This is a genomic window from Arthrobacter sp. zg-Y844, assembly GCF_024385465.1.
Classification (GTDB): Bacteria; Actinomycetota; Actinomycetes; order Actinomycetales; family Micrococcaceae; genus Arthrobacter_B.
On sequence record NZ_JANFLS010000004.1, the window covers coordinates 170,010 to 400,695 of the forward strand.

Consider the following 230,686-nt stretch of genomic DNA (forward strand, 5'->3'; position numbering starts at 1 on the left):
GGGTTCATCGGTCTGCTGGGGATCGGGCTGCGTTTCACTCACCCATCCATAATCTCCTATTCGGATGCTTATGTCCTACTTCGAGTAATGCACCGCCGCGGAAAACCGCTGGCTGAGGTGGTGACGGGAGGCACGCAGACTATGATCGGACAAAGGCCACCCGCTTTAGGCGGTGTCCGCAGACGTTTACAGCAGAGTTTTACATCATAATTTCGAAGATGAGGTTTGACGTGTCCAAAGGTGCCCAGTACTCCACACTTTCCCCCGCATTGGCAGTCGGGGACTCCGAGCCGGACCGCAACCTGGCCCTGGAACTCGTCCGCGTCACCGAGGCGGCGGCCATCGCCGGCGGCCACTGGGTGGGCTTCGGCGACAAGAACGCGGCAGACGGTGCCGCCGTGGACGCCATGCGCTCACTCATTTCCACGGTCCATTTCAACGGCGTGGTTGTGATCGGCGAAGGCGAAAAAGACGAAGCGCCGATGCTCTACAACGGCGAGTACGTCGGTGACGGCACCGGAGCCCTGTGCGATGTCGCCGTGGATCCGATCGACGGCACCCGCTTGACTGCCCTGGGCATCAACAATGCCCTTGCCGTGCTGGCCGTTGCGGAACGCGGCACCATGTTCGATCCCTCGGCGGTCTTCTACATGGAAAAGCTGGTCACGGGGCCCGAAGCCGCGGACATGGTGGACCTTCGCCTTCCGGTGAAGCAGAACCTGCACCTGATCGCCAAGGCCAAGGGCAAGAAAATCAACCAGCTCAACGTGATGATCCTGGAGCGGGACCGGCACAAGCCGCTGGTGCAGGAAATCCGCGACGCCGGTGCGCGCACCCGGATGCTGATGGACGGCGACGTTGCCGGCGGCATCGCGGCCGCACGCGAAGGCACCGACGTCGATGCCCTGATGGGCATCGGCGGCACCCCCGAGGGCATCATCACCGCCTGCGCCATCAAGACGCTGGGCGGCGTCATCCAGGGCCGGCTGTGGCCGACCTCCGACGACGAGAAGCAGAAGGCCATCGACGCCGGACATGACCTGGACCGTGTGATGTCCACCAATGACCTGGTCACCAGCGACAACTGCTACTTCGCCGCCACCGGGATCACCGACGGCGACCTGCTGCGCGGCGTGCGGTACAAGAAGGACCGGGTACTGACCCAGTCGATCGTGATGCGTTCCAAGTCCGGCACCATCCGCGTGGTGGACGGCGAGCACCAGGCGCACAAGTGGGAGTCCTACGCCCGCTCCAACTAGGCGTTACTGACACAGTTGATGCTGCCTGGCTCCCGTCCGCAGGCAGCATCAACTGTTTACCGGGCTTCCTTTACTGAAGCCGCGGTCCGGACCGCCCGGACACGGAAGGCCACGGTTACTGCGGCTACAACCACGGCGGCGGCAACGGCGGCGACAGCGGTGGGAACCGATTCCAGTCCTCCGTTCAGCCGGGAAACGGCGATCCAGGCCAGCCCCCACACCAGCGACGCCGCCGGGGCAAGACGGCCGCGTCCGGCTGCGGCGAGCCCGGCGCCAACTCCGGCAACCACGGCGAGCACAACGCAGGCCCAGGCTTCCGGAGCAATACCGAATCCCCGGAATCCCTCGGCAGTCAGTGCCGAGGCCGTATTCGCGGCAGTGGCCACGCAGACCCAGCCCAGGTACAGGCCAAGGACTCCGTCCACGGCGATGGCTTCGAGCCAGCCGGACGCCCGGGTGGTGGCGTAGCGGCGGAAGCACAAGGCCAGGACGGCGAGCAGCAGCACAATCACCACAACGCTCAGAATGACCGCGCCGGCCTGGACGGTGAGGATCCAGGCGGCGTTAAGCACCAGCGAGGCGGCGACCAGCCAGCCCAGGGAGCGCTGCCGGTCCGACCTCCGCTGGGACGGGAACCACTGGTAGACGGTGTAGAGGCCCAGTCCCGTGTAAACCACCGACCAGATCGAGAAGGCCGAGCCGGCCGGGGCGAGGTACGTGGCGTCTGCGCTGAGGGCGCCGCCGGCCGCCTCCGCAATGGGAGTGCCGCCGAAGACACCCACACCGACCATCGAACCGGCAATGCAGGCCGCGAAACAGATACTGACGGTGCTGAGGCGGGCCAAGTCAGATCCGCCGGAACTGGTCCGGGACGTCCGGGTGTTGGATGCGTAGGAACTCATAGTTGACCGTAACAAAGCAGCGAACCGCCCGGCAGTGGCGCGGCGAAAACCGGAAACGGTCCGGTACCGCTGTTTTCGGGTGTGGCAGCGGAGCCAAGTAGGCTGGAAGGCATGACACTGCGCGTTACCCCCTGCTCCGATGCCGCCGCCTGGAACGAAACCGTGAACCGCTTCCGCGGACATCCGCAGCAGTTGTGGGGCTGGGGGAAGACCAAGGCAGACCACGGATGGAACGTAGACCGCGTCCTGGTGAGCGACGACGCCGGTACGGTCCTCGGGTGCGCGCAGGTCCTGCTGCGTGCCCTTCCTTTCCCCTTCCGGGCCTTGGCCTACATTCCCCGCGGCCCGCAGGGCGAGCCGGGACGGGAACTCGAAGTCCTGGACGCCGTTGCGGATTACGTCAAGAGCACCCATTCCGCCGTGGCCTTGTCCATCGAGCCCGATTGGGATGCGGACGGGAAGCTGGTGGCAGGGTTGCCCGGGCTGGGCTTCCGCAGCAGCGACAACACCATCCTCATCGGCCGGACACTGATCCTGGACCTGCAGCGCAGCCTCGAGGACCTGTCGGGGGACATGAGCAAGAAACACCGGCAGTACATCCGCAAATCCGGGCGCGAGGACCTGACCTACCGGCGCGTGACGCGCGGGGAAATCGCCAAATGCCTGGCGGTGTACAAGCTGACCGCCCAGCGGGCGAACTTCGGCATCCATGAGGATTCCTATTACCTGGATATCTTCGACAACCTCGGCGAGGATTCACCGGTCTACGCTGCCTTCAAGGGCGAGGACGTGGTCGCGTTCCTGTGGCTGTCCACCAGCAACTACACCTCGTTCGAGCTCTACGGCGGAATGACGGAGGAGGGCGAACGGCTGCGGGCGAACTACGCCCTTAAATGGCACGCCATCTCCGATATGAAGGAACGGGGGATCACCCGGTACGACTTCAACGGACTGCTGAATGACGGAGTCTCGAAGTTCAAGATGGGCTGGGCGAAGCACGAGGATCAGCTGGCCGGCACCTGGGACAAGCCCCTCTCGCCGCTCTACCCGGTCTTCTCCACCGCGCTGCCGCTGGCCAAGACAGGAATGCGCAAGGCCCGCGGGGCAGCGGCCGCGCTGAAGGCCCGGCTGGGCCGCTAGCCGGCTAGGCCTCGATATCCAGCTGGGGGGCATCTGCTTCCCCGGCCGGAACCGACCCGACCGTCACGGCAAAGGCCAGCGCGCCGTCGTCGTGCTGGGCGGAGTCCGCAGCGAGCCGGGCCACCACGGGTGCCTCGAACGCCGGAAGGAAGGCACTGTCTCCGGGCTCGAGGGTGAGGCTGCCCGAGGGCGACGTCAGGGCAATGGTGCCCCGCACGGCGATGACCACCGCGGGTCCGTGCTGCAGTATCGTCGCTTCGGCCGGGAGCGAGTCTCTGTCGGCGCCGGAAGGTCCCTGGGCCAGCTCCAGGCGCTGAAGCGCAAACTCCTCGAACGGCGGGCGGAATACCTGCTGACCTGCCCGCGTGTCCTCGGCCGCCACGTAGGGGACGCCCAAGGGACGGAAATCGACGGTCCGAAGCAGCTCCGGTACGTCGATGTGCTTCGGGGTCAGCCCGCCCCGCAGGACATTGTCCGACGCCGCCATAACCTCCACCCCCAACCCGCTGAGGTAGGCGTGGACGTTGCCGGCCGGAAGGTACACCGCTTCGCCGGGCTGCAGTGAAGCACGGTTGAGCAGCAGGGAGATCAGGACACCTGGATCGCCCGGGTAGTAGCCGTTCAGCTCGGTCAGTGTGGACAATTCGCGGGCATATTCGCCGTAGTCGGTGAGCTTCGCGACGGCAGCGGCGGCAAGTTCGACGGCCTCACGCACGGCTTCGCCTTCATTGATGAGGGTGCGGAAGACGGACTGCAGCCGAGCCGGTGCCGGATGGCCTGAGGACAGTTCCGCCGCGATCCATTCCAGCAGGTCGGGCACCTCCCCGCCGGCGGCGGTGACCGCAGCATTGACGGCCCGGAAGAGGCCCGCAGACTCCTCCGGCTCGCGGAAGCCGCACAGCGCCTCGAAGGGCGTGAGCGCGAAAATCATCTCGGGCTTGGAGTTGCCGTCCTTGTAGTTGCGCTCCCGGGCGCCCCGGTCCACGCCGGCTTCCTCTTCCGCTGCGTAGCCGGCCCGGGCCTGCTCGGTCGTGGGGTGGACCTGCAGCGACAGGGGAGCCCCGGCCGCCAGGATTTTTGCCAGGAACGGCAGCTCGGAACCGAAACGCCCGGCGGCGTCGGCACCGAGCATCAGCTCGGGGTCGGCCGCAATCAACTCGTCGAGCGTTTCGCTGCCGCCCACCGGCGGAACCAACGCCGAGGGAGCCCCGGGATGCGCACCGATCCACAACTCAGCCTCGGGCTCGCCGGAAGGTTCCCGGCCGAACAGTTCGGCGATCGCGGTGGTTGATCCCCAGGCATAGGGTCGAAGGGTGTTCCGGAGTAGGTACACGGGCCTCTTTCGGGAGCTTGAGAATCGGGTCGGGTCGGGAAGGGGAGAGCTATCCCACGCTGCACTCGCCGTTGTTGTTCAGGAGCGACCCGAGGGTGGCGTCATCGCCGATTTCCGCGAGGTACTGAAGATACTCCACCGTTATTTCCGTTTCCTCCTGCGGCACCTCGGTGATGGGAGTTCCGTCGGCTGCCTCACCGTCGGCGCCGGTGTCTGATTCCGGCGCCGGTGCGGCTTCCTCTGGAGCAGCTTCCTCCGGAGCCGGTGCGGCTTCTTCCGCCGGAGCAGGGGCCGGAGCCGGCTCGGCCGGTGCGGCTTCCAAACCGGCCAGGAAGTCCTGCACCCGGGAATGGATCAGGTTGAAGTCCGGATAGGTCACAAAGTTGTCCGCCGCCGTGCCGAAGTCCGGCGGGCCGATGGTCATCCGCTCCATGGGCTGGCCCTTGGCCTTCAACGCCAGGTCCACGAAACTGCCCAGCTGGTCCTGGGGGAGGTCCGTCTTCACGATCTCTTCACCGGCGGTGGCAATGGCCTGGAAGCGGGTCAGGAGCGTAGCCGGGTCCATCTGCGCCACCATGGCCTGCTGGACACACTGCTGCCGGGCGATCCGGTGGTAGTCAGTCACGAATTCGCGCGAGCGGGCGTACCAAAGGGCATGGTAGCCGTCCAGGGTCTGGGTGCCCGGCGGAATCCAGCCGTCCGGGGGATAGTGCCGGTTGGTGCCGGGAATCTCGCCGGCAGTGATAGGCACCCAGCCGCCGGAATTGACGGTGACGCCGCCCATGGCGTCGACCAGCTGTTCGAAACCGCCCATGTCCACAATGACGTAGGCCTGCACCTCAAGCCCCAGGGTGCCGCTGACGGCCTCCATCATGGCTTCGGCGCCGGGATCGGCTGACCCGGGGTAGAGATCCGCGTAATTCTCCGTCACCGTCTGGTAAAGGCTGTTGATGATGCACTCGTCGCCGCAGTTGTAACCGTCGGGGTACACATCGTGCAGCGGGGAATCCGTGGGGAACTGGGCGTTCTGGAAGTTACGGGGAATGCTGAAAGTCACGGGCTGGCCCGTTTTCGCATCCACGCTGATCATCGAGATGCTGTCGGGACGCAGGCCGGTGCGGTCCTCGCCGGCGTCTCCGCCCATCAGCAGGAAGTTGTACCTGCCGTCCACCGGATCAAGGGACGGGCCCGAGGAAAAGATGGAGCCGAAAGTCTGCCGGCTGACGTTCATCAGGTAGGCGCCGTAGGCGAGGCTGCCGCTGGTTCCCACCATCAGCAGGACCAGGCAGGCGGCAACGAGCGGCCGTACCCGGCGCTGCAGCAGCGGAGGGCGGATGATGCGCAGGGTGTTCAGGAACAACAGTCCCCAGGCCACGGCCAGAGCGGCCAGGACGATCATGATTCCGAACGAGGCCCAGCCGTTGGCCAGGATGTTGATCAGCAGTGCACGGTTGGTGACGGCCAGGATGATGGCCGCCACAGCCACCGCCCAGACTGCGAAGGTGACTTTCAGGGCACGCCGGCCGAGGCGCCGGTCCCCGGCTACCACCTGCGCGGACCCGGGAAGCACCAGGGTCAGCAGCAGGAGGATGAAGGCACGCTTGGTGCGCACCGCGGGGGCCGCGGTCTGGGGATACCGCACGGGATCGGTGAAGGAGCCGCCCGCGGGCTCGGAACGTTGCTGGTTCATTGCTGCTAGTCCGTTCCGGGCAGGGATGTGCGCAGTGCTGCGCCTTTGGCCATGGCGGACTGGCGCAGCCCGCCCGCAAACTCGATGAGCTGTTGCTGGAGGCTGGCAGCGAGGGGGTCCGTACCCGCTGCGAGTATCCGGACAGCCAGCAGCCCGGCGTTCCGGGCACCGCCGATCGAAACCGTGGCCACCGGTACTCCGGCGGGCATCTGGACGATTGAGAGCAGGGAGTCGATGCCGTCCAAGTATTTCAGCGGCACGGGGACTCCGATGACCGGAAGCGGGGTAACCGCGGCGAGCATGCCGGGGAGGTGGGCGGCGCCGCCTGCTCCGGCAATGATGACGCGCAGCCCGCGTCGGTGTGCGTCCTGCCCGTATTCCAGCATGTCGGCCGGCATCCGGTGGGCCGAAACGACGTCGGCTTCATAGGGGATGCCGAATTCGGCAAGGGCGGCAGCGGCTGCGTCCATGACCGGCCAATCGGAGTCCGAACCCATGACGAGGCCTACCAGCGGCGTGGCAGCACGGTGGGGCATGCTTCAGTTCTCCTTCAGGGGGTCGCGGCCGTCACGGATGATGGCTGCTGCCCGGCCGGCACTGCGGCGGAGGGCGGGGAGGTCGTCGGCGGAACCGACGGCATTAACGTGGCCGATCTTACGTCCCGGCCGGACGGATTTGCCGTAGGTATGGACCTTGACGGCGGGTTCGGCGCCCAGTGCCAGGGGATAGGCAGCAAAAAGGGCGGTGTTGTCGCCGCCGAGGAAGTTCTTCATCACGGCTGTCCCGCCCCGCAGGAAGGTGGCGCCCAGCGGGAGGTCGAGGACTGCGCGCAGATGCTGCTCGAACTGGCCGGTGACGGAGCCGTCCATGGTCCAGTGCCCGGAGTTGTGCGGTCGCATGGCCAGTTCGTTGATCAGGAAGCCGGGGCCGCGGCCGGGGGTCTCGAAGAGCTCGACAGCCATGACGCCGGTGACGCCCAGTTCGTCCGCCAGTCGCAGGGCCGCTGATGCGGCAGCGTCCGCGACGGCCGGATCCAGCTGCGGTGCCGGGGCGATGACCTCGTCGCAGACGCCGTGGACCTGGATGGATTCGACAACCGGCCAGGCACTGCTTTCACCGCTGGGAGTGCGGGCCACGAGGGCGGACAATTCCCGGTTGAACGGTACTTTTTCCTCGACCAGCAGGGGTTCGGAGCCGAACCAATCGGCACAGTCCGCGGCAGCGGCAGCGTCGTCAACTATGCGTACGCCCTTGCCGTCGTAGCCGCCCCGCGGTGTCTTCAGGACCACCGGCCAGCCGGCGGAGTTGCCGAACGAGATCAGCTCCCCGGGCGTGGAAACCGCGGCCCAGCGGGGATTGGGCAGTCCGAGGCGCTCCACGGCGGCACGCATGACCAGTTTGTCCTGGGCATGGATCAGTGCTGCGGGACCGGGCTGGACATTGATGCCCTTCTCCACGAGGGCCCGCAGATGTTCAGCGGGCACATGCTCGTGGTCAAACGTGACAACGTCCACCTGGGCGGCAAAATCCGCTAAATCCTGCAGGTTCCGGTAATCACCCACTGTGGCATTGGCCACTGCCGCCACAGCAGATACGTCGGGGCCCTCGGCGAGCACGCGCAGCTCAAATCCGAGGGCTGTGGCCGCCGGGGCCATCATCCGGGCGAGCTGGCCGCCGCCTATCACGCCGATAATTGGGAAATCCACGGCTTAAGCGTACCGAAAGGGGCTGTTATTCCCGCCTCGCGGCACCGTTGTCCTCCCCGACACTAAGCAGACTCCCATAAAGGCGCGGTAATATCGGCTGTTGACCGCCGCGCGTCCGCGCGTCGGGAACTGGCAGCCGTCGATTCTTGAATGAGTCTTTGGGGGTGCTGCCGTCGATCGGCCTCGGAGGGTCATGAATACATCGCTGTCAGATCGGCTTCGGGGCCTGGTTTCCCTTTTTTGGCGCGAGGTTGCCAAATTCGGCACGGTAGGTGCCGTGGCCTTCGTTGTGGACAACGGCCTTACCCTCTACCTGATGCACGGACCGATGTCCGGCAGCGAGGTCAAGGCACGTTTCGTGGGCGCCGTCGTCGCCACCATGGTCTCCTGGGTTGCCAACCGCTACTGGACGTTCCGCCGCCGCCGCAGGGTGGACAACGTGGGCCGTGAACTGGGACTGTTCGTTCTGATCAACGGCGTGGGCATTGTCATTTCCACAGGTTTCACCTGGGTGGCCCGCTACCCGATGGGTATCGAGGACAAGAACATGTTGTTCCTGGCCGGCGTGCTGGGCATCGCCGTCGCCACCGTCCTTCGGTTCTTTGCCTACCGGTTCTGGGTCTTCAATGTTGAACTGGACCAGGAGCCCGGCTTCGAGCAGGACTATGAACTGATCGACGAGTCCATAGTCCCGCCCGGCAAGGCCAACCGGTACGGCGCCGCTAAGCCTCCAAGCGCTTCGTAACCTTCTCAGAGGCCAATACCCGTTCGTCCGGTTCAACGCCGGCCGCCGTGAGCACGACGGAGCCGCCCGAGGCCCACGTGGCTACAGCCGCCTCCAGTACGAGCGGCAGGTCCGGAGCCGAAGCGAGCAGTACTTCGGCAGAGCCGTCCGATGCGCCGAACAGGGTCCCGAGCGATCCGTAAGACACTGTTCCGTTCAATTCGCGGGCGGCGGTAGGGCTTCCGACCTCAAGGGCCGGTTGTCCGTCGTCGGGCCGGGCGCCCTCCATGAAGGTGTCGGCGTAGGAGCGCACCTCCGCCGCGTAGTCGACGACGCCGGCCGGCAGCTCCGACGGGAACGCCAGGTCCAGTGCCCCCAGCGCGACGGCGACGACGGTCCCCTCGGCGCCGCTGTCCGCCGCGTCGGTGACCGTGATGTCCACGGGTCCTCCTTCGGCCGGGGAACCAAGGATCACGGTGCAGCCGGTCTGCCAGGCAGCCAGGGCCCAGACCAGGGTTTTCCAGTGGATGGGCAGGTCCAGGCGGACGAGCCGGCCGGGCTCGGCGTCCAGTTCATCGACCAGGAAGTTCGAGGTCTTGGCCACCCAGTTGTCCAGCACCTTCCCGGAAAGCTCGATCCGTTCCCCGGCGGGGCCGTACCAGATCAGGGCGGGGGAGGTAGCCTGGCTCGTGCGCAGCCCTGACAGTAGGGTGCTTGCTGCGGACATGGTCATGGAGAGGGCCTCTTTCGTTGGTTCCAGCTAGGCGGCACGGCGGGCATCGGCGTACGGCGAATGGCGACGCGTAATAAACATGGAACGCGCTATTCGCGGTTCCCCGACCGGGAAAAGTGCGACGCGCCGGGCTTATGTGCGAAATCCCGGGCGTGGCGTTCCCGGCATCCGCTGATTGAACTCTATAGGATGCCTGAACAGCTTGACGGAGCCGTATTACACGCGTGTAATTAGGTATCGGATTTGTTCCAGCCACATGGGAGGACCCGCAGGGCCCAGGCCCCGCCGGGTCGACCACACAGCCGCCGCTGGAGCAGCAACACCGGGAGGACTCCATGGGGCAAGCAGAAGAAACGCAGGACAACACGGTCATTGCCGGGCAGGCTTCGGCCAGCTACGGCTCAAGGGGTGTCCCCGTCGACTGGTACGTGGATCCTGCAGATCCGGCTGCTGCCGAGCGCTACCGCAGGGAAACCGCCGGCACCCTCGAGGACCAGGCCACTGCCTTCCTCGCGGCGCATGAGGCACTGGCGGATGCTCCTGCCGACGAGGAGCTCGTCCTGGACCCGCCCGTTACGTTGTTCCAGGCTCCGCCGGAGTCCGATAGCCGGCCCGTCTGGATCGGATTGCCCGGCCTGGGCCAGGACTACGCCGACGAAGGCGAGTTGGGCTGGCAGGCGGATGCCCTCTGCGCGCAGACCGATCCCGAGGCGTTCTTTCCGGAAAAGGGCGGCTCGACGAGGGACGCCAAAAAGGTCTGCGCCGCCTGCAACGTGCGTTCGCAATGCCTCGAATATGCACTGGCCAATGACGAGAGGTTCGGAATCTGGGGCGGCCTGTCCGAGCGCGAACGTCGTCGGCTTCGGAAGCAGGCAGTCTAATTCATTCGCAAGTCCATGTCTGCGCTGTTGTTGTAGCCCATAACGGCGCCTCTTATCTACCCGATACACTCTCCGCGCTGACGGCTCAAACCCGGCCCGCGGACTTCTATATTGGCGTTGACGCCGGTTCCACGGACGCCAGCGCGTCATTGCTGCAGCTGGGACTCCCGGTCGGCAGCCCGGTCATCGGAGTTCCGGCGCGGAGCGGCTTCGGAGCCGCGGTGAAGGCGGGCCTGGCCGAACTCCCGGACAACCTGCGCGTCACCGGCAGCGGTTCCGCTTCCGGCAGCGGCACCGAGGACGGCGCCGGCAGCGTGCAGGAATGGATCTGGCTGCTGCATGACGACTCGGCTCCGGATCCAGGGGCACTGCAGGAACTGCTTCTAGCCGTTGAGCGCGCTCCTTCCGTAACCATTGCCGGTGCGAAGCAGGTGGAATGGGATAACGACCGACGCCTGGTGGACGTGGGGGTCAGCATCAACCGGTGGGCCGAAAGGCTCACGCTTATCGACGCCGATGAGCTCGACCAGGGGCAGTACGACTCCCGCAGCGACATCTTTGCCGTGAACTCCGCCGGCATGCTGATCCGCCGCGACGCCTGGGACCTGCTGGGGGGATTCGACCCTGCATTGCCCGGAAGCGGAGACGACATTGACCTCTGCTGGCGGAACCGGCTGGCCGGAAACCGGGTGGTGGTGGTGCCTTCCGCACGGATGCGCCATGCGGGAAACCGTCCCAACCCCGCGGCCTCCGCATCCGCCGCCCGACGGGCGGAGATCTTCCTCCGGCTCAAGCACGCACCCTTGTGGCAGGTGCCGTTCCTTGCAGTAGGTGCGGTCCTGGGCGGCATTGGCCGCTTCTTCCTCGGCATGGTGGCCAAGGACCCGGGATATGCGGTGTCCTCGCTGCTCACCAGCGCCGCGGCTGTCCTGCGCCCGGTCGATCTGTACCGCTCCCGACGGCGGGCAGCGGTGACCCGGCGGCGCCCGCGTAACGCGGTTAACGCACTGCGCAGCGGCAGCAGGGAGGTCCGGGAGCACCGGCGGACAATGTACCGGGCCGATTCGCCGGAAACTGCCGAAACAGGCAGCGCGGAATACGTCCCCAGCGGGGACACCAATAACGATTTCGCCGCCTTGGAAGGTCCCGGGCGCACCTGGGTGGGGCTTGGCGCCCTGGCTGCTGTGCTGTTGCTGGCAGGGTTGTCCCTGGCCGGGCTGCACCGGCTCTTCGGCGCCTCGGCCGCGGCCGGAGGTGCGCTGGTGCCCCTGGGTCCGGGCGTGGGTGAAATCTGGGCCGCCGCTACCGGTTGGTGGGCGCAGCTGGGCTCCGGAGCCCGGGCCCATGGCGACCCCTTCAACTTTGTCCTCACACTGCTGGCGATCGCCGGATTCGGCAACGGCAATGCCGCCCTGCTGATCCTGCTGCTGCTGGCGCTCCCGCTGGCCGGGCTGAGCGCCTGGTTCGCCGCCGGAGCCTTTACCAGCCATCGCGGGCTGCGCTTCTGGGCAGCCATGTTCTGGGCAGCGGTTCCCGCGTTCCAAGTGGCCCTGGGCAGCGGCCGGCTCGGCGCCCTGGTTGTCCATCTGCTGCTTCCCCTGACGGTGCTGGCGGTTGCCCGCGCCGTTGGCTCGGGTGCAGCACCCGGGACCGCAGCACCTGGGACCGCGGCCGCCGGAACACCGGTACCCGCCGGAGCCGCATCCTGGACCGCAGCCGCTAGCGCAGGCCTTCTGCTGGCCGCCGTCACTGCTGCCGCGCCGCTGGTGTTCGTGCTGGCTGCCGCCGCCGTCCTCCTCCTGACGCTGGGACTGCGGCGCCGAGCAAGGACCCTGTGGTGGTCCCTGCTGCCCGGCGCCGTCCTCCTGCTCCCGCAGGTCCTCTCGGCGGTGCCCAACCTCCGCGCCGTGCTGGCGGATCCAGGCCTGCCGCTTGCCTTCACCCGCTCCGAGGCTTGGCAGCAACTGCTCGGCTATCCACTGGCCTTCGACATCAACGGCACCTTGGCGGGCCTGCTTCCGGCCGGTCCCTGGAACCTGGTCCTGGCCCTGGTGGTCGGCGCTCCGGTTGTGTTCCTGGCGGCCCTTGCCCTTTTCCGCACCCGGTCCGCGCCGCTGGCGAGGTTGAGCTGGCTGCTGGTCCTGACGGCCCTGGCACTCAACGCCGCAGCATCGTACCTGGGAACCGCTGCCGCGCCGGATGCCGTGGTGACGGCGTTCACCGGCCCGCTCGTCTCCGCCTGCACGTTGTTGCTTCTCTGCCCGGCGCTGGTCTTTGCCGGCGATCTCCTGTCCGGTGCACGGCGCCGTACGGTTGCGCGCAGCAACCGCGTCCTGGCCGTGGTGCTTGGAACAGTACTGGCGGCCGGTCCGGCCGCCAGCCTTGGCCTCTGGGTCATCCCGCAGTTCACTGGCAGCGGTTTCCCCGGAACCCAGAGCCCGGACGTGGCCGCCGCAGCGATCCTGCCGGGAACCAACCTGGAGGTCCAGGGTGCGGAAGCCCGCAGCCTGCCCGCCACGGCAGCCGATGCCGGCCATGACACCACCCAGTCACGCAGCCTCGTCCTTCATGCCGACGCGGAGGGCAATGTCTCAGCCGCGCTCATGCGGGGCGGCGGGACAACCCTCGAGCAGCTTTCGACCATTTACGCTGCCCGCGGGGTAAATGGCGGCGTCGGCAGCGAAACGCTGGCGGACGACGATCCGGCGACTGCCGACCTGCGCCGGGCGGTGGCCGCGATCACTGCGGGCAGCGGAGTTGACCCGCGGGCAGACCTCGCCCGTCTCGGCGTCGCCTTCGTGGTGCTGCAGGAGTCCGATACGGCCGCCGAGTTGCTGGCCGGGCGGATGGACTCCGTACCCGGCTTGTCCGCGGTGGGACAAACCGGCTCCGGGTGGCTTTGGCGGGTGAGCGAACCCCTCAGCGCAGCCGGTACGGAAACGCAGTCCGGGCTTGGTGCCAGGGCACGCATCGTCAATGCGGACGGCAGCACCGCGGCAGGGGTGCCGTCCCAGGCCGAAGAAATCCGCACCTCCATCCCGGCCGGCACGGAAGGCCGGCTGCTCGTCCTCGCCGAACGTGCCGACGCCGGATGGCAGGCCAGCCTGAACGGCAGCCCGCTGACCGCAGCGGATCTTCAGTGGGAGCAGGCCTTTGAACTGCCTGCCGAGGGTGGAGAGCTCCGCGTGGACTACGTCAGCGCAGCCTCGCCGTGGCTTGAGGCGCTGCAGATCCTGGTGATCGGCCTGACCTTGCTGCTGGCGCTTCCCACGCCCACCGGCCAGACTGTCCGCCTTCCCGGCAAACGGGAATTACCCGAGACGCCAACGGCGGCAAACGAGCCGCAGCCCGCGGCCGGACCGGCACCCGGCTCGGCACAGACGGCCGCAAAAGAGGAATCGCCCGTGCCCCTCGGCGCAGGCCCGCACCGGGTTGACCGGACCCCGGAAGGAAGCCAGCAATGAGCAGGGACAAGTCCGGCAACAAGCCGGGGGAGCAGGAACTTCCTTCTACGGAGGACGAGGCTGAGCTGCGCCGGGAGGCGCCCGAGGCGGCTTCATCAACGCCTCCGGCGTCCGCGCCGGCCGGCTCCAAGGCCGACGGAGCCACTGCCCGCAGGGCCGGTTCCGGCGGCGCCAGGACCGCCGGACGCTGGACGACGGGGATCCTGCTCCTGACTGCTTCCGGTGCGCTGGTGGCGGGGACGTCGCTTGTTGGAACCGGTTCCGCAGGCGGCGCCGTCGATGTTCCCTATGCCGAAGTCCCCGCCGGGCCCCTGACCGGTGTGTGCCCGCAGCCGCCGCGGCTGCTCGCCGGCAACACGGCCGGTACGGATGCCGAGTTCAGTGCGGAGTCCACCTCCGCCAAGTCCGTAGTGAGCGCGGTTCTCCTGGCTGATGCGGGCAACCCGCTGCCGGCTGCCGAACTGTCGTCAGTCTCGGACGGTTCGGTCCTCCAAGGCATCGGCGGCGGCACGGAAGCACCGCTCGCTGGAGAGCGGACCGCCGGCGTCGTACGCGAGACGCCGGTCTCTGCGGCGGCGCTTTTGAGCGCCGAGCCAACCGATGCCCAGCAGGTCACGGCCGGAGCCACCATGACCTATACCGCCGCAGACGGCGATCTGGCCGGACTCACGGCGGCCACCTGCCAGGCGCCCGCCAACGACCTTTGGCTGGTGGGAGCACGGACGAACGTCGGTGCCACCGCGGTGCTGCAGCTGACCAACCCGTCCCTTACCCCGGCCGATGTCGATTTGGAGCTTTACGGCACTGCCGGTCCGGTGGAAGGGCCGGGTACCCGTGGCATCGCCGTAGCCCCGGGCGAAACCAAGTCAGTGGTCCTTGCCGGCCTGGCAGCCAACCAGGAGTCCCTGGCCGTGCGGGTGCGGAGTTCGGGCGGACCGGTTTCAGCGGTGATCTCGCAGAACCTGCTGCGGGGCCTGACCCCCGGCGGCGTGGAGCTGATCCAGCCCACGGCGGCACCCGGTCCGGCGCAGGTGGTCAGCGGCGTGCGCATCCAGAACCCGGAGGCTACCCGCAACCTGGCCAAGGAAGAGGGCTATGCATCGGTGACGCCGTCACTGCAGGTAGCGGTTCCGGGCGGCAGCGACGCCGTCGTGAATGTCCGCGTCTTCGGCAGCGGCGGCGAAGCCGTCCTGGCGGGCGGCGGAAGCTACAACGCAGCGGCAGGCACAGTGACGCGCCTTCCGCTGGATACGCTGCCCGAGGGCACCTACACGCTGGATATTACGTCCGACGTCGCCGTGGCCGCTTCAGCCGTCTTCAGCCGGGGTTCCGATGCCGAGAAGGGAACCGATATTGCCGTTGCTCCCGCCGGCGAACGCCTGGGCAGCGAGCACCTGGCGGTGCTGGCCTCAGGGGACTCCGCTCTCTCCTTCACGGCACCGGAAGGCGCGTCCGAAGTGCGCCTCGCTGCTGTCACAGCCGACGGTGTCCTGCTGGCCGAAAAGACGGTGCAGCTCAAGGCAGCCTCTACTACCGTGGTCAACCCGGCCGATCTCGGTGGACCCGCCGCCGCAGTCCTGGTCAGTGCCACCGGAGCCCCGGTCTACGGGGCACAGATAGTGACCGGGGGAGATACCGGGATCAGCGTGGTGCCCCTGCCCCGGGGCACTGTAGGCGGCAGCCGCGTACAGGTGGGTGTGGGGTACTAGACCTCGGTTACAGGGGGCGGAACCGGCCGTAGGCAGGATCAACGGTTTCGGGGTCCATTCCCATCAGTATCGCCAGCTGCTCCACGATGACGTCATGCACCAGCTCGCTGACGGGCACCAGGGAGCGGGCAGCGGTTTCGACGGCGTGCCGGTAGATGGTGATGACCGGCGGCCGGTTTGGTGCGGAGGCGGTCCCGGCGCCCAGCGGAATGGGTCCGCCGGAGCGCGCCAGCTCCTCAAGTCCTGGGGGGATCTCCTCGACCACGAACTGGTAGGTCTGGATCCGTTCGCCCCAGAGCCGTTCCAGCCGCTGCGCTGATTCGAGTACCCACTCGTCGAAACGTTCCGCGCGCGTGCGGGCACCGGCCAGATGCGGCGGGATCACGTCTCCCCGCAGGCCGCGCCCGTGCCGGTTGCGCCGCCGTTGCCGGAAGGACCGGGCGGGCGCACCGGGGGAGGAAGCGGCTGCGGCACTTGACTCATCTTCGAGACGCACCCGGAATGAAGATCCCATGGACATGTAAGAACTCTAACCGCTGGTCCCAGCCCCGGGGACCCCTTATCTTTTGTGCACTCGTCTTGCGTCGCAGCCGTGCCCGGGGACCGCGGTTCCGGCGCGCCTGCATCGGCACCGCGCAGGGAGCGGGTAAAGTGATCCTCCGTGGAATCCTTACGCCAGTGCTCCCGGTCAGCCTGCCGCCAGCCGGCGGTAGCTACGCTGACCTACGTATACGCCGATTCCACTGCAGTGCTTGGCCCGCTGGCCACGTACGCCGAGCCGCATTGTTACGATCTGTGTGCCGGCCACTCCGCCCGGCTTACCGCCCCGCTGGGATGGGAACTTGTCCGCCTGAACCTGGAGGGCCAGCCCCGGACTCCGACCAGTGACGAACTCTCCGCTTTGGTGGACGCCGTACGCGAACAGGCAGCGAAGGCAACGGAAGAGGACGCCACGGAGTCGCAGCGCGGCGGAAAGCATGCCCTGGAGCCACCCGCCGAGACCCCCGGGACCCGCCGGGCGCACCTGAAGGTGCTGCGCGAGCAGAACTAGGCACCGCCCTTCGCCGGGCAGCTGGCTTCCAAGCGCTAGGCTTGGCTGTGATGCGCCGCCCACCGCGGCACCCGATTTCAAGGAAGTGCTGTATCAATGGCCAATCTGACAGCCGGACTCCTCGACGTCCTGCGTTGCCCTGCCACCGGATCCGTCCTCGTCCAGGACGGTGACGAACTCGTTTCGACCGTTCCCGACGCAAGCGGCGAACGGGTGCGGTACCGCGTGGAAGAAGGCATTCCGGTTCTGCTGAAGGCCGCCGCCACTCGGCAGGAGGGCTAACCGCCCGGACCCGCCGCGAACCCGTAAGGATTCCAGCGTGAGCATTGACTTCAAAGTAGCTGACCTTTCCCTCGCCGAAGCCGGGCGCCACCAGATCCGCCTGGCCGAACACGAGATGCCAGGCTTGATGGCGCTGCGGCGCGAGTACGGTCCAAGCCAGCCGCTGGCCGGGGCCCGAATCGCCGGGTCCCTGCACATGACGGTGCAGACCGCCGTGCTGATCGAGACGCTGACGGCCTTGGGCGCTGAAGTCCGCTGGGCGTCCTGCAATATCTTTTCCACGCAGGACGAAGCCGCTGCTGCCGTGGTGGTAGGCGGGGGAACGGCGGCTGAACCCGCAGGCGTTCCCGTCTTCGCGTGGAAGAACGAGTCACTCGAGGATTACTGGTGGACCGCCGAGCAGATCCTTAGCTGGCCCGAAGGATCCGGCGGCCCGAACATGATCCTCGACGACGGCGGTGACGCCACCCTCCTGCTGCACAAGGGCGTGGAGTTCGAAGCGGCGGGGTTCGTACCGGAAAACCCGCAGGACGGCGACGAGGACTACTCCTACGAGTTCACCGTGATCCTCGACCGTCTGCGGCGCAGCCTGGCGGAGCATCCGGGGAAGTGGACCGAAATCGCCAAGGGCATCCGGGGCGTCACGGAGGAAACCACCACCGGTGTGCTGCGCCTCTACCAGCTCGCGGCCGAGGGGAGGCTGCTGTTCCCGGCCATCAACGTCAACGACTCCGTCACCAAGTCCAAGTTCGATAACAAATACGGCGTCCGGCATTCCCTTCCGGACGGATTGAACCGTGCCACTGACACGCTTATCGGCGGCAAGGTTGCCGTGGTCTGCGGCTACGGCGACGTCGGCAAGGGCGCCGCGGAGGCACTCCGCGGGCAGGGCGCCCGGGTGATCGTCACGGAAATCGACCCCATCTGCGCACTGCAGGCGGCGATGGACGGCTACCAGGTGGCGAAGCTGGAATCCGTGCTGGCGCAGGGCGATATTTTCATCACCACCACCGGGAACAAGGACATCATCATGGCCCGGCACATGGCCGCCATGAAACACCAGGCGATCGTCGGCAACGTCGGACACTTCGACAACGAGATCGACATGGCCGGACTCGCCCGGGTGCCCGGCATCCGCAAGGTCGAGATCAAGCCGCAGGTCCATGAATGGGTGTTCGATGAAGGCACCGATGCGCAGCGCAGCATCATTGTGCTCTCCGAAGGGCGGCTGCTGAACCTCGGCAACGCCACCGGGCATCCGTCCTTTGTGATGAGCAATTCCTTCGCGAACCAGACCATTGCGCAGATTGAGCTGTTCACCAGGCACGGCGACGGGACCTACGCCAACCAGGTCTACGTGCTGCCCAAGGTCCTGGACGAAAAGGTGGCCCGCCTGCACCTGTCCGCCCTCGGCGTCGAACTGACCGAACTCACCAAGAGCCAGGCGGACTATCTGGGCGTCGACGTGGCGGGTCCCTTCAAGCCCGAGCACTACCGGTACTGACTGCCGGGGTTTGTTATTGGCCCGGACTCAGTCGCTGAACGGCATCCGGTGCAGCCGTTCGGCCAGGGCCCGGGACTGCCGCCGTTGGCGGTCCAGCCGGACGTAATCGCGGTTCCGGCGCTCGGCGACGACCGCCCGAAGGTAGGCCTCCGGATGCGTGCCCGGCGGCGGCTGCGGGGATACATACGCAGTGGTTTCCGAGGCAAGCTCGGATGCGAGCACCATTCTGGCCGTTCCGGTCATGTGCCCGCTCTGGGCCAGGAAGCGGGAGATGCGGCGCGCCAACCCGTCGGGCAGGCGGCCGATATCGGCCAGGTCCGCCCAGCCGGCAAGCTCCGGGGGAGCCGCCACCAGCTCCGGCAACGGTGCCACCACCCGGTCCCGCAGGGCGTAGGTGCCGGCCAGGAGATCGCCGAGGCGCTTGGACTTGTCATTGAACAACGCCACCATGAAGGCCAGCGAACCGGCGAGCATGTAGATCTCCAGTACCGCGGTGAACGCCCGGATGAAGGCGTGCCGGAACCGCACCGAACCGCCGTCGTCGCGGACAATCCGCAGCCCCATGACCAGCCGGCCGAGCGACTTTCCCCGCGTCAGGGTTTCCACCGCCGCCGGGACCAACACGAACAGCAGCACCACAAGGCTCAGCGACAGTGCCTGTGCCAGGGCCGGGTCCGACGACGCGACGGCCTGCGCGACCAGCAGCATCAAGACGATAAACACGAGGACCTGGGCAATGACGTCGATGAGGGCGCTGACCATCCGCGCCGCGAAGCCGGCAGGACGGAGCTCAAGGACCACCGCTTCGCCGGTAACAATGCTGCTCATTCGTGCCCTCCTGACGTGATGGGGACCACTGTACCGACCCGTTAGGGTGTAACCGTGGACCTCGATGCCTTCACTGCCGTGCACAGCGATGACTGGAAACGCCTCGACGAGCTGGCTGCGCGCCGCCGCTTAAGCGGCCCGGAAGCGGACGAACTGCTTCGGCTCTACCAGCGTGCCTCCACCCATCTTTCCATCGTGCGCTCGGTAGCCCCGGAAGGAACGCTTTCCGCCTCCCTCTCGATGCGCCTGTCCCGCGCCCGGACCCGGTTTACCGGCAGCCGGTCCAACTTCATGGAGGACCTGGCGAACTTCTTCGTTTCGTCCCTCCCAGCCGCCTTTTACCGCGTGCGCTGGCTGACCGTTGCGATAGGTGCAGCCTTCGTCCTGGTGGCCTGGCTGACCGGTTTGTGGGCCGTCAATACGCCGGGCGTGCTGGCCGCAGTAGGGTCGGACGAGGAGGTCCGCCGCTATGTCGAAGAGGACTTCGTCAATTACTACTCCGAAAATCCGGCAGCGTCTTTCTCCGGCATGGTCTGGACCAACAATGCCTGGATCGCTGTCCAAGCGGTCGCGTTCGGCATCACCGGACTGTGGGTGCCCTGGATCCTGTACCAGAACGCCGTGAGCGTGGGCCTGTCCGCGGGGATGATGGCAGCACACGGCCGCCTGGACGTGTTTTTCACCTATATCCTGCCGCACGGGTTCATGGAACTGACCGCCATTTTCATTGCCTCAGCCGCCGGGCTGCGGATTTTCTGGGCCTTCGCCGCACCCGGGCGGCGTTCCCGGATGACCGCCGTGGCGCAGGAGGGGCGTTCCCTGATGACGGTTGCCCTTGGCCTGGTAGTGGTCCTGTTTATCTCCGGACTGGTTGAGGGCTTCGTTACACCCAGCCCCCTGCCGGCCTGGCTGCGCCTGGCCATCGGGTTCGGAGTATTTGCGGCGTACTGGGCGTACACGCTCATCCTCGGCGGGAGGGCCTACCGGGCCGGTCACCGAGGTGACCTGTCCGCGCGCGACGCCGGAGCGTATCTGCGTACTGCCTAGCCGCGGGGTGGCGTGCAGTCCACCCGCTGCTGTCCCGGTAGGGTCGAGTGTAAGACCAGCGGACAACAGTTCAGGGAAGTGAAAGAGGAAGCAGTGGCAAGTCAGGACGAAACCCCCACGCATCGATCGACGGCCGGAGGGGAGCCGCTCAACGGAACCGAGGCTTCAGCGCCGCCGCAGGGGAAGGCCCCCAACGGATCCGGCTCCCACGCCGCTACTGCCCCGGAAGCCGCCGGGACCCGTGAGCACGCCGACTGGGACGCGGAGTTCGACAACCTCACCGCATCCGAGCAGGCCGAGGCCGACGCGGAGGCTGCAGCAGATGAGGCAGGCGACGCCGGCGTCGCAGAACCGGACGCCGCAGGACCGGACGCCGAGCTGACCCCGGAAGCGCCGGAGGACCTCGAGGACCCGGAAGAGCCGGAGGACGCGGAGGACGCTGAGGCTCTCCGGAACCGGGAAGCGGCTGAGGGCCCGGCCGCGTCCGAAAACCCGGATGCGGCAGCAACTGCCGGCGCCGGTGGCACCGTCCCGGGCGGCCACCCGAAGGTCGCCCAGCGCAGCCAGCTTCCCATGCGCCGGGCAAGCACCCTCCCCGACCTGAGCGGTTATTCCTCCACCGACGACGCCGTGGACGCCGGCCCCGAGGACCGGGACCGGGACCGCACGGATGAGGACATGGCGGCAACATCCGCCCAAACGCCTTCGGGCGCAGTGGAAGCAGGCGAGGAACGGTCGCATGCCGTGCCCTCCGGAGCGCACGACGCCGGCCGGCATGAAGCCGATGCATCCGGGGACTCCGAAAGGGAAACCGAAACGACGCCGGAGCGCGAAACCGAAACGTCCGAGGACGCCGACGGCGAAGTGCAGGACGGCACTGCGGCGGTGGCTGCCGAGTCTACAAACACCGCCGTCACACCGGTTATCGTCCACTCTGCCGAGACGGAGAGCGGGACGGAGCCAGCCACTGACAGGGCAGACCACGCCGACGACGCCGACGCGGCACTGGCTGAAGCGCAGCGACGTGCACAGGAACGCGAGAAGGCTGCAGCGGGTAAGCCCGTCCTGGCCCGTGTCCTGCAGGTCATGATTGCCGTGTTCTTCCCGGTCATGGTGCTGGCCGCGGCGATCCGTGCCGTCGCGACGCCCCTGTTTCTGTGGGCTGAGTACCATCGGCCCGGTTTCCCGGCAGACAGTTACGGCTTCTCCACCGATGACCGGATGACCTACGGTTCCTACGCCGTGGACTACCTGCTCAACTTCAGCGGATCCCGGTATCTGGGGGACCTGGTCGGAGACGGCGGAGAACCGCTGTACCTGGCCAGCGAAGTCAGCCACATGGCCGATGTCAAGACAGTGCTGACGGTGGCCTTCATCGCTGCGACGGTGATGGCGGTGCTGAGCCTCTTCGCCGCACTTTATCTGCACCGACGCAGCCCGGGCGGCATCCGCCGGTCCTTGTTCTCCGGTGCGGTGATCACGTTGGTCCTGGTGGCGGCGCTGGTCGTCCTCGCCGTTCTGGGCTGGGAACAGTTCTTCACCCAGCTGCACACGGTCTTCTTCTCGAACGGGAACTGGACCTTCCGGCTGGATGACACGCTGATCCGGCTCTTCCCGGCCCAGTTCTGGATGGACGCCGGGATTACCATTGCCGCGCTGGTGCTGCTCACCTGCGTTGTCGTGCTGGTCTGCTGCTGGCCCACCCGGGCACGCCGGGAACGCGTGCAGCAGGCCCGGGAAGACGCCCGCCGCCGTTACGCAGAGTCCCTCGAAGCACTCTAGGCAGCCCCGCAGCATAAAAATCCCCCGTACCGGTATCGGTACGGGGGATTTTTACTGCCGGTGTGTGTGCCTACTTGGCGTAGAGCTTGTCGACCTCGTCGGAGTAATCCGCAATCACCGCATTGCGGCGCAGCTTCAGCGTGGCCGTGAGATGGCCCGATTCCAAGGTGAAATCCTTGGGCAGCACGGTGAACTTGCGGATCTGTTCGGCCCGGGACACCGTTGCATTGGCGGCGTCGACTGACTCCTGCAGCAGCTGCTGCACCCGGGGATCCTCCGCAGCAACACCGTCCGGGGCGCCGTTCTCCCGGCTCCAGGCGGCGAGGGCCTCCTCGTCCAGCGTGATCAGGGCGGAAACGAACGGGCGTCCTTCGCCCACCACGATGGCCTGTGAGACCAGCCGGTTCTCCCGGATCTTTTCTTCCAGCGGGCCGGGAGCCACGTTCTTGCCGCCGGCCGTGACCAGCAGGTCCTTCTTGCGGCCGGTGATGCGCAGGAAACCGTCGTCGTCGAGAACGCCCACGTCGCCGGTCTTGAACCACTCGCCCTCGAAGGCGTCCGCAGTTGCTTCAGGGTTGCGGTGGTAGCCCTTGAAGACCACGGCGCCGCGGACCAGGACCTCGCCGTCGTCGGCAATCCGGATGGTGGTGCCCGGCATGGGCAGGCCCACCGAGCCCACCCGCGTGCGGGTCGCCTGGTTCACGCTCGCCGGGGCGGTGGTTTCGGTCAGGCCGTAGCCCTCCAGTACCGTGACTCCGCAGCCGCGGAAGAAGTGCGCGAGCATCGGGCTCAGCGCGCTGGCGCCGGAGATCGCGAATGCGGCATTTCCGCCAAGGACCGCACGCACCTTGGGATAGAAGAGCCGATCAAACAGCTTGTGCTTCAAGGCCAGCGCCACCGACGGGCCGCGGCCGCCGCGGGCGGCCGAGTCCTGTGCCTCGGAGTAGGCAACGGCGGTGGCGGCGGCAGCCTCGAAGGCCTTGCCCTTGCCGGCGGCTTCGGCCGAAGCCTGGGCGCCGGTGTAGATCTTTTCGAAGATCCGCGGCACGGCCAGCAGGAACGTGGGGGAGAAGGACTTGAGGTCCGACATCAGGTCGGACGCACTGCGGGAATGGCCCACCTTGACGCCGGCGTGCAGGCAGCCCACCTGGACCGCCCGGGCCAGCACATGCGCCAGCGGCAGGAACATCAGCGTGGTCGGGTTGGGGATCTTCAGCATTTCCGGCAGGACTTCAATGACGTTGACGCCGAAGAGGGCGAAATTGCCGTGCGTGATTTCGCAGCCCTTGGGCCGGCCGGTGGTGCCGGAGGTGTAGACCATCGACGCGGTGTCGCTGAGGTTCGCGGTACTGCGGGCGGTTTCCAGCGTGTCGTCGCTGACACTGCTTCCCGCGGCGGTGAGGCCGGTGAACGTGTCGGCGCCGTCGCCGTTGTTCATCAGCCAGATGGAGAACTCTCCGTCAAGGGCGGAAGCGGCGGCCAGCACGACGTCGGCCTTGCGCGCGTCCTCCACGAACACGTGCCGGGCACCGGAATCCTTGAGGATCCACTCGACCTGGGAGGGGGAGGAGGTTTCATAGATCGGGATGGTCACGGCTCCCGCGAACCAGTTGGCCATATCCGCCACGGTCCACTCGTAGGAGGTCCGGGACATGACGGCAACGCTGTCTCCGGGACGGACACCGGATCCGATCAGGCCTTTGGCCAGCCGGGTAACTTCTGCGAGGAACTGCGCGGCGGTGATGTCTTCCCAGCTGCTGCCGTTCTTGACCGCGTACAGGACGCGGGCGGGATCTTTTCGATGCATTTGGAGCAGGAGATCCGTAACATTCGAATCTTCGGGAAGGCTAACCAGGAGGTCAGTGGCGGACTCGCGCACTTATGACCCTCTCTTTCTGTGCATTGAGCACATGGGTAATGAGACTAAATCCAACTGGGCATCCACATACGCAGCCGCCAGCCAGAATACGGGATGGTATCCGCCGTCCAGACCGGCAGGAAATATGCCGATAGCGCCAGGACCCCCGCGACGAAGCAGCCGGTAAGCAGGAGGCCGATCCGCCGGCGCTGCGGACTGTCCGCGGGCCGGCCGAGTATCAGGCCCAGCACGTACACCAATGCGAGGACGAGGAACGGTTCAAAGGAGACCGCATAGAAGAAGAAAGTTGTCCGTTCAGGATAGGCGAACCACGGAAGGTATCCAGCCGCCACTCCGGACAGGACCGCACCGGCCCGCCAGTCCCGCCGGCCGGCCCAATAGAAGAGCACCACCAGCAGCGACAGGGCGGCAGCCCACCAGATCAGGGGATTGCCGACGGAGGTGACCGCAGTGGAGCAGCTCTCCGCGGCGCAGCCGGTTTCTCCTTGCGCAGAGGACTCGTAGAAGAATGACGTGGGGCGGCCCATGAACAGCCAGGTCCAGGCGGTGGAGGAGTAGCTGTGCTCCGAACTGAGTCCGTTGTGGAAGGCATAGGCACTGCGGTGGTACTCGGCCAGTGAACGCAGCGAAGCAGGAAGCCAGCTCCAGCCTTCGTCCGGGTTCTCCTCGGCCCACTGCCGGTCGTACGCGTCATCGGACAACAGCCACCCGCTCCAGCTGGCCACGTAGGTGATCAACGCGGCCGGGATGATGGTGAGGAACGCCGGCACGCCGTCCCGGAACAGCGCGCTTTCCCACTGGCGGATGCCCGCAACCCGCCGGGCACTGACATCCCAAAGGACAGTCATCAGGCCGAAGACGGCAACGAAGGCCAGGGCTGACCACTTGGTGCCCACAGCCAGGCCGAGGCAGACGCCGGCGACGATCCGCCAGGGGCGCCAGAGCAGCCACGGCCCGTACAGCAGTGCACCGCCGGGGTCTGCGCGGTCCGGGGCACCGGCGCCGGCCGTTCGGGAGAGGGCATGTGCCAGCCGCAGCCGGCCGTCCCGTCGGTCCAACAGGAGCGCGCCGAACGCGGCCACCACCCAGAACGTCAGGAAGACATCCAACAGGGAGGTGCGGGAATGGACCAGATGGTGCCCGTCCACGGCCAGGAACAACCCGGCCAGGGCGCCGAGAGTCGCCGAGGAGAACAACCGTGCGGCGATGAGCCCCAGGAGCAGGACCGTAAGGGCGCCGGTAAGCGCGGCGCCGAAGCGCCAGCCGAAGGAATTATCCGATCCGAAAAGTGCCATGCCGAAAGCGATCATCCATTTGCCGACAGGCGGATGCACCACATATTCGGGCTCATCGAGCAGGACCTGGGGCCGGCCCGCAGCAAAGGACTCGTTTGCATCCTCGGGCCAGGCACGTTCATAGCCGGACTGCAGCAGCGAGTAGGCGTCCTTGACGTAGTAGGTCTCGTCAAACACCAGGGCGCCGGGCTCACCCAGGCGGGTGAAGCGCAGCACACCGCCCAGTACCGCCATCATCAGCGGCAGGATCCAGCCGGCCGCCCCCAGGGGCATGAGGCTGCTGCCCAGCAGGCGGTTCCGCAGGGCTTCGAAGGTGAACGCATGCTGTGGGGACTCGACCGCGGCCGGTGCCTCGCGGTGCGTCGTCGAGGTACCGGAGAGACTCACGCGCACCACTCTATAGCCTGTCGCGTAGGGTTAGAGGGTGGACTCGAGCAAGGTAACAGGCAGCATGACAGGCACCAGGACAGGCACCATGGCAGGCACCGCGAACAACGACGCCGCAGGGCCGGGGCAGATTGTCCTGGCGGCAACCCCCATCGGCAACATGGGTGATGCAACCAACCGGCTGATCGGATTGCTGGAAAGCGCCGACATCATTGCCGCGGAGGACACCCGGCGCCTGCACCGGCTGGTAAGCGCCCTCGGCATCACCACGCGGGGCCGGATCATCAGTTACCACGAGCACAACGAAGCTTCCCGCACTGCCGATCTGCTGGAGATGGTCCGCGGCGGCGCCACCCTCCTGATGGTGACCGATGCCGGCATGCCCGCCGTATCCGATCCGGGCTTCCGCCTGGTGGAGGCTGCGGCCGCCGAAGGACTGACCGTCACCGCCGCCCCCGGACCCTCAGCGGTGTTGACCGCACTGGCCCTTTCCGGCCTGCCGACGGACCGCTTCTGCTTCGAAGGCTTCCTTCCCCGGAAGCCCGGGGAACGCAGCAGCCGGCTCGCGAAGCTGGCCGGCGAGCAGCGGACCATGGTGTTCTTCGAGGCTCCGCACCGCCTCGAACCCATGCTGCGTGCCCTGGACGCCGCCTTTGGCGGGGACCGCCGCGCCGCCGTCGCCCGCGAGCTCACCAAGCTGCATGAACAGGTGCTGCGCGGGCCCCTGCGCGAGCTGCTGGAATGGGCGGAGGCCGGGGACGTGCGCGGGGAAATCGCCGTGGTGGTCGAAGGCGCACCGGACGCCGCCCCGGAACAGGCGGCGGACCACGTGGCCGCCGTCAATTCCCTGGTGGAGCAGGGCATCCGGCTTAAAGACGCCGTCGCCGCCGTGGCCGAGGATGCCCGGATCAGCAAGCGCGAACTGTATTCGGCGGTGCTGGAAGCGCGCAGCTAAGCGCTCCGACCTATGCCTGGGGATGGGCAGATGCACAGTAGCTCCTCCGGAGGGTAGTGCATACCCGCATTTACAGGCAGTGCCGCCGAAGCCTACGGTTTAGTGAGACCACGGGCACGCCGCCCGCGGTGGATCCGATGATTTTGGAGGCATTCCCTATGGGCATTCCCGCAGACCGTGAAGCCGAACTCCTGGCGCAGGTCCCCACCGGCCTGTTGATTGACGGCCAGTGGCGGGAGGCGTCCGGCGGCCGCACGTTCGACGTCGAAGATCCCGCCACCGGCAAGGTGCTGATGAGCATTGCCGATGCCTCCACGGAAGACGGTGCGCTGGCCATGGACGCCGCCGCAGCCGCCCAGGATGCCTGGGCACGGACGGCACCCCGCGAACGCGGGGAAATCCTGCGCCGCGCCTTTGAACTGGTGACGGAACGCGCCGAGGACTTTGCCCTGCTGATGACGCTGGAAATGGGCAAGCCGCTGGCGGAAGCCCGCGGCGAGGTAGTGTACGGCGCGGAGTTCCTGCGCTGGTTCTCCGAGGAAGCCGTCCGGGTTTCCGGACGCTACAGCACCGCTCCCGACGGTAAGTCCCGGCTGCTGGTGAACAAGAAGCCGGTGGGGCCGTGCCTGCTGATCACCCCCTGGAACTTCCCGCTGGCCATGGCCACCCGCAAGATCGCCCCCGCCGTGGCGGCCGGCTGCACCATGGTGCTCAAGCCCGCCAAGCTGACGCCCCTGACCTCCCAGCTTTTCGCGGCCGTCATGATGGAAGCCGGGCTGCCTGCCGGCGTGCTGAACGTTGTCTCCACCACTTCCGCCGGCGACGTCACCGGCCCCATCCTCAAGGATTCCCGTCTGCGGAAGGTTTCCTTCACCGGATCCACACCCGTAGGCCAGGGCCTGATCCGGGACGCAGCCGAGAACGTCCTGCGCACCTCCATGGAGCTCGGCGGAAACGCCCCCTTCATTGTTTTCGAGGACGCAGACCTGGACAAGGCCGTGGAAGGTGCCATGACCGCAAAGCTGCGGAACATGGGCGAGGCCTGCACGGCGGCGAACCGCTTCATCGTCCAGGACACGGTGGCGCAGGAGTTCGCAGAGAAGTTCGCGGCACGGGTGGGCGCCATGACTACCGGCCGGGGTACCGAAGACGACACCAAGATCGGGCCGCTGATTGACGGCAAGTCGCGGGACAAGGTGCACGCCCTCGTCAGCGAAGCGGTCGACGGCGGCGCAGTGGCACTGGTCGGCGGGGAACCCGTGGACGGCCCGGGCTACTTCTACCGCCCCACGGTCCTGCAGAACGTTGCCCCGGATGCCCGGATCCTGAAAGAGGAAATCTTCGGTCCGGTGGCACCGATCGTCACCTTCTCCACTGAGGACGAAGCCGTGGCGCTCGCCAACAACACCGAATACGGACTGGTGTCCTACGTCTTCACCCGGGATTTGAACCGCGGACTGCGGATCGGCGAAAAGCTGGAATCCGGCATGCTGGGACTCAACGCCGGAGTTGTTTCCAACGCCGCCGCACCGTTTGGCGGAGTCAAGCAGTCCGGGCTGGGCCGCGAGGGCGGTGCCGAAGGCATCGAGGAATACCTATACACGCAGTACATCGGGATCGCCGACCCCTACGCCGGGTAGGTAACCGACAGGAAGAAACCCAGTGACGCCGCCGGCGTCACTGGGTTTCTTTTTGCCCTTTCAGGTCAGGCTCAGTCGTGCCGAAACCGCATGGCCAGCGACGGCGGGAGGAACCGCGCGTGCAGCCGGCCGAACAGGCTGGTGCCGCTCCGCAGTTCGTTCCGCACCGTTTCGAGGTTCTCCCATGCCGGGGCGGCTCCCCGGCCGCCGCGTCCGCGGCGGCCGGAGCCGGCGTAGGCCTCTTCCTCGAATGCCAGACGGATGCGGGTCAGCGCCTCGTCCGCCTGCGGGGAGAAGCCGGCCTCGCCCGCCAACCGGCGGGCGTACGTCCGGGGAGTGTCGGAGGTCCGGCCGGGATACCCGTAATCGATCCCCAGATCTGCTATTTCGTCCCAGACCGGCCCCGAACGGGAACCAGCGGCGGCGGCCTTCCGCCGCCGAGCCGCACGGCGCCGCCGCATCGCCCAGGGCGTCAGCACGGCAGCCGCGGCCGCCAGCGTTCCGAGGACGGCGCCCAGCCACGCCGTCGTGCCCGTGTCGGCGGGTTCGAGCACGGTTTCGGGTGCCAGCGGAGCTTCCTCCTGCGGGACAGCCGGCGCCGTCGCCAGCGCGTCAGGGACCCGGGGATCGTCGTCGTCGTGAATAGTGGCAGTCCCCGGCGTGCGCTGCTGCTGGGCGTAGTCCGGCACCGATCCGCGGGAAGGCGTGGGCTCGAAGCGGACCCAGCCGGCACCTTCGAAATACAGCTCGGGCCACGCGTGGGCGTCCGTGGAATCGACCTCGAACTCGCGCAGCGGTTCTCCGTTGGGGCCGGTCCCGTCCGGGGTCTCGCCGGTGTCCTGGCCGGGCGCGTAGCCCAGTGCCATCCGGCTGGGGATGCCCTCCTGCCGGGCCATCACGGCCATGGCTGCGGCGAAATGCACGCAGTAGCCGGCCTTTCGTTCGAGGAACTCGGACAAGACCGAAATCCCGTTCCCGTCGTAGCCGCCCTCCACCGGTGCCTCCAGTGAATAGCTGAACTGCGGCCCGCGCAGATAACTCTGGAGGGCCATGGCCTTGGCATACGGTGTGGCGGCATCCCCGACTGCCTCCGCGGCTGCCTCCCGGATGTTTCCGGGCAGGTCAGCGGGCAGGTCCGTGAAAACGGGGTCCAGGCCCGCGCCGTCGGCCGCCGGAATTGCCGCCAGCTGCTCCGGCGTGAACTCGGCCGCGATGCTCAGCACCTGGTAATCCTGCCGGGCCGCGCCCTCGGAATCGTCGTCCAGCACGGTCATGGTCTTGGGATCCCAGGACCAGCTTCCTTCGGCACCGGTAACGCCCAGCGGATAGTAGGGGGCCAACAGCCACGGGCTCGAATACGTGTTGGAGCTGATCCGCGTCACCACCGCCTCGGCCTGGCTTCCCCTCGGCGGTGTGTAGGCGCCGCCCGACATGGTTGCCACGCCCTGCCGGCGTTCGTCCTCGCGGACGTCGGGAGCCCAGCGGCTCCCGGAAAAATCCTCCAAGGTAGTGGAGCGGAGGTACACGGGTTCGACGGACGAGGTTGCATAGGTGATCCGGCCTGAGGACTGCGGTTGGCGCAGGTCATTGCCCAACGTGACTATGGGGTTCAGCCCGGTGCTGCCGGAAAAGAAGTTGAATCTGGTGCCTTCCGGGAAGGCGCCGCCGTTGAACCCCGGCAACACCGGAGGCAGCAGGAGCGCCAATGCCAGGGCAGATGCCGAAACTGCCGTTCCGCGTGCCAGCCAGGTCCGCGGGTTACCGTGCCCGTGCTGTTCCCTGCGTGCACTGACCGTCAGCAATAGCAGGTATCCGACTGCTGCGAGGAAGAAATATCCTGCTCCCAGGCTCGCGGGTTTCAGCACTGCGGGGATCATCAGCACCGCAAACAGGCCCAGCCCGGCGGTTGCCGGCATCCGCAGGGTGGCCGCCAGGGTATCCGTCAGGACGGCTACCAGCCCGATGCCCGCACAGCACAGGAACAGGATGCCGGGCAGCGGCTGCACGGGGGCGACTTCGGTGAGGACGACCGTCCGCGCCTCGGCCAGCAGCGCATCCGCCCGGGCAAGGGTGCCCGGGCCGGGCAGGAAGCCCAGGAATGACGCCGATGAAGCGAACAGCCAGGTCAGGGTGCACGCCAGGACCGCCATGCCTGCCACCGGAACCAGAGGTTGCGGCACCTTCAGCCGCCGCGCACCGGCGGTGGCCGCCAGCGGGACGAGGACGGCGAAGAACAGCGGCGGCAGCCAGGACCAGCCTTCGATGACCCCGTGCACGCTGAGCGAACAAAGCAGGACCGCCAGCGCTCCTGCTCCGGCTACCGCAACGTTGGCCGGCCCGCGGTCGCCCCGGGGTGCCGGTTCCGTACCCTGCAGGTGGCCGGACGCCGGCACGGCCTCCGGGCGGCTCAGCAGGGCGCTCATACCCGCCCCCCGGCGGCGTGGACGCCCTGGGGATCGTGGTCAAGGAGGGACCAGGCCGCGGGTACCGGAGTTGCCGGTGTTACCGCCGCGGCAATCCACCCGGCCTCCCGCAGGATTGTCAGGACAGGACGCAGCGCGGCCGGCCGGTCGGTAACCAGCAGCACCAGTGGTTGGCGGGCATACCGTGCGGCCGGAGCCAGCGTATGCGCCTGGGCAGTGTCGATCCGGCCGGCAACAACGAGCAGGGGGCCGGGCGCCTGGCCGGAAACGTCCAGCGCGGCAAAGGGGGCAGAGGCATCGGTGGGATTCCCCGGCGTCGGGGGCGGCGGAGATTCCAGGCCCAGGGCGGCCAGCCCTTCGGCGAGGTTTTGCACCCCGTCAAACCCGCGGAAGTCGGTCTCGCTGCTGTCTACGGCAGACGGGGAACGGGCCAGCCCGGGCCGGGAGAGCTCGTCGGTGAAGCGCACGCCGTAGCCGGACTCGGAGAAGAAAACGGCGGAGGAAACAACTGCCGAAACCGCCCATTCGAATGTTTCCGACGTAAGCAGCTCGCCGTTGTCAGGATTCAGCGGCGATCCGTCATCGTAGGAGGCCAGGCGCTGGTCCAGCACGATGGAAGCGGTCGGCGCGGTCACCGGTTCCTCCTGCCGGACCATCAACTCCCCGTGCCTGGCCGTCGCCGGCCAGTGCACCCGGCGCATGGGATCTCCATGGCGGTACTCGCGGGTGGAAGCATCATCTTCGCTGGGCGTTCCGCGGCGCCTGCTCGGCGCACTGCCGTCGGTGCCCATGGCACTGAACAACGACGACGGCGGAAGCTCAAGCGGGGCCGGCGCCACTGCCAACCGGTCGGTTCCGCCCAGCGTGTGCACCGTCCGCGCCAGGCCCAGCGGATCGACGAAGTCCGCGGTTACGGGGCCGATGCCGTAGAGGCCGCGACGGCTCGACCGCAGGCGGTACTCATAGGTGCTGGATCCGTTCTCCGCCGCGTAACCGGAGGGGAACCGGAACACCGGGCTGGGCCCGAATCGGAACGGCAGCCCCTCGCGGATGAGTGCTTCGGATGCAGGGGTTCCGCGGCTGAGCACCCGCAGGGATACCGTGGCGGCCGTGCCTGTTTCCACCAGCGGGGGAGAGAAGCTGCGCTCGACCTCAAAGCCGGGTTTGAACAGGCGAAGCAGTGCTGCGGCCAGGACCGGCAGCGCGATCAGCAGGACAGCGAGTGCCAGCAGGTCCCGGCGGCCCAGAGTGACTGCCCCAAGGAGCGCCGCCGCCCCGGCGCACACCAGGCCCCAGCCGCGCGGGGTGAAAAACCTCGTAACGGATGAGGTGTCCATGGGAGCCTTTCGCTCGGCGGTGCGGACTCTGTGCGGGCCCGGTGCGGCGGCAAGCCGGCTCGGGTGGAACCTGTCGGGGCCGCTAGCGGTGCAGCCGCTGCGGTGTTCCGGCGGACCGGGGAACCGGCACGGCCGCAATCACGGACGCAATAATGCTCGTGGCGCTGATCCCCGTTCCGGCTGCCTTTCGCTGCAACAGGAGCCGGTGGGCGAGGACGGGATCCGCCAGCCTCGTCACGTCGTCCGGCAGCACGAAATCCCGGCCTTCGAGCGCTGCGTAGGCCTTGGCCGCACGGAGCAGCTGCAGAAGGGCCCGGGGGCTGGCACCCAGCCGGAGATCCGGGTGTTCGCGGGTGGCCCGGCCCAGGGAAACCGTGTACTCCTTGACGGCGTCGGAAACGTAGATATCGCGGACCCTGGCGATCATGGCCGAGGCCTCGCGTATTCCCACCACGGGGGTAATGCTGTCCAGGGGTGAGCCGGATTGATGGTTCTCAAGCATTTCCACTTCGGAACGAGCATCCGGGTAGCCAAGGGAAAGCCGGGCCATGAACCTGTCCCGCTGCGCCTCCGGCAGGGGATAGGTCCCCTCCATCTCGATGGGATTCTGCGTGGCAACCACGATGAAGGGTGCCGAGAGCCGGTGGGTGCCGCCGTCGACGGTCACCTGGTGTTCCTCCATGCATTCCAGCAGAGCCGACTGGGTCTTTGCGGAAGCCCGGTTGATTTCGTCGGCGATCACCACGTTGGCGAACACCGGGCCCTGGCGGAATTCGAACCGGTGGCTGTCCTGGTTGTAGATGGACACCCCGGTGACATCCGACGGCAGCAGATCCGGGGTGAACTGGATGCGGCTGACTGTGCAGTCAATGGTCCGCGCCAGTGTCTTGGCGAGCATTGTCTTGCCGACCCCGGGAACGTCTTCGAGCAGTACGTGCCCCTCGGCAAGCAGGACCGTCAGCACCAGCCGGGCCGCGTCTTCCTTGCCGTCAATCACCGTATTCACGGCGGCCAGGATTCCCTCTGCCGCTTCGGAGAAGGCTTGGGCGTCGACCGCGGCGGGAGGGGAATGGAGGGTGGCGGCCGAGGGCCGGGAAGGAAAGCCGTTAAGGGACGCTGCGGCGGCAGACGGGATCGGAGCGTCCATGGACACCTTCCATACTCGGCGGTTGCAGCTGCAGCAAACAGACCGCACCTGCGGTGACACGGCAGGCGGAGTAAGCCCCGCTATCCGTTTTCGACCTGCGGGAGCTCCAACAGCAGTTTGTCTGTTCAGGCTACTAGCTCACCTAGGCTTAAGAACATGATTAATCGAAGTGGATTTGTCCCGGGCAGCACACCGACGGCCTACCTCCCGTCCGCCGAAGGCGCCGGAACCGTCCGGCACAAGGGCAAAGGCTATCCGCCGGCTCCTGAGCCGCTGCCTGTGCCCGTAATGGATAACCACACGCATTTCGACTTTCCGGCCGGCGACACGGCCGGCGACACGGCCGGCGACTTTACGGTTGCCCTCGCCGCTGCCCTTGATGCGGCGGAGGCAGCCGGCGTCCAAGGTGCCGTCCAGGTGGGCACCGATCTCGAGTCGTCCCGCTTCACTGTTTCCGCTGTCGACGCCGATCCGCGCCTGCTGGGTGCGGTGGCCATCCACCCGAACGACGCCCCCGTGCTTGCAGCGGAAGGGACGCTGGAATCGGCGCTCGCCGAGATCGAGGCGCTCGCAGCCCATCCGCGCATCCGGGCAATCGGCGAAACCGGGCTCGATTACTTCCGGACCGGGGAAGACGGCCGGGAACGGCAGCACTACTCATTCCGCCGGCACATCGACATCGCCAAGCGCCTGGGCCTGGCACTCCAGATCCATGACCGCGATGCGCATAACGACGTCGTCCGCCTCCTGAAGGAGGAAGGCGCCCCCGACACGGTGGTTTTCCATTGTTTCTCCGGGGACCGCGAGCTGGCCCGTACCTGCAACGAAAACGGCTGGTACATGTCGTTCTCCGGCACCGTGACCTTCAAGAATTCGCACGACCTCCACGAAGCCCTCTCGATCGCGGACCGGAACCTGCTGCTGGTCGAAACGGATGCTCCGTTCCTGACTCCCCACCCGCACCGCGGGCGTCCCAACGCCAGCTACATGGTCCCCTATACGGTGCGGTCCATGGCAGACCGCATGGGAGCGGACCTTTCCGAGCTGGGAGCAGGACTGGCCGCGAACACTGTCCGGGCCTACGGCTCCTGGGCCGAGCAGTAGGAACGGCAGTCAGCACGCGTCGAAGCCCGCGCCGCGCCGCGGGCCGCACGACTACCCGGGGACCCCTGTTTGCCCTCACATCACGGTTCGGTTACGGTAGGGAGCAATTAGCCGGGGTCGGGGAAGGCATCCGGACTATCACTGCATGAACACTGCATAACACTGCAACAATTTGCGGGCCCATGCCGCCGAGAGGCTGCACGGACCTGTGACACCATGCCCGCGTCAGTTCGCTGCTGCGGCTGGTTTGTTCGCCAAGCCTGTGCCTGGCCGCGTCCCGTTGCCCTGCCCTCCGGCAGGTGCACCGGAATGCGCACGGCGCTTAAAGTCCCCGTGCCCGGATTCTGTGACCGTTTGGAATCTCGTGGCGAGAACACTTGCAAGGCGTGGGATAAAGCTCGTTGGCCAGGCAACCGTTATGGTGTGCCTGCTGCTAGGCATGGTTGCCTTTGTCGGCGCCAGCAAGTCGGTGGTGTTGACCGTCGACGGCAAGAGCCAGGAAGTGCAGACCTTCGACGGTACCGTTGCGGATGTACTGGCACAGGCCGATGTGACTGTAACCGCCGTTGACCGGGTGACACCGGAGCCAACGGCAGCCTTGGAAGACGGCGCCACCATCGAAGTCCAGCGGGCCCTCGCAGTGGATATCGTGGTGGACGGCAAGGGGACCACGGTCCACACCACCGGCGAAACCGTCGAGGACCTGGTTTCGGAGCTGCGGGTGGCCACCAACTCCGCCGTCTCCGCCCCGATGGATACCTCGCTGGACGGGCTGGACGGCAGGATTTCGATCTCCACTCCCAAGACGGTGTTCGTCACCGTGGACGGGAAAACCCACGAACACACCACCACAGCGGGAACCGTGCGGGACCTGCTGAAGGAATCAGGGATGCAGCTTGGCACCGCGGACCAGGTTTCAGCTCCGCGCAGCGCCGGCCTGGTTGACGGCATGGGCCTGAAGGTCACGCGTGTTTCGGCCGGCGTTGAGGAGACCGTCACGGAACCGGTGCCGTTTACCAGCTCCGAGGTTCCCGATGCGGACCTGCTCGAAGGCGAGAAGAAGGTCACCACTGCCGGAGTGGACGGGGAACGTTCCCGTGTCTTCTCGGTCACCCGCGTAGACGGCAAGGAAGTCAGCCGTACCCTCGTGAAGGAAAGCGTGACCAGGGAACCGGTAGCCGAAGCCGTCGCCAAGGGCACCAAGAAGCGCCCGGAGGCGAAGCCTGCCGCAGGTCCGAGTGCCGGCGGCGGCGGTGAGGCACCGGCCTCCGGGACATGGGCCGCCCTGGCGCAGTGTGAATCCGGCGGCAACTGGCACATCAACAACGGCAACGGCTATTACGGCGGCCTGCAGTTCAGCTCCGGCAGCTGGCTGGGTGCCGGCGGCGGTGCGTACGCTCCTGTTGCCAGTGAAGCCACCCCGGAGCAGCAGATCGCGGTAGCCGAGAAGCTGCGGGCCAACGGCGGATGGGGCCACTGGCCGTCCTGCGCCTCGAAGCTCGGCTTGCTCTAACCCGGGCCCGCCCAACCCCGGCAGCTCCTCACCCGGCCGCCATCTCGTGGGCCAGGGCCGCCGCGTGTGCTGCGCGGTCCTTGGCTCCGGCCGAGCGGAAGCGCTGTTCGCTATCCGCCAGATAGACGGAACCGGCGTCGGGCATGCCGGTCCGCGCCAAGGCCAGGCCGAGGTGGAGGGCGAGTTCGCCCGAGTCCTGGGGTGAGAGCTCGCCCCGGTGGGCGTACACGTCCGAGAGCATCCACACAGCCCGCGCATGGTCGCCGTTGAGGTCCAGCCAGATTCCCCGGCTGTGGTCTGCTTCCAGCCGCTCGGGACCATGCAGTCCGACCACCGACATGGCCGCCTCGGCATGCTCGATGCAGGTCAGGGTCTCCCTGTCGTGGATGCCCGCCCCGAGCCGGATGGCAGCGGTGGCGTTATTGAAGCGGGCCCACAGCTCGACGTCGACGCCCGGCTCGAGGAGGTCCGCAGCAGTACGGTGGTGCAAAAGCCCGGTGGAGATGTCCCCGCGGCGAAAGGCCACAGTGCCCACCGCCCAGCGGGCCTTACCCTCGATTTGCCGGCCAACCCCCGCCTCCAGCAGGGGAAGCACCAGGGTGCGGCAGTAGGTCCATGCCTCGTCGAGCCCGCCCGCCTCGGCCAGCGCGGTGACCAGCGCTCCGCACGCGTCAAGGAAGGCAGCCGCACCGACCCTGGCTTCCTGCACCCGCGCAACGGCGCTGCGGGCATGGGTCACGGCCGAACCCAGTTCCCCGGCGCCCAGGTAGGCGGTGGCGAGCAGTGTTTCCGCCTGTGCCTGGAGGCCGGGGTACTCCGCCGCCAGGGGATGGCGGGCCAGCAGGGACGCCTTCGCGATGCAGTCCCGGTAGGCGTGCGTGGTGCAAAGACAGTGGGCTGCCAGATAGGTCATATCCCACCAGGACTGCGGATGTCCCTCATCCAGCGCCGCATCCGCGGCGGCCTCCGCCAGTGAGCATGCCGCTCCGTAGTCGCGCTCATCCAGCGCCTGCCGGGCGGAAAGTTCCAGGAACAGGGCCGTTTGTTTCCCTGTCCGGCCCGGGGCGGCGCCCGAGTCCAGCCGGTCGGAGAGCAGGCGGACCGCACCCGGAACGGGTTCCCTCCGCCCGGCTTCCAAAAGCGAGATCTCACGGGGCCGAAAAGCACCGTGTCCTAGCTGGGTCTGCGTCAGGTTTCGCTCCTGCCGCGCCGAGCGCAGCTTTCCACCGAATGATTTGCCCATCGTCGATACCGCCGATCTCCGGGGTGCGGCACACTGTTACCGGTGCCGGCAATGCGCTCGATGCTACCGGTGGAGACCAGCCGTCGGCAGGGCAGTCCGTGCTTATGGAACGCAAAACGGCGAACTCGATTCCGGCACCTTCGAAGCGCGCCACCCGGGCGTGGGAAGACCTCCGGGGAGTGGACCGGACGGCTGCACCGGCGTACCCTCGGCGGCGGCGGCCACGCCCGCTCGGCTAGTATTACTGGGTGAGAGAATCCGAACCTGCCCCCCGAACACCAGTTCCCGCACTCCTTGGTGCCTCGGATATCCGGGCGCTGGCAGAAGAACTCGGAGTCCGCCCCACTAAGAGCCTCGGCCAGAACTTCGTTATTGACGGAAACACCATCCGCCGGATTGTGGCTGCGGCGGACATCGCTCCGGGGGAGACCGTGCTGGAGGTCGGCCCCGGCCTCGGGTCCCTGACGCTCGGGCTCCTCGACGCAGCCGAGTCGGTGGTGGCTGTGGAGATCGATCCCGTCCTGGCTGGAAAGCTTCCGTCCACGGTGGCGCAGCGGCGCCCGGAAGCGGCCGGCCGGCTGCACGTTGTGCTTGGCGACGGCATGCGGATCACCGAGCTGCCCAAGGAGCCGACCGCGCTGGTAGCGAACCTGCCCTATAACGTGGCCGTCCCGGTGGTGCTGCACCTGCTGGAGCATTTCCCGTCCCTGCAGCACGGCCTGGTCATGGTCCAGGACGAAGTGGCGGACCGGATGGCAGCCAAGCCCGGCTCCAAGACCTATGGGGTGCCCTCGGTGAAAGCCGCCTGGTATGCGCAGATGCGCAAGGCCGGCGTCATCGGCATGAACGTCTTCTGGCCGGCACCCAAGATCGCCTCCGGCCTGGTCGGGTTTGTCCGGCACGAACCGCCGCAGACGCGGGCAACCCGTGAAGAGGTCTTCGCAGTTATTGACGCTGCCTTTGCGCAGCGGCGCAAGACCCTGCGCGCCGCCCTGGCCGGATGGGCCGGCAGCCCCGCCGAAGCGGAAAAGGCACTGCGTGCTGCAGGAGTGGATCCCAGCGCCCGCGGCGAGGTCCTGGACATCACGGCATTTGCCCGGATCGCCGAGGCACGGAAGCCGCTCATTGCCTGAGGGAAAGGAAACCGAAGAGATGGCCGCACCGCGCTCCGTCACTGTCCGGACCCCCGGCAAGATCAATGTGTCCCTGAAGGTGGGACCGCTGCGTCCGGACGGCTACCACAGCGTTGCCAGCGTCTACCTTGCGGTGTCCCTCTTCGAGGAAGTCACGGCCACGGCGCTGGAAACCGACGAGATCCGGTTGACGCTCAGCGATCCCGACGGCCGCCTTCCGCAGGGAGGCATACCCCTGGACGGGGACAACCTGGCTGCCCGTGCCGCCCGGGCCGTGGCTTCCCGGATTGGCAGGGAGCATCCCGGCGTCCACCTGCACATCACCAAGCGGGTGCCGGTGGCAGGCGGAATGGGAGGCGGCTCTGCGGACGCCGCCGCCGCGCTTCTCGCCTGCAATGAGCTGTGGAACGCGGGCCTGTCTCAGGCTGAGTTGGCCGGCCTGGCTGCCGGGCTCGGGGCCGATGTACCGTTTGCCCTGCTCGGCGGTGCTGCTGCCGGACTCGGCGTGGGGGACCGGCTCACCCCGGTGCCGGCACCGCACCGGCTGCACTGGGTCCTCGTCCCGGCACTTTACGGGCTTTCCACCCCGCAGGTCTATGCCGCCGTCGACCGCCTCCGCACGGGAACCGACGTCGCCGAGCCCACCGAAGCGGACCCCGTGATCCTCGACGCCCTCGCCGCCGGGAACACCGCCGCACTGGCGGGCGTTCTAGTCAATGACCTGCAGCCGGCGGCCTTGGAACTTGCCCCCGAACTGGGGACCGTTCTTGAGGCGGGGATCCGGCTCGGCGCCCTCGCCGGCATGGTTTCCGGTTCCGGCCCCACCCTGGCTTTCCTGGCCGCGGATGAAGCAGCTGCGTCCGCCCTGGCCGCCGCGCTGCGCACCGAAGGCCACTCGGCCCTGGCCGTTTACGGGCCGGCCGACGGCGCCGTCACGGCTGCCGACACCACCGCACCTCAGACGCACAGAAAGTAGTACCGATTGGCACACCTGCTTGGTGCTGAAAACCTCAGCATTTCCTTTGGCACGCGCACCATCCTGGACGGCGTTTCGCTCGGCCTCGAGGAAGGCGACCGGATCGGCATGGTCGGCCGCAACGGCGACGGCAAGTCGACCCTGATGAGCCTGCTGGCCGAACGGCAGACGCCCGACGACGGCCGCGTGACCCGCCGCCGCGATGTCACCGTGGGCTACCTGGACCAGACGGACGTACTGGACGGGGACCTGACCGTCGGCCAGGCGATCGTCGGCGACGCCGCGGACTACGAGTGGGCGTCCAATGCGCGGATCCGTGACGTGATGAGCGGCCTGGTGCAGGAAGTGGACTGGAACGCGCAGGTCTCCTCCCTGTCCGGCGGGCAGAAGCGCCGCGTGGCGCTGGCCAAGCTGCTCACCGGCGACGACGACGTCATCATGCTGGACGAGCCCACCAACCACCTCGACGTCGAAGGCGTGGCCTGGCTGGCCCGGCACCTGAAGCAGCGCTGGCGCCCCTCCGACGGCGGCCTGCTGGTAGTCACCCACGACCGCTGGTTCCTGGACGAAATCTGCACCCGCACCTGGGAAGTCCATGACGCGATGGTGGATCCGTTCGACGGCGGGTACGCCGCCTACGTGCTGGCCCGCGCCGAGCGTGACCGGATGGCCTCCGTGGTGGAAGGCAAGCGCCAGCAGCTGGTCAAGAAGGAACTGGCCTGGCTGCGGCGCGGCGCCCCGGCCCGGACCGCCAAGCCCAAGTTCCGCATCGAGGCCGCGAACAACCTGATTGCGGACGTCCCGGAACCCCGTGACACGCTGTCACTGAACAAGATGGCCACCGCCCGCCTGGGCAAGGACGTCCTGGACCTGGAGAACGTCTCCCTGACGCTCGGGGACACCGACCTGTTCCGCAACATCACCCTGCGCCTGGCCCCGGGGGAGCGGCTGGGCCTGGTGGGTGTCAACGGTGCCGGCAAGACCACCCTGCTGCGCCTGCTCAACGGCGACATTGAGCCTACGTCCGGCCGGCTGAAGCGCGGCAAGACGGTCCAGACCGCCGTGCTGTCGCAGGAGGTCCGGGAACTGGATGAGGTCGCGGACCAGCGCGTCATTGAAGTCATTGAAAACGAGAAGCGCGTCTTCAACGTGGGTGGCCGCGAGTTGTCCGCCGGCCAGCTCGTGGAGCAGCTGGGCTTCAGTGCCCAGCGCCAGTGGACACCGGTGCGCGAGCTTTCCGGCGGTGAACGGCGCCGGCTGCAGCTGCTGCGCCTGCTGGTGGGGGAACCGAATGTGTTGATGCTCGACGAGCCGACCAATGACCTGGACACCGACACGCTGGCTGCCGTCGAGGACGTGCTGGACGGGTGGCCCGGCACGCTCGTGGTGGTCTCCCACGACCGGTACCTGCTGGAACGGGTCACCGACCACCAGATGGCGCTTCTCGGCGACGGCAAGCTGCGCGGACTGCCCGGCGGCGTGGACCAGTACCTGGAACTGCGCGGCGAAGCCCTGGCCGCCAACTCGTCTGCGTCCACCGCTGCCCGCGGCTCCTCCCAGGCGGCCCGCGCCGCTGCGGCCGGCGCCACGCGTCCCGGCGGCACGTCCGCGGCTGCTCCAGCCGGCGCCCGGGGCGGAACGACGACGGCGCTGGCCGGCTCCGGTGCATCCGAAGCTGAAAAGCGGGCGGCCAAGAAGGACCTCACCCGGATCGAGCGGCAGCTGAGCAAGCTCACCGCACAGGCCGAAAAAATCAACGCCCAGATGAACGACGCCACCCAGAAGCCCGGCGGCGCGGACTTTGAACTCATCGGCGAGCTCAATGCCAAGCTGCAGGCCGTTGCGGCCGAGCAGGAGGAGTTGGAAATGGAGTGGCTCGAGGCTTCGGAGATCCTCGAGTAGCCGCAAGGTGCGGGCGGTGCACCCTGGGCCGGCTCACATGGTGTCTGCCGTGGCACTGAGCGGTCCGCGCATCGCCCGCCGCGCCGTCATCGCGGCGACCGGCAGCGTCGTCAGCGCAACGGCGGCGCAGAGGGCACCGGCTATAGCCAGGGGCAGCGGGGCGAGCGGACTGGCGCCTACGACCACGGCGGTGGGCAGGACTGCGGCGCACGCAGCGATGACGGCGATGGCGATGCCGACGGCGGCGCACACGGCGGTCTCGGTAATCAGCAGCCTGCGGACCTGGCCGCGGGTCGCGCCGGTCAGGCGCAGCATGGCCAGCTCGCGGCGACGGCCCAGGGTGGAGACGGCAACGGTGTTGGTGACGGCAACCATCGCGTAGGCCAGCACAACCAGCAGCAGCAGGCCGTTGATGAGTGCGTTGATGTTGAGGCCCTCCTGCAGGGACGCCTCCAACGCGCCGCGGTCCCCGACCCGCAGTGAGGGATGGCCGTTCAGCGCACCTTCCACGGCAGGGGCCACGGCCTCCGCGGCGGTGCCGTCGCTGGCGCTGACCAGCAGCGCCGCGGGTGCCCGGTCGCTCGTGTGGGCTGTGAGGAGCTCGACGGGCAGCAGGAGGTTTTCGTAGCCCGGCAGGTCCTCGTAGGCGGCGGCGACACGAAGTTCTGCGCCGTCGCCGTCACCGAACCGGAAGCCGATGGTGTCTCCTATGTCCACGCCGAGGGCAGCTGCGGTATCGACGGGCAGTGCGACGGAGGCGCCGTTCAGATCAGCGAAGTCGCCGGCCACGAGCCGGTTGCTCAGCACCTCCTGCGCCTGGGCGCCGTCGAGCCCGCGCACCGGCCAGTGCCGGTCGCGGTGCGAGGCGTCGTAGGGGCGTTCGATCCAGCCCCCGGATGTCACAAACGGGGTGGCCGCGTCCACCTCGGGCACGGCAGCGATTGCGTCTGCGCGTTCGGCAGCGGCGCCGGCCGCGCCGGTCACGACGGCGTCGGCCGTGATGGTCTCGACCTGGGCGTCGGCGGCAGCTGCGGTGAGCATGGATGAGGACACGAGATTGCCGGCGCCGATTCCGAAGACCAGTGCGGCGGCCCCGGTGACGGTTGAGAGGGCCGCCGCCCGGGCGCGGATACTCGTCCCGGCGAGCCCGGCGACGCCGTGCCGGTGGTCGCCCATCACCGGCCGGAGCACGGCGACACCCAGGCGCAGGTAGGCCGGGGCGAGAAGCGCGGCGGAAATGGTGCCGGCAAGCACGGCAGGACCGGCTGTGGCGGAGACCAGGGCGGGCGGCATCAGGAAGGTGAGCACGGCGAGGGCGACGGCGCCAAGCCCGAACAGGATTCCTGCCAGCCACCGGATAATGCCGATCCGGGCAGGGGGAAGTTCAGCTTCGCGCATCGCGTCGATTGGCCGGGAGCGGCGGGCCGTCCGGGCGGCCAGGCCGGCGGCCAGCCAGATCACCAGCCCGGTTACGGCTGCGGCGGCGGCCAACGGGACCGGCCCGGAGCTCAGCTCGAGTCCCTTGGGGAGGGCGCCGCCGGCCTGCATCCCCAGGTGCAGGAGGTAGGCCAGCGGAATGCCCGGGACGAGGCCGAGCAGGGCGCCGAGAAGTCCCGCGGCCATGACTTCGCCGACGACGAGTGCACGGACCTGGCGTCCGGTTGCGCCGGTGGCGCGCAGGAGGCTGATCTCGCGGCTGCGCTGGCGTACGGACAGGGCGACGACTCCGGAGATGACGGTCGCCAGCACCGTCAGGACGATGCCTCCGGTTACCGCCCCGACAACGATGGCGGGAATGCGGGCCGCCGACACAGCCGGATCCTCGGCGGCGCCGCGGCCATCACCGGCCAGCACCCGCACGTCCGCGAGCTCCGCTTGCAGCGCCGCGCGGACGACGGACAGATCGGCATCCGGAGCCAGCACCACGCCCAATGCGTCCAGCGGGTTCCCAGCGGCTCCTTCGCTGAAGAACACGGTCGCCGGATCCTCCGGTCCGCCGATGACGGCGGCGGTCCGGACGCTGAGGGTCCGCCCCTCCATGGTCAGGAGCAGGTCTTCGTCCTCACCCGCCGCCAGGGCGTCCGCGGCGGCGGCGGTGAGCACCACCTCGCCGGCGGCGGGACCTTCGAGCGGAACAGGGTCGATGCCGCTGACGGCGACGGATGCCCAGTTCTGCGCCGTGAGCGGGAGGGCCCGCGCCGCGCTCCGGGCGAAGGAATCGAGGAACATGACGGGCACAATCTGTGCCACGCCGTCGATTCCGTCTGCCGCCGCAGCTGCTGAGGCTGACAGCCGGTGCCGCTCGGGCAACGGGCGGAGATCGGTGGTTTGTTCGCCGTCCCGGTTGAGCATCGTATAGCTGGGATCACCAATGACCACCAGGTCGGCCGCGCCGATGCGCTCAGCCGGCGCCGAAAGCCGGATACCGGTCTCGATCATCGCGCCGCACATCACGATGAGCGCGGAACCGAGGCCCGCTGAAACCACGATGGCGAGCAGGGCAGCGGTGCGGTGCCGCAGGCCCGCAAGGATCAGCGTCAGCATGACGCCTCACCGTCCGTGGCCGGTGACGGGCAGGCGGGAAAGGGCGGAGGCGATTTCCCCGGCTGATCCGTGCCCGCGCTGTTCTTCGATCCGGCCGTCGAAGAGGAAGATCACCGAATCGGCGTAGGACGCCGCAACGGGGTCATGGGTTGTCATCAGGATGGTCTGTCCCTGCCGGTGCACTGCCTCCCGCAGCAGCTCGAAGACGCCGGCGGCAGTTCGGGAATCCAGGGCTCCGGAGGGCTCGTCCGCAAAGAGGACCTCCGAATTGGCTGCCAGGGCCCGGGCGATGGCCACCCGCTGCTGCTGCCCGCCGGAGAGCTCACCCGGGCGGTGGCCGGACCGGTCGGAAAGCCCGACCAGGGCCAACGCGTCCTCGGCCAGCCGCCGGACCGGTCGGCGTCCTGCCAGGACGGCGGGGAGCTCAACGTTCTGTGCGGCCGTCAGGGCGGGCATCAAATTGAACGATTGGAAGACGAAGGCCACCCGCTCCCGGCGCAGTCGGGTGAGGGCATCCTCGGAGAGGCCGCTGAGGTCATGGCCAACCAGAATGGCCCGCCCGGTGGTCGGGGTGTCAAGACCCGCCGCGCAGTGCAGCAGGGTGCTTTTGCCGGATCCGGAAGGCCCCATGACGGCGGTGAAGGATCCCTTCGGTAGCTCCAAGTCCGTCTCGTGCAGGGCGGTGACGGCTCCCGCACCGGAGCCGTAGGTCTTAGACACCCGCTCCAGGACCACCGGAGCCGTTGGCGCCCGTGCCGGGGTACTGATGGCTGCTCTGTTCATCGTTCGGCCTCCTTTGTGCCTGCCATGAACAGTTAGGACTGTACACGGATGGCGCGCATGCGTGAAGGGGCTGCACGAAGGTTTCCGGTGTGCCGCCGTTCAGGATTTCCGGGGGCCGGCGTCGTGGCGGGGGAGTCGGCGAAGTCCGTTGAGGATGGCCTCCAGTCCGAACTCGAAGTCCTCATCCGCTCCGGCCGCAGCCTGACGGAAGTGGCCGTCCGAGATGAGGGCGGACACGCGGGGGAGCCGAGCCGAAAAACGATGGACGCCGATGTGGTCCACCAGCGCCTCGGGATCTGCGGAGCTGCCTTCCCGGGCGACGTCGCGCTCTGCTCCCGCACGGGCACGCACGTAGCCGTCGAGGAGGCCTGCGGCTTGAAGCGCCTGCCGCCCGGTCATGCCGCTCGGCTCCAGGCGTTCCAGGAGATTGTCCAGCCAAGCGAGCGCATTGGGGGCGAACGGTATGCGGATCCGCACGTCACTGAGCCAGGGGTGCCGCTCGTATCGCTGGCGCAGGGCCCGGCACCAGGCCGCGGCCGCCGACGCCCAGTCTTCCCCGGGACCGATGCCCGCCGGGGCGCCGAGAGCCTGGTCATGGACGATGACGTCGAGGTCATCCCGGGAATCCACGTATCGGTACAGTGCATTGGCCGTCACCCCCAGCCGTTCGGCGATCCGTCCCAGCGAAAGGGCTTCAGCTCCGTCGCTGTCGGCCAGCGAAATCGCCGACGCCGCGATGCCCGCAATGCTGAGCATCGCCTTGGGCCCCGGCCTGGTCTGCGGCTTGTCCTGCCCCCAGGCCTGGAGCACGCCCCTCGGCAGCGTGCCCTGCGGGTCCGTCTTCTCTACCATGCGTTCAGTCTACGACAACCGTATATGCTACGAACTGTTCGGGGGTCTCACAGTAAGGAGGTGGGCCAAGGGCGGAGCAACACCGTCGGAACCCGCTGCCTCCGGGGGGGCTTCTAGGCCGAGAGCAGTTGGGGGAGGATGTGGTCGCGCAGCAGGGGAGAGAGGTCCTTGCGTGCGGCGGCTGCCGCCGGCTGCAGCCAGAGGAGCTCCTCAATTTCCGCCGCGGCCTCCGGCATCGGCGCCCCGGCCGGCAAATCCAGGCTGAACAGCCCGGCGTCAATGAAGGTGTCCTCCTCGTTTGCCGCCGGTCCGTACCAGCGGCCCGCGGATCCGAGCTCCTCCGGAGCAACGTCGAGCCCCAGCTCCTCGCCCACCTCGCGGGCCGCCGCCTCCGCAAAGGTTTCACCGGGTTCCAGTTTGCCGCCCGGCTGCATGAAGCGGGAGGTACCGCGCTTGCGCACCAGCAGGATGCGTCCGGTGTCGTCGGTGACCAGGACCGCGGAGAGGCGCAGGACGGTCGGGGACTGCCCGTCGTAGCCGCCCTCCGGTAAAACGGCGCCCGCAGGCATGTGGGAGAGCCGGGGATCCTTCTGCAGGCCCGCCAGTCCGTTCCAGGAAAGGTTTACCAGGTGTGCTGCCACGGCGGCCTTGTCCGGGGTCCGTGTGTCCAGCCACCACTGGCCGGTCATGGCGACCATGCCCACCAGCATCTGTGCGTACATCCCTCCGACCTCGGCGCTCAGGCCTCGGCTGCCGAACTCCTTTGACAGGATGTGTTCCACATGGCGGGTGATCCGGGACAACAGGGTGGAAAATGTCCCCTCCGGCTGCGACGGCGGGGAGTCCCGGGTGAGGATCCGGAAGCCGTCCGTGTGGTTCTCGATGAAGTCCAGTAAGGCGTACGCGGCCCGTTCGAGGAGCACCCGGGGGCCGGCGTCGGCGCTGAGCGACTCGGTCATCACTTCCAGCAGGCGGCGGAACTCAATGTCAACAACCTCCGTGTAGAGGCCTTCCTTGGATCCGAAATGCTCGTAGACCACAGGTTTCGACACGCCCGCTGCAGCGGCAATCTCCTCGATGGTTGCACCGTCGAGGCCGCGCAGGGCAAACAGCCCGCGTGCCACCTCGATCAGCTGGGCGCGGCGCTGGACGCCGGTCATACGCAGGCGTGTGCCGCCGGCGGGAGTCTTTACCACCGGACCAGTGTACCCACGCGCCCCTGCCACCTCGGCGCCAACACAGCGGGCGGGGACTCAACTCGCGCACCCAACGGCTCCCGTGGCAGACTAAACTCTTGTGTGCGTGGCTAGCCAGGCAGACGATCCGCCCTGGTGTAATGGCAGCACCCCGGCCTTTGGAGCCGTGGAGTATAGGTTCGAATCCTATGGGCGGAACGCTGCGCGACGCCCCAGGAGAATCCTTTCCGGGGATCGGCCGCGCTTCGACAAAGACCGGCCGTACCACCGAGGAGCGCCATTTTCGTGACCACCAACGATGTCCGAACCAATGAGGCCTCCGCCGGCGCTTTGTCCGCGGTGATTGTGCTCGCAGCCGGCGCCGGAACCCGGATGAAATCCCGGACCCCGAAAATCCTGCATCCCGTGGGCGGCATCTCGATGCTCGGCCATGCACTCGCCGCAGCCTCCGAGCTGCACCCCCGTTTCCTGGCCGTCGTGGTGCGCCACGAGCGGGACCTGGTCGCCGGGCATGTCGCCGAACAGGCCCCCGGGGCCGTCATCGTCGACCAGGATGCGGTTCCCGGCACCGGCCGCGCGGTCCAGGTGGCGCTCTCTGCCTTGGACGCCGTCGCCCGGCTCGACGGCACCGTTGTAGTCACCTACGCGGATACCCCGCTGCTTGAGGCGCAGACACTTCGCAGCTTGGTGGCCGTGCATGAAACGGACGGCAACGCGGTGACCGTGCTGACCGCGCGGCTTACGGACCCGACGGGCTACGGACGGGTCCTGCGGGCAGCAGACGGGACAGTGACCGGAATCGTCGAGCACAAGGATGCCACTGACGAGCAGCGTGCCGTAAACGAGATCAACTCCGGCATCTATGCCTTCGATGCCGCGGTGCTCCGCAGTGCGCTCGAATCGGTGACCACCTCCAACTCGCAGGGGGAGATGTACCTGACCGACGTCCTGGGCATCGCCCGCGCGGCGGGCGGACGCATCAGCGCCGTTGTCACCGACGACACCTGGCAGGTGGAGGGCGCCAATGACCGTGTCCAGCTCGCTGCCCTCAACGCAGAACACAACCGCCGCAACCTGGATCGGTGGATGCGCGCGGGTGTCACGGTCGTTGATCCGGCCACCACCTGGATCGACTCGACAGTGACCCTCGCGGAAGATGTCACGGTGCTTCCGGGCACGCAGCTGCACGGTTCCACCAGCGTCGCCCGGGACGCCGTCGTCGGGCCGGATACCACGCTGACCAACGTGTCCGTGGGCGAGGGAGCTTCGGTGGTGCGGACCCACGGCAGCGATGCCGTACTGGGTGCCGGAACCAGCGTGGGACCGTTCGCGTACCTGCGCCCCGGAACAGTGCTGGGCGCCAAGGGCAAGATCGGAACCTTCGTGGAGACCAAGAACGCCGAGATCGGCGCCGGATCCAAGGTTCCCCACCTTTCCTATGTGGGGGATGCCACCATCGGCGAGCAGTCGAACATCGGTGCAGCCTCGGTTTTCGTGAACTACGACGGCGTAAACAAGCACCATACGACCATCGGTTCGCATGTGCGCATGGGCAGCGACAACATGTATGTGGCACCCGTCACGGTGGGCGACGGAGCGTACAGTGGAGCCGGAACGGTGATCCGCAAGGATGTCCCCGCCGGTGCCCTGGCAATCAATGTGGCGCCACAGCGCAACCTCGACGGCTGGGTGCTGGATAAGCGCCCCGGTACCGCCGCCGCCGACGCTGCGGCCGCCGCAGCTTCAGCCATCAGCACTTCTTCCTCCGAAACTGATTCCCCCACGCGAGAAAGCGATCATTAATGAGCAGCGAGATCACCGCACAAGGTGAAAAGAAGCTTGTCCTTGCCACTGGCCGGGCACACCCGGAGCTGGCGGAGGAGATTGCACGCTGTCTTGACACGGACCTGCTGCCGCTGGCGTCCTATGACTTCGCGAACGGTGAGATCTACGTCCGTCCCGGCGAGAGTGTCCGCGGTACCGATGCCTTCGTGATCCAGGCGCATCCGGCACCGATGAATAACTGGCTGATGGAACAGCTGATCACCGTGGATGCGTTGAAGCGGGCCTCCGCCAAGCGCATCACCGTGGTTTCCCCGTTCTACCCGTACGCCCGTCAGGACAAGAAGGGCCGCGGCCGCGAGCCCATCTCGGCGCGCCTGATCGCCGACCTGTACAAGACGGCCGGCGCGGACCGCATCATGAGCGTGGACCTGCACACCTCCCAGATCCAGGGCTTCTTCGACGGCCCCGTGGACCACCTGATGGCCATCCCGCTGCTGGCCGATTACATCCGCACCCGCGTGGATGTTTCCAATGTGACCGTCGTGTCTCCGGACACCGGCCGCGTCCGCGTTGCCGAGCAGTGGGCCGAGCGCCTGGGCGGCGCACCGCTGGCCTTCGTGCACAAGAGCCGCGACCTCACCGTCCCGAACCAGGCCGTGTCCAAGCAGGTCGTGGGCCAGATTGAAGGCCGCACCTGCGTGCTGATCGATGACATGATCGACACCGGCGGCACCATTGCCGGTGCCGTCCGCGTGCTCAAGGAAGCCGGAGCCAAGGACGTCATCATCGCCGCCACGCACGCCGTGTTCTCCGACCCGGCCGCCCGGACCCTGGCTGAATCGGGTGCCCGCGAGATAGTTGTCACCAACACCCTGCCCATCCCGGCCGCCAAGCGTTTCGACCAGCTGACCGTCCTCTCGATTGCCCCGCTGATCGCCCGGGCCATCAAGGAAGTCTTCGAGGACGGATCCGTCACGAGTCTCTTCGACGGCAAGGCCTAGGCGCTTACGGCACCCTGCTTACCCAACCGCCCGCCCGGGCCGCGCCTCACGGCCGTTCGGGCGGGCGGACTTGTGCTGGTAGCATGGAGACCGATGCCTAGGCGAGGGAGCGGCCCGGAGAACTCCGGACGAACTCCGTTATCGACGGTGGCTGGCAACTTCTGATCGTACAAAGGACCGTTATCCGGTCCGTACGGTGCACTGTTCCGAAACCGGCGCCTGAGGCAACCACGGAACACCACTTACAGGAGTAGCAATGTCTGAGCAGAAGCTCGCAGGAACCGCCCGCACCGAGTTCGGCAAGGGTGCCGCCCGCAAGGCCCGCGCCGCCGGCCAGATCCCGGCCGTCATCTACGGCCACGGCGCCGATGTCATGCACATCCTGCTGCCGGCCAAGGCCACCACGCTGGCCGTCCGCACCTCCAACGCCCTGCTGGAAATCGACGTCGACGGCGAGTCCCACCTGGCCCTCGCGCGTGACATCCAGCGCGATCCGATCAAGCAGATCATCGAGCACATCGACCTGCTGACCGTCCGCAAGGGCGAAAAGGTCGAGGTAGAGGTCAACGTCCACGTTGAAGGCGAACTGGAAGCAGGCGACTCCGTCTACAACCAGGAAGCCAACACCGTCCTGGTTGCCGCCGACGCCACCGACCTGCCGGAAACCATCGTGGTGAGCATCGAAGGCCGCAAGGCCGGCGAGCACATCTACGCCTCCGACCTGATCCTGCCTGCCGGCGTCGAGCTGCTGCTCGATCCCGAGACCATGATCATCAACATCTCCGAGTCCGCCGTGCAGGACCTGGGTGTTCCGTCCGACGAGCAGGTTGCCGTTGCAGCTGCTGAAGTCGGCGCCGAGGCGTAACCCACTTCCGGGGTCTGCTCCCGGTAACGGAGCCGTCCGGTTCTTAGCGAAGGAGCAGTACCCGCAGTGAACAGCAACACCTGGCTTGTAGCCGGGCTCGGCAACCCCGGGCCCGGCTACAGCCGTAACCGGCACAATATCGGTCAGATGGTCCTCGATGAGCTGGCCTCCCGGATGGGCGGAAAGTTCAAGACCCACCGGTCGCACGCTTCCATTGTCGAAGGACGCCTCGGGATCGGCGGACCGCGCGTAGTGCTGGCCAAACCGCTGACCTATATGAACCTCTCCGGCGGCCCGGTTTCCTCCCTGGCACGGTTCTTCGATATCGACCCCGGACACGTGGTGGCCGTGCATGACGAGATCGACATCCCTTTCAACACCGTTAAGCTCAAGCTCGGCGGAGGAGAAGGCGGACACAACGGTCTCCGGGACATCAGCAAGGCCCTGGGCACCAAGGACTACCTCCGTGTGAGGGTAGGCGTCGGCCGACCGCCCGGGCGCATGGATACCGCGGATTACGTGCTCAAGGATTTTTCCGGTACCGAGGCCAAGGAGCTTCCGTTCCTCGTCGGCGACGCCGCCGATGCCGTGGAGCTGCTCCTGTCCGAGGGCCTTACCACCGCTCAGCAGAAGTTTCACGCCACAGGCGCCTGACGTCACAGCTAGGTAGCGGCGGGGCAGATTGGAGTAGTTTTCCAGCGTCCCGAATGCCGGGTGACCATTGTTTCGGTTCGGTGACCGGGCCTAAAATGGAATCAGCCTCAAGGGCTCCCAAAGCGGGGCCGACGTCGGGAGGCCTCCGAGACTGGGCCACCCCCATCCCGGCGTCGGTCCCTTATTCATCCCGCTTTCGCCCCGGTCTTGTTCCCCCCAGTCTGACCGCCCTAGTCTGACAGTTAGCCTCGGTCTGTTATCCATGGCCCAGGTACGCACCTGCTCGACGCGCTCAGCGCGGTCGCGTCTAAATGCATGTTTTTGTATCTAGACGCCGCCCACATACGCGCGTATGCTCCATCCCACTGAGCAGTTGCTACCGATAGCCGCGGCATCCGGAGTCCGGATCCGTGCAGGCGTTGTGGGGGGCGTGGGCTGGCTGATGGAAAGTGTTTCACTTGTCGCCGGGCTAATCGGGCGAACTGAGCTTCTTGACGACCTGTGCTCGGCACTTACTGCCGGCGGTGCCGGAGCCGTTATCCTCGGTCAGCCCGGTGCCGGGAAAACTGCCGTGCTGCACGCAGTGGCGGACCGCCTCCGGGCAGACTTCCATATCATTCCGGTCCGCGGTACGGCCATCGCCGCCGGGACTCCTTACGGAGCCTTGGCCTATCTCATCAGCGGCCTGCCCGAAGGCGCGGAGCGGGATCCGCTTCAGCTGCTGCAGGAACTTAGCCGCTCCTTTGACGCCGAAGCACGGGAAAACCGCGTGCTGGTTACGGTGGACAACGCGGATCGGCTGGATCGATTTTCCATCACGGTGCTGTCCCAGTTGCTGCGGCGGGGAAAGATTGCCGTGCTGGCGGCGGCGTCCCTCGACTGGGAAGCAGACCATGAGCTGGTGGGCCTCTGGAGCGAAGGCCTGCTGGAACGGGTCGACCTTGAACTGCTTACCGAGCGGGAGACCCGCCAGCTGATGCAGGAATTGCTCGGTGGTCCCGTTTCCTCCCTTGCCGCGGGCACAATGTGGAAGGAAACAGCGGGCAGCCCCCGGCTCATCCGGCTCATGACAGCTGCACAGGAGCGCTCCGGGACCCTGGTGCGTCGGGAAGCGGTATGGGTCCGGACCGCTCCCTTTGTCCGCACCGGCGAGGTCAGCGAGGTTTTCGACACCGTGCTGGACCGGCTGGGTGCACACGAACGCCGGCTGGTCGAGGTCCTGGCGCTGTGCGTCAGCCTGCCTCTGTCCATCGTCCTGGAACTGGTACCGGCAGCCGCCGTCGAGGCACTCGAAGAGCAGCAGATCATCTCTGTTGGCGGCAACCCGCCGTCAGTGCGGCTAGGCGGCGGGAATCCAGGGTCGGTAATAGCGGCGAGCATGGCGCCCGGCCGGAGGCGGGAACTGTGGGAAGACATGGGAGTCCGGCTTGACCCTGCGGACATGGACGGCGAGGAACTGACCGGGTTCCTGGGCTGGGCGTTGTCCTGCGGGGAGGAGATCGGTCCGGCGGAGGCCCTCCGGGCCGCACGTGTGGCCAACGACCGTGCGGATGCAGCGGCCGCGCTCCGGTTTGTCCGGGCGGTGGCCTCGAAAACGCCCGGCCAGGAGATGGTTCTTGAAGAGGTCCGCGCCCTGCACAGTGTCGGCCATCTCGACAAGGCACTCCGCGTCTTCCGTGAAGCCGAGCCCCGCCTGGCCTCGGAAAAGCGCTCCAGCTTCGTGCCGTTGATGCTGCTTTACAGCTATACCCTGGCCCGTGTTCCCGGACCGGGAGACCCGCAACAGGCGCTTGCCGCGATAGAGGAGTCATGCCCGGCCGAAGGGGAATCACCAGAGCTTGAAGCGGCACTGGTCATGGCCCGCAGCGCACTGGCTGCGGACGGGGGGCGCCTTCCGCTGGTCCCGGAGCGTCTCGCCAGCCTTAGGGAGGACGGAAAACTGGGGCAGGCCACTCGGATGCAGGCAGCAGCGTTGTCCGCCCATGTCCTCGCCCTGGCCGGCCGGACCGATGAAGCACTGCACATCCTCGACCAGCTGGGGCCGCCGGAGAATTACGCGGTCAATGGCGGGAACGCCGGGGAAGCCTGCACCCGCATATTCGATACCTATGTCCTTTCGGGCGAGCTGGACCGGGCTGCAGATTTCGTCAAGGCCTTCGACGCGATCGGGGTCCGACCCTCCTACCAGGGCAGCGCAGGTGAACTGGCCGTGGCCATCCTGGCTGCCTGGCAAGGACAGGAGGGCATGGCCCGGGATGCGCTAACCGGTGCTATCGGGCAGCTCCGCGTCCATGACCCGCAAGACATGCTTCCCCTTGCCCGAACCCTTACGGCCTATATCCATCGTGAGCGGCGCCCGGAAGCCGCCGAACTGCTTCGGCAGGCAGGCATCGGCAGGCAACATCCCAGCTACTTCCGGGGGTTCCTCCTCCGCTATTTCTCCATCCTGGCCGACGGCGCCGATGACGGAATCCGCGGCGGGCGCCTGCGCGCCGAAGCTGCGTCCGCGCACGCGGCAGGGTACGCGGCACCGGCGCTGCTGTTCCTGTCTGCAGCTGTTCGGGCCGGTGACAAGGACGCTGCCGCCGATGTGATCAGGGTGTCCAAGGAGGTGAGCGGAAGGTTCAGCGAACGGATAGCGGACTTCGCTGCCGGTTTGCTCAACGATGATCCGGCCCGGCTGGTCGCTGCGGCAAAGGGTTTCCTCGACTGCGGGCAGTACCTGCTCTCACGGGATGCCGCCAGGGCTGTCGAGCACAGCCTGGCAGAATGCAGCGCAGACGAGCGGAAAAGACTGGCCAAAACCGCCCGTGAAGTGGCAAATGCGAGCATGCGCCGCATGGAGCATTCCGGCGGCCGCGCCGAAACACTGGCAGAACTGAGTGAATTCGAGGCAGATCTTGCGCATCGGGCGGTTACGATGGCCACCACCACGCAGATAGCCAGGGAACTGAACCTGTCTCCCCGAACCATCGAGTGGCACCTGGGAAAGATTTTCGCGAAGCTCCACGTCTCCGGCCGCATTGAGCTTTCCGAGATCATGGCCTAGGGACCGACGGGGGGAATGGAATGCACGGGTTGAACGCACGGTCGCTGACGGGCCGGGACACCGTCCTTGCCTCCGTGCTGCAGAGCCTGCGCCGCCCCGCGGGCCACGGTGCCGCCGTGGCGGCGGAAGCCGGGCTTGGCAAAACCGCCCTGGCAACGGCTGTCGTCCAGGAGATGCAGGCCGAGATGCCCGTTTACTGGGTGTACTCCAGCCCCGCCCTGAAGTCCGTGCCGTACGGTGCACTGGCTGCGCTCCTGCCTGACCTGGCGCAAGGGCAGACGGGGTCTGCCCTTGCGGTGATGCGTGCCCTGATGGCCCGCATCATTCCCCAGGCACCCGCGGGGGGAGCACCCGCGGACCAGCCGGGTGCGGCACCGTTGGTGGTAGTTGACGACGCGCACGATATTGACGGCCCCAGCTTCGACCTACTCGTCCAACTCCTTGACGCCCGCCACATCAGGCTGCTCGTCCTCACCCGGTCCTTCCGGGACATTTCGGGCGTGCTGCCGCACATGTGGGACGGTCAGGTAACCCGCCACCACCTCCTGCCGCTGGACGAACTGGAGGTCCTTCAGCTGTGCCAGCAGGAGCTCCAAGGCCAGGTCAGCACCACGGCCGCGGTTGAGCTGGCCCGTCTCACCGGAGGAAATCCCATGTACCTGCTCGCCTTCCTTGACGAGGCGGTGCGCAGCGGTTTCCTGGTCCAGCGGCAGGGGATCTGGGGAACGACGGAAAGCGAGACGCCCGTCGGCGGACGCGTGGGAGACCTCGTCAAGGCCCAGATCCGGGGTCTGGACCCGGAGGACCGCACGGCGCTGGAGATCATTTCGCTTGCTGAACCGCTGCCGCTGCGGCTTGCGTTCCGGCTGGGACTGCATGCCTCCGTGGACCGTCTTGCGGATTTCCTCCTGGTGGTGGTTTCAGGTGCGTCCGACGCCGGGCAGGTTGTGCGTCCGCTGCATCCGATCTATGGAGAAGTTGTCCGGGGGATGGTTCCGGCTGCCCGCAGTGCACGCCTGCTTAAACAGCTGCAAGCCGTGCTGGCAGGCGTGGACATCGGGGAGGAAGGGCAACTCCATCTTGTCTCGTGGTCCTTGGCACTCGGGGTGCAGGTCCCGGAGCAGGAGCTGTTGTATGCCGCGGAAACGGCAAACAACCGATCCGATCCCCGGCTGGCGCTGAGGGCTGCCGCTGCTGTCGGAAGAGGGGTGCTGCGCATACCGGCACGCATACAGGAGGCGCGCGCACTGCTGCTGCTCGGCGAAGCGGGCCAGGCGGCGGCAACGTTGGAGGGGACACTCGAGCAGGCACCGGACCTGCGCACCGTGAAGCAGTCGATGATGGTGCACGTCCAGCTGGCGCAGCAGTCCACAACCGGGACCGGCTGGGAGGTTCCCCTGGCCAGCCAGTGGAACCGCGCAATAGACCGCTTGTCCGGGAGCCAGCCGGCGCAGGCGGTTGAGGCGGCCCGCTGCGGGGCGCACATGCTCCGTCTTCTGTCCCGGGTTTGGGCGGGCGAATACGCCCAAACAGAACTGGAACTGGCGGAGGTACTCCGCAAGGCACGTGAAAGCGCAGACACCGAGGCAATCCTTTTTGCCGAAGCGATAACGGCCGAGGTCCACGTGGCGACGGGCCGGGCCCAAACCGCGCTTGAACACAGTACGACTGCCATGGAACTGTTACGGGAAGCCACTGCCGGTTCAAAGCTCTTTGGTCCGTTTATCCTGCACCGGCATCTCACCGCGCTGCTCTGGCTTGGGGAATGGGAACAACTGCAGCGGTCCGTTGCCTCCGCGGATTCACCCGTTCAGCGCGCGCTGCTGCATTCCGGCGGTGTCGCGGATTTTGCGATGGGCATGAGCCACCTGCGTTCCAATGCCCTGCACGAGGCCGTGAAGGATTTTTCCGCTGCAGTCCAAGCGTCGACCGGCAACGATCCCGAAGGAATCCTTCCGCTGTCCCTGGCGATGGGTTCCTTTGCCGCTGCGAGCCTTGGGCAACGGGAAGTTGCCGGACGGCTGCTTGCCGCTGCGGGAAGGACTCCGCCGCGGGGACCGGAGCAATACCGGCTTTTGGCCGAGGGTATTCTCGCCGGGGGACGGTTTGCGCTGGACGCCGACGGCTCCTACCTGCAAAAGCTTCGCGACACCGCCGCTGCGGCGCAGGAGCGTTCCTTCACAGCGGTGGAGTTCACGCTGCGCCACCTGTCCATGCGTCTGGGCGACTTTTCCGAGGCCGGCCGCCTGCTGAAGGTGACGGAGGGATTCGAGGGACCGCAGGCTCTGGTCATGAACCGGGTGACCCGAGCCGTCCTGGACCAGGACAGCGCTGCGTTGGTGGCACTGGCCTCGGACCCGGAGCCGGAACTTGACCTGCAGCTGGCCCGGCAATGCCTGCTCGAAGCCCAGCGGCTGGCCCGCAGGAACAACGACCGTGCCTTGTTGAACCGGATCCATCGGCTGACCGGACGGCACGGCGGCGGGAACCGCAGCATGCTTCCGGAGTTGACCCGGCGGGAGCGAGATGTTGCTGCGCTGGTCGCCGCCGGACAGCGCAACGCCGAAATAGCCAGCGCGCTGAACCTCTCCGTCCGAACAGTCGAAGGGCATATCTACCGCACGTACGAAAAACTGGGGATCAGCCGCCGGGAAGAACTGAGGGAACGGTTTCCCCTGCTTGACCGCCCCTCCGGAGGTTGGAACCGGCCCGCTCCGGCCGAGTAATTTCCGCCGGGAACACCAGTAGGTTTTACTCGGGCGCCGCCATTCCGGGGTTCGTAGCCTTGTGCATGTCACTCAAGGTTCAACCTGGTTACGGCAGCGGGTTTCCATCCGGTCCTGCCGCCCCGGTACCTCGGGTCCCACATACGGAGCCGGCGGCGTCGATGCCCTCTGAGACCGGGGCGTCCCCCCAGCCGCCGTCGGCTCCTTCCCGGGCGCATTCATGCGCCCGCACCAAAACCCCCACTATGCGCGTGACGCCAGCCCTGCACGACGCCGGTGAAGGAGCCGTTCGATGGAAGTTGCCGGACGCACCCTGACTGCAAGCAGCCGGAACCCCGGAAGTGAAACGGGAAACCAACTTGGCGAACCCCTCCTGGCGCAGGTCAAGAACGCAGTTGCAGGAGCCCTTGAAGCATTGTCCGAAGACCGGAGCGTGGTGGTGACGGGGGCCGCGGGAACAGGTAAGTCCACCGCGATGGCCGGTATCCTGGCCGGGCTCGGCGACCGCTACTCGGTGCTGCAGCTGCGCGGGGCGGCCTCGTGGGCCGAAAAACCCTTCGCCGGATTGTTCTGGCTGCTCAGCGAGCTGCCGCCTGAGGCACTGTCCGATCCGGTGTACGTACTCCAATTCCTCCGGCGGGTGTTTAAGGGCAAGGCTGCCGGACGGCGTCTTGTTCTTGCAATCGAAAACGTGGAGGACATGGATGCGGCAACCATCGCCGTCCTTCTCCAACTGTGCAGGACAGGCAGTGCCCTGATGCTGGCAACTGTCCGGGATCTCTCCGCCTGCACCAGCGAGTTCGTCCGATGGTGGTCCGAAGATTCAGTGCACAGGGAAGTCCTGGAGCCGCTGCGTCCCGGGGGAACCCGGGTGTTGCTCGAGGGATTGGCCGGGGGAACGGTTTCCAGCCGGCTGGTGGCCCAGGTACAGGCCCGGAGCCGGGGCAACCCACTGCTTTCCTCCGTGTTCCTGCGGGAACAGATGGACGCCGGGACAGTGGTCCGCCGGCGGGGAATATGGGTATGGACGGGGTCGGTGTCATATTCCGGCGCCCTCGCCGAGCGGGTGGAGGCGGAGACCGGCGGGCTGTCCACGGCGGAACGGTTCGCCGCAGACGTGCTCGCGGTCAGTGGCGCCCTTCCTATTCTTTTGCTCCTGCAGGTTGCCGATCCGCCGGCTGTGGAACGGCTTGAGCAGAATCTCCTGGTCTCCTCCGGATCAGCCGGTTTCCTTCGGTTCAAGGACCCGCTGCTAGCCGAGGCCGCGGCCGCACTGGTTCCGCCGGGCCGCGCCGCAGAGATCCGGTCCCGGCTTGCCTCGGTCCAGAGGCAGCAGAAAGCCGAAGACAACAGGGAGCCCTCACCTGCCGCGGAAATGGCTGCTGCACGGGTAGCAGCGCAGGAAGCAGGGAAATTGTCTCGCTCCGGCCGGTGGACGGAAGCCAGCGCAGCCGCGCAGGCGGGGCTGGAACTGGCGGACAGATGTGGAATAACCGGCCGCTGGCGCCGGGACCTCCTGTCGGAGCTGTTTTGTGTGTTCCTGCGCTGCGGCGAGCTGCGGCATGCGGCCGATGTCCTGGCAAAAACAGGCGAGGCAGTCGAGGGGATGGAGCTTCGAGGAGGCAATGACCTGTGCGAGGGCATTGTGCAGGTCCTGGACGGCCGCGCCGACCGTGCCTTGGACTCCCTGCAGCGGGCCGTCGCGCAGTTCGAGGCAGAAGGAACAGAGGACCTGGTTCCCCTCGCCGAATCGGCCGCAGCCTATGCCTGCGTGCTGCTTGGCGACGGCGATGCTGCCCGCGGCTACCTTACGGCGGCCGGCGCGGGCGCCCGGCAGCGTACGGGCGGTGCCAATGCTCCTTCCACGGATGCCGGCGTACGGACCTTCGACTGGGAAACCGCCCTCACCCGGAGCTTTTCCGGGTTGTGCGCCGTTTACGGCGTGACGATCCCCGGAGGCAACGGGGAGTTCACTACTGTCGCGGCACACGGCGGACCTGAGGGCCTTCCGGAGGCCATGCTGGTGTTGGCCGCTGCCGCGCTGCACGGCAGGCCTGGGGCAGCCGAGGAACTGCGGGAAGCAGCGGCCGGCTGCAGCGGGGAATCCGCGCAGATGTACCTGGAATTGGCCGAGGGGCTCACGGCGCTCCGACCCGCCAGCCTGCTCAGGGCAGCGGAGAGGGCGCACGGCCTGGGCCAGTATCTGACGGCACACGGGGCAGCCGGCGAGGCAGTCCGCCTGGCACGCGCGCAGTCGGACCGTGCGCGGCTGCGTGCAGCGCGTCGACTTGAGAACGCCAGTTACCGTTTGCTGCGGGCGGCCAACTCGGTTGCCGACCGTTTACCGGAACTGTCGGACTTTGAACGGGAGCTGGCACTCGGGGCAGCAGCAGGGAAGAACAGTTCACAGCTGGCCGGTGGCCTGCACCTCTCGCCAAGAACAGTGGATTGGCACCTTGGCCGCATCTTTCAGAAACTACGTGTTTCGGGGCGGGCAGAACTGAGGGAGTGCCTCGAGGCGGAGCGCCCCCGTAACTGATGAGTCGCCCTTTGCCCAGTGTTGGCAGCGTTACGGGTGGTTTGTACGGAAAAACCACGTAGGCACGAGCTGCCCCGGCACTATATTTCCAAGTAACCCAAGTGGCATCACTAGGGAGTGCTACTCGTGTAGTGCACACCCACCCTTTCTACTCTGGTGCACGGCAGCAGGGCCGAGTCCTACGCGGAATCCGCACACCGATGGTGCCTGGATGTGACAGCTCCCTGCCGAACATGTTCCAGAACCGCTTGTACGTGAACCGAAGAACGTTAACCGACAGAAAACGGGTCTCAAAGTGCAGCCTCATGAAGATCAACCAGCCTTTCCCGTTCTAACCGCCGCCGATACGCCGGACGCGGCAGCGGGCACGGGCGCCCGACAGCAGGCCCAGCCCGCCGTCGTCGGCAGGGAGCAGGTACTGGAAGAAATACTGCGGAACCTGTCCGGGGGCGCGCAGGGAACCGGCTGCCTGCTTGTGGGGGAGGCCGGTATCGGCAAGACCGCCGTGATGCAGCACGTGCTCCGCAACCTGCAGGAAGACACGTACATAGTGCAGGTGCGTGGCTCGGTATTTGCGGGGCGGACACCGTTTGGCGCACTGACGTTCCTGCTCTCGGACCTGGATCCGGAGCTTTCCAGCCATCCGGTGATGATCCTGCGCGGCCTCACGCAGCTGGTGTCGGAACGTTCCGGCGGCCGGCCGGTGCTCCTGTCCGTGGACAACGCAGAGGAGCTGGACGAGTTTTCAGCCATGGTGCTTACCCAGATGGTGCTTAACCGCAGCGCCGGCATGCTCGTGGCATTCCGCGATTTCAGTTCGGCTCCGGCGGAATTTGCGGGCCTGTGGCGGGACGGCATCCTGGAGCGGGTGGATCTTGAGCCGTTGAGCGTCCCCGAAACCGCCGCTTACCTCGGTTCGCTGCTGGGCGGTACGGTCTCGCGGGCAGCAGCAGCCGCAGTCCACGACCACGCCGGAGGGAACCCGCATCTGCTGGCGCTGGCCCGAACAGACTTCCAGGATGCCGGGCGGCTGAAACTGCATAACGGCACGTGGATCCTTGCCCCAGGCGAAGAAATCCGCGGTGGGCGGGTCGCTTCAGCAGTCATGGGCAACCTCTCCGACCTGCCGCCCGCCCAGACCAATCTCCTCCAGTTGCTGTCAATGGCGCAGTCGCTCCCGCTGCCCGTGGTCCTTGCCCGGCTGGACAGTGCGGATCTGGACGCGCTGCAGGAAAAGGGAATCGTGACACTCGATGCCCGTCCCGTTGTTGACGTGCTGATCTCTAATCCCGTAGTGGCACGGTCGGTTCGGGCTAGCCTGACACCGGCGCGGCAGCGGCAGCTCTTTGAAGAACTTGCGCCGGCGCTGAACACCGGCCTCGTCCTGGATCCGCTCGTCCTGGCCCGCTGGCTGAGTGCCATCGGCGAAGCGCCGTCCTTGGAACTGGTGCTGCGGGCTGCGCGTCTTGCCACCGCCTCGGGGCAGCCGGAGACCGCTGTCCGGTTGCTTTCGGAGGTCACCGACGGTGAGGAAAGCGCCGGGGCCGTCGTCGAACTTGCACGTGCACGCACAGCCCAGGGCGAATACGGGGCAGCAATGGGGGTGCTTGCGCGCTTCCGCGGCAGCGAATCGGTTCCGTCCGGCCAGGACCGGATCCGACTGCTGCTCGCCGAGGGCAAGGTGATGTGCATTGAGGCCACCGGACTGCGCGATCCCCGCTCCGCGGAAACTCCCGCGGAGCCGGCCCGGATGCGGCATACGGATCTCTTTGAGCAGGCGGAACAGGAGATCGCTGACCTCCGAGACAACGGGGGAGATGTCGCCGACCTGGTCAGGGAACTTGCTCTGGCCCGCGCCGAATGCCATTCCGCTCACGGCCGGTTCGTCGCCAACGCCACCTACCTGGCTGACCTGGAGCTCCCCGACGCGGGCTTCAGGATACTGCGTGCCGCCTGGCAGGCCGAGGCATGGAGCATGACCAACCGCCAGGATGACGCCGTCGAGCAGGCAGGCAAGGTGGAGCGGCTGCTCCAAGGCACGGAGCTTACTGCCGGTACCCGTGCCCGCGTGGTCAGCAGGCTGCTGCACACCTACGCGCTCACCGGGGCGCTCCCCGCCTGCGAGCGGTTGCTGGAGCGGTCTGCTGCAGAGGGAATGGAGGGCACGTACGCGGAACTGGCTGAAGGTTTACTGCATGCCTTCGCCGGCAGGCCGGAACCGGCACTCGCCGCACTGACGCCCGGGGTCAGCCAGCTGACGGTTAGCGGACCCGCGGCGTTCCTTCCGCTCGCCGCTGCCGCGGCAGCGTACTGCCACGCCGTGGAGGGGCGGAGCGAGGAAGCGCGCCGGTACCTCCAGGTACAGCGCTCGGCGGCGGACGGCGGCCCTTGGACGGTTCGCCGCGGTGCCCGGCACTTCGCGGCCCTGACCGAAGCAGCGCTTGGATCCGAGACGGGCAGTTCCCGTTTTTCCTCGCTGGCAGCGCAGGACCACCGGCGGGGAGCGTACGCCTATGAACTGCTGGCCCGGTTCACCGCCATGAGGCTGGGCGATGAGGAAAGCCTGGATGACGTCCTCTCGGTGGCGGCCAACCTGGAAGGGGACTTCGCCTCATTGTGCGAGCTTTATGCCAAGGGGCTGGGCAACGGAGACGCCCAGGTATTGCTGCGGGCGTCTGAGGTAGCCGCCGGGGTCGGGCATGTGCTGCTGGCCCGGGAAATCTCGGAACACGCCTTGAGCATCGCCTCGGGAGCCGGGGACCGCGCCACCGTCCGTTTTATCCACCGCAGCCGCCGGGTGGCAGCTCCCGATTCTCCGGCCGAAGCCGCGGACGAATTCCTGGGAGCACTTACCGCCAGGGAACGCTCCATCGCCCGGAAGGCTGTGGCGGGCACCAGCAACAAAAAAATCGCAGAGGAACTGGGCATCTCGGTCCGGACAGTCGAAGGGCATCTCTACCAGGTGTACTCCAAACTCCATGTGGGAAGCCGACGGGAACTGGCCCGAACAATTGCTGAGCAGTCAGGGGCGAAGAAATGACGCACTGGGGACAGGGGCGCCGGTTGTTCGGCCGCGAACGTGAACTTGCAGAGGTGACTAACAGGCTCTTGGATCCGGGGCTGCGCGGCGTAGTCCTGCTCGGAGCCGAGGGGATCGGGAAGTCCTCCCTCGCCGAACTGGCGGCTGAGCGCCTCAGCTCCATCATGGTTCCGTATTATGTCTGCGGGTCCCCGGTGTTGTCCCGGATGCAGTACGGCATCCTGTCCACCTATCTGGGTTCTGCCACGGCTGCAGAAATGGAGTCCCCGCTCGCGGTCCTGCGGACGGTGCGGGCGCATTTCCAGCGGTTGACGGAAACCAGCGGTATGCAGTCCCTGCTGGTGGTGGATAACGCCCAGCACATCGACGAGGCCAGCGCGCACCTGCTGACCCAGCTGGCCATGTCCGGAGAACTGCGGCTGATGGTCATTTCCCGCGCCCGGGCACCGCGGATACATGAGTTGCTCTCACTGGCCCGGGACGGTCTGCTGGCCCGGATAGACCTGGGACCGCTGTCCCGGCACGCCGTTCACGAGTTCTGCGTCAGCGCCCTCGGAGGCCCCGTACTCCAGGCCTCGAGCACACTGTTGAGCCGGATGTCCGGCGGCAACCCGCTGTACGTGAAGGAACTGTTGACCCGGGCCCAGCGGCAGCAGCGGCTTCTCGAAGTGAACGGTGCCTGGTACCTGGGGAAAGAACCCGACAGCCTCGACACCTCCCTGGTGGATCTGGTCAAGGGCATGCTGGCTTCGCGCAGCCCCGCAGAACGCAATGTCCTGGAAACGGTGGCGCTCGCCGAACGGTTGCCGCGGGCCGTTGTATCGGCGGTGTCCGACGACGACGCCGTCCGCTCGCTCTTGATCGACGGGATCCTGGAAATCCTGCCGGACCGGGATGAATCCGTACATCTGGTGCAGCCGCTGCATGAGCAGATCATCCGCAGCCTGGTTCCGGCCGCCCGCAGCTCCGAAATCCGTGCCCGGGTCCTGGGCCGCTACGAGCCCGGATCCCTGCTGGATACGGTGCAACCGGCCGGCCTGGATACCCTGCTCAGGTACGCGGAGTGGGCCCTCGACTGCGGCGAACGGCTTTCCGCCGAGGAGCTGCTGGCGGCGGCGCGAGCGGCAAACGGAATGTGGGAGGCAGCACGCGCTCAGCGTTTCGCTGCCGCCGTCCACCAGCCTGCCTTCCGTAAGGCCGCAGAAGTGGAGCTTGCAGTTTCGGCTGCCGCACAGGGCAGCTACGGACGCGCCCGAACCCACTTGGAAGCACTCAAGACGGGTGCGGGTGAGACCTGGGATCAGCGGAGCCTGCAGCGGGCTGCCTTCACAAGTGCGCTGATGCTCCGCCAGAGCAACGTGGACGCCGAGGAATTGAATGCCCTGGCACAGCGCTGGACCGACGTGGCAACCGGAATGGCCGCAAGGGAGATAGCGTCCGCCGGCACGCCGCCGGGAGTATCCGCCGGTGCTGGAGTGCTCACGGCCGCCGCACTGGTGCTCAAGGGGGACTACGCCGAAGCCCGCACCCGGCTGGCCGCCCTCGCCGGCGACGAGGAAGAACCCCGGTCTGCCGACGACGTCGAGCGGGCCGTGATCATCCACGCGCTCTATGCGGAAGTCCTGGGGGCATGCGGCGACGTGGGACCGGCACTGAAACAGGCGCAGGCCGCCGCGAACCTCCTCGCGGGCAGTGCCGGCCGGTTCCGGAGCTATGCCGGGTTCGTTTTTGTCCGCCATGCCCTCGCCCTGCTCCACGGCGGCCGGTTTGTCCAACTGGAACAGCTGATCGCCAAGATGCACACCGGACCCCAGTACCTGCTGACCGTGCTGGGAGGGACGTTGGGCGTTTTCGAAGCCGCCCTCGAAATCCACCGGGGGAGATTGCACGAAGGACTGCAGAGGCTGCGCCCTGCCGTGGAAGCGCTGCGCGACAAGGACCCCGAGCTGATGCTTCCCTACGCCCTCGGCTTGGCCGGCTACGCCTCGACGGTGGTCGGAGACGGAACTCCTGCCGCCGGGCCGGGCACCCAGGTATCCGCCGCAGGCTACCCTGGTCCCCGGCATTTGTGGCTCACCGCGCAGGCTTATGCGGCGGCTGCTGAGGCCTCCCAGTCCACCGAGGGGCCGACTTCCGGCAGGCTGGCGGTTCTTGCCGCCGAGGCCCGGGCGGCCGGGCTGCGCAGCAGCGAAAAGGACATCCTGGAACTGTGCCTTGCCGTGGGGGACCTGACCCAGGTGGGACGGCTGGCCGAGCTGACGGCGGACTTCGAGGGCGCAGAAGCCCAGGCCCTGCACGCCTATGCCGCGGCAGTCGCCTCCGGTAATCCGGACCGTATGGTTGCCGCCGCCGAGGACGCGATCGGAGCACAGAAGTACCTGGTGGCCGTGGAGAGCATTGGCCACGCCATCCGCTTCTACGGAAACCATGGAAACCTGCGCCGGCAGCGTGCGCTTATCCAGCAGCTGCGGCGGCGACGGGAGGAACTGGCGGGAGTAACCGTCTCCTACCTGAGTCCGTCGCTGCACCTGGTCCGGCTCACCCGACGGGAACACGAGATTGTGGCATTACTGTTGTCCGGGGCAACCACCAAGGATATTGCCGGCCACTTCACACTGTCCCAGCGGACCGTGGAGGGGCATGTGTACCGGATTTACGTCAAGCTGGGGATCAGCCGGCGGGCGGATCTGGAATCTGCCTACCGCGCCCTGGAACCGGGCCCCCGAACTGCGCCTCTGCTGTAATCGACCGTCCGGAAAGCCACGGTCGGAGCGTGCCGGTATGCGCACACGTAGAGGTACCGAGTACAAGACAGGTACTGCCGTTTGTCAGGGCGAGATCAGCCCGCTGACTTGAGTATCCGTTACGCGTGTCCGCCCTGCATTGCCGCTCCTAAATTGATGTCAGTTGGGTAGACGTTGATTTGGGAAAAGGGACGCCGGTCTCGGTCTGGGGGGAAAGATGGGCACTCGTCTGTTGCCGAAAGAACGCCGTCGTAAGGCGGCGAACGCTGTGCCCGCCGAGGCAAGACACAGGGCAGCCGAACGGACGGTATCCGAACGCAAGGCGCCAGATCTGGTGCATTTTTCCGCCACCGGTCCTCCCGGCGCGCATTCCGACGGCTCCGTTATGGCGCAGGTCCGCGGAGCAGCTGAAACCGTCCTGCCGGCGCAGCCTTTTGTCTTTCCGAGTTTCACCACTGCCAAGCCGTTCAGCAGGACCGGGCGTACCAGGAGCGCGGCAGTACTTTGGAACCGCCGTTACGCCCGAATCCTTTCGGTCTGTGACGCACTGATTGTCTTCGCTGCTGTCTTTGGCGGCTATCTCGTGCGGTTCGGGCTGGAGCCCGCCGTACTGCCGGTCGGCGTGTTCGAGACCAGCTACCTGGTGGTAGCGGCGGTCACGGGCTGCGCCTGGCTGCTGGCACTGTCTGTCTACCGGACCCGGGATAAACGAATAACCGGAATGGGCACCGACGAATACAAGCGGCTGGTGAATGCCACCGTCGCCCTATTGGGCGGGCTCGCCCTTGCCTCAGTCGCTTTCCAGTTCGACCTTGCGCGGGGCTATTTCGGCTTCGTGCTCTTCGCCGGCACTGCCGGGTTGGTCTGCAGCCGGTGGTTTCTGCGGCAATGGCTGGCCGGCCAGCGGCAACGCGGCCGCTACCTCTCGAAGGTGGTGGTTCTGGGCAGGCCGCGGGACGTCCGCTACGTCACCCACCAGATCGGGAGGAAGTCACGGGCCGCCTACCAGGTGGTGGGGGTGGCGCTGACCGGAAAGCCGCGGACCTGGCTGGAAGTAGACGGCACGCGCGTTCCCGTGGTGTCGGATGAGCACTCGGTGGTCGACGCCGTGCGGCGCGTGGGTGCCGACGCCGTCATTGTCGCGGGTCCCACCAAGGGCGGCAGCAAGTATGTACAGGAGCTTGGCTGGCAGTTGGAGGAATCAGCCACGGAACTGATCCTCACCACAGGACTGACCAATGTAGCCGGCCCACGGATTCACGCCCGCCCGGTGGAGGGACTGCCCCTGATGCACGTCGAGCTCCCGCAGTACGCCGGTGCCCGGCATGCCATGAAACGGACCCTGGACATAACCCTCTCCGGGCTGGCACTGCTGGTGCTGTTGCCGGTCTTCATCATCCTGTCCGTGCTGATCAAAAAGGACAGCCCCGGTCCGGTTCTCTTCCGCCAGGAACGCGTAGGGCGGGGCGGCCGGAAGTTCCTCATGTACAAATTCCGGTCAATGGTGGAAACCGCCGAAGATGATCTTGCCGGACTGCTGGACCGTAATGAGGGAGACGGCCTGCTCTTTAAAATGCAGCACGACCCGCGGGTCACCGACGTGGGTCGATGGATGCGCAAGTACTCCCTCGATGAGCTGCCCCAGTTCTGGAACGTATTCGTGGGCCACATGTCCCTGGTCGGCCCGCGGCCGCCCTTGCCCCGCGAAGTGGCCCGGTACGGCAACCGGGTGCACCGCCGCCTTTACATCAAGCCCGGCCTCACCGGTATGTGGCAGATCAACGGGCGGTCGGAACTCAACTGGAAAGACGGCGTCCGGCTGGATTTGTACTACGTCGAAAACTGGTCGCTTGCCGGAGACCTCATCATTCTCTGGCGTACGGTGCAGATGCTCCGCCGGCCAGTCGGCGCCTACTAGCGCGTGCCCGCCGGCTTCGGCTGGTCTCCCCAAGAAGAAAGCGGAAACCATGGAATCTTTCGTTACCGGAGCCGGTGCACCACGGCTGGTCGCCTCCTCCCGGGGGGACTGGCCCAGGCAACCCCGGCGGATGCCTCGGAGGCCGCACAATGCTGCGGCCTAAGCCCCGACCGGTAGGGGAAAACGCCGGCGCTGTCATCGATTTGTCCAAGGCACCCGGTTCCAAGGAATCCTGGGGAAAGCCACTGTATGTGGTGGCCCTGTGGTCCGCGTGTGAACTGGTCTTTGTCACGAACCCGTGGCAGATCAGTTCCCGTCTGCGGGTCGCTGTGCTGCGGGCCTTCGGGGCTGAGGTTGCCGACGGCGTGATCTTCCGTCCGCGCACCCGCGTCAAGGCACCGTGGAAGCTCCACATCGGTCCCCGGTCCTGGATCGGTGAAGGCGTGTGGTTCCACAACCAGGACGACATCTGGATCGGAGCCGACGTCGTCATCTCACAGGAAACGTTCCTGACCACGGGCAGCCACCGGGTCCGTACCGACATGGGGCTGGTGACCAGTCCCATCCGGGTTGACGACGGCGCCTGGGTCACGTCGCGCTGCATGGTGCTGGGAGGAACCCGAATCGGGAAGTCCGCAGTCATCCAGCCAATGACCGTGGTCAAGGGGACGGTCCCGCCGGGACAGGTCTTTGGCAGCGCCGTCGGACCGACCGGGCTCGGGGAACGGTTCGTGTCCGCCGCGGAGAGCAGCAATGCGGAACGGAAATCTTCGTGAGGGCCGCAGCCGGGTACCCGCTATGCGGCGCGGACTTCGCGCAGGGCGTCCTCCAGCAGCGGAAAGATCTTCCCCGCCAGGTAGTCATGGCCAAGGTCCGTGGGATGGACACCGTCCTCACTGATCAATCCGGTGTTGTCGCCGGCGAACCAGCCGGCCGCCAAGGCATCAACGTACCGGACGTCTTCCTCGCTGGCGGCCCGAGCCATGGCCTCGTTGTTGGCCTGGATGAAATCCGGAGCGGTGTCCTGGGGCCAGACCGGTCCGACGGCGACGATGCGGGCCCCCGGTGCACGGTCCCGGACGTCCGCGTACAGCGCCTTGGCGGCAACGTACATGGCATCGTCCGTCTGGAGGCCGTCATTCCTGCTGCCGAAAACCAGGACGACATCCGTATCCTCCCTCAGCCGGAGAGTGGCAATCTCCCGGAAGGTCAGACCTTCGATGCCGCGGGCTATGTAGCCGGACCCTGGCTGCGCCATGACGTTCAGTTCGACCGTATCGCCGCGGTCCGTGAACCGGGTGCCGACCAGCCGGGTCCAGTTAGCCGCCCCGCGGCCGCCTTCCACGGAACCCGCCGTGAAGGAATCGCCCAGGACATCGATTTTGACCACCGAATCTGCGAAGACCTCGCCTGTGCCGGGGCCTCCGGAAGACGGGCGCGGGGAAAGAGCCCGGCTGGTCTCCGGGGCCTGGGAAAGCGCGTACGCCGAGACCAAGCCGGCAGTCACGGCAAGGACCAGGAACCAGACGAACTTCCGGCCCTGCCGTCTCCTCCGGGAACGGCGCTTGGATGTGTGGCGTCCATGTCGAGTAGGCATTCCTGAATCGTAATCGAATAATCCCGTAAAAAGATGCTGACTCGGTCCATAAATACTTAATCCAGGGGGAGTACGTGGGTAAAATACCTGTTTTTCTTTTGAGTGAAACAAGCTATGCCAAAAATGTCTCAGTAATGTCGTCCGGAGCGCTCGGTGCGTCCTGTCGAACATTCCTTCAGGGCATCGCGGGATCGGGCCGAGCGGCTGCGATTGCCCCGTCTTGCCGCGTATTTTCCGGTACCTCCTTCCTTAATGATGGAGTTCAGCGCGAAAAAGGAGGCGGGCATCAAAACTTCGGGATTTGGTGCGAGCGGGCAGCCGGGGGATATGCTCCGGAGCGGTTTATGCGGCCTGCAGTCCTTGATTCACCCGTTTATTGGCATTGTGCGGGGCCGGGGCTGAAATCTGGACGCCGGATGGTGCAGAATGCATTCCTGTCATTCGGTTTTAGCGCTATTCGCGGAATTCCCGAAACGGACGGATACTGCCGGGACGGGCAGCAGCGAAACGCGGGGTCCGCCTCTCCCGCTGACCAGGGGAGCGGCAAGTGAAGGCGAGGGAGCAGGGTGCTTCCGGTGGACTGCTCACCTCCGTGCCAAAGACCGCTGCCGTACCAACCGTGGGCTCTGCTGCTCAAGAGAACCGGCGGCGGGACCGTTCGGGTCCGGCCCCGGCCGTCCTGCAGATCGGCGGGCTCGCGGGCACGGCAGCCGGTGGCGTATGGGTAGTGGCCCAGATGCAAAGTGATGCCCTGGCCGGACTGGGGGTGAAAGTCGACCTGGTCGGTGGCTGGTTGGGCGTTCCGCCGGCTACGCACGTCGGCGCAGCTGCGCCGCAGGCTCCGTCCCTCCCGGCGGAGCAGGGGCAGCCAGCGGTGGTACCCCGCCTCTTCCGGATGCGTCGGCCCGCACCGGGAGCCGGACTGCGGGCTCCGGTCAGTCTGGCACTGCCGCGCTACGTACTCAGAGCCGCAGCAGGGGCCGGTGTCGCGCACGTGCACCTCTGCCGGGATTTCGTGACCTGCGCTTCGGTGTTCCTGCTTGGCCGGGCCAAGGTGCCGGTGGTGGCCCAGGCGCACGGGATGCTCCAGCCGTCGCGGCGCCCCCTGTTGCGGGCTTTCGACCTGCTGATCACCCGCCGCATCCTGCGGATCCCGACTCTCTGGCTGACCCTCACCGAGGACGAGGAACGGGGGCTGGCTCAATTGGGAGTGGATCCCGCCCGTTTCCACCGTGTCGTGAATGCGACGGCGGAACCGCGGCAAAGGTGGTCGGACCCGGACAAGGCCGTGTTCCTGTTCGCGGCCAGGCTGGCACCGCGCAAACAGCCCGGGGTCTTCGTGCAGGCTGCCATACAGGCCCTGGACGCGGGACTGGACGCCCGGTTCGTCATTGTCGGACCTGATCAGGGCGAAGCAGCGAAGGTGCGCGCCTTGATTGCTGCTTCCCGGCACGCGGACCGTTTCGAGTTCGTCGGAGAGCTGCCGGCGGCCGGCGTCCAGGCGCGGATGGCGGCGTGCACGGCCTACGTCCTGCCCGCGCTGTCCGAGCCATACCCCATGACGGTGCTTGAGGCGGCTGCGCTGGGCACACCGCTGATCCTCACTGTGCAGTGCGGACTGGCTCCCTTAATGGCCCGGAAGGACGCCGCCGTCGTGGTGGAACCTGATGTTTCCACCGTTCGGGACGCGATGCTTGAGCTGGCCCGAAACCCCGCTGCCCGTGTGCGGATAGGTGGCAACGCGCGGCGAATTCACCGGGATAACTGGTCCACCCGCGCACTGGCCGAAGACCTGCTCACAACCTATCGCGGCGTAGCCGGGTCGGATGGAAGGCAGCTATGACAACCCTGTTGCCCGCCGGTACCGAGATCGAGAAGCGCTCGAGCGCCCGGTCCGCCGCCGCCATGGTGGCGTTCCTCGCCTTTGGCGTCGTGCTCCCACTGCTGGTCCGCGGCGCCAGCGCCGTTTTTTACACCGACACGGATTTCCTGATCCGCTACGCTGTCGTGCTCTACGCCGCAGTGAAACTTTCCCTCGTGCTTAGCCAACGGGCCATCCGCCCCGTCTCCGGTGTGTTCTGGATCTTCGTCTATACCTGTATGGGGGTGGCACCGCTCGCGCAGTTGACCACTGGGCGGTCCACAGCCCTCGCGATCCAAGTGGACGACCAGATGCTGACGGGGGCCAGCCTGCTTACCCTTCTGGGATGCGTCTGTTTCGACATCGCATACCACTCACGGCTGCGCCGGCCGCAGGCAGATAAGCCCCGGATGCGTGTGCACAGGCTGCGCGGCATAAGGGTCCTGCGCATGTTTTCCATTGGTGCGCTGGCTGCGGGACTGATTTATATCGTCCAGGTGGGAGGTATGGCCGTCTTTTTCCTCAGCAGGCAGGAGGCCGGCGCGGCACTTGATGCGATCAACCCGGACAGCGGCCAGGCCTTGCGGGCGATCATCTCCGGCGCAGGGTCGGTGGCCAACCTCTGCGCGCTTATCTTCTACATTCACGTGGTCCGTACCCGGGAGCATGCGCTGGTAATCCTGGACGTCATCCTCATGGTGGCGCTGGTGCTGATGAACGTCGTCGTGAACAACCCGATCTCCAATTCACGCTACTGGGTCCTGGCTGTACTGTTCGGGCTGGTCCTCCCGCTGATCCGGGGACGCAAGGCGCTGTTCAACCTTGCCATCCTGGGCGGAACACTTGCCTCGATCTTCGTTTTCCCGCTGTCGGACATCACCCGCCGGGCCGCCGGTACGCAGGCTCCGCTGCAGGTCGATTCGGTGTGGACCATGATCGCCACGAAGGATTACGACCAGTTCACCATGCTGGCCAACACCCTCGGCTATACCGCTGACCACGGACTGTCCTGGGGTATGCAGGCGCTGGGGCCGCTGCTTTTCTGGGTGCCGCGGGTGGGCTGGCCGGATAAGCCGTACGACACCGGTGTTGAGGTTGGCATCTGGATGAACAACTCAAATCTCAACCTGTCGGCGCCGCTATGGGCGGAGGCCTGGATCAACTTCGGACTGCTCGGCGTGGTGCTGGCCTTCGCCGGCCTCGGCGTCTTGGCCCGCCGCCTGGACACGGCGTACCGGGCAGACGTTTTGGGAATGGGATCCGTCGGGTATCTGGGTATCTCGATCTTTGCGGGCTACCTCTTCATCCTGATGCGCGGATCGCTGCTTCAGTCCATGGGCCGGCTGATGATCCTGGCGGTTTCCATCCTCATCCTGACCACCGTGGCCAACGGCCGCGAAAGGAGCACACCATGAGCGGGCCCCTGCCCCTGCCCCAGGCACCGGACCGCCCGGGATTCCGTGCCTCCTTTGACCAGCTGAGACAGGCGCAGAAAACCCGCAAGGGCGCCCCGTTGTATCTGCTCTACGTGAACCGGCCGGCCGGCCGCGCCGTCGCAGCGGCCCTTCGGGGAACCCGGATCGCCCCCAATCATGTGACCTGGGCCGGAGCGGTCCTGACCTACGGGTCGTTGGTCTGGCTGGCGCTCTGGGCGCAGCCCGAGCCGGCGGCAGCACTGGCGGGCGTGCTGCTCGCTGCCGGGTATGTCCTTGATTCCGCGGACGGGCAGCTGGCCCGGCTGCAGGGCAGCAGCACGGCCTACGGGGAGTGGCTGGACCACCTGCTGGACAACGGCCGGATAACGGTAATGCATGTGGCTGCTTTCTGCTTTCTCGCGCGGACAACGGATTACGACGTCGTGCTGCTGGCTCTCGCCTGCGGTGTTTTCCTGCTGGCCAGCTCTGTGATTTTCTTCGGGGGAATGCTCTTCGACCAGCTGGCCAGGAACGCCCGGACGGATCGCGGCCCGGGTCACGGGCCCGATGGGTGTTCCGGACAGGTCGCCGGCGCGAATCCGAATGCCGACCGGCGCCTGTTCGTCCGTTCCGTGGTGATGCTCCCCGCGGATTATGGAATTACCTGCCTGGCTTTCCTGGCGCTGCCCGCGCCTTCGGTCTTCCTCACCGTTTACCTCATCCTGGCCGCCGCACACGTTGTGCTCGGTGCCGCGTTCGTACGGCACTGGCGGTCCAAGCTCCTCCGGCTGCGCTGATGGGAGCAATGCGCCGCTTTGCCACCTTCGCCGACCAGGGTGTCTCGAGTGTGTCCAATTTCGTGGCCGTTGCCGTGGCGGCGAACGTGGCAGGCACCGGCGAGTTCGGCCAGTTTTCGCTCGCGTATGCCGGGTTGCTGCTGTTCCTCGGAGCGCAGCGCGCATTCGTGGGTGAAACTCTGCTGGTGCGCTACTCGCGCACCGGTGCCCTCAACGCACAGGTCATCGCCGCCAGCCTGGGCGGATCGGTACTCGTGGCCGTACCGGCGGCGCTGTTCCTGCTGGGAGTTGCTGCCCTCGCAGAAGGGCAGGACGCACTCCTGTGGATGGTCATGGCGCTGGCAGCACCGTTTATCCTGCTGCAGGACAGCCTTCGGTACCTCTTCATCTGTCAGGGACTGCCGGCACGGGCGCTGGCCATAGACGGGCTCTGGGCAGGCCTGTCCATTCCTGCCATGCTGCTGGCGGCGAACGCTGGCTGGTCCCTGGCTCCGGTGCTCTTATGGTGGATCGCGGGGGCGTTCGCAGCGTTGGTCGTTGGCCTGATACTTGTCCGAAGTGTGCCGGCTGTGATGGCCGGAGCACGCTGGCTGCGGCTGAACCGGGACTGTGCATTCCGTTATCTCGCAGAGTTCGCTGCCCTCAACGCCTCGAGCTTCGCGGTGCTGTATCTGCTGGTCTTTCCATTGGGGGCCGCCGGTGTCGGGGCACTGCGTGCGGCGCAGTTGCTGTTTTCGCCGCTGAACACGGTTTTCGGTGCAGTGAAGACGGCGATCATTCCGGAACTGGTGCGCTCGCGGGGGACGGCAGTGTTCCGGCGGCGGCTGCTGGAAGCCTCGGCGGTGGTGTGTGGACTCGCTGTGGCCTGGGGTGCTGCCGTACTGCTTCTGCCCGATGCTGCCGGGGAATTCGTATTGGGCGATACCTGGTCCAACGCCACGGAGCTGCGCTGGCCGTATGCCATGCACTACCTGGCCATGGTCCCTTACACGGTCATGCTGGCCTATTTCCGGGCCTCCGAGGCCAACCGGCTTTCCACCCTTATGCGTGCAGTCCTTGCCGGCCTAACCCTGGTACTGCCGCTCTGTTTCGCCCTGACGGGATCCGTGGTGGCCGCAGCGTGGGGCTTTGCAGGTGCCGTCGCCCTGGCCTCGGCCTGCGGCTTGCTCAGTCTGGCCGTCAGGCGCCGCAGCGGAGCTGAGGCAGCGATGACGCAGGAGGTCTCCAGCCGGTAGACGCGGGAGCCGCTGTCCGAACAGCCGGGCTGCACGGGCAGAAGGTACCGGTGCCCCATCAGGGGAGGAATGCAGGCAAAGGCCCGGCACCTGACCAGGGTGATCAGGTGCCGGGCCTTTGCCTGCCGCATGACACAGTGCGGTCCGTCGGGTCCGCAGGGGGACTGGGAATCAGCTCTTTACAGGGTGCTTCCGGCGGGCGCTGCGGCCCTCACCGCCGTGCACGATGGCAGCCTCAGCTTCGGCGATCGGCGACGACGGCTGGCCGCTCTGCTCCCCGTCCAGCGGGGACGCCGGAACGGCTCCGTAGCCGGCGAGGTACGCCGAGTTCGCATCCGGGCCCTTCCGCGGTATGCGGTTCAGGACGACCCCGATGACATTGGCTTTCACCAGGTTCAGCTGTTCAACTGCCTTGGACAGATTGTGCTGGCTGACCTTTGTCGCACCGACCACCAGCAGCAGGCTGTCCGTGTACCGGGTCAGAATAGTGGCGTCGGCGACCGGCAACACCGGCGGGGCATCAAAGATCACGACGTCGTATGCCTCCTCCATTTCCCCGATCAGCTTCTGCATGGTGGATGAACCCAGCAGTTCCGTGGGGTTTGGCGGCAACGGACCCGAGGTCAGGACGGACAAGCCGCCGTTGCCCCAGTGCTGCGCCGCATCGGAGAGGTTGGTACGCCCGATCAATACCGTGGTCAGTCCCACGGTTTGCTCCAAACCGGTGGCAGCGGCCACCGAAGGGAGGCGCAGGTCAGCGTCGACCAGCAGGACGCTGCGGCCGCTTTGCGCGATGCTCAGCGCCAGGTTCAGGGCTACTGTGCTTTTGCCTTCTCCGGCCTGGGACGACGTGACTACTACGGATTGCATCTCATGTCCGACGGCGGCGAACTCCAAGTTGGTCCGCAGCTGGCGGAACGCATCGCTGCCCGAGCCGCCGAGCACGAACGGTGCGGAGGAGACCCCGGGGGTCGCCGATTCAGTGATACCGCCCAGCAGCGCCAGCGAGGTGGACCTGCGCAGATCTGCTTCCGTCCGGACATGCCGGTCCAGGACGTTCCTCAGGATGGCTACCACCAGCCCGGCGGCCAGGCCGTAAAGCAGGCCGAGCAGCAGATTCAGGGAAGTCTTGGGGCTGGACGGGCTGGCCGGTGCCTGCGCAGTGTCCACTGAGGACAGCCGGACCGGCGAGGGCAGTCCGTTGGTGGGACGCTCCAGGTCTGCCACGGACACAATCAGGCTTGAGACAACGCCGTTGGCAATTTCCGCGGCACGCTCAGGAGAGGAGTCGACGGCTTCGATCTCAATGATCACCGTGTTGCGGGAGGTCGAGGCTTTGACGTTCTTCGCCAGCTCCGGCGCGGTGGTGTCGAGGCCGAGCTTTTCAATCACCGGGTCCAGGACCTGCGGCTTCCTGACCAGGTCGACGTAGGACTGCACCCGGGCCAGCGCGAAAACACTGCCCTGCTGTAGTTCGGCCGATGACTCCACGTTTTGGGTCGAGACAAAAATACTGCTGTTTGCGGTGTAATCCTTCGGCATGATGACAGACACCACGCCGGCCGTGATCAGGCCAATAAGAGCGAATGAAACAATAAGCATCCAATTTCGTCGCAGGACGAGAATCTGTTCGCGCATATCCATTGGTTACCCCTTCCCTTGGATAAGATGGCTGGTTGGTTGCGGTGCTTGGTGGATCCGGCGCCTCATGAGCGGAACCAGGAGTGGCACTGGCTGGAATCCACCCGTGCGGCATCTGCCCCGATAGTGACCGGTGCGGAGCCGTCGTAGTTTCCGATCAGCGCGCCGGACCCGGTATAGATCGAGATGCTGCATCCGTCGATGCCTGTGTAGGCACGGTAGGTGCCGGGAGCGATGGAGGGTTCTTCTGCGTGGGGTGCGGGCTCGCCCACAATGAAAACCCCGTCCGGGAATCCGAGTGCGGATGCCTCGAGCTCCGGCAGCAGGTCCGCGCACAGAGCATTGATCGCGTCGGCCATCTCGGTCGAGGGATTCGTAATCAGCTCGCTGACCACGGCCTCGGGATCGGATGCCTTTGCGCTCAACAGAACGTCGCATCGTTCCTGGCCGACCTGCAGTACGGCGTTAGGATCAACGCCCTCGGGCACCTTGCCCTCGAGGAAGACCTTCTCGGCGTCGTTGAAGGTGGGCTCCGGTGCCGGCTGCGGGGACTGGTCGCCGGTGGGCTGTTCCTCCGCGTCAGGAGCGCCGGACGGGGATTCGGCGGCGGTGCTGCCGCCGCCGGACGGGGAAGGGGGTGCGGAGGGGATGGAGCTGGCCGTAGCCTTCGGGTTTCCCTGCCCGGGATCGGAGGAACTGCAGGCTGTGGCCGTCCCCAGCAACGGAACCAACAGCCCGGCGGCGAGCAGACGTGCCGCCACGGGTTGTTTACTGAGACCTGTTTTCATGCGATGCGCTTTCTCTTCAAGGCGGAACGTGTGCCCCGCCGGCCGGATGTCAGGGGGCGAAGACGAGGGTCAGGACCGGACGGCGGGTGGATGATGCTTCTCTGGTGTAGAACCACGCGTTGTCCGTGCCGGTACTGGTGATGCCCAGGTTCACCGGTCCGGCCAACAGCGCGGAGACGGCCTCCGGATCAAGGTTGATGGTGTAGGCACTGTTCACTGCGGTAGGTGCGATGCTGCCCAGCAGGGTCGAAGCCAGAGCCGGCCTGGTGTTCCAACTGGTAGCCGCCTCCGACCAGCTGCCGGTAACGGAGTGGATTGTGTGCTGGTCCACCGATCCCGCGATGGACTCGGTCGTGGTGTAGAGCCGGAGGGTGGCCGATTGCAGGCGCATCCCGTCCGGCACTTCGGTGCCGGGCAGGAACCGCAGATACGAGGTGTAGCCAAGGTTGCCGCGGGAGGCCATGGTGACGGGGGAGCCGAACGCCGAGTTCGGTGCTGCTTGATTAACGTAGGTGTCCTCCGACGGCGTCAACGTCAGCGTGACCGGCTGCACGGGGACTTCGGCGGTGGGAACTGTTGCGGAGGCCGGCGCCGAAGCCGGTCCGCTGTTCTCCGCGGCGTCAACTGCCACGATCCGGTAATGGTAGGTCCCTGGTGCCAGTTCCCTGTCCTCGTAGGACAGTGCCGTTCCGGGCACCGTGGCCCGCAGGGTTCCTGCGGACGGAGTGAAATCCTCCACGGTGGACCGATGGACCCGGTACCCGGTGACTCCAACATTGTCGGTGGCAGCGGTCCAGCCCAGATTCACGGTGGTTCCCGAGAGGGAGGCAGTTGCACCTCCCACCGCCGACGGCGGCGTGCTGTCCGGAGCCGGGGCGCCTCCGCCGGCGGCTGTGTAGTGCGCCTGCACCGTGGCCTGGCTCAGGGCCGTGGGGTAGACGGCGAATTCATCAACGCTGCCCTTGAAATACCGGCTGCGGGGCATCTGCGGCCACGTCGAGCCCAGCTGGTCTCCGCCGATCCGCCAGGATCCGGCGACCGATTCGTTGGTGGTCACCTCGTTCGCGCCCACCTGCACGCCGTCGACATAGAGAACCATGCCGTTGGGCCCCTGGGTGGCGACCACATGATGCCAGGCGTCGTCGTTGTAGGTAGCGGGCGAGACGAGCGTCTGTGCACTGCCGTTCCAGACCCCGAAGATCAGGTTGCCGGCGTTGTTCATGTAGACGTGCCGGTCGTAGCTGCTGCTGAGGCCGGGGGAAGTATTGTTTCGGCGCGGCTGTCCGTTGCCGAAGCCGAAGATTTTTCCGCCCGTGGTGGTGTCGGTCCGGAACCAGGCCTCTGCACTGAACACCTTGGGCGGGGTGACCCGCTGCGGGCCGTAGACGAAATCGTCCACACCGTCGAAGCTGGTGGCCCGGTTGGCGTCGCCGGCAAGTGCGCCGGCGGCTGAGCCCATGACGGGAGAGCCGTAGGGCAGACCCATCCGGTCGCCTGCGGAATCCGGCGCGGCGGCAAAGGAGTCGCCGAGGCGCCAGTAGGTTTCCGCGCCGTCCGCGCGGACCCTGGAGGAGTAGGCCTGCGCCGTGGTGGCCGTGGTGATCTGTACCTGGGCCGAGAGCGGTCCCGCGTGTCCGTCGGGATCGTTGGCGCGGACCCGGTAGGAGTAGCTGACCCCGGGTGTCGCGGTGGTGTCCGTGAATGAGGCCTGCGGCAGGTTCCACCAGAGAGAGGACGCCGCTACGGTGCGCAACGGGGTGGAGGATCCGTTGCGGTAGATGCTGTAGGTCAGCTCCGAGTCGTCGGGGTCTGTTGCCGTCTGCCAGCGGATGGTGTTCTGCCCGACGGCGCGGGACTCGACGCTGACGAACCGGGGTGTGCCGGGGCCGGCGGTGCCAGGACCGGGGCCGAACCGGGTCAGGCTTTGCTGGGCCTTGCCGTTGGTGGTGGTGAACTCCCCGCCGACCCACAGCACGTCGTTTGATCCGGTGGTGGTGTGTGCAAGGGTCCGCGGACCGATGCCTTCACCCTGCCCGTCATTGGTCAGGGGGTTCCACTGCATCATGGGGGAGGGGTTGTCCACGTCCTGGGCACTGAGGTGGATCCGGCTTCCATCGGTGAATGAACCCATGCTGCCGCAGTCGTGGGAGTGATGCGCGGCGTAGAGGCTGTGCTGGTAGATGGACACGGCCTGCGTGGCACCGAGGCAGGTGTCCCTCCAGACCTGGTCATACGTGCCCAGATCGAGGCGGGCCCGTCCGTCGAAGACACCACCACCGGTTCCTTCGTTGCCGATGTAGAAGCTGGTGGCATCGGAGGTGATGGATTTCACTACTGACGTTCTCGGAATGAAGAAGTTCGGATATGTCCTGATGTTGCTGCCCGAGACCGGGTCCAGGACTGCCAGGGACTTGGAGTCGGTGCCGTTCATGGTCGTGAAGTCTCCGCCGGCGATGACCACGTTCTTGGCGGGCGGGACGTGCAGGGCCCGGATGGGCAGGTCCGCCGACGGGGCCCAGGGCAGCAGTGCTCCGGTCGGAGTGACGGCGGCGAGGCGCTCACGGGGGGTGTTGCGGACGGTGCGGAAGTCCCCGCCGAAATACACGGTGTCGCTGGTGGCGTCGATGGCGCGGACGGTGGCGGAAACGCCGCCGGGATTGAAGCTGGTTTTGACGGTGCAGCCGGGCAGGTTGATCGCGGCGATGCTTGAGGCATTGACGCCGTTGACGGAGCTGAAGCTGCCGCCGATGTAGAGGGTTCGCCCGTCAGGGGAAACATCCATGGCGCGGACGGTGCCGCTGCCGCCGGTGACCGAGAGGTTGCAGTTGGTCGGGTTCCCTGTGTAGGCGTCGAAAGCGGCGAAGTTCACGGCGCTGCGTGTTCCGGTGCCGCCGGCGGTGGTGCCGGGCGGGCGGATGGCGGTGAAGGTGCCGCCGGCGTAGACGATGCCGTTGGACTGTGCCAATGCCCAGACGATGCCGTTGGTCTGCCAGGTGGGCAGGTCGGTGGCAGAAAAAGCGACGCCGGGGCTAATGGCAGACGCCGGCGTTGCTGTCCCTGCCAACGTGGTTGCTGCCAGGGCCGCAACCGCCAATAGAGCTGCTAATGATTTACGCACGCCACGCCTCGTTTACATGGGGTCGGGACGATTTGCCCGAGACTGTGAGCATCGTAGCCATGCGGAAGAGGCCGTTTGCACGGTGTCCATTACCCGACTTGTGCCCGACGTTACGCGGCATCCGCGCACCGGTACCCGTGTTTGCAGTGAGGTTACTCGAAGCCGAAAAATGCCCTTTACCGCCGGTTCCCGGGACTGGAAGATAAGCCGGAAAGTCACTGTCGCAGCTGGGGGTCCATAGGTCATGCCTGTAAAAGTCGGTTACGCCTCGGGCGTCTACGATCTCTTCCATATCGGCCATTTGAACCTGCTGCGTGAGGCCCGGGACCGGTGTGATTTCCTTATCGCCGGCGTCGCTTCGGCGGAAATGTCCCAGCGGCTTAAAGGCACCACCCCGGTGGTTCCGCTGGCCGAGCGGCTGGAGATCGTGCGCAGTATCCGGTTCGTGGACGCCGTGGTGGTGGATGAACACGTGAATAAGGCCGAGACGTGGCGCGAAGTCGGATTCAACGTTTTCTTCAAAGGCGACGACTGGCGGGGCACACCGAAGGGCGTACGTCTGGAACGGGATATGAAGCTGATCGGTGTCGAAGTCGTCTACCTGCCGTATACGGCAACCACCTCTTCTACGATGCTGCGCCGCGCGCTGAGCGCAATCACCGGTTTACCCGGCGACTCTGCCCTGAACGCATGAAACACCGCGGCACTCCCGGCCTGGGCGCCCCGGCGCCCTCCGGGCCGAGCCGCCGCAGCGTATTGGCCTTGGGAACCATCGGCCTGGCCTTGGCCGGATGCATGCCCAAGGACGTGGATCCGGACGCCGGTGCCTCCGAAGAGACCCCCGCGGCAGCCCAGGTGCACACGGTGCGCTCACTCTTCGATTCGCATCCCTTCCAAGTGGCCCACCGCGGATCCTGGGACAACTGGCCCGAACACACAATGACTGCCTACCGGGAAGCGGCCCGTGCCGGGGCTCCGGCCCTGGAAGTTTCGGTGTGCTCGACGGCGGACGGCACCCTGGTCTGTCATCACGACATCGATACCGGAAGAACCACCGGGCAGAACCTGGTCATTGGCGATACGACCTGGAAAGACCTGTCGCGGCTGCGCGTCGACGCCCGGCCGTGGCTGGGCCCGCACATGCCGGTGGAACCGATTCCCCGGCTGCAGGAGGTCCTGGACGCGTTCGCCGGCACGCATGTGATCTTCCTCGAGGACAAGCAGGGCACCAACACCAAAGCCCTCCTGGACTTGATGGACACCTATCCGGATTCGCGCCGGCACATCATCTGGAAGCAGTCCGCAGTTGCAAAGCAGATTCGTGCGGTGACCGAGCGGGGATACGACAGCTGGGGCTACTTCACCGAGGAACAGATGTCCTTGCTGCCGGATAACTCTGAGCGGTTCACGTTCCTGGGAATCAACACCCTCGCCACGGACGCGGAGATCACCGCCGCGGTGGCAACGGGGAAGCCGGTGATCTGCTGGGAGGTCCACTCCCGGGCGGAGCGGGACCGGCTGATCGGGCTTGGAGTCGCGGGGCTCATGAGTGCCAACGTTCCCTATCTGTCGGTCCGGACCTCGCCGGAGACCGCCGATCGCTTCGGGGATGGTCTCCGGGCAGCCGGGGACCTCCCCTGGACAGTGAAACAAGGGTGGGACGTGCAGCCGCAATTGGACGCGGACGAAGGGGTGCTTCGGCTCCACGCCCCGGTGAACAGCAGCTACCGGATGGGGTCCATGGGGCCGGTGGAGCAGGACGTGTACAGCATTGAGTTCGAGATGCGCTGGCCGGGACAGCTTCCCGGCGTCGAAGGGCACGCCGGCCTGGCGTTCGGGCAGGATAACGACCTGCCCTACCGGGTGCTGATACCGAGCGAGGTGGGCGGCTACCACCTCGTGTTCCGGCCGAACGGGGAAATGGCACTGCTGCTGCGCCATTCAGGCGAACCAAACGGCCTGCGGCTCGCCGTCCTGGAGACCGAGCCGGCCAAATCCGGCGAATGGCTCTCGTTTAGAGTCGAGATAGCCCCCGACAGCCTGCGCTTCTCCCGCCGGGACAGCTCCGGATGGGCAGGCATGGCTGTCGAACGCAGCTACCGCGGCGGTTACTTCAGCCTCACCCGCAACTATGCCGGGGATTTCCCGGTGGAGTTCCGCAATGTGGCAATCACCTGATCGGCAGTTCCGGCCGCACACCCCGCCGCGCACCCCGCCGCAGCAACGCGGCCATCCCGATCCCGGCCAGCGCGCCGGCGCAGTTGAACAGGACGTCCCTCGCGTTGCCCACCCGCTCGGGCAGGAACAGCTCCTGGGCCAGTTCGCCGGTTCCGGACAGCACGGTGCAGATCAACAAAGCGATCCACCACCGCTGCGGTGCCATAAGGCGGGCCGCCATGAAACCAAGCGGCACGAAGAGCGCCACGTTTGCGGAGGCCTCGAGGACGGCGTAGCTCAACCCGGGCAGGCCCAGCTCCTCGAGCCGCTGCAGGGCCCTCAGCAGCCTCCCGTACAACGGGCGGTCGACCGGTGTAGGCCACAGGACCACCGCAAGAATGCCGGCTGCAAGCACCACGGCGGCAGCAGCTTTGGCTGCCCGGCGGATCCGGTAGCTCGGAGGGCGCTCGGTGGATTTCCTGCGCATGTTCCTTCCCGGCTGTCCAAACGTCTTTGGCTGGAAAGCTACCGGTTGGGAGGCGGAACCTTAACGCGGGCCCATACCCGGTTTTGTGCTGGCCTTACCTACTCCTGCGGCGGCACCGTCCGGCGCATCGCCGTCGTACGGCCCGGTGCCCAAGGGCTGCCGCTGGGTTTGTAGTATTTCGCCCAGGGACGAACGGAACTTAGGCCAGACTCAGATGCATTGCCCCCTGCTGCGTGGGACGATTAGGGAAGATTTGTCTTGCGTAATGCAGGACGCCGCCAGCAGAGGAGTAACGAACGTGCCTGTGGTGACTACCCCCGCAACGTTGCGCCCGGCAACCGGGCCCATGGACAACGCCGAAGTGCTGCGCATCCGCAACGACTTCCCGATCCTCGACCAGGAGGTCAACGGGCACCGGCTGGTCTACCTTGACTCGGGTGCCACCTCCCAGAACCCGCTGAGTGTCATCGAAGCCGAGCAGGAGTTCTACGAGCAGCGCAATTCCGCGGTCCACCGCGGCGCCCACACCCTTGCCGTCGCCGCCACCGACGTCTACGAGCAGGCCCGCGAAACGGTGGCGGCCTTCATTAACGCCCGTCCCAATGAGCTGGTGTGGACCTCCAACGCCACCGAAGGCCTGAACCTGCTGGCCTACTCCTTCTCCAACGCTTCCCTGGGCCGAGGGGGAGAAGCTGCAGCCCGGTTCGCGTTGAAACCCGGGGACGAAATAGTCGTCACCGAAATGGAGCACCACGCCAACCTGATCCCGTGGCAGGAGCTTGCGGCCCGCACCGGCGCAACTCTGCGCTACATTCCGGTGGACGACGACGGCGCGCTGCGGCTCGAGGAGGCCGAGCTCATCATCGGGCCGCGCACCAGGATCCTGGCGTTCAGCCATGCCTCCAACGTGCTCGGCACCATCAACCCGGTGGAGACCCTGGTGGCCATGGCACACCGCCATGGCGCCCTGGTGGTGCTGGATGCATGCCAGTCCGTGCCGCACCTGCCGGTGGACGTGAAGGCGCTCGACGTCGACTTCCTGGTCTTCTCCGGGCACAAGATGCTCGGGCCCACGGGCATCGGCGCCCTCTACGGCAAGGCCGAGCTGCTGGATGCCATGCCGGTGTTCCTCACCGGCGGGTCCATGATCACCACGGTGACGATGGAAAAGGCCGCGTACCTGCCCGCACCCCAGCGTTTCGAGGCCGGAACGCAGCGGATCTCGCAGGCTATGGCCCTGGGTACGGCAGCGAACTACCTCACCGAGACCGGGATGGACCGCATCCACGCCTGGGAAGCCACGCTTGGCCAGCGCCTGGTAGAGGGCCTGGAGCAGATTGACGGGATCCGAGTGCTGGGTCCGAAAGCCGGTGTGGAACGGATCGGCCTGGCGGCGTTCGACGTCGCCGGCGTCCACTCCCACGACGTAGGCCAGTTCCTGGATGACCAGGGGATTGCCGTGCGCGTGGGACACCACTGCGCCCAGCCGCTGCACCGCAGGCTGGGGCTGGTCTCCACCACTCGTGCCAGTACGTACCTCTACAACACCACGGACGACGTTGACGCGTTCCTAGCCGCAGTGGCCGGCGTCCGTCCGTTCTTTGGAGTGAAGTAAATGAGTTCGGACCTGCAGCAGCTCTACCAGCAGATCATCCTGGAACACGCCAAGCGGCGCCGCGGCGACGGCTTGGCAGCGGCCCCGGACGGGCTGGCTTCGGGGGAGTCCCACCAGTTGAACCCCACCTGCGGCGATGAGATCACCCTGCGGGCCGCCGTCGACGGTTCCACCGTGCACGGCATCAGCTGGGAAGGACAGGGTTGCTCCATCTCGATGGCGTCCGCTTCTGTGCTGACGGAACTCGCGGCCGGCCTGGAGCGGGACGAAGTCCTCTCGCTGGTGGACGAGTTCCGGACGCTGATGCGTTCGCGGGGCAGTGTTGAACCGGATGAGGAAGTGCTCGGCGACGCCGCGGCCTTTGCAGGCGTGGCCCGCTACCCGGCGCGGGTCAAGTGCGCCATGCTCGCCTGGGTTGCCTTGGAAGAAGCGCTGCTGGCGGCAAACTGAGGCGTCCGGCCTCGTGCGACCTCGTGCGGCTGCCGGACCGGACGACTAACGGGCTCCCGGGCGGTTAGGGCCGGCCCATGCCGCGGTAGTTCCAACCGGCGCCCCGCCAGGCGGCCGGGTCGAGGACGTTGCGGCCGTCAATGATGTTCCGATCCGCAACGAGGGTCCCGGTGGCTTCCGGGTCGAGGGACCGGTATTCCTTCCACTCGGTCAGCAGCACCACGGCATGGGCCCCCAGCAGCGCATTCCCGGTGACGGGCTCGTAGTTCAGTTCGGGGAAGCGGCCCTTCGCGTTCTGCAGGGCCTGGGGGTCGGCCACGGTCACGGTGGCACCCTGAAGCTGCATCTGGGCCGCGGCGCTCAGGGCAGGGGAGTCGCGTACGTCGTCGCTCTCCGGCTTGAAGGCGGCGCCCAGGATGGTCACCCGCTTGCCCAGGAGGGAGCCGCCGCAGATTTCGCGTGTCATTTCGACAACCTTGGAACGGCGGCGCATATTGATGGCGTCCACCTCGCGCAGGAAGGTCAGTGCCTGGTCGGCACCCAGTTCCCCGGCCCGTGCCATGAACGCACGGATATCCTTGGGCAGGCAGCCGCCGCCGAACCCGACGCCGGCATTCAGGAAGCTCCGTCCGATGCGTTCGTCCATGCCGATGGCGTCGGCCAGGGCCGTGACATCCGCACCCGACGCCTCGCAGACCTCCGCCATGGCGTTGATGAAGCTGATCTTGGTGGCCAGGAAGGAATTGGCCGCGGTCTTGACCAGTTCCGCCGTGGCATAGTCCACCACCATGCGAGGGGTGCCGGCGGATAAAGGTGTGGAATAAACCTCGTCCAGCGCCGCGACGGCGGCGGCTCCCGCCGCGTCGTCGGGAACACCGTAGACAAAGCGGTCAGGGGTTAACGTGTCCTGGACGGCGTGACCCTCGCGCAGGAATTCCGGATTCCAGGCCAGGATCGCTTCCGGCGCGGCTTCGGCCAGCTGATCGGCCAGCCGTGCGGCGGTGCCCACCGGGACGGTGGACTTGCCGGCCACTATGTTGCCGGGCGCCAGATACGGCGCCAGGCCGGCGACTGCCGCGTCCACGTACCGCATGTCCGCGGCGTACTCGCCTTTGCGCTGGGGCGTGCCCACGCAGACGAAATGGACGTCAGCGCCGGCGGCGTCCGCCAGGTCGCTGCTGAACCTCAGGCGGCCACTCTCCAGCCCTTCCGCAAGGAGCTCAGGCAGGCGGGGCTCGAAGAACGGCGCCCGGCCCGCGGCGAGGTCCGCGATCCTTGCGGTGTCGACGTCGATCCCCACAACGTTATGTCCAAGCCGGGCCATGGAAACCGCGTGGACGGCGCCCAGGTAGCCGCAGCCAATAACCGAGAGACGCACTGTTACCCCAAAGGTTCGATAGCGGAAGACGGCTACCAGCCTATCCCTTGAGCCGTGTGCGCACGGAACCCGGGACTGTTGGCTGCACGAGGCCGGTAGCCCTTGCTTTCTGCGGGTGGGCCGCCGAGAGCGGCAGCTGAACGGTTGGTTGGGGGGTGCGGCGAGCGATGGTTACGGAAGAAATCACCTACTGCATGCATTTCCGGTACTCACATAAACACTTGTTTTTCATAAAAGGGCACCCAACCACGCATTGCGGCTTCGAGTACTAAATGAAATTCAATCCATCGTTTAGGTCTCATCCGACTGCTAGTCTCCCCATGTGATTCCAACTAACCCAAAAATACTCATTGCGGGCTTGAATTACAGCCCCGAGCCATCCGGCAACGCGCCATATATCTCTGGGTTGGCTACCGGACTTTCCGATAAGGGTTACCGAGTAAGCGTACTTACGGGCTATCCGCATTACCCGGAGTGGCGGCGGCGGCCGGGATACAAGGGATGGAGTATCTCTGAAGCAATCGGGGGCGTACCCGTTCGACGGTTAAACCATCTCGTCCCTGCCAGGCCTCGGAGCTTCGCAAGGCTCTGTATGGAGCTTTCTTTTGGCCTTCGACTGGCCTTTGCACGCTGGGGCCCGCAGAGCGCGGTCATCCTCGTTAGCCCAGCCCTTTTCGCCACGGGGATCGCCCTGCTCCGAGCACGCATGGCCCCGGCCAAGCCCCCCGTCCTCATCTGGGTGCACGATCTCTACAGCCTGGGCATTACGGAGACCGGAACCTCCGGTTCCGCAGTCAGCAAGGTCATGGAATGGGTTGAATCGAAAATACTGCGATCAGCCGACCGTGTTGTGGTCGTTCATGAGCGCTTTCGCCATTACGTGACCGGGCAACTCGGAGTGGACCCCGACCGAGTGGAAGTCGTCCGTAACTGGACACACCTCAAGCCGTTTAACCTTGAGGACCGCGCTGCTTCCCGTGCCTCGTTCGGATGGTCGCCGGACGACGTGGTTGTCCTTCATGCAGGGAATATGGGCGCCAAACAGGGGCTGGAGAACGTGGTGGAGGCAGCCCGCGTTGCCTCTCGCGAGGGTAGTGCCGTCCGTTTCGTATTGGTCGGCGACGGCAACCAGCGGAGCCGGCTTGAACAACTCGCGCAGGGCGTTGGTCAGATCGAATTTGTGGATTCACTTCCCGGTAATCGATTCCAGGAAGCCCTCGCCGCCGCGGACGTCCTCCTGGTCAATGAACTGCCGGGCGTCCGGGAGATGTCCGTGCCCAGCAAATTGACGTCATATTTCAGCTCCGGTGTTCCCATACTGGCCGCTACCGACAAGGACAGCGTCACGGCCGAGGAAATCGCTACCGCGCAGGCGGGTATGCGAGTGGCTGCAGGGAGCCCGGTTGATCTTGTCCGCGGCGCAGAGGCAATGGCGGCAAACAAGGAACAAGGGCTCCGTTTTGCTGAAAACGGCCGCCGTTTTATGGAGACGACATTGTCTGAGGAGCACGCCGTCGCTAAGTATGGTTCGTATCTCATGCATCTCACTGCCCACCATCAAAAGGAACGCATTAAGTAATCGGGGGATTGTTTTGGTTAAGCGCGCACTCATTACAGGAATCACCGGGCAGGACGGCTCCTACCTTGCGGAGCTTCTGCTGAGGAAGGGATATGAGGTGCACGGGCTTATCCGCCGCGCCTCGACATTCAATACCTCCCGGGTGGACCACCTTTACGTGGATCCGCACGACCCGGAGGCAAAACTCTTCCTGCACTACGGGGACCTCAGCGACGGGTCGCGCCTGGCGACGCTGCTCGCCGGCCTGCGGCCGGATGAGGTCTACAACCTCGCCGCCCAGTCCCATGTCCGTGTGTCCTTTGACGAACCCGAACATACGGCGGACACCACGGGCATGGGTTCGGTTCGGCTCCTCGAGGCAGTGCGCCTCACTGGAATAGACACCAGGTATTACCAGGCATCCTCGTCGGAAATGTTCGGCGCTACTCCGCCGCCGCAGAACGAGGATACTCCGTTTTATCCACGGTCGCCGTACGGCGCCGCGAAGGTATACAGCTACTGGATCACGAAGAACTACCGCGAGGCCTATGGCATGTACGCGGTGAACGGAGTTCTTTTCAACCACGAATCCCCCCGCCGCGGCGAAACATTCGTCACCCGTAAGATTTCCCGCGCCGTAGCCGCCATCAAGGCCGGGCAGCAGCGGTACCTGTACATGGGTAACCTGGACGCCATCCGTGACTGGGGCTACGCCGCGGAATACGTGGAGGGCATGTGGCGCATGCTGCAGGCGGACGAGCCCGAGGATTTTGTGCTGGCCACCGGTGGAAACTACACCGTGAGGGACTTCCTCACCATCGCCTTCGAACACGCAGGGCTCGAATGGGAAGAACACGTGAAGTTCGATGAACGGTATCTTCGGCCCACGGAGGTTGACGCACTCGTTGGTGATGCCTCCAAGGCACAGGAGAAGCTTGGGTGGAAAGCCACGGTACATACTCCCGATCTCGCCCGCATCATGGTGGATGCTGACACCGAAATGCTCAAGCACTCGGGCCGTAATTGGGTCGATACCGTGAACCTCGAGTCTTGGAATGACTGACGTGGCGCAGCACTCAATGGCAGACAACACGGGCTTCGAGCCCGGCAAACTCGACCGCAACGCTCCCTTCTACGTCGCTGGACACCGTGGACTCGTAGGCTCGGCCATTTGGCGCAACCTCGAATCCGCAGGTTTCTCGAATCTCCTGGGCCGGACCTCCAGTGAACTGGATCTGAAGGATCGCCCGGCCGTCTTCGAATACTTTGCGGAGACCACGCCCCGCTATGTGGTCCTGGCGGCAGCGAAGGTGGGAGGCATCCTCGCCAACAATACGTACCCGGTGGACTTCCTGACCGAGAACCTGCAGATCCAGATCAATGTGCTGGACGCCGCACGCGAACAGGGCGTGGAACGTCTTCTTTTCCTGGGATCTTCCTGCATATACCCCAAGTTTGCCGAGCAGCCCATTTCGGAGGATTCGCTTCTGACGGGGCATCTCGAACCCACCAACGACGCATATGCGATCGCGAAGATCGCCGGAATCATGCACATCCAGGCCGTCCGCCGCCAGGACGGGCTGCCCTGGATTTCAGCGATGCCCACCAGCCTTTACGGTCCGGGGGATAACTTTTCGCCGGAAGGATCCCATGTCCTTCCGGGTCTCATCCGCCGCTATGACGAGGCGGCGCAACAGGGATTGAGCACCGTGACCAACTGGGGTACAGGTTCGCCCCGGCGTGAATTCCTGCATGTCGACGACATGGCTGCTGCCTGCCTCCACCTCTTGGAGCATTATGACGGACCGCAGCAGGTGAACGTGGGAACGGGGTCAGACCTCACGATCAAGGAACTCGCCGAACTTGTCGCCGACGCCGTGGGCTACAACGGGTCCGTGGAGTGGGATGCCTCGAAACCCGACGGCACCCCGCAAAAGCTACTCGACGTCTCCAAGCTGGCTGCCACCGGCTGGACCGCACAGATCCCCTTCGAGGACGGCATTCGGGACACAGTGTCCTGGTATCGGAGCCATCTCACCTCACTGCGCGGCTAGGCTCGGCACGAACCTGCCAAAACCGGCGCGGTCCCAGGGACGGCCAGGACGGGTGACTTATGTCCGGCGAAGGTTAGTTTCCGGATCCGGGCAGCTCCACCCGGAACGTGCTCCCCGCACCGAGCACCGAGCTGAACGAGATCCGCCCGCCGTGGGCTTCCACGATCGACTTGGTGATGACGAGTCCCAGGCCCACGCCCGGGATGGCCGCTTTCTTCACCTGGCCGGTGCGGAAGAACTTGGTGAACACGTCCCGCTGATCGGCCTCGCTCATGCCGATACCGGTGTCCTCCACCTCCAAGACCAGGTTTCCTTCCTCCATCCGGGAGCGAACGGTGACCTTGCCGCCGTCGGGGGAGTATTTGATGGCGTTGGAGAGCAGGTTGTCCAGCACCTGGGAGATCCGGGCCGGGTCCACCGACGCACGCAGTTCCGCTTCGCAGTCACAGCCGAGGTCCACGCCGATGGCGGTGGCTCTGGGCCGCGCGGAGTCCAAGGCCACACTCACCAATTCGGCGACATCGGTTTCGGAGCGTTGCAGGTGCATGGTTCCGGAGGCGGTGGTCAGCAGGTCGGCCACCAGCAGCAGCAGCCGCTCGGCGTTGCGCTGGGCCACCTGCAGGGCGTTCACGAGGTGCCCCGGAAGGCCGGCGGTCTCTTCGTCATCAACGACGAGGTCGAGGTAGCCGATGATCGAGGTCAGCGGGGTCCGCAGCTCGTGGGAGACACTGGAAACAAAATCCTCCCGGGCATTGAGTGCATTGACCATTTCCGTGACATCGCTGTAGGCCAGCACGGAGCCGGCGAATTCTCCCTGTTCGTGCATGGCACGGGCACAGACGGCGAGGGCACGCTGCCGCTCCCCGGTTCCAACCCAGACAATGACGTCCGAAAAAGATTCTTCGCGCATGGCCCGCTGCGAAGGCCTTTGCGCCAGGGGCACCGGCGTGAGCTGGTCCAGGCCGTAAATCCGGGCATCGCTGCCCGTGTCTGCTCCGTCGTGGAGACCGGCCAACGCATGGTTGATCCGCTGGCGGCTGTTCATCAGGATGGTCCGGCCCGCAGCATCCACCGCCATCACGCCCACATCGACCGTTTCCAGCACGGCGTCCAGCAACTGCGAGCGTCGGCGGGTCTCCCGCAGGCTGGCCTGCAGCTCGGTTTCAATCGCCACAAGCCGCTTCTGCTGGGACGTGGTATCCGATTCCATCGTCGAGATCACCACGCCCATGGCAAACATGACGAACGGGATGAGGAGGGGGGCCACCAGATCCTCCCGGGCGGGGAAACCGCCCGCCTGCGTGAACAGTGGTGCCCACAGCAGCATCGTGGTGCAGACATAGCTGAGTAGCCATGCCCTGCGCGGAGCAGCACCGGACCAGGCCATCCAGAAAACGGGGAAGACTGCCAGGAAACTAAGTCCGATCACTGAGTTGCGGCCCTCGTAATAGAGGCCGCCCACAACAGCGAAGTCCAGGACGGGGATGCACCAATAGGCCAACGGGGGATACCGTTCCCACGGGACAACCACGCATGCCAAAGTCAGAGCGGCAAGGAGCACCAGTGCGAATTGAAAACTGTGGCTGCGTAATACATCCGGGGCCACCACGGCGGTAATCACGATCGCTATGCCAACCGATATCAGCAACGGCTGCTGGCTTACCAGCAGCCGGCGCCGAAGACTCAATTCATTAAACTGCGATTTGATACCAGGAAGCGTGGCCACTCGGTCTTTGAGACTGGACATGAAAAAAGGGAACCCCCGGATTCCTGTAGTGGTAGCTCAGAGTATAGGGGTGCTCCTGTAGGATACCGAGCAAGGGGAGCGGGGATTCAGAAGGTCTCGCAGGACAGGAAAAAACAAAAACATGGAAATTCAACGTGTAGCCGTCATCATCGAGGATGATGCAGATATCCGCGATCTTCTTAACGCAGTTCTGCAGCAATCAGGTTTCAACGTCTTTACTGCTCCGAACGGCTCCGAAGGTGTTGAGGCAGTGCGGCTGCATAATCCCACTGTCGTCACGTTGGACCTGGGTCTTCCGGACATTGACGGGTTTGAGGTAATCCGGCAGCTGCGGCAGTTCAGCGATGCCTACATCGTGATGCTCACCGCCCGGGCTGAGGAGCTCGACACCCTTATGGGGCTGGAAGCCGGCGCCGACGACTACATCACCAAGCCCTTCCGGCCCCGGGAACTGCGGGCCCGGATTTCAGCCATGCTCCGCCGTCCCCGTGGAGAGTCTGCAGGCGAAGGCGAGACGCCCGTGTCCGCTGATGCTCCTTCCTCCCTCGGCGGAAGCCAGGGAACCCCCTCCGCAGCAGCGGTGCAGCCTCCGGCTCCCGCAGCGGCCCCGGGCACGCTTGCCCACAACGGTTTGACCCTGAACCCGGGGACGCGCACCACCGAAATCAACGGCAAGGGCGTAGAGCTGACCCGCACTGAGTTCGACCTGTTGCAGGCGCTCCTTGAGGGCGGCCGCCTGGTACGGACTAAAACCGACCTGGTCCGGCGGCTGCGGGGCGAGGAGTATGACACCGGATCCTTCATCAGTGACGCCGATGAGCGGACCGTGGAAGTGCACGTGGGCAATTTGCGCCGCAAACTCGGGGACGATTCCAAGGCGCCGCGCTGGCTCGAAACCGTACGCGGCGTCGGCTACCGCCTGGCTCCGCAGGCCTGACCGGCAGGGTCCCGGCCCTCGAGCCCACGGGCCCTCCGAGCCCACGGGCCCTGGGCCGGCGTGAGTACCGGCGGCGTTGCTAAGCGAGCGCCGGCACGCCGGCAGGGAGCTCGACGGTAAAGCTGGTGCCGCGGCCCAGCGTGCTCTCGACCCGGATGCTGCCGCCGTGGGCCTCGGCGATGTCCTTGCTGATGGCCATGCCGAGCCCGACTCCGGGGATGCCCGCCTGCCGAACCGTGCCGGTCCGGAAGAACTTCTCGAAGACATCATCCACATCGTCCGCGGTCATACCCATGCCCGTATCCGACACACGGAAGACCGCACGGTCCCCTTCGCGCCACGCACTGACCGTGACCGTGCCGCCGTCGGGGGAGTATTTGACTGCGTTGGAAAGCAGGTTGTCCAGTACCTGCGCGATACGGTGCGGGTCCGCGAACATCGGGAGCTTCGCCGGGGCATCGTTGACCAGATCGACGCCGGCCTCCCGTGCACGGGTTTCCGCCGTGCGGAGGCTGTTGCGGATGATCTCCGCCAGGCACATGGGCCGGGATTCCAGCTGAACGGTGCCCGAGGCCGCTGTGAGCAGATCCGACACCAGCCGGAGCAGCCGCTCGCTGTTGCGCAGGGCCACCCGCATTGATCCGGGAATGGTGCCCTGCAGCCCGGTCTCTTCTGCCTCGTCCAGGGCCAGGTCCAGGTAGCCCATGATCGACGTCAGCGGAGTTCGCAGTTCGTGCGAGACACTGGCCACGAAGTCGTCCTTGGCAGCCAGCGCACCAACCATGGCCGTGACATCGGAGAAAACGATCACCGCACCGTTGAAACCGCCGTCGTCATTGCGCAGTACGGCCCCCGAGACGTTCATTGCCATCTGGCTGCCGGGCGGACCCAGCCACAGCTGCAGGTCGCTGAAGTCCGAGCCGCGCAGGGCGCGGGCAACGGGACGCTGATCGAAGGGCACGGGAGTAGTGCGGTCAACTGTGTAGAGGAACAGATCGCGTTCATGCGGGTGGACCGTGCCCGGGGGCAGTGCACGTTCCTGCAGCATCCGCTGGCGGCGGTTCATATGCCGCGGCACGCCGTCCTCGTCCACCAGGAGGACACCGACGTTGATGGCGTTCAGCACCCCGTCGAGCTGTTGGGATTGCCGTTTGCTCTCCGCCAGCGCGGCCTCGAGCAGCCGGTCCTTGTTCTCCAGCGTTTCGCGCTGGGAACGGATGTCTTCGCGCAGCACGGACACGGTGATCGCGACGCCAAGGCTGACCAGGGGAACGAGTAGGGGGGCGGAGAGGTCCGCACCGCTGACCGGGCCGGACGTGCCCAGGATGAAGGGGTGCCATACGGACAGCAGGGGGCAGAAAAAGCTCAGGTACCGGGCGGCCGGCGGGGAGACGCGGGACCAGGACATCCAGAACACGGGAAACACGTGGAGGAGGCTCAGCCCGTTAAGGATGCCGGTGCTGCCGTGCTGGAGTTGGGCGATGGCCACGAAGTCAAGCAGCGGGATGATCCAGTAGGACGGATACCAGAGCCGGTTCCAGGGAAGGGTGATGCATACGGCGGTGGCAACGGCCAGTGTGACCAGTCCGGCCACGAATTCCCGGCGGTGGAAGACCTCCGGCAACTGCCAGGCGGCAACCGCGCAGATCAGCGCCACCACGACGACCAGCGGGGCCTGGCTCACTGCGGTCCGGTACCGCAGCGGAAGCTCGTGGAATTGGGACGAAATGCCGAAAAACTTCAGCGTCGACTGCGACAACCGCGACACGCGTGACCCCCTCGTAAAACACAACAGGGTCTAACGATACCGGTGGTATGTGGCGGGCGTGACCGCGCTCACTCCCATGGCACGGCGGGCGGGATGGTGGGAGCGGGACTTAGGCGGCGGAAAACAGGTCTGACTCGTTCAGATAGGCCATGGTTTCGGCGCCGCAGGTGCGGACAGCGGTCACCATCTCCTCGAGGCCCCGCAAATCGCGGCGTGCTACGAGGTCCTGCGCAGCAGCGCCAAGGGCCGAGAGCCGTTCAGCTCCGGCCATATGGCTGGAAATCTTGATGCTGAGGACCACATCCATGGCGGCGTCGAAGTCCCGGCCCTGCACCGCCTGGTGGAGGCGCGTGAACCGGCCCTCCCACATCGATGTGAAGTTGGCGACGAACCGGCGGCAGGATTCCACGCCAACCTGGTCGCTAAGTTCCCGCAGCCGGTCCAAGGAGATCAGCCGCGCCTCGAGTTCTTCCTGGGGCGTCATCAGCCGGCGCTCCTGAGTGGCAGGGCGGCATTCCGATTCCGCGGTAATACTCGTGCAGCGGCGGACCGGCGCGGTGGCCGGACCGGTGGGGGCTGCGGGGGCGTGAGAGACAAACAAAATATCCTTCGGTGTGGGGTCGCCGTCGGGCGGTTCGGTGCCTGATGGAAGCCAGCCGAATACTCCCGGCTGATGTCCTACGGTCTCACCCCAACCTCAGGAAAAGTTGCCTGCAACGCTCAAGATCGAGGCAATATTGCAGGCCGCCGGCTAATCACCCTTCCGGCTGCGGGAGGCATAGACCGCCAGCGTGCCGAGCGCCGCACCCAGCGAGTTGGCGATGACGTCGTGGACAGTGGCGTAGCGGGCCGGCAGGAACACGTGCTGCCCGGCTTCAATGGCGCAGGAGGCGGCCATGCCGACGACGGCGGCCAGCCAGGCGAAACGGTCGGTGAGGTAAGCGGCGGCCAAGACACCGAAGGGAATGAACAAGGCCACGTTCGCGGCGGACTCCACGAGGGTGTAGTCGACCCATTCGGGCACGCCTCGGCTGTGCAGGGCAGTAAGGACGGCGCGGAGGGTGCCGGCCGATCCGGCGTCGACCGGGGAGGGCCAGAACGCGATGAGCGCCACGACCCCTATGTAGAGGAGGAAGAGCCCGGCCAGCAGCCGCCGTCGTCGTCTATCCCGGATGACCAGGTTCACCGGTAGCGGCGTTCCCAGGCGAGCAGCTCACCCACCGCCGGAGTCAGCTCGCGGACCATCTGCTGGTAGACGTCGTCGCTGCGGCGGTAGGGGTCCACTACGTCGTCTTCCTCCGGTCCCGCCGGATGGGCGCTGCGGAGCCGCAGCGCCCGGGCCATTGCCGTCTGCCACCGTTCGGCGGCCGGGGCATCGGGGTCCGCGTCGACCAGGGGGAGCAGGCGGGCCAGTTCGCGCAGCGTAAAGGTGCGCCGCAGCAACGCCGGGGCGAGGTCCACGATCCTGCTCCGGTGGGCCCGGGTCATGGCCAGGACGAGGTCCTGGCCCTCGAGAATCTCCGCAGAGAGCTGCCGTGCGGCGAAGCCGGCGGAGTCCCCGCCGAAAATGTTCACGAAACCGGCCACGTGCGGTTCGATGCCGGATCCGACCAGGGCGCCGGTGCCTGCGCTGGTGACTTCGAATTCACCGGGGGCAACGCTGTCCAGTCCGGCCTGGAGCAGGCGCTCGGCCATCGGGGAGCGGCAGATGTTGCCGGTGCAGACAGTCAGGATTCGGAACGGAGCAGCGGTGGGTCTCATGTCCTCAGGCTTCGGATAGGGCTGGTTCCCGGGCCGGATGCGGCCGGTTGTGCTGGTGTTGAGGTTACCTTGTGTGGCGCTTGAGCTTTGCCGGAATGTTGCATGAACCCTGTGTTTGGGCGGCGTTGTTTCTTGAGGGGAGGGCGGCAAAGTAATACCCAGCGGCGAGGAAAGCCTTCCGAGCCAAAGACTTTCGAACAAGGGGAACAGCGTGAACAAGATGGCTAAGGGTGCACTGGCAATCGGTATCGGCTCGGCAATGCTGCTCGGCGGCGGCGGAACGCTCGCCGTCTGGAACGATTCCCAGACTGCGAACGCCGGCACCATCGTCTCCGGTGACCTTGACGTGACCGCCGCGCCGGGTAAGTGGACCAACAAGGCCGGTACCGAAATCGACATCACCAAGTACATGGTTGTACCGGGCGATGAACTGACCTTCACCCAGGATGTCAGCCTGCAGCTCGACGGTGACCAGATGAAGGCGACGCTGGTTATCAACGAGGACGTCACCAACGGCTTCACGGGCAGCGCCAAGCCGGTTCCCACCCTGACCCAGGGCGGCAAGCCCCTGAACGCGGCGAACCTGACCGCCGCGAACGACGTCGACAGGGGGGGAGTGGTCACCGCCAAGGCCGTCTTCGTCTTCAACAAGGACACCGGCGCCCGCACGGACACCAACGTCAGCCTGGACCTCTCCCGCGTGAACTACGTCCTGACCCAGGTCGCCAAGTAGCATTCCCTAAGCCCCTTGTTCTCACCCCGGTTGTGCGCGGAACACCTGTCCCGCGCACAACCGTTCCCCTGGAGGAAAAAATCCGTGAAGAGCTCCCGAGTACTGAAGGCAGCCGGCCTGATTCTGGCCGCTGTGGTACTCGGACTGATGACGGTCCAGGGAAGCTATGCCCTGTGGAACGCCGCCGCACAGCAGAACGCCGGCACCGTCCAGGCCGCCGATTTCAGCATCCTGGTGAATGAAGCCAACATGGCCCAGACACCGACCCTGTCGTTGGACGTTGCTGGATTGCACCGCGGAGTACCGAAATTCACCGCAGTGAAGGTGACCAACAACACCAACGTCACCGCGCAGTCCCCGCTGGTCCTGCAGCCCGCCGTTTCGCTCCCGGTACCCGGCAGCCTGCTCAACGGCAACCTGACTGTGCACACCGCGGTTGTCCGGGGATCGGCGATCTGCACCGCCAACCTGGCGTACCAGGCCGGAACCCCGGTTCTTCCGGTCCTGGCCACCGGAACCACCCAGACCATTTGCTTCAAGGTTGAAGTCAAGCAAAACACCCCGGCAAACCAGCTCGGAAAGCCGATCAGCATCCCGGTAAACCTCAGTGTGGCGCAGCTTGCGCCGGCAGCTTAGTTGATGGATAGGAAAACCATGTCGAGTGGCCGCAGGTCAGCAGAGAAGCCCGCCAGCCCGCTGCGTTTCATCGGAACCGGTCTGAGCTACATCGCCCTGTGCGCCACGGCCCTCGTTGCCCTGGTCCTTGTAGTCATTCCCCTCGTGACCGGCTCGCAGACCTTCAGCGTCCTGACCAGCTCCATGGCTCCGCACTACGCCCCCGGCACCTTCCTGGTCGTCAAGCCCACCCCGTTCGAGGAACTGCGCGTGGGCGACGTGATCACCTACCAGATCGAGTCCGGCAGCTCTGCCGTCATCACCCACCGGATCACGTCCGTGGGCACCGCGCAGGACGGCGAACGCACCCTGATCACCAAGGGCGACAACAATGACGTTGCCGACGCAGAGCCTGTGCGCGAAGTCCAGGTCCGCGGCAAGCTTTTCTACGCCGTACCGTTTGTAGGTTTTGCCGCCAATGCCCTGGGTAACTCGGACCGCGGAGCGGCACTCCAATGGGGTGCTGTCGCACTCATGGGCTACGGGATCATCTCCATGGTCCGCGGCGCGCTGGCCAAGAAACGCGGTGACGGGGAAACCCCGCAGGCAGACAACGACGATCCGGATAATGGTTCCACCGACGACGGCGCGGACCCGTTCTTCGCCTTCCGCACCCAGGACCCGCTGGATCATGACGATCCCGTCCTGGAAGAGTGCGAGCACTGCAACCACGACAGCGCCCACCCGCATGTCCGCAGCCACCGGAAGCCCGTAGCCGTCTAATGCGGATTCCCAAACCGGTGAGGCACTGGCTGACGGTTGGTGCCGTGTGCGGAGCCGCGGCGACCATCACCCTCGCCGGTATCCCTGCCGCTTCCGCATCCGGAAGCTACCTCAGCTTCAGCCCCGACGGCGTCGGCTTCAGCCCAACACTGACCCGGCCCGTCTTCAACCAGGCGGTTCAACTGGTCCCGGGAGCATCCACGGGGGGCAGCGTGTGGGTGCGGAACGACGGCACCGAGGCAGCCTATCTCTCCGCCGGCGCCGTCAGCGCCGCCATGGACCCGGAGCTGTCGGGCCTGGTCAGCGTGAGCGGATCGGCCGGTGCCGCAGGCGGCGTGCCGGCATACCTCGGCGCTCCCGGAGCGTGCAGTGACCTTTACCGGGGCTGGGAACTGGGCGCGGGTGACGCCGTCCTCGTGCAGCTCACGGCAGGCCTTGCCGCGGAAGCTCCCAACGCGGCCATGAAACGCAGTGCCCGGTTCGACGTCGTGTTTTACCTGCAGCCCACGGACGGTGCAGGCACCGGACCCAGCGCCTGCGAGGCGCTGGGGAACAACGGCCACACCGGCGACACGCCGCCGGCGGATCCGGGGACACCCAATGCCGAAGTCCCCGGAAACGGAAACTCCTCGGATGACACCCGGAACACCGGGACCGCGGGCCAGCAGGCTGGCCAGGAGCGGCCGGCGGCAGCCACGGTCCAGGGCACTGCGCCAACCGACGGCACAGCGGTGCTGGCCGCTTTCCCGGCTGCCCCCGCGCAGGCACAGGACCCGGACGCGCGCTTCAACACCCAGGTCCCGCCGGCGGAAACCGGACGATTGGAAGCGGCTTCGCCCGCGTCGTTCGAAAGCACCGTCGAACCCATCATCCGTTCGCTCTCCGGTACGCTCCTGATAGTGCTGTCGGTGGCGTTCTTCGCCGCCGCCGGAATCCGACTACGAAGCAGGAGCCGATGAGCAGGAAAACGCAGCAGGGGGCTGCGGCGGGCACCGACGCCGTGACGGAGACCCGTCCGGGCCCGTTGAGGCGGCTTCGTGCCCAGCCGGGTTTCCGGACCGCTGCGGTGGTCTTTGTGCTCACGGTGGTTCTGGGCCTGGGCGGTCCCGCCGCGTATGCGTACTGGAGCCAGTCGACTGCAGTGACCATCTCAGGGCTCCCGACCGCAAAGGTTCAAACGCCCGCCGCTCCCGTTTGCACCACTCGGGTTTTGGCCAACGAGATCAACTGGACCGCCGTAACGGACGTGGACTCCGACGTGGTCTATGTGCTGTCCTTCGCCGTCAATGGGCGCACCAAGACCTACGCGGTTCCGCGCAGCACTACTATGGTCAAGCCCGTATACCTCAGCGGTCTGAGCGACGCGCTGGGCAGGACCCCCTATGACAAGGTGTCCCTGACAGTCACGCTGCGGACAGCCACGGTCAAAAAGGATGTCCCGTCAGTGACGCCCATCAGCGAGGGCGATGTCCTGTCCGCTTCCCAGGCGTCCACGCTCCCGATGTTCTATTACTCGCCGCCGGGACTGCTGGCCTACCCCTGCTCGCGCTAGTTCTCCCGGTCCTCGTACACGTCCGGGATGCCGTCCTGGTCATCGTCGCGCCGGTCTTCAGCTTCGATGAGCCGGTAGCGCCGGTTCCGGGCGGTCAGCAGGGCTGAAGCCAGCAGGGCTGCCAGCACGGAGGCCACGAGGATGCCGACCTTGGCGTCGTCGTTGTGCAGCGAGCCGACCTCGAAGCTCAGGTCATTGACCAGCAGGGAGACGGTGAAGCCGATCCCGCCCAGAATGCCGATGCCTGCCAGATCAATCCAGCGCACATCCGGGTCGAGCTTTGCCCGTGTGCCTGCGGTCACCGCCCAGGTGGTGAGCAGGATGCCGACGGGCTTGCCTGCAACGAGGCCCAGGATAATTCCGATGGCAACGGGATCAGTGACCACCGAGGCCACGCCGCTCCAGCCGCCCAGAGCCACGCCGGCGGAAAAGAAGGCAAAGACCGGAACGGCAAAGCCGGTGGAGACGGGCCGGAAGCGGTGCTCGAAGATTTCCGAGAGGCCGGGGGCCTCAGGGTCAGCGGGCAGTTTCTGCCGGTCCGGTCCGCGGCGCAGCACCGGAACAGCAAAGCCCAGCAGCACCCCGGCCACGGTGGCGTGCACGCCGGAAGCGTGCATCAGCGCCCAGGTGGCGACACCCAGGGGCAGCAGGATCACCCAGGCGGGCCAGCGCCGGGTGCCGAAGAAGCGCGGGACGCGCTGGACCAGCAGCGTGAACGCGGCCAGCGGCAGCAGCATCCACAGCAGGTAGCTAAGGTGCACGTCTTCGGAGTAGAAGAAGGCAATGATGGCGATGGCGATGAGGTCATCCACCACGGCGAGGGTCAGCAGGAAGATGCGCAGTGCGCTGGGCAGGTGCGAACTGATGACCGCCAGGACTGCCAGGGCGAAGGCAATATCGGTGGCGGTGGGGATGGCCCAGCCCCGCAGGCCGTCCGAACCGGAAATCAGGTTGACGGCTACGTACACCAGTGCGGGCACGATAACGCCGCCCACCGCTGCCGCTATCGGGACGATCGCCTGTCTGAGGTCCCTCAGGTCCCCGGCAATGAATTCTTTCTTCAGCTCGAGGCCGACCAGGAAGAAGAAGATGGCCAGCAGCCCGTCGGCCGCCCAGGTGCCGATGCTCAGCTTGAGGTGCCACGGCTCGTAGCCGATTTCGAAGTCACGCACGGCGAAGTAGGTATCCGCGGCCGGAGAGTTGGCCCAGATCAGGGCCGCGATGGTGGCGATCAGCAGCAGGACGCCGCCCACTGTTTCCTGACGGAGGATCTCGCCGATGCGAAGTGTCTCTCCGTAGCTGCGCCTGCCGAGGACGGTGTGCGAACCGGTGGGCTTGGGGGAGGAGGGCTCAGAGGCCATGAAAGGTTCCAATCAGATTCGGGTACGGCAAAGTTATTGCCGACCAGACTTCCCGGCGCACCGTGTACCAGTCTAACTGCATCAGCCAGGCAACGTGTGATCAGGGGTGAACCAGGCAGCAAAACGCCCCGGCAGGAAAGCTGCCGGGGCGGGCGTCATCAGGGAAAGTCAGCCGATCAGGCCACGGACGCCGATCACGAGGGTTGCCAGTCCGAAGACCATGGCCGTGCTGATCTTCATGAGGTTCGTGGTCATGTACCGGGTCGGCGAACCTTTGGCGTCCCGCGCCTGCGGGGACTTCAGGACGTCCCGCAGATAGGACGGCCAGACGATGAGGGACCAGAGACCGGCGATCACCAGGACCAGCGCGAGGGGAGTGGAGAGGACCATGGGTTAGCTCTTCCGGCTTTCAATCCACTTGCCGGCCTGGCCTGCCTGGATCGTAAGGGCCTTGCCGATCATCGGTTCGGCGGCCTTGGCGATCTTGTCGCCAAGGAACGGAATGCTGGAGGCCACCTTGCCGTCAACATCCACGCGGGTGCCCTCGGGGGTGCTGACCAGTCGCTGCACGGCGTTGACCTTCAGCGGGACCCCGCCCACGGAGAGCTCCACTGCCGCTTCACGGGATCCGTCGGCAGCAGGTGCGGCCCACTGCTCTTTCTGGGTCACGGTCAGGGTGGCACCAACAAACTTCTTCGCAATGTCCGGCAACCGGTCCGTGGGCATCGTCCGCACAGCAGTGAGGACAAATGCCCCGACGGTGTCACCGTCCACGGAAGCGGAAACCAGGGAACCGCCTACGTGTTCGCTCATGCTGCGCAGGAAACCCTCGTCAGCGAACGTGTCCGTCACGGTCCGTACGTCGTAGGGCAGGATAGTTGATGCGTTCAGGGCCATAGGTCCTCCGTAAGGTGAGCGGTAATGCCGGATTCCGCGGGCTTGTACAGCCCGCCGGCCGGCCAACCCTCATCCTAAACCGCACGCACAGCTGCCCCGAAACCGGGGCCGGGGAGTCCCGGACCGGGTCAGGGCACCAGATTGATGCAGCCCACGGGGCTTCCCGCCGCACCGCCCTGCCCCGCATCGAGGATGAGGAGCGACTCGGCGTCGTCGTCTGGCAGCGTCCACGGAACCGTGGTGCTCGCGGTGGCATTGCCGGCGGTGTCGGTAGTGAAGTCCAGGACGAGGCCGCCCTGGCTGCCCTGGTACTCCGCGCCGGCGTCCGATGGATCTGCTCCGCAGTCATCCTCGTGCAGCCGGGCACTGTAGGTCGTGTCGGCGGCGAAGCTCTGTGCCTGGAGCTGAACGGTGGTGTTCTCCGCGCTTTCCTCGACGGTGACAATCGCAACGGACTCATCCGGGATCAAGGCGGTGCTGTAGGTGGTTGCTACGGCGTCGTCGCAGTACGGGCCGAAGGTTCCCTCGATGATCCCGCCCGGTGTCGGGGACGCAGTGAACTTTCCGCAGCGATCGGGGTTGGCAGTGCGGCCGGGAACGCCGGCCGCCTGGCAGTTTTCTCCGCTGGCGTCCGGGGAATCGGTGCCGCAGGGCGAAGGGCTGGATGAGGAAGAGGAAGGGGAACCTTCGGGATCGTTGTCGCCGTCGCCGTCGGAGTTGCCCGCGCAGCCGGTGAAGGCCAGCGCGAATACCGCACATCCCGTGGCCAGGAGGGTCGCTTTGCGTGCCATGGGCAATCCTTACGTTGTCGAAAGGCGAGGCCGGCGAATGGATAACTGCCGTCTTCGGGTGACCCGTGCTTTTCCAGCGTGGCAGGCGGCCCGGCGAAAATCCAGATCCAGCGGCGCTGCAGGCCGGGTCTGGATCTCCGCGCACCTCGCGCTTTCGTCCGTTTTCCGCTCTCAGCGCGAGCGCCGGACCGCTGCCCCGGCAGCAGGTAATGTGGAAGAAAACCCCGGGGTTCCGTTTGTGGACTTCGGGTATTTGCGTTGCCGTCATGAAGGAGAAAACACCCCATGAGCCTGAACGGACTGCGTGCCGCCCTCGCTGAGGACCCCTCGTACGCAAGGGTGCGGACTCTTTCCTCCCGGCCGCCCGCAGGCCGCAGCGAAGACCTGCAGATCGGGGCTCCGCAGGGCATGCGCGCCGCCCTGCTGGCCGAAGTCGTGGACGGCCTGGCTTCGGCCGGAACCGGTGACGGCGTTCCGCCGGTGGTGCTGGCCGTGACGGCGACGGGACGCGAGGCCGAGGACCTGGCAGCCGCGCTGCGCAGTTATCTTCCCTTGGCCGGTATCGAAGAGTTCCCCAGCTGGGAGACGCTGCCGCACGAGCGGCTGTCCCCGCGCTCGGATACCGTCGGACGGCGCCTGTCGGTGCTCCGCCGGCTGGCGCACCCGGAAACCGCCCCGGTGCAGATTGTGGTTGCCCCGGTGCGCGCCGTGCTCCAGCCGCTGGTGGCCGGACTGGGCGAACTCAAGCCGGTGGCGCTGAAGGTCGGCCAGGAGCAGCCCTTTGACTCCGTGGTGCAGGCACTGGCGGAGGCCGCCTATGCGCGGGTGGATATGGTCTCCCACCGCGGCGAGTTTGCCGTGCGAGGCGGCATCCTGGATGTTTTCCCGCCCACCGAGGACCACCCCATCCGCATCGACTTCTTCGGCGACGAAGTGGATTCCATGCGCTGGTTCGCGGTCGCTGACCAGCGGACCCTGACCGGGGAGCACGTCACCCACCCCTCGGAGCTCTACGCCCCGCCGTGCCGGGAAATCCTGATCACGCCGTCGGTCATGAGCCGCGCCGCCAAGCTCAAGGACCAGATGCCGGCCGCCTCGGACATGCTGGAAAAGATCGCCGGCGGAATTGCCGTGGAAGGCATGGAATCCCTCGCTCCGGTGCTGGTGGACTCCATGGTCCCGCTGATGGGGGAGCTGCCCCGCGGATCCATTGCCGTGGTCATCGAGCCGGAAAAGGTCCGGGCCCGCGCCCACGACCTGGCCGCCACCAACGAGGAGTTCCTGGCCGCAGCCTGGGCAACGGCGTCCGACGGCGGTGCGGCGCCCCTGGATCTTTCCGCCGGGTTGGCCTCGGACCTGGACGCTGCAAGCTTCCGTTCCCTGGCCGATACGCGCACTGCCGCGCACGCCAATGACGTGGCCTGGTGGTCCATTACATCCTTCAACCCCGACGACGAAACCGTCCTGGACATCGACACCCTGACCATCAACGCCCGGGAACCGCGCGGCTACCGGGGCGACGTAGCGGAAATGATGGAGTTCATCGGCGGCCGCGTCCGGGACGCCTGGCGTGTGGTGGTGGTGACGGAGGGGCCGGGCCCGGCCTCCCGCCTGGCCGAACTGTTCCGGGAGAACGACATTCCCGCAGCGCTGGTGGAATCCGTGGACGAGGAACCGCGCCCCGGCGTCATCGCCATCACCACGGCCAGCGCCGGCCGCGGGTATGTCTTTGACACCCTCAAGACCGGTCTGCTGACCGAGGCGGACCTGCTCGGCCGCGCCAGCACCTACTCCACCCGCGACATGCGCAAGATGCCTTCCAAACGGCGCAACGCCGTCGATCCGCTGCAGCTGCAGGAGGGCGACTTCGTGGTGCATGAGCAGCATGGCGTGGGCAAGTTCATTGAGCTCATCCAGCGTGCCACCGGCGCCGGCACCAACAAGACAGTGCGCGAGTACATGGTGCTTGAATACGCGTCCTCCAAGCGCGGGGCGCCGGGGGACCGGCTGTTCGTCCCCACCGACCAGCTGGACCAGATCACCCGGTACGTGGGCGGTGAAACCCCTGTCCTGTCCAAGATGGGCGGTTCCGACTGGGCTAAGACCAAGAGCCGGGCGCGCAAGGCGGTCAAGGAGATTGCGGGGGAGCTGATCCGGCTCTACTCCGCCCGGATGGCGTCCAAGGGCCACGCCTTCGGCCCGGACACCCCGTGGCAGCGTGAACTCGAGGAAGCGTTCCCTTATGTCGAGACCCCGGATCAGCTGACCACTATCAACGAGGTCAAGGCGGACATGGAGCGTGAAATCCCCATGGACCGGCTGGTCTCCGGCGACGTGGGCTACGGCAAAACCGAGATCGCGGTGCGTGCAGCGTTCAAGGCCGTGCAGGACGGCAAGCAGGTGGCCGTGCTGGTGCCCACCACGCTGCTGGCCCAGCAGCATATGGAAACCTTCGCCGAACGCTTCTCCGGCTTCCCGGTCCGGGTGGATTCGCTCTCGCGCTTCCAGACCGCCAAGCAGGCCAAGGCAACTATCGAGGACGTCAAGACCGGCGCCGTGGACGTGGTCATCGGCACCCACCGTCTGCTGTCCCAGGAGGTCCGGTTCAAGGACCTGGGCCTGGTGATCGTGGACGAGGAGCAGCGCTTCGGCGTCGAACACAAGGAAGCGCTGAAGAAGATGCGCACCAACGTGGACGTGCTGGCCATGAGCGCCACCCCGATTCCCCGCACCCTGGAGATGTCCCTGACCGGTATCCGCGAGACATCCACCTTGGCCACCCCGCCGGAGGAACGGCACCCGGTGCTCACCTATGTGGGCCCCTACACGGACAAACAGGCCTCTGCCGCCATCCGCCGGGAGCTCATGCGCGAGGGCCAGGTCTTCTTTGTCCACAACCGGGTCTCCTCGATTGACCGGACGGCCGCCCATCTGCGGGAACTGGTGCCGGAGGCGCGGATCGCCGTCGCGCACGGCCAGATGAGCGAGTCCAAGCTCGAGCAGATCATTGTGGATTTCTGGGAGAAGCGCTTCGACGTGCTGGTGTGCACCACCATCATCGAAACGGGCCTGGACATCTCCAATGCCAACACCCTGATCGTGGACCGTGCGGACCACTTCGGGCTTTCGCAGCTGCACCAGCTGCGCGGCCGGGTGGGGCGCGGCCGGGAGCGGGCCTATGCGTACTTCCTGTACCCGTCGGAAAAGCCGCTGGGCGAGGTGGCACTTGAACGACTGAAGGCCGTGGCCACGCACAACGAGCTGGGTGCGGGCATGCAGCTGGCCATGAAGGACCTGGAGATCCGCGGTGCCGGCAACCTGCTGGGCGGGGAACAGTCCGGCCATATTGCCGGGGTCGGCTTTGACCTGTACATCCGGCTGGTGGGCGAAGCCGTGGCCGACTACCGGGGCGAGGCCGAGGAGAAGGCAGCCGAAATGAAGATCGAGCTGCCGGTCAACGCCCATCTCCCGCACGACTACGTTCCGGGGGAGAGGCTGCGGCTGGAGGCCTACCGCAAGCTGGCGTCAGCGCTCACCAATGAGGCGATCGACGAAGTGCTGGCCGAGCTGGTGGACCGTTACGGTGAGCCCCCGCAGGAAGTGAAGAACCTGATCGATGTTGCCCGCTTCCGGGTGGATGCACGCGCCGCCGGGCTCACCGACGTCGCGCTGCAGGGCAACTTCATCAAGTTCGCACCGGCGGACCTGCCCGAGTCGAGGACCATGCGGCTGCAGCGTATGTATCCCGGGGCGCTCGTGAAGCCGGCGCTGAACGCGGTGCTGGTACCCAAGCCGAAGACCGCCAGGATAGGCGGGAGGGATCTGGTGGACGCCGAAATCCTGGCCTGGGCCAAGCAGGTGCTCGACGCCGTGTTCAAGGAGTAAGCCGGAGGCTAGCCAGTCACCGCAATGACGAAAACACCGGCGGCGGCCACTACGCAGGAGGCCAGTACCGAGTAACCGACGAGGACGATGCGCTGCTGCAGGGCCCGGTTCCGGCGCCACTCCCTGCGGGTCATGGTGGTAGTCATAAACCGAATCTAGGGACGGCTGGGTGCGGCCGCTAAGAGTAGGACACACCTGCTTAACCCCGGCGACTACTCAGTTAAACGCGATGCACCCCAGCCCGAGGGCTGGGGTGCATCGCTGTTTACGCAGGAAAACTACTCGTTGTGCGAGTATCCCTTGGCCAACTCCGTGGTGGTGTCGGAACGGCCGATGCTGAATGCAACGAGGTACATGCCGGTCGCGGCGACCAGCAGAACGGCCATCGGCCACACGTTGTCCAGGGTCAGCCAGTTCACCGCGTAGATGGCGCCCAGGAAGATGGCGAACATCACGGCAAAGATGAGGATGTTGCTGACCAGATGGCCCTCGCCCGAGTGTGAAGGCTGCTTTGACCGTGTTCCAACCATGAAGTTCTCCGTTTCAAAAAGTGTCAGTAGCTATGCCGGTCAGTAGTCCGACGTGGCTTTGCTTCCATTAACAATAGCGATTCCCGAGCTCGCTCCGATACGCGTGGCCCCGGCGTCGATCATTGCCTGTGCATCTTCGAGCGAACGGACACCGCCGGAGGCCTTGACTCCGAGGTCCGGACCGACCGTCCGGCGCATCAGGGCAACGTCTTCGGCAGTGGCTCCGCCGCCGTTGAAACCGGTGGAGGTCTTCACGAAGTCGGCTCCGGCTTCGACTGAAGCTTCGCAGGCCAGGACCTTCTGCTCATCAGTGAGCAGGGAGGTTTCGATGATGACCTTGAGGATGCCGCCGGCAGCATGCACGGCGTCGGCGACGGCTGCAATGTCGCGGACCAGGGCGGCGCGGTCTCCGCGCCGGGCTGCGGCGATGTCGATGACCATGTCGATCTCATCTGCGCCGTCCTGAAGCGCGCCCTGGGCTTCAAAGACCTTCACCTCGGTGGTGGTGGCTCCCAGCGGGAAGCCGATGACCGAGCAGGTGAGCACTCCGCTGCCCTTCAGCGCGTTGCGGACGGTGCCGACCCAGATCGGGTTAACGCAGACGGACTTGAACTGGTACTCAGCGGCTTCGGAGCAGACCCGGAGGATGTCGTCGCGGCTGGCCTCGGGTTTGAGGAGCGTGTGATCAATATACGAGGCAATGGGTGTAGACATGGGATCTATCTTGCCATAGGGCAGTGGTGCCGCGTGGTCGAGATCACGGTGGCGGCGGGCTGCCGGGGCGTGCGCAAGGATGAAAAAATCGGCCGGGTCCGCAATGCGGAGCCCGGCCGATTCACTTATTTCCGAACAATTATCCTACGGCCGGCCAGTTGCCAAACAGCTGGACTGCATTCTTGCCGGCTCCAGCTACAGGAGCTGCGTCGGAATTCTGGGCCACGGCGCCCGCTCCGAAGATAAGGGCGGCCAGGAGTGCAGCTGCACCGAATTTTTTCATGTCGTGCTCCTTGAGAGAAACGATGTGGTGGGGTGAAACACCTGAAGTATAGCTATGCTGAAGCTCTTATTGATATGCGATTGGCCATCTTTGGTGAATTCTGAGTAATTATTGCAGAATGGCACCGGGCCTCTGTCGCTGGAAGGACCAGAATCCTTGGAAGATGAACAGGTGTATTTAGCCAACGAGTACAAGGCGCAACAAGCGAGCCAGCGTCGTGACTACGGCAAGGCGGTCGAATATTCGGTGCTCGCGCGTGAAGCTGCACTTCAGGCCGGTGATACCTGGGGATACTGCCGGTTGACGCTCAGCATTGCCCGGTACCAATACGACCTGGGGCTGATGGATGAGTGCATCCATACAATAAACGCGTTGACAGCTCATCCCGTCATTGTCGACTTCCCGGAAACCGCTGCCCGCGCCCGGGTGATCCTCTCCGAGGCCTTGAGGAACAAGGGGGCAAGCGACCGTGCGCTGGTTGCGACAGAAGAGGCGATAAGTATCGTTCCGGATCGTTCCAAGGAATTGCGTACCGCTCTTCAACATTCCATGGTGGCAACCCTGGCTGAGGAGGGGGAGGTGGAAGCGGCGTGGCAGGAAGCGATGGTGCTGGACTCCCTCGTTGGTCCTGAAGCAGGCGCAAGGGCTAGCGGCATGGCCTACTGGACGATCGGAAATTCGGCATTTATGTCCGGACGGATCGAGGAAGGACTCCGGTTCCACGAGCAGGCAGCAACGGCCCTGACCCCGTTGGGGGACGTCAACCTATGGGCACTGTTTAATAAGGCCTCGGCAAACCTGCGCATGGATGCAGGGGTAGTGCAGCCGGAGACCCTCGAATGCATTGAACGGGCGGAAGTAGCCATTTCGGTTTCCGAGGGAAACCTGGCCGACCGGCTGGAGATCCTCTTATCACGCGCCCACTGGGAACACTTGGCCGGGAATAATGGGGTAGCCGAACAAAAGCTCCGGGACGTGGCCACCAAGGCCGAAGAATTATTCCCGTATACCCGTGCACAGGCACTGATGGTTTTGGCGAGATGCCTGTTCGACCTTGGGCGAGCTGGCGAGGCATTGGACGCGGCGCGGGAAGGTGAACGACTATTCGACGGTCTAGGGGCACCGGTCCAAGCCGAAAGAGCACGGGAGATTATCAGGACCATCCTCCGAAATGACTCCATCACCCAAACAGTTGAACACGAAACGAAAAGTCAGGCCTAGAAACTCGATATTTATGTATCGAAGGCGCACAATACAAACACCGTCTTTCGAATTATCGGCGGCAATCACGGACGAGCCGTTCCAAATCGGCGAGGGAATCCGCTGCATTTGATCCTGCGCAGCGACTTGGGGGAAGCATGGCTAGACGCGATAGATTGCAGTACGCAGGGACACGCCCTTATGCCGACCCGCAGAACCCGCCGGACGGCAAGGGCGTGCTAACCGGGGATGAAAGGATTTCCCCCGGGCACATCTCGGTCGAATTCGCCGAGGAGGGACATTTGGTACTGGCGTTGCCGCCAGGTGAAGTGATCACCGGGACGATGGCCCTGCAGGCGGCAGAGAAGATCCAGGCCCTCGCCGGAGCCAGCACCCTGCCTCTGCTCCTGGTCCTGACTGGAGTGGATTCAGTATCCCGAAGCGCCCGCGACGTTTTCAGTGCGGCGCGGTCGCTCTCGGCGGTGGCCGTCATGGGTGTCTCGCCGGTGGACCGCGTTATTGCCAATTTTCTGCTGGGCGGCGAAGTGCAGCCGTGTCCCACCCGCTACTTCTCAAGCGAACCTGACGCGCTTGGCTGGCTGAAACGATTTGCGGTATGACACCTGACTCTGAAGCCGCCAATCTGTCCGGCGAAGCCGTCCGGCTGAACAGGATAGTCGAGGGCATTGTCAGCATCGCGGCGGGAAACCTCACATCGCGAATTCCCGTTTCGCCCGCACGCGACCAGATTGATGCCGTCAGCACGGGCATTAATCTGCTGGCCGAAGAACTGGACGACATTTACCGGGACCTTGAGCAGCGTGTGCAGGACCGTACCCAGGAGCTCCGGGAAGCTCACGCCCAGATGCAGCACATGGCCCTTAGCGACCCCCTCACCGGGGCTGGAAACAGAACTGCCTTGATGCAGGCAGCTGAGGACGCATTGACGGTTTGGAACGTCGAGCAAGTTCGGGATACCGCGCCGGCGGTATTGATGGTTGACCTGGACGGGTTCAAAGACATCAATGACAGCTTCGGACACCAAGCGGGTGACCGGGTACTCCAAGAAGTGGCGACAAGATTGCTCGCCTGCGTGCCGGGGGATAGCACCGTTTCACGGCTCGGCGGCGACGAATTCGCGGTTCTGCTCCCTGACGTCAGCCGCATGTCCGCCCGGGCGACGGCCGAGCGTGTGCAGGAAGCACTGGGGTTCAAAATGAAGGTGGAGGAACTGGATGTCTGGCCCCGTGCCAGCATTGGCGTGCACCTGGCCGAGGTTGGGCAGTCCGCCGAAGACCTGCTTCTCCGCGCCGACACGGCAATGTACGAAGCGAAGGAAGACGGTCCGGGCCTGGTCCGGCTATTTGAACCGGTGATGCTCTACGCCCGCCAACTGCGGCGCAAAATGTCCTCTGATCTGCGCAATGCCGTTGAACGCAACGAGTTTCGGCTGGCGTACCAGCCCGTTGTAGATCTGGTCACCGGAAAGATGCAGGGTGTGGAGGTGCTGCTGCGCTGGGAGCATCCGACGCAGGGACTGGTCATGCCGGACATCTTCATTCCGCTGGCCGAGGAAAGCGGAGCCATCCTGGGGATCGGACGCTGGGTGCTGCGGTCTGCCCTGGAGCAACTAGCGCAGTGGCGTGAGGCCGATCAGGACCAGGACGGCTTCCATATCCGCGTCAACGTCTCCCCGTCTGAACTGCAGAGCATGGACCTGGTCGACTTTGTCCGGGCGCAGCTGCGGGAAGCCGGCGCAGCTCCGCAGGATCTGGTTCTCGAGATCACCGAGAGCGCTTTCGTGGGCAGCGGAGACGTTGAGACTTACTCCATGAGGTCGCTCAAAGCCCTGGGCGTCCGCTTGGAAATCGACGATTTCGGCACGGGGTATTCATCCATCAGCTACCTGCGGCGCCTGCCGGTGGATACCGTCAAGGTGGACCGCGCCCTGATCGCCGAGATCAGCCGCGACGAAGGGCAGCTGCAGTTCGTGGACGCCGTTCACCGGCTCATCCAGGCCGCCGGAATGGAAGCAGTCTTCGAAGGAATAGAGACCCTGGAGCAGGCTGAACTACTGCAGGACATGGGCTGCTGCAGCGGCCAGGGCTACTACTTCAGCCGGCCGCTCACCGCCGGGCAGGTGGGAACGCTCCTGACCAGCGGCAGCCGCCTGCCGCTGGCCACGGAACTGCTGGCGTAACCGGACACTGCTGGCCTAATCGGGCGCCCGGACGCAGGTGAAGGAAGCTCAGTTCCGGACCCGGTACCGCAGGAACACGACGCCGTTGGCGAATCGTTTCTCCTCCAGCAGCTCCAGATCCAGCCGCAGACCGTCCGGCAGGAACCGCTTCCCGCCACCGACAATCACGGGGGAGAGCAGCTGCTGCAACTCGTCAACCAGCCCCGCCTGCAGCGCCTGGCCGGCGAGGTCCGCTCCGCCCACGGAAACGTCGCCGTCGGACGCCTCCACGAGTGCCCGCACGGCAGCGGGATCGAACTCCCGTTCCAGCCGCGTGCGCGGGGCGGAGAGGCCGGCGAGGGTTCGAGAGAAAACCACCTTGTCCGCCCCCTGCCAGATCCGCGCGTACTCGTGGATGGCGGGCGGCTCGTCCTCTGCGGGGACGGCGTCCCAGGCAGCCATCACCTCATAAAGCCGCCGTCCCAACAGATGCGTGTGGACGTCCCGCTCAAGCCCGTTGACGAAGGAATGGACCTCTTCATCGGGCATGCTCCAGTCAAAGGACCCGGACTCGTCCGCTATGTACCCGTCGAGCGACGTGATGCTGGTGTAGATCAGCCGTCCCATGCCGGCCTCCCGCTTAGGTTAGAGTCCCAGGGCTGTCCGTACATCGGCCAGCACTGCATCCAGGGTTGCGCGTGCGTTCGAACGCGCAGCCGGCAGATCAGCCGCTGAACCGACGGGCTCAATCACCTCGAGGTAGCACTTGAGCTTCGGCTCGGTTCCGCTGGGACGGATGATGACCCGGGTGTTGTCACGGGTAACGTACCGCAGCCCGTCCGTGGGCGGCAGTCCGTTGGCGCCTTCGGCAAGGTCGACGGCGGTTTCCACCGGGGAGCCGGCGAAGGAGGCCGGCGGGTGCTCGCGCAGCCGCTGCATCATTTCGGTCAGCAGGCCCAGATTCTCCACCCGGACGGAGAGCTGGTCGCTCTGGTGCAGGCCGTGCTCCAGGGCCAGCTCGTCGAGTTCGTCAAAGAGGGTCCGGCCCTTCGCCTTCAGGGCAGCGGCCAGCTCGGCCAGCAGCAGTCCGGCGGAGATGCCGTCCTTATCCCGGACCAGTCCCGGTGCCACGCAGTAGCCCAGTGCTTCTTCGTATCCGTAGGTCAGCTTCGGCACCCGGGAGATCCACTTGAACCCGGTCAGGGTTTCCTGGTGCTCAAAACCTGCAGCATCCGCAATGCGGGCCAGGAGGCGGGAGGAAACAATCGAGTTGGCGAAGACAACGCCGGAGCGGGCTTTCTCGCCCCGTACCTTCCAGCGGCCGGCAGCGATCCGCCGGGCAATGTGGCGGCCCAGCAGGGCGCCGACTTCGTCACCGCGCAGCATGCGCCATTCGCCCGTGGCAGGGTCCTTGGCCGCGACGGCGGCGCGGTCGGCGTCCGGATCATTGGCCAGGACGAGGTCCGCGTCCCGCTCGGCGGCAAGCTTCAGGGCCAGGTCCAGCGCTCCGGGTTCCTCCGGGTTCGGGAAGGCAACGGTGGGGAAGTCCGGGTCCGGCAGTGCCTGCTCCGGAACCAGGGTCACCGAGGTGAACCCGGCACCGCGAAGCACGGCGGACATGGTTTCGCCGCCGACGCCGTGCATAGGCGTGAGGACGATGTCCAGGTCCCGTGCCGGGTAGCCTTCCCGGTGCGCCAGATCGTCGACGGCGCCGATGTAGTCAGCGATCAGCGACTCGGAAACTTCGGTGTAGCCGTCCGGTGCCAGCTCAATGGAGTCCAGCGGAACGGTGTAGTCGATCCGCGCGGCGATCTCGGCGTCGTACGGCGTGACAATCTGCGCACCGCGGCCGGGACCCTTGACCGTGCGGCCGCCCAGGTAGACCTTGTAGCCGTTATCCGCGGCAGGGTTGTGGCTGGCAGTGACCATCACGCCCGCGTCCGCGTCCAGGGCGCGGACCGCGTAGGCGAGCAGCGGCGTCGGAAGCGTGCAGGGCAGCAGGAACGTTTCGATGCCGGCGGCGCCGAAAACGGCAGCCGTTTCCAGCGCGAAGTCCTTCGACTTGTACCGGGCGTCGTAGCCGATCACGGCGCTGGGAGTCCAGTTGTCGCCGGCTGTGTCCTGCAGGAAGGACGCGATGCCTGCAGCGGTGCGCCGCACCACCACGCGGTTCATCCGGTTTGAACCGGCGCCCAGCTCCGCACGCAGCCCAGCGGTTCCGAACTCGAGCGTGCCGGCAAACCGGTCCGCCAGTTCCGCCGCAGCGGCGTCCGCACCGTCGGTGTCCGCCCCGTCCGTGTCCGCGAGGGTGCGGAGGAGGGTGCGGAGCTCACGGGCGGTGTCCGGGTCGGGGTCACTGTCCGCCCACGCGTGCGCGGCGGCGGTGAGTTCTTCGAGGTCGGCGGGGATCAGAGTCATGTGGATACCTACTGTTGCTGGTGCGGGTAGCTGTGCGGCGGAAAGCTGCTAGATCTTGTTGATGATCTCGGCGAGCAGCTTGGAGATGCGCGGTCCGGCGGCCTGTCCCGCTTCCAGGACCTCGCCGTGGCTCAGTGCCACCGGGCTGATGCCGGCGGCCAGGTTGGTGACCAGGGAGATCCCGAAGACCTCCATGCCGGCGTGGCGTGCGGCAATGGCTTCGAGTGCCGTGGACATGCCGACCAGGTCGGCGCCGATGGTCTTGGCGTAGCGGACCTCGGCCGGCGTTTCGTAGTGCGGGCCGGTGAACTGGGCGTAAACGCCTTCATCCAGGGTCGGGTCCACGCTGCGTGCGACGTCGCGCAGCCGCGACGAGTACAGGTCTGTCAGGTCAACGAACGTCGCGCCTTCGAGCGGGGACGTGGCGGTGAGGTTGAGGTGGTCGCTGATCAGCACCGGGGTGCCCGGCTGCCACTCGGGATTCAACCCGCCGCAGCCGTTGGTGAGGACCATGACCTTGGCGCCGGCGGCGGCTGCGGTGCGGACACCGTGCACGACGGCGCGTACGCCCTTGCCCTCGTAGTAGTGGGTGCGTGCACCCAGGACCAGGGCGCGCTTGCCGTCGGTGGTGAGAACGGAGCGGATGGTGCCCACGTGCCCCTGCACGGAGGGGGCCGAGAAGCCCGGGATATCGGAGGCGGAGAGCGTAGCGGTGGTCTCGCCGATCAGCTCGGCGGCTTCACCCCAGCCGCTTCCGAGGACCAGTGCAATGTCGTGGGAGGGCACGCCGGTGTGCTCTGCGATGTAGTCGGCGGCCTGCTGGGCAAGTTCAAATGGGTCGTTAGTCACTTAACAAACTTACAGCCTTGCCGGCCTGCCGAAGTCCGCGCCTGCACCGCCGTTTGAGCGCCGTCACTCGATGGGACAGAATAGACCCTTGTGACCACCCAACTAGATTTTACTGCCCGAAAACTTGCGATTCTCGGAGGCGGCCCCGGCGGCTACGAGGCTGCCCTCGTGGCGGCATCCCTCGGAGCGGACGTAACCGTCGTCGAGCGGCAGGGCCTGGGCGGCTCCGCCGTGCTCACTGACGTCGTTCCGTCCAAGACACTTATTGCCACTGCCGATGTGATGACCCGGCTGAATGCGGCCCGGAATCTCGGCGTGGAATTCGGGGACGTGGCCTCGCCGGTCTACGCAGACCTGAAGGTGGTCAATCATCGTCTGCTGGCCCTGGCCAAGGAACAGTCCAATGACATCCGCAGCACCCTGGAACGGGTGGGCGTGAAGGTGAAGATCGGCGAAGGCCGCCTGCTGGACAACACCACCATTGAAGTCACCGCCGACGACGGCACCGTGGAAACGGTCAAGGCCGAAGCCTTGCTGATTGCCACCGGCGCGAACCCCCGCGAGCTGGAGACCTCCGTTCCCGACGGTGAGCGGATCTTCACCTGGAAGCAGATCTACAACCTCACCGAGGTTCCCGAGCACCTGATCGTCATCGGTTCCGGCGTCACCGGCGCGGAATTTGCCTCCGCCTACAACGGGCTCGGCACCAAGGTCACGCTGATCTCCAGCCGCGACCGCGTGCTGCCCGGCGAGGACGCAGATGCCGCCGTCGTGCTGGAAGACGTTTTCCAGGCCCGCGGCATGACCGTGCTCAGCCGGTCCCGCGCCGACTCCGTGAAGAATACGGGCGACGGCGTGCTGGTCACGCTTTCGGACGGACGGACTGTTGAAGGCAGCCACTGCCTCGTAGCCGTGGGCGCCATCCCGAACACCGCGGGCATCGGTTTGGAAGAAGCAGGGGTGCAGCTGGACGAGCGCGGCCAGATCCGGGTTGACGGCGTCTCCCGCACCACGGCCAACAACGTCTACGCCGCGGGCGACTGCACCGGCGTTTTCAACCTGGCCTCCGTGGCGGCCATGCAGGGCCGCATCGCCGTGGCACACCTCATGGGCGACGGCGTGAAGCCGCTGAAGCTCAAGACCGTGGCCTCGAACATCTTCACCTCCCCGGAAATCGCGTCCGTGGGCGTTTCCGAGGCCGACATTGCCGAGGGCCGGTACCAGGGCGACGTCATCAAGCTGTCCCTGCACACCAATGCCCGGGCCAAGATGATGGACGTCAAGGAAGGCTTCGTGAAGATCATTTCCCGCAAGGGCTCCGGCACCGTGATCGGCGGCGTCGTGGTGGGTCCGCGCGCCTCGGAGCTGATCTTCCCGATCGCCATCGCCGTCACCCATAAGCTCCACGTGGATGACCTGGCCAATACTTTCGCCGTCTACCCGTCGCTCACGGGCTCCATTTCCGAAGCCGCCCGCCGCCTGCACGTCCACATGTAACGAACTACTCTTCTTCTTCCCGCGCCCGCATCGGATTATCCGTTTGCGGGCGCGGGATTTTTTGTGCCCGTGAACCGGCAGCATGAAATATTTGTCCGGTATATGGACACAAATCTCAAATAACGGACGCATGCTCCTACGATATGGATACTTCATTTCCTCTTGCGAAAGAGCTCCAATGTCTACTAAGAATCCCTCCGCGGCATCTACGCCGGCGCCGGCGCCGGCCAAAACCAATTCCAAGGGCCGCGTGATTGTTGCCAGCCTCGTCGGAACCTCCATCGAGTTCTATGACTTCTACGTATACGCAACGGCAGCAGTCCTCGTCTTCCCCCGGTTGTTCTTTCCGAATGCCGAGGGCATCACGGCCCTGCTGAGCTCGTTCGCCGTGTTCGGGGTGGCTTTCATTGCCCGGCCGCTGGGCTCCATCGTCTTCGGGCACTTCGGTGACAAGGTGGGCCGCAAGGGAACCCTGGTGGCATCGCTGTTGACCATGGGGATTGCGACGTTCCTGATCGGTTGCCTGCCGACCGCGGAAAACGGCTGGACGGTCCTCGCTCCCGCAATGCTGGTGGTCCTGCGGTTTGCCCAGGGCCTGGCCCTGGGTGGGGAATGGTCCGGAGCGGCGCTGCTCGCGACGGAGAACGCGCCGGCCAACAAGCGTGCCGTCTGGGGAACCTTCCCGCAGCTGGGCGCGCCGATCGGGTTCATCCTGGCCAACGGCCTGTTCCTGTTGCTGAGCTTCCAGCTGGATGCCGAGCAGTTCGACTCCTGGGGCTGGCGCGTGCCGTTCCTGGCCAGCGCCGTCATGGTCATCATCGGCCTGTACGTCCGGCTGAAGCTGGTTGAGACGCCGGCCTTCCAGAAGGTTGTGGATTCGGGAGAGGTCAGCAAACTGCCCCTGAGCCGCGCCTTCAAGTACAGCTGGCGCCCGATGATTGCCGGCACCTTCATCATGCTGGCGACGTATGTGCTGTTCTACCTGATGACCACGTTCACGCTGTCCTACGGGACCGCGGCCAAGAGCGCGGAAGCGGCCAAGGCCGCCGCGGAAAAGGCCGGCAAGCCGTTCGACCCGGAGACCTTCGCCGCCGGTCTGGGCTACGCCCGCAACGACTTCCTGATCATGCTGATCATCGGCGTGGTGTTCTTCGGGATCTTCACGCTCGTCGCCGGTCCGCTGGCGGAGAAGTTCGGACGCCGCAAGACACTGTTGGTTGTCACCGCCGGCATCTTCCTCTTCGGCTTCACGTTCTCGCCGCTGCTGGGCGGCGGAACCGTGGGGGTGATGGCGCTGCTGATCATCGGCTTCACCCTGATGGGCCTGACGTTCGGACCCATGGGAGCCCTGCTGCCGGAGCTCTTCCCGACCAACGTGCGGTACACCGGGTCGGCCATCGCCTACAACGTCTCCTCGATCCTGGGCGCAGCGGTGGCACCGTTCATCGCCGTCGCCCTGTGGCAGGCCGCGGACGGAAGCCCGTGGCTGGTGGGCATCTACCTGTCCTCCATGGCGGTGCTGACGCTGATCGCACTGTTCGTGACCAAGGAAACCCGCGACGTCGACTACGAAAACAATTCCAGTGACGGCGTGAAGGTCTCCTAGACCTTTCAAGCACACAGCAGCAGGCCCGGTTCCCGTTGAGGGAACCGGGCCTGCTTTGTTTGCGGGGCCGCTGCTGTTGCGCGGTGCTGCTCCCGGTTGCTCCGGGATCAGTCCAGGATCGAGGCGATGACGGCGCCGGCGGACACCGTCGCGCCGGGCAGGGCGCTCAGGCCGGAGATGGTGCCGGACTTGTGCGCGGTCAGCGGCTGTTCCATCTTCATCGCTTCGAGCACCACCACGAGGTCACCCTCGCGAACCGCTGCGCCGTCCTCGACAGCCACCTTGACGATGGTTCCCTGCATGGGTGAGGTCAGGTCATCGCCTGCGGCCGCGGTGGATGCACCGCCCCGGGAACGCTTGCGGGCCTTGCCGTTGCCGCGGGTGACGTTGGATGCGCCGGCTGCGGGGCCGCCCAGGCCGGCCGGGAGCACGACCTCGAGCCGCTTGCCGCCTACTTCAACGGTGACGCGCCGGCGCTCGTCGTCGTCGTCGCCCGTTCCGGGTTCGCCGCTCCACGCCGGGATGGTGTTCGCGAACTCGGTCTCGATCCAGCGCGTGTGGACGCCGAAGGTCTCCTCGCCGGTGAAGGCGGGGTCCGCAGCGACGGCGCGGTGGAACGGCAGCACGGTGGGCAGGCCGGCGACGTCGATCTCCGCCAAGGCGCGCCGCGCACGCTGCAGCGCTTCGCGGCGGGTGGCGCCGGTGACAATCAGCTTGGCGAGCATGGAATCGAAGTTCCCGCCCACGGTTTCGCCCGCTTCGATGCCCGAGTCAACGCGGACGCCGGGGCCGGTGGGCAGCTTGAACTCGGAGACGGTGCCGGGGGCGGGCATGAAGTTGCGCCCCGGGTCTTCGCCGTTGATGCGGAACTCGAAGGAGTGGCCGCGCACTTCCGGGTCGCCGTATCCCAGCGCCTCGCCGCGGGCGATGCGGAACTGTTCGCGGACCAGGTCCAGGCCGGTGACTTCCTCGGAGACGGGGTGTTCCACCTGCAGCCGCGTGTTGACCTCCAGGAAGGAAATGGTGCCGTCCTTGCCGACCAGGAATTCGCAGGTCCCGGCGCCCTGGTAGCCGGCTTCCTTGAGGATGGCCTTCGACGCCGAGTACAGGCTCGCGTTCTGTTGTTCGGTGAGGAACGGGGCCGGGGCTTCCTCGACAAGCTTCTGGTTGCGGCGCTGCAGGGAGCAGTCGCGGGTGGAAATGACCACCACGTTGCCGTAGGCATCAGCAAGGCACTGGGTTTCCACATGGCGCGGGGCGTCCAGGAAACGCTCGATGAAGCACTCACCCCGGCCGAACGCAGCTGTGGCCTCGCGGACCGCCGAGTCGAACATTTCGGGAATCTCTTCGCGGGTGCGGGCAACCTTGATGCCGCGGCCGCCGCCGCCGAAGGCTGCCTTGATGGCCAGCGGCAGTCCGTGCCGGTCCGCGAAGTCCAGGACATCCTGGGCCGACTCCACCGGATCCGCCGTGCCCGGAACCAGCGGGGCGCCGACCTTGGCGGCAATATGCCGGGCCTGGACCTTGTCCCCGAGCGAGGAGATGGCGCTGGGGGAGGGGCCGATCCAGGTCAGGCCGGCGTCGAGAACGCGCTGGGCGAATTCGGCGTTCTCGGAGAGGAAGCCGTAGCCGGGGTGGATGGCGTCGGCGCCTGCCCGTGCGGCGGCGTCGAGGATCTTGTCCATGTCCAGGTAGGACTCGGCCGCGGTGCTGCCGCCGAGCGCAAAGGCCTCGTCGGCGAGGCGGACGTGCAGGGCGTCGCGGTCGGGATCGGCATAGACCGCAACGGCGGCAATTCCCTCATCGCGGGCGGCGCGGATGACGCGGACCGCAATCTCGCCGCGGTTGGCAATGAGGATCTTGGTGAGTGCCTTGGCGGGGGTCGCAGCAGGCGCGGGGATGTTCTGGCTCATTGGTGCACTGGCTCCTTTTGATCTGTTCGGAGCCTAGCGCGGTTTTGTGGTCTCGGGCCATAATGCGTGCTGTTTCTGCGTGGGAACCGCCCGTTCGTTGTGGGGATTCTACAAAAGGCCGGAGGTTCCCGGCGGTTGGTGGAAGTCGGGTAAGTATCCCTCCACCGCCGGATTCTCGAAGGTGCCAGTTCGATCTGGAGCCCGAACGAGATGGCGGGGAGGTTCGCGACAGGTGATGGATGGAGACATGAGATCCCCTAACCCATTGCCGGCTGCACTCCACGGCAGGCCTTTCAATGTGGCAGAAGCCGAAGCGCAGGGCGTTAGCGCGGAGCGGCTCCGTGCTTCTGACCTAAGGACTCCCAGCCGGTCCGTGCGGGTGCCCGTGGGAGGCCGGTTCTCCCTGGCAGACAGCTGCCGGCCGTATATGGAGTTATTGCCGGACGCCGTCCTGAGCCATGCGACGGCGGCGCGGCTGCACGGACTGGTGCTTCCTTGGCGGCTGGCTGAGGAACCGGTGATCCATCTGAGCCGACCCCCGGGGCTAGGGACGCCGAGGAGAAGGAATGTGGTGGGGCACCGTTTGGAGCTAATGGCGGATGAGACGGAGACGGTCCAGGGACTGCCGGTCACCAGCATTGCCCGCACATGGCTGGACCTTGCCGGAATGCTGTCTCCGGAAGAGCTCGTGGTTATGGGGGACCAGATCGTCAGTGAGCATCATCGGAATTTTGGAACGCCCCGTGTAGCACTCGTGCCATTGGCGGATCTGCGCGAATTCATCGAGGGTAAGGCGCGCAACGCTCATGTCCGCAAATGCCGGAGTGCACTGGAACGCCTCCGGGTGGGAGTGGATTCACCGCCGGAAACGCGGCTGCGGTTGATGCTGCTTGCTGACCCGGAGCTGCCCGAATTCCTCCCAAACGTTGCCATCTGTGATGCCGCGGGAGAGCCGCAGGTATGGGCTGATCTCGGCTGCCAGGAATTCCGGACCTGTCTTGAGTACGACGGCGCGCATCACCTAACACCCGAACAGCAGGCCCGTGACCACTACAGGGATCTCAAGACGGCGGAGTTGGGTTGGATTCAGGTCAAGATAAGCAAAGCTGACTTTGCGCAGGGCCAGCACCGTATCAGAGCAAAGGTACTCAGAGGCCTGGCCCTGGCCGGGTGGCGCACGGGTAACGGCACGTAAGGCTGAGGTTCTGTGGTGCTAGCAGATAACGGAGTGCTGGCGCCCGGATACGCCCGTTATCTGTACATCCGCCGCGGACCAGACCGGATAGGCCCGTTAGCCGTACAACGGCCGCGGTGGCGCGGTGCTAGTACAGATAACGGGGTATTGGCGCCGGGATAAGCCCGTTATCTGTACATCCGCCGCGGACCAGACCCGGATGCGCCCGTTATCTGTACAGCAGCCCGCCCCGGCGCCGGGAACGCCGCAGAAGTTACTTCCAGAGGTCGATGATCCGCACGTCGGCGCTGGCCAGGAGCTCGCGCAGCGTCGAAACGGAAAGTCCGACGACGGCGTGCGGGTCGCCGTCGACCCGCTCGATGAACGCCCCGCCCAGGGAGTCGATAGTGAAGGAACCGGCCACCTGCAGCGGCTCGCCCGTGGCGATGTAGGCCTCGATCTCGTCCTCGGAAAGCTTCACGAAGTGCACCTCGGCAGAGGACACCGCCCCGAGGGTGGCTCCGGAGCCGTCCTCGTCGGTGTCGCGGCAGTCCACCAGCCAGTGCCCGGTATGCAGTACCCCGGAGGAACCGCTCATGCGGCGGATCCGTTCGCGGGCGACGTCGGCTTCCCACGGCTTGCCGTGTGCCTCGCCGGCAAATTCGAAGACTGAATCGCAGCCGATCACCAGCGCGCCGTCAGCCTCGGGCAGGGACGCTACGGCTTCGGCCTTGGCGCGGGCCAGCAGCAGGGCCGTATCGTGCGGGTCGGTCAGGCCGTAGCGGGCGGTGACGGCGTCTTCGTCGACGTCGGAGACGAGGACGGTATGGCTGATGCCGGCGTCGGTCAGCAGCTTGGTGCGGGCGGGGGACGCGGAGGCCAGGATGAGGCTCAGGTTCGGGTTGGTCACGGGTTCAAGCCTAGTGCCGCGGCGGACCGGCCCGGAAACCAAAAACGCCGGGCCGCCCCCGAAGGGACGGCCCGGCGCTGCTGCCCGAAGGGATCAGCTCTTGGACTCAACGAGCAGGGGAACCTCGATCTGCTCGGAATCGTCCGCAAAGGGATCGCCCTGGCGGCGGGCGTTGTACAGTCCGTTGTCCAGCAGTCCGTTGCGCCGGGCCACGAGGGTGGGGACCACGGTCTGGCCGGCCACGTTCACGGCGGTGCGGCCCATGTCCAGGATCGGATCGATGGCCAGCAGCAGGCCGACGCCGGCCAGCGGCAGGCCGAGGGTGGACAGGGTCAGCGTGAGCATCACGACGGCGCCGGTGGTGCCGGCGGTTGCGGCGGAACCCAGGACCGAAACCAGTGCGATGAGCAGGTAGTCGGTGAAGACCAGGTCCACGTTGAAGAACTGTGCCACGAAGATCGCGGAGACGGCCGGGTAGATGGAGGCGCAGCCGTCCATCTTGGTGGTTGCACCCAGGGGTACGGCGAAGGAGGCGTAGGCCCGGGGGACGCCGAGGTTACGCTCGGTCACGCGCTGGGTCAGCGGCAGCGTACCCACCGAGGAGCGGGAGACGAAGGCCAGCTGGATGGCGGGCCAGGCGCCGGAGAACCACTGGCGGACGGAGAGGCCGTGGGCCTTGATCAGTGCCGGGTAGACACCGAACAGCACCAGGAACAGGCCAAGGTAAACGGTGAGGGCGAACATGCCCAGGGAGCCGATGGTGTCCCAGCCGTAGGTCGCGACGGCGGTGCCGATGAGGCCGACCGTGCCGACCGGTGCGAGGCGGATGATCCACCACAGGACCTTCTGGATAACGGCGAGGGCCGAGGCGTTCAGGGCCAGGAACGCTTCGGCGGGCTTGCCGACCTTGAGGGCGGCGATGCCGACGGCGATGGCGATCACGAGGATCTGCAGCACGTTGAAGCTGACGCTGGTGGTGACGTCCCCGGACTCCGCCACCTTGGAGCTGGCGCCGAGTCCCAGGAAGTTGGCCGGCACCAGGCCGGTCAGGAAGCCCACCCAGCTGCCCTGGCTGCCGCTGAATTCCTCGCCCTGGCTGACGTCGGCGTTGTTGCCGGGCTGCAGGAAGAAGCCCAGCAGGATGCCGATGACCACGCTGATGAGTGCCGTGATGGCGAACCAAAGCAGCGTCTGCCAGGCCAGCCGGGCGGCGTTGGAAACGGCCCGGAGGTTGGCGATGGAGCTGACCACGGCGGTGAAGATCAGGGGGACAACGGCGGCCTTCAGCAGCGATACGTAGCTGGTGCCGATGGTGTCCAGTGTGGTGGTGAGCCAGTTGGGCTCATCGTCAACGGTGCCCATTGACTTGGCCAGCAGGCCCAGCGCCAGGCCCGCAATAAGGGCGGCGATGATCTGCGGTCCGAAGGACGTTGCCCACTTGGGCAGCCGCCGGGCGGTGGATTCAGGGGAGGAGGTCTGTGAGGTCACGGAAAGACTCTAGCGGTGCGTCATTACCAGAACCGCCTCCAAGTTGCGAAATATGACGGCAGGAAAAAGGTGGAGTGCTCACCTGGCGGTCGCCAAATCCGTGCTGTCATGGGGCTTCGCCTCAGCGGCCCGGGATATTCCCCGGGCCGCTGTGACTAAGATCGCGTCCGTTTACTCGCCCAGCAGGGCCCGCCGCAGGGTGTCCAGCCCCACGGAGCCGAGCTGCAGCGCCCGGGTGTGGAAAGCCTTCTCGTCGAACGCACCGGCCTCACGGCTGCGGACCTCGTCGCGGATCTGTTCCCAGAGCCGCTGGCCCAGCTTGTAGGACGGGGCCTGTCCCGGCCAACCCAGGTAGCGGGTGAACTCGAAGTTGAGCTGCCCTTCGCTGATCGACATGTTTTCTTTCAGGAACGCGTAGCCCTTGTTGGCCGTCCAGGTGCCTTCGCCCCACCGTTCCGGGATTTCCAGTTCCAGGTGGACGCCGATGTCGAAGACCACGCGGGCGGCACGCATCCGCTGCGCATCCAGCATTCCCATCCGGTCGCCCGGGTCGCTGAGGTAGCCCAGCTGCTCCATCAGCCTTTCGGCATAGAGGGCCCAGCCCTCGCCGTGGCCGGAAACCCAGCAGATGTTGCGTCGCCAGTCGTTGAGCAGTCCGCGGGATGCCGTCGCCGTCGCAATCTGCAGGTGGTGGCCCGGAACGCCCTCGTGGTAGACCGTGGTGGTTTCCTGCCAGGTGGTGAAGGTGTCCTCGCCGGCCGGCACGGACCACCACATGCGGCCAGGGCGGGAGAAATCGTCGCTGGGACCGGTGTAGTAGATCCCGCCCTCCTGGGTGGGTGCAATCATGCACTCGATCCGGCGCATCGGTTCGGTGATCTCGAAGTGGGATCCGGAGAGGTCTTCGACGGCGCGGTCGGCGAGGTCCTGCATCCAGGCCTGCAGTTCATCCGTTCCGTGCAGTTGGCGAGCCGGATCCTCATCGAGGATCCGCATGGCTTCCGCCACGGTGGCGCCGGGCCGGATTTGCTCGGCCACGGCTTCCTGCTCGGCGATGATGCGGTCCAGTTCCTCCACGCCCCACTGGTAGGTTTCCTCCAGATCGACGGCGGATCCGAGGAATTGGCGGGACATCAGCGCGTAACGCTCCCGGCCTACGGCATCTGCGGCGGGTGCAGCCGGAAGAAGTTCCTCCTCCAGGAAGGATGCAAGGTTGGCATAGGCCCGGCGGGCGGATTCGGCTCCAGCTTTCAGGTCCGCGCGGAGCGCGACGGGCAGCTCTCCGCCTCCGGGGAGGGCGGCATTGGCGGCGAGGGCGTCAAAGAACCCGCCGTCCTCTGCATACGCGGAAGCCTGCTCCACCACGATCTTTACCTGCCGGCGGGCGGACACCCGGCCGTGTCCGATGCCGCTGCGCAGGCTGGTGATGTAGCCGGCGACGGCGTCGTCCACGTTGTTCAGGCGCCCGGCGATGTGGTGCCACTGCTCTTCGGTATCCGTAGGCATGAGGTCGAAGATGCTGCGGATTCTTTGCGCGGGGGAAGCAATGTTGTTCAGCTCGGCCAGGTCCCAGCCGGACTCGTGGATTTCCAGGTCCAAGCCGAGGCGTTCGTGCATGGCGTCAAGGGTCACGCGGTCGACGTCGTCTGCGGGCTCAAGCCCGTCCAGCCGGCTGAGCGTCTCCCGGACTGCTTCGGCATAGGACTCCAGGCCGGCCGGCGAGTAATCGCCGTATTCGGTTTCCCGGCCCGGGATGCCCAGGGACGTGGCGAGGGACGGATCCAGCTGCAGGAACGTGGAGGTGAAGGCATCGGCAACGGCGTCGATGGCGGTAAGCCGGCGCACCGGGGTACTGCCGGCAGTGGCGGACACGGGCGCGGAGGAAGGTGTCTGATGAGTCACAAAGGTAGCCTAACCGCACACCGGCCCCGAGGCACTTATCGGGGCTAGCGGTAACTCCGCCGCCAGGACCCCGGCCCGGGCTTCGGGTCCAGGCGCAGGTTCCGCCGCCGTGCCCACGCGCGGTGGGCCGGGCGGGCGGGAGGCAGGAGTGCAGCCTGCGCTCCCAGCCCGGCGACGACGGCGGTCAGGGCTGCAAGTTCCTCGTCCGTCGGGGAGCCGGAAACCACGGAAAACAGCGGCTCCGAAGCCGGTTCCGGGGTGCTGCCGTCAATACTCACAGCGGCATGTTCCCGTGCTTCTTGGCGGGCAGGGACGCACGCTTGTCCCGCAGTGCCCGCAGGCCCCGGATCAGCTGCAGGCGGGTGTCCGAAGGGGCAATGACTGCGTCCACGTACCCGAGCTCGGCCGCCTGGTAGGGGTTGAGCAGCTCATCTTCATATTGCTCAATGTATTGGCGCCGGACGTCCTCGACGTCGCCGCCGGCGTCGGCCGCTGCCTTGAGCGGCGCGCGGTAGAGGATGTTCACCGCGCCCTGGGCACCCATCACGCCGATCTGCGCAGTGGGCCAGGCGAGGTTGATGTCGGCGCCGAGCTTCTTGGAACCCATCACGATGTACGCGCCGCCGTAGGCCTTGCGGGTGATGACCGTCAGCTTGGGAACCGTGGCCTCGGCGTAGGCGTAAAGCAGTTTGGCGCCGCGGCGGATGATGCCCTGGAACTCCTGGTCCTTGCCCGGCAGGAAGCCCGGCACGTCCACGAAGGTCAGGATCGGGATATTGAAGGCGTCGCAGTTGCGGACAAACCGGGCCGCTTTTTCGGAGGCGGCGATGTCCAGGGTGCCGGCAAACTGCATTGGCTGGTTGGCCACGATGCCTACCGTGTGGCCCTCCATGCGGCCGTAGCCGATGATCACGTTCGGGGCGTACAGGGCCTGCATTTCCAGGAAGTGCCCGTCATCCAGGACGGTCTCGATGACGGTGCGGATGTCATAGGGCTGGTTTGCGGAGTCCGGGATCAACTCATCCAGGGCCAGGTCCGCGTCGGTGGTTTCCGGGTCCTGGTCAAACGCGGTCAGCGGTGCTTCGGCCAGGTTGTTCGACGGCAGGAAATCGAGCAGCTCGCGGACGAACTCGACGGCGTCCTCTTCGTCGGAGGCCAGATAGGCGGAGGTGCCGGTGTTGGCATTGTGCTGCCGGGCGCCGCCGAGGGTTTCCATATCCACGTCTTCACCGGTGACCGTCTTAATGACGTCGGGACCGGTGATGAACATGTGCGAGGTCTTGTCCACCATCACCACGTAGTCGGTGAGGGCGGGGGAGTAGGCCGCTCCGCCGGCGGAGGGGCCCATGATCAGTGAGATTTGGGGAACGACGCCGGAGGCGTGGACATTGTTGCGGAAAATATCGGCGAACATGGCCAGCGAGGCGACGCCTTCCTGGATGCGGGCTCCGCCGCCGTCCAGGATGCCGATCACCGGGCAGCCGTTGCGCAGGGCGAATTCCTGCACCTTGACGATCTTCTCGCCGTTGACCTGGCTCAGGGAGCCGCCGTAGACGCTGAAGTCCTGGCTGTAGACGGCCACGGGGCGTCCGTCCACGGTGGCGTAGCCGGAAACCAGCCCGTCGCCGAGGGGTTTCTTCTTTTCCATGCCGAAAGCGGTGGAGCGGTGCACGGCGAGGGCGTCGAACTCCACGAAGGACCCGGCGTCCACCAGCAGGTCGATCCGCTCGCGGGCGGTGTGCTTGCCGCGGGCGTGCTGCTTTTCCACTGCCGCCTGCCCCGAGGGCACCGCTGCCGAGGCCTGCCGGCGCCGGAACTCGGCAATCTTGCCGGCCGTCGTATGCAGGGACAGGTCCTGGTCGATACTCAAAGGGGCCTCCGGGTGCTTCAGTTCAGACGCTGCCGCGCCTTCGGGGAATCCCGAGGATGGGGCAGTGCAGGGCGTTAAGTAGGTTCCGCACAAAATGCGTGACGGTTTACCCAGTCTAATGAGCCGCGCCGGGGGGACAGAGTGTAGAAAACCTACAATGTCGTCTCCTGCCGGTTGGTCCGGTCCCCGGAAGGGAATCTCCGGAGACATGATGTTACTGGCTAGTAACATAGCTGCAGGGTGCATTACCCTGTGGCTATGAGCATCCCCAACAGCACCCCGGAAACGGCGTCCCGGTCCCTCGCCGGACGCACCATCCTGATGTCCGGCGGAAGCCGCGGCATCGGCCTCGCCATTGCCCTGCGCGCAGCAGCGGACGGCGCCAACATCGCCATGCTCGCCAAAACGGCGGAGCCGCACCCGAAGCTCGAAGGTACCGTCTACACGGCCGCCGAACAGCTGGAAGCAGCCGGCGGCAAGGCCCTGCCGATCATCGGCGACGTGCGCCGCGACGAAGACGTTGCCCGCGCCGTCGAATCCACCATCGAGCAGTTCGGCGGGATCGACATTGTCCTGAACAATGCCTCTGCCATCGACCTTTCCGGCACCGACGCCGTGTCGATGAAGAGCTATGACCTGATGGCCGACATCAACACCCGCGGCACGTTTATGCTTTCCAAGTTCTCCCTGGACGCCCTGCGCCGGTCCGGCAACGGCCACATCCTCACCCTGTCCCCGCCCCTGAACCTGGATCCCAAGTGGGCCGGCGGCTACCTGGCGTACACCATGGCCAAGTACGGTATGTCCCTCACCACGCTCGGCCTGGCCGAGGAACTGAAGAACGACGGCGTGTCCGTGAACTCGCTCTGGCCGGTGACCGGCATTAACACCGCGGCCATCCGCAACATGCCCGGAGGGGACAAGCTCGCCGCGGCCTCCCGCAGCGCTGACATCATGGCGGACGCCGCACACGCGATCCTCACCCGTCCGAGCGGACAGTCCACCGGCAACTTCTACACCGACGAAGAGGTGCTGCGCGAGGAAGGAATCACGGATTTCAGCCGCTATGCTCCCGGAGTGCCCGCGGACAAGCTGATGCCGGACTTCTTCCTCTAACCCGCGCTGCAGGACCGGGCGCGAAGGGAATGTCAGGGCGCCCGCGTAAGATCGGAAGAATGCAACTGCACTACTCCAGCATGGAAAGACCGGCCCTGGACCCCGGCCGCCTGAGGGCGGCACTGGTGGTACCCAACGGTCCCTTCGCTGCGCTGGAAGTGGTGGCGGAGACCGGATCCACCAATACGGATCTGGCGGACGCCGCACGGCTGCGCCCCTGGGAGGTCGCGGACCTGACCGTCCTGACCGCTGAGCTGCAGACGGCAGGCCGCGGCCGGATGGACCGCAGCTGGGTGGCCCCCGAGCGTTCCTCGCTGTTCGTCAGCGTGCTGCTGCGTCCGGCGGGCCCGTCCGGACGCCCCCTGCCCACAACCTCCTATGGCTGGTTGTCGTTGCTGGCTGCCCTGGCCATGGCCGAAAGCGTGGCGGCGCGCACCGGCGTCGAAGCCCGGTTGAAATGGCCGAACGACGTCATGGTGGACGGGCGGAAACTCGCCGGAGTGCTGGCCCAGTTGGTTCCGGCATCCGACGGCGGCCCGCCGGCCGTGGTGGTCGGCGCCGGCCTGAACGTGAGCCTCACGGACGAAGACCTGCCCGTCACCACCGCCACCAGCCTGTTGATGGAGTATGCGTCCACTACGGACCGGAACGTCCTGCTGCAGGATTACCTGTTGGCGTTGGCAGCCCGGTACCGGTCCTTCTGCTCGGTGGACGGCGATCCGGAGGCAGTGCCTGCCGGATCCCGGGAGGCACTGCGGGACGAGGTGTCGGCACGCCTGGGCACCCTGGGCCGCGGCGTAAGCGCACAGCTGCCCGGCGGCGGCGTCCTTACCGGCCGTGCCGTTGCCCTGGCGCCCACGGGTGCCCTCGTCATTGTCGACGACGCCGGCGCCACGCATACCGTCAGCGCGGCCGACGTCGTACACCTGCGCCCCGAGCAGCCGTGAGGGCTGAACCTACCCGCCTGCCGGGAGGCGACCCGTGCGCCTGAAACTCTCTCCCGGCGAGCACATCATCGCCGCGGGCCGCCCGCACGCCCGTTCCCTGTGGAAACCGCTGGTGCTCGCCGGAATCACCGGAGCCCTGGCCGGTTACGCCTTGGGCTGGCTAAGCCGGGACTCGCTGCCCGGACAGCTGGCCGAATTCAGCCCCTACCTGCAGCCGGCGGTTGTGGCGCTGGCCGTGCTGCTGCTGGCCCGCTACGCCGTTCCGCCCGTGCTGCGCTGGCTTGCCGGACGCATCATCCTCACCGACCGGAGGCTGATCCAGCGGCAGGGAGTGCTGATGCGCCGCGAGCACGAGATTGCCCTTGCCGCCATTTACCAGCTGGAAATCCGGCAGTCCGTGACGGACCGGATGCAGCGCAGCGGCACCCTCATCCTCGACCTGGGGCATGGGCGGATTATGCAGTATCCGGCGGTGCCGGAGGTGCACCGTTTCCGCTCCATGGTGGTCGCCGCCATCGGCCAGCTGCCGCTGACTGCCATGTTTGATGGTGTAGATATGGAAACAGACGGGGAATACGACTACGAAGGGAGGGACGATGACTGATACCGGCCACGGCGAGCTCGGTTCCGCGAACCACCCCGAACCGACGACCCCGCCCGTGCAGCCCGTTCCGGTGCCCCGTCCCGACTACACCCATGCCAGTACCGGCACCGAGATCGACCGGGAGGACGTGCGCAAGCTTGAGGCGCAGCTGCTCGGCGGCCCGCGTACGCTTCGCCGCCGTGAAGCCGCCGCCGAAGCGGGCGTGTCCCTGCTTTCCGCGCGCAAGCTCTGGCGGGCCATGGGTTTCCCCAACCTTGACGACGACGCCGTCTTCTTCACCGAACAGGACCGCGAGGCCCTGAGCACCGTGATCGAACTGGTGCGCGACGAGCAGCTCACCGAGGATGCAGCCATCTCCATCATGCGGTCCATCGGCCAGATGACGGACCGGATGGTGGTCTGGCAGGTCGAAGCGCTGGTGGAGGAAATGGTGGTCCGCCGCGGTATCACCGACGCCGAAGCCCGCAAGCGGCTGGTCGAGGCTCTTCCCGGCCTGATCGAGCCGCTCGAAAAGACCCTCGTTTACGCCTGGAAACGCCAGCTCAACGCGGCCGTCCAGCGCCTGGCCCTGCGTGCCGAGGCAGGCCTGGCCAGCCACGACGACGCCGCCTCCGATGACGCGCCGCTGCCGTTGGCGCGCGCCGTCGGTTTTGCCGACCTCGTCTCCTACACCAGCCTTTCCCGGCAAATGAATGAGAAGACCCTGGCCCAGATGGTGCAGCGCTTCGAGCACAAGTGCGCAGAGATCATCTCGGTGGGCGGCGGACGGCTGGTGAAGACCATCGGTGACGAAGTCCTCTTCAACGCCGAGAGCCCGGAGGCCGGAGCGGAGATTTCGCTGGCGCTGGCGAAGGCCTTTACCGAGGACGATCTGCTGCCCTCTGCCCGGGTGTCCCTGGTCTGGGGCCGGGTGCTTTCCCGGCTTGGCGATATCTACGGACCCACCGTCAACCTTGCTTCCCGGCTCACCTCCCTGGCCGAACCCGGTACGGTCCTTACCGATGCCTCCACTGCCGCGGCGCTGAAGGACAACCCCAAGTTCGTGCTCATCCCGCACCAGCCGCGCAACGTGCGCGGGTTCGGTGAAATCCATCCGGTGACCCTGGCCCGGGGGACCGGATCCGGCCTCGTGCTGGACTAGCGGACCCTCCGGCCCCTCGGCTTTGCGGGCCTGCGGGTGAGGTAGCTCACCCACCCCTGGGATTTGTGCAACACTATGCGGTGGAACTGCTGTGTCCGCCGCGTTGTCCCCGGTGGAGCCACGGTTCCGGTGCAGGTTCATAACCAGGGGGAAACATCGTGGCAGTGCTCGGGGGAAAAGCACGTCTGCTTAGCCGTAGGCGGCGGAAAGCAGTCTCGGTAGGGTCGGCTGTCGCCGTGACCACGGCGTTGGTCACCGGCGCATTGCTTTATCCCGGCTTTGCCAGTGCCGACGTGGACCTGAACGACGGCGGTGTCTGGGTCACCAACCGGACCCAGGGCATGGTCGGCCACCTGAACTACCCCTCCAAGCTCCTGGACGGCGGCTACACCGCCAACAGCGACAATTTTGATGTCCTGCAGAACGCCGGCACCGTCTTCAACCTGAACACCGACCAGTCCAAGATCAGCCCCGTGGACGTGGCCAACGTGGTCCGCGGTGCGGAAGTCCAGCTTCCCGGTACGGCCGCTTTCTCTTTCGGCACCGAGACCGTGGCGGTCACCGACCCGGCACAGGGCAGGGTCTGGATTACCCCTGTCAGCGAGATGGGCTTCTTCAGCGACGGGGAAACCGAGCCCGTACTGGAAGGGAACCCCGGGGTGCTTGCCGCGGTTTCCGCCGGTGACCACGTGGTGGTGGCAGCACCGGAAGACGGCATGCTCTACACCTTCGAGAAGGATGAAGACGGCGGCTACGGAGAACCCGAGGAGCAGGAAGCCCCGGCGCTGAAGGACTTCAAGGACGCGCAGATCGCCGCCGTCGGAAACCAGGCCGTGGTCCTGAACACGGAGACCGAAACGCTGCTGCTGCCCAACGGTGACACGGTCGGCATTCCTGGCTCCAAGAACGCCAAACTCCAGCAGAGCGGGCCGGCGAGCGACTTCGTGGCCATAGCCACGGAGGAAGCACTTATCCTCCAGCCGCTCGACGGCGGAGATCCGGAAGTCACGGACATCGACGCCGGCGGCGGGGCCGCCGCGCCGGTGAAGCTGGGGGACTGCGTATACGCAGCCTGGGCGGGAGCCGGAACCCACGTGCGGAACTGCGGCAACGATGCCGAAGACGCCCGCGAAGACATCCCCGACCTCACCGCCTCCTCCGAACTGGTGTTCCGGGTCAACCGGGACGTGGTGGTGCTCAACGATGTCAACGGCGGTGACGTCTGGCTGGTGCTCGAAAACATGCAGCTGGTGGATAACTGGGGAGACATCATTCCGCCCCAGCAGGATTCGAGTGACGACGAGGAAGAGTCCGCCAGCGAAAACCCGGTGAACACCCTGCCCGACCGCACCACGGAAAACCGTCCGCCTTCGGCCGCTGATGACCAGCTTGGCGCCCGGGCCGGACGCACCACCATCCTCCAGGTGCTGGACAATGACAGCGACCCCGACGGGGACCTCCTGACCGCTTCGGTGGTCGGCGGCCAGCCCCTGGTCGGTTCGGTGCAGCCCATCTACAACGGTGCCGCCCTGCAGATTGTCATTCCCTCCGGCACACCGGCCGGAACCGGCAGCTTCACCTACGAGATCACTGACGGCCGGGGCGGCACGGACACGGCCACCGTGACGGTCACGGTGCCCGGCGCGGGAACCAACACCCCGCCTGAGCCGCGCCGCAGCACAAAGATCCTGCTGGAACAGGGGAAATCCGTCAGCCAGAACATCCTCAACGACTGGAAAGACGCTGACGGGGACGACCTGGTCCTGACCGATGCCCAAATGACGGAAGACGGCGACCAGGTCCACCCGAACTCGGACGGCTTGCTGGATTTCCGGGACGTCGGCAAGACCCAGGGGATCAAGGAAGTGCCGATCACGGTGTCGGACGGCACTGACGAGGTGGAAGGCATCGTGACGTTCGACGTCCGCCCCACCGGCGTCCTGCCTCCGGTGGTGAACTTCGACCACTTCACCGCCACGGTGGACCAGCACATCCAGATGTTCCCGTTGAAGAATGACTTGGACCCGGCCGGCGGCCAGCTTTCGCTGGCCAAGGCGGAGGGGGAGAACGGCCTGGCGCTGACGCCGGACTACCAAACGGGTTCCATTGGCTTCCTGCCCACGGAGCCGGGGACCTACTACATCGAGTACCTGGTCACGAACGGTCCGCAAAGCGCCAGCGGCCTGATCCGCGTTGATGCACAGCCTGCGGGCCGGCAGGGAGCTCCGGTGGCCGTGCGCGACGTCGCCCTGCTTCCCAGCGGCGGCAGCGTGCTTGTGGACGTGCTTGGCAACGATACGGACCCGGCCGGCGGCCTGCTGGTTGTCCAGTCCGTCACCTCTGCACTCGAAACGCCCGTGAACGTGGCTGTCCTGGACCGCAACCTCCTGCAGATCCATGACGTGCGGGGGCTGGACCGGCAGATGACGATCGAATATGCCGTCTCGAACGGAACGTCCACGGCAACGGGTGAAGTCAATGTCATCCCGGTTGACCGTCCTGAAACGGTGCTGCCCCCGGTCACCGGTCCCGACGAAGCGGTGGTCCGGGTGGGGGACGTGGTGACCATCCCGGTGCTGGACAATGATTCCTCGCCGGTGGGAGAGAAGCTGACGCTGAATCCGGTACTTCCGCAGTCGGTGGATCCGGCCGACGGACAAATGTTCGTTTCGGAGGACAAACTGCGCTTCGTGGCGGGCCAGACTGCGAAGACCGTGTACGCCATCTATGAGGTCTCAGACGAGTCCGGGCAGAAAAACTCGGCCCAGGTCCGCATCAACATCCGACCCCGCGACGACGAGAAAAACACACCCCCCATCCCGCAGAACGTGGAAGGGCGTGTGGTCGCAGGCGCCACGGTGCGCATCCCGATTCCGCTGGACGGGTTGGACTCGGACGGCGATTCCGTGGTCCTGAACGGTATTGGTTCCGCGCCGACCCTGGGAGCGGCGCTCGCGGGTCCCAACTACATTGACTACACGGCCCTTGCCCAGTCGGCAGGAACGGACACCTTCACCTATACGGTGCGTGACCGTCTGGGCCTGGAGAACACCGGCACGGTGCAGGTTGGTATCGCCCCGGCGGCCGAGGCCAACCAGAGACCGGTGGCCGTTGATGACGTCGTGGCGCTGCGGCCGGGCCGCGCCCATGCCATGTCCGTGCTTCGAAACGATTCGGATCCGGACGGGGACCCGGTTTCCCTTAACGTAGCGGCCATAACAAGCAGTGATCCGGCACTGGAAACCCGCGGAGATCCGCCGAGGCTGCTGTTCTCCGCCCCGGAGACACCGGGGGTTTACAGCATCAGCTATGGACTCAAGGACAACCGCGGGGCGTCGACAACCGGCAATGTGACCGTGACCTCGGACGAGAATGCCCCGCTGCTGCCGCCGCTCTCGCGTGATGATCTGGTGGACGTTAGCGAGATCCGTGACCAGAGCTTCGTGGAAGTTCCCGTACTGGAAAACGACGAGGATCCTGACGGGCTTGCCACGGAGATGGAAGTGCGGATCCTCGGTGACCATCCGGGCGCGTCCGTCTCCGGCGACGGCGTCGTCCGGGTCGACTTGGCAACCGAGGCACAGATCGTCCCGTACACGGCGGTGGACCAGGACGGCGGAACATCGAGCGCCATCATCTGGGTACCCGGCCTGGGCACCCAATATCCCATGCTGCGGCAGGGCGAGCCGCTGGAAGTGCGCGCCGGAAGCACCCTGGACCTTAACCTCAAGAGTCTGGTAACCGTGCGGGACGGGCATACTCCGCGCGTCACCACGGCCGAACGCATCAAGGCCATCGGTACCAAGGACGGCGGGGTCCGGATCATCAGTCCAACGGTCCTTCGTTATGCTCCCCATCCGGATTATTCGGGGCTCGGTTCGGTCACCTTCGAGGTAACCGACGGCGTGAGCGCGGAGGATCCGGAGGGTTTGAAGGCCACCTTGACCGTGTTGGTGAACGTTATTCCGCTGCCGGCCCAGAACTTCCCGCCCACCATCAGCTCGGGCTCCCTGGAAACCGCAAAGGGGGAAGCCCCGTCCGTGCTGGACCTGGCTTCCCTGGCCTCCGACCCGAACCCGGAGGACGCTGGCCGGCTCCGGTTCCGCCTGGAAGGGTCGGTGCCGCTGGGCTTCGACGCCAAGCTGGACGGAAGCCTCCTTGAGGTAAGCGCACGCGATGACGCCGCCGTCGGCACACTGGGTGAGCTCTCGGTGTCGGTGACGGACGGCCGCGGGGACCTGGTCATCGGGCGGGTGGACCTCATCGTCCTGGCCTCGAACCGCCCACTTCCCGTCGCCAACGACGACATTGTTCCGGATGCGGTCCAGGGCCGTGCCGTCACGGTTCCGGTCCTGGCCAACGACGTCAATCCTTTCGAAGACAAGCCGCTCGAACTGGTCGACGTGGCAGCGGACGGAAACGGAACCGCTGTGCGCCAGGGGGACTCCGTTGTGGTCACGCCGGGGGCCGACTTCGTGGGCAACATGACCGTCCGCTACACAATCAGGGACCGCACCGGCGAACCCGGGCGTAACGCCGTCGGACAGATTCGCCTGACGGTGCAGGGGAAACCCGCGGCGCCCTCCACTCCGGTGATTGAGTCCACCCGCAGCCGCACCGTGGTGCTGGCCTGGAATCCGCCGGCGGCCAACGGGTCACCCATTACCGGGTACACCGTGACTGCGGCCAACGGTTTCAGCCAGGCCTGCCCGGCCACCACCTGCACGTTGACCGGACTGACCAACAACGTGGAGTACGTCTTCCGGGTCACGGCGACCAACGCGAACGGCACCTCCGCGCCGTCGCCCACGTCTGCAGTGGCCAGGCCCGATACGCAGCCGGGCCGCCCGGCGCCGCCCGGCCTGGTCTACGGCGACAAGGAGCTTACGGTGAACTGGGTGGCGCCGCCCAACGAGGGTTCACCCATCACCGGTTACGACCTCCAGATTTCCCCGGCGCCGCCCAACGGGGTCTCGCAGAAGTCCGCTCCGGCGGCAGGGGGCTCGATCACGTGGGGTTCCCTCGAGAACGGGACCAGCTACCGCGTCCGGATCCAGGCGCGCAATCTGGCCCCCGACCCGTCGGAGTGGAGCGAGTATTCCGTCCCGGAAACCCCCAACGGGCTGCCGGGTGCCCCGGGCATACCGAACACTATTACCGCTCAGCCGGTGGGCACCGAATCGCAGCTCAAAATCGGCTGGGAGGCAGCACCGAACAACGGCGCTCCGATCGACAAGTATGAGGTGCTGGTTTTCCAGAACGGCGCCCAGGTGGGAACCTTCCCCGGCACGGCCGAGACGGGCACCACCATCACGGTGTCCAACTCGGAAGAGGATTACTCCTATGCAGTGCGTGCCCACAACCGTTCCGGATGGGGCGAAACCGGACCCATGTCGGCGCCGCGCCGGGCACGGGGTAATCCGGAGCCCCCGCAGCCTCCCACGCTGGTTGCCGACAACACGTCCAAGGCCGGCGGAGCGGTAAAGATAACCTTCACCGAGCTCAGCAAGGAGCAGCGGAACGGTGCCAAGGCGGGCGAGATTGTCTACTACGCGTACTTCAGCAACGGCACTACCGTCCCGGTGACGAACGGCCAGGTCCTGTACGGCTTCACCAACGGTAATGCCATTACGGCCTCGCTCACGGCCTCCGTCAGCTTTGACGGAGCCAGGTATGAGAGTCCGCAAAGCGCCGCGGCGGCAGAGGTGAAACCCTACGGTGCGGCGGGGAAACCCGTTCTCGGCGGGTTCGACGGTAACCCCCAGAGCATCCGCGCGACGGTGACCTGGCAGCCGCCGGACCCCAGCGTCCACGACACCCGTGAGGTCTGGGTGCAGATCAATGACGAGCCGTTCACACCCCAGTACGGCCTTTCCGGCCAGCTTGAGCTGGGCAACCAGCTGAAACAGGACGTTACGGTGCGGGCCTACTCGGTGAACTCCCTGGGGACCAAGAGCGACGTGGTGGAGCGGATATACAAGACGGGTATCCCGTTCTCCGGCACGGTGAACAAGCTGACGTGCTGGAGCCACCCGGAGAGGCCGGTAAAACCCGTGGCCGAGTATTGCCTCACCGGCGCCCCGGCAATCGACGCGACAGTAGAGGCCACCTGTAAATGGGTCGGGAACAAGGACATCTGGCTCTACATTCCCAAAGGTGGCTTCACCGGGATGAGGTACCTGAATTCCAACGACGTTACCTACGTGTCCGGGCCCAATGTCGCCGCACTGCCCATGTGCACCGGCAACGAAGACTGACCTTGCCGCACCCGCCGAACACCAACCCGCCGAACACCAACCCGCCGAACACCGACTCAAGAACACCAACTGGAGAAATGACTACGATGGCAATGACCGAAGAACAGGCAGCCTGGTTCGCGGAGACCTTTGAACGCCTCACGGCGAACGTCGGTGAAGCGGTGCTGGGCAAGAAGGACGTTGTCCGGCTCGTATTGACCGCCATGCTGGCTGAAGGCCACGTGCTGCTTGAAGATGCCCCCGGCACCGGCAAGACCATGCTGGCCCGTTCGCTGGCCGCCACGGTGCAGGGATCCAACTCCCGCATCCAGTTCACCCCGGACCTGCTGCCTTCTGACGTCACCGGCATCACCATCTATGACCAGAAGCAGCAGCTGTTCGAATTCCACCGCGGGCCCATCTTCGCGAACATCGTGCTTGCGGATGAAATCAACCGCGCTTCGCCCAAGACGCAGTCAGCGTTGCTGGAGGTGATGGAGGAATCCCGGGTCACCGTGGACGGGGAGACGTACACCCAGGACCGGCCGTTCATGGTGATCGCCACCCAGAACCCGATCGAGCAGGCGGGCACCTACCGGCTTCCCGAAGCCCAGCTGGACCGCTTCCTCATCAAGACCTCCATCGGCTATCCGGACCACGAGGCAACCCTGGAACTGCTCTCCGGCTCCTCCACCCGAGACCGTTCGGCGGCCCTCACCCCGGTGATCACGACGACGGCGGTCCGGGACATGGCCGAGCTGGGCACCACGGTGCACGTGGAACCCGCAGTGCTGGAGTACATCTCGCACCTCGTGTCAGCCACCCGAACGGCAACCGAAACACGGCTTGGCGTCAGCGTCCGCGGGGCCCTGGCGATGGTTCGCGTCGCGAAGATCCGGGCAGCTTCGGAGGGCCGGAACTATGTCCTGCCCGACGACGTCAAGGCGCTGGCACCGGCCGTCTGGACCCACCGGCTCGTGATGGACCCGGAAGCCGAGTTTGCCGGAGCCAGCCCCGAAGCCGTCCTGCTGTCAGTGCTTGCCGACGTGGCTGCACCCCAGCAGCGGGCCCAGGCGCAGGCCTAGGGACGACCATGCCAAAGTTTTCCGGGCGCGCCGGCCGGTGGAGCCAGCGCGCCGCAGTCAGCCTGCGCCGACGTGCCCTGCGAATGCGCCGTGCAGTCCTCCGCTCCGCTTACTGGCGGGCCGCCGCACCCAAACTGGCGCCGGCCGCCCGGCGCCTGGCTCCGGTCCTGGCGCGGACCGGAGCCGGACTCGGCTCGGCAGGACGCCGCCTGCGTGCGGCCATGGCCGCCGTCAGCCCGCTGGGCTGGCTGGCCGTGGGACTCACCTTTGTTCTTGTTCTCCTCGGCACCGTGTTCAACTGGCAGGAGGCGCTGGTTGCTGCCGTAGGTTCCGGTGTCCTGCTGGTGCTGGGAACGGCGTTCGTCGTCGGCCGGCTCTCCTATGACGTGGCACTGGACCTGGCCCGCACCCGGGTTGCCGTCGGCGACGCCGCGGTAGGCAGCCTCAGCATCACGAGCACGGCCGCGCGGTCGATGCTGCCGGTGACCTTTGAGCTTCCGGTGGGCGGAGCCGTCGCCGCGTTCGACCTGCCCCGCATGCGTCCGGGACACACACATGAGGAACTCTTCAGCATCCCTACGCGCCGCCGAGCCGTCATCAAAGTGGGACCCGTGGAATCCGTACGCCAGGATCCGCTGCGGCTGATGGGCAGGCGGCTCACCTGGGCCGATCCCGTGGACCTGTACGTGCACCCCCGCACCGTGTCCCTCAGCGGTTCCACCACAGGGTTCATCCGGGACCTGGAAGGCGAGCCCACTACGGACCTGTCCAGCTCGGACGTGGCCTTCCATGCCCTCAGGGCCTATGTTCCCGGTGATGACCGCCGGCACATCCACTGGAAGACCACCGCGCGGACGGGCACCCTGATGGTCCGTCAGTTTGAGGAAACCCGGCGTTCCCACGTGGCGGTCGCACTGTCTTTGAGCAGCGCCGAGTACACCTCCGAGGAGGACCTGGAACTGGCAGTGTCGGTTGCGGGTTCGCTGGGAGTCCAGGCGTTCCGTGAACAGCTGGCACTGTCGGTGCTGACCCAGGACGGGCCGCTGCGCTGCACCGCTGCGGGTGCCATGCTGGACGGCCTGACCGAGGCAGAGGGTAAGTCACGCACTTCCGGGATCGTCGACCTGGCCCGGATCACGGCGGATGCCGTGCCCAACGCCTCTGTCGTGTTCCTTGTAACGGGCACCGAACCCAACGGCGCCGCGCTGCGGTCCGCCTCGATGAAGGTGCCGCCGGGCATCCGCTGTATTGCGCTGCGTTGCGGAACGGGCCTGGAACCCGCTTTGGCCGCCATAGGCGATCTTGCGGTCCTGGACATCGGGGACCTGGAGTCCCTCCCCGGCGTGCTGCGGAAGGCTGTCGCGTGAGCACGAACGTAACCGGCCCGAAGGCGGCAGCCCTGCTGCCCCGGCTGGCTGACTGGGCGCTGCTCACGGCAGTGCTGACCCTCGGGATCCTGGGATTCGGACCCACCTTCGGCTGGGACATGCGGTTCCTGGTAGCCGGAATCGGCGGCATCCTGCTGGGCCTGGGCCTGGCCGAAGCATCCGCCAGGCTGCGCTGGGGATTCTGGGCCACCGCAGGCGCTGCGGCCGGCACCTACGTACTGCTGGGCAGCGCCTTCGCGGCACCGCTCGAAGCCATCGCCGGCATCATTCCCTCGTTCGCTTCCGTCCGGGTGCTGGTCCTGGGCATCGTTTTCGCGTGGAAGGACCTGCTGACCATCGCGCCGCCGGTCGGTCTCGCGGCAGGCATGCTGGTGGTGCCGTTCCTGCTTGGCCTGATTGGCGGACTGGTGGCCGGGCTCCTCGCCTGGCGTGCCCGCCGGCCCTATTGGGCGTTGGCTCCTGTCCTGGCCGTGTTCGTTGCAGGCATAGCCCTCGGCACGGACGAGGCGCCCCTGCCCGGCATCCGCGGGGCCGTGCTGATTGCCCTGACGATGCCTTGGCTCGCTTACCGGCGGGAGCTGGGCCGGTCCACGGTTGAAACCATTACCCTGGAGGGCACCGGCCCGGCTGCCGCGGCGTCCGCGGGGGAGGCTACCAGGCGAAACCTCCGCAGTGCGTCCGGGCAACCGTCCGCTGCGGCCCGTGCCGCCCGCGCGCGGCGGCTCGGTTTCGGAGCGGCCGTGCTTGCCGCAGCGCTGGCTGCGTCCCTTGGAACGGCTCCGCTGCTGGACCAGGGCACCGACCGCCGGGTGCTGCGCGACGTCGTCGAGCCACCCGTGGACCTCTTCGACTATCCCAGCCCGCTCACGGATTTCCGGCGGTATGTGAAGGACGAATCGGACACCACCCTCTTTACGGTGGAAGGACTGCCCGAGGGCCAGCGCATCCGCCTGGCCGCCCTGGACGCCTACGACGGCGTGGTCTACACCGTGGACCCGGGCAGCAACGGGAACTTCACCCGCGTGGGCGACGCACGCTCGGACCTGGCCCAGACGGCCGACGAGGACGGCACCAAGGCGAACCTGAAGTTCACCGTTGGCGAGTACAGCGGCGCCTGGGTTCCGGCAGGCGGGCAGGCCACGGGCTTCAAGGTAGCGGGTGATCGGGCCGCGGACCTTGCCGCCGGCCTCTACTACAGCGAAGCCTCCGGTACGGCGTTGACGGTGGCGCAGCTGCAGCCCGGGGACACTTATGAGGCCAGTGTCCTTTTCCCCGAAGAGCCCGACGACGCCCAGTTGGCCAAATACCGCTTCTCCTCCACCCAGCTTCCCCGGGTCTACAACGATCCGCCGATCCTGGGCTCGAAGGCGGCGGATTACGTGGGGGATGAGTCCCGCCCGGTCCAGCGCGTGCGCCGCCTGCAGCAGATCCTCGCCTCGGAGGGTTTCTTCAGCAACGGCAAGGAGGGGGAGACCCCCTCGCTGCCCGGCCACGGAGCCGCGCGGATGCTGCGGCTGATGGACGCGGACCAAATGGTCGGCGACGACGAGCAGTATGCCGTCGCCATGGCGTTGATGGCACGCAAGCTGGGCATCCCGGCTCGCGTGGTCATGGGCTTCTATCCGGATTGGGACGAAGTGAAGGATCCGTCGGCGCCGCTGGAAATCACCGGTGACGACGTCCACGCCTGGGTGGAGGTGGAGTTTGAACACGTGGGCTGGGTGCCCTTCTTCCCCACCCCGGATGAGGACAACGAACCGGTGCCGCCGCAGCAGCAGCCGAAGTCCACGCCGAAACCCCAGGTCCTGCAGCCGCCGCCTCCGCCGCAGGAACCTGCCGAGCTGCCTCCGGACACCGAGGCCGAGGCCCAGGACCCGGAGGAGCAGGAAGACGACTTCTGGGCTACGTTCCGGTACTGGCTGCGCCTTGTGGCCCTGGCCTCGCTGCCGCTTGTCATCCTGCTGGGCCCGTTGTTGCTGATCCTGCTGGTCAAGGTCCGACGGCGCCGGTCCCGGCGGAAGTCCGGCACACCCTCCCTGCGGGTCGGCGGCGGCTGGAAGGAAGTGGTGAGCCTGGCCACCGATCTCGGCAGCCGCCCGCCCAGCACCGCGACCCGGCGCGAACATGCCGCCCTCCTGCAGCATGCGTTCCCTGTCACGGCGGATTCGACTGCTCTCCTGGCCCGGCGCGCCGACGCAGGTATCTTCGGCCCGGGTGAACCTTCCGAGGCCGAGGTGGAAGAGTACTGGAAGCAGGTTGAGGAGCACCTGGGCAGGCTCGCAGGATCCGTGGGTTTCTGGCGGCGCCAGCGGGCCCGCTATTCGCCGCGCTCCCTGCTGCTCGACGCGCGGATGTGGACCCGCCGCCTCAGCCCGGGCCGCTGGGCGCTGCCGTCGGCTAGGGTAAGCAAGAGAACTCGTAAGCCAGATCACTTTAGTGAACCTTCCGGATAGGGCGTGAATGAACTCCGACGAAACTGCATCCCCGGATACCGATATGCACGCCGTGTTTGGCTACGCCTCGGACCGCGGACTACGCCGCGAACTGAATGAGGACTCGCTCATCGCCGCAGACCCGATTTTTGCCATCGCCGACGGCATGGGCGGGCATGAGGCGGGGGAGGTGGCCAGCAGCATCTGTGTCCGGACCCTTGGTGATTCCCCGATAGTGGGCAAGCACCTGCCGGAGTTCTCCGCCGAACAGCTGGAGGCCCTGGTCAAGGAGGCGGACCACCGCATCCGTGAAGCCACAGGCGGGCGGGCCGGCACCACGCTGACCGGTGCCGTCCTCGTCCGGGAAGGGGGAAACCCCTACTGGCTGGTGTTCAACGTGGGCGATTCACGCACCTACCGGCTGAGCCACGGCGTGCTGGAACAGATCACCGTGGACCACTCCGAGGTCCAGGAACTGGTGGATCTGGGACAGATCACCCCGGACGAGGCCCTGGTGCATCCGCGCCGCCACGTAGTCACCCGCGCCCTGGGCACCGGAAACGATGCCGAAGCGGACTTCTGGCTGATCCCGGTGGAACCCGGGGACCGGCTCCTGGTCTGCTCCGACGGCCTCACCGGCGAGGTTGCCGACGGGCACATCCTGCAGATCCTGACGTCCGTCACCAACCCCCAGGACGCCTGTGCCGCCTTGGTGCAGGCTGCGTTGCGCTCGGGCGGGCGGGACAACGTCACGGTATTGGTCATCGATGCCGAGGGCGGACCGGACGGACATGAGTCCGCCGCCATTACGTTGCCCGGAGGGGCCCAGGAACAGCAGCCCACCGGCCCGCGTCCGGTCGAAGGCGACCCGGCGGGTGCCGGCACCGACCCGGCGGTATCACGGAAGACCCCGGAGGAATGAAAGACCTGCGCTACCGCCCCGGGACGTGGGTGTGCCTGGTTCGCGATTCGGTACTGTGCCTGCTGCCTCCGGACACCGGGGAAGAGCGGGTACGGGAGATCTGGGCACTGCTGGCCACGGAGCCGGCACTCGACCGCGTTTTTTCGGTTGTCTCCGGGGGACTCTCCGGCAGCCTGGCCGATATGCCTTCCTTCGGTGTGCTTTCCCTGCGGGACCGGGAGCGCCTGCACGTCATCCTGCGCGGTCCGCTGGAACTGCAGCAGACCGGGAAGGACGAGCCTGCGGCGTCCGGCGAATTTGTCACCACCTGGAGCGAGCGGGTCCTGCCTGCCGGCGGTTCGTTCACCCTGAAGACCGCGGCTTCGGCTGGTGCTGCCGGAAGTTCCGCGGAGAATCCGCTGCTGCCGCTCGAAAGCGGCGTTGCCCTGGTTTCGATGCTGGAATTCGGCTCCCTGGAAGTCGGGGCGCGGGTAGTCGGTGCGCAGGGAACCGCCGGTGCGAAGCCCGCCGAAGCTCAGCCCGCGAAGGTCCAGCCCGCGCAGGTCCAGCCGGTGCCTGTCCAGCCGGTGGAATCCCGGCCGGCACCAATCCAGGTCGCTTCCCCGGAAGGGAACGCTGCCGCCTCCGGCGAACCCGTTCCGGCAGCGGAGCAAACCGTCGAACCCGTTCCGGCAGCGGAGCAAACCGTCGAACCCGTGCAGGAGCAGGTTTCCGCAGAGGAACCGGACCTGAGTGAGACCGTCCGTCCCCCGGAGGAGGCTTTCGTCCCGTCGGATACCCTCCAGCCTGCCGAAGCATCCCTTCCGCCTGCACCGAAGGCGGCTGACGCGCCGTCCGGTGCGCTGATCGATTCAGTTCCGTGGCTGGGCGGCACCTCGACGGCTCCCGCCGGTGCCCCGGGGCGTCCGGCCACAGCCCCCGTTCCCGCTGCTGCAGCCCCGGTGCCTGCAGCCCCCGTTCCCGCTGCTGCAGCCCCCGTGCCTGCAGCCCCGGCACCGGCGGCAGCCCCGGCGGCAACTGCCGATCAGGCTCCGGAAGACCTGGACCACGACGGCGACACCATCATGAGCAGCGAACTGACGAAGGCAGCACCGGCGCCTGCTCCTGCCGGGCACCCGAATACGGCCCCGACGGTTCTGGCCCGCACCTGCCCGCAGGGGCACGCAAATCCGCCTACGCGCAGCGTGTGCGTACACTGCGGGCAGCCGCTAGGCGAAGAGCCCCACCCGGTTAGCCGTCCTGCCCTGGGACGGGCCGTGTTTTCCACCGGTCACGCGGAGGTCCTGGACCGGAACATTATTGTTGGACGCCAGCCGTCAGTGGCCAGGACCCAGGGCTCCGACATGCCGCGGATGGTGCAGGTGCCCAGCAGCGGAGGCGATATTTCCCGTTCGCATGCGGAGATCCGGCTGGAGGGATGGCACGTGATGCTCCGGGACCTGTTCTCCACCAACGGCACCGTGCTGGTCCGCGAAGGACAGCTGCCGCACCGCCTTGGCCAGGGTGAAGGGGTAATCGTGCTCGACGGCGACACCGCCGAGCTCGGCGACGACGTCTGGATCCGGTTCGAAGGACTGGCATGAAGAAGCGTGCTCCGGCGCCCCCGCCGGAGATCTCCGGCTACCGCTATCTGCGGCACCTGGGCTCCGGCGGTTTTGCAGACGTCTACCTCTATGAGCAGGACCATCCCCGGCGGCGCGTTGCCGTCAAGGTGCTGCTCTCGGACCTGCGCACCAACAGTGCCCGGCGCAGTTTCGAGGCCGAAGCGAACCTCATGGCACAGCTGTCCTCGCACCCGTACATCGTCACCATCTACGAAGCGGACATCACTGAGGCAGGCCACTCCTATCTGGCCATGGAGTACTGCTCCCGGCCCAGCCTCGACATCAGGTACCGCCAGGGCGGCCTGCCGTTGGCTGAAGTGCTCACCATCGGCATCCAGGTGGCGTCCGCCGTCGAGACCGCCCACCGTGCCGGGATCGCCCACCGGGACATTAAACCGGCCAATATCCTCACCACGGACTACAACCGTCCCGCCCTGACCGACTTCGGGATTTCCGGCACCACCGAGGCCGCCGAGGACGAGGACCTGGGGCTGTCCATTCCCTGGTCGCCTCCGGAAGCGCTCACCGGCAGCCGGGCAGACGGAATCCGCGTTGACGTCTGGGCCCTCGGCGCCACCCTGTACACCCTGCTGGCAGCGCGTTCGCCGTTTGTGCTGCCCGGGCAGGGCAATACCCAGCGTGAACTGATCGACCGGATCGTCAGCCAGCCGCTGCGGCCCACCGGACGGGCGGATGTCCCGGAATCCCTGGAATTGGCTTTGGCCACGGCGATGGCCAAGTCGCCCGAGTCGCGGTTCTCTTCCGCCTACGCCTTCGGGCTGGCACTGCAGCGGATCCAAGGCGAGCTGAACCTCGCCAGCACCCCGTTCGAGGTGCTGCAGGAACCGGACCCGACTGAGGAGAGCGGCGAGGACGAGGACCGCACCCGCATCCGGCGCGTCGTCTCCATCGATCCAGGCACCACCACGCCGCCGCGCCGGGCACCCCTGCAGCGCCCGACGTCGTCAGTCACCGGCGCGCCCGGTACGGCGCGGGCGGCGGTTCCGGCCACGGTTTCCCCGGCCCCCTCCGGCGGCGGCGAAGCTGCCGCGGTCCATGAGGGCACGGTAATGCGTTCGGGGCTTGCGACGGTGGTACCGGCTCCGGGGGCCGTGGACCCGGCAGCTCCGCAGGCTTTCAGCTGGCCGGAACCGCCTCGGCGCCGGGGCAAGACCGCACTGCGCATCGGCCTGGTGACAGCGGCAGCGGCCGCCGTCGGCATTGTCGCCGCGGCCCTGCTGCTGCCCGAGACGGAGCCGAAGAGCGTCCTGCCCACGCCGTCGAAATCCGCGCAGAACCCCTTGGCGGGAACCGAAGGTGCGGTCCTTCCGCCGGAATCGCTGGCGGCCACTGTGGCGGACGGTTCGGTGTTGTTCACCTGGAGCAACCCGGAACCCGCAGACGGGGATATCTATCTGTGGCGGACGGTCAGCGCCACGGCCCGGGGAGAGATGGTCCGGACCCCGGAGACCAACGCACAGGTTCCGGCGTCGGACGGCGAGACCTGCATAGAAGTGCAGGTGGCGAGGGACAACGGAAAAGCATCGCCGCCGGTGGCGTTCTGCGCGCCGCAGTGAGAAGCAGCAGGTGCGGATGGACAATGAGGACGTAGCGGGGCCATGGGGGAGCCGCACGGAAAGCCGGGCAACCGGACAAGGGGGAGACGCGTGGGGGAGCTTGCCATAGAGTACTGCGGCGAATGGTACGAGCCGCAGGAGCCTGCCGTTTTCAGCATCGGCAGGGAGGGCGACCTGGCTATCGATGACAATCCCTACCTGCACCGGAAGTTCCTGAGCATTGCCAAGGACAACGGCATCTGGTGGCTGACGAATATCGGCAGCCGGATTTCGGCCACCATTGCGGACTCGGGCGGCGGTATGCAGGCCTGGTTGGCTCCCGGTGCCCGGCTTCCCATGGTCTTTGAACAGACCCGGATCATCTTCAGTGCCGGTTCCACCACCTACGAATTCGATGTCCACCTGAAAACGCCCACCTTCCGGCAGGATCCCCTCAGCGCAGCCGAGGGCGGGGACACCACCATCGGTCCCGTGCTCTTCACCGAGTCCCAGAAGGCAGTGATGGTGGCGCTGGCAGAACCGCTGCTGCGGCGAGACGGCACCGGCTACAGTGCCCTGCCGACATCCGCGGAGGCAGCGGAGCGGCTGGGCTGGTCGCAGACCCGGTTCAACCGGAAGCTGGATAACGTGTGCGAAAAGCTGGACCGGGTGGGTGTGGCGGGCCTGCGCGGAGCCGAGGGAAAACCGGCGTCGAACCGGCGGGCCCGTCTGGTGGAGCATGCCGTAACATCCCAGCTCGTAACCTCGGCCGACCTGGCACTGTTGGACCGTCCTGCCGATAATCCGGCAGGGACCGCTCCCATTCGCGAAAACGTGCAGCAGCAGGCACCCGAAGCGGCATTGCCCGGGGCCCGTACTTCGATCAACAGAACGACAAGGAACACCTAGATGGCCTCCAGCACGAACCTCGTCAATGCCACGGCTTTCCAGCGACTGGCCGCCAAGGTACTGGACGCGCTGCCGTCCGCGGTGCTGTTGCTGGCCGTGACCTGGCTGTTCTCGCTGGTCGGGGGCGACGACGCCCGGATACTGGGGATGACAACGGGAGCGGTACTGGCCGGCGGATATGCCCTGTGGCTCTGGATCTGGGAAGCCGGCTCCGGCAAGACCCCGGGAAACCTCGCCTTGGGCATCCGGACCACCGACGCCAACGGACACGCCCCGGGGCTGGTCCCCGTGCTGCTGCGAAACGCACTGCTCGGGGTGTCCGGCGTCGTGGTGGTAGGGCCGGTGGTTCTGCTGGTCTCCAACCTGTGGGATAAGAACCACCAGCGGCAGGGCTGGCATGACAAGGTTGCCGGCACCCTGGTGGTGGACGTGCGGGCCGGCCGTGATCCGCTGCTGACCGGCGGAATCCGGTCCGCCGACGCCTCCGGGTCTACACCTGCCGTCCCGCCGACGACGACGCCTGCCGGCTCTGCTGCCGCCCCGGTCACTGCGGTGCCGGGGTTCCCCTCTTCCGCCGTCCCCCAGACTGCTTCGTCCCCGTTCCAGACCGTGCCTGCTGCCGTGGCTGGTGCTCCTGCTGCACCGGCTGGTGCGCCCGTCCCGGCTCCGGTCTCCCCGCGGCGCGCGGCGGCTGCGGCGCTGACTGCCGGGGCGCTGCCGGCCCCTGTGCCGGCCCCAGCTCCTGCCGCTGCCCCGGCAGACGTTCCCCAGCATCCGGACGATGAGCTGGAAATGACCCGGGTAGCGTCCCGGCACCGCTCGACCGGCGTGTTGATGCAGTTCGACGACGGTGCCGCCGTCGTCGTCACAGGCACCGCGCTGCTGGGGCGGAACCCGGCAACCAAGCCCCAGGAAACGGTGGGGCAGCTACTCGACTTCGCGGACATGGGCCGCTCGGTCTCCAAGACCCATCTGCACCTGCAGGCGGATCCAAACGGCGTCTGGGTGACGGACCGCAATTCGACCAACGGCAGCGCCGTCGTCACCGCCCAGGGACTGCGGGAGGAACTCGAACCGCTGCGCCCTGTCCTTGCCCCCGCGGGCAGCACCGTTTTCTTCGGTGACCGCAGCTTCACCGTCTCCCGGGCATAGGAGTCCCGGGCCGCGTCCAGCCTGTAATCAGCGCGCCGGTTCTCCCACCAGCACGTCGCTGGCCGTCTCGTTCCAGAACAGCTGGAGGGTCTGTACCGGCCGTCCGGGCTGGACCAACTGGGCGCGTCCCGGTGGCAGTGCCCGGGCCCGGACACCGTTGATGAGCGTGCCTTCCCCGCGGTCGCCGGAGAGGATCAGCGCAGCGGCACCGGAATCACGCAGGGCCGTGAAGAAGGACTCGTACATGCCCCGGCTGGCACCGCGGACCCGGCGGGAAAGCACGGCGTGCAGTCCGATTTCCGGGGCCAGCGGCAGGAAGGGCGTCAACCTGCTCAGGGGGGACGAGCCACCGGCGGTCAGTACGTCATAGTCGTCGATCACCAGCACCACCCGGGGCAGGGCGGCGACCTCTTCGGGGGTGGCGCTGATCCGTTTCTGCAGCTCCCCGGCTACGGCGGAGGCCAGCTGTTCGGCCAGGGCCGCGCTGGTGGCATAACCGCCCAGGTAGTCGTCCGGCACCTCGTCCGCGAGCGTGCGCCGCGGATCGAAAACCGCGAACACAATGTCCTCGGCGTTGTGCTGTTCGGCCAGGCGGCGGATCACCGACCGCATGGCGTTGGTCTTGCCGGCGCCGTCGTCGCCCATGATCACCAGATGGCGTTCCTTGTTGTGCAGGTCCAGCAGCTCGGTGCCCAGGTCCGTCTCGCGCTGGCCCAGCGGCACAGTGGCCGGGGCCGCCGGCGTGGGGGCGGTTGCTGCGTCCACCACTGCCGGCAGGACGCGGACCTGCATGGCGCGTTCGTCCGTGGAGGCGGAAACCGCGTCCACCAGGTCCCGCATCCCGGAGTTGGCGGTGTCCGGGTCCGATTCGGAGTCGATGCGCGGAAGGGCGAAATGCCCCTGCAGCTTCCGGTCCATCAGTGCCCGGCCGGGCGTTCCCGGGCTCACGGCCTCGGCCAGTTTCCGGCCGTGCGCAGACTCCCCGGGATCGGACAGGCGCAGTTCAATCCGGTTGCCGAAGAAGCTTTGCTGCGCAATGCGGATTTCGTTCATCCGCGAGCAGGTCACCACCACATGGATGCCGTACCCGCCGCCGCGGCTGATCAGGGCATGCACGGATTTTTCAATCTCTTCGAACTCGTCCGAGAGCTGCCCGTAGCCGTCCAGCACCATCACGATGTCCGCACTGGGCAGTTCCGGGATGCCGCCCTGCGCACACAGACGGCGCAAAGTGGGCAGCGAGTCGATCTGGTACTTCTCGAAGATCCGCTCCCGCTGGGAGAGCATGGCCAGGATTTCATCCACCGTCCGGCGGACCACCTCACGGTTGGTGCGTACCGCCACACCACCCACGTGGGGGAGCCCTTCGAGCGGAACCAGGCCGCTGCCGAGGAGGTCAATGGCGTAGATACCCACTTCGGCCGGGGAATGGGTCAGGGACAGGCTGGCGACGAGCGTGCGCAGGGCGGTGCTTTTGCCGGTCTGCGGTCCGCCGACAATTGCCGCATTGCCGCCGTTGGCAGCCAGGTCCAGTTCCCAGATGCCCTGCCACTGCTTCGCCGGATCATCGAGCAGCCCTACCGGGACCTTCAAACCGCCGCCGGTAGCCAGGCGAATGCCGTGGCTGGTGGCGTCCAGCCCGCCCGCGGCGATGTCCAGCGCAATGCCTCCGGGGAGCGGCGGCAGCCAGATCGGTTCGACGGCGCGGGGGAATTTCGCGAGCGTGTCCATCAGGGTGGAGAGCACCGTGGGTCCGGTGGTCCGCTTGGAGCCGGAGGTCGACGCCGGTTTGGCGGGGTCCTGCGGTACAGCCTCTTCGAGGGTCGCGGCATACCGCGGGACGCGCAGGACGGCGGGCCGCCCGGCGTCGTCGGTCTCCGGCTCGTCCTCTTCTTCCAGCTCAAGGGGGCCGGAGACATACCCGGACTTGAACCGGGTGTACGTGGTGGTGTCCACCTTCAGGTACCCGAACCCGGGGACCGGCGGCAGGTGGAAGGCATCGGGGGTGTCCAGCACGGTGCGGGACTCAGCTTCGGAGAGCGTGCGCAGGCCGATCCGATAGGACAGATAGGTATCCAGGCCGCGGAGCTTGCCGCCCTCGATGCGCTGGCTGGAGAGCAGCAGGTGCACGCCGATCGACCGCCCAATGCGGCCGATGGACAGGAAAAGCTCAATGAAGTCCGGGCGTGCGGTCAGGAGCTCGCCGAATTCGTCAATGATCACCACCAGGTGCGGCAGCGGTGCCAGGTCCTTGCCCTGCGCCAGCAGCTCCTGCCGGTGCAGCTGGTAGTCGGTGATGTTGGCGAGGTTGCCGGCTTCCTTAAGGACTTCCTGCCGGCGCTGGATCTCGCCGGAGAGGCTGGCATAGACGCGTTCGATCAGGCTGACGTCGTCGGAAAGGTTGGTGATGACGCCGGTGACCTGGGGTGCGTTGGCGAAGGGGGCAAAGGTGGCGCCGCCCTTGTAGTCCACCAGCACCATGGCCAGCACCTCGGGGGAGTGCGTGGCCAGCAGGCCCACCACGAGGCTGCGCAGCATTTCGGACTTGCCGGAGCCGGTGGCACCCACGCACAGGCCGTGCGGGCCGTGCCCGAACTGTGCCGATTCCTTCAGGTCCAGCAGGGCCGGACGGCCGCGGTCATCGGGACCCAGCGGAACCCGCAGGAAGTCCACCTCCCCGCGGGGCTTCCACAACCGGCGGATATCGGCTTCATCCAGGCGCGGGGAGAGGCCCAGCATTTCCAGGAACCCCTGGGAGTTTTCCGAGGAATCGTGTTCCATCGAATCGGGGGAGAGCCGCAGCGGGGCCAGGCTGCGGGCCAGGGACTGTGCGAGCGGGACCGGCAACTGGTCCAGGGTGCCCGCCTCGATCACCGGCTCCACGGGGTCGGCCCGGTAGTTTTCCACCCGGAAGCCCTCGCCGTCCTCGCTGATGCGGATGGCCACTTCGCTGGGTTCCTGCCGGCGTTCCTGCACCAGGAACAGCGTGGTGATCCCAAGGGCGCCGGGGGAGGACTGCTTGTCCGGGACTGCCAGCTCCACCGGCAGCTCTCCGTAGGAATCGGCAACCACCAGCAGGCGGGGCAGCGCCGTGCCCACGCCTCCGCGCAGGAAGTTTTTCCGGGACTCCGCGGCCAGGCTGGAACGTCCGTGGAGGTCATCGGCCAGCAGGTCCGACAAGACGTCCATGGACGGGGCGAGCCGCCGGACGGGTCCGGTGCGGTGAGTGCTTTTCTGGTCGGCCAGGTGGGGCAGCCACGTGGCCCACTCCCAGTTCTCCCGTTCGGCCTCGGGCACGGCCAGGGCCAGGTGGAGGTCCTCCGGGGAATGGAAAGCCGCACCCTGGACCAGCAGCAGGCGGCTGACCCGCAGCACGAACTCCCGTGAGCCGACAATGCTGACATTCCCGGCGCAGTCCAGCGGTACCGTCAACGGCAGTTCGGGGCTGGACTCGTAGCGCCGCTTGAGGATCTCCAATTCGGTCGTCATGAAGGTGTCACTCTGCATTACCGCCGAACCGGAGTTCATGATCTGCACTTCACGGTTCTGGCGCGGACCGGTACCGATGCGCACGTGCAGGAAATCCTCGTTGTGCCGCCGCCGCTCCCAGATCCGGCGGGTGTTGCGGATGATGTCGAACAGGGCGTCCGGCGGCGGGCTGGCAATCCGGGCCACCTTGACGGCCGTGTGTTCCTCGGCGCGGAGCGTCGCACGGCAGCGTTCCAGATACTCGAGATAGTTTTCCCGCTGTTCCTTGCGCTGGCGGCCCTGCTTGCCGCGCTGGCTGACCATCATGATGACGGAGGCCAGGATGGTGACCACCATGGCCAGAGCGCCCACGGCAGCCAGCGGGGATCCGCGGAAGAGCATCATGACCGTCATGGAGATGCCTGCGCCGAGGAGGGGGACCAGCGACATCATGTTCATGCCGCCCTTGCCTTGTTGCATCTGCGGCGGGGCGTCCATGGTGAAGGGTTCCAGGCCGCGGGCGGGCGCCGTGGTCCGGGCCGGCCGGTGCAGGATTCGAACGCTCATGCCGTGGCCCTCGCCAGGACGCCGGCGGCCAGGGCGGCCGCCTCGAGACGGGTTCGCCGGGCGAGCAGGCCAAGGCTGATTTCCACTCCGGCGGCGAGGTGCCGGTCATATCCCAGCCCGACGGCGTCGATACCCATGCGCGTCAGACGGCGGGCTTCGGCGTCGGCGCGGAACGGCGCGTCCGGCTGGTTCCGGACTACCACCACCAGCAGCGGCACGGCCGCCAGTGCCGGGTCCCGCTGCCAGGCCGTGGCGTACAGGCCGGCATCTTCCAGGCCCGCCACGGAGGCTGTTGTCGTGAAGACCGCCAGATGCGACTGGGAAAGCGCCCACCGCGTGCTGGGGAGATCCAGCCCGGTGCCGCAGTCCATCACGGTGATGGGGCAGTACCGGGAGATGGTCAGGGACAGTGCCTTGGCGGCGGCGTCGTCGGCGGCCGGCCGTCCACCGGTGCCGCGGCGCCCGGTGACCAGCAGGTTCCCGCGGCCGGCGGGGGTCAGCAGTGCGGAGAGGTCAGCCAGAGACGTCGGCGGGCGGCGGGACAGCTCAGCTGCGGTGATATCCAGGGAGGCTGCGTCGGGGACACCGGTGCGCAGCGCCAGCGTGCCGCCGGAGGGAGCGTTGTCCAGGACCGTAACGGCGTCGGTGCGCATGGAGGAGTAGACCGATCCGAGCAGGGCCGCCAGCGTGGTCTTCCCGGCACCGCCGCGGGAGCCGACGACGGCGATGCGCCGGCCGGTGGACACCGGCGCCTGCGCCCCGGCCGCGGCCTCGGCCAGACGGTGCGGATAATCATCCCCGCGGAAGAGGTTCCCCGCGGAGCTGACCGACCGGCGGAGCAGGCCCTCGGCCGGACGGGTCCGCAGGGTGCGGCGGAGTCGCTGGGGCGTTGATTCGAAGCCGTCCGGAGTGGCGGTACCAGGGGCACCGTAGGGCAGCGGCTCGGCGTTCACGGGTGAGCTCATGGCTATAGTCCTCCACCGGCCGCGGCGGCCGGATCAGCGGGATGAAAGGTGGCGGATGGCGGGCAGGCCCGCGGGTGAAGCGATTCGCCCATCAGAAGCTGTCCAACAGCTGGGAGTAGATGCCGAACATCCCGATGACCAGGGGAATCGATGCCAGGATGGCGAAGGTCTCCAGGCGCTTGGCCAGCAGGCGAAGGCGGGCTTCGGCGTGGTCCGGCAGATCAAGGGTCAGGCTGACCGCGATGCAGGCGGCAAGGATCAGCACCGCCAGGCCCACAGCCCAGGGCGCGGAGGAGAAAAACCGCAGGGATGCGAGGGTGAGGGCGGTCAGCCCCACTCCGGACGCGGCGTACAGCGAAATGCGTTCGGCGGCGAGCGGGAAGGACCGGGCCCGGAGGAAGACCGCCAGGGTCAGGGCGAACAGCAGCGACAGCGTCCATTTCTGGTGCTCTGTGTCGGTACCGAGCACCCAGAGCCCCAACGCTATGGAAACCGATGTAAGGACCGCGCCCAGGGTGAGGCCCCGATGGGCACCGGCCACGGCCTCAAGCGCATCCGTCCTGCTGATGGTTCCACCGGTGGCACGCTGGTCATCCAGGGTTGCCAGGCCGGAGGCGGACAGTGCCAGCTTCGGGAGCAGGCCGAGCAGGAGGACACTCGCCACGGCGGCCAGCGCTGCCGTGCGGGAAGGGTTCTCGGAAACGATCCCCGCCGCCGCCCAGATCACGGTGGCCAAGGCAAGGGTGCCGGCGCCCGTGAAGAGGGCCCGCGGGTTGGCTGCGCTCAGCCCCATTCCCACAAGGGTCAGGACGGACAGCCCGGCGAACAACAGCAGGGTTGTTTCCGGTTCCAGGTCGCCGCGCAGCAGGGCGCCCAGGCCCAGCAGCCAGCCGGCCCCCTGCAGGGTGGGACCGATGGCGGAGGTCCGGGGCGGCCGTGCCAGCGCAGTGCCGGCCGTGAGGAGCACCAGGGACGCGGAGAGCAGCAGCCACCAGGCGTCGTCGGGGGCCACCGAGCCCAGGAGGATCTCTGCCCCTGCCCACAGGCCCACGGCAGCGAAGATGCCGGCGGTCAGTTCCCGGAACCTGTCGGTCCAGCGGCCGGAGACGGCCTCGGTCTCGCTGACCACCAGGTCCGTGACGTCATAGACGACGGCGGCGGGGGGTGCCTCGGACGCGTTGCAGAGCAGCAGGGAGGAACCGTCGGCTATTTCCGCACTGCTCAGCGTGCTCTCCGCGGCCAACTCGGTGCCGTCGGGTCCCACCAGGACCTTGGCGGCTACCTCATCTGCCGGCGGGTCGTTCAGCAGCTCCAGGACCTGCGGCATCAGTGCGCCAACGGGCTGGTCCGACGGCAGCAGCAGGTCCAGGTGGCGCCGGGAACCGATCAGTGTCACTCGGGTGAAGGCATGGGCCATGGCGGCTAGGATCCTGTCTGCATCGAAAAGGCAACGTTGTACCGGCCGGCGGGGCCGGCGTCGTAATGCGCATCGCGGGGGTCCGAAGAGTGGTAGGCAGCCGAATTCTGCTGCCGGCGCTGCTCCTCCTGCTTTTGGCGGTTCTCTTCCAGGAGGTTGCTCACGAAGGAATACCCCACGCAGACCGCGGCGATGACCGCTGCGGCAGCCACGCTGAACAGGAAGAGGCGCACACTGTCCATCCACCGGCGCTCGTTCGGGTTTTCCCCGTACAGCAGGGCGCCGAGCAGCCGGTTCCGGCGCACGGTCACGGATTCGATCAGCTGATTGTCATAGTCGCTCGCCAAAATAAGTCCCCCCACCACTTGGACAAGTACCGACATATCCTTACACGATCCGGGTGGGGTCTGCGTCACACGCGCCGGAGCCGCACCGCCGAAGCTGTGGCGTACGTTGTGGATGCCGGGCCGCGGGTGCTAAAGCTTGAGTAATTATTCACCGCACACGCACCGATGAAGGAGCCGCAATGAGCACCAACCCGGAGATGGAAGAGCGCCGACTGGACGATTGGAGCCGGCGCCTCACCCAGGCGCTGCAGATCCTGGATCTTGAAGTGGACCACAAGATGCTCGTGGAGCTGGCGGAGAAGTCGGCCCGGACCGTTGCAGACAACGCGGGCCTGGTCAGTGCCTTTGTGGTCGGGTACGCAGCCGGGCTCACCACCACCAGCGGGCGGAAATCCTCTGAAGAAGCGGTCCGGAAAGCGGCGGAAACCGCCTTCCAGCTGGCTGAAACCGGCTTGGAAGGTCCGGACCAGCCCGGTTGGAAGGGCTCTGCCCAGTAAGCAGACGTCAATACGCACAACAGGCCGGGACCGAAGTCCTGGCCTGTTGTGCGTTTGGCTGCCTACATGGGTGCCGCCACATGGGTGCCGCTACATGGTGCCCCTACACGGGCGCCGTTTCGCGGCGCATCTTGTCTTCCGGGCCCGCAGTCTGCTGTGCGGCCGGTTCCACCTTGACCAGCACGGTCTTGGACACCGGGGTGTTGCTGCCCTCGGCAACGTGGTCCAGCGGTACCAGCACGTTGGCTTCCGGGTAGTACGCCGCTACGCAGCCCTTGGGCGTGGGGTAGGAGACCACCCGGAAATTGCGCAGGACACGCTCGGCGTCGTCGTGGTGGACACCGTGGATGTCGATGTACTGGCCGTCCGCCAGGCCGAGTTCCTCGATGTCACCGGAGTTCATGAACAGCACGTGGCGGCCGCCCTTGATGCCGCGGTACCGGTCATTGTGCCCGTAGATGGTGGTATTCCACTGGTCATGGGAACGCATGCTCTGCAGCAGCAGGGTGCCTTCCGGCCGCTGGACCGCTTCCAGGTCATTGACCGTCAGGACCGCCTTGCCGGTGGGGGTGTGGAAGGTCCGAGAATCCCGGGGGCCGTTGGGCAGGACAAACCCGCCCTCGTGGCGGATCCGCTCGTTGTAGTCTTCGCAGCCCTCCACTACCCGTGAGATGTGGTCCCGGATCAGGTCGTAGTCCTTTTCGTAGCCGGCCCAGTCGGCGTCGATCCGGTCACCGATCACCAGGGCACCAAGCCGGGCAACGAGCGCCGGTTCGGAGAGCAGGTTCTTCGAGACGGGTTCCACCCCGCCGTGCGAGGCGTGGACCACGCAGACCGTGTCCTCCACCGAAACAAACTGCCGGCCGGTTTCCTGGACGTCGATTTCGGTGCGGCCCAGCACCGGAAGGATCAGCGCTTCCTTGCCGGTGACCAGGTGGGAGCGGTTGAGCTTGATGGACATCTGTACGGTCATGTCCGTCTTTTGCATGGCAGCCTCGGCGAAGTGGGTGTCCGAGATAGCCGAGATCAGGTTCCCGCCCAGTGCCATGAAGAATTTTATCCGGCCGTCCTGCATCCGGAGGAAGGTTTCCACGGCGTCGGCGCCGTGCTCGCGCGGCGGGTCGAAGTTGAATTCCTTGCCGAGCGAGTCCAGGAAGGTCCCCGGCATCTGCTCCCAGATGCCCATGGTGCGGTCGCCCTGGACGTTGCTGTGCCCGCGGATAGGGGCGGCGCCGGCGCCGGGCTTGCCGATGTTGCCGCGCAGCAGCAGGAGGTTGATGATCTCCTTGATGGTGGCAACGCCCTTCTTCTGCTGGGTGATGCCCATGGCCCAGGTGATGATCACCTTTTCGGCCCGAAGGTAGCGTTCGGCCAGTTCGTCGATTTCCTCGGCGCGCAGCCCGGTGGCTTCCAGCACTTCCTCGTCGTCCAGCAGCAGCAGATGTTCCTTGAGGTCTGCCAGCCCCTCGCAGTGCTCCTCGAGGAATTCGTGGTCGAGGACGGTCCCCGGGTTCTTGTCCTCTGCCTCGAACACCCGCTTGGAAATGGCCTGAAGCAGGGCCATGTCCCCGCCGAGCCGGATCTGCAGGAACTGGTCCGCGAGTTCGGTGCCCTTTCCTGCGATGCCCCGGGCTTTCTGGGGGTTCTTGTAGCGCTTCAGTCCGGCCTCGGGCAGCGGGTTCACGGCTACGATGTTGCCGCCGTTGCGTTTGCACAGTTCCAGTGCGGTGAGCATGCGCGGGTGGTTGGTGCCCGGGTTCTGGCCCATGAGGATGATCAGGTCGGCCTGGCCGAAATCGTCATAGGTCACCGTGGCCTTGCCGATTCCGATGGTCTGGCCCATGGCCCAGCCCGAGGACTCGTGGCACATGTTGGAGCAGTCGGGCAGGTTGTTCGTGCCATAGGCGCGAACGAACAGCTGGTACAGGAAGGCCGCCTCGTTGGAGGTGCGCCCGCTGGTGTAGAACGCCGCTTCGTGCGGGGAATCCAGAGCCTTGAGCCGGTCAGCCACAATCCCCAGTGCTTCATCCCAGCTGACGGGCCGGTAATGGTCTTCACCAGCCGGCTTGTACAGGGGCTCGGTCAGCCTGCCCTGCATGCCCAACCAGTATTCCGAACGCCCGCGCAGGTCGGTGAGGCTGTGTTCGGCCCAGAAGTCCGAAGAAATAACCACCGGCGTGGCTTCCCAGGTGACGGCTTTGACGCCCTCTTCGCAGTATTCGAACGGGCTGCGGTCCTTCGGATCGGGCCAGGCGCAGCTCGGGCAGTCGAACCCGTGCTTCTGGTTCATGCGGAAGGTGGTCCCCAAGGCGCGGGCGAGCCCCATGTGTTCAATCGCCGGCTTCATGGAGTGGTAGACGGCAGGAAGTCCCGCCGCCCACTCCTTCGGCTGTCCCTTGACCTCTATGTCGCTCTCGTTGACTTCTTTAACGCGGGGTTCTTTCCTGGCCACGCCGCACTTCCCTTCATCGCGATGTCTGCCGCTAAGGCGGCGACTGCTTCTACCGCAGTTTATCTACCAACAGGCCTAGCAGTCCGGGCGCACCGCCGCAAGGACCGCTGCCGTCCTTGCGACGGCGGGCGCCTTCGGAATTGGTGGATGTTATCCGTGGGCACACACCACATGGGTAGTTCTGCCCATGTGTTTTCCTTGACCGGGTTGGTTTTGGTGGGTTTGATGGGGGTTACCGGCAAATGGAACGGGATTTACCTTTTTGGTGAATTCGTCCGGCTGCTCGGGGGAACAGTTCGGACGAGGGCGCCGTGGGGTGCCGAAAAGGTGGTTTGCCATGAAGTTTGATATGGGTTCTTCGACCCTTGGGACGTTGACGCAGCAGACGAGTTCCTCCAATGAGGATCTGGGTCAGCTGGTGCGGAGCCTGATGGAGGCTGCGGCGCCGCTGGAGGGCAAGTTCAACGGTGCCGGCCGGGTGAAGTTTGACGAGTTCAAGGCCCGCACGGATGAGGTTGCCAATGAGCTCAACAGCTCCCTCTCGGCGATCCTGATGGGTCAGTCGGAGATGGACCGGCACTTCCAGACCGGTGATCAGGAGGCTGCGGACAATGCGGCCCAGCAGCAGGGGTCGGCGTCGTTCGACTCTGCGCGTTTTGGTTCTTCGCGCTAGTTCTTCTGTCCCTTTTCCTAGTTCTTCCTTAGTTCGGTTGCTTTCCGGCGCGTGGGTGCCGGTGTTGAAAGGATTTGCCATGTCCCAGGATCGTTTGAGCTATGACACTGATACTTCCTCTGCGGTGCAGGGGGATATCCAGTCGATTGTTGCCCGGCTGGAGTCGTTGATCGGTGAGCGTGAGAAGGCTGTGAATGCGGCTATGTCGGATTTCCAGGCTGACGGTGTTTCGGAGGATTACCAGGCGGTGGAGAACCGTTTCCGGAATGCTGCGAATGAGACGCGGAACATTATTGCGTTGGTGAAGCAGACGCTGTCCCAGAATGATGAGACGGCTGCGGGTGCGGGTGCGCGGGCTAAGTCCGCCGTGCAGAACATCGGCTAATCACTGATTGCACAACACAACGGCGCCGGGCTGGATCCGGTGCCGTTGTTGTTTTAATGCGCACGCGTGCATAGCGGCCTTATCCGGGATTTGGATGTGTTCCGGCCCCTCGGCAGCCCTGAACTGCACCACATACACGGGTTTATCGTTATTCGGAAGATACGGGAATGGAATGTGGAGAAGGGTGCAGGCGGTTGAATGAGGAAACTCGGGGACCCGAAGATGCAGGCCGCCGCGGAGCTTCCCGTCCCGTGTCCCAACCCCTACCGGAGACGCTTCCGAACGGTATGCTGCCGCCCGGTAAATACGCGGTGTGGAGGGGACGGTGGTACCGGGCTGCGCGGCTGCGTAAGGGGTTCATCACTCTGTTTCATGAGGCGGCGCCGCCGGGACCGGAATGGACCTCCATTTCGGCGAGGGATGGACGAGGCGGGCACGCCTCGTGGACCCTGGAAATCGCCGATTATGAGGTGGACCGTTTTGTGAGGCTCGCCGTGACCGCGACGTGGCATGGCAACAAGATCGGCATCGCCAGGTATGCCGACGGCGTCGTTCACGCCTGGGTGGAACCGCACCCGGCCCAGGAACCGAAGATTGACCGGGGAGAAATTCCCGAGATTGTCCAGGTCGATCGGATTGAGTATGTGGGCACCTTCCGGTGGGAGGATCTGGAAGACATCAGGATGGAAGAAAAGGACCTGATGCAGTAGGAAGTGTTTGTCGCTGTCTGAGGGCAGTTTTGATCGTCGGAAACGGTTGTTTCTTAGAACAACCAATTCCGGTAGTAATGGTTTGGCGGCGGTATATTTCCTGGCTATGTGGAGTTCCAGCGGCACGAAATTGACCGGTTCGTACGGTACGTGGAGGGGGCAGGAAGTCGAGGTTGATTCGACGACGCCTTATGACAGAACGATCTTGCTTATTAAATATGGCGGAAACTCTCCAGGTGTGGGCTGGATGACGATTGACCATGGGGACCAGTTCCCCTCGCCCGGCGTCAGGCATTCGCTGAGGGTTCCATATGAGGAGGTTTCGAATATTCACGCCGTGCGGGCAACTGGAGAGTTGAGCCCCAGGGGCGTCGTGACGATCCATGGTGAGGATCAGGGCGGAAACCTTGCTGTTATTACCAAGTTCACCACCGACCTTGGACTGAAGGAGCGGTTGCTGAAAGATCACGGGTTCCATACGTTTCATGACGAGCCCGTCACCCGGTCGGCGGTTTTCGGTTGGCTCCAGGCTGCCTTGGTCGGCAATATCAAGTCCGAAGTCTCATGGCGGAAAGACGACGACTTATGATTCTGAAGCGGAACGGGATGCGGACAACGACAGCCCGGCCGGTCCGGCGTCGTAGTCCCGCAAAACTCCCGGAACCGGACGCTATACGGCAAGATTGGTTAGGTGAGCACAGCCAAGACTTCCCCTGAACCCACGGACACCGAAGCCGCCGTCGAATCGGTCAGCACAGACGCCCCGCCCGCAGAAGACCTGCGCGAGGAGTACCAGACGCTCGCCGACCAGGTACGCCGCTACCGCTTCGCGTATTACAACGAAGACGCACCCCTGGTTTCGGACGCAGAGTTTGACCGGCTTTACCGCCGCCTGGAAGAGATCGAGGCGCTGCACCCCGAACTGGTCACCAACGATTCGCCCACCCAGGAAGTGGGCGGCGAAGTATCCGCGGCCTTCTCTCCGGTGGAACACCTGCAGCGCATGTACAGCCTCGAGGACGTTTTCTCCCTCGATGAGCTCGACGCCTGGGTACGCAAGGCCGAAGCGTCCGTGGCCAACATTGCTCCCGGTGCGCAGATCAAGTGGCTCACCGAGCTCAAGATCGACGGACTCGCCGTCAACCTGCTCTACCGCAACGGCGAACTCGTCCGGGCCGCCACCCGCGGGGACGGCACCACGGGCGAGGACATCACCCACAACGTACTCACCATCGCCTCCATCCCGCGCACCCTCAAGGGCGAGGACCTCCCGGCGGAAATGGAAATCCGCGGGGAGGTCTTCATCCCCTCAAAGGAATTCGCGCACCTGAACGAAACCATGGTCGAGGCGGGCAAGGCACCTTTCGCCAACCCGCGCAACGCCGCCGCCGGTTCCCTGCGGCAGAAGGACCCCGAAGTCACCGCCCGCCGCCCGCTGAGCATGTACGTGCACGGCATCGGGGCACGCGAAGGACTCAACGTGGCGAGCCAGTCCGAAACCTACGAACTGCTGAAGCAGTGGGGACTGCCGACGTCGCCCTATTACAAGGTGCTCGACACCTATGAGGAAGTGCTGAAGTACATTGCCGACAACGGCGAGCACCGGCACGATCTCTCCCACGAAATCGACGGAATTGTGGTCAAGGTCGACGACTTCGCCCTGCAGCGCGCCCTGGGCAACACGTCCCGCGTGCCGCGCTGGTCCGTGGCCTACAAGTACCCGCCGGAGGAAGTGAACACCAAGCTGCTGGACATCCGCGTGAACGTGGGCCGCACCGGCCGGGTCACGCCGTACGGGATGATGACGCCGGTGCTGGTCTCCGGTTCCACCGTGGAAATGGCCACGCTGCACAACCAGGACGTGGTGAAGGCCAAGGGCGTGAAGATCGGCGACATTGTGGTGCTGCGCAAGGCCGGCGACGTGATCCCGGAAATCGTGGGCCCCGTCGTCGCCCTCCGCGACGCGCAGGATCCGCCGGTCCGCGACTTCGTGATGCCCACGCACTGTCCCTCCTGCGGCACGGAATTGAAGCCGGCCAAGGAAGGGGACGTGGATATCCGCTGCCCCAACTCCAAGTCCTGCCCCTCCCAGCTGCGCGAGCGGGTGTTCCACCTGGCCGGCCGCGGTGCCTTCGATATCGAAGCGCTCGGCTGGGAGGCAGCTATCGCCCTCACCTCGCCGGCCGAGCCGGAAACCCCGCCGCTCACCAGCGAGGCGGGTCTGTTCGACCTGTTGATCGAAGACCTGGCCGACGTGCGGATCGAACGGCCGAAGCGTGTGAAGGGTGTCGTGGACGGCACCGAACTCGTGCCGTACTTCTACACCAAGGGCACCGCCAAGAAGCCGTCCGTGCCCAGCGCCACCACGCACAAGCTGTTTACCGAGCTGGAGAAGGCCAAGACCCAGCCGCTGTGGCGGGTTCTGGTGGCCCTGTCTATTCGCCACGTAGGCCCGACGGCGGCACGCGCCCTGGCGGGTGCCTTCGGTTCCATGGACGCCATCCGGGCTGCGACGGAAGAGCAGCTGGCGCACGTCGACGGCGTCGGACCCACCATCGCCGCGGCCCTGAAGGAATGGTTCGCCGAGGACTGGCACCGCGAGATCGTGGACGCCTGGGCCGCCGCAGGGGTGCGGATGGCCGACGAGCGCGACGAATCCGTGCCGCGGACGCTGGAGGGCCTGACCGTCGTCGTCACCGGCACGCTGCCCAACTTCAGCCGCGACGAGGCCAAGGAAGCCATCCTGACCCGTGGCGGCAAGGCTTCCGGCTCGGTCTCCAAGAAAACCGACTATGTGGTGGCCGGGGAGAACGCGGGCACCAAGCTGGACAAGGCCGAGCAGCTGGGTGTGCGTGTGATCGACGAAGACGGCTTCCGCACGCTGCTGGCCGAGGGGTCCGTTCCGGGCGGGCCGGTACCTGAATCCGAGCCGACCGAGGAGTCCGTTCCGACCGAGGAGTCCGAATGATGCCGTTGCCCGACGCAGCTGACCCGCTGGAACTGCTCGAAGTGGCCCGCGAGGCTGCCGCAGCCGGTGCCGCTGTGCTGGCACAGCGCTCTGCCGGCGGCCTCAACGCGGTGAACAAGAGTGCCGACGGCGACTGGGTCACGGACTTCGACACCGCCGCCGAGGTGGCGGTCCGGGAAGTCCTGGCCCGCCTGCGTCCGCACGACGTCGTGCTGGGGGAGGAGCTGGAACCGGCTGTCCCGGTGCATCCCTCCGGCATCCGCTGGTCCATCGATCCGCTGGACGGCACCACCAACTTCATCCGCGACATCGTCTATTACGGCACCTCGGTGGCGGCGGTGAACGACGACGGCGAGTGGCTGGCCGGCGTCGTCCACGCTCCGGCGCTGGTACGCGTGTATTCGGCGGCCCGCGGGCACGGCGCCTGGCTGGCAGAGCACGGCAGCGTCCGGAAGCTCACCGGTCCCGATCCCCAGCGCGTCGGAAAGCTGCTGGGCACCGGGTTCTCCTATGATGCTTCGGTGCGTTCCGAGCAGTACGCGGCCCTGCCCCAGCTGGCCGGGCAATTCGCCGATGTGCGGCGCCTGGGGTCCGCGGCCCTGGACCTGTGCATGGTGGCGGACGGTTCCCTGGACGCCTATATCGAGCGCGGTCTCAACGAATACGACTACGCAGCCGGTGCCCTGATTGCCGAGGAAGCCGGTGTGCCTGTCCAGCGTCCGCCGCAGCCTGCCGACGATGCCGAGCGGCTCGACGCAGTCACTGTCGCCGGGGCAGCGCTGCTGGGTTAGCTGCGGCTGGACGCTAGTCTGCTGGGATGGAATCTTGGCATCGGAATCGTCTGAGCGCGCGGCAGGCTGAACTTGTCGAGGCTTGGCTGCCGGGGGTGTGTCTCGTTACCGATCTCTCCTGGAACCTTCTGGATACCGCGGTCCTTGAAGTAGCGCACGCAGTTGACGGGCAGCGCACGTACATCGTCAAAGCTGCCGGTCCCTCCAACCACCACATAAGCCGTGAAATAGACGCCCACGAGTCATGGGTCAGCGTCTGGGCCCGGCAGAACCGTGCGCCCATGCTCGTCCACGCGGACCGTTCCGAAAACATCTTGGTCACGGAGTATCTGGAAGGTTCTCTCGTGGAGGGAACCGCAGCTGAATATGACCCGGATACGTATCGGCAAGCCGGGTATCTTTTGCGGATATTCCATGAGCAAACTGCGCGTACTGACGTCGACTACGAGGCACGCGCTACTGCCAAAGCGTTGTCTTGGCTGGAGAGACCTCACCGCATTTCCAGGTCCGATGGTGAACAGGCCAGGGCCATTCTCGGCGCGTATCGTCCCAAGCCGGTGGTTCTCGTTCCGACCCATGGTGACTGGCAACCTCGCAACTGGCTCATGGACGGCAGCGAGTTGAGGATCATCGATTTCGGCCGGTACGACTTGAGGCCGGCCGTGACCGACCTTTGTCGCTTGGCGGTGCAGCAATGGAAGTCTCACAGTTATCTGGAGGGTGCCTTTTTCGAGGGGTACGGTACGGACTGCAGGGACAGCGAACTCTGGAACCTAACACTGCTGTGCGAAGCTGTCTCCACTGCTGCCTGGGCTTACCAAGTCGGCGACCCTAAGTTCGAGGCACAAGGCCATCGGATGCTCCGGGATGCGCTGGGGAACTTCTCGTAGGTTGCATTTGCCGGGTTTGTTCAAAGTGATCTTCGGTGGTCTGGTCCTCCTCGGCCACCAAGTGCACGGACGGCACGGCGTCAGGGCTGAGCGTGCCAACTGGGCGCCGCCGGTGGCTTGGTTTATGGGTAGGTAGTTGCGTTCGAAAGACGGGTATTTCCGGTTTCCGGGAGCCCTCTTTTGGGCCTGTTTTCCGCCCGGAAATGTCAGTGCCGGATGAAATCCTGAGGTATGGATCAGCTCGGGAATGCAGAACCGACAACCGAAGAGCAGGGCAGTGAAAACCAGCTGCCTGCTGGCACCACTGGTGAAGCGGATGAGCCCCGCGGGGCCTGCACCCTGTCGGTGTACCGGGCTGAACCGGCGGCCCCCGAGTCTGACGGGACCGCTAACGCGAGTGCCGGCTCTTCGGCTCCGGAGAACGACGCCGAGGCAGGCACCCAGCCAGCCGAGAATCCCGTTCCTGATGCCGGCCCTCTCCATGCCGGCCCCTCCGCTGCCGAGCCAGCCGAACACGAACCTCCCGCTGCCCCCGATTCCGACGCCGATAGTTCTACCTCCGCTTTCCGAGACGGCTTCACTGGGACACTGGCGTTGCAGAACCTTGAAGCCTTTGACGAGCAGACGGTCGCCGAGGCCCTGTCCCGGATGGCGCATTTGATGTCCTGGGTGCAGGCGCAGGAAGCCCGCCTGGTCAACCGGATGGGGGAGCTCTTCCGGGACGACATGTATGCCGCTTCCAAATGGATCGAACCGGGGCTGGCCTTTAGCCTCGCAGCTTCCGAATGCGCGGCCATCCTGAATGTTCCGCAAGTCACCGGACAGCGGCTCCTGAGTGAAGCGACGAGTCTCTGCACTTCCCATGCGGCTACCCTGACCGGGCTCGAAGAGGGACGCTTTTCCTACCAGCATGCCCAAGTGGTCCTGGATCAGTGCCAGAACGTTCCAGCCGCGGCGTTCCCGGAATTTGAGGCCGATCTGCTGGCAGCAGCCGAGGGCCAGACGCGCTCCCAGTTCTCCGCAAAGGCCCGCCGGCTGCGCGAGAACCGCTATCCGGAGACCATCAACAAACGTCACCTGACCGCGTTCGAGCAGCGCAAGGTCACCCTGGACCGGGAAGAGGACGGCATGTCCTGCCTCTCCGCCCATCTGCGGGCAGCGGAAGCGCAGCAGATTTACACCGCTCTCAGTACTGCGGCGCGGGGTGAGCAGGCGGGAGGGGATTCCCGGACCACGGATCAGCTGCGTGCGGATATTCTGGCGCAGCTGCTGATGGGCAGCACGGGTGCACCTCGTGTGAGGGATACCGGCGGGGTCGGCCGGTCAGTCCGTGGTGGCGGAGGGGGCCGGACGGGCAGCGATGCGGGTAGCGGTTCAGCCCGTGTTGGAGGAGTGGAGAGTGGCGGTTCGGAGAGCGGTGCGGCAGCGGGTGAAACCGCGACCAACCCCCACACCGGACCGGACGATGGAATCGTCCCTCGGGCGGAAATCATGGTCCTGATCAACGCGGAGACCCTCTTCGGCGCGGACGACCAGCCCGCCGAGCTGCACGGGTACGGGCCCATCAGCGCCGAAGCGGCACGCAGGCTGGCCCGCAACGCCGTCGGTTGGACCGGACTGGCCCAGGACCCGCAGACCGGAGAGATCCTGGGCGTAGGACGGCGCAGAAAGGTTCCGGCCGGGCTCCGCCGCTGGCTCCGCGCAAGGGACGGAACCTGCCGGTTTCCCGGGTGCCGGGTCAGCACCGCGAACTCGGACGTCGACCACACCGTCGACTGGGCGAAGGGGGGTCCCACGGTCCACGGGAACCTGGAACACCTCTGCCGTCGCCACCACCGGTTCAAGACCCTCGGTTACTGGAAAGCATGTCAGCCCGTGCCCGGGGTGATCGAGTGGACCTCGCCAACCGGCCGGGTTTATCGGACCGAGCCCTTTTTGGAACTGGACCTGCCAGGTCCGGCAGTAAATCGGAGTACGGATCCCCGGCAGGAGGAGTTCAGGCCGACGGATTCCAGGGCGAAGGATTCAACGCAGGACGATTCCCGATTGGAACAGATGCCGCCATTCTGAGTCGGGTTCAGCCGGCCGCGGCCGCCTCCCGGGCTACCGCCGGGCAGCCACAATGATCTCCCGGCTGGACGCTTCCCTGAACGGGCCCCCTTCCCAGTCCCCGTACCAGTCTGCAGAGCTGAAACCGGCCCGGTCCAGCAGGTCCTTCAGCACCTCTGCCCGCACAAACTTCAGGGTGCTGCGGCTGATGAACCGCTCGCCGTCGGACCGGAAGACGGTGCGGTCCTCGAACGTGACCAACGCGCCGTCGGGCTGGTCTTCCACCGAGATCAGCTCCCACTCCACCTCCAGCGTTCCCGCCGAAGATGCCTGGACCGACGGGCCAGCATTGCCGCTGTCCCACTCCAGCCAGGCCTTCGCCGCAGGATTCCGGGTCTCGAAATAGAAGGTGCCACCGGGCACGAGCCGGGACCGAACGGCCGTCAGCGTTTCGAGGATGGCGGCCTCCGTCAGGAGGCACTGAAACGCATGCCCGGTCATCAGGGCAGCATCAAACGGACCCTGCGGCAGATCCACGGCGGTGCCCTGCAACCAGGTGACCCTCTCGCCGCCCTCGCGAGACCGCGCCACCTCCAGCATGCCGGAGGCCGGATCGACGCCGGTCAACGTGTGGCCCGCCAGCGCCAGACGCACGGCGAAACTGCCGGTGCCGCATCCGACGTCGGCGATGCGGAGCGGCTTATCGCCGATAAGGCCGGCATAAAAGTCGGTGTCCCATTGCCCGGCATTGTCTTCGTCATAGAGAGCCACGAGCCGCGGCTCGTTGTAGAACGTGTCAACCATCATTCCCCCGGATTTCGGACAGTTGACCCGAATCCTACCGGGATTAAGCCCTGAGGAAAGGACCGTCATCGGGGGCACTTTTCGGCGCTCCGGCGTCGGATAATTTATCCCGATGCATCCCGATGCATCCCGTGCAGCACAGACTCACAGGAGGAAAACGCATGCCTAAGAAAGCACCCACGGCCCCGCGCAAAACCATCCGCGGAACGCCCGAGCCAGCAGCGGTCGCGCTGCAGACTCCCACCCCGCAGACTCCCACCCCGCAGACTTCAACCCCGCAGACCCCGCCGGAGCTGGACGCGGCCTACTTCGCCCGCCTGATCGACGAGCGGATGGAACATACCCGCGAGCAGATCAGCACATTAACGGCCGTGATCCGGGAAGTCACCCTGGCCGCCAAGGACATTCCGGCAGACGACGAACACGATCCCGAAGGAACTACGGTTTCCGTAGAGCGGGCCAACGAGGTGGCACTGCTGGCCGCAGCGGAAACATCGCTCCTTGAACTGATGGAGGCACGGGAACGCCTGAACACCGATAGCTACGGCATCTGCGAACGCTGCGGGACGGCGATCCCGACGGCCCGGCTCGAAATCCGTCCCGAAACCCGCTTCTGCGTGGAGTGCGCTTCAGCCCGCCGGCGGTAAGCGCACCGGCGACGGTGCGGTTGAACCGTGTGCGCCGCCTCACCGCCGTCCGGAAACGCGGCGGGCGGGGATAGAATCTACGTGCACTTCAACCAACACCTTAAGGACTCGTACCACGCATGAGCATCACCATCCGGCTTGCCACCGAGGCTGACTTTGACGACATCCGCCGGATTACCCGTGAGGCTTACCTGCACGGCAATCACATCGAGGCTGACAACCCCTACGTCAAGGAACTGGAAAACGTCGAGGACCGCGCCAAGCACACCGAGCTGTGGGTAGCAGAGCTCGACGGCAAGGTGGCTGCCTCCGCTGCAATCACCTACGCGGGCCAGCCCTACACGGACATCGCCATTGAAGGCGAACTGGAATTCCGGATGCTCGCCGTGGATCCGACCCTCCAGCGCGGGGGAGTGGGCCGCGCGATGGTTAACGCCATTGTCGATTACGCCCGGAACAAGGACGGTATCGAGGCCGTCAGCCTCACCAGCATGACCACCATGCTGAACGCCCACGCCCTCTACCTGTCCTGCGGGTTTGAACGCGTTCCGGAACGGGACTGGACCGTTCCCGGCGAAGACTACATTCTCTGGGTGTTCCGCAAGGCCGTTTAGCCCTCAATCAGTACGCGGCCCCGGCCGTCCCGGTGCCCGACGGCGGCGGGACGGCTTTTGCGCGCGTCGGCAGCGTGTTGCAGCGCGCCGGCAGGGTGTGGCGGCGGCCTCCATGCCCTGCCCCGAAACGCCGTAGACTGGAACGGATACCGGCGTAAAGCCGAAAAACGTTCCTAAAAGACGCATGGGAGACTCATGTCTGAGATCAATCGTGAGGCTGTGGCGCATCTGGCGCGGCTGGCCCACATTGAGATGACCAACGACGAGCTGGACAAGATGGCCGGCGAACTCGATGTCATCGTGGATTCGATCAAATCCGTAAGCGAAGTTGCCGGCGAGGACATCCCGGCAACCTCCCACCCCATCCCGCTGGTCAATGTCTTCCGTGAAGACGTTGTGGGGCAGACGCTGACCAATGAAGAAGCACTGTCCGGAGCCCCGGACAACGCCGCCGGCCGCTTCAAGGTCCCTGCCATCCTGGATGAGGAGTAAAAGCTTCCATGAGTGAACTGATTACATCAAGCGCCGCACAGCTGGCCGCCAAGCTGGCTTCCGGCGAAGTGTCCGCCGTCGAGGTCACACAGGCCCACCTGGACCGCATCGCGGAGGTGGACGGCGCCATCAACGCCTTCCTGCACGTCAACACGGATGAGGCGCTGCAGGTTGCCGCCGACGTCGACAAGGCCCGCGCCGCCGGCGAGGAACTGCACGAACTGGCCGGCGTCCCCATCGCCATCAAGGACCTGATCGTCACCAAGGGCCAGCCCACCACGGCAGGCTCCAAGATGCTCGAGGGCTGGATGAGCCCCTACGACGCCACGGTGATCTCGAAGATCCGTGCCGCGCGTATGCCGATGCTCGGCAAGACGAACCTGGACGAGTTCGCCATGGGCTCCTCCACGGAACACTCCGCCTACGGCCCCACCCGCAACCCGTGGGACCTGGACCGCATCCCCGGCGGCTCCGGCGGCGGGTCCGCTGCCGCCGTCGCCGCTTTCGAAGCTCCGCTGGCACTGGGCACCGACACCGGCGGCTCCATCCGCCAGCCGGCCGCCGTCACCGGCTCCGTGGGCGTGAAGCCCACCTACGGCGGCGTTTCCCGCTACGGCGCAATCGCCATGGCTTCCTCGCTGGACCAGATCGGCCCGGTCTCCCGCACCGTGCTGGACGCTGCCCTGCTGCAGGAACTCATCGGCGGCCACGATCCCCGCGATTCCACTTCCCTGACGGACCCCGTGGGTTCACTGGCCGACGCCGCCCGCAACGGCAGCGTCGCCGGCATGCGGATCGGCGTCATCAAGGAACTGCAGGGCGAAGGCTACGAAGCCGGCGTCCAGGCCCGCTTCACCGAGTCCCTGGACATGCTGCGGGATGCGGGTGCGGAAATCGTTGAGGTGTCCTGCCCCAACTTCAAGTACGCCCTCGGCGCCTACTACCTGATCATGCCGTCCGAGGCCTCCTCGAACCTGGCCAAGTACGACGGCGTCCGGTACGGCATGCGCGAGCTGCCCGCCGAGCCGCCGCTGACCATCGAACGCGTCATGAGTGCCACCCGCGCCGCCGGCTTCGGCGACGAGGTCAAGCGCCGCATCATCCTGGGCACCTACGCCCTGTCCGCCGGCTACTACGACGCCTACTACGGCTCGGCCCAGAAGGTGCGCACCCTGATCCAGCGCGACTTCAACGCCGCGTTCGCCCAGGCCGACGTGCTCATATCCCCGACCTCGCCCAACACGGCGTTCAAGCTCGGTGAAAAGCTGGACGATCCGCTGGCCATGTACCTGAACGACGTCGCCACCATCCCGGCCAACATGGCCGGCGTCCCGGGCATTTCCATCCCCGGCGGCCTGTCAGACGGCCTGCCCGTCGGCATCCAGTTCCTGGCCCCGGCCCGCGAAGACATCCGCCTCTACCGTGCCGGCGCAGCCCTGGAGGGCCTGCTCGAGCAGAAGTGGGGCGGCCCGCTGCTGGCCTCGGCACCCGTACTCGGAGGAGTGAAGTAAATGTCCGTCCATATCCAGGATGAAACCCTGTCCTTCGAAGAGGCCATGGAGAAGTACGACCCGGTGCTGGGGTTCGAGGTCCACGTGGAGCTGAACACCAAAACCAAGATGTTCTCCGACGCCCCGAACATCTTCGGCGACGAGCCCAACACGGCCGTCACCCCGGTGGACCTGGGCATGCCCGGCGTGCTGCCGGTGGTGAACAAGAAGGCCGTGGAGTACTCGATCCTCATCGGCCTTGCGCTGAACTGCAAGATCGCCGAATCCTGCACCTTTGCCCGGAAGCAGTACTTCTACCCGGACACGCCCAAGAACTTCCAGACCTCCCAGTACGAAGACCCCATCGCGTACGACGGCTACCTGGACATTGAGCTTGAAGACGGCACCGTGTTCCGCGTCGAGATCGAACGCGCGCACATGGAAGAGGACGCCGGCAAGCTGACCCACATGGGCGGAGCCACCGGCCGCATCCAGGGCGCAGACTTCTCCCTGGTGGACTACAACCGCGCCGGCGTGCCGCTGGTCGAGATTGTCACCAAGCCGATCGAGGGTGCCGGCTCGCGTGCCCCCGAGCTGGCCAAGGCCTACGTGGCGGCCATCCGGGAAATCGTGAAGAACCTGGGTGTCTCCGACGCGAAGATGGAGCGCGGAAACGTCCGCTGCGACGCCAACGTTTCGCTGCGCCCCTACGGCCAGGAAAAGTTCGGCACGCGTTCGGAAACGAAGAACGTGAACTCGCTGCGCGCCGTCGAACGCGCGGTCCGGTTCGAAATCCAGCGCCACGCCGCCGTCCTGGACTCCGGCAACACGATTGTCCAGGAGACCCGGCACTGGCACGAGGACACCCGGTCCACCACCTCCGGCCGGCCCAAGTCCGACGCCGATGACTACCGGTACTTCCCGGAACCGGACCTGGTTCCCGTGGTCACCACCACGGAATGGATCGAAGAGCTGCGCTCCCGCCTGCCCGAGCCGCCGGCCGAGCGCCGCAAGCGGCTCAAGGAAGACTGGGGCTACTCCGACGCCGAGTTCCGCGACGTCGTCAACGCCGGAGTCATGGAAGCCATCGAGGAAACCATTGCCGCCGGTGCGTCCGCGCAGGTGGCCCGCAAGTGGTGGATGGGTGAGGTTGCCCGCCGCGCCAAGGAAGCCGAAGTGGATCCGGTGGACGTCGGCGTCACGCCCGAGCTGATCGTGGAACTGGACCGCCTGGTGCAGACCGGCAAGATCAACGACAAGCTGGCACGCCAGGTGCTCGACGGCGTGCTCGCCGGCGAAGGCACCCCGGAGGAAGTCATCGAGAAGCGCGGCCTGGCCGTGGTGTCCGACGACGGCCCCCTGCTTGAAGCGATCGACGCCGCCCTGGCGGCCCAGCCGGACGTCGCGGACAAGATCCGCGGCGGCAAGGTCCAGGCCGTCGGCGCCATCGTGGGCGGGGTTATGAAGGCCACCCGCGGCCAGGCCGACGCCGGCCGCGTCCGCGAGCTGATCCTGGAACGCCTCGGCGTGCAGGGCTAACGCACCGAGAGATCGTGGGGGGACCCCGGCAGGCATTGTGCCTGCCGGGGTCCTGCTGTGTGTGGCCCGCTGTGTGTGGCCCGCTGCACACCCGGCGGGTACGCTGACGAAATGGCCAACCTTCCCGCTGCCGAAATCTCCGCCGACCCTGCGCTGGTGCGGCAATTGGTGCGGGAGCAGCACCCGGACCTGGGCGGGCATTCCCTGACGCAGGCCGCCAGCGGCTGGGACAACTACATTTACCGGCTGGGCACGGAGTATGCGATCCGGCTGCCCCGCCGGCAGTCCGCCGCCGGACTCACGGCCAACGAGCAGCGCTGGCTCCCGCAGCTGACCGCCGACGTGCCCGTATCAACCTCAGCCCCGCTGTTCCGCGGGACCCCGTGCGAGCTCTATCCCTGGCCGTGGAGCATCACCGCCTGGTTTGACGGCCAGGACGTGTCCTTATCGCCGCGGGACCGCAACGTTGCCCTGGCCGAGCCGCTGGCCGCCTTCCTGAACGCCTTTCACCGGCCGGCACCGGCGGGCTATCCCCGCAATCCGTTCCGGGGCGGACCGTTGGCCGGTCGGGACGAAGCAGTGCAGGGCAGGTTGAACAGCGGCATGGTTCCCCACGCCGCCAGGGTGCAGGAACTCTGGGACCAGGCACAGGACATCCCGGCCTGGACCGGGCCCCCGCTGTGGCTGCACGGCGACCTGCACCCGGCGAACCTGGTGGCCAAGGACAACACCCTGCAGGCGGTCATCGATTTCGGCGATCTCACCGCGGGTGATCCGGCCACGGACCTGGCGGCCGCCTGGCTGGTGTTCGACGCCGAGGGCCGGGACACCTTCCGCCGCAGCCTGGGCGACCAGTACGACGGCGACCCGTACGTGTGGGAGCGGGCGCGCGGCTGGGCGATCTGCATGGCCACCATCCTGCTGGCGAACTCCGACGATGCCCCGGGGCTGTACCTGGTGGGCTCGGAAACCCTGATGGAGATCCTCACCGGCGACCGGGAGAGGTTCTAACCCGGTGGCGGCAGGCAGCTGGAAGCATTCTGTCCGGATTTCCACAGAAGGCGACGGGCACGTGCAGGAGGACACCTGCGGCTACGCGGGCGCCACGGCCTGGGTAATCGACGGCGCCAGCTCCCTCTTGCCTCAGCTCGGGCTGCCCGGGCCCTCTGACCCGGCCTGGTATGCCCGGAACCTTGACCTGTTACTGACTGATGCCGCGGTTGCCGTTGGGGTTGCGCCCGCGCCGCAGGTGCTGGCCGATGCCCTGACCCGGATGGACCAGCTGGCCCGTACCCTGGCAGGCGAGGAGCGGATCCGTTTCCCGTCTGCGGCCCTGTGCCTGGCCCAGCTGACCGGGGACGGCGTGGAGATCCTGGCACTGGCGGACTGCCACGCGGTGGTGGAACTGGAAGACGGTTCGTTGGTGCACGTCACCCATGAACCCGCCGATATCCGGATCGGCACGGAACATTCGGCGGACCCGGCGCGCGAACGCGAGATGCGGGTACTGGACCGGGAACTGCGCAATACCCCGGGCCGGCTATGGGTCGCCCGGCGGGAAGCCGAAGCCGCTTACCAGGCCCGCACAGTCCGGCTCGGCCCGGCACGGCGGGTAGTGCTCGCATCCGACGGCGCCTGGCGGGCAGTGGACCTGGGCATTGTCGACGGGCCGGGCGGCTTCCTGGCGGCGGCAGGCTCCGCCGTCCCCGCCCAGGAGATGCTGCTGGCCCTGCGCACGCTGCAGTCCGAGCTGGGGGAAAGCGCTGACGATGCCACCATCCTGACCCTGGAAAGGACCTCCCATGACGGCTGACATTTCCTGCGACGTCCTGGTGATCGGCGGAGGGATCGCCGGCCTGTCCCTGGCCGCCGAACTAGCCTCGCGGCTGGCGGCATCCCCGGAAACCCGGGGGAGGGCCGGCGGGGTTGTCCTGGTGGAAGCTGAACCGACCTTGGGCTACCACACGTCTTCCCGCTCGGCCCGGCAGCTGATCCCCAGCTACGGTCCGCCCGTTATCCAGGACCTGACCCTGCGTACCCTGGCATTGATTCGGGCAGCGGAAGCAGATCTGCCCGAACCGATCCTGGCGCCCCGGAGCTTCCTGCTGATCGGGGATGAGGAGGCGGTGCGGGACAGGGCAAGCGCCCACATGCATCCGGTCATGCCGGCTGAAGCCCTGGGACTGGCTCCGGAGCTGCGGCCGGAGACTTTCAGTGCTGCGGGATTGGACACCACCTCGGTGTCCTGCAACACGGACGCCCTGCTGGAATTCCATCGGGCACGGCTGCTGGCAGCGGGGGGCCGGATTATCACCGGGCAGCGGGTCGAAGCTGCCCGGCAGGCAGGGGAGGGGACGCAGTGGAAAGTGTCTGCTCCGGGCATGCGTTTCCAGGCTTCAACGGTGGTCAACGCGGCCGGCGCCTGGGCAGACACTCTCGCCGGTGTCTTTGGGGCGCAGTCCCTGCGGCTCACGCCCTACCGCCGCACCGCCGCCGTCGTCGAGGTTGAGCGACCGCTGGAAGCCGGCGCACCGATGGTGGCTGACGCCTCTGACCGGTTCTACTACAGGCCGGAGGGCAGGCAGGTACTGATCTCGCCGTCGGAGAGTGAGCCAAGCGTGGCGGAGGATGCCCGGCCACGGAACGCGGATGTGCAGGCGCTCGTGAAAGTGGTGAACAGCGTCACAACCATGGGTATCACCGGGGTTGCCCGAGCCTGGACCGGACTGCGGACGGAGGCACCCGACGGGGTGCCCGTGGTGGGCTGGGACCCAGCCGTGCCGGGGTTCTTCTGGCTCGCGGGACAAGGCGGATACGGGTTCCAGACCTCGTCCGCCATCGCAGAGCTGGCAGCGGGGATCCTGCTTGGCGAGGCCGGGGGAAAAGAGGCCCGGAACGCCCTTAGCCCCGCTCGAGTGCAAGTGTGACGAAAGTCTCACCAATCGGCGCGTAACGAATCAGCCAAGGTGCGCGCGTATGGTCATTAGGGTCCCGAGACATGCCTAGAGTTGTACTAACAAGCGCGTTCCCAAAAACCCGAATGCATTAAAACTTCGGTGCCCGAAAGGTCAGTCTCAGTGCCAGATTTCTTGCCGCCAAAATTTGTTGGCGTGCAGCAGCGTCCGCTTTACATCCGGGTTCGTTCCATCCTGGAAATTCTCAGTACGCTGTGGCTGATTTCTGCCGTTATCGGCATTGGTTTCTTTTCCGGCGGGACCACATCGCTCGCCTTTTCCCTGATTCTTCTTTACGGCACGGGTGCGGCCCTGCTGGTTGTCATTACGGCGCTTTACCGCGTCCTTTCCCGTGCGGCACGCCAGCGGGTTGAGGCCGCCCCCGATGACAACGCCGCCGCCGTGTTCGTGGACACCACCCGGTCAGCGACCGAAGAAATCATGGCCGCTCTCCGTCCGGCCGCGCCGTATGGCCGCCCCGGCGTCTCCGTGCGGATGCCCCAGTCGGTGGATGCCCTGGATGTGGCCGCAGCCCTGACGGCACGGACGGCTGCAATGACCTCTGCCGTGGCCGCCGAGAAGTCCGCGGCCGCCGCCGCTGCGATGGTTGCTCCCGGAAAGTCGACTGGCAGCACGTCCGCAGTGAACAAGTCGGCCGTAAACAAGTCGGCCGTAAACAAGTCGGCCGTAAACAAGTCGGCCGTAAACAAGTCCGCCAGTAAGAAGAAGGCTGCTCCGAAGCAGCCTGCCCAGCCCAAGAAGGCACAGGCCGCCAAGTCCCGCCCCGCCAACAACAACGGCTCGCGCGGCACCGCCAGCCAGGCCTCCACTGCTCCGAAAAAGAACACCGGCGGCAAGAAGCCGGGTTCGGCCGGGAAAGGTTCCGGTGGGGAGAAGGCCTCCAGCAGCGGGTCTGCCGGAACCAAGAAGCCTGAACGAGCCGCGGCTCCGGAAGTGAGCATGCCCGGGATCCGCACGGCTCAGCAGGAAATTCTTCCCCGCCAGGCCGGTGCGCCGTCCTGCGGTCTGTCCGCCGGTGCAACCCGTCCCGCTGGTCCGGGCCTGCGTCAGCTCATCGCCGCCTGACCGTCCGCGGCGCCGCATACTCAGGTAGTTGTCAGGTTGTCTTCAGCACCTACCCAGACGGGCCGTTTATCGTCGTTAGTACCTCATAAGGGTGCGAGTGATGAATGGACCGAGTAGTGACCGGTCCGGACGCCGGCAGACTAGGGTTGTTTCCCCCAACCAGCCCCAAGTCTGCCGGCGTTTTCCCTTTTAACCCGCAGGTCTTGCCGGCCCGGTGCTATTCGGCGCTGAACTCGCGGAATTCTCCGGTGGCCGGGGAAAAGGATTCCTCCACGCCGACCACCACGCCCGGAGCCTTCGGGCCGCGCAGGAATTCCCGAAGTCCGTCCAAGGCCGGTTCCCTGCCCTCGGCCACCACATGGACGGATCCGTCCGCCGCGTTGGAGACCACGCCGGTCAGGCCCAGCCGCACGGCCTGCCGAAGGGTGCGGTACCGGAATCCGACGCCTTGGACCTCCCCGGTAATCCGGGCCGTCAGCCGGCGGGCGGTTCCTTCCGGATGCTCTTGCTCGTTCATCTGGACAGCGTAGCTGCATCTGCACAGCGTCGCGCGGGGTGGCCGCACGGGAGCGCCGCGGGATCGCCCCAGGGCGGCCGGAGGTTCTTCGAAGCGAAAATCAGTGCAGGCGGGTTCCCAGCTCTGCCTCCACCGCTGCCAGCAGGGAGCCGCCGTCGACGAGCACCCTGAGAGCCTCGATTTCCGGGGCGAGGTACCGGTCCGGACCGGGCCCGGGGACAACACTCCGAATCACGGCCCGTGCCGCCGTCACTGCGGGAGCGCTGCGGGAAGTGGCCGTGCCGCCGTCGCGCATGTCCAGCCCCCGCGCCGAGGTCAACAGCTCAATGGCCAGTACCCGGGTCAGTCCGTCCAGCGCCCGGCGCAGCTTCAGGCCCGCCGCCCAGCCCATCGAGACATGGTCCTCCTGCATGGCGGAGGACGGGATGGAATCCACCGATGCCGGCACCGCCAGTCGCTTGAGCTCCGAGACAATTCCGGCCTGCGTGTACTGCGCGATCATGTGCCCGGAGTCCACACCGGGGTCGTGGGCGAGGAAGGCATTGAGGCCGTGGCTGCGGGACCGGTCCAGGAACCGGTCGGTGCGCCGCTCGCTCATGGAGGCAACGTCCGCGACGGCGATGGCCAGGAAATCCAGCACATAGGCCACCGGCGCACCGTGGAAGTTGCCGTTGGACTCCAACCGTCCGTCCAGCGTCACCACCGGGTTGTCGATGGCTGAGGCCCGCTCGGCTGCGGCCACGGCTTCGGCATGCAGCAGCGTGGAGCGGGTGGCGCCATGAACCTGGGGCGCGCAGCGCAGCGAGTAGGCATCCTGCACCCGGGTGAATCCGCCCGTCTTCTGCTCCTCGATCAACGCCGATCCGGACAGGACCGAGCGGATGTTCTCCGCCGACTCGCTTTGCCCGGCCTGGGGCCGCAGCGCCTGGAGGTCGGCGGCAAACACACTGTCGCTGCCGAGCAGGCCTTCCACGCTCATGGCCGCGGCGAGATCCGCCGTGGCCAGCAGCCGGTGCAGGTCCGCAATGGCCAGGGTCAGCATCCCCAGCATCCCGTCCGTGCCGTTAATGAGCGCCAGTCCCTCCTTCTCCTGCAGCTCCACCGGTTCCAACCCGGCCGCGGCGAGCGCTGCCGAGGCGGGCACCAGCTGCCCGCCGGCGTCGCGCACTTCCCCTTCACCCATCAGCGCCAGGGCACAGTGGGAGAGGGGAGCGAGGTCTCCGGAGCAGCCCAGGGAGCCGTACTCGCCGACCACAGGGGTGATGCCCGCGTTGAGTATCCCCGCGTAGGCCAGCGCGACGGCGGGACGCACTCCGGTCCGGCCCGTGGCCAGCGTGGCCAGGCGGTTGAGCATCAGGGCACGCACCACTTCCCGGTCCACTTCGGAGCCCGACGACGCCGCGTGGCTGCGGATCAGCGAGCGCTGCAGCTGGATGCGCTGCTCCGGCGGGATCTGCTTGACCGCCAGGGCACCGAATCCGGTGGAGACGCCGTAGTGCGGCTTGTCGTCTGCGGCCAGGGCCTCGATGACCCCGCGCGAGGAGGCCATGGCAGCCAGGGCCTCGGGAGCCAGCGCCACCCGCACCCCGTGCCGGGCGACGGCGAGGATATCCTCGCCGGAGAGCGGACCAACCCCCAGCTCGACGGCGGCGTCCACGTTGTTGTTGCGTAGCTGCATGCTTGTTCCTTCTGCGCTTGGAGGGCCCCGGTTGCTATCCATCTTGCCCTTTCAACCCGGTGCGGAGAGGGACCCGGACGGATTCGGCTTCTGGGATCCCAGACACTGGCCTAGACTCTGGACATGCCAGCCGCCTATACCCGTGTCCAGGTCCCGGCCGCAGCCCAGGTCCTGGCCATCCTGCGCTATCTGGGCCAGCAGGCCGGTCCGGTCAGTGCGTCCGCGGTCGCGCGGGACCTTTCCTTGCCGCGCTCCACCACCTACCACCTGCTCGCGGCGCTGGTAAGCGATGGTTTTGCCGTGCACCTGCCGGAAGAACGCCGGTATGCCCTCGGTGCTACGGCACACGAAATGGGCACCGGCTATGCCCGGCAGGCTCCGCTGCAGCGGATTGCCCGGTTCCCGCTGCGCCGGCTGGTGGCGCAGACCCGCTTCACCGCGCATCTGGCAGTGCTGCAGGGAACGGACGTGATTTACGTGATCGAGGAACGGGCTCCGCGCCAGCAGCCGCTGGTAACCGACGCCGGCATCCGGCTTCCGGCACACCGGACTGCCAGCGGCCGGGTCCTGCTGGCCGGGATGACCGGTGCCCAGCTGCGGGCGCTCTATCCGGATCCGGGGACGGTACGGTCCTCCCGCAGCAGCGGCGCCGGCCTGCCGGGCCTGCTTGAAGAGGTCCGACGGCGCGGCTATGCCTGGGAAGAGAATGAAGTCACCGAGGGATTCTCTTCCATTGCCGTGCCCGTACCGGACCGCTCCGGGCACGCGGTCGCCGTCCTGACCCTGACCGCGCCCAACCTGGCCCCGCCACCGGGCATCCAGGCGCTGGCAGACCAGGTCCTGCCCGATCTGCTGCGGTGCGCCGCAGAGCTTTCCCGCCGGCTCGGCGCCCGGCCGCAGCCTGCTCCCAATGTGTCTGGCATCCCAGACGTCCGCAGCGGGGTGGATGACCCCTGAACCGCCCGGGGCTACGGTCTGGCTATGTCTTCCACCTCTGACCCGTCCCGCCGCATCCGGGCGCCCCGCGGCACCACCCTCACCGCGCACAGCTGGCAGACCGAGGCGCCGCTGCGGATGCTGATGAACAACCTGGATCCGGAAGTAGCCGAACGGCCCGAGGACCTGGTGGTCTACGGCGGCACCGGACGGGCCGCCCGCAGCTGGGAGGCCTACGACGCCATCATCCGGACCCTCTCCACGCTGGCCGACGATGAAACACTGCTGGTGCAGTCGGGCAAACCAGTGGGGGTTTTCCGCACCCACGAATGGGCGCCGCGTGTCCTGATCGCCAACTCCAACCTGGTGGGGGACTGGGCCACCTGGCCCGAGTTCCGCCGGCTGGAAGCGGAGGGCCTGCTGATGTACGGCCAGATGACGGCCGGTTCGTGGATCTACATCGGCACCCAGGGCATCCTGCAGGGCACTTTTGAAACCTTCGGAGCCGTGGCCCGTAAGCTCTTCGGCGACGAAAACGCCACTCTGGCCGGCACCCTGACCCTGACCGGCGGCTGCGGCGGAATGGGCGGCGCGCAGCCGCTGGCTGTCACGCTGAACGGCGGAGCGGTCCTGATTGTCGACGTTGACGAGGCCCGCCTGCGCCGACGCGTCGGGAAGCGCTACCTGGACGAGGTGGCACCGGACCTGGACACCGCCGTCGCCCGCGTCATGGCTGCACGGAACGAAAGACGTGCCCTGTCCGTGGGGCTGGTGGGCAACGCCGCGGAAGTGTTCGAGGAACTGCTGCGCCGGCAGCTGGCCGGGGAGGTCACCATCGACATTGTTACCGACCAGACCTCCGCCCACGACCCGCTGAGCTATCTGCCCGCCGGCATCCCCGTGGACCGCTGGCAGGCCGAAGCCGCCGCGGACCCGGAAGGCTTCACCAAGCAGGCCCGCGAGTCCATGGCCCGGCAGGTTGCCGCCATGGTCGGGTTCCAGGACGCGGGCGCCGAAGTCTTCGACTACGGCAATTCCATCCGGGACGAGGCACGCCAGGGCGGCTATGCGCGGGCCTTCGACTTCCCCGGCTTTGTCCCCGCGTACATCCGTCCGCTTTTCTGCGAGGGAATGGGGCCCTTCCGCTGGGTGGCGCTCTCCGGCGATCCGCAGGACATCGCGGTGACCGATGCAGCCATCAAGGAGCTGTTCCCCGAGAACTTCCGCCTGCACCGCTGGATCGACGCCGCGGCCCAACACGTCGAGTTCGAAGGCCTGCCCGCGCGCATCTGCTGGCTGGGCTACGGCGACCGGGCCAAGGCCGGGCTCCTGTTCAACCGGCTCGTCGCCGAAGGCAAGGTGAGTGCGCCCATTGTGATCGGCCGGGACCACCTGGATTCGGGGTCGGTGGCCTCTCCCTACCGGGAGACCGAGGCCATGGCGGACGGGTCGGATGCCATTGCGGACTGGCCGCTGCTCAACGCCCTGCTGAACACCGCTTCCGGAGCCACCTGGGTGTCCCTGCACCACGGCGGCGGCGTGGGCATCGGCCGGTCCATCCACGCCGGCCAGGTGGGCGTGGCGGACGGAACCGAGCTGGCCGCCCGTAAACTGGAAACCCTTCTGACCAATGATCCGGGCACCGGCGTGATGCGGCACGCGGACGCCGGCTACTCCCGGGCCGCGGACGTCGCCGCCGAACGCGGAGTACGCATCCCCATGAACGAATAAGCACCCCGCCTGGAGAAAACCATGGACACTGACACTGTTACCGGCCTGCTCGCTTCCATTGCCGACGTCGGACGGGATTCCCGGCGCGGCGGCTACTCGCGCCCGGTGTTCTCCACGCCGGAGCTGACGCTGCGCGAGTGGTTCCAGGCGGAAGCCCGAAGTCGCGGACTGGACGTGGAAACGGACCGCAACGGCATCCTCTGGGCCTGGTGGGGGCAACCCGAACGCGGGGCACTCGTGACCGGCAGCCACCTGGACTCCGTGCCGGGCGGCGGAGCTTTCGACGGGCCGCTGGGGGTGGCCTCCGCGCTCGCCGCCGTGGACCTGCTGCGTGAGCGGGGAATCAGCCGCAACCGCTCCCTGGCCATCACCGTCTTCCCGGAAGAGGAAGGGTCCCGCTTCGGCGTGGCCTGCCTGGGTTCGCGGCTGCTGACCGGCGAAATCGATGCTGACAAGGCCCGGAACCTGCGCGATGCGGACGGCACCACCTTTGCGGACGCCGCCCGGGCCAACGGACTCGACCCCGCGCGGCTGGGACGCGACGACGAGGCGCTGGCCCGGATCGGGGACTTCGTGGAACTGCATGTGGAGCAGGGCCGCGGGCTCGGCGAGGACGGACCGGCGGTGGCCGTAGGCGGATCCGTGCTGGGCCACGGCCGCTGGCGGATCAGCGTTTCCGGGCAGGGGAACCATGCCGGCACCACGGCCATGGCGGACCGCGCCGATCCCATGGTTGCCGCCGCCCAGATCATCCTCGCCGTGCAGAAGGCCGCCGAAGCCGTCGACGGCGCCCGGGCCACGGTGGGCCGGATCGCGCCGGTGCCCGGCGGCACCAATGTCATCGCCTCCCGGGTGGACCTCTGGCTCGATGCCCGGCACCCCGACGACGCCACCGCGCTGGCCCTCGTGGAAAGCATCCACGGCAAGGCGCAGAAAATCGCCGCGTTCGAAGGCTGCACCGTCTCCCTGACACCGGAATCCTGGACCGGCGCAGTCAGCTTCGACGCCGCACTGGGCCGCAGCCTGGAACTGGCTCTTCCGGGAGCCCCGGTGCTGGCCACGGGGGCGGGGCACGACGCCGGCATCCTCGCCGGACACGTGCCCTCCGGAATGCTGTTTGTCCGCAACCCCACCGGGATCTCGCACTCCCCGGAGGAACACGTGGAAGCCGACGACGCCGACGCCGGAGCCGTGGCGCTTGCCGACGCGCTGGAGGCGCTGCTGTGAGCGGTGCGGCGGGCCCCACTGCCGCCGGTCCTTCGATCGAGGGTGCTGCCGTCTGGTGTGAGGCGGGGTGGTACGAGGGCAGTATCCGGGAAGGCATCCGGCTGACGGTCGACTCCGCCGGTATCGTTACGGCGGCCGTGCCCGGGACGGAAGCCGAACCCGGGGACCTGGTGCTGTCCGGCGTCGTCTTCCCGGCAGCCGCCAACGCCCACTCGCACGCCTTCCACCGGATGCTGCGAGGACGCACCCACACCGCCGGGGACTTCTGGAGCTGGCGGGAGCAGATGTACTCGGCCGCGGGCACCCTCACGCCGGAACTCTACGAGCAGCTGGCGACGGCGGTGTTCGCGGAGATGGTGGTCTCGGGATACACCAGCGTGGCCGAATTCCACTATGTACACCATGCCCCGGACGGGTCCGCCTATCCCGGGCACGGAATGGAACTGGCCCTGGCCCGGGCCGCAGTTGCCGCCGGCATCCGGCTGACCCTGCTGGACACCTGCTATCTTTCCGGCGGTTTCGGGCCCGGCGGGTCCGGGACGCCGCTGGACGCCCGGCAGCGGCGGTTCGGGGACGCCGACGCCGATGCCTGGCTGGAGCGTTTCGCGTCGCTGCAGGCCGCGGCCGGGGAGCGGTTCGATCCGGAGCAGGTGAGTGTCGGGGCCGCCCTGCACTCGGTCCGCGCCGTACCGGAAGCTGCGCTGGCCCGTATCGCGGAGCGGCTCCCGGCCGGGATTCCGCTGCACATCCACCTGTCCGAACAGCCGCAGGAAAACGCCGGCTGCCTGGCCGCCACCGGGCTGACCCCCACCGGGCTGCTGCACCGGCACGGGCTGCTCGGCCCCCGGCTCTCGGCCGTCCACGCCACGCACCTGACGGACGCCGACATCGCCCTGCTGGGAGAGGCCGGGGCCACTGCGGTGTTCTGCCCCACCACGGAAGCGGACCTCGCTGACGGACTTGGCCCGGCGGGAGCTCTGCGGAACGCCGGAGTTGCCCTGGCGCTGGGCAGCGACCAGCACGCCGTCGTCGATCCGTGGCTGGAAATGCGGGCGCTGGAATACGGAGAGCGGCTGCGGACCGGAAGGCGCGGGGCGTTTACCCCGGCGGAACTGCACGCCGCCGCGTCCGACGCCGGGACCGCCGCTCAGGCACGCACAGCCCCCGGGCTGGAACCGGGGAAGGCCTGCGACCTCATGGCCGTGGACCCGCACAGCCTGCGCACCACCGGGTCACGGCCCGACCAGCTGGCCTTCTCCGCCACCGCTGCGGACGTGACCGCCGTCGTCGTCGGCGGCCGGCTGCGCGCCCGGAACGGTTCGCACACTTCGCTGGGAAACCCGGCCGCCCTGTTGCGGGAGGCCATTGCCGCCGTCGACTCTGCGGCCGCTCCGATGGACAAAACCCGCTTGGAAGGAACCCGGCGCCCATGAGCTCCGCTTCAACACTGGTCACGAACATCGGCGAACTCTCCACCCAGGACGACACCGCGGACACCCCCGTGCTGCGGGACGCGGCCGTGGTGTTCGAGGGGGAACGGATCAGCTGGATCGGCCCGGCGGGGAACGCACCGGCGGCAGACGAGGTCATCGACGCCGGGGGACGGGCCGGACTGCCCGGCTGGGTGGACTCGCACACCCATCTGGTGTTTGCCGGGGACCGCAGCGGGGAGTTCGAGGCACGGATGGCGGGGCAGGCCTACGCAGCCGGCGGGATCGCCGTCACTACGGAAGCCACCCGGGCGGCGTCGGACTATGACCTGACCCGGATGCTCCTGGCCCGGGCCGCCGAAGCCGCGGCGGGCGGCACCACGTACCTGGAAACCAAGACCGGCTACGGGCTGAGCGTGGAGGAGGAACGCCGGCATGCCCGGATCGCCTCCACGGTGGCGGACGCCGTCACGTTCCTGGGCGCGCACCTCGTCCCGGACGGAGCCGACGCCGACGAGTACACGGAGCTGGTCTGCACCGACATGCTCGCTGCGGTGCGCCCGTACGTCCAGTGGGCGGACGTCTTCTGCGAAAAGGGAGCCTTCACCGAGGAGCAGTCCCGCCGGGTGCTGCAGGCGGCCCGGGATGCGGGCCTGGGGCTGCGGGTGCATGGAAACCAGCTCGGCCCGGGGGCCGGGGTGCGGCTCGCCGCGGAGTTCGGGGCGGCCAGCGTCGACCACGTGAACCACCTGCCCGACGACGACGTCGCCGCGCTCGCGGACACATGGTCCGGGTGGGACCCGGGTACCGGCGTTCCCGGAACCGTCGCAACGTGCCTGCCCGCCTGCGACCTGTCCACCCGGGCACCCCTGGCTCCGGCACGGAAACTGTTGGACGCCGGGGTGCAGGTGGCATTGGCTTCCAACTGCAACCCGGGAACGTCCTTCACCAGCTCCATGGCTTTCTGCGTGGCCACCGCCGTGCTCCAGATGGGACTGACCGTGCAGGAAGCCGTCCGGGCCGCCACTTACGGCGGCGCCCTGGCACTGCGGGTGCACACCGGGTCCGACCGGGACGGTGCCCGGGCTGTCGGCTCGCTCGCCGTCGGACACCGTGCCGACCTGCAGCTGCTCAACGCGCCCTCAGCTGCCCATCTGGCGTATCGGCCCGGCATGCCGCTGACCGGCATGGTGTTTCGAGCCGGGGTGCCGGTGCGCCGCTGAGCGGGGCCGCGGGGCATGGTCCAGGTTCGATACGAGAGTCGGTAAGCCCGCCTCCTGCATGCCGATGTGTCCGGCACAATGGTGTCCATGCGCGCTGCCTTCCCCTCCGCCCCCGCCGAATCCCTGGATCCGCGGGCCCGCCGGATGCTGGTGTTCGAAATCCTGATTGTGCTGGGGCTTTCGCTCGGCAGGTCCGGGGTCTATGCCGTCGTCGAACTCATTGAGAAAGCCACCCAGGCACCGTTGGGCGACCAGACCACCACGTTGAATCCGGTCCTTGATGATCGGCCGTACTTCGACCTGGTGTACCAGCTGCTGGGGATCTTCTTCTCCCTGCTGCCCGTGGCGCTGGTCCTGTTCCTGCTGACCGAACCCGGGAAATCCGCGTTCCGCCGGATCGGGTTCACGTTTGCCCGGCCGCTTCGGGACTTCGCGTTGGGGGTGGCCCTGGCAGCGGTCATCGGTATCGGGACGCTTGGCGTTTACGCAGCCGGACGGGCACTGGGCATCACCACCGCAATTGTTCCGGCAGCCCTGGACACCTACTGGTGGACGCTGCCGGTGCTGATCCTCTCTGCCATGCGGCATGCCGTGCTCGAGGAAGTCATTGTGGTGGGCTATCTGTTCCTGCGGCTGCGGCAACTGGGCTGGGGGACGCCGGCGATCATCCTCACCAGCGCCCTGATCCGGGCCAGCTACCACCTCTACCAGGGGATCGGCCCAGGCATCGGGAACTTCCTGATGGGCCTGCTCTTCGGCTACGTCTACACCAGGACGCGGCGGGTGATGCCGCTGGTGATTGCGCATGCGCTGGTGGACATTGCCGGGTTTGTCGGGTTCGCATTGTTCGGTTCGGCCATCGGGATCGGCGACTAGGCGGGCACCGCGACTCGGCCGGCACATAGGATGGCCCGGTGACACTGATGACCCGCTGGGGTGCAGCCCTGGACCCCGAATCCGTCCTGCCGGAATACCCCCGACCCCAGCTGGCCCGCGACAGCTACCTCAATCTCAACGGCTACTGGCAGTACGCCATCACCGGCGCCCGCCGGGAGCAGCCGCCACGGGACGGGGACTGGGACGGGGACATCCTGGTGCCGTTCTCACCCGAGGCGCCGCTCTCCGGAGTGAACCGGCACCTCCAGCCGCAGCAGCTGCTCTGGTACCGGCGGACCGTAACCCTGCCGGAGGGCTTTGCGGGGGAGCGGGTACTGCTGCACTTCGGCGCCGTGGACTCCAGCTGCCGGGTCACGGTCAACGGCATTCCCGTGGGCGGGCATGACGGCGGCTACCTGCCGTTCTCCCTGGACATCACCGACGCGCTGGCTGCGGGTCCGGACGGCGGTTCCCCCGGGGCCGAGCACGAAATCGTGGTCCGGGTCCGGGACCTGAGTAACACCGGTTCCGCCAGCCGCGGCAAGCAGACCCTGGACCGAGGCGGCATCTGGTACACGGCGCAGTCCGGGATCTGGCAGACGGTCTGGCTGGAAGCGGTGCCGCAGGCGAGCATCTCCCGCCTGGTCCTCGTGCCGGACCTGGACTCGGTGACCGCCACGGTGCTGGTCGACGACGTTCGGTCCGCCCCGGACAGCACTGGCCTGCAGGCGGAAGTCACCGTATCCGCGGGCGGGCAGCAGGTGGCGGCCGCCGTCGTCGTTCCCGGAAACCCGGTGCGGATCCCGATTCCGGATCCGCACCTCTGGACCCCGGAGGACCCGTTCCTGTACGACGTCGCCGTGCGGCTGCTCACCGATGGGAAGGAAACCGACCGCGTGCGCAGCTACACGGCGCTGCGGACCGTCGGCACGGGGCCCGACGACGCCGGGCACCTGCGGCTGCTGCTGAACGGGCGGCCGTATTTCCACGCGGGCCTGCTGGACCAGGGGTACTGGCCGGACGGGCTGTATACCGCGCCGTCGGACGAGGCCCTGGCCTCCGACATCCGTGCGGCGAAGGACCTGGGCTTCAACATGCTGCGCAAGCACATCAAGATCGAGCCGCTGCGCTGGTACTACCATGCCGACCGGCTCGGCATCCTCGTCTGGCAGGACCTGGTCAACGGCGGCACGTCCTACAAGCACGCCGTGGTCACTGCCCCCGCGGTGGGTGCGGCGCACCGGGCCGACGGCGACTACGCCACCTTCGGGCGGACCGACGAGCAGGGCAGGGAACAGTTCCTGGCCGAACTGCACGGCACGGTGGAGCTGCTGGGCAACAGCCCGTCGATCGTGGTGTGGGTGCCGTTCAATGAAGGATGGGGCCAGTTCGATGCCAATGCCGTCGCCGAACTGCTGCGGGGCCTGGATCCGACCCGGACCATCGACCATGCCAGCGGCTGGCATGACCAGGGCGGCGGAGACCTCAAAAGCGTGCACGTCTACTTTGTGCCGTTCCGGCTGCGGAAGGGCTGGCTGGCCGGGGGCCGTGCAGTGGTGCTGTCCGAATACGGCGGGTACAGCCTGCGCATCCCCGGGCACACCTTCAACGACAAGGAGTTCGGCTACCGGCGGTTCCGGTCCCGGCGTGCCCTGGCCCGCGCCTACGAGCGGCTGCACCGGCGGCAGATTGAACCTGCGGTGGCCCGGGGGCTTGCCGCCACGGTCTACACCCAGCTCACCGACGTAGAGGACGAGGTCAACGGGCTTTTGACCTATGACCGCCGGGTGGTGAAGCTCGACGCCGAGCTGGTGCGGGGACTCAACGCGGGGCTTCTCCGGGCTGCCGGGGGCTGACCCGTCCGTCCATGACACGGCGGAAGGCTCCCGGCTGCATGCCCCGGGCGGATTCCCTCCGTTTTGGGAAAAGCCTGCCGGTTTGGGAAATCCCTGCCACTGCGCAGCGGAGGGATTTCCCAAACCGGCAGCAGAATCCCAAACCGGCAGCAGGATCAGTGCAGCCGGCCGATACGGGGGAGTCCGGCGTGGATCATGCGGCGCACAAGGCTCTCAGGATGCTCAGGCGGACGGCCTATGTCGCTCCAAGACCAGCGGACAAACCCGACGCCGGTGGCACGGATGGCGTCTTCCCTCCGTTTTTCCCGGGCAAGGGTTTCCCACGACGGTGAAAGAGCAGAGCCGTTGGCGCCATATTTCACTGCACCGTCGAACTCCCCAACCAGCATCTGGTCCTTCCAGTAAAAGTCCGACCGAAAGCGCCCCACGGGAGTGCTGAACTCCTGCTGGAGTTCCGGGGCAGGAAACCCTAATCGGTGCAGGACGGCGCGGGAATAGGATTCGCCGGCCGACTCGGAGCGGGAATCGCCGAAGTCAATTACACGACGAGCTTTGGCCTGCTTGGTCCGGACAGGCAGTTTTCGGGCCAAGTCACACAGGAGCTCTTTGCTCACGGCGGGCATATTGCGGGCGGCGTCCCGACGCAGCACGTGGTCCATGGCCGGAACTGCGCGCTCAAAGTCGAGATACGCAGCCATGTCCAACACGGTCTGTGCCCTGGAAGTGAGCAGCATGCCGTCGAAGGTTTCCAGGGGTTCCAGCAGCCTGCGTTCGGTCCACCGGAGGGCCCCGCGGCGCCGACCGTGGGAGGTGGAAGAGCCCAGCAGCAGTACTTCCGGCGACGCCCCGATAAGGGGAAACCCCCAAATTGCTGCTGCGGACTGCTGAATGAGGACACGATGCCCGGGCACCTGTTCCACGGTCGCCCGTACACGGACCCGGTTCTGTTCCCAGAGGGGCAGCTGCTGCCACGCATCGGCTCGGACGTAGACTCCGGCACGTAGGCGGATCAGTTCACCAGCCCGGCACCGCAGCGCCAGGGAACGGCGCCCGGCACCGAAGGCATCGGCGTCGGCGGCGAAAATCAGTTCAGGATCCATGTCCCCAAGGCTGGACATGCAGCAGCGGACCCGCGAGGGCAGGCGCCCCGTTTGTGGAAAACCCTCTGGTACCTCGGGCTGGAGAAGCCCTGCGGTTTGTCGCGATCCCTGCGGTTTGTGACAATTCCTGCGCCGCGCGGTGCGGGGATCCGGACAGACCGCAGGGATCCGGACAGGCTGCGGGGACAGGCCGCGGGGATCCGGACATGCCGCAGGGATCCGGACACGGTGCGGGGACAATCCGCAGGGATCCGGACAGGCTGCGGGGACAGACCGCAGGGATCCGGACAGACCGCAGGGATCCGGACAGACCGCAGGGATCCGGACAGGCTGCGGGGACAGACCGCAGGGATCCGGACACGCCGGACAGGCTGCGGGGATCCGGCAGGAAAAACCCGATCCGGCAGGAAAACCCCGAACCGGCAGCAGAAACCCAGTGCTAGATCTCGACAGGACCGTTCGCCGTGTCGAAGGTGACGGACATGATGCCCGGTGTACCCGCCGGAGCAATCCACGTGACATCCACGTTCTCCAGCGGCTTCTCCACGGGATGGCCCAGCCAGTCGGTGACGCGTGCAGCGGACCCGGCAATGGTCAGGGACTTCAGCTTCACCGAACCGGGCATCCCGGGAATGGCGTTGGAGGGGTGCAGTTCGTCGGTGCCGTCGTCCCAGCGGAGCAGATAGGGAACCTGCGGATCGGCAATCAATCCGTTGATGCCGATCTGCCGCCAGGTCAGCTCCTGGCCGTCGGGGAACTTGCGGTTGCCCGGCACGGAGGCCCGGCCGAGGCGTTCCTCGAAGGGGGAGAGATCGTCAACGGCAACACACCAGCCCATCCATCCGCCGCCGCATTCGGAGCGCTGGCGCACGGCCTGGCCGAACGGAGCCTTGTCCGACGCCGGGTGGTTCAGGACCTCCACCACCTCGACGTACTGGTTGTTGGCCAGGGGCAGGATCATATTGCGGGTACCGAATCGGGGGTGGACGCCACCCTTCACGTAATCGGCGCCGAGAGCAGCAGCAATCCTCTCGGTGGTGGCCAAAAGACCGTCGGATTCACAGGCATAAGAAACATGGTCCAAGCGCATGCGGCCCATTGTGGCACGTTGTGATACGCGTCTCGACCAAGGGAAGCCTAAGTGCGGAATGTTCCCGGCCGCAGCTCGGAATTACGGCGAAAAAGCGCCGATATTTCACGGTGCGTCATAGAGGTTGCGCGACGGCGGCATATCGGTTTCCATGGGTGCAGGTCATGAGTGCCAGCAGATAGCCCCGGCTTGCTGGCCGGCAACCCTCCAACCGCGGTGGGGTGCCCCGGGTGAAGACCTGGCCGTACGCCAAACGGGCGTCCGGCAAGCGCGGGTCCCACGACCCCACCGGACATCCGGCGTACCCGGATGCACCCCGGCGGCGTTGTGCGGCCCCTGGTTTGAGGGAGCATCATGAGTGCAGATTGGTCATTTGAAACCCGCCAGATCCATGTAGGCCAGGAGCCGGACGCCGTCACCGGTGCCCGAGCCCTGCCGATCTACCAGACGACATCCTTCGTTTTTCCGAGTGCAGAGGCCGCCGCGAACCGGTTTGCCCTGGCCGAACTGGAACCGATCTACACCCGGATCGGCAACCCCACCCAGGAAGCGGTGGAAAACCGGATCGCTTCCCTTGAGGGCGGCGTCGGCGCCCTGCTGCTCGCGTCCGGGCAGGCGGCCGAAACCTTCGCGCTGCTGAACCTGGCGCAGGCCGGTGACCATGTGGTCGCCAGCCCCAGCCTCTACGGCGGCACCTACAACCTGCTCAAGCACACCCTGAAGCGGTTCGGCATTGAAACCACCTTCGTGCAGGACCCGGACAACCTGGACCACTGGCGCGATGCCGTCCGGCCCAATACCAAGGCCTTCTTCGGCGAGGTGGTCTCCAACCCCCGGCAGGATGTCCTGGACCTGGAAGGCATCAGCGCCGTGGCCCATGAGGCGGGCGTGCCGCTGATCGTGGACAACACGCTGTCGACGCCGTACCTCATCCGTCCGATCGAATGGGGAGCCGACATTGTGGTCCACTCGGCCACGAAGTACCTCGGCGGGCATGGGACGGCCATTGCCGGCGTCATCGTCGATTCGGGCAACTTTGACTTCGCCGCGGACCCGGAGAAGTTCCCCGGGTTCAACACCCCGGACGAAAGCTACAACGGGCTCGTCTACGCCCGGGACCTGGGCGTCAACGGGGCCCTCGGAGCGAACCTGGCCTTCATCCTGAAGGCGAGGGTGCAGCTGCTGCGGGACCTCGGGTCCGCGGTGTCGCCGTTCAACGCGTTCCTGATTGCCCAGGGACTGGAAACGCTGAGCCTGCGGGTGGAGCGGCACGTATCCAACGCCGTCGCCGTAGCGAACTGGCTCGAAGGCCACGACGACGTCGTGTCGGTTGCGTATGCGGGCCTGGAGTCCAGCCCGTGGTTTGCGCGCGGCCGCAGATACGGGCCGCGCGGCACCGGCGCCATTGTCTCCTTCGAGATCGAGGGCGGCGTCGACGCCGGCAAGCGCTTTGTGGACGGACTGGAGCTGCACTCGCACGTGGCCAATGTTGGAGACGTCCGTTCCCTGGTGATCCACCCGGCGTCGACGACCCACAGCCAACTGGGGGCCGAAGCGCAGCTGGCCGCAGGGGTCAGCCCGGGGCTGGTCCGGCTCTCGGTGGGCATCGAGCACATCGACGACATCCTCGCGGACCTTGACGCGGGGTTCCGGGCCGCCAAGGGAGCATAGCGACTGTGTCCCGGCACCCGGCACCCCGGCACGAGCCGCTGACGGTGCCCCCGCTGCAGCACCCCGCCGATGGGGTGCTGCAGTACGCCTCCATCGGCGGACTGGAGCTGGAAACCGGCGGGTACCTGCCCGACGTCGTCCTGGCCTACGAGACGTGGGGGCAGCTGGACCCGGACGCCGGCAACGCCGTGCTGATTCCGCATGCGCTGACCGGCAGCACCCACGTAGCCCGCGGGAGCAGCACCGAACCGGGCTGGTGGGACGAGCTTGTGGGCCCGGGCCGGACCGTGGACACTAACCGGTACTTCGTGGTCTCGGTTAACATGCTGGGCGGGTGCTACGGCTCCACCGGGCCTGCCTCGACGGACCCGGACGGATTGGCCTGGGGCTCACGGTTTCCGTTCGTCACCATCCGGGATTCGGTCCGGGCGGAGGCCCGGCTGGCGGACCGGCTCGGCATTGCCCGGTGGCATGCCGTGCTGGGCGGCTCGCTCGGGGGAGCTCGGGCGCTGGAATGGGCGGTGACCGAACCGGACCGGGTGCTGCACTGCGGGGTAATCGCAGCCACCGCAGCCAGCACGGCCGAGCAGATCGCGTTTGCCCAGGCGCAGCTGGCCGCTATCCGGCTGGATCCGGATTTCAACGGCGGGGACTATTACAACGGCATTCCTCCGCTGGCCGGCCTCGGCCTGGCCCGCCGCATTGCGCACATTACCTACCGGTCCGAACCGGAACTGGAATACCGGTTCGGGCGCAGTTCCCAGGCTTCCGAGGACCCCTTCGGTGCCGCCTCCCCGGCCGGAAGGGGCCGGTACTCCGTGGAGAGCTACCTGGACCACCAGGCCCGAAAACTGGCCGACCGGTTCGATGCCAACAGCTACCTGGTGCTCACCGAAGCCCTGGTCAGCCACGACGTCGCCCGGGGCCGGGGAACCCTGCGCGCGGCGCTCGCAGGCACGACGGCGGACTTCTTCATTGCCGCGGTGGAATCGGACCGGCTCTACTTTCCCCAGCAGTCGGCGGACCTGGCAGCGGCCCTGCCCCGGGGAACGCAGGTCCATCTCATTCGGGCGCCCATCGGGCATGACGGGTTCCTGACAAGCGTCCGGGAGATTTCCGGCGCCTTGAAGCGGGAAGTGTTTGGCTAGGACGCTTAGGCGTCCGGGGCCTCCATCAGCCAAAACGCTGCTCCGGTGGGGTCGGCCAGCTGGACCATCCGGCCGAAGTCGGAATCCTCGGGCACACTCAGCACCGATCCGCCCAGCTGCTCCGCCTGCTCGGCCGCGGCGTCGATATCGGCATGGCCGAAGTAGATCTCCCAGTGTGAGGGGATGTCCTCCGGCAGTTCAGCGGCGGCATCCATCACCCCGGCCACCGGGCGGCCGTTGCTCTGCAGCGTGGTGTAGCGGAACTCGTCCGTGTCTGAGAGGACCTCTGTTTCCCAGCCGAACACGTTCCGGTAAAACGCCAGGGCCGCCGGATAGTCATTGGTCATGAGCTCGTACCAGACCGGTGCCCGGGTCTCATCGATCCGCGCGAATCCCCGATGGGTGTCCGGCTGCCAGACACCGATGGCCGCTCCGGTGGGGTCGCCGAGCACCGCCGCCGTGCCCTGGTCCAGGGCACGCGCCGGGTCCAGCATCACCTGTCCTCCGGCGGCGGCAGCGGAACCGGCTGTGGCGCTGGCGTTGTCGGAGGCAAGGTACACGGTCCAGAAATCCGGGAACGTGTTCTCCGGCGGTTTCTGCATCATGCCGGCCACCACGTCTCCGTTGTGCCGGAAGTGGAGGTAATGACCGGATTCCCTGCCCAGGTCCACGGCGTCCCAGCCGAGCAGCCCGGCGTAGAACTCCCGGGCCCGGGCAGGATCGGAGGAGGCCAGATCCGCCCAGCAGGGGGAACCGGCAGGGAAACGTTCGGGTGCGGCAGGCATGGCGGGCCCTTTCCGGAGGAACGGCAGGGGATATCCGCAGTTATACCAACCCCGTTCGGCGGACAACAGGGGCCTACCCCTTGCCCGCCGCGGCAATTCGTGGGAGAACATTCCCCATGGCAGATCGGATCTCGCTTTCCGGCCGGGCGCAGTGCACCCCGGAGGTTCTCTGGCACGTGCTCGTTGATAACCGGGCGTCCTGGTGGCCGGACATGGACTTCGCCGCGCATCCGGGAGCGCCCCTGAAGGAACGGTGGAGCGAGGACGGAGTGGAGCACACCGCCACCGGTACGGTCCTGGCCGTCGCCCCCGGCCGGCTGCTTTCCTTCCGCTGGACCGCACCCGAATGGGGTGCCCATACGGTGGTCAGTTTCGAACTGACCGACGAAATAGATGCCACGGCGGTAGCGGTGACCGAGAGCGGCTTTGCGGCGCTCGACGCCGGTGTGGGCGCCGAACTCTCCGCAGCCCACCGGGAAGGCTGGGCCTTCCACCTGGCGAACCTCATTGAGCAGGCCGAAAAAACCGACCAGGCGCAGCAGGCGGGTGGTTCCTGAAAAACAGGTCTAGTCAGCTGATCCCTGCGGCATCCGCTGCCCGAACATCGGGCCGGCCTCGGGACGCTTGGCGGAGATCCCGTCTCCCGAGGACTGGTGCCGCACCCTGCGGACCACCCACGGGAACAGGAATTCACGGGCCCAGACCATGTCCTCGGAGCGGGCCGTCCGCCAGTTCTTTGCCGGCAGCGGCTTGGTCTCCAGGGGCTGCAGCGAATGCGGCACCTGCAGGGTATCCAGCACCATCGCGGCAATGGTGTGGTGTCCCAGCGGGGAGAAATGCAGGCGGTCCGGAGCCCACATCTGCGGATCATTCAACTCGCGCAGCGCCCACATGTCGGCAATGACGGCGCCGTGCCGCTTGGCTACGGTCCGCAGGTTTTCGTTGTAGACCGCCGCCCGGCCCCGGACACTGCCCAGCACAGGGGTACTCCCGAGATCCGGGCCGGTGAACAGGACCACTCCGGCGCCTGATCCGCGCAGCCGGGCCACGGCACCGTCCATGCGTTCGGCGAGCCGGTCCGGATCGCCGCCGGGACGGATCACGTCGTTGCCGCCTGCGCAGATGGTGACCAGGTCCGGCTTCAGGGCGAGGGCCGGCTCCAGCTGCTCGTCAATGATCTGGTTCAGCAGCCGTCCCCGGATGGCGAGGTTCGCGTAGGAAAAGTCGGGCTGGCCCAGAGCCAGTTCCTCCGCCACCCGGTCCGCCCAGCCGCGGTTGCCGCCCGGACTGTCCGGATTGGGATCGCCGATACCCTCGGTGAAGGAATCGCCCATGGCCACGAACCGGGACCACAGGTGCAGCGGCTGCTGCTCCTGCCGGGATTCGGGGGCGGAAACGGCTTCGGGCAAGGAATTTGTACTCACCGGTCAATACTTGCAAACCGACCCTTGGCTACGCGACCGTAGGTTGTAAATACCGGCATGCCAGAATAAAAGCATGACGAAATCCGCGTGGAATCCTGTTGTCCTCTGGTCCAAACCCGAAGCTGAACGGGCCGGCACCCCGCTGCTGGTGCTGTTCCACGGATACCTGGCCAATGAAGAGGACCTGATGGGGCTGGCCGATTACCTGCCCTCGGACTTCACCATCGCCTCGGTCCGGGCGCCGCAGCCCTCCGGGCCGGGCTACACCTGGTTCCCGCTGATGAGCGACGCCGATTACTCAGTGGACGCAGTGGTGGACTCGGTAGCGGACGTGGCCGCGTGGCTCGACATCGTTCGGGACAATCACACCAGCGTGAGCCTCCTGGGCTTTTCGATGGGGATGGCCGTGGCCACCACCCTCATGCGGCACCGGCCGCAGGACTTTGCCGCCGTCGTCGGACTCTCCGGTTTTGTGGTCCCTTCGCAGGACAACCCGTTCTTCCACGACGACGAACTGCAGCCGGGCGGCCTGCAGTTCTTCTGGGGCCGCGACCAGGCTGACCCGGTCATCGACGCGCCGCGGATCGAATACACGCATGCCTGGCTCAATGCCCACACCGCGCTGACCAAGATCCTCTATTCGAACATGGGCCACGGCATCAACATGCAGGAGCTGGGCCACGTGAAGGAGTTCCTGGTGCATACGGTGCTGCGTGCGGGCACCCGGGCGAACTAGCCCTCGCGGGTAATCCGCACCGTTTCGCCGTTGACGGAGACGAGGTCGCCGGCGTGCAGCTGGCGGCCGCGGCGCTCTTCTATGTCGCCGTTGACCTTGACCATTCCGTCTTCGATCAGCTGTTTGGCCTGGATGCCGTCCTCGGCCAGGTTGGCGAGCTTGAGCAGCTGGCCCAGGCGGATCATTTCGTCGCGGATGGGAAGGTCTTGGGCATCGGAAGAACTCATGCCTCCATTCTGCCCGACTTTCCCGCCGCTGCTTCCGCCGGCCGGTCCGAGCCGTTTGACAGTTGTAGGGTAGTCGGGTGCCAAATGCTGCTGTGCGGATGTCCCCGCTGATCGGTCTGCCCCTGTCCCTCCTTGCCGGGGTTGCCATCCCGTCCCAGGCCCGCGTCAACGGCGCCCTGGGGGAACGGCTCGACGACGGCCTGGCCGCCGCCCTGGTCAGCTTCCTGGTCGGGCTGGTCGTTATGATCGGCATCAGCCTGGCCCTGCCCCGCGGCCGGGCCGGCGTCGGGCAGCTGATTCCCTCGCTGCGGGAGCGGCGGTTTCCCCGCTACTACGTGCTGGCCGGCATGATCGGCGGCTACTTCGTGCTCTCCCAGACCCTGACGGTGGCCGTGCTGGGCGTGGCAGTGTTCACCGTCGCCGCCGTCGCGGGGCAGACCCTCACCGGGCTGGTGGTGGACCGGCTCGGTATTGGACCGGCCGGCAAGAAGGCGCTGACCGTGATGCGCGTAGTGGGCGCGGTGCTGACGATTGCCGCCGTGGCCTGGGCGGTCAGCCCGAAGCTGGGGGCCGGGGGAGAGCCGTCCGAATGGCTCCTGCCGGTGCTGCTGCCCCTGACCGCCGGCATGCTGATGAGTTTCCAGCAGGCCATGAACGGCACCACGGGCATGCATTACGGCACCCCCATCACCGCCACGCTGGTGAACTTCATTTCCGGCACCGTCCTGCTGGGCGCGATGTGGGGGATCAAGGTGGCGGTTTCGGGACCGGGCAATCCGCTGCCCGGCGAGTGGTGGCTGTACCTGGGCGGGCCGCTGGGCTGCATCTTCATCGGTGTCGGTGCCCTGCTGGTGCGCAGCCTGGGAGTCCTGCTGACCAGTCTCGGGCTCATCGGCGGACAGCTGATCGGCTCGCTGCTCCTGGACATTGTCTTCCCCGCGCCGGGCTCGGTAGTAGTGGCGGCAACGGTGCTCGGCACGCTGCTGACGCTGCTCGCCATCGTGCTGGCCACGCTGCCGTGGAACATGCCCGGCGGCGGTCCGTTCCGCCGTCGTCGTACCGGCCGGCCCCGGACGCAGTCCACCCCGCGCTGAGCGCGGAAAACGCCGCTCGCGCGGGCCGGTAGGTAAGCGGGGTGTCGCCGCCTTAAGCTGGTAGTTGTAGCTTTGCCCGGCGGCTCAGAACCGTGCACCCGTTTCGCGGTGGTGCGGATGCCCAAGGGACACCAGAAGAGGACCGCACCCAGCGGCCCCCTCGACACGAAAAGAACGGCGGTACCATTCCATGGCTTCGACCAAATCCAAGCTGGATCCCATCATCTCCCTGGCCAAGCGCCGGGGGTTCGTCTTCCAGTCGGGAGAGATTTACGGCGGGTCCCGGTCCGCCTGGGATTACGGCCCCCTGGGTGTCGAACTCAAGGAAAACATCAAGAAGCAGTGGTGGCAGCACATGGTCCGCGGCCGCGACGACGTCGTCGGGCTGGATTCCGCCGTCATCCTTCCGCGCCAGGTCTGGGAAGCTTCCGGGCACGTTGAGGTGTTCTCGGATCCGCTGGTGGAGTGCCTGAGCTGCCACAAGCGCTACCGGGCCGACCACCTCGAAGAGGCCTACGAGGAAAAGAAGGGCCACGCCCCCGAAAACGGCCTGGCCGACATTGCCTGCGCCAACTGCGGCACCAAGGGCCAGTGGACCGAACCGCAGGAATTCTCCGGCCTGCTCAAGACCTTCCTCGGCCCCGTGGCCAATGAAGAAGGCATGCATTACCTGCGCCCCGAAACCGCGCAGGGCATCTTCGTGAACTTTAACAACGTGCTGACCACTTCGCGCAAGAAGCCGCCGTTCGGCATCGGCCAGATCGGCAAGAGCTTCCGCAACGAAATCACGCCGGGCAACTTCATTTTCCGCACCCGCGAGTTCGAGCAGATGGAAATGGAGTTCTTCGTCGAGCCGGGCACGGACGAGGAATGGCATAAGTACTGGATCGAAAACCGGTTCAACTGGTACACCGAACTGGGCATCAACCCGGAGAACCTGCGCCTCTTTGAGCACCCGCTGGAGAAGCTCAGCCACTACTCCAAGGGCACCACCGACGTCGAATACCGCTTCGGTTTCGCCGGCTCCGAGTGGGGCGAGCTCGAGGGCATCGCCAACCGCACCGACTTCGACCTCGGCACGCACTCCAAGCACTCCGGCACGGACCTGAGCTACTTCAACCAGGCCACGAACGAACGCTTCACCCCGTACGTGATCGAGCCCGCCGCCGGCCTGACCCGTTCCTTCATGGCGTTCCTCGTGGACTCCTACACCGAGGACGAGGCACCCAACGCGAAGGGCGGCGTCGACAAGCGCACCGTCCTGAAGCTGGATCCGCGCCTGGCACCGGTCAAGGCCGCCGTGCTGCCGCTGAGCCGCAACGAAGACCTTTCGCCCAAGGCGAAGGACCTCGCCGCGCAGCTGCGCCGCAACTGGAACATCGACTTCGACGACGCCGGCGCCATTGGCCGCCGCTACCGCCGCCAGGACGAAATCGGCACCCCGTTCTGCATCACCGTGGACTTCGACACCCTCGAAGACCAGGCCGTGACGGTCCGCGAACGCGACACCATGGCGCAGGAGCGCGTGAGCCTGGACAAGGTCGAGGGCTACCTGGCCGAACGGCTGATCGGCGCGTAATGGCTATTTCGTTCCGCGAATGGCGGGAAGACGACGATCTCAAGCTCAACCAGCTCTGGGGCGACCCGGAGAGTGCGCAGGCCGGGCAGTTCCGTGCCGTGCTGCGTCCGTCCTCCAATGAGCCGTGGAGCCGCTGCATCGTGGCCGAAGACGACGGCATTCCGGTAGCAGCCGGCGTTGTCTACGAGACGAGCCTGCACCCGGACCGGCTGTGGGCCTACGTGGAGGTAGCCCGGGAAAACCGGCGCATCGGCCTGGGCACCACCCTGCTGGGCATGCTGCGCAAGGAAGCCGAGTCGGCGCCGTCGGGCGTGACCCGGCTCCGCGCCAAGGTGGAGCCGGGCACCCCGGCCGCCGGGTTCGCCGAAGCAGCCGGGCTCGCCCCGATCCAGCGGTCCTGCGTGGTGCTGGTGGAACCCGGCAAGCTGAAGCTGCCGGTGTTCACCGACGACGGACCCCAGCTGGACGAAGCGGCCACCGGTTCGGTGGAGCTCACCCAGGCAGTCACGCAGTTCTACAACGCCGTGCATGACTGGGACCGCGCCGACATGACCCTCGGCAAGGCCCAGCAGATGCTGCTCAACGACGCCACCGGTGCTTCCGGCGCCGTGGTGCTGCGGGACAAGCCGAAGAAGGACGGCGGGAAGATCGCCGCCTTCGCCGTGAGCTACACGCAGGAACGCACGGACGAACCCGCCGATGTGCTGGTGGGGTATGACACCACCCTGGACCTCGACGAGGCGCAGGCCGCAGTCGAGTCCCTGGTGGCGATGCTCGCGTACCAGTACCCGGTGCAGCTGGAAGTGGACGAGTCCATGACCGCAGTTGTCCGGGCCCTGGAACCGCTGATCAAGGCGGGCGTGGCCCGGCAGGTCGGCAGCGAAACGCTGATCCTCAGCGACTAGCCTGTCCTGGAACGAAAAGAGGCGGCCCCCGCACCATGCGGGGGCCGCCTCTTTGGTGTCAGGGGTCAGGACTGCAGCCGCCCGGACAACGCATAAAGCACGGCTGCGGCCACATCATCCACGGAACGTTCCGGATCGAACACCAGCCAGTCCAATGCACCCATCAAAGTGGCGCCAAAGACGCTGCCGGCAATCAGGGTCAGCCGGTCCGATCCGCCGTCGGGCAGGCCGGCGGGCCCGCCGGTCTGACGGATGGGCTCCACGAACTCGGCCAGCGCCTCCTGCCGCAGCAGGTGCAGGGAGTGCTGCCAGGTCCGGTCTGTGCGCAGGATCTCCGCAGCCATGAGTTTGGCCAGGGCGCGGTTTTCGGACAGCAGCTCCAGCAGGGCGCGGACCATCGACTCGATGGCCTGCCAACCGGCCAGGCCGCTGCGCGCGTTCCGGAGGCACTCGGTCAGGGCACCCACACCCTCCAGCAGGAGCTTCTCGAAGAGCTTGTCCTTGGAGGAGAAGTTGTAATAGAGGCTGCCCTTGGCCACCCCGGCCCGTTCGGCCACGTCGTCCATGGTGGTTCCGGAGATGCCGTTGGCGGCGGCCAGGTCCAATGCGGCGTCGAGGATGGCGCGCTTGGTGCCGGATTCGCGGGGCATGCGGTAATGGGTCCTTAGGCGGAAGGGAAATACTGTCCCTTCGATCTTAGATGCCGCCGGGCCCGCGCCGGACTACGGTGCCGGTGCGGGTGCCTCCGGAGGGATCACGGGAGGTTCGAAGCTGAAGGTCATGCCCAGCAGCCAGACCAGCAGCAGCACCACCGGGAGGTGGATGGTGAACTGCAGGAAAGTGAATCCCACCAGGTCCCGGGCCCGCAGCTTCAAGACCGCCAGCAGCGGGAGCATAAAGAAGGGGTTCACCAGGTTCGGCAGGGCCTCGGCTACGTTGTAGATCTGCACGGTCCAGCCCAGGTTCATTTCGACGTCGGTGGCGGACTGCATCACGTAGGGTGCCTCCACCAGCCACTTCCCGCCGCCGGATGGAACAAAGACGCCGAGGATGACGGTATAGACCGCAATCACCACGGCAAAGCCGCCGCCGGAACCGATGCTCGTGAAGAACTCGGCCAGATGCGCGGAGACGGTCATGCCGCCCGATCCCTCCGCCTTGGTCAGGATGGCCGCCATGGCCGCATACAGGGGGAACTGCACCAGGATGCCGGCGGTTGCCGGAACGGCCTTGGTCACCGCCTGGAGGAAGTTGCGCGGGGTGCCGTGCAGCACCAGGCCCAGGACCAGGAAGACCAGCAGGTAGCCGTTCAGGCTTGAGATCACTGTCAGGAAGGGCTTGGTCACGAACTGCGATACCAGCCAGCCCACGGTGAGCAGGCCCAGCAGCACCGGCAGGATACGGCTGTACTCGAGCCACTCGCCGGGACGCTCGCGCTTGGCCGCCGGTTCCGGGGAATCGTCCAGGTCCACGCCGAGGTCCTGCGCCGTGCGGATGGCAGCCCCGCGCGGAGCGGAGAAATGGGCAATGAGGGTGGTCAGCGCGATGAGGATGGCGCAGGTCAGCAGGGACTGCCACGTGAAGATGGTCTTGCCGAAGTCCAGCACCCCGGTGACCTCCAGCAGTGCCGGCGGCAGGGAGGCCGCCGTCGCCTGCAGCTGGGCGGCTGAGGAAGAGAGCCCCAGCGCCCACACGGCGCCCAGCCCCATAAACGCCGCTGCTCCCAGGGCGCGGTAGTCCACCTGGAGGTCGCGCCGGCGGGCAATCGCCCGTGCCAGCAGCCCGCCGAAGACCAGGCTGAGCCCCCAGTTCAGGAAGGACACGGACATGGACAGGAAAGCCACAAAGCTGACGGCGGTTGCCGCGGTCTGCGGAACCAGCGCCAGCCGGGCGATCAGCCGCGCCACCGGCGGGGACGTGGCCACGGTGTAGCCGGTGAGCACCACCATGGCCATCTGCAGGGTAAAGGCCGTGAGGTCCCAGAATCCGTTGCCGAAGGAGTCCACCACGGCCTGCGGCGAGGAACCGTTCAGCAGGGCCGCCAAGGCAACAAGGACCACGCCGCCGAGGGCGAAGACATAAGCATCCGGGAACCATTTCTCCGTCCAGCGGGCCATCACCTGGGCTACCCGGGCCAGCCCCTTCTCGGACGGTGCGAGGTGCTCTTGGCAGCGGTGGTCATGGGAAACCTCGAATCTTCGGTTGCAGCGGCGAAACCGATGTGATGCGGAAGTGAAAAGTGATGCAGATCACCAGCACGCTAGGGGTGCAGGGAACCGGTGTCAATTCCCCGCACCGGCAGCGTTGCCCGGGCTCGGCGCGGGGCGGTACCGGATTTGCATCGGCTTGCGAGAATAGAGGGGTGACTGTTTTATCTCCGGAACTCAAGCTTGAGCTTCCCCCTCTGCAATTAGGCCCGATCACCGTGGACACCCCGGTGATCCTGGCACCCATGGCCGGCATCACCAACAAGGCCTTCCGCCGGCTCTGCCGCGAATACGGGGGAGGGCTGTACGTGACTGAAATGGTCACCTCCCGCGCCCTCGTGGAACGCTCGCCGGAATCCATGCGGATCATCAAGCACGACGACGACGAAAAGGTCCGCTCCGTCCAGCTCTACGGCGTGGATCCCAAGACCGTCGGTGCAGCCGTCCGCCTCCTGGTGGAGGAGGACCGCGCCGACCACATTGACCTGAACTTCGGTTGCCCCGTCCCGAAGGTCACCCGCAAGGGCGGCGGTTCGGCCCTGCCGTGGAAGCTGGACCTGTTCACCGCCATTGTGCAGACGGCGGTGAAGGAAGCCTCCCGGGGCAACGTGCCGCTGACCATCAAGATGCGCAAGGGCATTGACGAGGACCACCTGACGTTCCTTGATGCCGGGAAGATCGCACGCGACTCCGGTGTGGCCGCCGTGACCCTGCACGGACGCACGGCGTCGCAGTTCTACTCCGGCAAGGCCGACTGGTCCGCCATCGCGGAACTGCGCGAAGCCCTGCCGGACATGAACGTCCTGGGCAACGGCGACATCTGGTCCGCCGAAGACGCCATCCGCATGGTGCGCGAAACCGGGGTTGACGGCGTCGTCATCGGACGCGGCTGCCAGGGCCGCCCGTGGCTCTTCGGTGACCTGGAAGCGGCTTTCGAGGGAAGCACCGAGCGGCACCGGCCCGGATTGAAGCAGGTGTCCGACAGCGTGTACCGGCATGCGGAACTGCTGGTGGAGACCTTCGGCGACGAAGTGATTGCCCTGCGTGACATCCGCAAGCACATGGCCTGGTACTTCAAGGGCTACGTAGTAGGGGGAGACCTCCGCGCTAAACTGGCCACGGTACCGTCCCTGGCGGTACTCCGTGAACTACTGGACCAGCTGGACCCCGATGCTCCCTACCCCGGCACAGACGCCGAGGGACCGCGCGGACGGGCCGGAACACCCAAAAAGACAGCGTTGCCGGAAGGCTGGCTGGACGGGCGGGAACTCAACGCCGCCCAGAAATCCATCATCTCGGCAGCCGAACTCGACGTATCAGGCGGCTAAAGCAACCCATGACCTTCCCGCAGGCAGTCCAAACCGCAGGCTATACCGAAGTTGACCTGGCCCGCTGGGTTACGGAACCGGCGAAAAACACCAACCGCACGCAGTTCGGCCGCGACCGTGCGCGGGTGCTGCATTCCTCCGCGCTGCGCCGGCTGGGTGCCAAGACCCAGGTGGTCGCCCCGGACACGGACGACTTCGTCCGCACCCGGCTGACGCACAGCCTCGAAGTTGCGCAGGTGGGCCGGGAACTGGGCAATGCGCTCGGCTGCGATCCCGACGTCGTCGACGCCGCGTGCCTGTCCCATGACCTGGGGCACCCGCCCTTCGGCCACAACGGCGAAACCGCGCTGAACGACATTGCGCATGCGATCGGCGGCTTCGAAGGAAACGCACAGACGCTGCGGCTGCTGACCCGGCTGGAACCGAAGATCATTGCTCCCGACGGCACGCCTGCCGGGTTGAACCTGACCCGGGCCAGCCTGGACGCCGCCACCAAATACCCGTGGTCCATTGCGGATGCTCCGATCGTCAACGGGCACCGCACCACCAAGTTCGGTGTCTACGAGGATGACCTCCCTGTCTTCACCTGGCTGCGCGACGGCGCTCCGGACGGACGTTCCTGCCTTGAGGCGCAGGTGATGGACCTGGCGGACGACATCTCCTACTCGGTGCACGACGTCGAAGACGCGATAGTCGCCGGCCACGTCCAGCTCAAGTGGCTGGACAATCCCGACCAGCGTGCACGCGTGGTCGGCTACACGCAGCAGTGGTACCTGCCCGGTGTTGAAGCCGCCGCCATTGATGCCGCCCTCGCCCGGCTGGAAGCCACCAACGTGTGGGTGCGCGAATCGGACGGCAGCCGCCGTGCGATGGCGGCCCTGAAGGACATGACCAGCCAGCTCATCGGCCGGTTCTGCAACAGCGCCCTCGAAGCGACGCGGGGCATCTACGGCACCGATCCGCTGACCCGGTACAACGCCGAAATGGTGGTCCCCGAGGTCACCCAGCTGGAAATCGCCGTCATGAAGGGCCTGGCCACCACGTTCGTCATGACCACTGACCAGCGCCAGCCCCTGTACGAACGCCAGCGTGAAATCCTCACTGCCCTTGTCGCCCAGCTCTCCGCCACCGGGGACAAGCACCTGGACCCGATGTTCGCGGCGGACTGGCGGGACGCGCCCGACGACGGCGCCCGGCTGCGCGTCGTCGTCGACCAAGTGGCCTCGCTGACGGACGGTTCGGCCCTTGCCCTGCATGAGCGGCTGGTAGGACCGGTTCCGGCGCTCTGGTAGGGATTGCAGTTCGGGGCTGACGACGGCATTTTCGGGCAGCTCTCTGGTCGGTGGGTCCACCGGCCGTTAGCGTGTGGCGTCCAGAGTCTCCCGAGCCACTGTCGGGAGATGCCCAGCCGGACACGCGTATCGAGGACCCTTATGAGCAGCCAGCTGTCTCCTGCAAAACGCCCACGTCATGTCTTTGCCTGGACACGGACGACCCGAGTCCGGCGGATACTGGTTTTTCTGCTGACCCTGGCCTTGGCCGGGTTTCCCCTGGCTGTGCCGGCACAGGCGCAGATTGTTCCGGAACCGCCGCGGAACGAAGCGCCTGCCGACGCGGCGAATACGGACATCGTGATCACCTCGCTGGGAGCCGGGAGAAGCGTGTCGGGAGGGTTGCCGCCCCTGGGGCAGACCTGGCCCATTGACGCGTACCCCGCCGGTGTCCCGGCCGGGTACCAGACGGAAAACGTCAGCTTTGCCGGCATCATCAATACCCAGGACGCCTACGGCACCACCACCGCCGAGATGTACTGCATCGATCTCCGCACCGCCACGCGGGTCGGGATCGGCTACGAAAACGGCACCTGGGACGAGTCCAACATTCCCAACATCGGCTACGTCAACCGGATCCTGAACAGCTATTACCCGACTACCGACCTCCCGGCAGGCAACGTCAACAACAAAGCCGCCGCTGTGCAGGCTGCCATCTGGTTCTTCACGGACGGGTTTGTCCTCAATCGGCAAAGCAATCTCTATTCGACCGTCGCTGCGATCGTGAATGACACCATCGCAGCCGGCCCCTTGGAGGAACCCGACCCACCGGCTATCGCCATCACGCCGCCGGTCACGGAGGCACCCGTGACCCAAGTGGCAGGGCCGCATACGGTGACGTCGGAAGCGGATGCAATCGAAGTAACGGTGGATGAGGGGTTCAGCCTCTACGCCGACGCCGCCGGAACCGTTCCGCTGAACAGTCCGGTGCCCAGCGGCACGCAGGTCTGGGTGCGCAGCGACACGGGTGCAACAGGACCGGCAAACCTCACGGCCCGGGCAGCGGTCACCGTCCCCACGGGAAACGTCTACCTGTACGACGCGGCAACGCCTGGGGTGGAGAATGCACAGAAGCTGATCCTCGCGGTTACACGTGAGCTCAGCTCCAACGCGACGGCGGCGGCCGCCTTCACCGAGGTGGGCTCCCTTACCGTCACGAAGACGATTGCCGGCCCGGCCGCCGGCAGCCAGGATGCCGTAGTTATCAATATCGACTGCGGCACCGGGAACCAGTTCACCTTCACCATCGACGCGGAGGCCACCGGCACACTCTCCGAGACCTTCAACGATATTCCTGCGGGCTCCACCTGCACCGTCACCGAACCGACCAACGGAGAGAACGACAGCGTCCAAGTCAGCACCATCCTGCCCGGCGCCGTCACGATCGTGTCCGGAACCACTGTGACGGCGGCGGTCACGGACACCTATACCTTTACGCCGGGAACGCTGGTGGTGACCAAGACCAATACCGGGGAGGCCGCCGGCGCACAGGGCGAGGTGACGATCTCGGTCGTCTGCACCCTGGACGGGACCACCGTGGTGGACACCACGGTGACCATTCCGGCCGGAACCATTACCCCCGAGGCGGCCGAATTCCCCGACCTTGAAGCCGGCACCAGCTGTACCGTGACGGAAACGGTTGACGGTTCAAGCGAAGCCGTGGCCGTTACCGTGACCGGGGAAGGGACCGTAACGGTTCCGGCCGCAAGCAGCGTTACTGTCGCCCTGACCAATGACTACACCTTCACCACCGGAACCCTCGCCGTCCGAAAGGACATCGCCGGGGCCGGGGCCGGACGGCAGGGCGTCGTCACACTGCAGGTGACCTGCACCGCCGGGGGTGCGACAGTCCTGAACGAGACGGTGACCGTTGAGGCCGGCACCACTGAACCGGCCACCGAGGAGTTCGAGAACCTGCCAACGGGAGCCAGCTGCACGGTCACCGAGACCGCCGACGGCGCCACCACCCAGGTCAGTGTGGAAACCGTGGCTGATCCTGCGGGCGGAACGGTAACGATTCCTTCCGGTGCCGGTGTGGAGGTGACCGTGACGAATACCTACACGGTGAACCCCGGTGCCCTGACCGTCGACAAGGTGATCGCCGGCCCGGCAGCCCGGGAGCAGGGGCCCATTACTGTCGAGGTCGTCTGCACCGCAGACGGAGAAGAGGTGATCCGGCAGGACATCACGATCGAAGCAGGTGCCGGAGGGACCGTTCCCCGCACGGTCAACGGAATCCCGGAAGGTGCCAGCTGTGCGGTCACCGAACCGGGAACGGGTGAAACGCCCGCGGTGGGTGTCACCGTCGACCTGCCCGACGACGTGACCATAGCCGCCGGGGAGACGGCGGAAGCCACCGTCACCAACACTTACGCGGTGAACCCGGGGTCCTTGACCGTCACCAAAGTCATTGCCGGTGAGGCGGCAGGAAACCAGGATTCGGTGGAGATCGATGTCCTGTGCACCCTGGACGGGGAGACGGTGTTCGAAGAGACCTCACAGATTCCGGCCGGTACTACCGAAGACGTGGGTGCGGAGTTTTCGAATATCCCGGCAGGAGCCTCCTGCTCCATTACGGAGCCGGTGACCGGGGCCACCGCCGCCGTCACCGTGGACTCTGATCTGCCCGGCGACGTCGAAATTCTCGCGGGCGATACCGTCGCCGCCACGGTGACGAATACCTACAGCTTTGCGCCGGGTACGCTGGCCGTCACCAAGGTGTTTGCCGGTGACGCGGCAGGAGCGCAGGGCGAGGTGGTGCTGCAGGTGACCTGCGGACCGGATGGATCGGTCCTGGACGAAACCGTGGCCATTCCGGCCGGAACGGCCGAAACGGTGACCACCAACTTCGCGGACCTGCCCGCCGACACGGAATGCACCGTCACCGAAACCGAAACCGGTGCCACGGCTACGGTCTCCGTGGACACGGTGATCACCGACCCGGTCACCATCCCGGCCGCCGGCGGTGCGGAACTGACGGTCACTAATACGTACGGCTTCAACCCGGGCGTGCTGGTGGTCACCAAGGTCATTACCGGTGCTGCCGCGGGTGAGCAGGGTGAAGTGGTCCTGGAAGTCCGGTGCGGCACGGACGGGTCCTCCCTGGACGAGACGGTAACCATCCCTGCCGGTGCCACGGGGGAAGTGACCACCCAATTCGACGGCCTTACTGCAGGCGCCGAATGCACGGTGACGGAAACCAGTACCGGCGCCACCTCTGCCGTGCGGGTGGAATCCGAGCTGCCCGATCCGGTGAGCGTGCCGGCAAACGGCACCGCCTCCGCCATCGTGACCAACACCTATGCCTTCGTGGAGTCGCCGGCCCCGACTCCGGCTCCGGAGCCTGAACCCCGCCCGGTGCCTGCACCGGAGCAGCCGGGCCGTTCAGGGCTCCCATCGACCGGCCTGTCGATATCCACTGGTATCTACCTGGCGCTTGGAGCCGGCCTGTGCCTGATGGGTGCCTTGGGTATCTACCTCACCCGGCGCCGGACGGAGGACTGAGCCAACAGGTCCGGACACCGGACGTCTTCAGCGCCCGGGGCTGCGGTCCCGGGCGCTGAGCGCGTCCGCTATTGATCCACGGGCCGGTTTGGCGGGGAAGAATAGACTGGATGCTATGGCCGGACTGATCAAGCGTGAAGACATCGATGAAGTGCGGCTGCGCACTGATATCAAGGCCGTGATCGACGGTTACGTGACCCTGAAGTCGGCGGGTATCGGTTCCTTCAAGGGACTGTGCCCCTTCCACGACGAGCGCTCGCCGTCCTTCCATGTCCGCCCCCAGGTAGGCACGTACCACTGCTTCGGCTGCGGTGAGAGCGGCGACGTCATCTCCTTCGTCCAGAAGATGGACCACGGCACCTTCTCCGAAACCGTGGAGAAACTCGCCGCCCGGCTCGGCTACGAGCTGCACTACGAAGACGGCGGCACCGGGCCGCGCCGGGAAGACGTCGGCAAACGCCAGCGCCTGCTGGACGCGCACAAGGTGGCGGCCGAGTTCTTCCGCAGCCAGCTCGGCACCCAGGGAGCCGCCGCTGCCCGGAACTTCCTGCAGGAACGCGGCTTCGACCCGGCAGCAGCGGAGCACTTCGGGGTCGGCTACGCACCGCAGGGCTGGGATTCGCTGCTCAAGCACCTCACGTCGAAGGGCTTCACCCGCGAGGAACTGGCTGAGACCGGAATGTTCTCCACCGGCTCGGACGCCTCCCGGTTCTATGACCGCTTCCGGGGTCGGCTGATCTGGCCTATCCGCGACCTCACCGGTGCCGTGATCGGTTTCGGCGCGCGCAAGCTCTACGAAGATGACCAGGGCCCCAAGTACCTCAACACTCCCGAAACGCCGCTCTACAAGAAATCGCAGGTCCTTTACGGCATCGACCTGGCTAAACGGGACATCGCCAAGACCCGGCAGCTGGTGGTCGTGGAAGGCTACACCGACGTGATGGCGTGCCACCTCGCAGGCATCACCACCGCCGTCGCCACCTGCGGCACTGCCTTCGGCACCGACCACATCAAGATCGCCCGCCGGCTGCTCTCCGACGACGGCACCGGGGGAGAGGTCATCTTCACCTTCGACGGCGACGCCGCGGGACAGAAGGCAGCACTGCGGGCCTTCGAAGAGGACCAGCGCTTCACCGCCCAGACCTACGTGGCCGTGGACCCCAACGGCATGGACCCGTGCGACATCCGCCAGACCCACGGCGACTCCGCGGTTGCCGAACTGATCTCGTCCCGCCGCCCGCTGTTCGAGTTCGCTATCCGCTCCACGCTGCGTAAGTTCGACCTCAACACCGTGGAGGGCCGCGTTTCAGCACTGCGCGCGGCGGCGCCGGTGGTGGCGGACATCCGTGACCCGGCCATGCGCCCCGCGTACGCGCGGGAACTCGCGGGATGGCTCGGAACCGACGTCGACGACGTCAGCCGCGCCGTCAATGCCGCAGCCAAGCGCGGAACGGCGGGGTCGGGCGGAGACAATAGCGGCCAGAAGGTACCGGCCGGACGCAGCCCGGAAGGGCAGCAGGGTCGGCAGCAGTACGGCCAGCGAGGGGGCCAGCAGCAATACGGCCAGCAGCAATACGGCCAGCAGCGTGGGGGCCAGCAACAATACGGCCGGCGCGATGAGCAACCGCCGCGCCAGTGGCAGGGCCAGCAGGGCGGGCAGCCGGAGCCGGAGCCGTCATCCGGGTTCAGCCGTCCCAACCCGAATGATCCCGCTGCCCGGATGGAACGGCAGGCACTGGAAGTCGCCCTGCAGCAGCCGGGCATGCTCGACGACGGACAATGGGAACGCTTCAAGGCGGCCCGGTTCACGGTTCCGGCCTACGTGGCTGTCCACGACGCAATCCGTGCTGCCGGGGAAGCCGGAACCGCGCCCGCCGCCTGGGTGGAACGGGTGCGCGAGGAACTGCCGGAGCCGATGCGCGGTTTCGTCAGCGAGCTGGCCGTGACGCCGCTGCCGGCCCGCGACGCCGATGCGCTGGCCCTGTACTGCCGGGACATTTTGAACCGGCTCTTCGAACTGCAGGTGACACACCTCAAGGCCGAAAAGCTGGGGCAGCTGCAGCGCCTGGACCCCAACGCCGATCCGGAACTGTTCCACCAGCTCAATCGTGAGCTCATGGAGCTGGAGATGCAGCGCCGGGCCCTGCGGGGAGACCAGTAACCGCCCGGATTCCTCCGGCAGGGTGCCGATTTCGTTTCGGCGCAGAATCTCTGTAAAGTAAAACCTGCCGCTTTCCCCCGTAGCTCAATTGGCAGAGCATTCGACTGTTAATCGAAGGGTTACTGGTTCGAGTCCAGTCGGGGGAGCAACTAAGAAGGCCCCTGATCTGCAGCTATGCAGGTCGGGGGTCTTTTTTGTGCTGCCCGAGCCCGCCAAGCATGGTGCCGAGGCCCGCGGCGAGGACGTGGGCCCGGGGGAGCGGTATCCACCAGCAGGTCCAGGCTGCGGGTGGCCCGCCGTGCTCCGGATCCGGCTCGCCGGCGTCCCAGCGGGCCGCCGGATCCATGGCAGGAACCTCCAGCAGGAAGAAGTGCCGGGTCGCAATCTCCTGCCGCATCGGCCGCAGGTCGTACCGGGACTCACCGAGATATGCCGAGACCTTGCCGGGTAATCCGGTTTCTTCCTGCAGTTCGCGGACTGCGGCATCGGCCGGCTCTTCACCGGGCCGGATCGTTCCCGCCGGAACCTGCACGCCCGTGACTTCCAGGGGCACTTCCTTATGGGTAAACACCAGCAGGTGGCCCTGCTGTACCGCATAGCAGACGGCTTTCCGGGTATGCGTGATCATGCGCAACTGTCTCATGCCGGAGTCCGGCGGTCGTTCTTCGATGTATTCATTGACGGGGTGGAGAGCCGGGCGGATACTCCCCGTATGAACGTCGACGAGGCGGGATAGTGCGGCAGGAACCGCCGACAAACGGCGGCAGGGACTCGAGCGCGAGGTGGTGGAAGCGGCCTGAGATCGTTCTGGGAGTGCCTGGCTTAGCTATCGCGGCATGGACCTTGGCAGCGGAGCTGCAGCCGCCGGCTGACCCTGTTGCCGAGTGCCGGAAGCAACACCCCGAGGCGGACGGCACCCCGGTCCAAGTGGACCAAGTGGACCAAGTGGGCCAAGGACAACCGCCCGCTTATGTGATCAGAGGATGCAAGCAGCCCGGGACTCCGGGAGTGGGGGAGGACGGGCTCTGGCAGGTTGACCTCAGCATCTATGCCGTCCCGGGTGCGTCCTTAGTGGACCCTGTTACCCAAGCGGAATTGTTTCTCACCGACTGCCCTGTCCTAGACCTTGGTTATCATTACTCCCGGGGACACTTGGCGGGCAACAACCGCCTCGTCGTTCAGATGGGGCAGGTGGTCTTTGCCGGGAACGGGGAACCGGCGAGTATCCCCACGGAAGCGGGTGCGCTCGTGGGCGTCGAAGAGTTAACCCCCTTACCCGATCGGCTGATAGTGCTCAACCACGGCAGAAACCAGTTGACAACGGTCAGTTGTGAACCGCTGTCAGCCCCGTCAGCCGGGGGTGGGTAGGTCGACGCCGTGGTGGGCCGACCGGTACGAATGGGTGGAACACCTCCAGGGAGGTGTGGTTCGGAAGGACCGGAAACTTCCTGTATAGTTGAGGACGCCGCTTTCCCCCGTAGCTCAATTGGCAGAGCATTCGACTGTTAATCGAAGGGTTACTGGTTCGAGTCCAGTCGGGGGAGCCAGCAAAGGGTCTGTGACCGGGTTTCCCGTGTCTCAGGCCCTTTTTCGTGGGCGCTTCAGCGGTCCTCCCGCGGTGTGTCTGGATCCCCGCACTTTGTCCGGTTTCCTGCGGTGCGCGGCGCAGGGATCTGTACAAACCGCAGGGATGCACCCGCACCCGGGGGGATTAGCTCGCGCGCCAAATGGACGGCTGGCCCATTCCTGCGCTTACACTGGCAGTTATCGCGCCCGGCAGGGCAGTTCCGGCATCCCCGGACCCCGCCCCCGGCCGCTAAGGCATCCCATCCTGTTGCCTCTGGCCCGGAGCCCCACGGCTTCCGGTATCCGCCGTCCCTGTGCCCGTTCATCCCGGGCCCGCACGGCGGGACCTTCCCTGGAACCAACAGCTGGAGCACACCGCTATGCCTACACCAGAAACTCCTTCACCCGCGCCCGCCGCCGCCAATTTGAACAGTGCCGATCCCATTACGGCCGAAGAAATCCTTGCCGCACACAAGGGAGGGAAACTCTCCGTGGAAACCCGGCTGCCGCTGGATTCCAAGCGGGCACTGTCCATTGCCTACACGCCGGGTGTCGCCCAGGTCAGCCGGGCCATCGCCGCCGACCCGGAACTGGCCGCAACCCACACCTGGGCCTCCCGGCTGGTGGTGGTGGTCAGCGACGGCACCGCCGTCCTGGGCCTGGGGGATATCGGTGCGGCCGCGTCCCTGCCGGTGATGGAAGGGAAATCCGCTCTCTTCCGCACCTTCGGCGGCCTGAACTCGATTCCGCTGGTGCTGGATACCACCAACGTGGACGAAATCATCGAAACCCTCGTCAGGCTGCGGCCCAGCTACGGAGCCGTGAACCTGGAGGATATCTCCGCGCCGCGCTGCTTCGAACTGGAGCAGCGGTTGATCGAAGCGCTGGACTGTCCCGTAATGCACGACGACCAGCACGGCACCGCCATTGTGGTGCTGGCAGCACTGCGCAACGCCGCCCGCGTGACCGGCCGGGAACTGCGGGACCTGCGGGTGGTGATTTCCGGCGCCGGCGCTGCCGGGGTAGCATGCGCCAACATCCTGCTGGAGGCGGGGATTGCCGACGTCGTTGTGCTGGACTCACAGGGCATCGTTTCGGATTCCCGGAGCGGACTCACCAGCATCAAGGCGGACCTGGCCGCCCGGACCAATCCGCGGGGCGTCGACGGCGGTGCGGCCGAGGCGCTGAAGGGTGCAGACGTTTTTGTCGGCGTCTCCTCGGGAACGGTCCCGGAGGAGGTCCTGTCCGGCATGGCACCCGAAGCCATCATTTTTGCCCTGTCCAACCCCGATCCTGAAGTCCATCCGGACATCGCCCGCCGGCACGCCGCCGTCGTCGCCACCGGCCGCAGCGACTTTCCCAACCAGATCAACAACGTCCTGGCCTTTCCGGGCGTCTTCCGTGGCGCGTTGGACAGCGGCGCCCGCCGAATCACCGCCCGGATGAAGGTTGCCGCGGCTGCGGCAATTGCGGATCTCGTGGGGGAGGACCTGCACGCGGAATACATCGTGCCCAGCCCGTTGGATCCCAGGGTGTCACCTGCCGTGGCAGCAGCCGTGGCGGCGGCATCAGGATAACCGGCTGCGGTCGAAGCAAAGCCGGGGCCGTGTGAAGTGGACGACATTGGGCATGTTCCCCTTCCACGGTTCCGGTGCCCCGACGGGGTGCTCCGCCCGGTGCCTGCGCCGGAATTCCAGGGCGGGGACCTCCAGCCGGGGCGGATCGATGGGTGCGTATCTGTTGCTGGAGGCGTGCTCCGGCTACCGTGCATGAACAAGCATGCTTAGTGTTATGCGTAGGCTTAAGTGTTTTGACACCAGTCACATGTACGAAGCTAGTTGAGTAGAAAACGAGGAACGGTCGATGGGCGCGACGCAGCCAGGACCTAACAAAGGCGGATCCGAACGGGTGGCCCACCCCGGCAAGGTGATCGGCGTCACCGTTGCCGCAGCGGTGGGCGGGTTGCTCTTCGGGTTCGATACCGCAGTGATCAACGGTGCGGTGGATGCCATCGGCGAGGAATTCACGCTCAGCCCGGGCATCCTCGGCTTTACCGTGGCCATCACGCTGCTCGGCTGTGCTGCCGGTGCATGGTTTGCCGGCCAGCTGGCGGACAAGCTGGGCCGGAAACTGGTTATGGTCGGTGCCGCGGTGCTGTTTGCGGCGAACTCCGTGGGCTCGGCACTGGCCTTCTCGGAGTGGGACCTCATGCTGTGGCGTCTGATCGGCGGCCTGGCCATCGGTACCGCGTCCGTCATCGCCCCCGGTTACATTGCCGAAGTAGCACCCGCAAAATGGCGCGGTGCGCTGGGTTCAGTCCAGCAGCTGGCAATCACGATCGGCATTTTTGCCGCCCTGCTCTCCGACGCCTTCCTGGCGAACACCGCAGGCAGCGCGCTCGGCGAACTGTGGTGGGGCCTGCCGGCCTGGCGCTGGATGCTGCTGGTCGGCGTCGTCCCCGCCATTGTCTACGGTGTCCTGGCACTGACCATTCCGGAATCCCCGCAGTACCTGGTCCGGAAGAACCGCGACGCAGAAGCCGCCAAGGTGCTCACCAGCATCTCCGGTGTGACGGATACGGACCGCAAGATCGCCGACATCCGCGACAGCTTCAAGAGCCCGCAGCCGACGTTCCGGGACCTGCGCGGTCCCAAGTTCGGGCTCCAGCCCATCCTCTGGGTCGGTATGGCCATTGCCGCATTCCAGCAGCTGGTCGGCATCAATGCGATCTTCTACTACTCCACCACTCTGTGGCGGTCCGTGGGCTTCAGCGAAAGCGATTCCTTCACGACGTCGGTGATCACCTCGATCGTGAACGTCGTGATGACTCTGGTTGCCATCGCCTTCGTGGACCGCATCGGCCGCCGCAAACTGCTGATGATCGGCTCGGCCGGTATGTTCGTGGGCCTGCTGGCAGCCACGGTTTCGTTCTTCCAGGCCGTGGACGTAGACGGTGAAGTCTCCCTGCCCGGCATCTGGGGTCCGGTTGCCCTGGTGGGCGCGAACCTGTTCGTGGTCTTCTTTGCGGCGACCTGGGGGCCGGTCATGTGGGTAACCCTGGGCGAGGTCTTCCCGAATAACATCCGGTCCCTGGCCCTGGGCCTGGGCGCGATGGTCAACTGGATCTTCAATTTCATTGTTACCCTTGCCTTCCCGTGGGTCAGCGATAACTTCGGGGTCTGGATCATGTACGCCATCTTTACCGCGTTCGCGGTGCTGTCCTTCTGGTTCGTGAAGACCAAACTTCCCGAGCTGTCCGGCCGCGAACTCGAGGACCGCGAGGGCCTCGAAACGTCCTGACGCGCAGCTGGTGCGGATGGGCAAACTGATAACACTGAGGAGAATGGTAATTTGGGGTTATGGCAACGGTGAATACTGAACAGGGGACGGAGGCTGGGCGCATGAACCGCTCCGCTAGCACTCGGACACAGCGAACGGCGGGAAGCTCGTCGCTGGTTGGGCTGGCGAAAGTCATGGCCCGCCTGACGCCGCGTCAGCTGAATGACGAGTTCGCCCTCGCCACAGCCGAAATGAAGCAAAAGGGCATCAAGGCCGGCGTTGCTGCCGCGTTTATGGTGGTGGCGCTGCTTATGGTCGCCGCGCTGGCCATTTCGCTGCTGGTAGCCGGCATCCTCGCACTGTCGCTGGTCCTGCCGGGCTGGCTGGCTGCCCTGCTGGTTGCCGCGCTGTTCCTGGTGATTGCAGGCATCGCCGGATTCATTGGCTACAGCCGATTCAAGAAGACCCTCCCGCTGCTTCCGGAGGAAGCCATCCGCGGCATCCGCTACGACGTCGGCGTGCTGAAGGAAGGCCGCAGCTTCGATCCGGCCACGCTGGACAAGCCCAAGGAACCGAAGGAAAAGAAGGACAAGAAGGCCGAGAAGGACGACAAGCCTGAAGGCCCGAAGCAGCCCACTCCGGAAGAACTGCGCACCCGTGCGCGGCAGCGCCGCGAGCACCTCGCGGCAGTCCGGGACGGGCTCGGCGAGAAGGTGGACGTCAAGGCCCGCATCCAGGAGCTGAAGTCCCGCCGCGCCGCTGCAGCCCGAGGCAAGGACAGCAGCAGCGACGGTCCCTCCACGGCCGACGACGTGCTGGCCATGATCAAGGAACGCTGGCAGCCGCTTTCGGTAATGGCCGCATCCCTGCTGGCACTGCTCCTGATGTCCCGTCGGCTCGCGCGAAAGTAAGCTGTACTCGTACATCTTTGACGAGGGGAACGGACCGTGATCAGATTTATCGGTGCCGGAGCGCGTCCCGATACGGAAATTACCGTATTGGAACGCTTCTGGACCCTACCGAATCTGGTCACGGTCCTTCGCTTTCTCGGCATCCCCCTGTTTGTGCTGTTCATCAGCCAGGACCGCTACGGGAGTGCGTTCCTCACCCTGGTGGCAGTGGGCTGTACCGACTGGATAGACGGCTACCTGGCCCGCCGGCTGAACCAGGTCTCCGCTACCGGCCAGTGGCTGGATCCGGTCGCCGACAGGCTGGCACTGATCATAGTGGCTGCCACCTTTGTGGCAGACGGCATCGCACCGGCCTGGTTGATCCTGAGCATCGCCATCCCCGACGCCGTCCTGATCGCCAATTCGCTCCTGCTGTTCCGGGGCAACCCCGACCTGCCGGTGAGCATTGTCGGGAAAATCCGCACCGCGTTGCTGCTGTTGGGTGCGCCCCTGCTGCTGCTGGAACGGGTGGAGGGATTTGACCATCACTGGCTCTCGGTTGCAGGTTCCGCCGTGCTGGCACTGGGCTGCATCGGCCACGTTGCGGCGGCCGCCGGATACCTCGTGGCTGCGTGGCGCAAATACCTGCACCAGCGCGAGCATGTACCGGCCGGAACCGGAACCGGCCATGCACCCTAGGACACACTCCGTTTCCCCGCACAGCACGGCAGCACCTGGACCGGGCCGATGGTAGGGATCGCTGTAGCCTGCGCCTTGGCCAGCGCTTTTTTCCTTGCCTTCGGTGCCCAGCGCCAAGGCAGCGCCGTCAAAGCGGACACCGGCGGCCTGGGCCTGAACTCCTCCCAGATCAGTCGCCTGCTGCGCAACCCCCGCTGGCTTTTCGGGCTTTTGCTGCTGGGGACGGGCATGGCCCTGAACGTGGCTGCACTCTCGATGGCGCCCCTGACGGTGGTGCAGCCGATTGGTTCCATCGCATTGGTCATCACGACAGTGGTGAATTCCCGGGACCAGGGCCTGCACATGAACCGCATTACGGTCGCGGCGATTACGGCGTGCGTGGCCGGCAGCATGCTTTTTGTGTCGCTGGCCATCATGGTCACCCGTTCAGAGCAGGTCGTGGAACCGCGGCAGGAAGTGACCATTGTCCTCATCCTCGCCGTCGTCGTGATCTTCTTCGGCGGACTGAACGTGCTTTTCGGCAAGCGGCTCCGCGCAATCGCCCACATCCTCGGCGCCGGCATCCTGTTCGGCTTTGTTGCCGTCCTGACCAAGGTCATTGCCGGGGACCTGCTCAACCCGAACGGCCGGTTCCTCCTGAACGTGCCCTGGTACACCATCGTGGCGATCGCCGCTGCCGGTGCACTCGGTTCCTGGTTCGTGCAGAACGCCTACTCGAGCGGCCCGCCGGACCTGGTGATTGCGGGGCTGACGGTAATCGACCCCATGGTGGGGATCGCCATCGGCATCGGAGTCCTGCACGAACTGCGGCCGGATGTGCCGGCCGTGGCCGCGGTGGCCATGTCCGTGGCGGCCCTGATTGCTATTGTTGGGGTCGTTGCCCTTTCGAGGTATCACCCTGACGTTATCCAGCGTCGGAACGAAGAGCGGAGGCGGCAGAAGCCGGCCTCAAAGAATCCGAAAGCAGGACCTACAACGTGACCGACGCCCCGGTAGACAAACCGCTGACTGTCCTCATCGCTTGTGACACCTATCCTCCCCACCTGAACGGCGCCGCGCAGTTCGGCTACCGGCTGGCCCGGGGGATGCACGGGCGTGGGCACAACGTCCACGTACTGGCTCCCAATGATGTCAACGGCGGCAGCCGAAGCGACCTTGAGGGAGAGTGGCCGGTCCACCGGCTCCGTTCCCACGGGGTGCCTACCCATGAATACTGGCGGATCTGCCTGCCCTGGGAGATCAAGAAGGAAATCACCCTGCTGTTCGACAGGGTGCAGCCCGATGTCGTGCACATCCAGTGCCACTACATGGTGGGGGAGTACACGCTCTACGAAGCCCGTAAGCGCGGCATCCGTGTCATCGCGACCAACCACTTCATGCCGGAAAACCTGGATCCGTTCCTGCCCTTCCCGAAATGGGTTAAGCAGATTGTCGCCACCAACTCCTGGAAGGACATGGGCAAGGTCATGGGCCAGGCCCACGTGGTCACCACGCCCACGCCGCTGGCTGCCGAGGCGATGTACCGCCACGCCTTCCTGCACGACGTGATGCCGTTGTCCAACGGCATTGACGCGTCGGTTTACGAGCTGCGCGACGGGGAGCAGATTCCCCCGCACGAAGCGCCCACGGTTCTTTTTGTCGGCCGGCTGGCCGAGGAAAAGCACGTGGACGTGCTGATTGACGCCGTAGCGAAGACTCCCGCCCACCTCGGAGTGCGGGCGGAAATCATCGGCGGCGGCGAAGTCCGTCCCGGGCTGGAAGCCCAGGTGCAGCGACTGGGACTGCAGGACCGGGTGGTCTTCCGCGGACTGGTCTCCGATGAAGAACTGCGCGAGGCGTACCTCAAAGCCGACCTGTTCTGCATGCCGGGTACCGCCGAGCTTCAGTCACTGGTGACGCTGGAGGCGATGTCGGCATCGAAACCGGTCCTGCTGGCCGATGCGATGGCGTTGCCGCACCTCGTGGACAAGGGACGCAACGGCTACCTGTTTACGCCGGGCGACAGCTCCGAGCTGGCAGGGCGCATCACGGAAATCCTGGAGCTGCCCGCCGACGAGCGGGCGAAGATGGGCCGGACCAGCCGCGAGATGGTGGACCGGCACAGCCTGGAAGCCACGTTGTCCACCTTTGAAGATCTCTACCGCGGGGATCCGGGGAAACGCGTGGACGCGCGCTGATTGGTTGTCCAGTCCCCGGACCCACTAGGATGGCATCGTTGCCTTCTTGGGCACCCGGGGCTGTAGCTCAGCTGGTCAGAGCAGCGGACTCATAATCCGTGGGTCGTGGGTTCAAGCCCCACCAGCCCTACCTGTAATGGATCGGACGACGTCCCGATCCGCCTTAGTAAACGCCCCGGTCTGCGGACCGGGGCGTTTTCTTTTGCCCGGGCATTCCTGCGATGTCGCCGGAGGCACCCCGTAAGCCCCTTATCTGTCCTCCCAGTGGGCCAACGCCGCCGCACGCCGTCGGAGGCAATTTTCCGCAGACGTTGTGATCGTTGTTACTGGTGGGTAACATGGGCTCAGCCGGTTCCCGGATGGGCACCAGCGGATCACCGATGATCAGCAGCGAAGGACAATTTCCATGGCACTTATCGACGTCGACAACCTTCCGTACCCGGACGGCGACTTCTACGCATTTGAAGATCTGCTCACTGACAAGGAGCGCGACCGCCTGCACGAGATCCGTGCCTGGCTCGCAGCCGAGGTCAAGCCGCATGCTGCTGACTGGTGGAACGCCGGAGAATTCCCGCACCACATGATCCCCAAGATTGCCGAACTGGACGTTATGAGCCCGGTTTACCGGCAGGGTTACTCCAACCTTTTCGCGGGCCTCTGCCATGCCGAAATGACGCGTGCGGACACGTCCTTCGCGACCTTCATGGGCGTCCACGACGGTCTCTTCACCGGCTCCATCGAGGCCCTGGCCTCCGAGGAGCAGAAGGCAGCCTGGCTGCCGGACATCTACGCCATGAAGAAGATCGGCGCCTTCGGCCTGACGGAACCGCTGGGCGGATCCGACGTTGCCGGCGGCACCCGCACTACTGCCCGCCGCGAGGGGGACAACTGGATCCTCAACGGTGAAAAGCGCTGGATCGGCAATGCGACCTTCTCCGACTGGGTGGTTGTTTACGCCCGCGACCTCGAGGACAACCAGGTCAAGGGTTTCCTGGTGGACACCAAGACCCCGGGCTACACGGCCACGAAGATCGAAAACAAGATCGCCCTGCGCACGGTCCAGAACGCCGACATTGTCCTCGACAACGTAGTGGTGAGCGACGAGTTCCACCTCAAGGGCGCCAACAGCTTCCGCGACACGAACAAGGTCCTGAAGGTCACCCGCCTTGCCGTGGCCTGGCAGGCCGTGGGCCAGCAGATGGCTGCCTTCGACGTCGCCCGCAAGTACGCGGTCGAGCGCAAGCAGTTCGGCAAGCCGCTGGCATCCTTCCAGCTGGTGCAGGAACAGCTGGTGAAGATCCTGGGCAACACCGTCAGCTCGCTGGGCATGATGGTCCGCCTGGCGCAGCTCGAAGATCTCGGACAGGCCAAGGATGAGCAGTCCGCCCTCGCCAAAGCTTTCACCACGGCCCGGATGCGCGAATCCGTTGCCATGGGCCGCAGCATCCTGGGTGGAAACGGCATTGTCACCGATTACGGCATGGCTAAGATCTTCGCTGACGCGGAGGCCATCTACTCGTACGAAGGCACGTACGAGATCAATACTCTGGTCACCGGACGCGCGATCACCGGAGTGGCTGCGTTCGTATAGCAGCTTTCGGAATCAACGTCCGCTAGACCAGCAAAGAACCCCGGCCGGATCCTGCAAAGGGTCCGGCCGGGACGTTTAACCGGGGCGTTTAGCCGGAATGCCTACCGGGGCGGTTCACGGGAGGCCGGCGGCGGCACCGGAAGCAGGACCGAGGGCCGGCGGTCGGATACATAGTTGAGCGGATCCACATAGTCCCCGTCCAGCCGGACTCCCCAATGCACGCAACCCCGGCCGCAGTGCGATCCCGACCGGACGGACCCCACCGCAGTGCCCTTGGACACTTCGGTACCCACCGGCACGGAAGCTTCGACGGGTTCAAAACTGCTCAACAAGCCGCCTCCGTGGTCAATGGTCAGGACCGGCCTGTCCACCACCCGGCGGGCAAAAACGACGCGCCCGTCCGCAGGGACCAGGACCGCGGCGCCCTCGGCCGCGGCGACGTCGATACCGCGGTGCCCCGCCAGCCACGGCTGTGCCGGGGGATCGAAGGACCGCAGGAGGGCAGGCTCCGGGGCCAGGGGCCAGCTCCAGGGCGGGGAATATGCCGACGCGGTGGCAGCGGACGGCGGGTCGACTGCCACCGACCCGGGGGCAAGGACGGACAGTACCGCCGCGAGGAGCAGGACAGGTGTTCGCTTCATGGAGCAACGGTGCATCCGCGCGGGCTCCCGTTGCCGATTTCCCGGGCGTCCTGTTCGGAGTCCGGCCGCGGAAGCCGGGTGGGGAGGAAAGGTTGACGCCGGATGGCGGGGGTCCGGCGCTGTAGTACACTTGACGGAGCAGCTTGCTGTGCCATGGGACCTGCCCGGACGTTTTAGTCCAGGTCCGGTCCCGGGTTTGTCCGGTATTCACCGGGTTCACCCACCGGCATGGAGGCTGACTACGCGTATCCCAATTATCCCCGTCACAGGGGGTGCATCTCCAACGGTCCGGCAACGCCGGCAGGGGAGGCACGCCGCAGCTCCTACGGGGCAGCGGCTGATGGATACCAGGAGCTTCGCCCGCCCGGGCGTACAGCTAAAACCGTCAATTGGCAGTAGGACCAGTGCGCCGTGCGCACGGCTGCTGCCGGAAGGAGTGACGACATGCCCGTCGTTACAATGCGCCAGCTGCTCGACAGCGGCGTCCACTTTGGTCACCAGACCCGCCGTTGGAACCCGAAGATGAAGCGTTTCATCTTCACCGAGCGCAACGGCATCTACATCATTGACCTGCAGCAGTCGCTGTCCTACATCGACCGTGCATTCGAGTTCGTCAAGGCCACTGTTGCCCACGGCGGAACCGTACTGTTCGTCGGTACCAAGAAGCAGGCACAGGAAGCAATCGCCGAGCAGGCCACCCGCGTTGGCCAGCCGTACGTGAACCAGCGCTGGCTCGGTGGCATGCTCACCAACTTCCAGACTGTCGCCAAGCGTATCCAGCGCATGAAGGAACTCGAAGAGATCAACTTCGAGGACGTCGCTTCCTCCGGCCACACGAAGAAGGAGCTCCTGCTTCTCCGTCGTGAACTGACCAAGCTGGAAACCAACCTCGGCGGCATCCGCAACCTGACCAAGGCTCCGTCCCTGCTCTGGATTGTTGACACGCAGAAGGAACACCTCGCCATTGACGAGGCCAAGAAGCTGAACATCCCCGTTGTTGCCATCCTGGACAGCAACTGCGATCCGGACGACGTCGACTTCCCGATCCCGGGTAACGACGACGCCATCCGCTCCGTCAACCTGCTGACCCGCGTCATTGCCGACGCCGTGGCCGAGGGCCTGATCGTCCGCCACAACAAGTCCGGCAACACGGAAGCCCCGGCCGAGCCGCTGGCCGAGTGGGAGCGCGAGCTCCTCGAAGGTGCTGCTGAGACCCCGGCCGCTGACGCCGCTGCTGAAGCTCCCGCTGCTGAAGCCGCTCCGGCCGCTGAAGCTGCTGAGGCTCCCGCCGCTGATGTCGACGCCATCGTTGACGCCCCGGCCGCTGAAGTAACCGAGAAGTAAAGAACGTATTTCCTTAGTCCGGGGGAAGTTATCCCCTGGACATGGGTTGTGGTGCGGCTGGCCGGTTTACCGGCCAGCCGCACTGGCAGAACCGCACCAATACTTATTACGGGAGGACTGGAGTCCAAATGGCGAACTACACTGCTGCTGATATCAAGGCACTGCGCGAGCGCACCGGCGCAGGCATGATGGATGTAAAGAAGGCTCTGGACGAGGCCAACGGCGATGCCGACAAGGCCATGGAGCTTATCCGCATCAAGGGCCTGAAGGGCGCGACCAAGCGTGAAGGCCGTTCCACCGCTGAAGGCCTGGTTGCCGCCAAGGTCATCGACGGCACGGTTGGCGTCATGATCGAGCTGAACTGCGAGACCGACTTCGTTGCCAAGTCCCCGAAGTTCATCGAACTGGCTGACAAGGTCCTGGCCGCTGCAGTTGAATCTGCTGCTGCCGACGCCGAATCCCTCCTCGCCTACAACGTTGACGGCAAGCCGCTGTCCGAGGTTGTTGTCGAAGAAGGCGCCATCCTGGGCGAGAAGGTTGTCGTCCGCCGCGTGGCACGCATCGAAGGCAAGACCGTCGACGCGTACCTGCACAAGACCTCCAAGGATCTTCCGGCACAGGTCGGCGTGCTGTTCGCCGTTGACGGCGAAGGCGCAGAAGCTGCCACCGCCGCCCACGACATCGCCGTGCACACCGCTGCGTACGCCCCGACCTACCTGACCCGCGACGAAGTTCCGGCAGAGACGGTCGAGAACGAACGCCGCATTGCAGACGAGACGGCACGCGCAGAGGGCAAGCCCGAGGGCGCACTGCCGAAGATCGTCGAAGGCCGCCTGACCGGTTTCTTCAAGGAAATCGTCCTGGTGGACCAGCCGTTCGCCAAGGACGCCAAGAAGACCGTGGGCAAGGTTCTCGAAGAAGCCGGTGTTGCACCGGCAGGCTTCGCCCGCTTCCGTGTAGGCGCCTAATTAGTTAGGTAACAACGGTTTCGACGGAAACGTCATCACAGCAAAGGGGGTGGTCACCACGGGTGACCACCCCTTTTCTCTGCCCAGAACAGCTCACTAGTCTTAAAAGCAGCACCAGCACCTATGCCCGGGAGGCACAATGGCCCACGTATTGAAAGAAACCGATTCCCCGCGACGACGGGTCCTGCTGAAGCTCTCGGGAGAGGTGTTCGGCGGCGGCAAACTCGGTGTGGATCCGGATACCGTGCGGGCAGTGGCCAAGCAGATCGCTGCGACCGTGGGCGAGGTTGAAGTGGCCATCGTCGTCGGCGGCGGCAACTTCTTCCGCGGCGCGGAGCTGTCCACCAGCGGCATGGACCGCTCCCGTGCGGACTACATGGGCATGCTCGGCACCGTGATGAACTGCCTGGCACTGCAGGACTTCCTGGAGCAGGCCGGCGTCGAGACCCGCGTCCAGAGCGCCATCACCATGGGACAGGTGGCTGAGGCCTACATTCCGCGGCGCGCCATCCGACACCTGGAAAAGGGCCGCGTGGTCATCTTCGGTGCCGGCGCAGGCCTGCCGTACTTCTCCACCGACACGGTCGCCGCCCAGCGCGCGCTGGAAGTGCACGCAGACGAGGTGCTGATGGCCAAGAGCGGCGTGGACGGTGTCTACACTGCCGATCCGAACAAGGATTCCACCGCGGTACGGCTGGAAACCCTGACGTACGACGACGCCCTGCGCCAGGACATCCGCGTTATGGACCAGACGGCCATGACCATGTGCAAGGACAACGACCTGAACATGGTTGTCTTCGGCATGGAGGGTGAAGGCAACGTAACCCGGGCACTCCGCGGAGAGAAGATCGGCACCATCGTCTCCAACTAACTCTGGAGCGATATACAGGGTGCGGGTTCCCCTTCACCTCGCAGGCTCGGTGCAGGGAACCCGCACCCTTTTGCGCCGAAAGGGTTCCCCTTCACCTCGCAGGCTCGGTGCAGGGAACCCGCACCCTTTTGGCTTAGGATGATAGAAGAGTCCGGCCACTAAGCTGATAGCGCTTGGTGGACACTGTTTTATGAGGAGAGACCGTGATCGAAGACACCTTGAAAGAGGCCGCCGACAAGATGGACAAGGCGGTGGAAGTTGCTAAGGAGGACTTCTCCTCCGTCCGCACAGGCCGCGCCAACCCGGCGCTGTTCAACCGGGTGCTGGTGGACTACTACGGTTCGCCGACGCAGCTGCAGCAGCTGGCATCCTTCGCCACTCCCGACGCCCGCACACTGCTCATCACGCCCTACGATGTCAGCGCCCTGCGCGCCATCGAGCGGGCACTGAGCGACTCCGAGGTCGGCGCCAACCCGTCCAACGACGGTAAGGTCATCCGGGTCATCATGCCCGAGCTGACGCAGGACCGCCGTAAGGAATACGTCAAGATTGTCCGCGGCAAGGCCGAGGACGCCAAGGTTTCCGTCCGCAACATCCGCCGCAAGGCCAAGGACGGCATTGACCGCCTGGTGAAGGACAGCGAAGTGGGCGAGGACGACGGCGCTCGTGCGGAAAAGGATCTCGATGCACTGACCAAGGCGCACACGGATTCCATTGACGAGCTCCTCAAGCGCAAGGAAGCCGAGCTTCTCGAGGTCTGATGAGTGACGCCCAGCCTCCAACCCGGGCTGGCGGTTCACCGTCCGTCGAGACAGTTCCGGCAGCAGCAAAGGCCAAGGAAATGAGTGCAGCTGATTCAGGACAGGTCGGCGGCCGCACCGCCCGGGGCCGCCGGTCTGCCGAGAAACCCGTAAAGGTCTCGCGCGCCGGACGCAATCTGCCTGCTGCCATCGCCGTTGGCGTGATCTTGCTCGGCTCCCTGCTTAGCGGCCTCCTCTTTTTCCCTTTCGCCATTGTGATTATTGCGGTCGGCTTCGCTGCCGTCGGCGTCTGGGAAGTCAACCGTGCGCTCGAAGTGCGCGGCATGAAAGTGCCGCAGGTGCCGGTGCTGGTCGGTTCCGTGGCGCTGCCGTTCGCGGCGTTCTTCGGCGGCACGGAAGCATTGGCCTTTGCGATGGTCGCAACGTCCGTTGCCATCCTCCTGTGGCGGAGCATCGACACCGCTGCCGAAGCGATCCAGAGCATCCTCGCCGGTATTTTCGTGGTTCTCTGGGTGCCGTTCCTGTTGAGCTTTGCGCTCCTGCTGCTGCGCGAACCCGATGGACAGGTTCGAGTCGCCGTACTGCTCCTGCTCGTGGTCTCCAATGACACCTTCGGCTACCTGGTAGGTGCCTTCTTCGGTAAGCACCCGATGGCGCCGAAGATCAGCCCGAAGAAGTCCTGGGAAGGCTTTGCAGGCTCTGCCGTCGGCGCCGCCATCGTCGGCGTCGGGGCTGCAGTCCTGTTCCTGGACCAGCCCTGGTGGTTCGGCGTGGTGCTCGCAGTGGCGACAGTTGCCGCGGCCACCGCCGGCGACTTCTCCGAGTCCATGGTCAAGCGGGAACTCGGGGTAAAGGACATGTCCAACCTCCTGCCGGGACACGGCGGTGTAATGGACCGGCTGGACTCCGTGGTGTTCGCCTCCCCGGTGGTGTTCCTGCTGTCGGTGCTGCTCTCTACGGCTTCCTAGCAGGAGCAACCGTAACGGTCCGGCAACGGCCGGTGTGCCGGATCACGTCCGCGGCACGGGCATCGTAAGATGTTTGAGAGTTTTCAGACGATGCCCGGCAGGCGCCCTGTAGGGACAACCGGCTCCAGCGGCAATAACTCCGCGGGGAAAAACCACAGAGGAACAATTTATTCATGGACGATGTGCGGCAGGCCAGTGCCCCTTTCGAACGCGTGGGACGACGGGACTACGGCTACAACATCCGCCAGGTCGATGAGTTCCTGACGAAAGCCAGGAACTACTACAACTCGGATTCCACGTCGGCTAATCCGGTGACCAGCGCGGACGTCCGGTCCATGGCGTTCGACCCGGCGAAGGGCGGTTACGAGCCGCAGGCGGTGGACGCCGCGCTGGACCGGCTGGAGGACGTTTTCGCCCAGCGGGAACGGGACCGCCTGATTTCCGACCGCGGCGAAGAAGCCTGGCTGCTGCAGATCGGGCGGATGTCCGCGGTCCTCAGGGCCCGCCTGCACCGCAAGCCGGGGGAGCGGTTCCGCCGCCCCGGCCGGAAACGCGTCACCAGTTACAACGTCGAGGACGTTGACGCACTGTGCAACGAACTCCTCGGATACTTCGAACACGACCGGCCCCTCAGCGTAGACGTGGTGCGCCGCGCCGTCTTCCGTGAGGCCAAGGGCGGGCAGGGGTACGAGGAAAGCCAGGTGGATGCCTTCCTCGACCGGGTGGTCGAACTGATGGCTTCCATCGACTAGGTGGTCCTAGCGGGCCCCTGTTCCGGTCCCCGGCCGGGGCCTATCCAGTGGTTCCGGCGTGTGCAGCTGCGCCATGAACTTTGCCGTTCCGTCCGGCGCTGATCCGGCGGTCAGCCGGGACACCACCACCATCACGGCAAACGCTGCGGGAACTGTCCAGGCCGCGGGCTGTTCGATCCAGGCGGGTACGCCGGCACCCGCCCGCGGCAGGATGGCCGCGGCGGCCATTGCCCCGCCGCACAGCAGCGCGCCGGTCAGCATTCCCGCTCCGGCGCCCGCCGCCGTCAGCCGGCGCCACCAGATGCCCAGCACCAGCAGCGGGCACAGGGTGGAGGCCGTGAATGCGAAAACCGTGCCGATGCTGCCGGCTAGCGCGGAGGATTCGGTCAGCAGGGCAATGACCAGGGGTACGACGGCGGCCAGCACGGCGGAGACCCGGAACCCGCCGACACTGCCGCGGAAGAACTCCTGGCTGATCACTCCCGCGAGCGAGACCGTCAGCCCGCTGCTCGTGGAGAGGAACGCCGCGAATGCCCCAGCCGTGACCAGGGCCGCCAGCAGGTCGCCGGTGGCGCCGTCGAACACCCGCCCCGGCAGCAGCAGCACGGTCGCATCCGCGGCACCGCCGGCGGCCAGGTCCGGGGTATAGATTCTGCCCAGCACCCCGTAGGTGATCGGGAAGATGTAGAAGAGCGAGAGCAGCCCCAGGACAATCAGGGTGGTCCGCCGGGCGGAGGGGCCGTCGGGGTTGGTGTAGAAACGGACCAGCACGTGGGGGAGTCCCAGGGTGCCGCAGAGCAGGGCGATGCTCAGCGAAATATTGCGGTACAGCGGAGCGTGGGTTTCCGGGTTCAGTGCCTCCGCCAGGATCTGCCCGCCGCCGGCGGGCGGGCCGTCACCGGCGAGGCGGAAGAGGACGAACAGCACCGGTACGGCAATCGCCACCAGCTTCAGCCAGTACTGGAAAGCCTGCACAAACGTGATGGAGCGCATCCCGCCGGTCACCACGCTGAGGCAGACGACGCCGGTGACCACCAGGCAGCCGATCTCCGCGGGCAGCCCGGTGGTGATGCGCATGGTCAGCGCCGCACCGTGCAGCTGCGGCACAATGTACAACCAGCCGACGGCGATCACCAGCAGGCTGGTGAGGCGCCGCACGGGGAGCGACTCCAGCCGGGCCGAGGCGAAGTCCGGCACGGTGTAGGCGCCGGACCGGCGCAGCGGCGCCGCGACGAAGAGCAGGAGCATGAGGTAGCCGCCGGTGTAGCCGATGGGGAACCAGAGCGCGTCCACCCCGGAAGCGACAATCAGCCCCGCCACACCCAGGAAGCTGGCTGCCGAGAGGTATTCGCCGCCGATGGCCGAGGCGTTCCACCAGGGTTTCACCGTCCGGGAGGCAACATAGAAGTCGCTGGTGGTCCGCGAGATCCGCAGGCCGTAGAAACCGATCAGCAGGGTCGCGGCGGAAACCAGTGCCAGCGCCGTGTAGCCGATGCCGGGGTTCATGCCTGCGGCCACATCCCAGTTCACCGGCTACCGTCCGTCCACCAGGTCGCGGTACCGGTTTTCGTTCCGCTGGGCACTCAGGACGTAGAGGAGCCCGCAACCGATGACCAGCGGATATACGCCGACGCCGAGCAGGATCCACGGAGCAGGGACACCGAAAACGGACAGTTCGGCAATCACGGGCAGGAAAGCCAGCAGCACCGGAACGCTGAGCAGGATCAGCAGGAAGCCGCCGCCCACCACCAGTGCCAGCCGGAGCTGGCTGCGGATCAGGGAACCGATGATCAGCTCGCCCACCTCGGACTGCTCGTCCAGCTCCCGGGACACCGGGAACGGGGCCGCGCCCGTGCCTGGTGCGGTCACCCGGACGCGCCGGGAACCAGGTTCGGCGGCGGGAGTGGATTCCCCGGTCACTGCGTGGGCCGGACGCGGCCGGCGGCGAGTGTGTTGCGCACTGCGGGCAGGTGCCGCCGGCTGACCGGAAGGTCCACCTCGCCCAGCCGCACGCTTGCCCGTCCTCCGGTGAGCCGCACCTGGCGGATGTGGGTCCGGGCCACCAGGAAGGACCGGTGGATGCGCACGAACCCGGCACCGGCCCACTGCTCCTCCAGGTCCGCCAGCGGAACCCGGATCAGGTAGCTGGCGTCCGCGGTGTGCAGCCGGGCATAGTCGCCCTGCGCCTGGACGTAGCGGATGTCGCCGCGGGGGATGATCCTCGTCGTCGCGCCCTGGACCACCGTGACGACGTCGGCGTCCTCCGGTTCGGCGTCGGCCGCGAGCTCGCAGATCCGGCGGACCGACTCGGAGAGCCGCTCCGGCCGGACGGGTTTCAGCAGGTAGTCGAGGGCGGCGAGGTCAAAGGCCCGCAGTGCCTGGTCCTCATCCGCGGTCACGAAGACGACGGCGGGCGGACGCTCGCGCCGGCCCAGCGCCTTAGCGATGTCCAGGCCGGAGAGGGCCGGCATGTGGATGTCGAGGAAGACGGCGTCGACGTCGCGGGTCTCGATTTCGTGCAGTGCCTGGGCGCCGCTGGCGGCCCGGTGGACCGTACCGATCCGGGCATCCAGGCCCAGGAGGTAGGCGAGCTCCTCGACGGCGGGGGCTTCGTCGTCGGCCACTACCACGGTGAGCGGCCGGAGAGGTTTGCGCATGGAGAACAGGTTACGCGTTCGTGGGCCGGTTCTCCGGCTGCGACTTGGGTACCCGCATGGTGATCAGGGTGCCGGCACCGGGTGCCGTGTCAATGACGAGCCCGTGCTTTTCGCCGTAGACCTGCCGCAGCCGCACATCCACGTTGCGCAGGCCCACATGGTCCCCGTCGGCGTGGCCGGCCAGGACGGAGCGGAGGTACTCGGGGTCCATGCCCACCCCGTTGTCCTCGATGGTGATGACGGCGTCCGCTCCGGCGTCGACGGCGGCAATGCTGATCCGGCCCTGCCCGTCCTTGGTCTCCAGTCCGTGGCGGACGGAATTCTCCACCAGCGGCTGCAGGGACAGGAACGGAATGACCGTACCCAGTACCTCGGGGGCGATCTGCAGGGCCACTTTCAGCCGCTCGCCGAAGCGTGCCCGTTCCAGCAGGAGGTACCGGTCCACGGATTCCAGTTCCTGGGCGATGGTGGTGAAGTTGCCGTGCCGGCGGAAGGAATAGCGGGTGAAATCCGCGAACTCGACCACCAGCTCGCGGGCACGGGCCGGGTCCGTATTGATGTAGGACGCGATCGCGTTCAGCGAGTTGTAGATGAAGTGCGGACTGATCTGTGCCCGCAGTGCCCGGACCTCGGCCTCCATCAGCTGCGCGCGGGAGGCATCCAGCTCCGCCAGCTCCACCTGCGTGGCGAGCCAGGCCGCCACCTCGTTGGCTGCCCGGACCAGGCCGGCGCGGACGGTCGGGGCGAACACGGCGACGGTCCCGAGGGTCTGGCCGTTGACCGGCAACGGGGAGACCAGCAGCTCGCCGCAGTCCTCCATGCCCAGGGCGCGCAGTGCGGCGCCGCGGAAGACGCGTGTCCGGCCGGATTCGAGCACCAGCGCCGCTGCCGACAACAGCCGTTGGCGGCGGAACGGAGTGTCGCTGACCGCGCCGTCCCACGCCAGCACGGCGGATGCATCGGTGATCACCAGGGTGTCGCAGTCCAGCAGGTCGCGCAGGTGCCGGCTGGCCTTGCGGGCGCCGGCCGGGGTCAGGCCGGCCCGCAGATGCGCCGAGGCGAGCGACGCCGTGTGGAGGGTTGAGTAGGTGGCCTGCTCGGCGTCGGACCCCAGGTCCCGCTGCGAACGGCTGAGCCGAAAGCCCAGCGCGCCCACGACGGCGACGGTCAGCACGGCAACGGCGCAGACCAAGGCAATATCGACGGCGGGACTGAGCATGGACCAACCCTAACGGCCCGTCCGGCCGGAACGCCGTTCATCGCTGTTCAACGCCGTTCATCGCCGTTCACCGCACGGAACCAACCGTTCACCGACGCCGCGGGGCGGCGGATCGACACCGTGCCGGGACTATAGGAAAGTGATCAGCGTCACAGCTTGCACAGCGTCGTGTCCTGACCTCCACAGGTGGATGCCGCGCGGCGGGCCCCACTAGAGGAGGAACAATGGCTGAAGAGCAGCCGGTTTCACACGCTGCGCACCCGGAACAGGTGGACTTCCGGGACGTCCAGAGCTCGCCTGAGTTCCAGGAACTCCGCAAGCGCCAGCGCAGCTTTATTTTCCCCATGGCCGTGGTTTTCCTGGTCTGGTACTTCGCGTACGTCCTGCTGGCCGACTACGCCCACGACTTCATGTCGACCCCGGTGATCGGGAACATCAACATGGGACTGATCCTCGGCCTGCTCCAGTTCGTGAGCACGTTCGGCATCACCATGTGGTACGTCAGCTACGCCAACCGCAAGATGGACCCGATTGCGGCGGATCTCCGCCGTGACCTTGAGGCCCACGGAGTAAGCCGCCCGGAGGAGACGAAGTGAACAGCCTGCACATTTCCGCCGCCACCGAAGTGACGGCCGAGTCCATCAAGGACACCGGCCTGCTCAACATGGTCATCTTCGGTGTCTTCGTGGCCGTCACCCTCGTGGTGGTGCTGCGCGCGAGCCGCAACAACAAGACGGCGGCCGACTACTACGCCGCCGGCCGGTCCTTCACCGGACCGCAGAACGGCACCGCCATTGCCGGCGACTACCTCTCGGCGGCGTCCTTCCTCGGCATTGTCGGGGCCATCGCCGTGAACGGCTATGACGGCTTCCTGTACTCCATCGGCTTCCTCGTTGCCTGGCTCGTCGCCCTGCTTCTGGTCGCTGAAATGCTGCGCAACACCGGCAAGTTCACCATGGCCGATGTGCTCTCCTTCCGCCTTAAGCAGCGGCCGGTGCGCATTGCCGCAGCCATCACCACGCTGGCGGTCTGCTTCTTCTACCTGCTGGCCCAGATGGCCGGTGCCGGCGGACTGGTCTCCCTGCTTATGGGGATTGACAGCAAGGTCGGTCAGTCCGTGGTCATCACCGTCGTCGGCGCCCTGATGATCATCTATGTACTGGTCGGCGGCATGAAGGGCACCACCTGGGTGCAGATCATCAAGGCCTTCCTGCTGATTGTCGGCGCGGCCGTCATGACCGTCTGGGTCCTGGCCCTGCACGGCTTCAACCTCTCCGAACTGCTGGGTGCCGCCGTCGAAACCACCGGCAACCCCGCCATCCTGGATCCGGGACTGCAGTACGGCAAGTCGGACACCTCCAAGCTGGACTTCGTCTCCCTCGGCCTGGCTCTGGTGCTCGGCACCGCCGCCCTGCCGCACGTGCTGATGCGCTTCTACACGGTCCCCACCGCCAAGGAAGCCC

At 66.4% G+C, this 230,686-nt stretch carries 185 protein-coding genes, 4 tRNA genes, 1 pseudogene and 1 riboswitch (2 of these 191 only partly in view); of the genes and pseudogenes, 121 read left to right on the forward strand and 69 right to left on the reverse strand.

Annotation, left to right across the window (positions count from 1 at the left end):
• Positions 1-42, reverse strand: partial view of a DUF4245 domain-containing protein gene (locus NNX35_RS13275; RefSeq protein WP_255766982.1) — the 5' portion only. It extends 552 nt beyond the left edge of the window; only the first 42 of its 594 coding nucleotides appear in the window; its start codon is at positions 40-42; its stop codon lies beyond the left edge, outside the window.
• Between the two features lie 176 nt (positions 43-218).
• Here NNX35_RS13275 and glpX point away from each other — a divergent pair, with 176 nt between their 5' ends.
• On the forward strand, positions 219-1,259 hold the full coding sequence (gene glpX, locus NNX35_RS13280; RefSeq protein ID WP_227924263.1) for a class II fructose-bisphosphatase: 1,041 nt from the start codon (positions 219-221) through the stop codon (positions 1,257-1,259).
• A gap of 56 nt (positions 1,260-1,315) precedes the next feature.
• On the opposite strand, the gene NNX35_RS13285 is transcribed toward glpX, so the two are convergent.
• On the reverse strand, positions 1,316-2,161 hold the full coding sequence (locus tag NNX35_RS13285; protein WP_255868013.1) for a tryptophan-rich sensory protein: 846 nt from the start codon (positions 2,159-2,161) through the stop codon (positions 1,316-1,318).
• Between the two features lie 111 nt (positions 2,162-2,272).
• Between NNX35_RS13285 and NNX35_RS13290 the strand changes: the two genes are divergently transcribed.
• Positions 2,273-3,301, forward strand: a complete 1,029-nt coding sequence (locus NNX35_RS13290) for a peptidoglycan bridge formation glycyltransferase FemA/FemB family protein (protein ID WP_255863462.1) — start codon at positions 2,273-2,275, stop codon at positions 3,299-3,301.
• Positions 3,302-3,305: 4 nt separating this feature from the next.
• Here NNX35_RS13290 and manA read toward each other — a convergent pair whose 3' ends face one another.
• Genes manA through NNX35_RS13310 form a run of 4 tightly spaced genes read right to left on the reverse strand, consistent with a single transcriptional unit; the run spans position 3,306 to position 8,030 of the window.
• Positions 3,306-4,634: a mannose-6-phosphate isomerase, class I gene (manA, locus tag NNX35_RS13295; protein WP_255868014.1), complete on the reverse strand. Its 1,329-nt coding sequence runs from the start codon at positions 4,632-4,634 to the stop codon at positions 3,306-3,308.
• 49 nt (positions 4,635-4,683) lie between these two features.
• Entirely contained in the window at positions 4,684-6,324 is a 1,641-nt protein-coding gene (locus NNX35_RS13300; protein ID WP_255868015.1) for an LCP family protein, read from the reverse strand.
• A gap of 5 nt (positions 6,325-6,329) precedes the next feature.
• A complete protein-coding gene (gene purE / locus NNX35_RS13305) occupies positions 6,330-6,860 on the reverse strand; it encodes a 5-(carboxyamino)imidazole ribonucleotide mutase (RefSeq protein WP_255868016.1) in 531 nt (176 codons plus the stop codon).
• A 3-nt stretch (positions 6,861-6,863) separates the two neighbouring features.
• Complete coding sequence (locus NNX35_RS13310; RefSeq protein WP_255868017.1) at positions 6,864-8,030, reverse strand: 5-(carboxyamino)imidazole ribonucleotide synthase; 1,167 nt, start codon at positions 8,028-8,030, stop codon at positions 6,864-6,866.
• 193 nt (positions 8,031-8,223) lie between these two features.
• On the opposite strand from NNX35_RS13310, the gene NNX35_RS13315 reads away from it, so the two are divergent.
• Entirely contained in the window at positions 8,224-8,775 is a 552-nt protein-coding gene (locus NNX35_RS13315) for a GtrA family protein (RefSeq protein ID WP_255766994.1), read from the forward strand.
• On the opposite strand, the gene NNX35_RS13320 is transcribed toward NNX35_RS13315, so the two are convergent.
• Entirely contained in the window at positions 8,753-9,487 is a 735-nt protein-coding gene (locus NNX35_RS13320; RefSeq protein WP_255868018.1) for a TIGR03089 family protein, read from the reverse strand. The genes NNX35_RS13315 and NNX35_RS13320 overlap by 23 nt on opposite strands.
• A gap of 335 nt (positions 9,488-9,822) precedes the next feature.
• Between NNX35_RS13320 and NNX35_RS13325 the strand changes: the two genes are divergently transcribed.
• Genes NNX35_RS13325 through NNX35_RS13335 form a run of 3 tightly spaced genes read left to right on the forward strand, consistent with a single transcriptional unit; the run spans position 9,823 to position 15,541 of the window.
• Entirely contained in the window at positions 9,823-10,368 is a 546-nt protein-coding gene (locus tag NNX35_RS13325; RefSeq protein ID WP_255766996.1) for a WhiB family transcriptional regulator, read from the forward strand.
• Entirely contained in the window at positions 10,368-13,832 is a 3,465-nt protein-coding gene (locus NNX35_RS13330) for a glycosyltransferase family 2 protein (RefSeq protein WP_255868153.1), read from the forward strand. The genes NNX35_RS13325 and NNX35_RS13330 overlap by 1 nt, the downstream gene beginning before the upstream one ends.
• Complete coding sequence (locus tag NNX35_RS13335; RefSeq protein ID WP_255868019.1) at positions 13,829-15,541, forward strand: DUF5719 family protein; 1,713 nt, start codon at positions 13,829-13,831, stop codon at positions 15,539-15,541. Before NNX35_RS13330 ends, NNX35_RS13335 begins: the two co-directional genes overlap by 4 nt.
• A gap of 7 nt (positions 15,542-15,548) precedes the next feature.
• Here the strand turns inward: NNX35_RS13335 and NNX35_RS13340 are convergent, their stop codons facing one another.
• Positions 15,549-16,061 (reverse strand): metallopeptidase family protein, encoded by a 513-nt coding sequence (locus tag NNX35_RS13340; protein ID WP_255863453.1) that lies wholly within the window; start codon positions 16,059-16,061, stop codon positions 15,549-15,551.
• Between the two features lie 141 nt (positions 16,062-16,202).
• Between NNX35_RS13340 and NNX35_RS13345 the strand changes: the two genes are divergently transcribed.
• The 3 genes from NNX35_RS13345 to ahcY all read left to right on the forward strand — a co-directional run bounded on the left by NNX35_RS13345 (position 16,203) and on the right by ahcY (position 18,378).
• Positions 16,203-16,592, forward strand: a complete 390-nt coding sequence (locus NNX35_RS13345; RefSeq protein WP_255863452.1) for a DUF3499 domain-containing protein — start codon at positions 16,203-16,205, stop codon at positions 16,590-16,592.
• Between the two features lie 96 nt (positions 16,593-16,688).
• Positions 16,689-16,874 carry a Trm112 family protein gene (locus tag NNX35_RS13350; protein WP_255767001.1) on the forward strand — a complete coding sequence of 62 codons (186 nt, stop codon included), beginning with the start codon at positions 16,689-16,691 and terminating at the stop codon, positions 16,872-16,874.
• Positions 16,875-16,911: 37 nt separating this feature from the next.
• Positions 16,912-18,378, forward strand: a complete 1,467-nt coding sequence (ahcY, locus tag NNX35_RS13355) for an adenosylhomocysteinase (protein ID WP_255868020.1) — start codon at positions 16,912-16,914, stop codon at positions 18,376-18,378.
• 27 nt (positions 18,379-18,405) lie between these two features.
• Here the strand turns inward: ahcY and NNX35_RS13360 are convergent, their stop codons facing one another.
• On the reverse strand, positions 18,406-19,206 hold the full coding sequence (locus NNX35_RS13360) for an RDD family protein (protein WP_255868022.1): 801 nt from the start codon (positions 19,204-19,206) through the stop codon (positions 18,406-18,408).
• Positions 19,207-19,260: 54 nt separating this feature from the next.
• Here NNX35_RS13360 and NNX35_RS13365 point away from each other — a divergent pair, with 54 nt between their 5' ends.
• Together NNX35_RS13365 and NNX35_RS16220 are read left to right on the forward strand one after the other, a co-directional pair.
• Positions 19,261-20,253 carry a stage II sporulation protein M gene (locus NNX35_RS13365; protein ID WP_255863449.1) on the forward strand — a complete coding sequence of 331 codons (993 nt, stop codon included), beginning with the start codon at positions 19,261-19,263 and terminating at the stop codon, positions 20,251-20,253.
• Positions 20,254-20,346: 93 nt separating this feature from the next.
• Positions 20,347-22,035, forward strand: coding sequence for a TIGR01906 family membrane protein (locus tag NNX35_RS16220; RefSeq protein WP_370647064.1), 1,689 nt, complete (start codon positions 20,347-20,349; stop codon positions 22,033-22,035).
• Positions 22,036-22,105: 70 nt separating this feature from the next.
• On the opposite strand, the gene NNX35_RS13375 is transcribed toward NNX35_RS16220, so the two are convergent.
• Both NNX35_RS13375 and NNX35_RS13380 read right to left on the reverse strand, forming a co-directional pair.
• Complete coding sequence (locus tag NNX35_RS13375) at positions 22,106-23,914, reverse strand: AMP-dependent synthetase/ligase (RefSeq protein WP_255868023.1); 1,809 nt, start codon at positions 23,912-23,914, stop codon at positions 22,106-22,108.
• A 44-nt stretch (positions 23,915-23,958) separates the two neighbouring features.
• Entirely contained in the window at positions 23,959-25,482 is a 1,524-nt protein-coding gene (locus NNX35_RS13380) for a dolichyl-phosphate-mannose--protein mannosyltransferase (RefSeq protein ID WP_255868154.1), read from the reverse strand.
• Positions 25,483-25,660: 178 nt separating this feature from the next.
• On the opposite strand from NNX35_RS13380, the gene rsmI reads away from it, so the two are divergent.
• Together rsmI and NNX35_RS13390 are read left to right on the forward strand one after the other, a co-directional pair.
• Entirely contained in the window at positions 25,661-26,551 is an 891-nt protein-coding gene (gene rsmI, locus NNX35_RS13385; protein ID WP_255868024.1) for a 16S rRNA (cytidine(1402)-2'-O)-methyltransferase, read from the forward strand.
• Between the two features lie 158 nt (positions 26,552-26,709).
• Complete coding sequence (locus NNX35_RS13390) at positions 26,710-28,191, forward strand: NAD-dependent succinate-semialdehyde dehydrogenase (RefSeq protein ID WP_255767007.1); 1,482 nt, start codon at positions 26,710-26,712, stop codon at positions 28,189-28,191.
• Between the two features lie 71 nt (positions 28,192-28,262).
• Here the strand turns inward: NNX35_RS13390 and NNX35_RS13395 are convergent, their stop codons facing one another.
• The 3 genes from NNX35_RS13395 to NNX35_RS13405 all read right to left on the reverse strand — a co-directional run bounded on the left by NNX35_RS13395 (position 28,263) and on the right by NNX35_RS13405 (position 33,098).
• Positions 28,263-30,614, reverse strand: a complete 2,352-nt coding sequence (locus tag NNX35_RS13395) for a DUF3488 and transglutaminase-like domain-containing protein (protein WP_255868025.1) — start codon at positions 30,612-30,614, stop codon at positions 28,263-28,265.
• Positions 30,611-31,951 carry a DUF58 domain-containing protein gene (locus NNX35_RS13400; RefSeq protein ID WP_255868026.1) on the reverse strand — a complete coding sequence of 447 codons (1,341 nt, stop codon included), beginning with the start codon at positions 31,949-31,951 and terminating at the stop codon, positions 30,611-30,613. The genes NNX35_RS13395 and NNX35_RS13400 overlap by 4 nt, the downstream gene beginning before the upstream one ends.
• An 82-nt stretch (positions 31,952-32,033) precedes the next feature.
• Positions 32,034-33,098 carry a MoxR family ATPase gene (locus tag NNX35_RS13405; protein ID WP_255767010.1) on the reverse strand — a complete coding sequence of 355 codons (1,065 nt, stop codon included), beginning with the start codon at positions 33,096-33,098 and terminating at the stop codon, positions 32,034-32,036.
• A gap of 156 nt (positions 33,099-33,254) precedes the next feature.
• Here NNX35_RS13405 and NNX35_RS13410 point away from each other — a divergent pair, with 156 nt between their 5' ends.
• Together NNX35_RS13410 and NNX35_RS13415 are read left to right on the forward strand one after the other, a co-directional pair.
• Complete coding sequence (locus NNX35_RS13410; RefSeq protein WP_255868027.1) at positions 33,255-34,202, forward strand: TatD family hydrolase; 948 nt, start codon at positions 33,255-33,257, stop codon at positions 34,200-34,202.
• A gap of 418 nt (positions 34,203-34,620) precedes the next feature.
• Positions 34,621-35,715 (forward strand): resuscitation-promoting factor, encoded by a 1,095-nt coding sequence (locus NNX35_RS13415; protein ID WP_304661228.1) that lies wholly within the window; start codon positions 34,621-34,623, stop codon positions 35,713-35,715.
• Between the two features lie 28 nt (positions 35,716-35,743).
• On the opposite strand, the gene NNX35_RS13425 is transcribed toward NNX35_RS13415, so the two are convergent.
• A complete protein-coding gene (locus NNX35_RS13425; protein WP_255868028.1) occupies positions 35,744-36,958 on the reverse strand; it encodes a helix-turn-helix transcriptional regulator in 1,215 nt (404 codons plus the stop codon).
• A 248-nt stretch (positions 36,959-37,206) separates the two neighbouring features.
• Here NNX35_RS13425 and rsmA point away from each other — a divergent pair, with 248 nt between their 5' ends.
• Genes rsmA through NNX35_RS13440 form a run of 3 tightly spaced genes read left to right on the forward strand, consistent with a single transcriptional unit; the run spans position 37,207 to position 40,969 of the window.
• Positions 37,207-38,091 carry a 16S rRNA (adenine(1518)-N(6)/adenine(1519)-N(6))-dimethyltransferase RsmA gene (rsmA, locus tag NNX35_RS13430; RefSeq protein WP_255868029.1) on the forward strand — a complete coding sequence of 295 codons (885 nt, stop codon included), beginning with the start codon at positions 37,207-37,209 and terminating at the stop codon, positions 38,089-38,091.
• Positions 38,092-38,110: 19 nt separating this feature from the next.
• Entirely contained in the window at positions 38,111-39,067 is a 957-nt protein-coding gene (locus NNX35_RS13435; RefSeq protein ID WP_255868155.1) for a 4-(cytidine 5'-diphospho)-2-C-methyl-D-erythritol kinase, read from the forward strand.
• A gap of 6 nt (positions 39,068-39,073) precedes the next feature.
• Positions 39,074-40,969: an ABC-F family ATP-binding cassette domain-containing protein gene (locus tag NNX35_RS13440; protein ID WP_255767014.1), complete on the forward strand. Its 1,896-nt coding sequence runs from the start codon at positions 39,074-39,076 to the stop codon at positions 40,967-40,969.
• A 33-nt stretch (positions 40,970-41,002) separates the two neighbouring features.
• On the opposite strand, the gene NNX35_RS13445 is transcribed toward NNX35_RS13440, so the two are convergent.
• The 5 genes and pseudogenes from NNX35_RS13445 to NNX35_RS13465 form a co-directional block, all read right to left on the reverse strand.
• Positions 41,003-43,513 (reverse strand): FtsX-like permease family protein, encoded by a 2,511-nt coding sequence (locus tag NNX35_RS13445; RefSeq protein ID WP_255868031.1) that lies wholly within the window; start codon positions 43,511-43,513, stop codon positions 41,003-41,005.
• A 6-nt stretch (positions 43,514-43,519) separates the two neighbouring features.
• Positions 43,520-44,296, reverse strand: coding sequence for an ABC transporter ATP-binding protein (locus NNX35_RS13450; protein ID WP_255868032.1), 777 nt, complete (start codon positions 44,294-44,296; stop codon positions 43,520-43,522).
• 99 nt (positions 44,297-44,395) lie between these two features.
• On the reverse strand, positions 44,396-45,148 hold the full coding sequence (locus tag NNX35_RS13455) for a TetR/AcrR family transcriptional regulator (RefSeq protein ID WP_255868033.1): 753 nt from the start codon (positions 45,146-45,148) through the stop codon (positions 44,396-44,398).
• 113 nt (positions 45,149-45,261) lie between these two features.
• Positions 45,262-45,717: an NUDIX domain-containing protein gene (locus NNX35_RS13460; protein ID WP_255868156.1), complete on the reverse strand. Its 456-nt coding sequence runs from the start codon at positions 45,715-45,717 to the stop codon at positions 45,262-45,264.
• A gap of 6 nt (positions 45,718-45,723) precedes the next feature.
• Positions 45,724-46,308: pseudogene (locus NNX35_RS13465) on the reverse strand (TetR/AcrR family transcriptional regulator); the annotation flags it as partial.
• A gap of 162 nt (positions 46,309-46,470) precedes the next feature.
• On the opposite strand from NNX35_RS13465, the gene NNX35_RS13470 reads away from it, so the two are divergent.
• From NNX35_RS13470 to NNX35_RS13525, 12 genes are all read left to right on the forward strand, one after another.
• A tRNA-Gln gene (locus NNX35_RS13470) sits at positions 46,471-46,542 on the forward strand.
• Positions 46,543-46,629: 87 nt separating this feature from the next.
• On the forward strand, positions 46,630-48,147 hold the full coding sequence (glmU, locus tag NNX35_RS13475; protein WP_255767019.1) for a bifunctional UDP-N-acetylglucosamine diphosphorylase/glucosamine-1-phosphate N-acetyltransferase GlmU: 1,518 nt from the start codon (positions 46,630-46,632) through the stop codon (positions 48,145-48,147).
• Positions 48,147-49,130 (forward strand): ribose-phosphate diphosphokinase, encoded by a 984-nt coding sequence (locus NNX35_RS13480; RefSeq protein ID WP_255767020.1) that lies wholly within the window; start codon positions 48,147-48,149, stop codon positions 49,128-49,130. The genes glmU and NNX35_RS13480 overlap by 1 nt, the downstream gene beginning before the upstream one ends.
• A gap of 256 nt (positions 49,131-49,386) precedes the next feature.
• Positions 49,387-49,995, forward strand: coding sequence for a 50S ribosomal protein L25/general stress protein Ctc (locus NNX35_RS13485; RefSeq protein ID WP_255767021.1), 609 nt, complete (start codon positions 49,387-49,389; stop codon positions 49,993-49,995).
• Positions 49,996-50,061: 66 nt separating this feature from the next.
• On the forward strand, positions 50,062-50,649 hold the full coding sequence (pth, locus tag NNX35_RS13490; protein ID WP_255767022.1) for an aminoacyl-tRNA hydrolase: 588 nt from the start codon (positions 50,062-50,064) through the stop codon (positions 50,647-50,649).
• Positions 50,650-51,091: 442 nt separating this feature from the next.
• Positions 51,092-53,698, forward strand: a complete 2,607-nt coding sequence (locus NNX35_RS13495) for an AAA family ATPase (protein WP_255868034.1) — start codon at positions 51,092-51,094, stop codon at positions 53,696-53,698.
• Positions 53,699-53,727: 29 nt separating this feature from the next.
• Positions 53,728-56,424 carry a LuxR family transcriptional regulator gene (locus NNX35_RS13500; RefSeq protein ID WP_255868036.1) on the forward strand — a complete coding sequence of 899 codons (2,697 nt, stop codon included), beginning with the start codon at positions 53,728-53,730 and terminating at the stop codon, positions 56,422-56,424.
• A 292-nt stretch (positions 56,425-56,716) separates the two neighbouring features.
• A complete protein-coding gene (locus NNX35_RS13505; protein ID WP_255868037.1) occupies positions 56,717-58,963 on the forward strand; it encodes a LuxR C-terminal-related transcriptional regulator in 2,247 nt (748 codons plus the stop codon).
• Between the two features lie 295 nt (positions 58,964-59,258).
• Positions 59,259-62,003, forward strand: coding sequence for a LuxR family transcriptional regulator (locus NNX35_RS16225; protein ID WP_255767026.1), 2,745 nt, complete (start codon positions 59,259-59,261; stop codon positions 62,001-62,003).
• A complete protein-coding gene (locus tag NNX35_RS16230) occupies positions 62,000-64,747 on the forward strand; it encodes a LuxR C-terminal-related transcriptional regulator (protein WP_370647065.1) in 2,748 nt (915 codons plus the stop codon). Before NNX35_RS16225 ends, NNX35_RS16230 begins: the two co-directional genes overlap by 4 nt.
• A 334-nt stretch (positions 64,748-65,081) precedes the next feature.
• A complete protein-coding gene (locus NNX35_RS13520) occupies positions 65,082-66,665 on the forward strand; it encodes a sugar transferase (RefSeq protein ID WP_255767029.1) in 1,584 nt (527 codons plus the stop codon).
• Between the two features lie 149 nt (positions 66,666-66,814).
• Entirely contained in the window at positions 66,815-67,441 is a 627-nt protein-coding gene (locus tag NNX35_RS13525) for an acetyltransferase (protein WP_255767030.1), read from the forward strand.
• A 20-nt stretch (positions 67,442-67,461) separates the two neighbouring features.
• Here NNX35_RS13525 and NNX35_RS13530 read toward each other — a convergent pair whose 3' ends face one another.
• On the reverse strand, positions 67,462-68,262 hold the full coding sequence (locus NNX35_RS13530; protein WP_255767031.1) for an SGNH/GDSL hydrolase family protein: 801 nt from the start codon (positions 68,260-68,262) through the stop codon (positions 67,462-67,464).
• Positions 68,263-68,854: 592 nt separating this feature from the next.
• On the opposite strand from NNX35_RS13530, the gene NNX35_RS13535 reads away from it, so the two are divergent.
• The 4 genes from NNX35_RS13535 to NNX35_RS13550 are packed head-to-tail and all read left to right on the forward strand — an operon-like array spanning position 68,855 to position 73,570.
• Positions 68,855-70,105, forward strand: coding sequence for a glycosyltransferase (locus NNX35_RS13535; protein WP_255767032.1), 1,251 nt, complete (start codon positions 68,855-68,857; stop codon positions 70,103-70,105).
• Positions 70,102-71,538: an O-antigen polymerase gene (locus tag NNX35_RS13540; protein WP_255767033.1), complete on the forward strand. Its 1,437-nt coding sequence runs from the start codon at positions 70,102-70,104 to the stop codon at positions 71,536-71,538. The genes NNX35_RS13535 and NNX35_RS13540 overlap by 4 nt, the downstream gene beginning before the upstream one ends.
• Positions 71,535-72,335 (forward strand): CDP-alcohol phosphatidyltransferase family protein, encoded by an 801-nt coding sequence (locus NNX35_RS13545; protein ID WP_255767034.1) that lies wholly within the window; start codon positions 71,535-71,537, stop codon positions 72,333-72,335. Before NNX35_RS13540 ends, NNX35_RS13545 begins: the two co-directional genes overlap by 4 nt.
• On the forward strand, positions 72,335-73,570 hold the full coding sequence (locus tag NNX35_RS13550) for a hypothetical protein (RefSeq protein ID WP_255767035.1): 1,236 nt from the start codon (positions 72,335-72,337) through the stop codon (positions 73,568-73,570). Before NNX35_RS13545 ends, NNX35_RS13550 begins: the two co-directional genes overlap by 1 nt.
• 171 nt (positions 73,571-73,741) lie before the next feature.
• Here the strand turns inward: NNX35_RS13550 and NNX35_RS13555 are convergent, their stop codons facing one another.
• The 3 genes from NNX35_RS13555 to NNX35_RS16095 all read right to left on the reverse strand — a co-directional run bounded on the left by NNX35_RS13555 (position 73,742) and on the right by NNX35_RS16095 (position 79,093).
• Positions 73,742-75,208 carry a polysaccharide biosynthesis tyrosine autokinase gene (locus tag NNX35_RS13555; RefSeq protein ID WP_255767036.1) on the reverse strand — a complete coding sequence of 489 codons (1,467 nt, stop codon included), beginning with the start codon at positions 75,206-75,208 and terminating at the stop codon, positions 73,742-73,744.
• A 68-nt stretch (positions 75,209-75,276) separates the two neighbouring features.
• Positions 75,277-75,972 (reverse strand): hypothetical protein, encoded by a 696-nt coding sequence (locus NNX35_RS13560; protein ID WP_255868038.1) that lies wholly within the window; start codon positions 75,970-75,972, stop codon positions 75,277-75,279.
• A gap of 76 nt (positions 75,973-76,048) precedes the next feature.
• Complete coding sequence (locus tag NNX35_RS16095) at positions 76,049-79,093, reverse strand: LamG-like jellyroll fold domain-containing protein (RefSeq protein ID WP_304661232.1); 3,045 nt, start codon at positions 79,091-79,093, stop codon at positions 76,049-76,051.
• A gap of 268 nt (positions 79,094-79,361) precedes the next feature.
• Here NNX35_RS16095 and NNX35_RS13570 point away from each other — a divergent pair, with 268 nt between their 5' ends.
• Positions 79,362-79,811 (forward strand): adenylyltransferase/cytidyltransferase family protein, encoded by a 450-nt coding sequence (locus tag NNX35_RS13570; RefSeq protein ID WP_227924308.1) that lies wholly within the window; start codon positions 79,362-79,364, stop codon positions 79,809-79,811.
• Positions 79,808-81,295, forward strand: coding sequence for a glycerophosphodiester phosphodiesterase family protein (locus NNX35_RS13575; RefSeq protein ID WP_255767038.1), 1,488 nt, complete (start codon positions 79,808-79,810; stop codon positions 81,293-81,295). The genes NNX35_RS13570 and NNX35_RS13575 overlap by 4 nt, the downstream gene beginning before the upstream one ends.
• On the opposite strand, the gene NNX35_RS13580 is transcribed toward NNX35_RS13575, so the two are convergent.
• On the reverse strand, positions 81,288-81,761 hold the full coding sequence (locus NNX35_RS13580; protein WP_255767039.1) for a VanZ family protein: 474 nt from the start codon (positions 81,759-81,761) through the stop codon (positions 81,288-81,290). The two genes, NNX35_RS13575 and NNX35_RS13580, sit on opposite strands and share 8 nt — an antisense overlap.
• 298 nt (positions 81,762-82,059) lie before the next feature.
• On the opposite strand from NNX35_RS13580, the gene NNX35_RS13585 reads away from it, so the two are divergent.
• Positions 82,060-83,376: a cysteine desulfurase gene (locus NNX35_RS13585; RefSeq protein ID WP_370647067.1), complete on the forward strand. Its 1,317-nt coding sequence runs from the start codon at positions 82,060-82,062 to the stop codon at positions 83,374-83,376.
• Positions 83,377-83,826: a Fe-S cluster assembly sulfur transfer protein SufU gene (gene sufU, locus NNX35_RS13590; protein WP_255868039.1), complete on the forward strand. Its 450-nt coding sequence runs from the start codon at positions 83,377-83,379 to the stop codon at positions 83,824-83,826. It begins immediately after the preceding gene.
• A gap of 64 nt (positions 83,827-83,890) precedes the next feature.
• On the opposite strand, the gene NNX35_RS13595 is transcribed toward sufU, so the two are convergent.
• Complete coding sequence (locus tag NNX35_RS13595; RefSeq protein ID WP_255767041.1) at positions 83,891-85,204, reverse strand: UDP-glucose/GDP-mannose dehydrogenase family protein; 1,314 nt, start codon at positions 85,202-85,204, stop codon at positions 83,891-83,893.
• Between the two features lie 322 nt (positions 85,205-85,526).
• Between NNX35_RS13595 and NNX35_RS13600 the strand changes: the two genes are divergently transcribed.
• From NNX35_RS13600 to NNX35_RS13610, 3 genes are read left to right on the forward strand one after another with little or no spacing between them, the layout of a single operon-like run.
• Positions 85,527-86,783 (forward strand): glycosyltransferase family 4 protein, encoded by a 1,257-nt coding sequence (locus NNX35_RS13600; RefSeq protein WP_255868040.1) that lies wholly within the window; start codon positions 85,527-85,529, stop codon positions 86,781-86,783.
• Between the two features lie 13 nt (positions 86,784-86,796).
• Positions 86,797-87,825, forward strand: coding sequence for a GDP-mannose 4,6-dehydratase (gene gmd, locus NNX35_RS13605; RefSeq protein WP_255767043.1), 1,029 nt, complete (start codon positions 86,797-86,799; stop codon positions 87,823-87,825).
• A complete protein-coding gene (locus NNX35_RS13610) occupies positions 87,818-88,816 on the forward strand; it encodes a GDP-L-fucose synthase family protein (protein WP_370647069.1) in 999 nt (332 codons plus the stop codon). The genes gmd and NNX35_RS13610 overlap by 8 nt, the downstream gene beginning before the upstream one ends.
• 73 nt (positions 88,817-88,889) lie before the next feature.
• On the opposite strand, the gene NNX35_RS13615 is transcribed toward NNX35_RS13610, so the two are convergent.
• Positions 88,890-90,503, reverse strand: a complete 1,614-nt coding sequence (locus NNX35_RS13615) for a cell wall metabolism sensor histidine kinase WalK (protein ID WP_255868041.1) — start codon at positions 90,501-90,503, stop codon at positions 88,890-88,892.
• 181 nt (positions 90,504-90,684) lie between these two features.
• Here NNX35_RS13615 and NNX35_RS13620 point away from each other — a divergent pair, with 181 nt between their 5' ends.
• Positions 90,685-91,500, forward strand: a complete 816-nt coding sequence (locus NNX35_RS13620; protein WP_255767045.1) for a response regulator transcription factor — start codon at positions 90,685-90,687, stop codon at positions 91,498-91,500.
• Positions 91,501-91,579: 79 nt separating this feature from the next.
• On the opposite strand, the gene NNX35_RS13625 is transcribed toward NNX35_RS13620, so the two are convergent.
• The 4 genes from NNX35_RS13625 to NNX35_RS13640 all read right to left on the reverse strand — a co-directional run bounded on the left by NNX35_RS13625 (position 91,580) and on the right by NNX35_RS13640 (position 95,029).
• The gene (locus tag NNX35_RS13625) at positions 91,580-93,268 is read right to left on the reverse strand and encodes an ATP-binding protein (RefSeq protein ID WP_255868042.1); all 1,689 of its coding nucleotides are present in this window, start codon (positions 93,266-93,268) and stop codon (positions 91,580-91,582) included.
• A gap of 109 nt (positions 93,269-93,377) precedes the next feature.
• On the reverse strand, positions 93,378-93,752 hold the full coding sequence (locus NNX35_RS13630; protein ID WP_255767047.1) for an Hpt domain-containing protein: 375 nt from the start codon (positions 93,750-93,752) through the stop codon (positions 93,378-93,380).
• Between the two features lie 267 nt (positions 93,753-94,019).
• Positions 94,020-94,454: a VanZ family protein gene (locus tag NNX35_RS13635; protein WP_255868043.1), complete on the reverse strand. Its 435-nt coding sequence runs from the start codon at positions 94,452-94,454 to the stop codon at positions 94,020-94,022.
• On the reverse strand, positions 94,451-95,029 hold the full coding sequence (locus NNX35_RS13640) for a low molecular weight phosphatase family protein (RefSeq protein WP_255868044.1): 579 nt from the start codon (positions 95,027-95,029) through the stop codon (positions 94,451-94,453). Before NNX35_RS13640 ends, NNX35_RS13635 begins: the two co-directional genes overlap by 4 nt.
• Positions 95,030-95,249: 220 nt before the next feature.
• Here NNX35_RS13640 and NNX35_RS13645 point away from each other — a divergent pair, with 220 nt between their 5' ends.
• From NNX35_RS13645 to NNX35_RS13665, 5 genes are all read left to right on the forward strand, one after another.
• A complete protein-coding gene (locus NNX35_RS13645; RefSeq protein ID WP_255868159.1) occupies positions 95,250-95,762 on the forward strand; it encodes an alternate-type signal peptide domain-containing protein in 513 nt (170 codons plus the stop codon).
• An 84-nt stretch (positions 95,763-95,846) separates the two neighbouring features.
• The gene (locus tag NNX35_RS13650; protein WP_255868045.1) at positions 95,847-96,398 is read left to right on the forward strand and encodes a hypothetical protein; all 552 of its coding nucleotides are present in this window, start codon (positions 95,847-95,849) and stop codon (positions 96,396-96,398) included.
• A gap of 18 nt (positions 96,399-96,416) precedes the next feature.
• Positions 96,417-97,160: a signal peptidase I gene (locus NNX35_RS13655; protein WP_255868046.1), complete on the forward strand. Its 744-nt coding sequence runs from the start codon at positions 96,417-96,419 to the stop codon at positions 97,158-97,160.
• Complete coding sequence (locus NNX35_RS13660; RefSeq protein WP_255868047.1) at positions 97,160-98,119, forward strand: hypothetical protein; 960 nt, start codon at positions 97,160-97,162, stop codon at positions 98,117-98,119. The genes NNX35_RS13655 and NNX35_RS13660 overlap by 1 nt, the downstream gene beginning before the upstream one ends.
• Complete coding sequence (locus tag NNX35_RS13665; protein ID WP_255868048.1) at positions 98,116-98,712, forward strand: hypothetical protein; 597 nt, start codon at positions 98,116-98,118, stop codon at positions 98,710-98,712. The genes NNX35_RS13660 and NNX35_RS13665 overlap by 4 nt, the downstream gene beginning before the upstream one ends.
• Here NNX35_RS13665 and nhaA read toward each other — a convergent pair.
• From nhaA to NNX35_RS13685, 4 genes are all read right to left on the reverse strand, one after another.
• A complete protein-coding gene (gene nhaA / locus NNX35_RS13670; protein ID WP_255868049.1) occupies positions 98,709-100,073 on the reverse strand; it encodes a Na+/H+ antiporter NhaA in 1,365 nt (454 codons plus the stop codon). The two genes, NNX35_RS13665 and nhaA, sit on opposite strands and share 4 nt — an antisense overlap.
• Positions 100,074-100,241: 168 nt before the next feature.
• The gene (locus tag NNX35_RS13675; protein WP_255868050.1) at positions 100,242-100,463 is read right to left on the reverse strand and encodes an SCO4848 family membrane protein; all 222 of its coding nucleotides are present in this window, start codon (positions 100,461-100,463) and stop codon (positions 100,242-100,244) included.
• Positions 100,464-100,466: 3 nt separating this feature from the next.
• Positions 100,467-100,970 carry a DUF2505 domain-containing protein gene (locus NNX35_RS13680; RefSeq protein WP_255868051.1) on the reverse strand — a complete coding sequence of 168 codons (504 nt, stop codon included), beginning with the start codon at positions 100,968-100,970 and terminating at the stop codon, positions 100,467-100,469.
• Positions 100,971-101,098: 128 nt separating this feature from the next.
• Entirely contained in the window at positions 101,099-101,761 is a 663-nt protein-coding gene (locus NNX35_RS13685) for a hypothetical protein (protein WP_255868052.1), read from the reverse strand.
• Between the two features lie 285 nt (positions 101,762-102,046).
• On the opposite strand from NNX35_RS13685, the gene mfd reads away from it, so the two are divergent.
• Positions 102,047-105,646: a transcription-repair coupling factor gene (gene mfd / locus NNX35_RS13690; RefSeq protein WP_255868053.1), complete on the forward strand. Its 3,600-nt coding sequence runs from the start codon at positions 102,047-102,049 to the stop codon at positions 105,644-105,646.
• 8 nt (positions 105,647-105,654) lie between these two features.
• Here mfd and NNX35_RS13695 read toward each other — a convergent pair whose 3' ends face one another.
• From NNX35_RS13695 to NNX35_RS13710, 4 genes are all read right to left on the reverse strand, one after another.
• Complete coding sequence (locus NNX35_RS13695; RefSeq protein ID WP_255767060.1) at positions 105,655-105,792, reverse strand: hypothetical protein; 138 nt, start codon at positions 105,790-105,792, stop codon at positions 105,655-105,657.
• Between the two features lie 132 nt (positions 105,793-105,924).
• Positions 105,925-106,176 (reverse strand): hypothetical protein, encoded by a 252-nt coding sequence (locus tag NNX35_RS13700; protein WP_229952409.1) that lies wholly within the window; start codon positions 106,174-106,176, stop codon positions 105,925-105,927.
• 39 nt (positions 106,177-106,215) lie between these two features.
• Positions 106,216-106,890, reverse strand: coding sequence for a deoxyribose-phosphate aldolase (deoC, locus tag NNX35_RS13705; RefSeq protein WP_255767061.1), 675 nt, complete (start codon positions 106,888-106,890; stop codon positions 106,216-106,218).
• A 139-nt stretch (positions 106,891-107,029) separates the two neighbouring features.
• Positions 107,030-107,173, reverse strand: a complete 144-nt coding sequence (locus NNX35_RS13710; RefSeq protein WP_255863438.1) for a hypothetical protein — start codon at positions 107,171-107,173, stop codon at positions 107,030-107,032.
• 156 nt (positions 107,174-107,329) lie between these two features.
• Between NNX35_RS13710 and NNX35_RS13715 the strand changes: the two genes are divergently transcribed.
• The 3 genes from NNX35_RS13715 to NNX35_RS13725 all read left to right on the forward strand — a co-directional run bounded on the left by NNX35_RS13715 (position 107,330) and on the right by NNX35_RS13725 (position 110,573).
• Positions 107,330-108,394 (forward strand): hypothetical protein, encoded by a 1,065-nt coding sequence (locus NNX35_RS13715; RefSeq protein ID WP_255868054.1) that lies wholly within the window; start codon positions 107,330-107,332, stop codon positions 108,392-108,394.
• Between the two features lie 137 nt (positions 108,395-108,531).
• The gene (locus tag NNX35_RS13720; protein ID WP_255868055.1) at positions 108,532-108,993 is read left to right on the forward strand and encodes an STAS/SEC14 domain-containing protein; all 462 of its coding nucleotides are present in this window, start codon (positions 108,532-108,534) and stop codon (positions 108,991-108,993) included.
• Positions 108,990-110,573 (forward strand): EAL domain-containing protein, encoded by a 1,584-nt coding sequence (locus tag NNX35_RS13725; RefSeq protein ID WP_255863435.1) that lies wholly within the window; start codon positions 108,990-108,992, stop codon positions 110,571-110,573. The genes NNX35_RS13720 and NNX35_RS13725 overlap by 4 nt, the downstream gene beginning before the upstream one ends.
• 48 nt (positions 110,574-110,621) lie before the next feature.
• On the opposite strand, the gene NNX35_RS13730 is transcribed toward NNX35_RS13725, so the two are convergent.
• From NNX35_RS13730 to NNX35_RS13740, 3 genes are read right to left on the reverse strand one after another with little or no spacing between them, the layout of a single operon-like run.
• A complete protein-coding gene (locus tag NNX35_RS13730) occupies positions 110,622-111,179 on the reverse strand; it encodes a dihydrofolate reductase family protein (RefSeq protein WP_255863434.1) in 558 nt (185 codons plus the stop codon).
• A gap of 18 nt (positions 111,180-111,197) precedes the next feature.
• Positions 111,198-112,970, reverse strand: coding sequence for a phospho-sugar mutase (locus tag NNX35_RS13735; RefSeq protein ID WP_255868056.1), 1,773 nt, complete (start codon positions 112,968-112,970; stop codon positions 111,198-111,200).
• A 48-nt stretch (positions 112,971-113,018) separates the two neighbouring features.
• Entirely contained in the window at positions 113,019-113,819 is an 801-nt protein-coding gene (locus NNX35_RS13740) for a purine-nucleoside phosphorylase (protein WP_230024962.1), read from the reverse strand.
• Positions 113,820-113,909: 90 nt separating this feature from the next.
• Between NNX35_RS13740 and NNX35_RS13745 the strand changes: the two genes are divergently transcribed.
• Both NNX35_RS13745 and NNX35_RS13750 read left to right on the forward strand, forming a co-directional pair.
• Positions 113,910-115,316 (forward strand): NAD(P)H-quinone dehydrogenase, encoded by a 1,407-nt coding sequence (locus tag NNX35_RS13745; RefSeq protein ID WP_255767068.1) that lies wholly within the window; start codon positions 113,910-113,912, stop codon positions 115,314-115,316.
• Positions 115,317-115,494: 178 nt separating this feature from the next.
• A complete protein-coding gene (locus NNX35_RS13750) occupies positions 115,495-116,922 on the forward strand; it encodes an MFS transporter (RefSeq protein ID WP_255868057.1) in 1,428 nt (475 codons plus the stop codon).
• 107 nt (positions 116,923-117,029) lie between these two features.
• Here the strand turns inward: NNX35_RS13750 and NNX35_RS13755 are convergent, their stop codons facing one another.
• Positions 117,030-118,835, reverse strand: a complete 1,806-nt coding sequence (locus NNX35_RS13755) for a biotin carboxylase N-terminal domain-containing protein (RefSeq protein WP_255868058.1) — start codon at positions 118,833-118,835, stop codon at positions 117,030-117,032.
• Positions 118,836-119,427: 592 nt separating this feature from the next.
• Between NNX35_RS13755 and NNX35_RS13760 the strand changes: the two genes are divergently transcribed.
• Complete coding sequence (locus NNX35_RS13760; RefSeq protein ID WP_255868059.1) at positions 119,428-120,030, forward strand: hypothetical protein; 603 nt, start codon at positions 119,428-119,430, stop codon at positions 120,028-120,030.
• Positions 120,031-120,283: 253 nt separating this feature from the next.
• Here the strand turns inward: NNX35_RS13760 and NNX35_RS13765 are convergent, their stop codons facing one another.
• From NNX35_RS13765 to NNX35_RS13785, 5 genes are all read right to left on the reverse strand, one after another.
• Complete coding sequence (locus tag NNX35_RS13765; protein ID WP_255767072.1) at positions 120,284-120,919, reverse strand: Maf family protein; 636 nt, start codon at positions 120,917-120,919, stop codon at positions 120,284-120,286.
• A gap of 93 nt (positions 120,920-121,012) precedes the next feature.
• On the reverse strand, positions 121,013-122,407 hold the full coding sequence (locus NNX35_RS13770) for a dicarboxylate/amino acid:cation symporter (RefSeq protein WP_255767073.1): 1,395 nt from the start codon (positions 122,405-122,407) through the stop codon (positions 121,013-121,015).
• 171 nt (positions 122,408-122,578) lie between these two features.
• Complete coding sequence (locus NNX35_RS13775; protein ID WP_255767270.1) at positions 122,579-124,279, reverse strand: DUF885 domain-containing protein; 1,701 nt, start codon at positions 124,277-124,279, stop codon at positions 122,579-122,581.
• 74 nt (positions 124,280-124,353) lie between these two features.
• On the reverse strand, positions 124,354-124,587 hold the full coding sequence (locus tag NNX35_RS13780; protein WP_255767074.1) for an acyl-CoA carboxylase subunit epsilon: 234 nt from the start codon (positions 124,585-124,587) through the stop codon (positions 124,354-124,356).
• A complete protein-coding gene (locus tag NNX35_RS13785; protein WP_255868160.1) occupies positions 124,584-126,173 on the reverse strand; it encodes an acyl-CoA carboxylase subunit beta in 1,590 nt (529 codons plus the stop codon). Before NNX35_RS13785 ends, NNX35_RS13780 begins: the two co-directional genes overlap by 4 nt.
• Positions 126,174-126,437: 264 nt before the next feature.
• On the opposite strand from NNX35_RS13785, the gene NNX35_RS13790 reads away from it, so the two are divergent.
• From NNX35_RS13790 to NNX35_RS13850, 13 genes are all read left to right on the forward strand, one after another.
• Positions 126,438-127,295: an NAD(P)-dependent oxidoreductase gene (locus tag NNX35_RS13790; protein WP_255767075.1), complete on the forward strand. Its 858-nt coding sequence runs from the start codon at positions 126,438-126,440 to the stop codon at positions 127,293-127,295.
• An 80-nt stretch (positions 127,296-127,375) separates the two neighbouring features.
• On the forward strand, positions 127,376-128,242 hold the full coding sequence (locus tag NNX35_RS13795) for a biotin--[acetyl-CoA-carboxylase] ligase (protein WP_255868060.1): 867 nt from the start codon (positions 127,376-127,378) through the stop codon (positions 128,240-128,242).
• Between the two features lie 34 nt (positions 128,243-128,276).
• A complete protein-coding gene (locus NNX35_RS13800; RefSeq protein WP_255767077.1) occupies positions 128,277-128,846 on the forward strand; it encodes a PH domain-containing protein in 570 nt (189 codons plus the stop codon).
• On the forward strand, positions 128,839-129,987 hold the full coding sequence (locus tag NNX35_RS13805; protein WP_255868061.1) for an adenylate/guanylate cyclase domain-containing protein: 1,149 nt from the start codon (positions 128,839-128,841) through the stop codon (positions 129,985-129,987). The genes NNX35_RS13800 and NNX35_RS13805 overlap by 8 nt, the downstream gene beginning before the upstream one ends.
• Before the next feature lie 236 nt (positions 129,988-130,223).
• Positions 130,224-136,244, forward strand: coding sequence for an Ig-like domain-containing protein (locus tag NNX35_RS13810; RefSeq protein WP_255868062.1), 6,021 nt, complete (start codon positions 130,224-130,226; stop codon positions 136,242-136,244).
• Positions 136,245-136,330: 86 nt separating this feature from the next.
• Complete coding sequence (locus NNX35_RS13815) at positions 136,331-137,308, forward strand: MoxR family ATPase (RefSeq protein ID WP_255767272.1); 978 nt, start codon at positions 136,331-136,333, stop codon at positions 137,306-137,308.
• Positions 137,309-137,316: 8 nt separating this feature from the next.
• Positions 137,317-138,675, forward strand: coding sequence for a DUF58 domain-containing protein (locus NNX35_RS13820; protein ID WP_255868063.1), 1,359 nt, complete (start codon positions 137,317-137,319; stop codon positions 138,673-138,675).
• A complete protein-coding gene (locus tag NNX35_RS13825; RefSeq protein ID WP_255868064.1) occupies positions 138,672-141,149 on the forward strand; it encodes a transglutaminaseTgpA domain-containing protein in 2,478 nt (825 codons plus the stop codon). The genes NNX35_RS13820 and NNX35_RS13825 overlap by 4 nt, the downstream gene beginning before the upstream one ends.
• 7 nt (positions 141,150-141,156) lie before the next feature.
• Positions 141,157-142,050, forward strand: coding sequence for a PP2C family serine/threonine-protein phosphatase (locus NNX35_RS13830; RefSeq protein WP_255767082.1), 894 nt, complete (start codon positions 141,157-141,159; stop codon positions 142,048-142,050).
• Positions 142,047-143,633: an FHA domain-containing protein gene (locus NNX35_RS13835; RefSeq protein ID WP_255868065.1), complete on the forward strand. Its 1,587-nt coding sequence runs from the start codon at positions 142,047-142,049 to the stop codon at positions 143,631-143,633. Before NNX35_RS13830 ends, NNX35_RS13835 begins: the two co-directional genes overlap by 4 nt.
• Positions 143,630-145,231, forward strand: a complete 1,602-nt coding sequence (locus tag NNX35_RS13840; RefSeq protein ID WP_255868066.1) for a serine/threonine-protein kinase — start codon at positions 143,630-143,632, stop codon at positions 145,229-145,231. Before NNX35_RS13835 ends, NNX35_RS13840 begins: the two co-directional genes overlap by 4 nt.
• A 90-nt stretch (positions 145,232-145,321) precedes the next feature.
• A complete protein-coding gene (locus NNX35_RS13845; protein WP_255868067.1) occupies positions 145,322-146,119 on the forward strand; it encodes a hypothetical protein in 798 nt (265 codons plus the stop codon).
• Positions 146,120-147,271 carry an RDD family protein gene (locus tag NNX35_RS13850; protein WP_255868068.1) on the forward strand — a complete coding sequence of 384 codons (1,152 nt, stop codon included), beginning with the start codon at positions 146,120-146,122 and terminating at the stop codon, positions 147,269-147,271. It abuts the gene before it with no gap.
• 27 nt (positions 147,272-147,298) lie between these two features.
• Here the strand turns inward: NNX35_RS13850 and eccCa are convergent, their stop codons facing one another.
• The 4 genes from eccCa to NNX35_RS13870 form a co-directional block, all read right to left on the reverse strand.
• Positions 147,299-151,306 carry a type VII secretion protein EccCa gene (gene eccCa, locus NNX35_RS13855; protein WP_255868069.1) on the reverse strand — a complete coding sequence of 1,336 codons (4,008 nt, stop codon included), beginning with the start codon at positions 151,304-151,306 and terminating at the stop codon, positions 147,299-147,301.
• Positions 151,303-152,271: a hypothetical protein gene (locus NNX35_RS13860; protein ID WP_255868071.1), complete on the reverse strand. Its 969-nt coding sequence runs from the start codon at positions 152,269-152,271 to the stop codon at positions 151,303-151,305. Before NNX35_RS13860 ends, eccCa begins: the two co-directional genes overlap by 4 nt.
• A gap of 91 nt (positions 152,272-152,362) precedes the next feature.
• The gene (gene eccD / locus NNX35_RS13865) at positions 152,363-153,688 is read right to left on the reverse strand and encodes a type VII secretion integral membrane protein EccD (RefSeq protein WP_255863414.1); all 1,326 of its coding nucleotides are present in this window, start codon (positions 153,686-153,688) and stop codon (positions 152,363-152,365) included.
• Positions 153,689-153,693: 5 nt separating this feature from the next.
• On the reverse strand, positions 153,694-154,071 hold the full coding sequence (locus tag NNX35_RS13870) for a hypothetical protein (RefSeq protein ID WP_255767092.1): 378 nt from the start codon (positions 154,069-154,071) through the stop codon (positions 153,694-153,696).
• A gap of 143 nt (positions 154,072-154,214) precedes the next feature.
• Between NNX35_RS13870 and NNX35_RS13875 the strand changes: the two genes are divergently transcribed.
• Entirely contained in the window at positions 154,215-154,532 is a 318-nt protein-coding gene (locus NNX35_RS13875; RefSeq protein WP_255767093.1) for a DUF6457 domain-containing protein, read from the forward strand.
• Positions 154,533-154,635: 103 nt separating this feature from the next.
• Here the strand turns inward: NNX35_RS13875 and NNX35_RS13880 are convergent, their stop codons facing one another.
• Entirely contained in the window at positions 154,636-156,984 is a 2,349-nt protein-coding gene (locus NNX35_RS13880) for an FdhF/YdeP family oxidoreductase (protein WP_255868072.1), read from the reverse strand.
• A 337-nt stretch (positions 156,985-157,321) separates the two neighbouring features.
• On the opposite strand from NNX35_RS13880, the gene NNX35_RS13885 reads away from it, so the two are divergent.
• From NNX35_RS13885 to NNX35_RS13920, 8 genes are all read left to right on the forward strand, one after another.
• Positions 157,322-157,657 (forward strand): hypothetical protein, encoded by a 336-nt coding sequence (locus NNX35_RS13885; protein WP_255767095.1) that lies wholly within the window; start codon positions 157,322-157,324, stop codon positions 157,655-157,657.
• 79 nt (positions 157,658-157,736) lie between these two features.
• Positions 157,737-158,042, forward strand: coding sequence for a pore-forming ESAT-6 family protein (locus NNX35_RS13890; RefSeq protein ID WP_227924368.1), 306 nt, complete (start codon positions 157,737-157,739; stop codon positions 158,040-158,042).
• A gap of 251 nt (positions 158,043-158,293) precedes the next feature.
• A complete protein-coding gene (locus tag NNX35_RS13895) occupies positions 158,294-158,752 on the forward strand; it encodes a hypothetical protein (protein ID WP_255767096.1) in 459 nt (152 codons plus the stop codon).
• 7 nt (positions 158,753-158,759) lie between these two features.
• On the forward strand, positions 158,760-159,341 hold the full coding sequence (locus tag NNX35_RS13900) for a hypothetical protein (protein WP_255868073.1): 582 nt from the start codon (positions 158,760-158,762) through the stop codon (positions 159,339-159,341).
• A gap of 102 nt (positions 159,342-159,443) precedes the next feature.
• Entirely contained in the window at positions 159,444-161,720 is a 2,277-nt protein-coding gene (gene ligA / locus NNX35_RS13905) for an NAD-dependent DNA ligase LigA (protein WP_255868074.1), read from the forward strand.
• On the forward strand, positions 161,717-162,511 hold the full coding sequence (locus tag NNX35_RS13910; RefSeq protein ID WP_255863410.1) for an inositol monophosphatase family protein: 795 nt from the start codon (positions 161,717-161,719) through the stop codon (positions 162,509-162,511). The genes ligA and NNX35_RS13910 overlap by 4 nt, the downstream gene beginning before the upstream one ends.
• 26 nt (positions 162,512-162,537) lie before the next feature.
• A complete protein-coding gene (locus NNX35_RS13915) occupies positions 162,538-163,401 on the forward strand; it encodes a phosphotransferase (protein WP_255868075.1) in 864 nt (287 codons plus the stop codon).
• Between the two features lie 231 nt (positions 163,402-163,632).
• Positions 163,633-165,471: a DUF222 domain-containing protein gene (locus NNX35_RS13920; RefSeq protein WP_255868076.1), complete on the forward strand. Its 1,839-nt coding sequence runs from the start codon at positions 163,633-163,635 to the stop codon at positions 165,469-165,471.
• Positions 165,472-165,504: 33 nt separating this feature from the next.
• Here the strand turns inward: NNX35_RS13920 and NNX35_RS13925 are convergent, their stop codons facing one another.
• Positions 165,505-166,257: a bifunctional 2-polyprenyl-6-hydroxyphenol methylase/3-demethylubiquinol 3-O-methyltransferase UbiG gene (locus NNX35_RS13925; protein ID WP_255868077.1), complete on the reverse strand. Its 753-nt coding sequence runs from the start codon at positions 166,255-166,257 to the stop codon at positions 165,505-165,507.
• 158 nt (positions 166,258-166,415) lie between these two features.
• Here NNX35_RS13925 and NNX35_RS13930 point away from each other — a divergent pair, with 158 nt between their 5' ends.
• The 9 genes from NNX35_RS13930 to NNX35_RS13970 all read left to right on the forward strand — a co-directional run bounded on the left by NNX35_RS13930 (position 166,416) and on the right by NNX35_RS13970 (position 175,076).
• On the forward strand, positions 166,416-166,901 hold the full coding sequence (locus tag NNX35_RS13930; protein ID WP_255868078.1) for a TraR/DksA C4-type zinc finger protein: 486 nt from the start codon (positions 166,416-166,418) through the stop codon (positions 166,899-166,901).
• Positions 166,902-167,020: 119 nt separating this feature from the next.
• Positions 167,021-167,515 carry a GNAT family N-acetyltransferase gene (locus tag NNX35_RS13935; RefSeq protein WP_255767105.1) on the forward strand — a complete coding sequence of 165 codons (495 nt, stop codon included), beginning with the start codon at positions 167,021-167,023 and terminating at the stop codon, positions 167,513-167,515.
• A 195-nt stretch (positions 167,516-167,710) separates the two neighbouring features.
• Positions 167,711-168,007, forward strand: a complete 297-nt coding sequence (gene gatC / locus NNX35_RS13940) for an Asp-tRNA(Asn)/Glu-tRNA(Gln) amidotransferase subunit GatC (protein WP_227924393.1) — start codon at positions 167,711-167,713, stop codon at positions 168,005-168,007.
• Positions 168,008-168,015: 8 nt separating this feature from the next.
• The gene (gene gatA / locus NNX35_RS13945; protein ID WP_255863404.1) at positions 168,016-169,518 is read left to right on the forward strand and encodes an Asp-tRNA(Asn)/Glu-tRNA(Gln) amidotransferase subunit GatA; all 1,503 of its coding nucleotides are present in this window, start codon (positions 168,016-168,018) and stop codon (positions 169,516-169,518) included.
• Positions 169,519-171,036 (forward strand): Asp-tRNA(Asn)/Glu-tRNA(Gln) amidotransferase subunit GatB, encoded by a 1,518-nt coding sequence (gatB, locus tag NNX35_RS13950; protein ID WP_255767107.1) that lies wholly within the window; start codon positions 169,519-169,521, stop codon positions 171,034-171,036.
• Positions 171,037-171,147: 111 nt separating this feature from the next.
• Positions 171,148-172,047, forward strand: a complete 900-nt coding sequence (locus NNX35_RS13955) for an aminoglycoside phosphotransferase family protein (RefSeq protein ID WP_255863402.1) — start codon at positions 171,148-171,150, stop codon at positions 172,045-172,047.
• 61 nt (positions 172,048-172,108) lie between these two features.
• A complete protein-coding gene (locus tag NNX35_RS13960) occupies positions 172,109-172,849 on the forward strand; it encodes a protein phosphatase 2C domain-containing protein (RefSeq protein ID WP_255868079.1) in 741 nt (246 codons plus the stop codon).
• On the forward strand, positions 172,839-173,963 hold the full coding sequence (locus NNX35_RS13965) for an FAD-binding oxidoreductase (RefSeq protein WP_255868080.1): 1,125 nt from the start codon (positions 172,839-172,841) through the stop codon (positions 173,961-173,963). Before NNX35_RS13960 ends, NNX35_RS13965 begins: the two co-directional genes overlap by 11 nt.
• Before the next feature lie 183 nt (positions 173,964-174,146).
• The gene (locus tag NNX35_RS13970; RefSeq protein ID WP_255868081.1) at positions 174,147-175,076 is read left to right on the forward strand and encodes a hypothetical protein; all 930 of its coding nucleotides are present in this window, start codon (positions 174,147-174,149) and stop codon (positions 175,074-175,076) included.
• Positions 175,077-175,293: 217 nt separating this feature from the next.
• Here NNX35_RS13970 and NNX35_RS13975 read toward each other — a convergent pair whose 3' ends face one another.
• Together NNX35_RS13975 and hutH are read right to left on the reverse strand one after the other, a co-directional pair.
• A complete protein-coding gene (locus tag NNX35_RS13975; protein ID WP_255868082.1) occupies positions 175,294-175,593 on the reverse strand; it encodes an acylphosphatase in 300 nt (99 codons plus the stop codon).
• A gap of 100 nt (positions 175,594-175,693) precedes the next feature.
• The gene (hutH, locus tag NNX35_RS13980) at positions 175,694-177,271 is read right to left on the reverse strand and encodes a histidine ammonia-lyase (protein ID WP_255868083.1); all 1,578 of its coding nucleotides are present in this window, start codon (positions 177,269-177,271) and stop codon (positions 175,694-175,696) included.
• Between the two features lie 123 nt (positions 177,272-177,394).
• Here hutH and NNX35_RS13985 point away from each other — a divergent pair, with 123 nt between their 5' ends.
• The 7 genes from NNX35_RS13985 to NNX35_RS14015 all read left to right on the forward strand — a co-directional run bounded on the left by NNX35_RS13985 (position 177,395) and on the right by NNX35_RS14015 (position 186,550).
• Positions 177,395-178,228 (forward strand): IclR family transcriptional regulator, encoded by an 834-nt coding sequence (locus NNX35_RS13985; RefSeq protein ID WP_255767115.1) that lies wholly within the window; start codon positions 177,395-177,397, stop codon positions 178,226-178,228.
• Between the two features lie 24 nt (positions 178,229-178,252).
• Positions 178,253-179,938: a urocanate hydratase gene (gene hutU, locus NNX35_RS13990; protein WP_255767116.1), complete on the forward strand. Its 1,686-nt coding sequence runs from the start codon at positions 178,253-178,255 to the stop codon at positions 179,936-179,938.
• A 21-nt stretch (positions 179,939-179,959) separates the two neighbouring features.
• Complete coding sequence (locus NNX35_RS13995; RefSeq protein ID WP_255767117.1) at positions 179,960-181,165, forward strand: allantoate amidohydrolase; 1,206 nt, start codon at positions 179,960-179,962, stop codon at positions 181,163-181,165.
• Positions 181,162-182,598: a formimidoylglutamate deiminase gene (locus tag NNX35_RS14000; protein ID WP_255767118.1), complete on the forward strand. Its 1,437-nt coding sequence runs from the start codon at positions 181,162-181,164 to the stop codon at positions 182,596-182,598. The genes NNX35_RS13995 and NNX35_RS14000 overlap by 4 nt, the downstream gene beginning before the upstream one ends.
• On the forward strand, positions 182,595-183,818 hold the full coding sequence (gene hutI, locus NNX35_RS14005) for an imidazolonepropionase (RefSeq protein WP_255767119.1): 1,224 nt from the start codon (positions 182,595-182,597) through the stop codon (positions 183,816-183,818). The genes NNX35_RS14000 and hutI overlap by 4 nt, the downstream gene beginning before the upstream one ends.
• Positions 183,819-183,905: 87 nt before the next feature.
• Positions 183,906-184,694: a CPBP family intramembrane glutamic endopeptidase gene (locus tag NNX35_RS14010; RefSeq protein WP_255767120.1), complete on the forward strand. Its 789-nt coding sequence runs from the start codon at positions 183,906-183,908 to the stop codon at positions 184,692-184,694.
• Between the two features lie 47 nt (positions 184,695-184,741).
• Positions 184,742-186,550 carry a glycoside hydrolase family 2 protein gene (locus NNX35_RS14015; protein ID WP_255868161.1) on the forward strand — a complete coding sequence of 603 codons (1,809 nt, stop codon included), beginning with the start codon at positions 184,742-184,744 and terminating at the stop codon, positions 186,548-186,550.
• A 155-nt stretch (positions 186,551-186,705) separates the two neighbouring features.
• Here NNX35_RS14015 and NNX35_RS14020 read toward each other — a convergent pair whose 3' ends face one another.
• Complete coding sequence (locus NNX35_RS14020) at positions 186,706-187,650, reverse strand: hypothetical protein (protein ID WP_255868084.1); 945 nt, start codon at positions 187,648-187,650, stop codon at positions 186,706-186,708.
• Positions 187,651-188,089: 439 nt separating this feature from the next.
• A complete protein-coding gene (locus tag NNX35_RS14025) occupies positions 188,090-188,740 on the reverse strand; it encodes a VOC family protein (protein ID WP_229953226.1) in 651 nt (216 codons plus the stop codon).
• Positions 188,741-188,900: 160 nt separating this feature from the next.
• Positions 188,901-189,017: riboswitch (SAM riboswitch) on the forward strand.
• 77 nt (positions 189,018-189,094) lie between these two features.
• Between NNX35_RS14025 and NNX35_RS14030 the strand changes: the two genes are divergently transcribed.
• The gene (locus NNX35_RS14030) at positions 189,095-190,411 is read left to right on the forward strand and encodes a bifunctional o-acetylhomoserine/o-acetylserine sulfhydrylase (protein WP_255868085.1); all 1,317 of its coding nucleotides are present in this window, start codon (positions 189,095-189,097) and stop codon (positions 190,409-190,411) included.
• A 38-nt stretch (positions 190,412-190,449) separates the two neighbouring features.
• The gene (locus NNX35_RS14035; protein ID WP_255868162.1) at positions 190,450-191,559 is read left to right on the forward strand and encodes a homoserine O-acetyltransferase; all 1,110 of its coding nucleotides are present in this window, start codon (positions 190,450-190,452) and stop codon (positions 191,557-191,559) included.
• Between the two features lie 5 nt (positions 191,560-191,564).
• Here NNX35_RS14035 and NNX35_RS14040 read toward each other — a convergent pair whose 3' ends face one another.
• Positions 191,565-192,344, reverse strand: coding sequence for a VOC family protein (locus tag NNX35_RS14040; protein ID WP_255868086.1), 780 nt, complete (start codon positions 192,342-192,344; stop codon positions 191,565-191,567).
• A gap of 116 nt (positions 192,345-192,460) precedes the next feature.
• On the opposite strand from NNX35_RS14040, the gene NNX35_RS14045 reads away from it, so the two are divergent.
• On the forward strand, positions 192,461-192,901 hold the full coding sequence (locus tag NNX35_RS14045; RefSeq protein WP_255868087.1) for an SRPBCC domain-containing protein: 441 nt from the start codon (positions 192,461-192,463) through the stop codon (positions 192,899-192,901).
• 9 nt (positions 192,902-192,910) lie between these two features.
• Here the strand turns inward: NNX35_RS14045 and NNX35_RS14050 are convergent, their stop codons facing one another.
• Complete coding sequence (locus NNX35_RS14050; protein ID WP_370647089.1) at positions 192,911-193,753, reverse strand: SGNH/GDSL hydrolase family protein; 843 nt, start codon at positions 193,751-193,753, stop codon at positions 192,911-192,913.
• A gap of 88 nt (positions 193,754-193,841) precedes the next feature.
• On the opposite strand from NNX35_RS14050, the gene NNX35_RS14055 reads away from it, so the two are divergent.
• Positions 193,842-194,504 (forward strand): alpha/beta hydrolase, encoded by a 663-nt coding sequence (locus NNX35_RS14055; protein WP_255868088.1) that lies wholly within the window; start codon positions 193,842-193,844, stop codon positions 194,502-194,504.
• On the opposite strand, the gene NNX35_RS14060 is transcribed toward NNX35_RS14055, so the two are convergent.
• Positions 194,501-194,731 (reverse strand): RNA-binding S4 domain-containing protein, encoded by a 231-nt coding sequence (locus NNX35_RS14060; RefSeq protein ID WP_229953222.1) that lies wholly within the window; start codon positions 194,729-194,731, stop codon positions 194,501-194,503. The genes NNX35_RS14055 and NNX35_RS14060 overlap by 4 nt on opposite strands.
• Positions 194,732-194,829: 98 nt before the next feature.
• On the opposite strand from NNX35_RS14060, the gene NNX35_RS14065 reads away from it, so the two are divergent.
• From NNX35_RS14065 to NNX35_RS14075, 3 genes are all read left to right on the forward strand, one after another.
• Positions 194,830-195,825 carry a DMT family transporter gene (locus NNX35_RS14065; RefSeq protein ID WP_255868164.1) on the forward strand — a complete coding sequence of 332 codons (996 nt, stop codon included), beginning with the start codon at positions 194,830-194,832 and terminating at the stop codon, positions 195,823-195,825.
• A gap of 190 nt (positions 195,826-196,015) precedes the next feature.
• On the forward strand, positions 196,016-197,404 hold the full coding sequence (locus tag NNX35_RS14070) for a glycine--tRNA ligase (protein WP_255767127.1): 1,389 nt from the start codon (positions 196,016-196,018) through the stop codon (positions 197,402-197,404).
• Positions 197,404-198,309 (forward strand): GNAT family N-acetyltransferase, encoded by a 906-nt coding sequence (locus NNX35_RS14075; RefSeq protein ID WP_255868089.1) that lies wholly within the window; start codon positions 197,404-197,406, stop codon positions 198,307-198,309. The genes NNX35_RS14070 and NNX35_RS14075 overlap by 1 nt, the downstream gene beginning before the upstream one ends.
• 65 nt (positions 198,310-198,374) lie before the next feature.
• Here the strand turns inward: NNX35_RS14075 and NNX35_RS14080 are convergent, their stop codons facing one another.
• Both NNX35_RS14080 and NNX35_RS14085 read right to left on the reverse strand, forming a co-directional pair.
• Positions 198,375-198,959, reverse strand: coding sequence for a TetR/AcrR family transcriptional regulator (locus NNX35_RS14080; protein ID WP_255767129.1), 585 nt, complete (start codon positions 198,957-198,959; stop codon positions 198,375-198,377).
• 72 nt (positions 198,960-199,031) lie between these two features.
• Positions 199,032-200,447: a short-chain fatty acid transporter gene (locus NNX35_RS14085; protein ID WP_255868165.1), complete on the reverse strand. Its 1,416-nt coding sequence runs from the start codon at positions 200,445-200,447 to the stop codon at positions 199,032-199,034.
• Between the two features lie 104 nt (positions 200,448-200,551).
• Here NNX35_RS14085 and dusB point away from each other — a divergent pair, with 104 nt between their 5' ends.
• From dusB to NNX35_RS14110, 5 genes are all read left to right on the forward strand, one after another.
• Positions 200,552-201,844 carry a tRNA dihydrouridine synthase DusB gene (dusB, locus tag NNX35_RS14090; RefSeq protein WP_370647075.1) on the forward strand — a complete coding sequence of 431 codons (1,293 nt, stop codon included), beginning with the start codon at positions 200,552-200,554 and terminating at the stop codon, positions 201,842-201,844.
• An 8-nt stretch (positions 201,845-201,852) separates the two neighbouring features.
• Positions 201,853-203,136, forward strand: a complete 1,284-nt coding sequence (locus NNX35_RS14095) for a deoxyguanosinetriphosphate triphosphohydrolase (RefSeq protein WP_255863387.1) — start codon at positions 201,853-201,855, stop codon at positions 203,134-203,136.
• A gap of 141 nt (positions 203,137-203,277) precedes the next feature.
• On the forward strand, positions 203,278-206,679 hold the full coding sequence (locus NNX35_RS14100; protein ID WP_255868090.1) for a thioester domain-containing protein: 3,402 nt from the start codon (positions 203,278-203,280) through the stop codon (positions 206,677-206,679).
• A 115-nt stretch (positions 206,680-206,794) separates the two neighbouring features.
• On the forward strand, positions 206,795-208,840 hold the full coding sequence (gene dnaG, locus NNX35_RS14105) for a DNA primase (protein WP_255868091.1): 2,046 nt from the start codon (positions 206,795-206,797) through the stop codon (positions 208,838-208,840).
• Positions 208,841-208,913: 73 nt separating this feature from the next.
• Positions 208,914-208,986 (forward strand) — tRNA-Asn (locus NNX35_RS14110).
• Between the two features lie 26 nt (positions 208,987-209,012).
• On the opposite strand, the gene NNX35_RS14115 is transcribed toward NNX35_RS14110, so the two are convergent.
• Positions 209,013-209,468 (reverse strand): NUDIX domain-containing protein, encoded by a 456-nt coding sequence (locus tag NNX35_RS14115; protein ID WP_255868092.1) that lies wholly within the window; start codon positions 209,466-209,468, stop codon positions 209,013-209,015.
• Positions 209,469-210,311: 843 nt separating this feature from the next.
• Between NNX35_RS14115 and NNX35_RS14120 the strand changes: the two genes are divergently transcribed.
• The 9 genes from NNX35_RS14120 (at position 210,312) to NNX35_RS14160 (ending at position 219,042) form a co-directional block, all read left to right on the forward strand.
• Positions 210,312-210,387: transfer RNA gene (locus tag NNX35_RS14120), tRNA-Asn, on the forward strand.
• Positions 210,388-210,786: 399 nt separating this feature from the next.
• Complete coding sequence (locus NNX35_RS14125) at positions 210,787-211,983, forward strand: NADP-dependent malic enzyme (protein ID WP_255868093.1); 1,197 nt, start codon at positions 210,787-210,789, stop codon at positions 211,981-211,983.
• Positions 211,984-212,269: 286 nt separating this feature from the next.
• Positions 212,270-213,706, forward strand: coding sequence for a sugar porter family MFS transporter (locus NNX35_RS14130; protein ID WP_255767137.1), 1,437 nt, complete (start codon positions 212,270-212,272; stop codon positions 213,704-213,706).
• Between the two features lie 101 nt (positions 213,707-213,807).
• Entirely contained in the window at positions 213,808-214,596 is a 789-nt protein-coding gene (locus tag NNX35_RS14135) for a phage holin family protein (RefSeq protein WP_255863382.1), read from the forward strand.
• 36 nt (positions 214,597-214,632) lie between these two features.
• The gene (locus NNX35_RS14140) at positions 214,633-215,274 is read left to right on the forward strand and encodes a CDP-alcohol phosphatidyltransferase family protein (protein ID WP_255868094.1); all 642 of its coding nucleotides are present in this window, start codon (positions 214,633-214,635) and stop codon (positions 215,272-215,274) included.
• Positions 215,275-215,322: 48 nt separating this feature from the next.
• Positions 215,323-216,255 carry a DMT family transporter gene (locus NNX35_RS14145; protein WP_255767140.1) on the forward strand — a complete coding sequence of 311 codons (933 nt, stop codon included), beginning with the start codon at positions 215,323-215,325 and terminating at the stop codon, positions 216,253-216,255.
• Complete coding sequence (locus NNX35_RS14150; protein ID WP_255863379.1) at positions 216,252-217,451, forward strand: glycosyltransferase; 1,200 nt, start codon at positions 216,252-216,254, stop codon at positions 217,449-217,451. Before NNX35_RS14145 ends, NNX35_RS14150 begins: the two co-directional genes overlap by 4 nt.
• A 56-nt stretch (positions 217,452-217,507) precedes the next feature.
• Positions 217,508-217,581, forward strand: a tRNA-Ile gene (locus NNX35_RS14155).
• A 276-nt stretch (positions 217,582-217,857) separates the two neighbouring features.
• The gene (locus NNX35_RS14160; protein ID WP_255767142.1) at positions 217,858-219,042 is read left to right on the forward strand and encodes an acyl-CoA dehydrogenase family protein; all 1,185 of its coding nucleotides are present in this window, start codon (positions 217,858-217,860) and stop codon (positions 219,040-219,042) included.
• A gap of 101 nt (positions 219,043-219,143) precedes the next feature.
• On the opposite strand, the gene NNX35_RS14165 is transcribed toward NNX35_RS14160, so the two are convergent.
• The gene (locus NNX35_RS14165) at positions 219,144-219,683 is read right to left on the reverse strand and encodes a M23 family metallopeptidase (protein ID WP_255868095.1); all 540 of its coding nucleotides are present in this window, start codon (positions 219,681-219,683) and stop codon (positions 219,144-219,146) included.
• A 444-nt stretch (positions 219,684-220,127) separates the two neighbouring features.
• On the opposite strand from NNX35_RS14165, the gene rpsB reads away from it, so the two are divergent.
• The 6 genes from rpsB to NNX35_RS14195 all read left to right on the forward strand — a co-directional run bounded on the left by rpsB (position 220,128) and on the right by NNX35_RS14195 (position 225,347).
• A complete protein-coding gene (gene rpsB, locus NNX35_RS14170) occupies positions 220,128-221,027 on the forward strand; it encodes a 30S ribosomal protein S2 (RefSeq protein ID WP_227924434.1) in 900 nt (299 codons plus the stop codon).
• A 128-nt stretch (positions 221,028-221,155) separates the two neighbouring features.
• A complete protein-coding gene (tsf, locus tag NNX35_RS14175) occupies positions 221,156-221,995 on the forward strand; it encodes a translation elongation factor Ts (RefSeq protein ID WP_255767144.1) in 840 nt (279 codons plus the stop codon).
• Between the two features lie 139 nt (positions 221,996-222,134).
• Positions 222,135-222,866 (forward strand): UMP kinase, encoded by a 732-nt coding sequence (gene pyrH, locus NNX35_RS14180; RefSeq protein ID WP_229953202.1) that lies wholly within the window; start codon positions 222,135-222,137, stop codon positions 222,864-222,866.
• 203 nt (positions 222,867-223,069) lie between these two features.
• Positions 223,070-223,627 (forward strand): ribosome recycling factor, encoded by a 558-nt coding sequence (gene frr / locus NNX35_RS14185; RefSeq protein WP_227924437.1) that lies wholly within the window; start codon positions 223,070-223,072, stop codon positions 223,625-223,627.
• A gap of 80 nt (positions 223,628-223,707) precedes the next feature.
• Positions 223,708-224,595, forward strand: coding sequence for a phosphatidate cytidylyltransferase (locus NNX35_RS14190; protein ID WP_255767146.1), 888 nt, complete (start codon positions 223,708-223,710; stop codon positions 224,593-224,595).
• Positions 224,596-224,768: 173 nt separating this feature from the next.
• Positions 224,769-225,347 (forward strand): DivIVA domain-containing protein, encoded by a 579-nt coding sequence (locus NNX35_RS14195; RefSeq protein ID WP_255868096.1) that lies wholly within the window; start codon positions 224,769-224,771, stop codon positions 225,345-225,347.
• A 6-nt stretch (positions 225,348-225,353) separates the two neighbouring features.
• Here NNX35_RS14195 and NNX35_RS14200 read toward each other — a convergent pair whose 3' ends face one another.
• From NNX35_RS14200 to NNX35_RS14215, 4 genes are read right to left on the reverse strand one after another with little or no spacing between them, the layout of a single operon-like run.
• Positions 225,354-226,853 carry a cation acetate symporter gene (locus NNX35_RS14200; protein WP_255767277.1) on the reverse strand — a complete coding sequence of 500 codons (1,500 nt, stop codon included), beginning with the start codon at positions 226,851-226,853 and terminating at the stop codon, positions 225,354-225,356.
• 27 nt (positions 226,854-226,880) lie between these two features.
• The gene (locus tag NNX35_RS14205) at positions 226,881-227,267 is read right to left on the reverse strand and encodes a hypothetical protein (protein WP_255767148.1); all 387 of its coding nucleotides are present in this window, start codon (positions 227,265-227,267) and stop codon (positions 226,881-226,883) included.
• On the reverse strand, positions 227,264-228,004 hold the full coding sequence (locus tag NNX35_RS14210; protein WP_255767149.1) for a LytTR family DNA-binding domain-containing protein: 741 nt from the start codon (positions 228,002-228,004) through the stop codon (positions 227,264-227,266). The genes NNX35_RS14205 and NNX35_RS14210 overlap by 4 nt, the downstream gene beginning before the upstream one ends.
• A 10-nt stretch (positions 228,005-228,014) precedes the next feature.
• Entirely contained in the window at positions 228,015-229,223 is a 1,209-nt protein-coding gene (locus tag NNX35_RS14215) for a sensor histidine kinase (protein ID WP_255767150.1), read from the reverse strand.
• A 224-nt stretch (positions 229,224-229,447) separates the two neighbouring features.
• Between NNX35_RS14215 and NNX35_RS14220 the strand changes: the two genes are divergently transcribed.
• Positions 229,448-229,819 carry a DUF485 domain-containing protein gene (locus NNX35_RS14220; protein WP_255767151.1) on the forward strand — a complete coding sequence of 124 codons (372 nt, stop codon included), beginning with the start codon at positions 229,448-229,450 and terminating at the stop codon, positions 229,817-229,819.
• Positions 229,820-229,887: 68 nt separating this feature from the next.
• Positions 229,888-230,686 carry the 5' portion of a cation acetate symporter gene (locus tag NNX35_RS14225; RefSeq protein ID WP_255863564.1) on the forward strand. The gene runs 758 nt beyond the window's last position, so only the first 799 of its 1,557 coding nucleotides appear in the window; its start codon is at positions 229,888-229,890; its stop codon lies off the right edge, out of view.

Coding starts and splice junctions, on each gene's coding strand:
- NNX35_RS13815 (WP_255767272.1), top strand. CDS start 136,331: ATGGCAATGACCGAAGAACAGGCAGCCTGGTTCGCGGAGACCTTTGAA.
- NNX35_RS14210 (WP_255767149.1), bottom strand. CDS start 228,004: ATGCGCAAACCTCTCCGGCCGCTCACCGTGGTAGTGGCCGACGACGAA.
- NNX35_RS14070 (WP_255767127.1), top strand. CDS start 196,016: ATGGCTTCGACCAAATCCAAGCTGGATCCCATCATCTCCCTGGCCAAG.
- NNX35_RS13505 (WP_255868037.1), top strand. CDS start 56,717: ATGGAAGTTGCCGGACGCACCCTGACTGCAAGCAGCCGGAACCCCGGA.
- NNX35_RS13435 (WP_255868155.1), top strand. CDS start 38,111: ATGGCCGCACCGCGCTCCGTCACTGTCCGGACCCCCGGCAAGATCAAT.
- tsf (WP_255767144.1), top strand. CDS start 221,156: ATGGCGAACTACACTGCTGCTGATATCAAGGCACTGCGCGAGCGCACC.
- NNX35_RS13920 (WP_255868076.1), top strand. CDS start 163,633: ATGGATCAGCTCGGGAATGCAGAACCGACAACCGAAGAGCAGGGCAGT.
- NNX35_RS13380 (WP_255868154.1), bottom strand. CDS start 25,482: ATGCCCCTGGGGGCGGCCGGCTGGATCCTGCCGCTGATGATGGCGGTA.
- NNX35_RS14020 (WP_255868084.1), bottom strand. CDS start 187,650: ATGGATCCTGAACTGATTTTCGCCGCCGACGCCGATGCCTTCGGTGCC.
- rsmI (WP_255868024.1), top strand. CDS start 25,661: ATGACAGGCACCAGGACAGGCACCATGGCAGGCACCGCGAACAACGAC.
- NNX35_RS14215 (WP_255767150.1), bottom strand. CDS start 229,223: ATGCTCAGTCCCGCCGTCGATATTGCCTTGGTCTGCGCCGTTGCCGTG.
- NNX35_RS13925 (WP_255868077.1), bottom strand. CDS start 166,257: ATGATGGTTGACACGTTCTACAACGAGCCGCGGCTCGTGGCTCTCTAT.
- hutI (WP_255767119.1), top strand. CDS start 182,595: ATGAGCTCCGCTTCAACACTGGTCACGAACATCGGCGAACTCTCCACC.
- NNX35_RS13685 (WP_255868052.1), bottom strand. CDS start 101,761: ATGGCACGCAAAGCGACCCTCCTGGCCACGGGATGTGCGGTATTCGCG.
- glpX (WP_227924263.1), top strand. CDS start 219: ATGAGGTTTGACGTGTCCAAAGGTGCCCAGTACTCCACACTTTCCCCC.
- NNX35_RS13710 (WP_255863438.1), bottom strand. CDS start 107,173: ATGAAAAAATTCGGTGCAGCTGCACTCCTGGCCGCCCTTATCTTCGGA.
- NNX35_RS13750 (WP_255868057.1), top strand. CDS start 115,495: ATGTCTACTAAGAATCCCTCCGCGGCATCTACGCCGGCGCCGGCGCCG.
- NNX35_RS14125 (WP_255868093.1), top strand. CDS start 210,787: ATGCCTACACCAGAAACTCCTTCACCCGCGCCCGCCGCCGCCAATTTG.
- NNX35_RS13760 (WP_255868059.1), top strand. CDS start 119,428: ATGGCGGATGAGACGGAGACGGTCCAGGGACTGCCGGTCACCAGCATT.
- NNX35_RS14025 (WP_229953226.1), bottom strand. CDS start 188,740: ATGCGCTTGGACCATGTTTCTTATGCCTGTGAATCCGACGGTCTTTTG.
- NNX35_RS13570 (WP_227924308.1), top strand. CDS start 79,362: ATGCCTGTAAAAGTCGGTTACGCCTCGGGCGTCTACGATCTCTTCCAT.
- NNX35_RS13550 (WP_255767035.1), top strand. CDS start 72,335: ATGGGAGCAATGCGCCGCTTTGCCACCTTCGCCGACCAGGGTGTCTCG.
- NNX35_RS13755 (WP_255868058.1), bottom strand. CDS start 118,835: ATGAGCCAGAACATCCCCGCGCCTGCTGCGACCCCCGCCAAGGCACTC.
- eccD (WP_255863414.1), bottom strand. CDS start 153,688: ATGGCCCATGCCTTCACCCGAGTGACACTGATCGGTTCCCGGCGCCAC.
- NNX35_RS13875 (WP_255767093.1), top strand. CDS start 154,215: ATGAGCACCAACCCGGAGATGGAAGAGCGCCGACTGGACGATTGGAGC.
- NNX35_RS14165 (WP_255868095.1), bottom strand. CDS start 219,683: ATGAAGCGAACACCTGTCCTGCTCCTCGCGGCGGTACTGTCCGTCCTT.
- NNX35_RS13445 (WP_255868031.1), bottom strand. CDS start 43,513: ATGCTGACGCTGATCCTTGCGGGCCTGCGGCACCGCACCGCTGCCCTG.
- NNX35_RS13480 (WP_255767020.1), top strand. CDS start 48,147: ATGAGCAGCGAGATCACCGCACAAGGTGAAAAGAAGCTTGTCCTTGCC.
- NNX35_RS13830 (WP_255767082.1), top strand. CDS start 141,157: ATGAACTCCGACGAAACTGCATCCCCGGATACCGATATGCACGCCGTG.
- NNX35_RS13415 (WP_304661228.1), top strand. CDS start 34,621: ATGGTGTGCCTGCTGCTAGGCATGGTTGCCTTTGTCGGCGCCAGCAAG.
- NNX35_RS13400 (WP_255868026.1), bottom strand. CDS start 31,951: ATGGACACCTCATCCGTTACGAGGTTTTTCACCCCGCGCGGCTGGGGC.
- NNX35_RS13725 (WP_255863435.1), top strand. CDS start 108,990: ATGACACCTGACTCTGAAGCCGCCAATCTGTCCGGCGAAGCCGTCCGG.
- NNX35_RS13575 (WP_255767038.1), top strand. CDS start 79,808: ATGAAACACCGCGGCACTCCCGGCCTGGGCGCCCCGGCGCCCTCCGGG.
- purE (WP_255868016.1), bottom strand. CDS start 6,860: ATGCCCCACCGTGCTGCCACGCCGCTGGTAGGCCTCGTCATGGGTTCG.
- NNX35_RS13525 (WP_255767030.1), top strand. CDS start 66,815: ATGCTGCGGCCTAAGCCCCGACCGGTAGGGGAAAACGCCGGCGCTGTC.
- NNX35_RS14065 (WP_255868164.1), top strand. CDS start 194,830: ATGTCCCCGCTGATCGGTCTGCCCCTGTCCCTCCTTGCCGGGGTTGCC.
- NNX35_RS14195 (WP_255868096.1), top strand. CDS start 224,769: ATGGACGATGTGCGGCAGGCCAGTGCCCCTTTCGAACGCGTGGGACGA.
- NNX35_RS14095 (WP_255863387.1), top strand. CDS start 201,853: ATGACCTTCCCGCAGGCAGTCCAAACCGCAGGCTATACCGAAGTTGAC.
- NNX35_RS13405 (WP_255767010.1), bottom strand. CDS start 33,098: ATGGACGCTCCGATCCCGTCTGCCGCCGCAGCGTCCCTTAACGGCTTT.
- NNX35_RS13935 (WP_255767105.1), top strand. CDS start 167,021: ATGAGCATCACCATCCGGCTTGCCACCGAGGCTGACTTTGACGACATC.
- NNX35_RS13580 (WP_255767039.1), bottom strand. CDS start 81,761: ATGCGCAGGAAATCCACCGAGCGCCCTCCGAGCTACCGGATCCGCCGG.
- NNX35_RS13630 (WP_255767047.1), bottom strand. CDS start 93,752: ATGACGCCCCAGGAAGAACTCGAGGCGCGGCTGATCTCCTTGGACCGG.
- NNX35_RS14160 (WP_255767142.1), top strand. CDS start 217,858: ATGGCACTTATCGACGTCGACAACCTTCCGTACCCGGACGGCGACTTC.
- hutU (WP_255767116.1), top strand. CDS start 178,253: ATGTCTTCCACCTCTGACCCGTCCCGCCGCATCCGGGCGCCCCGCGGC.
- NNX35_RS13835 (WP_255868065.1), top strand. CDS start 142,047: ATGAAAGACCTGCGCTACCGCCCCGGGACGTGGGTGTGCCTGGTTCGC.
- mfd (WP_255868053.1), top strand. CDS start 102,047: ATGAGCCTGAACGGACTGCGTGCCGCCCTCGCTGAGGACCCCTCGTAC.
- NNX35_RS13910 (WP_255863410.1), top strand. CDS start 161,717: ATGATGCCGTTGCCCGACGCAGCTGACCCGCTGGAACTGCTCGAAGTG.
- deoC (WP_255767061.1), bottom strand. CDS start 106,890: ATGTCTACACCCATTGCCTCGTATATTGATCACACGCTCCTCAAACCC.
- NNX35_RS13860 (WP_255868071.1), bottom strand. CDS start 152,271: ATGAGCTCACCCGTGAACGCCGAGCCGCTGCCCTACGGTGCCCCTGGT.
- NNX35_RS13890 (WP_227924368.1), top strand. CDS start 157,737: ATGTCCCAGGATCGTTTGAGCTATGACACTGATACTTCCTCTGCGGTG.
- NNX35_RS14145 (WP_255767140.1), top strand. CDS start 215,323: ATGGTAGGGATCGCTGTAGCCTGCGCCTTGGCCAGCGCTTTTTTCCTT.
- NNX35_RS13395 (WP_255868025.1), bottom strand. CDS start 30,614: ATGAGCGCCCTGCTGAGCCGCCCGGAGGCCGTGCCGGCGTCCGGCCAC.
- NNX35_RS13350 (WP_255767001.1), top strand. CDS start 16,689: ATGGCCAATCTGACAGCCGGACTCCTCGACGTCCTGCGTTGCCCTGCC.
- NNX35_RS13655 (WP_255868046.1), top strand. CDS start 96,417: ATGTCGAGTGGCCGCAGGTCAGCAGAGAAGCCCGCCAGCCCGCTGCGT.
- NNX35_RS13850 (WP_255868068.1), top strand. CDS start 146,120: ATGGCCTCCAGCACGAACCTCGTCAATGCCACGGCTTTCCAGCGACTG.
- NNX35_RS13320 (WP_255868018.1), bottom strand. CDS start 9,487: ATGACCATGTCCGCAGCAAGCACCCTACTGTCAGGGCTGCGCACGAGC.
- NNX35_RS14040 (WP_255868086.1), bottom strand. CDS start 192,344: ATGCCTGCCGCACCCGAACGTTTCCCTGCCGGTTCCCCCTGCTGGGCG.
- dusB (WP_370647075.1), top strand. CDS start 200,552: ATGCAGATCACCAGCACGCTAGGGGTGCAGGGAACCGGTGTCAATTCC.
- rpsB (WP_227924434.1), top strand. CDS start 220,128: ATGCCCGTCGTTACAATGCGCCAGCTGCTCGACAGCGGCGTCCACTTT.
- pyrH (WP_229953202.1), top strand. CDS start 222,135: ATGGCCCACGTATTGAAAGAAACCGATTCCCCGCGACGACGGGTCCTG.
- NNX35_RS13450 (WP_255868032.1), bottom strand. CDS start 44,296: ATGAACAGAGCAGCCATCAGTACCCCGGCACGGGCGCCAACGGCTCCG.
- NNX35_RS13720 (WP_255868055.1), top strand. CDS start 108,532: ATGGCTAGACGCGATAGATTGCAGTACGCAGGGACACGCCCTTATGCC.
- NNX35_RS13315 (WP_255766994.1), top strand. CDS start 8,224: ATGAATACATCGCTGTCAGATCGGCTTCGGGGCCTGGTTTCCCTTTTT.
- NNX35_RS13325 (WP_255766996.1), top strand. CDS start 9,823: ATGGGGCAAGCAGAAGAAACGCAGGACAACACGGTCATTGCCGGGCAG.
- NNX35_RS14135 (WP_255863382.1), top strand. CDS start 213,808: ATGAACCGCTCCGCTAGCACTCGGACACAGCGAACGGCGGGAAGCTCG.
- NNX35_RS13735 (WP_255868056.1), bottom strand. CDS start 112,970: ATGACTCTGATCCCCGCCGACCTCGAAGAACTCACCGCCGCCGCGCAC.
- NNX35_RS14080 (WP_255767129.1), bottom strand. CDS start 198,959: ATGCCCCGCGAATCCGGCACCAAGCGCGCCATCCTCGACGCCGCATTG.
- NNX35_RS13985 (WP_255767115.1), top strand. CDS start 177,395: ATGCCAGCCGCCTATACCCGTGTCCAGGTCCCGGCCGCAGCCCAGGTC.
- sufU (WP_255868039.1), top strand. CDS start 83,377: ATGAGTTCGGACCTGCAGCAGCTCTACCAGCAGATCATCCTGGAACAC.
- NNX35_RS13530 (WP_255767031.1), bottom strand. CDS start 68,262: ATGCCTACTCGACATGGACGCCACACATCCAAGCGCCGTTCCCGGAGG.
- NNX35_RS14115 (WP_255868092.1), bottom strand. CDS start 209,468: ATGATCACGCATACCCGGAAAGCCGTCTGCTATGCGGTACAGCAGGGC.
- NNX35_RS14190 (WP_255767146.1), top strand. CDS start 223,708: ATGAGTGCAGCTGATTCAGGACAGGTCGGCGGCCGCACCGCCCGGGGC.
- nhaA (WP_255868049.1), bottom strand. CDS start 100,073: ATGGCCTCTGAGCCCTCCTCCCCCAAGCCCACCGGTTCGCACACCGTC.
- NNX35_RS13455 (WP_255868033.1), bottom strand. CDS start 45,148: ATGGTAGAGAAGACGGACCCGCAGGGCACGCTGCCGAGGGGCGTGCTC.
- NNX35_RS13460 (WP_255868156.1), bottom strand. CDS start 45,717: ATGCCTGCGGGCGCCGTTTTACCGGAGGGCGGCTACGACGGGCAGTCC.
- NNX35_RS13360 (WP_255868022.1), bottom strand. CDS start 19,206: ATGAGCAGCATTGTTACCGGCGAAGCGGTGGTCCTTGAGCTCCGTCCT.
- hutH (WP_255868083.1), bottom strand. CDS start 177,271: ATGCAGCTACGCAACAACAACGTGGACGCCGCCGTCGAGCTGGGGGTT.
- NNX35_RS16230 (WP_370647065.1), top strand. CDS start 62,000: ATGACGCACTGGGGACAGGGGCGCCGGTTGTTCGGCCGCGAACGTGAA.
- NNX35_RS13620 (WP_255767045.1), top strand. CDS start 90,685: ATGGAAATTCAACGTGTAGCCGTCATCATCGAGGATGATGCAGATATC.
- NNX35_RS13820 (WP_255868063.1), top strand. CDS start 137,317: ATGCCAAAGTTTTCCGGGCGCGCCGGCCGGTGGAGCCAGCGCGCCGCA.
- NNX35_RS13965 (WP_255868080.1), top strand. CDS start 172,839: ATGACGGCTGACATTTCCTGCGACGTCCTGGTGATCGGCGGAGGGATC.
- NNX35_RS13545 (WP_255767034.1), top strand. CDS start 71,535: ATGAGCGGGCCCCTGCCCCTGCCCCAGGCACCGGACCGCCCGGGATTC.
- NNX35_RS14075 (WP_255868089.1), top strand. CDS start 197,404: ATGGCTATTTCGTTCCGCGAATGGCGGGAAGACGACGATCTCAAGCTC.
- NNX35_RS14010 (WP_255767120.1), top strand. CDS start 183,906: ATGCGCGCTGCCTTCCCCTCCGCCCCCGCCGAATCCCTGGATCCGCGG.
- NNX35_RS13290 (WP_255863462.1), top strand. CDS start 2,273: ATGACACTGCGCGTTACCCCCTGCTCCGATGCCGCCGCCTGGAACGAA.
- NNX35_RS14130 (WP_255767137.1), top strand. CDS start 212,270: ATGGGCGCGACGCAGCCAGGACCTAACAAAGGCGGATCCGAACGGGTG.
- dnaG (WP_255868091.1), top strand. CDS start 206,795: ATGGCCGGACTGATCAAGCGTGAAGACATCGATGAAGTGCGGCTGCGC.
- NNX35_RS13695 (WP_255767060.1), bottom strand. CDS start 105,792: ATGACTACCACCATGACCCGCAGGGAGTGGCGCCGGAACCGGGCCCTG.
- NNX35_RS13410 (WP_255868027.1), top strand. CDS start 33,255: ATGATTAATCGAAGTGGATTTGTCCCGGGCAGCACACCGACGGCCTAC.
- gatC (WP_227924393.1), top strand. CDS start 167,711: ATGTCTGAGATCAATCGTGAGGCTGTGGCGCATCTGGCGCGGCTGGCC.
- NNX35_RS14060 (WP_229953222.1), bottom strand. CDS start 194,731: ATGAGTTCTTCCGATGCCCAAGACCTTCCCATCCGCGACGAAATGATC.
- NNX35_RS13285 (WP_255868013.1), bottom strand. CDS start 2,161: ATGAGTTCCTACGCATCCAACACCCGGACGTCCCGGACCAGTTCCGGC.
- NNX35_RS14055 (WP_255868088.1), top strand. CDS start 193,842: ATGACGAAATCCGCGTGGAATCCTGTTGTCCTCTGGTCCAAACCCGAA.
- NNX35_RS14220 (WP_255767151.1), top strand. CDS start 229,448: ATGGCTGAAGAGCAGCCGGTTTCACACGCTGCGCACCCGGAACAGGTG.
- NNX35_RS13975 (WP_255868082.1), bottom strand. CDS start 175,593: ATGAACGAGCAAGAGCATCCGGAAGGAACCGCCCGCCGGCTGACGGCC.
- NNX35_RS13300 (WP_255868015.1), bottom strand. CDS start 6,324: ATGAACCAGCAACGTTCCGAGCCCGCGGGCGGCTCCTTCACCGATCCC.
- NNX35_RS13390 (WP_255767007.1), top strand. CDS start 26,710: ATGGGCATTCCCGCAGACCGTGAAGCCGAACTCCTGGCGCAGGTCCCC.
- NNX35_RS13645 (WP_255868159.1), top strand. CDS start 95,250: ATGGCTAAGGGTGCACTGGCAATCGGTATCGGCTCGGCAATGCTGCTC.
- NNX35_RS14045 (WP_255868087.1), top strand. CDS start 192,461: ATGGCAGATCGGATCTCGCTTTCCGGCCGGGCGCAGTGCACCCCGGAG.
- NNX35_RS13340 (WP_255863453.1), bottom strand. CDS start 16,061: ATGTCCATGGGATCTTCATTCCGGGTGCGTCTCGAAGATGAGTCAAGT.
- NNX35_RS13610 (WP_370647069.1), top strand. CDS start 87,818: ATGACTGACGTGGCGCAGCACTCAATGGCAGACAACACGGGCTTCGAG.
- NNX35_RS14200 (WP_255767277.1), bottom strand. CDS start 226,853: ATGAACCCCGGCATCGGCTACACGGCGCTGGCACTGGTTTCCGCCGCG.
- NNX35_RS14100 (WP_255868090.1), top strand. CDS start 203,278: ATGAGCAGCCAGCTGTCTCCTGCAAAACGCCCACGTCATGTCTTTGCC.
- NNX35_RS13700 (WP_229952409.1), bottom strand. CDS start 106,176: ATGGTTGGAACACGGTCAAAGCAGCCTTCACACTCGGGCGAGGGCCAT.
- NNX35_RS13665 (WP_255868048.1), top strand. CDS start 98,116: ATGAGCAGGAAAACGCAGCAGGGGGCTGCGGCGGGCACCGACGCCGTG.
- NNX35_RS13425 (WP_255868028.1), bottom strand. CDS start 36,958: ATGGGCAAATCATTCGGTGGAAAGCTGCGCTCGGCGCGGCAGGAGCGA.
- NNX35_RS13995 (WP_255767117.1), top strand. CDS start 179,960: ATGGACACTGACACTGTTACCGGCCTGCTCGCTTCCATTGCCGACGTC.
- NNX35_RS13335 (WP_255868019.1), top strand. CDS start 13,829: ATGAGCAGGGACAAGTCCGGCAACAAGCCGGGGGAGCAGGAACTTCCT.
- NNX35_RS13840 (WP_255868066.1), top strand. CDS start 143,630: ATGAAGAAGCGTGCTCCGGCGCCCCCGCCGGAGATCTCCGGCTACCGC.
- gatA (WP_255863404.1), top strand. CDS start 168,016: ATGAGTGAACTGATTACATCAAGCGCCGCACAGCTGGCCGCCAAGCTG.
- NNX35_RS14030 (WP_255868085.1), top strand. CDS start 189,095: ATGAGTGCAGATTGGTCATTTGAAACCCGCCAGATCCATGTAGGCCAG.
- NNX35_RS14015 (WP_255868161.1), top strand. CDS start 184,742: ATGACCCGCTGGGGTGCAGCCCTGGACCCCGAATCCGTCCTGCCGGAA.
- NNX35_RS13885 (WP_255767095.1), top strand. CDS start 157,322: ATGAAGTTTGATATGGGTTCTTCGACCCTTGGGACGTTGACGCAGCAG.
- NNX35_RS13915 (WP_255868075.1), top strand. CDS start 162,538: ATGGAATCTTGGCATCGGAATCGTCTGAGCGCGCGGCAGGCTGAACTT.
- NNX35_RS13870 (WP_255767092.1), bottom strand. CDS start 154,071: ATGTCGGTACTTGTCCAAGTGGTGGGGGGACTTATTTTGGCGAGCGAC.
- NNX35_RS13955 (WP_255863402.1), top strand. CDS start 171,148: ATGGCCAACCTTCCCGCTGCCGAAATCTCCGCCGACCCTGCGCTGGTG.
- NNX35_RS13795 (WP_255868060.1), top strand. CDS start 127,376: ATGGAAAGACCGGCCCTGGACCCCGGCCGCCTGAGGGCGGCACTGGTG.
- NNX35_RS13680 (WP_255868051.1), bottom strand. CDS start 100,970: ATGGCCCTGAACGCATCAACTATCCTGCCCTACGACGTACGGACCGTG.
- NNX35_RS13495 (WP_255868034.1), top strand. CDS start 51,092: ATGGAAAGTGTTTCACTTGTCGCCGGGCTAATCGGGCGAACTGAGCTT.
- NNX35_RS13675 (WP_255868050.1), bottom strand. CDS start 100,463: ATGGTCCTCTCCACTCCCCTCGCGCTGGTCCTGGTGATCGCCGGTCTC.
- NNX35_RS13485 (WP_255767021.1), top strand. CDS start 49,387: ATGTCTGAGCAGAAGCTCGCAGGAACCGCCCGCACCGAGTTCGGCAAG.
- NNX35_RS13660 (WP_255868047.1), top strand. CDS start 97,160: ATGCGGATTCCCAAACCGGTGAGGCACTGGCTGACGGTTGGTGCCGTG.
- NNX35_RS13730 (WP_255863434.1), bottom strand. CDS start 111,179: ATGGGACGGCTGATCTACACCAGCATCACGTCGCTCGACGGGTACATA.
- eccCa (WP_255868069.1), bottom strand. CDS start 151,306: ATGAGCGTTCGAATCCTGCACCGGCCGGCCCGGACCACGGCGCCCGCC.
- NNX35_RS13790 (WP_255767075.1), top strand. CDS start 126,438: ATGAGCATCCCCAACAGCACCCCGGAAACGGCGTCCCGGTCCCTCGCC.
- NNX35_RS13640 (WP_255868044.1), bottom strand. CDS start 95,029: ATGAGACCCACCGCTGCTCCGTTCCGAATCCTGACTGTCTGCACCGGC.
- NNX35_RS13805 (WP_255868061.1), top strand. CDS start 128,839: ATGACTGATACCGGCCACGGCGAGCTCGGTTCCGCGAACCACCCCGAA.
- NNX35_RS13930 (WP_255868078.1), top strand. CDS start 166,416: ATGCCTAAGAAAGCACCCACGGCCCCGCGCAAAACCATCCGCGGAACG.
- gatB (WP_255767107.1), top strand. CDS start 169,519: ATGTCCGTCCATATCCAGGATGAAACCCTGTCCTTCGAAGAGGCCATG.
- NNX35_RS13555 (WP_255767036.1), bottom strand. CDS start 75,208: ATGCGCGAACAGATTCTCGTCCTGCGACGAAATTGGATGCTTATTGTT.
- NNX35_RS13540 (WP_255767033.1), top strand. CDS start 70,102: ATGACAACCCTGTTGCCCGCCGGTACCGAGATCGAGAAGCGCTCGAGC.